Annotated in this window: 206 protein-coding genes, 1 tRNA gene, 1 other RNA gene, 1 pseudogene and 1 other annotated feature; of the genes and pseudogenes, 26 read left to right on the forward strand and 183 right to left on the reverse strand. The window is 32.9% G+C overall.

The window, feature by feature from the left end:
* The first annotated feature begins 134 nt into the window (after positions 1 to 134).
* Genes grdB through grdD form a run of 3 tightly spaced genes read left to right on the forward strand, consistent with a single transcriptional unit; the run spans position 135 to position 4,188 of the window.
* Positions 135 to 1,445, forward strand: coding sequence for a glycine reductase complex selenoprotein B (gene grdB, locus ACU68Y_RS03410; RefSeq protein WP_080551584.1), 1,311 nt, complete (start codon positions 135 to 137; stop codon positions 1,443 to 1,445).
* A gap of 39 nt (positions 1,446 to 1,484) precedes the next feature.
* A complete protein-coding gene (gene grdC, locus ACU68Y_RS03415) occupies positions 1,485 to 3,032 on the forward strand; it encodes a glycine/sarcosine/betaine reductase complex component C subunit beta (protein WP_002837509.1) in 1,548 nt (515 codons plus the stop codon).
* Positions 3,033 to 3,042: 10 nt separating this feature from the next.
* Entirely contained in the window at positions 3,043 to 4,188 is a 1,146-nt protein-coding gene (gene grdD / locus ACU68Y_RS03420) for a glycine/sarcosine/betaine reductase complex component C subunit alpha (RefSeq protein ID WP_002837514.1), read from the forward strand.
* Between the two features lie 132 nt (positions 4,189 to 4,320).
* Here grdD and ACU68Y_RS03425 read toward each other — a convergent pair whose 3' ends face one another.
* A complete protein-coding gene (locus tag ACU68Y_RS03425; protein ID WP_002841345.1) occupies positions 4,321 to 5,193 on the reverse strand; it encodes a YitT family protein in 873 nt (290 codons plus the stop codon).
* 101 nt (positions 5,194 to 5,294) lie between these two features.
* A complete protein-coding gene (locus ACU68Y_RS03430) occupies positions 5,295 to 6,080 on the reverse strand; it encodes a PfkB family carbohydrate kinase (protein ID WP_316449456.1) in 786 nt (261 codons plus the stop codon).
* A 145-nt stretch (positions 6,081 to 6,225) separates the two neighbouring features.
* On the opposite strand from ACU68Y_RS03430, the gene murC reads away from it, so the two are divergent.
* Both murC and ACU68Y_RS03440 read left to right on the forward strand, forming a co-directional pair.
* Positions 6,226 to 7,611: a UDP-N-acetylmuramate--L-alanine ligase gene (murC, locus tag ACU68Y_RS03435; RefSeq protein ID WP_446755324.1), complete on the forward strand. Its 1,386-nt coding sequence runs from the start codon at positions 6,226 to 6,228 to the stop codon at positions 7,609 to 7,611.
* A gap of 1 nt (position 7,612) precedes the next feature.
* Positions 7,613 to 8,551 carry a linear amide C-N hydrolase gene (locus ACU68Y_RS03440; RefSeq protein WP_446755325.1) on the forward strand — a complete coding sequence of 313 codons (939 nt, stop codon included), beginning with the start codon at positions 7,613 to 7,615 and terminating at the stop codon, positions 8,549 to 8,551.
* A gap of 96 nt (positions 8,552 to 8,647) precedes the next feature.
* Here the strand turns inward: ACU68Y_RS03440 and ACU68Y_RS03445 are convergent, their stop codons facing one another.
* From ACU68Y_RS03445 to ACU68Y_RS03545, 21 genes are all read right to left on the reverse strand, one after another.
* Positions 8,648 to 9,928, reverse strand: coding sequence for a dicarboxylate/amino acid:cation symporter (locus tag ACU68Y_RS03445; RefSeq protein ID WP_002837525.1), 1,281 nt, complete (start codon positions 9,926 to 9,928; stop codon positions 8,648 to 8,650).
* Between the two features lie 336 nt (positions 9,929 to 10,264).
* Complete coding sequence (locus ACU68Y_RS03450) at positions 10,265 to 11,632, reverse strand: MATE family efflux transporter (protein ID WP_035111888.1); 1,368 nt, start codon at positions 11,630 to 11,632, stop codon at positions 10,265 to 10,267.
* A gap of 19 nt (positions 11,633 to 11,651) precedes the next feature.
* Positions 11,652 to 12,497 carry a DegV family protein gene (locus ACU68Y_RS03455; protein ID WP_002841231.1) on the reverse strand — a complete coding sequence of 282 codons (846 nt, stop codon included), beginning with the start codon at positions 12,495 to 12,497 and terminating at the stop codon, positions 11,652 to 11,654.
* Positions 12,498 to 12,509: 12 nt separating this feature from the next.
* On the reverse strand, positions 12,510 to 13,271 hold the full coding sequence (gene thyX, locus ACU68Y_RS03460) for an FAD-dependent thymidylate synthase (protein ID WP_060790105.1): 762 nt from the start codon (positions 13,269 to 13,271) through the stop codon (positions 12,510 to 12,512).
* Positions 13,271 to 14,659, reverse strand: coding sequence for a cysteine--tRNA ligase (cysS, locus tag ACU68Y_RS03465; RefSeq protein ID WP_004269551.1), 1,389 nt, complete (start codon positions 14,657 to 14,659; stop codon positions 13,271 to 13,273). The genes thyX and cysS overlap by 1 nt, the downstream gene beginning before the upstream one ends.
* 8 nt (positions 14,660 to 14,667) lie before the next feature.
* Complete coding sequence (gene gltX, locus ACU68Y_RS03470; RefSeq protein ID WP_002838824.1) at positions 14,668 to 16,137, reverse strand: glutamate--tRNA ligase; 1,470 nt, start codon at positions 16,135 to 16,137, stop codon at positions 14,668 to 14,670.
* Positions 16,138 to 16,222: 85 nt separating this feature from the next.
* Entirely contained in the window at positions 16,223 to 17,620 is a 1,398-nt protein-coding gene (locus ACU68Y_RS03475; protein ID WP_446755326.1) for an MATE family efflux transporter, read from the reverse strand.
* A gap of 1 nt (position 17,621) precedes the next feature.
* Entirely contained in the window at positions 17,622 to 18,167 is a 546-nt protein-coding gene (locus ACU68Y_RS03480; RefSeq protein ID WP_002840574.1) for a GNAT family N-acetyltransferase, read from the reverse strand.
* A gap of 132 nt (positions 18,168 to 18,299) precedes the next feature.
* A complete protein-coding gene (gene hcp / locus ACU68Y_RS03485; protein ID WP_012290387.1) occupies positions 18,300 to 19,961 on the reverse strand; it encodes a hydroxylamine reductase in 1,662 nt (553 codons plus the stop codon).
* 88 nt (positions 19,962 to 20,049) lie between these two features.
* Complete coding sequence (locus tag ACU68Y_RS03490) at positions 20,050 to 20,703, reverse strand: Crp/Fnr family transcriptional regulator (RefSeq protein ID WP_316449149.1); 654 nt, start codon at positions 20,701 to 20,703, stop codon at positions 20,050 to 20,052.
* Positions 20,704 to 20,786: 83 nt separating this feature from the next.
* Positions 20,787 to 21,806: a YveK family protein gene (locus ACU68Y_RS03495; protein WP_316449150.1), complete on the reverse strand. Its 1,020-nt coding sequence runs from the start codon at positions 21,804 to 21,806 to the stop codon at positions 20,787 to 20,789.
* Between the two features lie 2 nt (positions 21,807 to 21,808).
* Positions 21,809 to 23,101 (reverse strand): hypothetical protein, encoded by a 1,293-nt coding sequence (locus tag ACU68Y_RS03500; RefSeq protein ID WP_002838777.1) that lies wholly within the window; start codon positions 23,099 to 23,101, stop codon positions 21,809 to 21,811.
* Between the two features lie 59 nt (positions 23,102 to 23,160).
* On the reverse strand, positions 23,161 to 24,102 hold the full coding sequence (locus tag ACU68Y_RS03505; protein WP_002840573.1) for a 2-hydroxyacid dehydrogenase family protein: 942 nt from the start codon (positions 24,100 to 24,102) through the stop codon (positions 23,161 to 23,163).
* On the reverse strand, positions 24,102 to 24,893 hold the full coding sequence (locus ACU68Y_RS03510; protein ID WP_002840508.1) for a PHP domain-containing protein: 792 nt from the start codon (positions 24,891 to 24,893) through the stop codon (positions 24,102 to 24,104). The genes ACU68Y_RS03505 and ACU68Y_RS03510 overlap by 1 nt, the downstream gene beginning before the upstream one ends.
* 48 nt (positions 24,894 to 24,941) lie before the next feature.
* Entirely contained in the window at positions 24,942 to 25,583 is a 642-nt protein-coding gene (gene deoC / locus ACU68Y_RS03515) for a deoxyribose-phosphate aldolase (RefSeq protein ID WP_446755327.1), read from the reverse strand.
* A gap of 1 nt (position 25,584) precedes the next feature.
* Positions 25,585 to 26,289: a purine-nucleoside phosphorylase gene (deoD, locus tag ACU68Y_RS03520; protein WP_002835475.1), complete on the reverse strand. Its 705-nt coding sequence runs from the start codon at positions 26,287 to 26,289 to the stop codon at positions 25,585 to 25,587.
* 9 nt (positions 26,290 to 26,298) lie between these two features.
* Positions 26,299 to 26,562 (reverse strand): hypothetical protein, encoded by a 264-nt coding sequence (locus ACU68Y_RS03525; protein ID WP_446755328.1) that lies wholly within the window; start codon positions 26,560 to 26,562, stop codon positions 26,299 to 26,301.
* Positions 26,563 to 26,631: 69 nt separating this feature from the next.
* Positions 26,632 to 27,171 (reverse strand): ribosome hibernation-promoting factor, HPF/YfiA family, encoded by a 540-nt coding sequence (hpf, locus tag ACU68Y_RS03530; protein WP_012290381.1) that lies wholly within the window; start codon positions 27,169 to 27,171, stop codon positions 26,632 to 26,634.
* Between the two features lie 150 nt (positions 27,172 to 27,321).
* Positions 27,322 to 27,585, reverse strand: coding sequence for a metal-sensing transcriptional repressor (locus ACU68Y_RS03535; protein WP_012290380.1), 264 nt, complete (start codon positions 27,583 to 27,585; stop codon positions 27,322 to 27,324).
* Entirely contained in the window at positions 27,585 to 27,785 is a 201-nt protein-coding gene (locus ACU68Y_RS03540) for a heavy-metal-associated domain-containing protein (RefSeq protein WP_012290379.1), read from the reverse strand. Before ACU68Y_RS03540 ends, ACU68Y_RS03535 begins: the two co-directional genes overlap by 1 nt.
* Positions 27,785 to 30,127 carry a heavy metal translocating P-type ATPase gene (locus tag ACU68Y_RS03545; RefSeq protein WP_446755329.1) on the reverse strand — a complete coding sequence of 781 codons (2,343 nt, stop codon included), beginning with the start codon at positions 30,125 to 30,127 and terminating at the stop codon, positions 27,785 to 27,787. The genes ACU68Y_RS03540 and ACU68Y_RS03545 overlap by 1 nt, the downstream gene beginning before the upstream one ends.
* 115 nt (positions 30,128 to 30,242) lie before the next feature.
* On the opposite strand from ACU68Y_RS03545, the gene ACU68Y_RS03550 reads away from it, so the two are divergent.
* Positions 30,243 to 31,691, forward strand: a complete 1,449-nt coding sequence (locus ACU68Y_RS03550; RefSeq protein WP_002838859.1) for a nicotinate phosphoribosyltransferase — start codon at positions 30,243 to 30,245, stop codon at positions 31,689 to 31,691.
* Between the two features lie 80 nt (positions 31,692 to 31,771).
* On the opposite strand, the gene ACU68Y_RS03555 is transcribed toward ACU68Y_RS03550, so the two are convergent.
* Positions 31,772 to 32,290 carry an adenine phosphoribosyltransferase gene (locus ACU68Y_RS03555; protein WP_154274036.1) on the reverse strand — a complete coding sequence of 173 codons (519 nt, stop codon included), beginning with the start codon at positions 32,288 to 32,290 and terminating at the stop codon, positions 31,772 to 31,774.
* A 184-nt stretch (positions 32,291 to 32,474) separates the two neighbouring features.
* Between ACU68Y_RS03555 and ACU68Y_RS03560 the strand changes: the two genes are divergently transcribed.
* On the forward strand, positions 32,475 to 33,719 hold the full coding sequence (locus ACU68Y_RS03560) for a hemolysin family protein (RefSeq protein ID WP_316517288.1): 1,245 nt from the start codon (positions 32,475 to 32,477) through the stop codon (positions 33,717 to 33,719).
* 111 nt (positions 33,720 to 33,830) lie between these two features.
* Here the strand turns inward: ACU68Y_RS03560 and ACU68Y_RS03565 are convergent, their stop codons facing one another.
* Together ACU68Y_RS03565 and ACU68Y_RS03570 are read right to left on the reverse strand one after the other, a co-directional pair.
* Positions 33,831 to 34,439, reverse strand: coding sequence for a ribonuclease H1 domain-containing protein (locus ACU68Y_RS03565; protein ID WP_094202541.1), 609 nt, complete (start codon positions 34,437 to 34,439; stop codon positions 33,831 to 33,833).
* Positions 34,432 to 35,877, reverse strand: a complete 1,446-nt coding sequence (locus tag ACU68Y_RS03570; protein ID WP_446755330.1) for an alpha-amylase — start codon at positions 35,875 to 35,877, stop codon at positions 34,432 to 34,434. The genes ACU68Y_RS03565 and ACU68Y_RS03570 overlap by 8 nt, the downstream gene beginning before the upstream one ends.
* 89 nt (positions 35,878 to 35,966) lie before the next feature.
* On the opposite strand from ACU68Y_RS03570, the gene rlmB reads away from it, so the two are divergent.
* Together rlmB and ACU68Y_RS03580 are read left to right on the forward strand one after the other, a co-directional pair.
* Positions 35,967 to 36,701 carry a 23S rRNA (guanosine(2251)-2'-O)-methyltransferase RlmB gene (rlmB, locus tag ACU68Y_RS03575; RefSeq protein WP_094202539.1) on the forward strand — a complete coding sequence of 245 codons (735 nt, stop codon included), beginning with the start codon at positions 35,967 to 35,969 and terminating at the stop codon, positions 36,699 to 36,701.
* Positions 36,691 to 37,224, forward strand: coding sequence for an NYN domain-containing protein (locus tag ACU68Y_RS03580; RefSeq protein ID WP_002838867.1), 534 nt, complete (start codon positions 36,691 to 36,693; stop codon positions 37,222 to 37,224). The genes rlmB and ACU68Y_RS03580 overlap by 11 nt, the downstream gene beginning before the upstream one ends.
* 136 nt (positions 37,225 to 37,360) lie before the next feature.
* On the opposite strand, the gene udp is transcribed toward ACU68Y_RS03580, so the two are convergent.
* From udp to hprK, 8 genes are all read right to left on the reverse strand, one after another.
* Positions 37,361 to 38,134, reverse strand: coding sequence for a uridine phosphorylase (gene udp / locus ACU68Y_RS03585; RefSeq protein WP_094202538.1), 774 nt, complete (start codon positions 38,132 to 38,134; stop codon positions 37,361 to 37,363).
* Between the two features lie 57 nt (positions 38,135 to 38,191).
* Positions 38,192 to 38,707 (reverse strand): tryptophan transporter, encoded by a 516-nt coding sequence (locus tag ACU68Y_RS03590; protein ID WP_094202537.1) that lies wholly within the window; start codon positions 38,705 to 38,707, stop codon positions 38,192 to 38,194.
* A 391-nt stretch (positions 38,708 to 39,098) separates the two neighbouring features.
* Entirely contained in the window at positions 39,099 to 39,551 is a 453-nt protein-coding gene (locus ACU68Y_RS03595; protein ID WP_094202536.1) for an OsmC family protein, read from the reverse strand.
* Positions 39,544 to 40,719: a cobalamin-independent methionine synthase II family protein gene (locus ACU68Y_RS03600; protein ID WP_094202535.1), complete on the reverse strand. Its 1,176-nt coding sequence runs from the start codon at positions 40,717 to 40,719 to the stop codon at positions 39,544 to 39,546. The genes ACU68Y_RS03595 and ACU68Y_RS03600 overlap by 8 nt, the downstream gene beginning before the upstream one ends.
* Positions 40,709 to 41,536 (reverse strand): phosphate/phosphite/phosphonate ABC transporter substrate-binding protein, encoded by an 828-nt coding sequence (locus ACU68Y_RS03605; protein WP_002841387.1) that lies wholly within the window; start codon positions 41,534 to 41,536, stop codon positions 40,709 to 40,711. The genes ACU68Y_RS03600 and ACU68Y_RS03605 overlap by 11 nt, the downstream gene beginning before the upstream one ends.
* A gap of 144 nt (positions 41,537 to 41,680) precedes the next feature.
* A complete protein-coding gene (locus tag ACU68Y_RS03610) occupies positions 41,681 to 42,808 on the reverse strand; it encodes an acyl-CoA dehydrogenase family protein (protein WP_002840605.1) in 1,128 nt (375 codons plus the stop codon).
* Between the two features lie 295 nt (positions 42,809 to 43,103).
* A complete protein-coding gene (gene nifJ / locus ACU68Y_RS03615) occupies positions 43,104 to 46,784 on the reverse strand; it encodes a pyruvate:ferredoxin (flavodoxin) oxidoreductase (RefSeq protein ID WP_094202534.1) in 3,681 nt (1,226 codons plus the stop codon).
* 135 nt (positions 46,785 to 46,919) lie between these two features.
* Positions 46,920 to 47,879, reverse strand: a complete 960-nt coding sequence (gene hprK, locus ACU68Y_RS03620; protein ID WP_002838834.1) for an HPr(Ser) kinase/phosphatase — start codon at positions 47,877 to 47,879, stop codon at positions 46,920 to 46,922.
* Between the two features lie 222 nt (positions 47,880 to 48,101).
* On the opposite strand from hprK, the gene ACU68Y_RS03625 reads away from it, so the two are divergent.
* Together ACU68Y_RS03625 and ACU68Y_RS03630 are read left to right on the forward strand one after the other, a co-directional pair.
* Complete coding sequence (locus ACU68Y_RS03625; protein ID WP_446755331.1) at positions 48,102 to 49,817, forward strand: cell wall-binding repeat-containing protein; 1,716 nt, start codon at positions 48,102 to 48,104, stop codon at positions 49,815 to 49,817.
* A gap of 433 nt (positions 49,818 to 50,250) precedes the next feature.
* A complete protein-coding gene (locus tag ACU68Y_RS03630; RefSeq protein ID WP_012290371.1) occupies positions 50,251 to 51,906 on the forward strand; it encodes a cell wall-binding repeat-containing protein in 1,656 nt (551 codons plus the stop codon).
* A 71-nt stretch (positions 51,907 to 51,977) separates the two neighbouring features.
* Here ACU68Y_RS03630 and ACU68Y_RS03635 read toward each other — a convergent pair whose 3' ends face one another.
* The 42 genes from ACU68Y_RS03635 to rpiB form a co-directional block, all read right to left on the reverse strand.
* Complete coding sequence (locus tag ACU68Y_RS03635) at positions 51,978 to 53,312, reverse strand: PH domain-containing protein (protein WP_446755332.1); 1,335 nt, start codon at positions 53,310 to 53,312, stop codon at positions 51,978 to 51,980.
* On the reverse strand, positions 53,309 to 53,659 hold the full coding sequence (locus ACU68Y_RS03640; protein WP_002838822.1) for a GntR family transcriptional regulator: 351 nt from the start codon (positions 53,657 to 53,659) through the stop codon (positions 53,309 to 53,311). The genes ACU68Y_RS03635 and ACU68Y_RS03640 overlap by 4 nt, the downstream gene beginning before the upstream one ends.
* A 307-nt stretch (positions 53,660 to 53,966) precedes the next feature.
* Complete coding sequence (locus ACU68Y_RS03645) at positions 53,967 to 54,377, reverse strand: DUF5301 domain-containing protein (protein WP_002838829.1); 411 nt, start codon at positions 54,375 to 54,377, stop codon at positions 53,967 to 53,969.
* Between the two features lie 2 nt (positions 54,378 to 54,379).
* Positions 54,380 to 55,024 (reverse strand): thiamine phosphate synthase, encoded by a 645-nt coding sequence (thiE, locus tag ACU68Y_RS03650; protein WP_446755333.1) that lies wholly within the window; start codon positions 55,022 to 55,024, stop codon positions 54,380 to 54,382.
* A complete protein-coding gene (gene thiM, locus ACU68Y_RS03655; RefSeq protein WP_446755334.1) occupies positions 55,002 to 55,808 on the reverse strand; it encodes a hydroxyethylthiazole kinase in 807 nt (268 codons plus the stop codon). The genes thiE and thiM overlap by 23 nt, the downstream gene beginning before the upstream one ends.
* A complete protein-coding gene (gene thiW, locus ACU68Y_RS03660; protein ID WP_002840610.1) occupies positions 55,801 to 56,310 on the reverse strand; it encodes an energy coupling factor transporter S component ThiW in 510 nt (169 codons plus the stop codon). Before thiW ends, thiM begins: the two co-directional genes overlap by 8 nt.
* Before the next feature lie 72 nt (positions 56,311 to 56,382).
* Positions 56,383 to 58,209, reverse strand: a complete 1,827-nt coding sequence (gene uvrC / locus ACU68Y_RS03665) for an excinuclease ABC subunit UvrC (RefSeq protein WP_446755335.1) — start codon at positions 58,207 to 58,209, stop codon at positions 56,383 to 56,385.
* Positions 58,210 to 58,211: 2 nt separating this feature from the next.
* Positions 58,212 to 59,981 (reverse strand): aminopeptidase P family protein, encoded by a 1,770-nt coding sequence (locus ACU68Y_RS03670; protein ID WP_446755336.1) that lies wholly within the window; start codon positions 59,979 to 59,981, stop codon positions 58,212 to 58,214.
* A gap of 367 nt (positions 59,982 to 60,348) precedes the next feature.
* Positions 60,349 to 61,446: a redox-regulated ATPase YchF gene (gene ychF / locus ACU68Y_RS03675; RefSeq protein ID WP_094202526.1), complete on the reverse strand. Its 1,098-nt coding sequence runs from the start codon at positions 61,444 to 61,446 to the stop codon at positions 60,349 to 60,351.
* 95 nt (positions 61,447 to 61,541) lie between these two features.
* Positions 61,542 to 63,887: a cell wall-binding repeat-containing protein gene (locus ACU68Y_RS03680; protein ID WP_446755337.1), complete on the reverse strand. Its 2,346-nt coding sequence runs from the start codon at positions 63,885 to 63,887 to the stop codon at positions 61,542 to 61,544.
* Positions 63,888 to 64,071: 184 nt separating this feature from the next.
* A complete protein-coding gene (locus ACU68Y_RS03685; RefSeq protein ID WP_002838830.1) occupies positions 64,072 to 64,440 on the reverse strand; it encodes a RidA family protein in 369 nt (122 codons plus the stop codon).
* Between the two features lie 9 nt (positions 64,441 to 64,449).
* Positions 64,450 to 64,752, reverse strand: coding sequence for a ribosome silencing factor (rsfS, locus tag ACU68Y_RS03690; RefSeq protein WP_002835520.1), 303 nt, complete (start codon positions 64,750 to 64,752; stop codon positions 64,450 to 64,452).
* Entirely contained in the window at positions 64,753 to 65,328 is a 576-nt protein-coding gene (gene yqeK / locus ACU68Y_RS03695) for a bis(5'-nucleosyl)-tetraphosphatase (symmetrical) YqeK (protein ID WP_094202524.1), read from the reverse strand.
* Entirely contained in the window at positions 65,318 to 65,917 is a 600-nt protein-coding gene (gene nadD / locus ACU68Y_RS03700) for a nicotinate-nucleotide adenylyltransferase (protein ID WP_094202523.1), read from the reverse strand. The genes yqeK and nadD overlap by 11 nt, the downstream gene beginning before the upstream one ends.
* Positions 65,910 to 66,200 (reverse strand): YhbY family RNA-binding protein, encoded by a 291-nt coding sequence (locus ACU68Y_RS03705; protein ID WP_002838847.1) that lies wholly within the window; start codon positions 66,198 to 66,200, stop codon positions 65,910 to 65,912. Before ACU68Y_RS03705 ends, nadD begins: the two co-directional genes overlap by 8 nt.
* An 8-nt stretch (positions 66,201 to 66,208) precedes the next feature.
* Entirely contained in the window at positions 66,209 to 67,474 is a 1,266-nt protein-coding gene (gene obgE, locus ACU68Y_RS03710) for a GTPase ObgE (protein ID WP_094202522.1), read from the reverse strand.
* Between the two features lie 125 nt (positions 67,475 to 67,599).
* Positions 67,600 to 67,887, reverse strand: a complete 288-nt coding sequence (gene rpmA, locus ACU68Y_RS03715; protein ID WP_002835526.1) for a 50S ribosomal protein L27 — start codon at positions 67,885 to 67,887, stop codon at positions 67,600 to 67,602.
* Positions 67,887 to 68,228 carry a ribosomal-processing cysteine protease Prp gene (locus tag ACU68Y_RS03720; protein ID WP_002838784.1) on the reverse strand — a complete coding sequence of 114 codons (342 nt, stop codon included), beginning with the start codon at positions 68,226 to 68,228 and terminating at the stop codon, positions 67,887 to 67,889. Before ACU68Y_RS03720 ends, rpmA begins: the two co-directional genes overlap by 1 nt.
* Positions 68,228 to 68,536, reverse strand: a complete 309-nt coding sequence (rplU, locus tag ACU68Y_RS03725; protein WP_002838776.1) for a 50S ribosomal protein L21 — start codon at positions 68,534 to 68,536, stop codon at positions 68,228 to 68,230. Before rplU ends, ACU68Y_RS03720 begins: the two co-directional genes overlap by 1 nt.
* Before the next feature lie 12 nt (positions 68,537 to 68,548).
* Positions 68,549 to 68,621, reverse strand: a sequence feature (ribosomal protein L21 leader region).
* Positions 68,622 to 68,641: 20 nt separating this feature from the next.
* Positions 68,642 to 69,646 carry a ribonuclease E/G gene (locus tag ACU68Y_RS03730; RefSeq protein WP_094202521.1) on the reverse strand — a complete coding sequence of 335 codons (1,005 nt, stop codon included), beginning with the start codon at positions 69,644 to 69,646 and terminating at the stop codon, positions 68,642 to 68,644.
* Positions 69,643 to 70,239: a cell division inhibitor gene (locus ACU68Y_RS03735; RefSeq protein ID WP_446755338.1), complete on the reverse strand. Its 597-nt coding sequence runs from the start codon at positions 70,237 to 70,239 to the stop codon at positions 69,643 to 69,645. The genes ACU68Y_RS03730 and ACU68Y_RS03735 overlap by 4 nt, the downstream gene beginning before the upstream one ends.
* Positions 70,220 to 73,546: a penicillin-binding transpeptidase domain-containing protein gene (locus ACU68Y_RS03740; protein ID WP_446755339.1), complete on the reverse strand. Its 3,327-nt coding sequence runs from the start codon at positions 73,544 to 73,546 to the stop codon at positions 70,220 to 70,222. The genes ACU68Y_RS03735 and ACU68Y_RS03740 overlap by 20 nt, the downstream gene beginning before the upstream one ends.
* An 8-nt stretch (positions 73,547 to 73,554) precedes the next feature.
* Positions 73,555 to 74,046: a rod shape-determining protein MreD gene (gene mreD / locus ACU68Y_RS03745; protein ID WP_002840546.1), complete on the reverse strand. Its 492-nt coding sequence runs from the start codon at positions 74,044 to 74,046 to the stop codon at positions 73,555 to 73,557.
* Positions 74,047 to 74,901 (reverse strand): rod shape-determining protein MreC, encoded by an 855-nt coding sequence (gene mreC, locus ACU68Y_RS03750; protein WP_002838850.1) that lies wholly within the window; start codon positions 74,899 to 74,901, stop codon positions 74,047 to 74,049.
* Positions 74,902 to 75,897 (reverse strand): rod shape-determining protein, encoded by a 996-nt coding sequence (locus tag ACU68Y_RS03755; protein WP_446755340.1) that lies wholly within the window; start codon positions 75,895 to 75,897, stop codon positions 74,902 to 74,904.
* Complete coding sequence (gene radC, locus ACU68Y_RS03760; RefSeq protein ID WP_316533946.1) at positions 75,898 to 76,569, reverse strand: RadC family protein; 672 nt, start codon at positions 76,567 to 76,569, stop codon at positions 75,898 to 75,900. It abuts the gene before it with no gap.
* 2 nt (positions 76,570 to 76,571) lie between these two features.
* The gene (locus tag ACU68Y_RS03765) at positions 76,572 to 77,084 is read right to left on the reverse strand and encodes a Gx transporter family protein (protein WP_094202519.1); all 513 of its coding nucleotides are present in this window, start codon (positions 77,082 to 77,084) and stop codon (positions 76,572 to 76,574) included.
* Positions 77,084 to 77,461, reverse strand: coding sequence for a NusG domain II-containing protein (locus ACU68Y_RS03770; protein WP_316451133.1), 378 nt, complete (start codon positions 77,459 to 77,461; stop codon positions 77,084 to 77,086). The genes ACU68Y_RS03765 and ACU68Y_RS03770 overlap by 1 nt, the downstream gene beginning before the upstream one ends.
* A 159-nt stretch (positions 77,462 to 77,620) precedes the next feature.
* A complete protein-coding gene (gene pcp, locus ACU68Y_RS03775) occupies positions 77,621 to 78,262 on the reverse strand; it encodes a pyroglutamyl-peptidase I (RefSeq protein WP_002838852.1) in 642 nt (213 codons plus the stop codon).
* Between the two features lie 11 nt (positions 78,263 to 78,273).
* Positions 78,274 to 79,260, reverse strand: coding sequence for a 5-oxoproline transporter, DUF979 family subunit (locus tag ACU68Y_RS03780; protein WP_446755341.1), 987 nt, complete (start codon positions 79,258 to 79,260; stop codon positions 78,274 to 78,276).
* On the reverse strand, positions 79,253 to 79,927 hold the full coding sequence (locus ACU68Y_RS03785) for a DUF969 domain-containing protein (RefSeq protein ID WP_002838831.1): 675 nt from the start codon (positions 79,925 to 79,927) through the stop codon (positions 79,253 to 79,255). The genes ACU68Y_RS03780 and ACU68Y_RS03785 overlap by 8 nt, the downstream gene beginning before the upstream one ends.
* A 185-nt stretch (positions 79,928 to 80,112) precedes the next feature.
* Complete coding sequence (locus tag ACU68Y_RS03790; protein WP_094225463.1) at positions 80,113 to 80,964, reverse strand: RnfABCDGE type electron transport complex subunit B; 852 nt, start codon at positions 80,962 to 80,964, stop codon at positions 80,113 to 80,115.
* Between the two features lie 10 nt (positions 80,965 to 80,974).
* Positions 80,975 to 81,556, reverse strand: coding sequence for an electron transport complex protein RnfA (locus tag ACU68Y_RS03795; protein WP_316534208.1), 582 nt, complete (start codon positions 81,554 to 81,556; stop codon positions 80,975 to 80,977).
* The gene (gene rsxE, locus ACU68Y_RS03800; protein WP_002840581.1) at positions 81,556 to 82,185 is read right to left on the reverse strand and encodes an electron transport complex subunit RsxE; all 630 of its coding nucleotides are present in this window, start codon (positions 82,183 to 82,185) and stop codon (positions 81,556 to 81,558) included. Before rsxE ends, ACU68Y_RS03795 begins: the two co-directional genes overlap by 1 nt.
* A gap of 10 nt (positions 82,186 to 82,195) precedes the next feature.
* Positions 82,196 to 82,768 (reverse strand): FMN-binding protein, encoded by a 573-nt coding sequence (locus ACU68Y_RS03805; RefSeq protein WP_002841443.1) that lies wholly within the window; start codon positions 82,766 to 82,768, stop codon positions 82,196 to 82,198.
* Positions 82,765 to 83,736, reverse strand: a complete 972-nt coding sequence (locus ACU68Y_RS03810; RefSeq protein WP_094202515.1) for an RnfABCDGE type electron transport complex subunit D — start codon at positions 83,734 to 83,736, stop codon at positions 82,765 to 82,767. The genes ACU68Y_RS03805 and ACU68Y_RS03810 overlap by 4 nt, the downstream gene beginning before the upstream one ends.
* A 3-nt stretch (positions 83,737 to 83,739) precedes the next feature.
* Complete coding sequence (rsxC, locus tag ACU68Y_RS03815; RefSeq protein WP_002841223.1) at positions 83,740 to 85,068, reverse strand: electron transport complex subunit RsxC; 1,329 nt, start codon at positions 85,066 to 85,068, stop codon at positions 83,740 to 83,742.
* Positions 85,069 to 85,096: 28 nt separating this feature from the next.
* Positions 85,097 to 85,182, reverse strand: a tRNA-Leu gene (locus tag ACU68Y_RS03820).
* A gap of 29 nt (positions 85,183 to 85,211) precedes the next feature.
* Positions 85,212 to 85,853 carry a lytic transglycosylase domain-containing protein gene (locus tag ACU68Y_RS03825; protein WP_002841308.1) on the reverse strand — a complete coding sequence of 214 codons (642 nt, stop codon included), beginning with the start codon at positions 85,851 to 85,853 and terminating at the stop codon, positions 85,212 to 85,214.
* Positions 85,850 to 86,458, reverse strand: a complete 609-nt coding sequence (gene coaE / locus ACU68Y_RS03830; protein ID WP_446765324.1) for a dephospho-CoA kinase — start codon at positions 86,456 to 86,458, stop codon at positions 85,850 to 85,852. The genes ACU68Y_RS03825 and coaE overlap by 4 nt, the downstream gene beginning before the upstream one ends.
* Entirely contained in the window at positions 86,445 to 89,072 is a 2,628-nt protein-coding gene (polA, locus tag ACU68Y_RS03835; RefSeq protein ID WP_094202514.1) for a DNA polymerase I, read from the reverse strand. Before polA ends, coaE begins: the two co-directional genes overlap by 14 nt.
* A 1-nt stretch (position 89,073) precedes the next feature.
* The gene (rpiB, locus tag ACU68Y_RS03840) at positions 89,074 to 89,526 is read right to left on the reverse strand and encodes a ribose 5-phosphate isomerase B (protein ID WP_446755343.1); all 453 of its coding nucleotides are present in this window, start codon (positions 89,524 to 89,526) and stop codon (positions 89,074 to 89,076) included.
* A gap of 106 nt (positions 89,527 to 89,632) precedes the next feature.
* Between rpiB and ssrA the strand changes: the two genes are divergently transcribed.
* Positions 89,633 to 89,994: a transfer-messenger RNA gene (gene ssrA / locus ACU68Y_RS03845) on the forward strand.
* A gap of 240 nt (positions 89,995 to 90,234) precedes the next feature.
* Here ssrA and ACU68Y_RS03850 read toward each other — a convergent pair.
* A complete protein-coding gene (locus ACU68Y_RS03850) occupies positions 90,235 to 90,567 on the reverse strand; it encodes a hypothetical protein (RefSeq protein WP_002838816.1) in 333 nt (110 codons plus the stop codon).
* 228 nt (positions 90,568 to 90,795) lie between these two features.
* Between ACU68Y_RS03850 and ACU68Y_RS03855 the strand changes: the two genes are divergently transcribed.
* Positions 90,796 to 91,956, forward strand: coding sequence for an iron-containing alcohol dehydrogenase (locus tag ACU68Y_RS03855; protein WP_002840542.1), 1,161 nt, complete (start codon positions 90,796 to 90,798; stop codon positions 91,954 to 91,956).
* Between the two features lie 281 nt (positions 91,957 to 92,237).
* On the opposite strand, the gene ACU68Y_RS03860 is transcribed toward ACU68Y_RS03855, so the two are convergent.
* The 5 genes and pseudogenes from ACU68Y_RS03860 to ACU68Y_RS03880 form a co-directional block, all read right to left on the reverse strand.
* A complete protein-coding gene (locus ACU68Y_RS03860; RefSeq protein ID WP_080551595.1) occupies positions 92,238 to 92,318 on the reverse strand; it encodes an IS3 family transposase in 81 nt (26 codons plus the stop codon).
* Between the two features lie 190 nt (positions 92,319 to 92,508).
* Positions 92,509 to 93,743, reverse strand: a pseudogene (locus ACU68Y_RS03865) (IS256 family transposase).
* A gap of 183 nt (positions 93,744 to 93,926) precedes the next feature.
* Positions 93,927 to 100,772 carry a S8 family serine peptidase gene (locus ACU68Y_RS03870; protein ID WP_446755344.1) on the reverse strand — a complete coding sequence of 2,282 codons (6,846 nt, stop codon included), beginning with the start codon at positions 100,770 to 100,772 and terminating at the stop codon, positions 93,927 to 93,929.
* A 412-nt stretch (positions 100,773 to 101,184) separates the two neighbouring features.
* Positions 101,185 to 102,021, reverse strand: coding sequence for an ADP-ribosylglycohydrolase family protein (locus ACU68Y_RS03875; RefSeq protein ID WP_446755345.1), 837 nt, complete (start codon positions 102,019 to 102,021; stop codon positions 101,185 to 101,187).
* Positions 102,022 to 102,105: 84 nt separating this feature from the next.
* Complete coding sequence (locus ACU68Y_RS03880; RefSeq protein ID WP_002840509.1) at positions 102,106 to 103,899, reverse strand: oleate hydratase; 1,794 nt, start codon at positions 103,897 to 103,899, stop codon at positions 102,106 to 102,108.
* Positions 103,900 to 104,112: 213 nt separating this feature from the next.
* Between ACU68Y_RS03880 and ACU68Y_RS03885 the strand changes: the two genes are divergently transcribed.
* Complete coding sequence (locus ACU68Y_RS03885; protein WP_094202510.1) at positions 104,113 to 105,798, forward strand: M3 family oligoendopeptidase; 1,686 nt, start codon at positions 104,113 to 104,115, stop codon at positions 105,796 to 105,798.
* 103 nt (positions 105,799 to 105,901) lie between these two features.
* Positions 105,902 to 106,207 (forward strand): hypothetical protein, encoded by a 306-nt coding sequence (locus ACU68Y_RS03890; RefSeq protein WP_446755347.1) that lies wholly within the window; start codon positions 105,902 to 105,904, stop codon positions 106,205 to 106,207.
* Between the two features lie 28 nt (positions 106,208 to 106,235).
* On the opposite strand, the gene radA is transcribed toward ACU68Y_RS03890, so the two are convergent.
* From radA to ACU68Y_RS04155, 53 genes are all read right to left on the reverse strand, one after another.
* On the reverse strand, positions 106,236 to 107,597 hold the full coding sequence (gene radA, locus ACU68Y_RS03895) for a DNA repair protein RadA (RefSeq protein WP_446755348.1): 1,362 nt from the start codon (positions 107,595 to 107,597) through the stop codon (positions 106,236 to 106,238).
* A 1-nt stretch (position 107,598) separates the two neighbouring features.
* Positions 107,599 to 110,019, reverse strand: coding sequence for an ATP-dependent Clp protease ATP-binding subunit (locus ACU68Y_RS03900; protein WP_446755349.1), 2,421 nt, complete (start codon positions 110,017 to 110,019; stop codon positions 107,599 to 107,601).
* Positions 110,016 to 111,011 carry an ATP--guanido phosphotransferase gene (locus tag ACU68Y_RS03905; RefSeq protein ID WP_446755350.1) on the reverse strand — a complete coding sequence of 332 codons (996 nt, stop codon included), beginning with the start codon at positions 111,009 to 111,011 and terminating at the stop codon, positions 110,016 to 110,018. Before ACU68Y_RS03905 ends, ACU68Y_RS03900 begins: the two co-directional genes overlap by 4 nt.
* The gene (locus ACU68Y_RS03910; protein ID WP_446755351.1) at positions 111,004 to 111,603 is read right to left on the reverse strand and encodes a hypothetical protein; all 600 of its coding nucleotides are present in this window, start codon (positions 111,601 to 111,603) and stop codon (positions 111,004 to 111,006) included. Before ACU68Y_RS03910 ends, ACU68Y_RS03905 begins: the two co-directional genes overlap by 8 nt.
* A gap of 10 nt (positions 111,604 to 111,613) precedes the next feature.
* Positions 111,614 to 112,075 carry a CtsR family transcriptional regulator gene (locus tag ACU68Y_RS03915; RefSeq protein ID WP_002840604.1) on the reverse strand — a complete coding sequence of 154 codons (462 nt, stop codon included), beginning with the start codon at positions 112,073 to 112,075 and terminating at the stop codon, positions 111,614 to 111,616.
* 185 nt (positions 112,076 to 112,260) lie between these two features.
* Entirely contained in the window at positions 112,261 to 112,404 is a 144-nt protein-coding gene (locus ACU68Y_RS03920; RefSeq protein ID WP_446755352.1) for a hypothetical protein, read from the reverse strand.
* A 14-nt stretch (positions 112,405 to 112,418) separates the two neighbouring features.
* A complete protein-coding gene (locus tag ACU68Y_RS03925; RefSeq protein WP_446755353.1) occupies positions 112,419 to 112,784 on the reverse strand; it encodes a hypothetical protein in 366 nt (121 codons plus the stop codon).
* 35 nt (positions 112,785 to 112,819) lie between these two features.
* Positions 112,820 to 113,716 (reverse strand): type I restriction endonuclease subunit R, EcoR124 family, encoded by an 897-nt coding sequence (locus ACU68Y_RS03930; RefSeq protein ID WP_446755354.1) that lies wholly within the window; start codon positions 113,714 to 113,716, stop codon positions 112,820 to 112,822.
* An 89-nt stretch (positions 113,717 to 113,805) separates the two neighbouring features.
* The gene (locus ACU68Y_RS03935; protein ID WP_035109274.1) at positions 113,806 to 114,264 is read right to left on the reverse strand and encodes a Csac_0668 family 2Fe-2S cluster-binding (seleno)protein; all 459 of its coding nucleotides are present in this window, start codon (positions 114,262 to 114,264) and stop codon (positions 113,806 to 113,808) included.
* Positions 114,265 to 114,307: 43 nt separating this feature from the next.
* Positions 114,308 to 114,835 (reverse strand): thioredoxin family protein, encoded by a 528-nt coding sequence (locus ACU68Y_RS03940; RefSeq protein WP_002841437.1) that lies wholly within the window; start codon positions 114,833 to 114,835, stop codon positions 114,308 to 114,310.
* A gap of 227 nt (positions 114,836 to 115,062) precedes the next feature.
* The gene (locus tag ACU68Y_RS03945) at positions 115,063 to 115,527 is read right to left on the reverse strand and encodes an N-6 DNA methylase (RefSeq protein WP_446755355.1); all 465 of its coding nucleotides are present in this window, start codon (positions 115,525 to 115,527) and stop codon (positions 115,063 to 115,065) included.
* A 270-nt stretch (positions 115,528 to 115,797) separates the two neighbouring features.
* Complete coding sequence (locus tag ACU68Y_RS03950) at positions 115,798 to 116,739, reverse strand: 2-keto-3-deoxygluconate permease (protein ID WP_004166978.1); 942 nt, start codon at positions 116,737 to 116,739, stop codon at positions 115,798 to 115,800.
* Positions 116,740 to 116,754: 15 nt separating this feature from the next.
* Complete coding sequence (locus ACU68Y_RS03955; protein ID WP_060790156.1) at positions 116,755 to 117,939, reverse strand: amidohydrolase; 1,185 nt, start codon at positions 117,937 to 117,939, stop codon at positions 116,755 to 116,757.
* A 146-nt stretch (positions 117,940 to 118,085) separates the two neighbouring features.
* Complete coding sequence (locus ACU68Y_RS03960) at positions 118,086 to 118,610, reverse strand: helix-turn-helix domain-containing protein (RefSeq protein WP_446755356.1); 525 nt, start codon at positions 118,608 to 118,610, stop codon at positions 118,086 to 118,088.
* A gap of 236 nt (positions 118,611 to 118,846) precedes the next feature.
* On the reverse strand, positions 118,847 to 121,378 hold the full coding sequence (gene mgtA / locus ACU68Y_RS03965) for a magnesium-translocating P-type ATPase (protein ID WP_446755357.1): 2,532 nt from the start codon (positions 121,376 to 121,378) through the stop codon (positions 118,847 to 118,849).
* Positions 121,379 to 121,514: 136 nt separating this feature from the next.
* Entirely contained in the window at positions 121,515 to 123,809 is a 2,295-nt protein-coding gene (gene thrB / locus ACU68Y_RS03970; protein WP_446755358.1) for a homoserine kinase, read from the reverse strand.
* Complete coding sequence (locus ACU68Y_RS03975) at positions 123,806 to 124,987, reverse strand: homoserine dehydrogenase (protein ID WP_060790160.1); 1,182 nt, start codon at positions 124,985 to 124,987, stop codon at positions 123,806 to 123,808. Before ACU68Y_RS03975 ends, thrB begins: the two co-directional genes overlap by 4 nt.
* A 1-nt stretch (position 124,988) precedes the next feature.
* Positions 124,989 to 125,963, reverse strand: a complete 975-nt coding sequence (locus tag ACU68Y_RS03980) for an aspartate-semialdehyde dehydrogenase (protein WP_446755359.1) — start codon at positions 125,961 to 125,963, stop codon at positions 124,989 to 124,991.
* The gene (locus ACU68Y_RS03985) at positions 125,964 to 127,274 is read right to left on the reverse strand and encodes an aspartate kinase (protein ID WP_060790162.1); all 1,311 of its coding nucleotides are present in this window, start codon (positions 127,272 to 127,274) and stop codon (positions 125,964 to 125,966) included.
* A 532-nt stretch (positions 127,275 to 127,806) separates the two neighbouring features.
* Positions 127,807 to 129,120: a DUF2254 domain-containing protein gene (locus tag ACU68Y_RS03990; RefSeq protein WP_060790164.1), complete on the reverse strand. Its 1,314-nt coding sequence runs from the start codon at positions 129,118 to 129,120 to the stop codon at positions 127,807 to 127,809.
* Positions 129,121 to 129,580: 460 nt separating this feature from the next.
* A complete protein-coding gene (locus tag ACU68Y_RS03995; protein WP_060790165.1) occupies positions 129,581 to 130,000 on the reverse strand; it encodes a hypothetical protein in 420 nt (139 codons plus the stop codon).
* An 11-nt stretch (positions 130,001 to 130,011) separates the two neighbouring features.
* The gene (locus ACU68Y_RS04000; RefSeq protein WP_002841296.1) at positions 130,012 to 130,215 is read right to left on the reverse strand and encodes a helix-turn-helix transcriptional regulator; all 204 of its coding nucleotides are present in this window, start codon (positions 130,213 to 130,215) and stop codon (positions 130,012 to 130,014) included.
* Between the two features lie 376 nt (positions 130,216 to 130,591).
* Positions 130,592 to 130,909: a hypothetical protein gene (locus ACU68Y_RS04005; protein WP_002841332.1), complete on the reverse strand. Its 318-nt coding sequence runs from the start codon at positions 130,907 to 130,909 to the stop codon at positions 130,592 to 130,594.
* A 725-nt stretch (positions 130,910 to 131,634) separates the two neighbouring features.
* The gene (guaA, locus tag ACU68Y_RS04010) at positions 131,635 to 133,167 is read right to left on the reverse strand and encodes a glutamine-hydrolyzing GMP synthase (RefSeq protein ID WP_060790166.1); all 1,533 of its coding nucleotides are present in this window, start codon (positions 133,165 to 133,167) and stop codon (positions 131,635 to 131,637) included.
* A gap of 8 nt (positions 133,168 to 133,175) precedes the next feature.
* A complete protein-coding gene (locus tag ACU68Y_RS04015) occupies positions 133,176 to 134,771 on the reverse strand; it encodes an ABC-F family ATP-binding cassette domain-containing protein (protein ID WP_094229488.1) in 1,596 nt (531 codons plus the stop codon).
* A 135-nt stretch (positions 134,772 to 134,906) separates the two neighbouring features.
* Positions 134,907 to 136,022 (reverse strand): uroporphyrinogen decarboxylase family protein, encoded by a 1,116-nt coding sequence (locus ACU68Y_RS04020; protein WP_446755360.1) that lies wholly within the window; start codon positions 136,020 to 136,022, stop codon positions 134,907 to 134,909.
* A gap of 15 nt (positions 136,023 to 136,037) precedes the next feature.
* Positions 136,038 to 137,063, reverse strand: a complete 1,026-nt coding sequence (gene purM, locus ACU68Y_RS04025) for a phosphoribosylformylglycinamidine cyclo-ligase (protein WP_060790168.1) — start codon at positions 137,061 to 137,063, stop codon at positions 136,038 to 136,040.
* Positions 137,063 to 137,536, reverse strand: a complete 474-nt coding sequence (gene purE, locus ACU68Y_RS04030) for a 5-(carboxyamino)imidazole ribonucleotide mutase (protein WP_004166988.1) — start codon at positions 137,534 to 137,536, stop codon at positions 137,063 to 137,065. Before purE ends, purM begins: the two co-directional genes overlap by 1 nt.
* A gap of 9 nt (positions 137,537 to 137,545) precedes the next feature.
* Entirely contained in the window at positions 137,546 to 138,997 is a 1,452-nt protein-coding gene (guaB, locus tag ACU68Y_RS04035) for an IMP dehydrogenase (RefSeq protein ID WP_060790169.1), read from the reverse strand.
* A gap of 187 nt (positions 138,998 to 139,184) precedes the next feature.
* Complete coding sequence (locus tag ACU68Y_RS04040) at positions 139,185 to 140,138, reverse strand: 1-phosphofructokinase family hexose kinase (protein WP_002839712.1); 954 nt, start codon at positions 140,136 to 140,138, stop codon at positions 139,185 to 139,187.
* Between the two features lie 68 nt (positions 140,139 to 140,206).
* The gene (locus tag ACU68Y_RS04045) at positions 140,207 to 141,751 is read right to left on the reverse strand and encodes an NAD(P)/FAD-dependent oxidoreductase (protein ID WP_446755361.1); all 1,545 of its coding nucleotides are present in this window, start codon (positions 141,749 to 141,751) and stop codon (positions 140,207 to 140,209) included.
* 173 nt (positions 141,752 to 141,924) lie between these two features.
* The gene (locus ACU68Y_RS04050) at positions 141,925 to 142,365 is read right to left on the reverse strand and encodes a C-GCAxxG-C-C family protein (protein WP_446755362.1); all 441 of its coding nucleotides are present in this window, start codon (positions 142,363 to 142,365) and stop codon (positions 141,925 to 141,927) included.
* The gene (gene arsS / locus ACU68Y_RS04055; protein ID WP_446755363.1) at positions 142,358 to 143,278 is read right to left on the reverse strand and encodes an arsenosugar biosynthesis radical SAM (seleno)protein ArsS; all 921 of its coding nucleotides are present in this window, start codon (positions 143,276 to 143,278) and stop codon (positions 142,358 to 142,360) included. The genes ACU68Y_RS04050 and arsS overlap by 8 nt, the downstream gene beginning before the upstream one ends.
* Positions 143,275 to 144,222 carry a (Fe-S)-binding protein gene (locus ACU68Y_RS04060; protein ID WP_446755364.1) on the reverse strand — a complete coding sequence of 316 codons (948 nt, stop codon included), beginning with the start codon at positions 144,220 to 144,222 and terminating at the stop codon, positions 143,275 to 143,277. The genes arsS and ACU68Y_RS04060 overlap by 4 nt, the downstream gene beginning before the upstream one ends.
* On the reverse strand, positions 144,197 to 144,859 hold the full coding sequence (locus tag ACU68Y_RS04065; RefSeq protein ID WP_446755365.1) for a TIGR04283 family arsenosugar biosynthesis glycosyltransferase: 663 nt from the start codon (positions 144,857 to 144,859) through the stop codon (positions 144,197 to 144,199). Before ACU68Y_RS04065 ends, ACU68Y_RS04060 begins: the two co-directional genes overlap by 26 nt.
* Positions 144,831 to 146,312 carry a TIGR04282 family arsenosugar biosynthesis glycosyltransferase gene (locus ACU68Y_RS04070; protein WP_446755366.1) on the reverse strand — a complete coding sequence of 494 codons (1,482 nt, stop codon included), beginning with the start codon at positions 146,310 to 146,312 and terminating at the stop codon, positions 144,831 to 144,833. Before ACU68Y_RS04070 ends, ACU68Y_RS04065 begins: the two co-directional genes overlap by 29 nt.
* Positions 146,313 to 146,366: 54 nt before the next feature.
* Positions 146,367 to 147,116 carry a rhodanese-like domain-containing protein gene (locus ACU68Y_RS04075; RefSeq protein ID WP_004166939.1) on the reverse strand — a complete coding sequence of 250 codons (750 nt, stop codon included), beginning with the start codon at positions 147,114 to 147,116 and terminating at the stop codon, positions 146,367 to 146,369.
* 130 nt (positions 147,117 to 147,246) lie between these two features.
* Complete coding sequence (locus ACU68Y_RS04080) at positions 147,247 to 148,149, reverse strand: 4Fe-4S binding protein (RefSeq protein ID WP_035111351.1); 903 nt, start codon at positions 148,147 to 148,149, stop codon at positions 147,247 to 147,249.
* Complete coding sequence (locus ACU68Y_RS04085; protein WP_002841292.1) at positions 148,142 to 148,294, reverse strand: CD1871A family CXXC motif-containing protein; 153 nt, start codon at positions 148,292 to 148,294, stop codon at positions 148,142 to 148,144. The genes ACU68Y_RS04080 and ACU68Y_RS04085 overlap by 8 nt, the downstream gene beginning before the upstream one ends.
* 14 nt (positions 148,295 to 148,308) lie before the next feature.
* Complete coding sequence (locus ACU68Y_RS04090) at positions 148,309 to 149,463, reverse strand: TlpA disulfide reductase family protein (RefSeq protein WP_446755367.1); 1,155 nt, start codon at positions 149,461 to 149,463, stop codon at positions 148,309 to 148,311.
* A 159-nt stretch (positions 149,464 to 149,622) separates the two neighbouring features.
* Complete coding sequence (locus tag ACU68Y_RS04095) at positions 149,623 to 150,483, reverse strand: DegV family protein (RefSeq protein WP_012290308.1); 861 nt, start codon at positions 150,481 to 150,483, stop codon at positions 149,623 to 149,625.
* 212 nt (positions 150,484 to 150,695) lie between these two features.
* Entirely contained in the window at positions 150,696 to 151,094 is a 399-nt protein-coding gene (locus tag ACU68Y_RS04100; RefSeq protein ID WP_035111313.1) for a hypothetical protein, read from the reverse strand.
* The gene (locus tag ACU68Y_RS04105) at positions 151,084 to 151,824 is read right to left on the reverse strand and encodes an NAD-dependent protein deacylase (protein ID WP_446755368.1); all 741 of its coding nucleotides are present in this window, start codon (positions 151,822 to 151,824) and stop codon (positions 151,084 to 151,086) included. Before ACU68Y_RS04105 ends, ACU68Y_RS04100 begins: the two co-directional genes overlap by 11 nt.
* Positions 151,817 to 152,725 (reverse strand): DMT family transporter, encoded by a 909-nt coding sequence (locus ACU68Y_RS04110; RefSeq protein ID WP_446755369.1) that lies wholly within the window; start codon positions 152,723 to 152,725, stop codon positions 151,817 to 151,819. The genes ACU68Y_RS04105 and ACU68Y_RS04110 overlap by 8 nt, the downstream gene beginning before the upstream one ends.
* Positions 152,725 to 153,180, reverse strand: coding sequence for an 8-oxo-dGTP diphosphatase (locus tag ACU68Y_RS04115; protein WP_094202484.1), 456 nt, complete (start codon positions 153,178 to 153,180; stop codon positions 152,725 to 152,727). The genes ACU68Y_RS04110 and ACU68Y_RS04115 overlap by 1 nt, the downstream gene beginning before the upstream one ends.
* Before the next feature lie 9 nt (positions 153,181 to 153,189).
* Complete coding sequence (gene mobB, locus ACU68Y_RS04120) at positions 153,190 to 154,197, reverse strand: molybdopterin-guanine dinucleotide biosynthesis protein B (RefSeq protein WP_446755370.1); 1,008 nt, start codon at positions 154,195 to 154,197, stop codon at positions 153,190 to 153,192.
* On the reverse strand, positions 154,194 to 155,375 hold the full coding sequence (locus tag ACU68Y_RS04125; RefSeq protein WP_446755371.1) for a molybdopterin molybdotransferase MoeA: 1,182 nt from the start codon (positions 155,373 to 155,375) through the stop codon (positions 154,194 to 154,196). The genes mobB and ACU68Y_RS04125 overlap by 4 nt, the downstream gene beginning before the upstream one ends.
* Before the next feature lie 10 nt (positions 155,376 to 155,385).
* A complete protein-coding gene (locus ACU68Y_RS04130; protein ID WP_446755372.1) occupies positions 155,386 to 156,021 on the reverse strand; it encodes a formate/nitrite transporter family protein in 636 nt (211 codons plus the stop codon).
* Positions 156,021 to 156,776, reverse strand: coding sequence for a formate dehydrogenase accessory sulfurtransferase FdhD (gene fdhD, locus ACU68Y_RS04135; RefSeq protein WP_446755373.1), 756 nt, complete (start codon positions 156,774 to 156,776; stop codon positions 156,021 to 156,023). Before fdhD ends, ACU68Y_RS04130 begins: the two co-directional genes overlap by 1 nt.
* A 121-nt stretch (positions 156,777 to 156,897) precedes the next feature.
* A complete protein-coding gene (locus ACU68Y_RS04140; RefSeq protein WP_094229567.1) occupies positions 156,898 to 157,518 on the reverse strand; it encodes an epoxyqueuosine reductase QueH in 621 nt (206 codons plus the stop codon).
* Positions 157,490 to 158,185, reverse strand: coding sequence for an HAD family hydrolase (locus ACU68Y_RS04145; RefSeq protein ID WP_004166960.1), 696 nt, complete (start codon positions 158,183 to 158,185; stop codon positions 157,490 to 157,492). The genes ACU68Y_RS04140 and ACU68Y_RS04145 overlap by 29 nt, the downstream gene beginning before the upstream one ends.
* A complete protein-coding gene (locus ACU68Y_RS04150) occupies positions 158,185 to 158,889 on the reverse strand; it encodes a TrmH family RNA methyltransferase (protein ID WP_446755374.1) in 705 nt (234 codons plus the stop codon). The genes ACU68Y_RS04145 and ACU68Y_RS04150 overlap by 1 nt, the downstream gene beginning before the upstream one ends.
* Positions 158,890 to 159,870, reverse strand: a complete 981-nt coding sequence (locus ACU68Y_RS04155) for a C39 family peptidase (protein ID WP_446755375.1) — start codon at positions 159,868 to 159,870, stop codon at positions 158,890 to 158,892.
* A 112-nt stretch (positions 159,871 to 159,982) separates the two neighbouring features.
* On the opposite strand from ACU68Y_RS04155, the gene ACU68Y_RS04160 reads away from it, so the two are divergent.
* Entirely contained in the window at positions 159,983 to 160,684 is a 702-nt protein-coding gene (locus ACU68Y_RS04160; RefSeq protein WP_446755376.1) for a class I SAM-dependent methyltransferase, read from the forward strand.
* Between the two features lie 43 nt (positions 160,685 to 160,727).
* Here the strand turns inward: ACU68Y_RS04160 and ACU68Y_RS04165 are convergent, their stop codons facing one another.
* From ACU68Y_RS04165 to ACU68Y_RS04265, 21 genes are all read right to left on the reverse strand, one after another.
* Positions 160,728 to 162,179, reverse strand: a complete 1,452-nt coding sequence (locus tag ACU68Y_RS04165; protein WP_446755377.1) for a helicase HerA-like domain-containing protein — start codon at positions 162,177 to 162,179, stop codon at positions 160,728 to 160,730.
* Between the two features lie 16 nt (positions 162,180 to 162,195).
* Positions 162,196 to 162,705 (reverse strand): hypothetical protein, encoded by a 510-nt coding sequence (locus tag ACU68Y_RS04170; protein WP_002841210.1) that lies wholly within the window; start codon positions 162,703 to 162,705, stop codon positions 162,196 to 162,198.
* Between the two features lies 1 nt (position 162,706).
* On the reverse strand, positions 162,707 to 163,984 hold the full coding sequence (locus ACU68Y_RS04175) for a glucose-6-phosphate isomerase (protein WP_446755378.1): 1,278 nt from the start codon (positions 163,982 to 163,984) through the stop codon (positions 162,707 to 162,709).
* Positions 163,985 to 163,992: 8 nt separating this feature from the next.
* On the reverse strand, positions 163,993 to 165,099 hold the full coding sequence (locus tag ACU68Y_RS04180) for a PP2C family protein-serine/threonine phosphatase (RefSeq protein ID WP_002839783.1): 1,107 nt from the start codon (positions 165,097 to 165,099) through the stop codon (positions 163,993 to 163,995).
* A 12-nt stretch (positions 165,100 to 165,111) separates the two neighbouring features.
* Positions 165,112 to 166,233: a THUMP domain-containing class I SAM-dependent RNA methyltransferase gene (locus ACU68Y_RS04185; protein ID WP_446755379.1), complete on the reverse strand. Its 1,122-nt coding sequence runs from the start codon at positions 166,231 to 166,233 to the stop codon at positions 165,112 to 165,114.
* A gap of 129 nt (positions 166,234 to 166,362) precedes the next feature.
* The gene (locus ACU68Y_RS04190; RefSeq protein ID WP_012290293.1) at positions 166,363 to 167,397 is read right to left on the reverse strand and encodes a DUF4097 family beta strand repeat-containing protein; all 1,035 of its coding nucleotides are present in this window, start codon (positions 167,395 to 167,397) and stop codon (positions 166,363 to 166,365) included.
* The gene (locus ACU68Y_RS04195; protein ID WP_002839718.1) at positions 167,398 to 167,712 is read right to left on the reverse strand and encodes a PadR family transcriptional regulator; all 315 of its coding nucleotides are present in this window, start codon (positions 167,710 to 167,712) and stop codon (positions 167,398 to 167,400) included.
* A gap of 68 nt (positions 167,713 to 167,780) precedes the next feature.
* Entirely contained in the window at positions 167,781 to 168,824 is a 1,044-nt protein-coding gene (locus tag ACU68Y_RS04200; RefSeq protein ID WP_446755380.1) for a DNA polymerase IV, read from the reverse strand.
* Positions 168,825 to 168,866: 42 nt separating this feature from the next.
* A complete protein-coding gene (locus ACU68Y_RS04205; protein ID WP_446755381.1) occupies positions 168,867 to 169,823 on the reverse strand; it encodes an SH3 domain-containing protein in 957 nt (318 codons plus the stop codon).
* Positions 169,824 to 169,960: 137 nt separating this feature from the next.
* Complete coding sequence (locus ACU68Y_RS04210) at positions 169,961 to 171,814, reverse strand: oligopeptide ABC transporter substrate-binding protein (RefSeq protein ID WP_446755382.1); 1,854 nt, start codon at positions 171,812 to 171,814, stop codon at positions 169,961 to 169,963.
* Positions 171,815 to 171,825: 11 nt separating this feature from the next.
* Positions 171,826 to 172,746 (reverse strand): ABC transporter permease, encoded by a 921-nt coding sequence (locus ACU68Y_RS04215; protein WP_002841409.1) that lies wholly within the window; start codon positions 172,744 to 172,746, stop codon positions 171,826 to 171,828.
* A 9-nt stretch (positions 172,747 to 172,755) separates the two neighbouring features.
* The gene (locus ACU68Y_RS04220) at positions 172,756 to 173,724 is read right to left on the reverse strand and encodes an ABC transporter permease (RefSeq protein ID WP_154273318.1); all 969 of its coding nucleotides are present in this window, start codon (positions 173,722 to 173,724) and stop codon (positions 172,756 to 172,758) included.
* A gap of 1 nt (position 173,725) precedes the next feature.
* Positions 173,726 to 174,664 carry an ATP-binding cassette domain-containing protein gene (locus ACU68Y_RS04225; RefSeq protein ID WP_002839841.1) on the reverse strand — a complete coding sequence of 313 codons (939 nt, stop codon included), beginning with the start codon at positions 174,662 to 174,664 and terminating at the stop codon, positions 173,726 to 173,728.
* Between the two features lie 9 nt (positions 174,665 to 174,673).
* Entirely contained in the window at positions 174,674 to 175,669 is a 996-nt protein-coding gene (locus tag ACU68Y_RS04230) for an ABC transporter ATP-binding protein (protein WP_304151857.1), read from the reverse strand.
* A gap of 547 nt (positions 175,670 to 176,216) precedes the next feature.
* The gene (locus ACU68Y_RS04235) at positions 176,217 to 177,131 is read right to left on the reverse strand and encodes a 1-phosphofructokinase family hexose kinase (RefSeq protein ID WP_446755383.1); all 915 of its coding nucleotides are present in this window, start codon (positions 177,129 to 177,131) and stop codon (positions 176,217 to 176,219) included.
* Positions 177,132 to 177,139: 8 nt separating this feature from the next.
* A complete protein-coding gene (locus ACU68Y_RS04240) occupies positions 177,140 to 178,324 on the reverse strand; it encodes a zinc ribbon domain-containing protein (RefSeq protein ID WP_446755384.1) in 1,185 nt (394 codons plus the stop codon).
* Positions 178,325 to 178,624: 300 nt separating this feature from the next.
* Positions 178,625 to 179,113, reverse strand: a complete 489-nt coding sequence (locus ACU68Y_RS04245) for a dihydrofolate reductase (RefSeq protein WP_035111287.1) — start codon at positions 179,111 to 179,113, stop codon at positions 178,625 to 178,627.
* Positions 179,113 to 179,667 (reverse strand): hypothetical protein, encoded by a 555-nt coding sequence (locus ACU68Y_RS04250; protein WP_060790201.1) that lies wholly within the window; start codon positions 179,665 to 179,667, stop codon positions 179,113 to 179,115. Before ACU68Y_RS04250 ends, ACU68Y_RS04245 begins: the two co-directional genes overlap by 1 nt.
* A gap of 15 nt (positions 179,668 to 179,682) precedes the next feature.
* Positions 179,683 to 180,732, reverse strand: coding sequence for a magnesium/cobalt transporter CorA (corA, locus tag ACU68Y_RS04255; protein ID WP_002839777.1), 1,050 nt, complete (start codon positions 180,730 to 180,732; stop codon positions 179,683 to 179,685).
* A gap of 9 nt (positions 180,733 to 180,741) precedes the next feature.
* Positions 180,742 to 181,077 (reverse strand): thioredoxin family protein, encoded by a 336-nt coding sequence (locus ACU68Y_RS04260; protein WP_004166991.1) that lies wholly within the window; start codon positions 181,075 to 181,077, stop codon positions 180,742 to 180,744.
* Positions 181,064 to 183,442: a glycogen/starch/alpha-glucan phosphorylase gene (locus ACU68Y_RS04265; RefSeq protein WP_446755385.1), complete on the reverse strand. Its 2,379-nt coding sequence runs from the start codon at positions 183,440 to 183,442 to the stop codon at positions 181,064 to 181,066. The genes ACU68Y_RS04260 and ACU68Y_RS04265 overlap by 14 nt, the downstream gene beginning before the upstream one ends.
* 173 nt (positions 183,443 to 183,615) lie before the next feature.
* Between ACU68Y_RS04265 and ACU68Y_RS04270 the strand changes: the two genes are divergently transcribed.
* Together ACU68Y_RS04270 and ACU68Y_RS04275 are read left to right on the forward strand one after the other, a co-directional pair.
* Positions 183,616 to 184,668: a D-alanine--D-alanine ligase family protein gene (locus ACU68Y_RS04270; protein ID WP_094229446.1), complete on the forward strand. Its 1,053-nt coding sequence runs from the start codon at positions 183,616 to 183,618 to the stop codon at positions 184,666 to 184,668.
* 2 nt (positions 184,669 to 184,670) lie between these two features.
* Entirely contained in the window at positions 184,671 to 186,035 is a 1,365-nt protein-coding gene (locus ACU68Y_RS04275; protein WP_446755386.1) for a UDP-N-acetylmuramoyl-tripeptide--D-alanyl-D-alanine ligase, read from the forward strand.
* 97 nt (positions 186,036 to 186,132) lie between these two features.
* Here ACU68Y_RS04275 and ACU68Y_RS04280 read toward each other — a convergent pair whose 3' ends face one another.
* The 4 genes from ACU68Y_RS04280 to ACU68Y_RS04295 form a co-directional block, all read right to left on the reverse strand.
* Positions 186,133 to 186,816, reverse strand: coding sequence for a TVP38/TMEM64 family protein (locus ACU68Y_RS04280; protein WP_094225411.1), 684 nt, complete (start codon positions 186,814 to 186,816; stop codon positions 186,133 to 186,135).
* A gap of 86 nt (positions 186,817 to 186,902) precedes the next feature.
* Positions 186,903 to 188,168 (reverse strand): dicarboxylate/amino acid:cation symporter, encoded by a 1,266-nt coding sequence (locus ACU68Y_RS04285; RefSeq protein ID WP_004166912.1) that lies wholly within the window; start codon positions 188,166 to 188,168, stop codon positions 186,903 to 186,905.
* Positions 188,169 to 188,203: 35 nt separating this feature from the next.
* The gene (locus ACU68Y_RS04290) at positions 188,204 to 189,049 is read right to left on the reverse strand and encodes an SDR family oxidoreductase (RefSeq protein ID WP_446755387.1); all 846 of its coding nucleotides are present in this window, start codon (positions 189,047 to 189,049) and stop codon (positions 188,204 to 188,206) included.
* Positions 189,050 to 189,058: 9 nt separating this feature from the next.
* Positions 189,059 to 189,820 (reverse strand): exodeoxyribonuclease III, encoded by a 762-nt coding sequence (locus ACU68Y_RS04295; RefSeq protein ID WP_002841429.1) that lies wholly within the window; start codon positions 189,818 to 189,820, stop codon positions 189,059 to 189,061.
* A gap of 171 nt (positions 189,821 to 189,991) precedes the next feature.
* Between ACU68Y_RS04295 and ACU68Y_RS04300 the strand changes: the two genes are divergently transcribed.
* Positions 189,992 to 192,892, forward strand: a complete 2,901-nt coding sequence (locus ACU68Y_RS04300; protein WP_446755388.1) for an insulinase family protein — start codon at positions 189,992 to 189,994, stop codon at positions 192,890 to 192,892.
* A gap of 104 nt (positions 192,893 to 192,996) precedes the next feature.
* Here the strand turns inward: ACU68Y_RS04300 and ACU68Y_RS04305 are convergent, their stop codons facing one another.
* Genes ACU68Y_RS04305 through ACU68Y_RS04320 form a run of 4 tightly spaced genes read right to left on the reverse strand, consistent with a single transcriptional unit; the run spans position 192,997 to position 197,587 of the window.
* The gene (locus tag ACU68Y_RS04305; RefSeq protein ID WP_446755389.1) at positions 192,997 to 194,673 is read right to left on the reverse strand and encodes a DUF4091 domain-containing protein; all 1,677 of its coding nucleotides are present in this window, start codon (positions 194,671 to 194,673) and stop codon (positions 192,997 to 192,999) included.
* Positions 194,673 to 195,497: a carbohydrate ABC transporter permease gene (locus tag ACU68Y_RS04310; protein ID WP_446755390.1), complete on the reverse strand. Its 825-nt coding sequence runs from the start codon at positions 195,495 to 195,497 to the stop codon at positions 194,673 to 194,675. Before ACU68Y_RS04310 ends, ACU68Y_RS04305 begins: the two co-directional genes overlap by 1 nt.
* Positions 195,487 to 196,353 (reverse strand): carbohydrate ABC transporter permease, encoded by an 867-nt coding sequence (locus ACU68Y_RS04315; RefSeq protein ID WP_304140357.1) that lies wholly within the window; start codon positions 196,351 to 196,353, stop codon positions 195,487 to 195,489. The genes ACU68Y_RS04310 and ACU68Y_RS04315 overlap by 11 nt, the downstream gene beginning before the upstream one ends.
* A gap of 1 nt (position 196,354) precedes the next feature.
* Positions 196,355 to 197,587: an extracellular solute-binding protein gene (locus ACU68Y_RS04320; RefSeq protein ID WP_446755391.1), complete on the reverse strand. Its 1,233-nt coding sequence runs from the start codon at positions 197,585 to 197,587 to the stop codon at positions 196,355 to 196,357.
* A 155-nt stretch (positions 197,588 to 197,742) separates the two neighbouring features.
* Here ACU68Y_RS04320 and ACU68Y_RS04325 point away from each other — a divergent pair, with 155 nt between their 5' ends.
* Positions 197,743 to 198,801 (forward strand): ABC transporter ATP-binding protein, encoded by a 1,059-nt coding sequence (locus ACU68Y_RS04325; RefSeq protein WP_446755392.1) that lies wholly within the window; start codon positions 197,743 to 197,745, stop codon positions 198,799 to 198,801.
* Positions 198,802 to 198,918: 117 nt separating this feature from the next.
* Here the strand turns inward: ACU68Y_RS04325 and ACU68Y_RS04330 are convergent, their stop codons facing one another.
* The gene (locus tag ACU68Y_RS04330) at positions 198,919 to 200,010 is read right to left on the reverse strand and encodes a type II secretion system F family protein (protein ID WP_446755393.1); all 1,092 of its coding nucleotides are present in this window, start codon (positions 200,008 to 200,010) and stop codon (positions 198,919 to 198,921) included.
* Positions 200,000 to 201,160 (reverse strand): GspE/PulE family protein, encoded by a 1,161-nt coding sequence (locus ACU68Y_RS04335; RefSeq protein WP_446755394.1) that lies wholly within the window; start codon positions 201,158 to 201,160, stop codon positions 200,000 to 200,002. Before ACU68Y_RS04335 ends, ACU68Y_RS04330 begins: the two co-directional genes overlap by 11 nt.
* Before the next feature lie 145 nt (positions 201,161 to 201,305).
* On the opposite strand from ACU68Y_RS04335, the gene ACU68Y_RS04340 reads away from it, so the two are divergent.
* The gene (locus tag ACU68Y_RS04340; RefSeq protein ID WP_446755395.1) at positions 201,306 to 201,704 is read left to right on the forward strand and encodes a DUF3139 domain-containing protein; all 399 of its coding nucleotides are present in this window, start codon (positions 201,306 to 201,308) and stop codon (positions 201,702 to 201,704) included.
* A 38-nt stretch (positions 201,705 to 201,742) separates the two neighbouring features.
* On the opposite strand, the gene ACU68Y_RS04345 is transcribed toward ACU68Y_RS04340, so the two are convergent.
* Together ACU68Y_RS04345 and ACU68Y_RS04350 are read right to left on the reverse strand one after the other, a co-directional pair.
* Complete coding sequence (locus tag ACU68Y_RS04345; protein WP_446755396.1) at positions 201,743 to 203,491, reverse strand: ABC transporter ATP-binding protein; 1,749 nt, start codon at positions 203,489 to 203,491, stop codon at positions 201,743 to 201,745.
* Between the two features lie 105 nt (positions 203,492 to 203,596).
* The gene (locus tag ACU68Y_RS04350; RefSeq protein WP_311433130.1) at positions 203,597 to 204,196 is read right to left on the reverse strand and encodes a hypothetical protein; all 600 of its coding nucleotides are present in this window, start codon (positions 204,194 to 204,196) and stop codon (positions 203,597 to 203,599) included.
* A gap of 384 nt (positions 204,197 to 204,580) precedes the next feature.
* Between ACU68Y_RS04350 and ACU68Y_RS04355 the strand changes: the two genes are divergently transcribed.
* Both ACU68Y_RS04355 and ACU68Y_RS04360 read left to right on the forward strand, forming a co-directional pair.
* Complete coding sequence (locus tag ACU68Y_RS04355; RefSeq protein WP_316450632.1) at positions 204,581 to 206,476, forward strand: alpha/beta hydrolase family protein; 1,896 nt, start codon at positions 204,581 to 204,583, stop codon at positions 206,474 to 206,476.
* Positions 206,477 to 206,479: 3 nt separating this feature from the next.
* The gene (locus ACU68Y_RS04360; RefSeq protein WP_094225430.1) at positions 206,480 to 207,334 is read left to right on the forward strand and encodes a YihY/virulence factor BrkB family protein; all 855 of its coding nucleotides are present in this window, start codon (positions 206,480 to 206,482) and stop codon (positions 207,332 to 207,334) included.
* Between the two features lie 290 nt (positions 207,335 to 207,624).
* Here ACU68Y_RS04360 and ACU68Y_RS04365 read toward each other — a convergent pair whose 3' ends face one another.
* Entirely contained in the window at positions 207,625 to 208,707 is a 1,083-nt protein-coding gene (locus ACU68Y_RS04365; protein ID WP_002839811.1) for a CdaR family transcriptional regulator, read from the reverse strand.
* Between the two features lie 103 nt (positions 208,708 to 208,810).
* On the opposite strand from ACU68Y_RS04365, the gene ACU68Y_RS04370 reads away from it, so the two are divergent.
* A complete protein-coding gene (locus ACU68Y_RS04370; RefSeq protein ID WP_446755397.1) occupies positions 208,811 to 209,941 on the forward strand; it encodes a glycerate kinase family protein in 1,131 nt (376 codons plus the stop codon).
* A gap of 1 nt (position 209,942) precedes the next feature.
* Positions 209,943 to 211,208, forward strand: a complete 1,266-nt coding sequence (locus ACU68Y_RS04375; RefSeq protein WP_002839822.1) for a GntP family permease — start codon at positions 209,943 to 209,945, stop codon at positions 211,206 to 211,208.
* Positions 211,209 to 211,256: 48 nt separating this feature from the next.
* Here ACU68Y_RS04375 and ACU68Y_RS04380 read toward each other — a convergent pair whose 3' ends face one another.
* The 13 genes from ACU68Y_RS04380 to ACU68Y_RS04440 form a co-directional block, all read right to left on the reverse strand.
* Positions 211,257 to 212,369, reverse strand: coding sequence for an ABC transporter permease (locus tag ACU68Y_RS04380; RefSeq protein WP_446755398.1), 1,113 nt, complete (start codon positions 212,367 to 212,369; stop codon positions 211,257 to 211,259).
* A complete protein-coding gene (locus ACU68Y_RS04385) occupies positions 212,356 to 213,453 on the reverse strand; it encodes an ABC transporter permease (protein WP_446755399.1) in 1,098 nt (365 codons plus the stop codon). The genes ACU68Y_RS04380 and ACU68Y_RS04385 overlap by 14 nt, the downstream gene beginning before the upstream one ends.
* A gap of 1 nt (position 213,454) precedes the next feature.
* Positions 213,455 to 214,393 carry an ABC transporter ATP-binding protein gene (locus tag ACU68Y_RS04390; protein WP_446755400.1) on the reverse strand — a complete coding sequence of 313 codons (939 nt, stop codon included), beginning with the start codon at positions 214,391 to 214,393 and terminating at the stop codon, positions 213,455 to 213,457.
* A 137-nt stretch (positions 214,394 to 214,530) separates the two neighbouring features.
* A complete protein-coding gene (brnQ, locus tag ACU68Y_RS04395) occupies positions 214,531 to 215,826 on the reverse strand; it encodes a branched-chain amino acid transport system II carrier protein (RefSeq protein ID WP_446755401.1) in 1,296 nt (431 codons plus the stop codon).
* Positions 215,827 to 216,010: 184 nt separating this feature from the next.
* Positions 216,011 to 217,195: a TVP38/TMEM64 family protein gene (locus tag ACU68Y_RS04400; protein ID WP_230582857.1), complete on the reverse strand. Its 1,185-nt coding sequence runs from the start codon at positions 217,193 to 217,195 to the stop codon at positions 216,011 to 216,013.
* Positions 217,196 to 217,207: 12 nt separating this feature from the next.
* Complete coding sequence (locus tag ACU68Y_RS04405; RefSeq protein WP_012290257.1) at positions 217,208 to 217,939, reverse strand: YdjY domain-containing protein; 732 nt, start codon at positions 217,937 to 217,939, stop codon at positions 217,208 to 217,210.
* A gap of 72 nt (positions 217,940 to 218,011) precedes the next feature.
* The gene (locus ACU68Y_RS04410) at positions 218,012 to 218,521 is read right to left on the reverse strand and encodes a hypothetical protein (protein ID WP_012290256.1); all 510 of its coding nucleotides are present in this window, start codon (positions 218,519 to 218,521) and stop codon (positions 218,012 to 218,014) included.
* Positions 218,521 to 218,967 carry a DUF4430 domain-containing protein gene (locus ACU68Y_RS04415; RefSeq protein ID WP_230958014.1) on the reverse strand — a complete coding sequence of 149 codons (447 nt, stop codon included), beginning with the start codon at positions 218,965 to 218,967 and terminating at the stop codon, positions 218,521 to 218,523. The genes ACU68Y_RS04410 and ACU68Y_RS04415 overlap by 1 nt, the downstream gene beginning before the upstream one ends.
* A 2-nt stretch (positions 218,968 to 218,969) precedes the next feature.
* A complete protein-coding gene (locus ACU68Y_RS04420) occupies positions 218,970 to 220,547 on the reverse strand; it encodes an ASKHA domain-containing protein (RefSeq protein WP_446755402.1) in 1,578 nt (525 codons plus the stop codon).
* The gene (locus tag ACU68Y_RS04425) at positions 220,531 to 220,665 is read right to left on the reverse strand and encodes a hypothetical protein (RefSeq protein WP_316534943.1); all 135 of its coding nucleotides are present in this window, start codon (positions 220,663 to 220,665) and stop codon (positions 220,531 to 220,533) included. Before ACU68Y_RS04425 ends, ACU68Y_RS04420 begins: the two co-directional genes overlap by 17 nt.
* A gap of 19 nt (positions 220,666 to 220,684) precedes the next feature.
* Positions 220,685 to 221,338, reverse strand: a complete 654-nt coding sequence (locus tag ACU68Y_RS04430) for a corrinoid protein (protein ID WP_060790228.1) — start codon at positions 221,336 to 221,338, stop codon at positions 220,685 to 220,687.
* A 1-nt stretch (position 221,339) separates the two neighbouring features.
* On the reverse strand, positions 221,340 to 222,122 hold the full coding sequence (locus ACU68Y_RS04435) for a uroporphyrinogen decarboxylase family protein (RefSeq protein ID WP_446765325.1): 783 nt from the start codon (positions 222,120 to 222,122) through the stop codon (positions 221,340 to 221,342).
* A complete protein-coding gene (locus ACU68Y_RS04440; protein WP_446755404.1) occupies positions 222,115 to 222,975 on the reverse strand; it encodes a GTP-binding protein in 861 nt (286 codons plus the stop codon). The genes ACU68Y_RS04435 and ACU68Y_RS04440 overlap by 8 nt, the downstream gene beginning before the upstream one ends.
* Before the next feature lie 345 nt (positions 222,976 to 223,320).
* Between ACU68Y_RS04440 and ACU68Y_RS04445 the strand changes: the two genes are divergently transcribed.
* The gene (locus ACU68Y_RS04445; protein ID WP_446755405.1) at positions 223,321 to 224,394 is read left to right on the forward strand and encodes a uroporphyrinogen decarboxylase family protein; all 1,074 of its coding nucleotides are present in this window, start codon (positions 223,321 to 223,323) and stop codon (positions 224,392 to 224,394) included.
* A 35-nt stretch (positions 224,395 to 224,429) separates the two neighbouring features.
* Here ACU68Y_RS04445 and ACU68Y_RS04450 read toward each other — a convergent pair.
* Positions 224,430 to 226,966, reverse strand: a 2,537-nt coding sequence (locus ACU68Y_RS04450; protein WP_446755406.1) for a Rib/alpha-like domain-containing protein, incomplete at its 5' end; no start/stop codon positions are given.

Consider the following 226,966-nt stretch of genomic DNA (forward strand, 5'->3'; position numbering starts at 1 on the left):
TAAATCTCAAGGAAGTGACGAGTACACTCTATCTAATAACAATATTATACAGCAAACCTGAATAATACTTAGTCGAAAAAGGGTTATAGGTTACCTTTAACAACCTAAATACATTATATAAGGAAGTAAGCTTAATGGATAAAATTAAAGTTGTTCATTATATAAACCAATTCTTCGCTGGTATTGGTGGAGAAGAAAAAGCTGATACAAAACCATTTATAGCAGAACAATTACCTCCTATCTCTGCTCAATTACAAAAAGCATTGGGAGATGATTTCGAAGTAGTTAGAACTGTAGTATGTGGTGACTCATATTTCGGTGAAAATATGGAAGCTGCTCAAAAAGAAGTATTGGAAATGATTAAAGAAGCTAATCCAGACTTCGTAGTAACTGGTCCTGCATTTAACGCTGGTAGATACGGTGTTGCTGCTGGTACTATGGCTAAAGCAGTTAAAGATGAATTAAATATTCCTGTATTAACAGGTATGTACCCTGAAAACCCAGGTGCAGATATGTACAAAAAGGACGTTTATATCGTAGAAACTAAAAATAGTGCCGCTGGTATGAGAGACGCTATGAAGAAAATCGGTAAATTAGGTCCTAAGGTTGCTAAGGGAGAAGAAATCGGATCTCCAAAAGAAGAAGGATATATCGAAAGAGGAGTTCGTGTTAACTTCTTCTCAGAAAAAATCGGTTCTCAAAGAGCTGTTGAAATGCTTATTAAGAAAATTAATGGTGAAGAATTCGAAACAGAATATCCAATGCCTGCATTCGACAGAGTTGAACCTGGTAAAGCTATCAAAGATTTATCAAAAGCAAGAATCGCTCTTGTAACTTCTGGTGGTACAGTTCCAAAAGGAAACCCAGATCACATCGAATCATCTTCAGCAACTAAATACGGTTCTTATGATTTCTCAGGAATCAATGATTTAACAGCTGAAAACTCTGAAACAGCTCACGGTGGATACGATCCAGTATACGCTAACGAAGATGGAGACAGAGTATTACCAATCGATGTTATGAGAGAATTAGAAAAAGAAGGCGTTATTGGTTCATTACACGAAACTTGGTATTCAACTGTAGGTAATGGTACAGCCGTTGCTAATGCTGATAAATTCGGTACTGAAATTGGTGAAAAATTATTAGCTGACAACGTAGACGCAGTTGTTCTTACTAGTACCTGAGGTACTTGTACACGTTGCGGTGCAACGATGGTAAAAGCAATTGAACGTACAGGACTTCCTGTTGTTCATATTTGTACAGTTACTCCTATCTCATTAACAGTAGGTGCTAACAGAATTGTTCCAGCTATTGCTATTCCTCACCCATTAGGAAACCCAGCATTAACTAAAGAAGAAGAATATAGTCTTCGTAAAAAGATTGTTATGAAAGCATTAAAAGCTTTAACTACTGAGGTAGAAGATCAAACAGTTTTCGAAGACTAATTCAAATATAAATAAATAATAAAGGAGAATAGTTAACAGATGAATTTTCCAGTACTAAAAGGAGCTGGCTATGTATTAGTCAACACTCCTGATATGATTATCCAAAACGGATCAACATGTCAAACTGAAAGAGTTGTAAACCCAGATTCTGAATTCTTAAAAGAAGTTGGAAAACACATTAGAAGTTTTGATGAGGTTGTAAAATATCTTCCTAACCAAGTTTATATAGGAAATGTTTCTCCTCAAGAATTAGAAAATTACGAAATGCCATTTACTAATCACACTTATGAAGAAGGTAAAGCTGATGGTAAAATGGGTAAAATCGTAAAACAAGACGTATTCATTGCCCTATTACAAATGAGTGATGCATTCGACTTAGTAAAACTTTCTGAAGAATTCGTAAATGAAATCAAACCAGTTATTGAAGAAGAATATCCAATCTTGGAACCATACTTCTCTCACTTAAAAGGTTCTGATATTTCAAATGCTCAAGAATTATTCGACACTCACATGGCAGAAGCTTTATACCATGACGGAAAAGTTTGTGGTTATATCAAAGCAGCTCATGATATCGACGTAAACTTAAGCGCTCACACAATGTTTGAAAACTTAGTAGTAAAAGCTTCAGGTGTTCTAGCAGCTGTTGAATTAGTTACTAAGAATGACATTAACAGAGATGATATAGATTATGTAATCGAATGTTCAGAAGAAGCCTGCGGAGACGTTAACCAAAGAGGTGGCGGTAACTTCGCTAAATCAATCGCTGAAGTTGTAGGATTACAAAATGCAACAGGTTCTGATACTAGAGGATTCTGTGCAGCTCCTATTCACTCATTAATCGAAGCAAGTGCTTTAGTTAAATCTGGTGTTTATAAAAACGTAATGGTTGTAGCAGGTGGTTCAACTGCTAAATTAGGTATGAACGCTAAAGACCACGTTAAAAAGGGCTTCCCAGTTCTTGAAGACGTTGTTGGTGGATTTGCAATTTTAATCTCAGAAAATGATGGTGTTCATCCAGTATTAAGAACTGACATCGTAGGACGTCACACAGTTAAGACTGGTTCTTCACCACAAGCAGTTATCTCAAGCTTAGTATCTCATTCATTAGAAGAAAATGGATTAAAGATTACTGATGTAGATAAATATTCTGTAGAAATGCAAAACCCAGATATCACTAAACCTGCCGGAGCTGGAAATGTTCCTGAAGCTAACTATAAGATGATTGCTGCCCTTGCTGTTAAACAAGGAGAACTAGACAGAAAAGAATTAGCTAATTTCATTACTGAAAAAGGCTTAGTAGGTTGGGCTCCAACACAAGGACACATTCCATCAGGTATTCCTTATGCAGGACATGCTATTAAAGACTTAACTGAAGGAGATTACAACAGAGTAATGTTCGTTGGTAAAGGTAGTTTGTTCCTAGGTAGAATGACTAACTTATTTGATGGTGTATCTATCGTTATGGAAAGAAATGATGGTAAAATGGAAGATGAATCATCAGTTTCATCTGAATCAGAAAAGGATCAAATTAAGAAAGTAATCGCAGAATCCATGAGAAAACTAGCTGAAAATCTTTTAGCAGAATAGAGGTGTAGACATGGATAATAAAAAAATTTCCGAAGTATTTCTTGAAATATCTGAAGCTATCGAAAGCGGAAAATTTGGTAAGAAAGTAAAAATCGGTCTTACTACTTTAGGTAGTGAACACGGCGTTGAAAACATGAAAAAAGCTATTGAATTAGCTAAATCTGATCTTTTTGAAGTAGTTGTTATCGGTGAAAGAGTTGATGACGAACATGAAACTTATGAAGTTGATAACGATGAAGATATGTACAAGAAGATGGAAGAATTACTAGACAGTGGCGAAATTCAAGCTTGTGTAACTCTTCACTACAACTTCCCTATCGGTGTTTCAACAGTTGGTAGAGTATACACTCCTGGTCACGGCAAAGAAATGTTCTTAGCTACAACTACAGGAACTAGTGATACTGAAAGAACTAAAGCTATGGTAAGAAATGCAGTAGCAGGTATTATCGCAGCTAAATCTTGCGGTATTGCAAAACCAACAGTTGGTATTTTAAACATCGACGGTGCTAGACAAGTAGAAAAAGCTTTGAAACACTTCAAAGACAACGGATTCGATATCGAATTTGCTGAAAGCCAAAGAGCTGACGGTGGTATCGTAATGAGAGGTAATGACCTTCTTATGGGAAGCTGTGATGTAATGGTAACTGATTCATTAACAGGTAACTTATTAATGAAGATGTTCGGATCATTCACATCAGGTGGAAACTACGAAACTACTGGTTTCGGATATGGTCCTGGTATCGGTGAAGGCTACGAAAGAAACATATTTATTGTATCTCGTGCTTCAGGTGCTCCTGTAGTTGCAAATGCATTAAAATATGCTTACCAAACAGTAGCTGGTGGAATTGATAACAATAAAAAATCTATCTATAAGCAAGCTCACAAGGCTGACTTCAATGGCATCTTAGAATCATTAAGTAAGAAAGAAGCTCCAAAAGCATCTTCTGAAGAAGTTAAAATGCCAGACAAAGAAGTAGTATCTGCTACAATCTCAGGAATTGATATTCTTGAAATTGAAGATGCTGTTCAAGCTTTATGGAAAGAAAATATATACGCTGAAAGCGGTATGGGCTGTACTGGTCCAATCGTTCAAGTGTCTGATGCAAACTTAGATAAAGCATCACAAATACTAAAACAAAATGGTTATATAGAATAATTCTATAGGCTTTTAAAAAGATGTGTGATTAGTCACACATCTTTTTTTGTTTCAAATTAAATTTTGCATACAAAAAACCTTAGATTAATAGCTTCATCAAACTAATAATCTAAGGTCATTTTTTTATTTAATCTATTCTATTATATTTCTCCATCTCCAACCGTATGTTTCGCTAGCGTTACATACTATTACAAAAGCTAATGGATCAATTTCTTGAATGTATTTTTTAAGCATTATAAAATCTCTATTGCTTACAACTGTTTGTACGATTTCTTTTTCTAATCCTGAATAAGCACCTTTTGCTGTGTAAATATTAGCAGATCTTGTAAGCTTATCGACCAAGAACTTACAAACCTCATCCGGCTTTGATGTAGTAATCGTACAGAGTTTTGATGTATTCATACCATTGATTGTAAAATCTATTATTAAACCATTAAGTACAGTCCCTACAAGAGAGTATATTGCAATCTCTGTTCCGTAAGCATACCATGCTGATAATGTAATAAGAAAATCTACTATCAAGCATCCTTTGCCCAATTCTATTCCTAAGTACTTGTTTAAAATCTTAGCGAATATATCAGACCCACCAGTTGATGCGTAGTTATTAAGTACAATACCTACTCCCGACCCGTAAATCATTACAGCTGCAATTAATTGAATCATTTTTCCGTCAAACAATGGTTTTTCCATAGGAAATACAATATCCAAAATCCATACCAATAAACTAAGTCCCAATGAGCAAATTATAGTTTTAAGTCCAAATGCTTTTCCTAGCATTATAAATCCTACAATAAATAAAATCGTATTAATAATAATCAAAATTGGACCTGTTGATATTGGAACGAAATTTCCAATTACTATTGCCATTCCCGCTGCTCCACCTAATGATAATTTATTAGGTGCAAGGAAGAAGTGAATTCCCAATGCAATAAGAATGACACCAACTGCCATCATAATCACGCTTTTTCTTTTATTTCGTCTTTCTAAAGCGTCTAAATCAATCATATTATCCCCCTAATATTTTTATGCAATATCATTATAACAATTGAATATACAATTTACAATGTAATATTCATTATTTTCTAATATTTATTTAAAATTATAGCTTACAAAATATCTATAAACCTTTCTATCGGTAAACCACGAGCTTTGTCTTTAATATCTAATGAAAGTTTCAACAGTTCTGTTGTTTTCAAGCTTGCATACTTTGCGGAATCAAAAATTGATTTATTTTCTGAATATTGGCTTATAAATAATGCTGAAAACAAATCCCCTGTTCCTGCATAAGATGTGTTGATGTATTCGTAATAAATCTTATCTGAAGTAAGGTTTTTATCCATACAAAAAACGAAATGCTCGTCATTTTCTTCTGCGCTTGTAATAACAACGTAATTTGCTCCCATTTGTATTAGCTTTTTGGCTACATCATCTATAGGTTCATCCATCATACTAGCTATCATTCTAGCTTCAGTTTCGTTTGGAATAATCACTGTAGCTACGTCAATTAGTCTTCTAAAATTTTCAATATTGTCCTCATTCAATCCGTTGTAGAGTTTCCCATTGTCTGCCATTATGGGATCGACAACGACCTCTGGCGAGTTTTTTTGTTTAGCTATAAAATCTTTGATAATATCCACTTGTTCTAAGCTATTCAAAAATCCAGTAGCAATCAAATCAAAACTAAAATCCAATTCCTCCCAAACTTTTGTCGCTTGTTTCATATATTCTGTTGTATCTAAAATCGCAAATTTTCCATAATCCAATGTGTTACTCACAACAGCTGTTGGCAAATTAAAAACGCTTTTTCCTTTATTGCTCAGCACAGGAATCATACAACTAAGAGCGACTCTCCCATATCCTGGCATATCGTTGATTAATAAAATATCTTTCATGTTTTCTCCTCCATCTAATTATAACACTAAAAGCATATTTGTATATCAAATAAATCTTAATCATTTTGTAGATTTTTGGCTCTTAAATCCTCATAATTTCTCAGTTTTTTATGATATAATATCAATTGGAAATAAGGAGGGGCTTATGTTCAATTTTAATATAGAAGAGCACAAATTTAAATACATACATTTTATAGGAATTGGTGGAATATCCATGAGTGGTATCGCTGAATTGTTAAATCATTATGGATATAAAGTTTCTGGTAGTGACCGAGAAGAATCTGACGAAACTAACAGGCTCAAAAGTCTAGGCGTTGAAATATTTATAGGACAAAAAAGAGAAAATATCAAAAATCCGGATTTAATCGTGTACACTGATGCGATATTAGATGATAACGAAGAATTAATCGCTGCAAGAGAACTTGGAGTAGACGTTGTCAGCAGAGGAGTTTTTCTTGGCGCATTGATGAGAAATTACAAATATTCAATTGGAGTTAGTGGATCTCATGGTAAATCAACTACAACTTCAATGATTGCAAAGATTTTAATAGATGCAAAAGTAGATCCATCTATTCTTTTGGGTGGTAAATTAGACGAAATTCAAGGCAATGTACACTGTGGTAATAGCGAATACATGCTTACAGAAGCTTGTGAATACAAGGCTAATATTCTCAACTATTATCCATCAATGGCTATAATACTTAACATAGACGAAGACCATTTGGACTTCTATAAAGATTTGAATCACATCGTAGCGACATTCATTGGCTACATGAAGAATTTGGACGAAAATTCCAAGGCCATCATAAATATTGACGACAAAAATTGTGAACCTCTGTTATCTCACATCAAAGGAGAAATCATAACATTTGGTATTGAAAATGAAAAGGCTGACTACAACGTTCACGATATAACTTTTAATGAAAATGGCAATCCTAGTTTTGTAGTTTCATCTGAAAAGTTTGACAAAGATGAGGAATTCTCGCTTTCTATTATTGGACGTCACAATATTTACGATGCTGTGGCTGCGATTATTGCATGCTACGAATTCCACATTGATATTGACACTATTAGAAAAAATATGAAAGAATATCATAATCTTCACAGAAGAATGGAAACTATAGGATTTTATAAAGGTTGTGAAGTAAAGACTGATTATGGTCATCACCCTACTGAAATCAAAAACACTTTGAAAGCTTTGGATGAACATAAAAAAGGCAAATTCTACTGTGTATTCCAGCCTCACACTTATTCAAGGACTAAAATGCTATTGGATGATTTTGCAAATGCATTCTATGATTGTGATGAGGTTGTAGTAACTGAAATATACGCTGCAAGAGAAAAATTTGACAGCAGCATTCATTCTACAGATTTGGTAGAAAAACTCGTAAAAAATGGCGTCAACGCAAAATACTACAAGACTTTTGAAGAAGCTCGTGATTATATCCGTTCTAAAGTTTGTGAAAATGATATGGTTTTGACTACTGGTTGTGGAAATCCTGATGTTCTTGCCAAAATGATTGTGGAATAAAATGTGTACGACAATTATTGTAGATTATCCTAAAGGCTCTGTGATGGCTCGTACGCTTGATTTTGAAGTTCCTTTGGAATACAACATGATTTATATTCCAAGAGGATTTCATTATGCAGATGATTTGTATCACAAACCAATGCGTTCAAAATATAAAATGATGGGAATGTGTTTTAGAAATCTGTACCCTATCAAAGATGGTGTGAATGAACATGGCCTTTGTGGTTGTACTAATATGTTTATCGCAAATAATCTGTTCAGTAATCATCCTGTCGAAGGAAAAATAAACACAAATTCACTGGATTTTATGAATTTTGCTCTTGGAAATTACAAAACAGTTGAAGAATTGCTAAATGATTTGGACAATATTCATCTAGCTAACAAAGATGTTGATGGAAATTCTGTGATATGCCCTGATTTCCACTTTATGTTTGTCGATAGAACTGGTGATTCTACTGTTTTAGAATACAAAGATCACAAATTAGTTCCATGTGGAGATAATCCAAAAGTAATGACTAATTCTCCAAAATATTCTTCACATGTTAAAAGATACGAGAAATTAATCGGTGATTTATCCAAATTCAATCAAATAAAAGATTTGACAGGTGCATATGATCCTGTAAGTAGATTCATTAGGGCAAAATACATCCTGTCAACTCACAAGAAATCTTCTAATGTAAATGAAGCATACTCATCAGCATTTAGTATATTAGAGCCTCTAAAAATCACTGAGGGCTTCTTTAAGAACGATTCACATGATTACTATACATTTACTAGGTATATTAGTGCTTTCGACACACAGACCGCTTCTATGGCTGTTAGAACGCATTCCAATACTCAAACTTATCTGATAGATTTTGATGATATACCAGATGAAAATAAAATATTCTCTTATTATTTTGAAAACAAATTAGAATTTAAAAGAATTAATAAAGGATAGGCTAATGCCTATCCTTTATTTTAAATGAAATTTAATAATTTTCACAAAAAATAGAAGCTATTTTGTTATTAACAAAATGCTTCTATTTAAAATCAATTATGCATTGAATTTTTCAAGATCTAAATCGTGTTGCATTGCTGCTACCATAACACCAGTAGATCCACCTGCGTGAACGTTAGTTGAAGTACGTGCCATATCAGCAACACCTTGAATTGGGCTTAAAACCAAAATCATTTCAACTGGTAATCCCATTGTAGCAAAGATTGCTGTAGCTTGAATAGTTCCTGTTCCTGGTACTCCTACTGTTCCTAATGAAGCGAACAAGCATGAACCAACCATAATTAAATATTGAGTAGCCGAGAATGGAATATTAAGAGCATTAATTGTAAACATCGCTAATAAAATTGGCCATACAGCTGCACATCCTGGCATACCAAATGTTGTACCAATTGATGCTGCAAATGATGCAGTTTCTGTAGGTACACCCATGTCTTCTTGTTCTCTAATATTTGCTGGCAAAGATCCAATAGAACTTTGTGTAGTAAATGCTATCAACCATGCAGGGAAGAATTTACGTTGGAACTTAAATGGATTGATATGTGCAATCAAACTCATCATAGCTGATGTAGTGATGAATGTGTGGAACAAACATGCTACATAAACCATTAATAATAAGAATAATAACGATGCAACAAATGATAAATCCAAAGTAGCTACTTGGTTAGCTAGTAATGAAAGCACTGCGTATGGAGTGAATTCAATAATTTCTCCAATTACTTTGTTCATTACTTTATTACCAGCTTCTACGAAATCTAAGAATGGTTTGATTTCTTCCTTATTAGCGTATCTAAGAACAACAATACCAATGATAATTGCGAAAATTACAATAGGTACAATTTTGTTGTGACTCATACTATCGATGATATTTTTAGGGAAGAAACTTACAAATACATCTGAGAAAGGTGGAACTTCCTTAACCTTATCTGCAACATCCATTTTGATATTTGCATTCATTCCTATGTTTACTAATTTACCTAAAATTATAGACAATATAGCAGCTAAAACATTGTGTAAAGCTAAAATAATAATTGTCTTGCCACCCATTGATCTTAATTTTTCTGAGCTTTCCAAGGATGCAACTGTAGTTATAATTGAGAATAATAATAATGGAATTACAAATGCTTGTAATAAACTTGCAAACACACGACCAAATATTGCTACGTAGTCTGTGGCTCCTTTAAAAATAAGTCCTACTATGGCACCCATCGCTGTTGCCAATAAAATTCTGATCATGAATGAAGTACCTTTTTTCTTCAAACGATCAATGACAACGCATAATGCGAAAGCTACAACTAAAGCGATTAAGCTTTTAATCATATCAACATCTCCTTTTTATATTTTTTTCAAACTAATCTTATCATATTGTCTTATAATAGACAATGATTTATATTTAGATGTATCGTTTTCACAAAATTTATTTATTGTATTATTCTATATATCACTTTTCCCTTGAAATTTAAAGGTTATTTCAAATTCACAAAAAATTTTATATGGAATAATTTTTATTATTTTTTCAAGAGTTTTTTGTAGTTTAACGTTAATATTTCACTATTTTTTTGAGCTTTTATTTATTTTATAAATTTTCATAAATTATTTCAATTTTGAAATATATAGAATATTTCAATAAAAAAAGACCGATGTTTAACATCAGTCTTATCTTTCCCATTGTCCTTGTTTGTATATTATAAATCCTATCAGAACTGTAAGTCCATTGGATACTAACATCGAAATCCAAATTCCTGTAGAACCGAGATTTGTCAAACTCTTAAGTATCATAATAAGTGGAAGTCGTAGAGCCCACAATCTCGCAAGTGACAAATACATTGTAAGTTTTGTTTTTCCAACACCTTGGAAGAAACCATTAATCGCTGAGAAATATCCCATGAAAAATGTAATTATAGCTGAGAAGTACATGTACTCACTAGCTTGTCTCCAAAGTTCAATATCACTACGGTCTTTGATAAACACAGATAATAATTGGTCTTTGAAAAGTAAAATAATTATAGCAGATGCAAGTGAGAAGAATGTTATGATTATATTTGCGCGTTTAAAAATGCTTTTGCTTCTTTCCTTTTTACCTGCCCCTATATTTTGACCTGTGATTGATGTTAGAGCCATTCCAATTCCAATAGCTCCTTGATTGAATATATCGGACAATCTGTTGCCCATAGAAAATGCAGCGAGTGTAGTTGTCCCGTATGATTGAATGAATCCATTAAGAACAGTAAACCCGATAGCTTCCCCACTTGATCCAAGCGATGCTGGAATTGCGATGGAAAATATGTGTTTGATAATTCCCATATCCAATTTGAAGTTTTTGAAGTTGACTTCGATTTCGGATTCTTTTTTTACTACTCTTACAGCAAATACAACCAGTAAAACTTTCGACAAAACAGTAGCCCATGCAGCACCTGCAAGTCCCATGTTGAGCCCTGGAATTCCCAAAACATTATCAAAAATGAAGAATGGATCTATAACGACGTTTGTCACAGATGAAATTGTAGATATAATCGTCATTGATTTGGTTCTTCCTTGAGAATTTAGTATCGATTGATATCCGAAAAAAATCATATCAAACAATAGTCCTACTGAATTTATCGCAAGGAATATGTATGATTTATATTCAAAGCTTCCTTTAGCCCCCATCCATCTGACAATAAATGGTGCTGTGATTACACCGAGTATACTGAATATTACTCCAAGTACTGTGGTAAGTATTAATGTATGCACAGCGTATATTGAACAGTCTTTTAATTTTCTAGCTCCAAGTCTTTGACTCATTAAAGAAGTAGCCGCAACACTTACTCCCAGTCCAACTGCTATAAACAAATACAGCACAGGCCAAGTGAAAGATGTCGCAGCATAGTCTTCCGAGCTAATTCGAGCTACATATATTCCGTCAGTTATACCATAAAGGGTTTTGATTAGATTACTAATCATCAATGGGATACTTAATTTAAAAATCACATCAGTAATATTTCCATTAGTAATAAATTCAATATTGCTTTTTTTGTTTCCCATTTACTCGCCCCCTATTAATTTATAATTTAAAATAACCTATTCCAAATAATCCTGGTCCAGTGTGAATACTCAATGTAGGTGCAATTTGTCCTTCATAATAGAACTTTGCTCCTTCAATTAAATCATTCATACTTTCCTTGGCCTTTTCCATTGCGCTTTGATTATCACCGTTTAATAAAACCAAATAATAGTCTTTGATACCTGATAACTCTTTTTTGACTATATCAATTGCACGATTGATGTTTTTCATTGTTCCACGGTTTTTTTCTACTGTATAATATTCTCCATCTTCATTACAAGATATTATAAGTTTCAAATTTAATAAATTACCAACGATTCCAGTAATTTTACCTATTCTACCACCTAAAGACAAATATTTTAAAGTATCCAAAGTTATAACTGGTACTGAATCTTTGATTTTTGATTTCATTGTTTCTATTATAGATTCTAATGAAAATCCTTCATCAATTAATTTTCTCGCAAATATTGCAAAAAATCCCGTACCAATCGAAATATTTTTTGAATCAAAAACTTCTACTTGTACATCTTCAACTTGTTCTTTCGCAAGCATAAATGCATTGTACATTCCACTTAGTTTTGAAGAAATGGAAATACAAATAATTTTATCGAATCCTTTATTCTTTATTTCGTTTAATTTGTTAACAATATCCCCAAGAGATGGGATGGATGTTTTTGGAACTTCTCTGTCTATATTTTCGTATATATATTTCGGATCAACAGTATAATCATCATAGGATACATCTGAGTAGTTTATTTGAAGTGGCATCAATTCAATGCCGTATTCTTCTGCTATTTTTTGTGTAATTTCACTACCTGAATCTGTTAAAATTGCAATCTTTCCCATAATATCTCCTAACTAGTCAAGGCTATTAAAATATTCTCTAACTTGTTTTATTTTACCACAAGTCATCTTTCCTTCTGGACAACTTCCTTTAACACAACCTGGTCCCGCTTTTTTGAAAATTTGTGGGCACACTTTTTTCGCTTCAATAAGCATTAATGTTGCCATTTCTCTTATTTCCCATTGGGCTCTTTGGCAGCATCTTGCTTCGAAGAAATGCAACAATTCACGGGCATTCATTGTCATGACAATTTTAGTCTCAGTTGCATTTGAAAATACATATCTCGCATCTTCAATGGAGCTTTTTTCTGACATTGATTTTGCTTTCTTCTCATCGATGCCATTTGCGATTAGTTTGTCGTATTCTTCTTGTATCAAAATTTCTGTCAACTCATTGTAAGCATCAATTGTGTGTTTCATATGTCTTTCGTAGATTTCTAAAGCCTTGGGATTATTTTTTATTTTTGGAGGGATTATATACTCGTAATTATTCGCTCTCACATATCGTTGAGATTTTTGCGAGTAGCTTGCTAATCTGTGTCTGACCAATTGGTGGGTCAAAGTTCTAGATACACCCTCTATTGCAAAAGTAAAACTAATGTGTTCAACCGGAGACATGTGTCCCAAACCCATTAATTTATCTATGAAATTTTCTACATTTTCATCAGTTAGTCCTTCCTCAATCTCCATAACAGAACTATCTGAATAACAAAGTTTTGCACTTGATGCGACAAGTTTTTGTGCATCTGGAGTGTATCTAATTAGATTAACCTTCATTAATTACTTCTCTCCCATATTACGCCATCTCTGGTGTCTTTTAACACAATTCCCATAGATAAAAGTTTATCTCTTATTTCGTCAGCTTTTTTGAAGTCTTTTTCTTTTCTAGCCGCATTTCTTTGTTCTATCAAATCTTCTATTTCAGAATCCAAATCATCGTCATCTTCTTTGAATAAAATTCCCAAAACATAAGAAATATCATCCATCAATTTCTTAGCGTCAAGCAAGATATTTTTCGATGTATTTTCATCGTAATTTTTGTTGATATATTTAATGAAATCGAATAATACGCTAATCGCATCAGCTGTGTTGATGTCATCATCCATAGCTTGTTCAAATTTTTCTCTGAATGTTTTTATATTATCATCTTTTTCTTCTTTTTCAGAAGAGTTTTCCAAAATTCTATTTAAGAATTTCTTAGCAGTGTACAATCTATCAAGAGAATTTTTCGTAGCTACTAACGTGTCGTGACTGAAATCAATCGGATTTCTGTAGTGAACAGATAACAACCACAATCTGATAACTTCCAAATCAAATTCTTTTTCAATATCTTTTAACAAGAAGAAATTATTCTTTGATTTGCTCATTTTTTCCTTATCTACAGTTATCATTGAGTTGTGTAGCCAATAATTTGCAAAGTGAGCTCCAGTGCATGTTTCTGATTGAGCGATTTCATTTTCGTGATGTGGGAATTGCAAATCTTCACCACCAGCGTGAATGTCAATAGTATCACCCAAAATTGATTTGCTCATTACAGAACATTCCAAATGCCAACCAGGTCTTCCCATTCCCCATGGACTTTCCCAAGCAGGTTCACTTTCTTCTTTTCTCTTCTTCCACAAAGCAAAATCCATCGGATTTTTCTTTTCGCTGTTGACATCAATTCTAGCACCAGCACGCAAATCATCTATATTTTTCTTGGATAATTTTCCGTAGTCTTTTGCTTTTGTGATATCAAAATACACATTGCCATCGACATTATATGCTGCACCTTTGTCTTCCAAAGTTTTTACAAATTTAATCATTTCGTCGATATATTCAGTAGCTTTTGGATGAATAGTGTCATCTTCGTCGAAATTAAGTCCCGATACATTATTCAAGTAAGCTTGAATGTATTTCTTAGTTATTTCTCTAAAATCTATATTTTCGTCTTTTGCTTTATTGATAATTTTGTCGTCGATATCAGTGAAGTTGCTTACAAATTTAACATTATATCCTTTGTAAATAAAATATCTTCTCAAAGTATCAAATACCACAATCGGTCTTGCATTTCCAACGTGAATATAATTATAAACAGTAGGGCCACATACGTATATACCGACATTTTTTTCTTTAATTGGTTTGAATTCTTCCTTTTTTCGTGTCAGTGTATTGTATAACTTCATATCTTCTCCTATCTATTTAAAGCTTTGTTAATCCTATCTAAAACTTCTTGTTTTCCTAAAACTACCATAATAGAATCTAAGTCTGGTCCGTGAACATTTCCAGTAACTACAGCTCTTGTAGTCATCCACAAATCCTTGCCCTTGATTCCAGTTTTCTTTTGAACTTTTTTCATAACTCCTGATGCAAATTCTTTTTCGATTTCATCAACTGATTCGATTTCTTCTTTTAATGCATTCATTAATTCGTCTAATTTTTCGTAGTTTAAGAATTCCTTAGCATCGTCATCCATTTCGTAATCTTTGAACAAGAATTCAACTTTTTCAGTTATTTCTGCCAAGTAATCCAATTCTTCTTTGAATAATGAGGCGATTTCTATTAATTTGTATTCTGGATAATCTTCAGAAATCACACCATCTTCAACCAAGTATGGTTTTAACATTGATGCTAATTTTTCATTTTCTATTTCTTTAATGTAATGTCTGTTAATCCAGTTTAATTTTTCTGTATCGAAAACTCCGCCCGACTTTGAAACTCTGTTGAAATCAAATTTGTGTTTTAATTCTTCCATCGACATAATTTCTTGGTTATCTTCACTTGACCAACCTACTAAAGCTAGGTAATTGTCGATAGCTTCTGGCAAATATCCTTTTTTTCTGAAATCTTTAACTGCAACGTCATCATTTCTCTTGGATAATTTCTTACCTGATTTGTTCAAAACAACTGGTAAGTGAACGAATTCTGGAACATCCCATCCGAAACATTGATACAAATACACGTGTTTTGCTGTTGAAGAAATCCATTCGTCACCACGAACGATGTGAGTAATTCCCATCAAATGATCGTCAACTACAACTGCAAAGTGATAAGTTGGGAATCCGTCAGATTTTATCAAAACTTGATCGTCCATATCATTTGTGTTGAAAGTAATCTTGCCTTTTATCGCATCGTTGAATGTGATCTCTTTGTTTTCAGGAAGTTTCAATCTAATAACATATTCTTCACCGTTTGCAATTCTCTTTTTAGCATCTTCAATGCTAATTCCTCTGCAAAGTCCATCGTATTTTGGCATCAACCCATCTGCTTTTTGTTGTGCTTTTACTTGATCCAATCTTTCTTTTGAACAGAAACAATAATAAGCGTAGCCTTTTTCGATTAATTCATCGATATATTTTTGGTATAATCCTTGTTTTACTCTGTCAGATTGAATGTAAGGACCACATTCTCCAACTTCAGTTACGTTTCCTTCATCATCAAGGACAACTCCTTCATCTGGATCAAGTCCTGCCCATTTCAATTGTTCCAATAAATTTTCGATAGCACCTTCAACATATCTTGTTCTATCAGTGTCTTCAATTCTCAAAAGAAATTTACCGTTATTTCTTTTTGCATACAAATAATTATATAAAGCTGTTCTAAGTCCACCAATGTGTAAAAATCCTGTTGGACTTGGAGCAAATCTTACTCTTACTTCACTCATAATATCCCCCATAAAAAATAAATTTAACTTATTTTATTATATCACAAATCGCCAAATCTCACATTTATTAATATAAATCTGGCAATTATTTCGCCAAATTTTTTACCCAAATTTTCTTTCCAACTAAAATCAATCCCAAAATAACCTTGTATAAATCAATCACAGAAATTATCAAATACATCAACACGACATTTAAATCTGTAAATTTTGCCAATAAAAATGAAAGCGGATACGAAATCAAAACAATTCCCACCGAATCAAAAAGCAAAGTCAAAATAGTTTTACCACCACTTCTGAGTGTAAAATATGACGCATTGTACAAAGCAGAAATCCACAAAAACGCTCCACCAACTCTAAGCATATTCGTCGCCATTAATTTTACATCATTAGTTGTATTGTAAAATTCTGGGAAAAGTGGTGCCAAAATAATCAACACAATTCCAACTACAACTGCTAACATAAATGAGAACACAATTAATTTTCTGTCAGTGTCGACAGCTTCATCAATATTTCCACTTCCCAAAAGTCTTCCGACCATAATAGAAATACAATCTCCCATCGCCAAATTAAACACGATGAAAAGTCCTATAATTGTCTGGGAAATATTATATGCTGCCAAGGCTTCAATTCCTCTTGTAGAATAAGATTGTGTAATCGCAGCAATCCCCAAAGAATACAAAATCTCATTTATAATCAAAGGAATTCCTGCAACAGTTATGTTTTTAAAAAGATGAATATCTATATGAAAATTCTTGAAGAAATTAGAATAAAATGTGAATCTAAACTTATTTTTGTTTGCAAAATAAATAAACAACGATAGTTCCACAAATCTCGAAATAACAGTCGCAATCGCAGCACCTTTGGGTCCTAATGTAGGAAAACCTAAAAGTCCGAAAATCAAAACCAAATTGAACACGAAGTTCACTAACACCGTAATCACACTTGTAATCATAGGAAGTCTTGTCTCTCCATTTACCCTCATTGAAGATGAAATCGACTGTGAAAAAGCAAATGGAATAAATCCTATTGTCATTATTTTTGTATAATCTAGCGCAAATTCCATAGTCGTGGCAATATTTTTTGCAGTATCTGTGTCTGGATTCATAAATAAATATAATAATTTCTCTCCAAAAACCCAGAAAATAAGCACACTAATCACAGAAACAATAAAAGATAACACCACATCAAAATACAAACAGTTTTGCACATTCTTGTAATCTTTTTTCCCTGCAAATTGTGCTGCAAAAATACTCGCCGCTGATACCAGGCCGAAAATCGCCAAGTTAAATACAGTAATCAATTGATTTGCAACAGAAACCCCACTCATTGCAAAAGTTCCAGTCTGTCCAACCATAATATTGTCCAGCATATTTACAAAAGATGTAATAAGTTGCTGAATAATGATAGGAATTGCTAGTACCAACACACCTTTGTAGAAATTTTTGTCCCCGAAAAATTTACTCTTCTTTAATGCTAAATTCAATCTATCCCTCCTTCAAATTTTCTATATAATAATAATTGCAAAGTTTGTTTGTTCCATCAAAATTTTGATACAAATGTTTACTATAAAATTTGAACCCACATTTCTCAATAACTCTTGCACTTATATTATTTTCAACAAAACAACTACAAGAAATATAATCATACTCCAAATCATTTAGCAAATGATTGGTAAAACACGTAACAACCTTCGTCATAATTCCACGATTCCAATAATTTTTGTTCAAACTATATCCGATTTCAACGCCTGTTTTTTCTTCAAATTCTGGTTGTTCAAATAAATAATCGTCCTCGTATATTCCAACGATTCCTATTAGTGTATCTTCCAGAAAAATTCCGTATTCTAATTTTGAATTGATGAATTCTTTTAAAATTTTCTTAGATTGTCTTATAGATTCATGTGGCTTCCATCCAGCAGATGGACCAACTTCTTTTTGAATAGCGTATTCATGAAAATCATCTAAATATTTCATTTCCAACGCTTTTATTTCTATATCTTCACATTTTAAAACAAAATCTTCGTATTTCATTTTTATCTCCAAAATTTTTCAATCTATTTAATAATATATCTTAAAAAAATTTAAGTCAATCGATTTTAAAACAAGATTTCTTCAAACAAAAAAGAGCCCTTTCGGACTCTTAATTAAATGAATTTTCACGAATTATTTTGTTTTAATTCCAAATTTTTCCATATCCTCATCAACTTCTCCAATTGGAGCAATTCCAAAATTTTCTACCAAAACATTGGCTACATTTGGAGATAGGAATGCAGGAAGAGTTGGTCCAAGGTGAATATTTTTAACACCCAAGCTCAAAAGTGCAAGAAGTACAATTACAGCTTTTTGTTCGTACCATGCAATGTTGTAGCTAATTGGCAAATCGTTGATATCATCAAGACCAAAAGCTTTTTGTAAAGCTTGCGCGATGACAACTAATGAATATGAATCATTGCATTGACCTGCATCCAAAACCCTTGGAATACCATTGATATCTCCTAAGTTTAATTTGTTGTATCTGTATTTTGCACAACCTGCAGTTAAAATAATAGTGTCTTCAGGTAATGCTTTTGCGAAATCTTCGTAATAATTTCTTCCTCTTTGTCTTCCATCGCAACCTGCCATTACTACAAATTGTTGAATATCTCCATTTTTAACAGCTTCGACAACTTTGTCTGCCAAAGCCAACACTTGATTGTGCGCAAATCCACCCACGATTTTTCCGTGCTCAATTTCTTTTGGAGATTCGCATTTTTTAGCAAGCTCGATTATTTCTGAGAAATCTTTGTAACCATTTTCATCTGCTGCGATGTGTTTCATTCCTGGATATGCTGCAACACCAGTTGTGAATACTCTGTCTTTGTAAGAATCTTTTGGTGGAATAATGCAGTTAGTAGTCATCAAGATTGGACCGTTAAATGATTCAAATTCTTTGTCTTGTAACCACCAAGCGTTTCCGTAATTTCCTACGAAATTATCGTATTTTTTGAAAGCTGGATAATAATTTGCGGGTAACATTTCGCTGTGAGTGTAAACGTCAACTCCTGTGTTTTGTGTTTGTTCCAAAAGCATTTCCATATCTTTCAAATCGTGACCAGAAATCAAAATTGCAGGATTATTTCTAACTCCGATGTTTACTTCTGAAATTTCTGGATTTCCGTATGCAGATGTATTAGCACTATCCAAAAGTGCCATTGCTGCCGCACCATTTGATCCAGTTTCCAATGTAAGAGCTATCAAATCTTCTACGGATAAACTATCGTCCATTAATTTTGCTAACGTACTTTCCATAAATTCGTCGACATTGTCATCGAATTTTCCCAAAACATTAGCATGTCTATTGTAGGCTGCCATTCCCTTCAATCCGTAAGTAATAAGTTCTCTTAGACTTCTCTTATCGTCATCCAAAGTATTCAACACGCCGATAATTTGTGATTTTAATTTTAATTCGTCATCGTCTTTTTCGTTGTATAAAGCTGCCTTTGACAAATTTTCTTTGTCATCTAAGCCCTCAATTAATTTTTGGTTCAAATCAATAGTTTCTTTTACTTTTTCTAACAAATCTTCGTAGTGGAAGTTTGCATTAGTAATTGTAGTAAACAAATTATTGTTGACAAAAGAATGCAAGTTTTTGATATCTTTGTTTTCTTTTCTCATTCTAGTTAGGATTTCCCCTAATCCTTTTGTAACCCAAACCAACAAATCTTCAATATTTGCTACATCTGATGTTTTACCGCACACGCCTTTTTTAGTACATGCGATGTTTTTTGCAGTTTCTTGACATTGATAGCAAAACATTTCTTGATTTTTTTCGATAGTTTTTTCCATTTTCTTTCCCCCTGATTTTTTATACTTTATGGTTTAATTATAATTAATCAGAAGTCTAGGTTTCTGTAACATAAGTTACATTTGTTTATTACAATAAATTCTCCAATTCTTCTCTGTTTTTAATCTTAATTTCAGATCCATTCAATTCGATAAGACCACTATCTTCCATGCTTAGTAATTCTCTGGATAAAGAAGGCCTTGTCGTAGCCAGAAAATCTGCCATTTGTTGCCTTGTCATGCCAGTGTTTGATATGTTTTCTTTTTCTGTTTGTATTAAAAAAGTTGCGATTTTTTGTCTCAACGAAAAGCTAGACAACATTCTCACCTTGCTATTTAAGAAAAAAGCTTTTTCTGCAAGAATTGTTATAAGATTGGTCATAATTTTATTTTTAATTGGAGTTGAACTTTTAGAAATATCGAAAAATCTCACAGGAATTTCGAGAATTTCACAATCAGTGTTACACATTAACGTAAAATCACTGATTTTATTCAAATACGAATATACCTCTGCCATCACTTCGCCATGATTTTTGAAAATATTGACTACAGTGTTCTTCCCATTAATATCCGTCTTTTCAAGACTGAGCTTTCCGCTTTTCAAAACGTAGATTTTATCGCAAACATCTCCCGGAGAAAAAACGAACGAATTTTTATTGTATTTGTTTATTATCGAATTTGATTCAATAAGAAATTGTTCAAATTCTTCTTCTGTAAAATTTTTAAAAAGTTTTGAATTTATCATTTAATCACCATTATTTTTATACCCAATAATTTTTTTTGTACACTAAAAAACGCACCAGAATTTTCATTCTAATGCGTTTGGTTTTAAGCATATGGTAAATATTTTTTGTCGTCTGAATTGTACTTGGATATTTCAACTGCTGCAATTGGATTAATACCCAATGATTTTATGGCTTCCAATGTATTCTTGATTTCTCCCAATCTTGAATCGCCGTTTTTGTAAAGTACAATTGCATTTTTGATATCTGTTGTCAAATCTGTAAGATCAACCTTTTCTGAAATCGGGCTTACAGCTGTAATTTTCTTGTCAAAATTTGAATTGTAAGCTTTTGCTAAGTTGGCAGTATTTTGATTAAAGCTGAATACTCCAATATTATCAAATTTATCAATTCTTCTATTCAACAAGCTCAAAGCGCTACTTGAATTTTCGTCATAATCATTTGAAAGTACACTAACTGTTTCAATTCCCAATTTGTTTTGCAATTGTTCCTTGCTGAAAATGTTAGGGTCTTTGTAATATGAAGCAAATGCATAAGCTAAACCAATCAACATTCCCAAGAATAATCCAATGGCAGTATCAATTTTATTTACAAGTTGTTTCATTTTTTTCTTAGCATTTGGTGCATCAACCACTTGAATGTTATCTTTTTTCATTGTCTTTTTAGTCAATTCTGTAATAGCTTTCAATGATTCATCCAATACTTTGTTAGTTACATCTTCTCTATCACTTGAATATTCCATTTCAATGATTGATGTAGATGGAACGCTTTTTACTTTCAAATCTTTTTTCAAATCAGAAGAGCTAACTCCGTTTCCAACTTTTTCTGCTACAGTATCTAATACTGCATTTGATTTAAGTAATTGTTCTACATTAGAAACCAATTGTTGATTGATCATTGCATCTACTTTGGAAACAACAGCTCCTTCTTTTTCAAAATCTTCTGGACTTCCCACCATTATTGAAACTTTTGATGAATAAGAGTCCTCTCCCAAAACATTATTAAAAACATTCGCTAATAATGCACATACAAGCATTATTATTATAATGTGTGGCAATTTTCTGATTACTGCTTGCCACGCTTCTTTTAAATTTAATTCTTCCAAGTTTATATCTCCTTAACTTTTTTATCTCTTTTACTCAATAACCACATTAAAAATATGCTCATAATCAATCCGTGATATAGAAGTCCTGTAAGTAAATCTACACTAATAAGATTGAACACAGGCACAATAGTTATCGCTATAGCTACCCATAAAGGCATTTTTTTGTATGAGATTTCGTCCATAATTCCAATTAACCAACCAGTAATTGCAGAATAAATTAACATTCCATAAAAACCAAAGTTAGCGTATCCATTTGCGATAAATCCTGTATTAACCCATGTGTTTGGATGACCGTAATAAATCATCGAAATCAACGCCTGGATTGGATAATTATATGGATACAATTTTCCGCCAAATACCCAAGATTTGTCTGTCAAATACACGAAATCAATATTTTTGAATGCATCATAATATCTGAAATGATTATCTGCAGTTACCATGAAAACACGCCTTACGATTACACTTATAGGTTGCCAATTATCTGTTATTAAATAAAATGCCAAACACAAAAATGTAAGACCAGCTAGTCCCATAGTCATTAAATTTCCAGTGTATTTATTTCCTTTTACGATAGCTATGAAAATTACCAAAACCGGATAAAACAGCATCGATTTGTGTGAAGTAAATCCGAAGAAAAACACTTGGCAAATCAATGTAATTACGGTTCCTAATTTTTTTCTATCCCAAAGGCAGAACACCAACAAAGTTGGGTTGATAATTTTACCATACCAGTTCATAAAATATGCAAACGGACCAGGAAAGATTACTTCCGCGATTTCTCTTCTAGTGTCGTAAACTTTTCTAAAATCGAAATTCAAATATTTAAGTCCGCCTCTCAATATTATCCAAGCAAACATTAATATTCCCACCAGAGCAAAAGCATAAACTATGAAACTTTCGTTGATTTTTTTATCCGAAAAAGATAATCTTAATTTCGGTGAATTGGCGAAAATTTGAATAGTATAAAATGATGCTATTAGCATATACATATATAATCTGGAGAAATCCTTGTAAGGATATATATTTAAACACGGTATGATTATCAAAACATAAAATAGCATCAGATAAAAATCGCTGACTCTCTCTACTTTATGCCTTATCGTATAACACATTATCACAACCAAAGCATATGATTCTATCAGTTTGTAAATATTTAAATTGTTCACAAGTCCCATGTATGAAAACAACGGGCTTATTGCATATGAATAGCTCAAATCCAAAAACAATTTAAACATCAATGATAAAAACACAAAAAATCCTTTTGATTGGAACAATGCTTTTATATCATCAGTCATAAATTCCCCTTTTCATTTTTTTACTCAATTAGTATACCATAATTAAACGCGATATTAAACTAATTTACTTTATTTTTAGGGATTTCTCCGTTTTTAAATTGCATAATATTGTCAAAAGTAAACTCTCCCATTTGAACGCGTGCAAGTTTAGTCGCATTTCCCAAATGAGGTGCCAACAAAATATTCTTGCAATTTCTCAATTCTTCTGAAATTTTTGGTTCAAATTCGTACACATCCAACGCACAACCAGAAATTTCCCCGTCGTTTAATGCATCTATCAAATCTTGTTCGCTAATAACTTTGCCACGAGATGCGTTGATTAAAAAAGCGGTTTTTTTCATTTTTGATAATGCTTTTGCATCTATTAAATGATGTAATTCGTCGCTATAAGCAGTGTGTAAAGTTATAATGTCACTATTTTCTAAAAGAAAATCTAAATCTACTTGCTTTGCCCCTTCAACTTCTTTTTTGCTGCGATTGTAGAAAATAACATCCATGTCAAATGCTTTTGCTTTTCTCATAACTTCAGTTCCAATTCTTCCGAGTCCAATTATTCCCAAAGTCTTTCCTTCCAAAGTTTCTCCCAAACCATACACAGGTTTCCACCCTTCAAAAGAGTCATCATAACAATCAGAATTCATCTTCGTGATATTTCTAAGCAAATCTATAATTAAACCAAAAGTTAATTCTGCAGTTGATTTTGTAGATGCAGATGCGGGCGCATTTGTTACAATTATTCCTTTTTCTTTTGCGTAATTAATATCCACATTATCAAATCCAGCTCCGTAATTTGCGATTATTTTCAAATTATTCGCCGCATCGATAATTTCTGAATCGATTTTTTCGCTCAAAGGACACACCAATGCTTCTGCATCTTTTATTCTAGTTTTCAATTCTTCTTTTGACAAAAATTCCAAGCTATCATTGTAATCTACTTCAAAATTTTCTTTGTATTTTTTTATAATTTCGTCTGGAATTCTATTTGTAATCAAAACTTTCATTACATGTCCTCCAATTTTATTGTCGTCATTTTTCTATTTTCAAACATCGCCAAATATTTTGCATCTACGCTTTTTAATAATTTGAATGCATCATCAAAGTGATATCTGTAATAACTTTCAAAATGAGCATCACTACCAACTGAGAATAATTTGCCTTTCATTTTAATGTATTTTTTAATCGCAAATGTGTAATAGTCCAGGTTATTGTATTGGTATACACTTCTCGTATTAAGCTCCAACGCTTTTTCATCATTAATAAGTTCAGCAAAAACTTTCGTCAAATATTCATCTACAATGTCCATATTTTTTGGATCCAATCTGTTAAGCCTTAAAGCGTAATCAATGTGAGTTAGAACATCAAAATCTTTGAAATTCTTCATTGCTTCTACCATTTTTTCATAATATTTTACAAGAAATTCCCTTTGAGAATAATCTTCTGGTTTCGGATTCATAAAATCTTTGCCATCGTATTGATGAACCGATAGAAGTTGAATATCGTAATATCTACTGCTCACTTTTTTTATAATTTTATCCAAATTTGGGGCAGTGTATCCTATTTCTATTCCTTTTAAAATTTTTTGTGAACTTTTTTCGTTGTGCTCTGCAATTACTTTTACGTATTTATCGTAATCTATATCCACATCCTCAACTCTACCATCGTTATAGGTAAATCCATAATCCAAGTGTTCCGTTGTGACGATGTCACCTTTTACAAGTTTCAAATAATTTTCGAATTTTTCTTTACTATCAAATGAAAATTCTGTGTGACAATGTTGATCTCTATAATACATATTACTCCTTAAATTAATGAAAAGATGCTAAATTTAGCATCTTTACAATTATCCTTCTACTATTTTAATACCGCTTGATGCTCCGATTCTATCTGCACCATTTTCTATCATTGCTAATGCTTCTTCTCTAGAATGAATGCCGCCACTTGCTTTTACCATTGCTTTGTCTGCGACAGTATCTTTCATAAGTTTTACATCTTCTACTTTTGCTCCACCTGTTGAAAAACCTGTAGAAGTCTTCACGAAATCAGCGCCGCATTTTACGGAAATTTCGCAAGCTTTTTTCTTTTCTTCATCAGTTAATAAACAAGTTTCGATGATTACTTTCAAAACTTTTCCTTTTGTAGCATCTCTTACTGCTTGGATATCTTTTTCAACATAATCATAATCTTGTTCTTTTAATTTGCCAATATTAATAACCATGTCGATTTCATCTGCTCCATCTTCGATTGCCGTCTTCGCTTCAAAAGCTTTTGATTTGATGCTCATTGCTCCAAGTGGAAATCCCACAACAGTGCACACCAAAACGCTTGAATTTTCCAAAGATTTTTTAACCAAAGGTGTGTAACAAGAATTTACGCACACGCTTTTAAAATCGTATTTTATTGCTTCATCACAGATTTTTTTGATATCAGCTGATGTTGCATCAGCTTTTAATAAAGTGTGATCGATATATTTATTTAATTCCATATTATTCACCTAATTCCAATGCGATTTCCATCATTTTTGTGAATGATGTTTGTCTTTCTTCAGGAGTAGTTTGCTTGTCTGAATGGAATGAGTCGGAAATTGTCAAAATAGTCAAAGCTCTTGCATTGTTTGCCTTTGCTGTCAAATACAATCCGTAGCTTTCCATTTCAACTGCTAATACGCCCATTTTTTCCCATTTTTTCCATTCTTCAGATTTTTGGTTGTAGAAAATATCTGCTGAGAATACATTTCCAACGTGAACGTCGATGTTTTTTTCTTCTGCAACATTTACTGCCTTTCTCAACAAATCGTAATCGCAAATCGCTGAAAAAGTTCCTTCCAAATCGAATTGGTGAGCAAAATTTGAATCTGAACAACTTCCCATTGCTATTACAACATCATATAAATCCAAATCTTTGCTGTAAGCTCCTGCTGAACCGATTCTGATAAGATTTTCAACTCCGTATTCGTTGATAAGTTCATAAGAATAAATTCCTATAGATGGTATTCCCATTCCAGTTCCCATAACAGAAATTTCTTTACCTTTATATTTTCCAGTATATCCGAACATATTTCTAACTGCGTTGAATTGTTTAACATCTTCCAAGAAATTATCTGCGATAAATTTCGCTCTCAATGGATCTCCTGGCAATAAAACTGTTTTTGCGATATCTCCTTTTTTCGCTTCGATATGTGGTGTTGACATAATAACCTCCTAATAATTTACTATAATCATATTCAAAAATTTTACCAAATCTAATTGACAATCATCCAAGTATTTTTCAATGTAAGCTTCATAATACACGCTAATCCCATCAATATTCACCTCTTTCAATTGTGGTGATTTTGAAATAAATTTTGCGTAGTATTTAGCTTCTGCAATTGTACAACATGGACTTTGTCCCATATACAACAAAATTTTGTGCTTGGATTTTTGATTGCAATACGCTTTTAATTTTTCACTTAATTCTATTTTCATATTCTCTCAAATCAAATAAGAGAGAAATCTTATTTCTCTCTTATTATATCATCAATTTGAACATTTTTGCTATTTTTCAAATCCAGGAACTAACAATCCGTAGTTGCCATCATTTCTCTTATAAACAACATTTACATTGTTTGTTTTTGAATCCAAGAATACGAAGAAATCATGATCGATTAATTCCATTTGCATGATAGCTTCTTCCTTGTCCATTGGTTTGATTCCGAATTCTTTTGTCTTTACTATTGAACCTGTTGGAATTTCTTTTGCGCTATTTTCTTCTACAGCTTCAAATCTTATAGAATTACTTTCTGTAAATCTCTTTTGCAATTTTGTTTTGTGTTTTCTTACTTGTCTTGCTAGTGCATCTTCAACTTTATCGATAGCTGTTTTAATATCTTCGTTGGATTCCTCTGCTCTTAAAACAACTCCTTTATCTAAAATCATAGTGACTTCAACTCTCGCTTTGTCTTTTTCTTTTTTGAATACTACACGAGCTTGTTGTTCGTCATGGAAATATTTATCTAATTTGTGTAATTTAGATTCTGCCATTTGTTTCAAATCATCAGTCAATTTGATATCTTTTGTTACATAATTAAGTTTCATAAAATTCCTCCTGTTTATGAATTAAGAAATAATTTCTTATTTTCTTATTCTATATATACCCAATTTACATTTTTGCAAACGATACTAATCATTAATAAATAATAAAAAACTTCCCCTGCAAATTTTCATTTGCTGTGAGGAAGTTTTCTTCTATTTGATATATTTGTCGATAATGTTGATTACCTCTTCGATTTTTTCGTCTGCATTATCATTTTCGATTGCATGTTTGACGCATGTTCTCAAGTGTCCATTCAAAATATCAATGTTAGCTTTTTTCAATTGACCAATGCAACTTAAAATCTGAGTGGAAATATCTACGCAATACCTGTCCTCTTCAATCATATTTACGATTGCATCGAGTTGTCCACGAACCGTTTTGATTTTCTTGAGAGCTTTTTGTTTGTGTTCTGTCATTATTTCAAAGTAGCCTCAAAACCAATTTCATCGATTGCTTTGATGATATCTGCTTCGTTGAAATCTCCTTCTACTACAGCTTTCTTTTCTTCCAAAATTACATTTACATCTGTAACTCCATCGACAGATTTACAAGCTTTCGTCACTGATTCTACGCAATGATTGCACACCATATCCAATACTTCAAATTCTTTTTTCATTATTTTTCCTCCTTAAAATTTTTAATTCTCAACGAATTTGTAACTACAGTTACCGAACTGAACGCCATTGCAGCACCTGCTATCATTGGATTCAAAAATCCAAATGCAGCAATCGGAATTCCAATAACATTGTAGAAAAACGCCCAGAATAAATTTTGTTTTATCGTTTTTATTACTCTGTGACTTAATCTAATCGCAGTATGAACTTTATTCAAATCTCCATTTATAATTGTGATGTCACTCGCCTCAATCGCAACATCAGTACCAGTTCCTATCGAAAATCCGACATCACTTGCCGCTAACGCTGGTGCATCGTTTATCCCATCTCCAACCATTCCAACTTTTTTGCCTTGATTTTTCAAATCCAACAATTTATCTGATTTGTCTTTTGGCAAACATTCTGCAATAACATGGTCGATGTTTGCTTTTTCTGCGATATGTTTTGCAGTATTTTCGCTGTCACCAGTTATCATATATACATCGATATTATCGTCTTTTAATTTTGCAACGGCTTTTGGTGAAGATTCTTTTATTTTATCTGCAATCAAAATATATCCGTAAAATTTATCATTTTTTCCAACAAGTACAACTGTATTTCCTTGAGATTGATATTTTTGAATATCTACATTGACATCAATATTATTTTCCTTCATCAATTTTTCATTGCCTATGAAATATTCATCATCGTTTATTCTTGCTGAAAGTCCTTTTCCAGTTATTGAATGGAAATCTTCTACCTTATAAAAATCTGAACTATTTTTTTCGTATTCCTTAACTACTGCATCTGCTAGTGGATGTTCCGAGCTTTTTTCAATTGATGAAACAACTTTTAAGAAATCCGCATCTTCTGATTTGTAATCTACAACTTCTGGCTTACCATTTGTTATTGTTCCTGTTTTATCCAAGATAACTGCATCGATTTTGTTTGCAGTTTCCAAAACTTCTGCACTTTTTATTAAAATTCCAAGCTCTGCGCCTTTGCCACTTCCTACCATAATAGCTGTAGGAGTCGCAAGTCCCAATGAACAAGGGCACGCTATTACAAGAACTGAAACTGAATTTAGTAACGCTCTGTCAAATTGTTTTGTCACAAAATAAGTGATGACAAATGTTAAAGCAGCGATTGCAATAACAATGGGTACAAAAACAGATGAAATCTTGTCTGCTAATCTCTGAATTGGCGCTTTGTTGGATTGTGCATCTTCGACTAATTTTACGATTTGACTAAGAACTGTATCTTCGCCAATTTTTTTCGCTTCAAATACAAATGATCCATTTTTATTAATCGTAGAGCCAATACATTCATCTCCAACTTGTTTTTTTACAGGCATCGATTCTCCAGTAATCATTGATTCATCAACTGAAGAACTCCCCTCTACTATTATTCCATCGACGGCAATTTTTTCTCCTGGTTTTACGAGAATTTTATCTCCAACCATTACATCTTCAATATCAGTTTCAATAGTTTGCCCATTTTTTATTACGTTAGCTTTTTTCGCTTGGAGTCCCATTAATTTACTTATAGCATCAGTAGTTCTAGTCTTCGCTCTTTTTTCGAAAAGTTTGCCAAGTAAAATCAATGTAATAACAACAGCTGATGATTCAAAATACAATTGGTCAGATCCTATTAATACGTGATAAATCGAATAGAAATAAGCCGCACTTGTTCCCAAAGCAATGAGAACATCCATGTTAGCTCCTCCACCTCTTAATGATTTGTACGCATTCACATAATATCTTCTTCCAATGTAGAATTGAACAACAGTTGCCAACGCCCATTGAAAATATCCGTTACTTAAAATTGTGTGAACTCCTGCCATATGAAAAAACATCGCTGAAAACAATGGAATTGAAAAAATCGCTGAAATTATAAAATCTCGTTTCAATTTTTCGTATTCAGTTATATTTTTTTCGTTAGCTATTTTATTGTCTGTTTTTATTTCTGCAGAAAATCCTGCTTTTTCAACTAATCTTTTTACATCAGAATTGGTCTTGTATCCTTCATAAAAACTTACTGTAAGTGAGTTTTGCAACAAATTCACGTTAACATCTTTGAAATTATTTTTGTTCAAAACTTTTTCAATTCTAGATGCACATGACTGACAACTCATTCCCTCGATATCAAACTTCGATGTCTTCACAGGAACATCATATCCAGCTTTTTTTATTTTGTCTACGATAGTTTCTATATCGTATCCTTCTTTTAATTTCAAATATGCATATTCTTGAAGCAAGTTCACATTAACTGTGTCGATATATTCGTATTTACTTAAAACTTTTTCTATTCTAGCCGCACATGATTCACAGCTCATGCCTTGTATTTTTAATTTTATTTCTTCCATTTTTTCTCCTTTCTACCCCCCTACCGGTGATATGGTTATTATATAATATTTAAAACTTTTTGTCAAAGATTAAAATTTGGATTATAATTATCGTAATGAAATATGGAGGCAGATTATGGATTGGAAAAATTATGAAAATTTAAGCATGTTATCTGATTTTTACGAATTTACAATGATGAATGGATATTTGGAAAATAATATGGAAAATGAATATGCTTATTTTGATTTGTATTTTAGAAGGATTCCAGACAACGGAGGTTTTGTTATCGTTGCAGGATTAGAAGAAGTAGTAAAATATATTCAAAATTTAAAATTTGACGAAAAAGATATCGAATATTTCAAGAGCAAAAATATGTTCAGCGAAAAATTCTTAGATTATCTTAGAAATTTCAAATTTGAATGCGATGTGTGGGCAATGCCTGAAGGTTCAGTTGCATTTCCTAACGAACCATTAATGATAGTTCGTGGTCCTGCTCCACAAGCGCAATTAATAGAAACTTTTGCACTTTTATCAATCAATCATCAATCATTGATTGCAACTAAAACGAATAGAATAGTTCATGCAGCTGAAGGAAGAGTTGTGATGGAATTTGGTGCAAGACGTGCACAAGGTGTGGATGCTACAGTTCTAGGTGCAAGAGCAGCTTTCATAGGTGGTGCTACTGCTACAAGCAATACTTTGACAGACATCACTTACGATGTACCTGCTTTTGGAACAATGGCTCACTCATGGATTATGATGTTTGATTCAGAATACGAAGCATTCAAAAAATACGCCGAAACATTCCCTAATTCTTGTTCACTTTTAGTGGATACTTACAATGTTTTAAAATCAGGTGTGCCAAATGCAATCAAGGTTTTCGATGAAGTTTTGAAACCTCGTGGAATTAAAAATATGTCAATTAGAATTGACAGTGGAGACCTTGCTTATTTATCAAAACAAGCCCGTAAAATGTTGGATGCTGCAGGATATGAAAATTGCAAAATCATGGCAAGTAATTCATTAGATGAATACACAATTTCTGATTTAATTGAACAAGGAGCAAAACTAGATGGATTTGGAGTTGGCGAAAGATTAATCACTGCAAAATCAGATCCAGTTTTAGGTGGCGTGTACAAATTATGCGCAGTTGAAAAACCTAATGGAGAAATCATTCCAAAAATTAAAATTAGTGAAAATATCGAAAAAATTACAACTCCTGCCTTTAAGACAGTTTACAGAATTTACGACAAAAATAGCGGAAAAGCAGAGGCTGATTTGATAACTCTTCACGATGAAAAAATTGACGAATCAAAAGAATTGGAAATCTTCCACCCTGTTCACACTTGGAAGAGAAAAACATTGACCAACTTCACAACTAAAGAATTGTTGGTTAGAATATTCGACAAGGGAGAATTGGTTTATGATCTTCCAAAATTGGATAAAATAATCGAAAGAAAAAATGAACAAATAAACGAACAGTGGGAAGAAGTAAAAAGATTTGAGCATCCTCATTTATTCCATGTGGATTTGTCACAAAAATTATGGGATATTAAATACAATTTATTAATGCAAAGCAAATAATCAATCTAGCACAACCTTTTAATCAAAGGTTGTGTTTTTTTTTAATAAAAAATCCACATGCTTATCATGTGGATATAATTTTATGATTCGTATTGTACTAAAGTGTTGATGTAATAATTTTTGTTGATATCTCTTCCGCCAAGTTCAGTAAGTTCAATCAAAAATTCCATAGCAGTGATTTCGCCGCCGTTTTTTTCAATTAACTTAGCTACTGCATTCACAGTACCACCTGTTGCCAATAAATCGTCAACGATAGCAACCTTGTCATCTTTTTTAATTGCATCTCTGTGAACTTCTAACTTGTCAGTACCATATTCCAAATCATAAGAATATTCTGAAACTTCACCAGGAAGCTTTCCAGGTTTTCTTACTGGAATAAATCTAACTCCAAGAGCATATGCAACAGCTGATCCAAATAAAAATCCCCTAGCTTCTGGAGCTGCTATTGCGGTAATACCTTTATCTTTTAAATCATCTACCATAAGATCTACTGCGTATTTGTATGCATCTTTGTCGTTTAATAATGTAGTAATATCTTTGAATGAAATTCCTTCTTTTGGAAATCCATCTATAACTCTTATTTTTTCTTTTAAATCCATTTTTATCACCGTTTCTTTTTTACTGTATTATCTACATATATAGTATACCATATTGTGAGATTTGTTTGTTGTTAAATCTTCTTTAGTTTTGCAAATCATTTTAATTTTTATTGAAAAATTTTAGCAAAGTATTATATTTACAACTATATTTTTATATGTTACGATATCATTGGAGAGTGATGTAATGGACAGTTCGAGTACCTCGCAAATAATTGCGTTAGTGTTCTTGGTTGCAATGTCAGCTGTTTTTTCATCTAGTGAAACAGCGATAACATCTGTAAGCAAAATAAAAGTTCGACAATTAGACCAAAAGGATAACAAAAATGCACATTTACTGAAGAAATTGCACGATAATATGCAAGCTACCATATCTACTATTTTAATTGGTAACAACATTGTAAATATCGCTGCGAGTTCTATAGCTACAATTTTATTCACAAATATTTTTCATCAAAACGGAGCTTTGGTATCAACAGTTGTAATGACTGTTTTCGTGTTGATTTTCGGTGAAGTTTTACCAAAAACTATCGCCCAATACAAAAACAAATCTGTAGCGTTGAAATTTTCCAGATTTATATATTTATTAACGATAATTTTCAAACCAATTGTAAAAGTGTTAAATTTACTAACTCGTTTGGTAATAAAAATTTTCATTGGAGATAATGGAGACAGCTCTACATTAACCGAAGAAGAATTAAAAACTTTGGTGGAAGTAAGTGAAGAAGAAGGTGTTCTCAAAGATCAAGAAACTGAAATCATGATTAATGCGTTGGAATTAAAGGAAACTTTAGCCGTTGACATTATGACACCTAGAACCAGCATGGCTTCAGTAGATATTGAAGATGCAGAAAATGATTTGAGAGAAATAATCAAAAATATTACTTATTCAAGAATTCCTGTTTATGAAGATAACATCGACGATATTATAGGCGTTCTTCATATTAAAGAATTGGCTCACAAAATCATCGAGGATAACCACGATTTTAAAATCAGAGACATTCTAAAACCGGCATTTTATGCTTACGAATACATTCCAGTGGTGGATTTGTTCAAACAAATGAGAGCTAAAAATATTTCCATCAGTATCATCATTGATGAATATGGTGGAACAAGTGGACTGGTAACAATGGAAGATATCTTGGAAGAACTTGTCGGAGAAATCGATGATGAATACGACAACGAAAAAGAAGTCACTAAAATTAACGACAACGAATATTTAGTCGATCCTGAAATGAGAATTGATGAAGTAAACGAAAGATTTGACCTCAATCTTCAAAGTGAGAAATTCGATTCAATTGGTGGATTTGTAATTGAACTATTGGACAGAATGCCAAAATCAAAAGACGAAGTTGAATTTGAAAACTTGAAATTCATCGTAGTTAATGTTGATAAGAGAAAAATCACACAACTTATGATAATATTCAAATAATTTGCTCTCACGAGAATTCGTGAGAGTTTTTTTATGGGAAAATTTCTAATTAAAAAAGTAGATTACATTTTTGCTAAAAATATAATCTACTTTATTTTTTTAAATACTTTATTATTTCCCTATTCCCAACGCTTGTTTTGCCAATTCATCAGCCATATCGTTATAAGTGTCGTTGGAGTGACCTTTGACTTTTACGAAATTTATGTCAATGTGAGATTTTATTTCGTCGATAAATTTCTTGTAATTTCTAGTTAAATTATTGTTTGTTTTCCAATCTCCATTAGCCCAGCTTTCAATTCCTTGATAATCATAAAAAATCGTGATTTTGTTCATTTTAAGTTCGACTGCTTTTTTAATTGCAAATACCGACCCACTTACTTCTCCAGATACATTTCTGTGAGTTGAATATTCTGATTGAGGATATTTTTTATTGAATTTGTCGATTTTCCCATTATGAAACAACACGCAACCAAAACTATATTCTCCTGTATCTTTTTTGAACGATCCATCTACATAAGCCACACACTCATTTCCGCTTAAGTTATCAATTGACGCTACTTTTTTATTATCTTCTCCTTCGATAAAATTATCTGCCTCTTCTTTTGTTTTAAAAGATTTGTAAATCGCTCCCTTAAAACCATTTACTTGCTCTTGGCATTCAGCCCAACTATTGTATATACCAGGATTTCTCCCTATTTTAACTGCATAAAATTTACTCATTACATACCCACACGCTCAAAGTTCCAGCTCCCACTTCAAAATCTCCAAATCCATCATCATCGATTACAATTTCATTAGAATTTGTTCCAGTGATTTCCGTATACTTTTTACCTGCATTTTCCTTTCCTACATCCATTCTCAAAGTATTGATGTCACCCGTACTGATTACAACAGCCATTGGATTGTGAAAATCATCTCCGTGTCTAATCCAGCCTATCAAATTTTCACTTTCCATATAATCTGTTTGATCTCCAAAAGCATAGTGTTTTCTGATGTACATCAAGTTATCGATAATATCCTTTTGTCCTTCGATATTATATTCTCCACCTATTTTACAATAATCACCATAAAATACACAAGGATATCCGTCCTTTCTTAAAAGAATCAAGCCGTATGCAATCTTTTTGAACCATGGTTCAACAAATGATTCCAATGATTGGCCAGGTTCGCTATCATGATTATCCACAAATGTAACTGCAATAGTAGGATGTTCTTGAACCAAAGTATTGTCAAAAAATTTTCTCATATCAAACTGATTGCCATTTTTCGATGCAGAATACATATTAAAATGAAGTGCCACATCGAATAAATCCAAATTGTATTTCGTATCATACAAATAATGATTAGTATTGTCCTTATCTTGTAGCCAATATTCACCGAAAAAATAAAAATCGCGATTCACAACATTTTGTATATGTTTTGTAAAATCAATTATGAATTGATCGTCAATGTGTTTGAGCGCATCGTATCTGAAACCGTCAACATTAACATAATTTACAAACCATTCTCCCCATCTAAAAAGTTCATCTCGTACATCAGGATTTTTGTGGTCTATATCTGCGAACATTAGATAATCGAAATTTCCTTTTTCATTGGAAACGCTATCGCTAAATCCTTTATTCTCTCCAGCGATTTCAAAAATAGCTTTCTTATTTTGTTTATTATCAAAATCAACTCCATTGAAATGTTGAAAATGCCACACAAAATCAGAGTATTTTCCATTTCTACCTTTGAAATCAAACCCAGTCCATCCCTCAATATCATAGGCATCACTAATTCTTTTCGTCCTGTCGTTAGGATCTACTTCGTATGCCTTGAAAGTTTCCGAGAAATCAGCTCCAGCTTTGTGATTAAGAATTACATCTGCATAAACTTTTATATCATTTTCGTGCAAAACTTCAATTAATTTTTTTAATTCTTCTACAGTCCCGTATTTTGTACGCACAGATCCTTTCTGATCAAATTCTCCCAAATCGTACAAATCATACACTCCGTAGCCAACATCATTAGTTCCCGTTGCTTTAAACATCGGTGCAAGCCACAATGCATCAATACCTTTTTCCTTTAAATTCTTTGCTTCTTTTGCCAAATTTTTATAATAATTTCCGTCATCAGGCAAGTACCATTCAAAAGCTTGCATCATTATTTCGTTTCCCATTTGTTCCTCCTATTAATTGTAACAAATTGCTTTATATTGTATAATCTAATAAGATTATAACATTAAAATGTTAAGAATAAGGAGAATAAATGCAATATTTAGTCGGTAGAAATCCTGTTATGGAAGCTTTGGAAATGGATATGGGAGTAACCAATCTATACATACAAAAAGGCGAATTAAAAGGATTTATTAAAAAAATAGAAAAAAAAGCTTACGATATGGGAATAAAAGTCGAATACGTCGATAAAAAATACATCGAAAAATTCGCAGAGAATACTGCTCATCAAGGTGTTATGGCAAAAATGCCAAGTTTCGGTTATTCAAATGTAGATGAAATGATTATTTACGCCAAAAAAAGAAATGAAGATCCGTTTTTGATAATTTTGGACGAAATAACAGATCCTCACAATTTGGGATCTATCATCAGAACTGCAGAAGTTGCTGGATGCCACGGAGTGATAATTCCAAAACATCGTGCATGTGAAGTCAATGCTACTGCAATCAAAACAAGCGCAGGAGCTGTTTTCAATATCAAAATCGCTAGAGTTACAAATATAACCACGACAATTAATTATTTAAAAGAACATAACATATGGATTTACGGAGCTTGTGGAGAAGCTTCAAAAACTCATACACAAGCTAACTTGAAAGGACCTATCGGTCTTGTAATCGGAAATGAAGGCAAAGGAATTTCAAGATTAGTCAGAGAAAACTGCGATCAGTTAATTAAAATCCCTATGTACGGAAAAACAGAATCACTCAACGCATCAAATGCTGCGAGCATTCTAATTTACGAAATCATACGCCAAAGGTATGAAAAATAAACAGATTTATCTTTATGTCGATGGTTATAATATAATTAACGCTTGGCCGAATCTGTACAAATTATCAAATGATGTGGACTTGGATAGTGCTCGTGAAGAATTGATTGATATAATGAAAGAATATCAAAATTTAAGCGGCGAACAAGTTTATGTAGTGTTTGATGCTTATCTTGTAAAAGGTGGAATGAGTATTGAAGAAAAACGCGATAATTTGACAGTTGTTTACACAAAAGAACACGAATCTGCTGACAGATACATTGAAAGAAAAGTCAACGATATGAAAAAACACGACAAAATGTATGTCGCAAGCAACGATGGAATGATTCAAAGAATTATTTTATCCCGTGGAGGAATCAGAATTAGTGCCAATGAACTTTGGAAAAATTATCTTACATTGAAAGAAAACCTCAGAAGATCTAAGCTTAAAAGAAGAAAACAATCTAGCGAAAACATTGTTACAATAGATAATGAAGTATATGAACAATTAGAAAAACTTCAAGATGAATTAAAAAAACAAAACTAGGTCACATGGCCTAGTTTTATTTTTTAACATAAGGAGATACCCATTTAAAATGGATAAAATGAAAACGTTATTAACTGTTTTTATTATATCACCTTGAATTTTATTTGTCAAAATTTTAAAATCATAATTTCGACATTTATTTTTGTTTATCTTCTTCTATTAAATTTTTGATTGCTTCTATTGCAACTTTAATGGCTACATCAGTGTCGTGGCACACAGGATTATCCAAGTGTTTCTTCTCACGTTCTTGATTTGCTACAACCAAAAAACAAGATCCACATCTAACATGAAGATAACTTGCAACTACAAAAAGTGCTGCAGATTCCATCTCGCTTGCCAATGTTCCAAGCCTTTTCCAAGCTTCCCATTTGTTTAACAAATCGTAAGACACAGGCATTTTTTCTGGTTCATGTTGACCGTAGAAGCTGTCTTTACATTGAACAACTCCAACGTGATAATTATGTCCCAAATTTTTCGAAGCTTTTACCAAAGAATTTGTCACATCTAAATTTGCGACTGCTGGAAATTCTATCGGAGCGTATTCCTTCGTAGTCCCTTCAGCTCTTATCGCAGAATTTGCTATAACTACATCAGAACTTTTGACATCTTCTTGAATTCCACCACAAGTTCCAACTCTTATAAAAGTATCTGCACCTGCTTTGACAAGTTCTTCCATCGCAATTGCTGCAGAAGGACCTCCGATTCCAGTGCTTGTTACGGATACTTTTTCTCCATTTAAAGTTCCAGTGTAAGTTACATATTCTCTGTGATCTGCTACTAATTTTGCGTCATCAAAATATTTTGCAATTTTTTCGCATCTTTTTGGATCTCCAGGTAGTATAACATACTTACCCACATCTCCACTTTTAATATTCAAATGATATTGAACGCCTTCCTCTGCGTATTTCATAAAATCACCTCATTTTTATCTATATTATTAGTATATACTAATTTTAGATAAATATCATTATTCAGCGTTGATTTTGACGTAATTTGTGCGATAAATTAATTTTTTGAAGAAAATTCCTACAATTGTATTTAAAATTGAAGTTGGCAAACATACTGCAACAAACATTGAAGTTAGTAGATTTGAAAAGTTTTCTGTACCCATTCCCATAGGAATTGCAAGTGATAAGAAAACAAATCCACTTATCAAAGTTCCAATCGCAAATATCAAATTAGATTTTCTGTTGTTTTTTCCCATTAATTTGAACAAATAAAATGCGATAATTCCAGAAACTAATTTGTCTATTATATTTGGAAGTTGTCCCATAGGAAAACTTGTTGTAAATGCTGCAAGCCCTCCAGCAAACAAACTCAACACAAAAGCTTCCTTAACATCATCCATGAATAATATTCCAAGAAACATCATTACTAGTAAAAAATCTGGTTTAACTCCCATAAACAACGCAGGCGTAACGTAATGAAGCAATAATCCTACACTTAAAAATATAGAACTTACTGTTATTTTTTTTGAATCCATAATATCTTCCTTTCTTTTTCTTAATATATTTTTCTTGCAAATTCATTTCAGAAGTTCATTTCATTACACTCACCTGCCTTTATAATAAAAAAACACCTGTTCCTCAAAAGGAACAAGTGTCAAAACTCGCGTTACCATCCTAATTTATGTACAAAAATGTACACATCTCTTTCAGATACTTCCATATCCTATCCCTGTAAAGTGAGAATCACTTTTTGAACTACTAGCTTTCATTCAAAAATCAGATAACCCCATTCATATAAACTTCCCTTAGAAATTCACACCAACCATTTCCTCTCTTGAAGTTTCATTTATACTACTATCTTATCTATTGAATTTAATATTTTTAAATATTTTCTAATATTATATCACAATTAAAATAATTTGCAAGTTATAAAACAGTTTTAAAATTGACATTTACTAAATTTTTTATGGAATTATAAATTAAAGTTCTATTCAAAACTTCATCCAAAAACTCTTGTAGTTCTTCTCCTTCATAAAATGAGAAGAAATAAATGTCGATGTCAATTTTATTGATAATACTCTTATCTTCAAAACCAATAACATTCAACAAATACATTGGATTATCGATATCTAAATTCACCTTAGCTTCGATATCTTGTAATATAGTATTTCTTTTCTTCGCAACCCTCATCATTGTTAAAATCAATTCTGAAACGATGGAGCTTACGAAGAAATCAATTGATGTGAATTCTTCTTTTTCTGAATCAAATGAAATAGATGAGTCCACTGGAATACATGATTTTTCGTTGTAAACTTTAACCAAATCATCGGATACAATAGCTCTGAAACTCTTTTGGAATGAATTTATATCATCATTCATATTCTTTCCTCAATTTATTTCTAGCATCAATCATTGATTGTAATTTTTCTCTTATGTGGTCGTATTCATTTACTGGTCTGTTGGAGAATGTTGCAAACCCACAGTCTGGATTTAGCCACAATTTATCTTTGTCTATAAATGTGAGAGCTTCCTTGGCTCTTTTGTAGATTCCATCTGTGTCTTCTTTGTCATCCAATCTAGGATTTAACACTCCAAGTCCCAAAATCATTTTGTTGTTGATTCTTTCATCAGCTAGTAATGCTTTTAATTCTCCAGCTCTTGGAGTTGAAAATTCTAATGCCAACAAATCTGCATTGATATCTGCAAATAAATCCAAAAGCGGAGTATAAGGTCCTGTCAATAAGATGCTTTCATTCTTACTCCAGTTACCACGACACACGTGAAGTGAACAGATAGATTTGTCCCTATCGACACTATCCATTACGCTTTTTATCAAATGAGTGGCAAATTTCAATTCTTCAGTTGGATCTTTTCTAGTAGACAATGATGCACACATGAACGTTCTAGGTCTTCCCTCAGTGAACACAATTTCTGTAAGAACTGGTTCGTCGAATTGGATTACATCTACTCCGATTTCTTGAAGATTTTTGATTTCTTTCTTGTAAATGTCTATTACATCTTCACCCAAAGCTTCCTTACTATCGTAGTATTTTGAGCTTACATTTGCAAGCCACATACTTCTTGTAACCAAGTAAGGGCCTGGCATTGTAATCTTAACAGGCTTATCAGTCAAAGATTTCAAAAGCTTTAATTCTTTTGATACAATGTCTCCTTTGTATTCCAATTTTCCAGTGCAAATAGCATTTTTAATTGATGTAGCTGGAACATCCAATGTCGTCAAAATATTTTCGAATTCTCTTTTATCATCGACATAATCTAGCATTTCTGCCATGCTCATTTGAGTTACGCCGCCAAGCTTTTCAGAGATAAAAGAAACATAATTGTCTCTTTCAATTTCTCCACTTGTAATTACATCAATGTCCAAATCTTCTTGTAATTGTACAACTTCTTTGGTCTTATCGTATACCATTTGTTCGTAGTCAGAAAGGCTAATCATATTAGCCTTTAACATCCTACGAGCTTTCAATATTTCATTTCCTCTTGGCATAGATCCTATCAAAGAGGTCTTGAATAATTTATTGTTCACTATTGTATTCCTTTATGAAATTTCCTAAATATTCATTAGCTTCTGTAATTTGTTTGAAACCATCTCTTCTTCCAGGAACCCATTGTTTCAAACCTTCAAGATCCATGATTTCTTTATCTCTTTCGTTATTGTAATCCATCTTGAACATAATATCATCAAATGCTTTAATGTCTTCATCAGAAGTTTCTGGAGTAAATGTGAATACACAGTGATCAAAATAATCAGTCTTAGCTAATACTTCAACTTCGTTTTTGTCAATTGTACCATCGCTAATCCATGCATCATAGTTTAAATCTAAGCAGAATGTTGCATCAACTTCACCATTTACCATAGCCATCATGCTGTCTTTTTCTCCACCAACGTGGTCTCCATGTAAACCAACACCGATATCAAATCTCTTGTCAGTGTAGTCTTTTCCAAATTCCAAACCATTGTTGTGTAAGAAGTTAATAGGAATAAGTCTTGCTTGTGGAGAATCAATAGCTCCAAATCCTATTGTCTTGCCTTTTAAATCAGAAATATTTTCGAATTTTCCTTTTTTAACTACAAGATAAGTTTTTCTATCTCTATCTGTATCTCTCATACATCCGATTTTTTCTTTTCCTTCAGATCTCAAGTGAGCATCTAATTGTGCTAATGGAGAGTTCCAAGCTGCATCGATTTCGCCATTCATTAAAGCATCTACTTGTAATTTGTAGTCTTTGAAGAATACTGCTTCGATTTCAGCGCCATTTTCTTCGTAGAATTTTGTAATTAAATCCCATATAACTGTTACTCTTGGAGCGTAAATAACCGCACCTACTTTTAATTTTTTCATTTAATTCCTCCTAAAAATATCTACTAATATATTTTATAAAATTTTTCTAGAAAATCCAAATAAAAATCGGAACTTACAAACAGTTAGAATATTTGTTTGTAAGCAAAAACTTTACTGTTCATAAATTCCGATAAATTTACAATATTATAAAAGTGGTTGACCTGTGATAGCTTTTCCTAACCAAACATTAAGAACGTCTAGTGATGGAGCCATAATTTGTCCAGCGTAAGCATCTCTCATTAATCTTTGGATTTCAGATGCACAGTTGTAAGTCTTTCCGCCGCCAACTCTCATTGCAAGTGTTGAAGATTCAATTGCATTTTCGATAGCACAAACTCTTGCTGCGATAATCTTGCATACTGCATCAGCTTCACCATCAACTAATGATCTTGCTGCTAATTCTGTAAGAGCTTTTGCACTCATTCCGTTAGCGTAAATCTTAGCTAAGTGAACTTGTACTGTTTCAATATTAGCTAAACATTGTCCTGATGGATATTTTCTCTTTAATGCATAGTCATTTGTAATTTTTGATAATCTTAAGTTTAATCCAGTGTATACACTTGCTAAACCTAGGATGAAATATGGAGCTACTACGTTGAATACTTGGTCCACACCTGAACCTTCTTCACCGATTCTGTTAACTTCGTCTAATTTAACATCTGTCATAGTCATTGGACATGAAACATTACCTTTCATTCCAATACCTTTCCAATGACTCATCTTGAATTCTAATCCTTCAGCTTCTAATGGAATTAACCAGTTGTTGATGTCTCCTTCTTTTTCTGTTGATGGAGTCAAAATTAAATAATAGCTTGCATGAGTTGCACTTGTAACCATTGATTTTGTTCCGTTGAATACGAATTTTCCACCATCTTTAGTAACTTTGATTTCTGGAATATAGAAGTGAGTACCAGTTCCAAATTCAGAATATGCTAAAGCCATGAATTTGTTGTTTTCAACTATGTCTTTTACAACTTTTTTCTTTAATTCTTCGTTGCCATTAGTAAGTACTGTCATTAATGCTACGTTGTGCATCATGTAACAAAGGCCAGCAGTTGGGTTGCTTTCAGCAAATGCCAAAACAGCTTGTTGATGTTCAACAGCAGTTTTTCCTAAACCACCCATTTCTTCTGGAATAAGTAATTTGAAATAGCCAGCTTTTCCCATTTCTTCAAATGATTCTACAGGAAATCTACCTTCTTCATCTGATCTCTTTGCATATGGTTCAACATGTTCCAATGCAAATTTTCTTGATTCTTCGTAAAAATTCATAAAACCCTCCTAAAGTTTATATAGTTCATATTTATATTATCACTTATTCTGTAAGAAAACTACACAAATTGTTAAATTTTGCCCATTTATTTAAACTTTCTATAAATCCTACGATTTTCGTTCGATTTTTAAAAATTTAGAAAAATTATTAATTTTTTTAGTCCTTTTTTCATCGAAAATTCAACGTTTTTAATTTTTAAATTATTTATAGGAAATTTCTATAAATGATTATTTGAATTATTAAATTTTTGCAATAAAAAACACTGCAAGATTTTCTCACAGTGTTTTTGTTCTATTATCTATTTGTAGAATTTGGATTTACGACGTCTTTTTTCTTTGCGCCTTCTTCTTCCTTAGCTTTTTCTACAGATTCAACTTTTTTACCTTCTTTTTCAAGGTTTTCTTCTTTTTCTGCAGATTCTGTATTTTCTACTGAGTTAGAATAATCCATTTCTGCCATTCTCTTGTAAGTGTTGTATCTTTCCTTAGCATCTCTTTCAGCTTCTTGGAATAATTCTTCAGCTTGTTCAGGGAATGATTTTTGTAATGACAAGTATCTTACTTCTCCTCTGATGAAGTCTTGGAATGATCCAGTTGGTTCTTTAGAGTCTAATTGGAATGGATTCTTTCCTTCTTCTGCAAGAGTTGGATCGAATCTGTATAAGTGCCAGTAACCAGCTTCTACAGCTAATTTTTCTTGACGTTGGCTCTTACCCATACCAGCTTTAATACCGTGGTTGATACATGGTGAGTAAGCGATGATTAATGATGGTCCATTATATTCTTCAGCTTCTCTTATAGCTTTTAATGTTTGATTTTGGTTTGCACCCATAGCGATTTGTGCTACGTATACGTATCCGTAAGTTGATGCCATTAAACCTAAATCTTTCTTTCTAACTTTTTTACCACTTGCAGCAAATTGTGCTACAGCAGCTGTTGGAGTTGACTTAGAAGCTTGTCCACCAGTGTTTGAGTAAACTTCTGTATCGAATACCATAACGTTGATGTTTTCACCTGATGCTAATACGTGATCCAATCCGCCGTATCCGATATCGTAAGCCCAACCGTCTCCACCGAAGATCCATACAGATTTCTTAATTAAGAAGTCTCTGTCTGTTCTTATATATTTCAATAATTCTTCAGCTTCTTCGTTGTTTGTATTGTCATCTAAGTGTTGTAAGATTTCTGCTGCACATGCTTTTGATGTAGCTACATCGTCCATGTTTTCAATAAATTTCTTGAATGGTGCATTCAATGGACTTTCAATGTTCAAGTCTAAGAATGCTTGCATTTTTTCTTTTAATTGTAATCTAATCTTCTTGATAGCTAAGTGCATACCATATCCGTATTCAGCGTTGTCTTCGAATAATGAGTTAGCCCAAGCTGGTCCTTTACCTTCAGCGTTTGTGCAGTAAGGAGTTGAAGGAGCACTTGCACCCCAGATTGATGAACAACCTGTAGCGTTAGCTATAAGCATTCTATCTCCATATAATTGAGTGATTAATTTAGCGTATGGAGTTTCTCCACAACCAGCACAAGCTCCAGAGAATTCAAATAATGGTTGTTGGAATTGTGAGCCTTTAACTGTTTTTTCTGCTGGCATTAAGTCTTCTTTGTATCCAACTTTTTCTACAGCATAAGTCCAGTTGTCTTTTTGTGCAATATGTTGTTCTTCGAAAGGTTTCATTATTAATGCTTTTTCTTTTGCTGGACATACATCAGCACAGTTACCGCAACCTGTACAGTCTGCTGGTGAAACTTGGATTCTGAATGTTAAATCTTCAAATCCTTTACCAACTGCTTTTTTGCTTTCGAATGTTTCAGGAGCATTCTTTCTATCTTCTTCGTTTAATAAGAATGGTCTGATAACTGCGTGTGGACATACATAAGCACATTGGTTACATTGAATACATTTATCCATTTGCCATTCTGGAACGTTAAGAGCGATACATCTCTTTTCGTAAGCTGAAGTTCCCATTGGGAATTCACCATTTGCTCTGTCTTTGAATGCAGATACTGGTAAATCATTACCTTGTTGTGCGTTCATTACACTTGCAACTTCTTTTACGAATTCTGGAAGGTTAGCGTCTTTTTCAACGTCTTCTTCAGCATTTTTCCATTCAGCTGGAACTTTGATTTCTACAAGTTGATCGATACCTTGATCTACTGCAGCGTAGTTCATGTTTACAATATCTTCACCTTTTCTTCCGTAGTTATGAACTATAGATTCTTTTAATTTCTTAATAGCTTCATCTATAGGTAATACTTTAGATAATTTGAAGAATGCAGCTTGCATAATCATGTTAGTTCTTCCGCCCAATCCTACTTCTGCTGCAATTTTAGAAGCGTTGATTGTGTAGAATTTAATGTCGTTTTCAGCGATATATTTCTTTAATTTACCTGGAAGGTGAGTGTCTAATTCTTTTTCATCCCAGATACAGTTTAATAAGAATGTACCACCTTTTCTTAAACCTCTTAATAAATCATATTGATATACATAAGCTTGTTTTGAACAAGAAATGAAGTCTGATTCATCTAATAGGTAAGTTGAGTGGATTGGATTGTTACCAAATCTTAAGTGAGACATTGTAACCCCACCAGATTTTTTAGAGTCATAATCGAAGTAACCTTGAGCGTACATGTCAGTACCATCACCAATAATCTTGATTGCTGATTTGTTAGCACCTACTGTACCATCAGAACCGAATCCCCAGAATTTACATCTGATAGTTCCTTCAGGTGAAGTGTTGATAACATCTTTTACTTCTAATGATCTATGAGTAACATCATCTACTATACCGATAGTAAATTGTGTTCTTGGTTGATCTTGTTTTAAGTTTTCGTAAACTGTGTTGATGTGAGTTGGAGTTGTGTCTTTTGAACCTAAACCGTAGATACCACCAACGATAACTGGTTTATTTTCATGATCGTAGAAACAATCTCTAACATCAAGATATAGAGGTTCTCCTAATGAACCTTTTTCTTTAGTTCTATCTAAAACTGCGATCTTCTTAACTGTTTTTGGAATAGCATTTAAGAAATGTTCTTTAGAGAATGGTCTGTATAAGTGAACTTTTAATACTCCGACTTTTTCTCCCTTAGAAACTAAATAATCAACAGTTTCTTCGATTGTTTCAGTTACTGAACCCATAGCTACTATAATATTTTCAGCATCTTCTGCACCATAGTAGTTGAATAATCCGTAGTTTCTGCCTGTAATCTTGTTAATTTCATTGATATATTCTTCAGTAATACCAACGATATCTTCATAGTATGTATTAGATGCTTCCATACCTTGGAAATAAACGTCAGGATTTTCAGCTGTACCCATTGTCTTAGGGTTTTCTGGATTTAATGCATTTCTTCTGAATTCATCAATAGCTTTCCAATCAACGATTTTTGCCAAATCTTCATAGTCCATAACTTCGATTTTTTGGATTTCGTGACTAGTTCTGAAACCGTCGAAGAAGTGTAAGAATGGTACTTTTCCTTTAATAGCAGAAAGATGTGCTACTGCTGCTAAGTCCATAACTTCTTGAACAGAACCTGAACACAACAATGCAAAACCTGTTTGTCTTGCTGCCATAACGTCTTGGTGGTCACCGAAAATGCTAAGTGCATGTGATGCTAAAGCTCTTGCTGATACGTGGAATACACCAGGTAAGTTTTCTCCGGCAATCTTGTACATATTTGGTACCATCAACAATAAACCTTGTGATGCTGTAAATGTAGATGCCAAAGCCCCTGCAACTAAAGCCCCGTGTACTGAACCAGCTGCTCCACCTTCTGATTGTAATTCAGTTACTTGTACTGTTTCACCGAATAAATTCTTACGTCCATCTGCTGCCCAAACATCAATTGCTTCCGGCATTGGTGATGATGGAGTAATTGGATAAATAGTTGCCACATCTGAAAATGCATACGCTACGTGAGCTGCGGCTGTATTTCCATCCATGGTTTTCATGTGTTTTGCCATTTATTTAACCCCCTATATATAAATAAATAAATTGTATAAATTAAAACGGATAAAACCGCTCCAACAGTTATTATAACTCAATAATTTTTTCAATGCAAGAATAACAAACTTCATGAAAAAAAATTTAATACAAAATTATTTTTTGTTATTTTTTAACTGTTTTCTATGTTCTTCAGTATCTTTTTTCATATTGGCAATTAACTTATTATTTAACTCTTGTGCAGCGTTATAGCCCAAAAGTTTTTGTCTTTGATTTCTGACTGCAACCTCTACAATCATAGCGATATTTCTTCCTGGTTTAACTGGAACTTCAAGATACGGAAGTTCAACCCCCAAAAGTTCAGTAGTGTGATCGTCTAGTCCAATCCTGTCGTATTCTTTGTCGTCTTGCCATTTTTCAAGTCTGATAACCAAATCTATAAATGTAGTCAATCTTACAGAACCTGTGCCGTATAATCTTTGAATATCTAAAATTCCAAGACCTCTTACTTCCAAATAGTGTCTAATGTTAAGAGGAGCTTGTGCCAACAAACCTTTTTCGATTTTTCTGATTTCAACAACATCATCAGCTATAAGTCTGTGGCCTCTTGTAACCAAATCTAAAGCTGTTTCGCTTTTGCCTACAGAACTATCTCCCATCAACAAAACGCCCATACCAAATACATCCAATAAAGAAGCATGAATAGTGTCTTCTTCACTTAAGAAATATTCCAGTACTTCATCCAAAGCTGATATTAACCTTGTTGTAGTTCTGTCTGAAATCAACAATGTTTTGTCGTATTCATCAGCTAGTTTTCTAACTTCTTCAGGAATTTGAGCATAATGAGAAAACACAATACAAGGAATATCATATTCCATCATTGCTCTTACTCTTTCAATTCTTAGCTCCATATCCATCGCTTTATAATAAGCAAGTTCTGCCTTACCGAACAGTTGAATTCTTCTGTAAGGAAATTCTTCCAAAAAACCAGATAATTGCAAACCTGGTCTGTTAATCTCAGAGTTATTAATTTCAATTGTTTCGTAATCAGAGCTTGTTCTTACAACATGCAGGTCCAATTTTTTTACGACCGCACTTAATTTTACAGTTTTCATAAGTTTCCCTCCTTATTATATTTTATATTCTAATCTATTTATACGCAAATTATTGAAGAGATAATTTTATTAAAATGTGATTCGAATATTACATTTTTGTAATATTTAACGTTTTTCTAGCCTAATTTGTTACAAAAAAGTTACAACAGGTTACAAATGTGTTACAATATATTATATTAAATTTGCAGATTAAATATTTTAATCGTAAACTCAGGAGGAAAAATGAACAATCTTAAAAAACCATTGTTAGTGATGGGATTAATGTTTACCTTTTCTGCTTTAAATGCAACTTCTTCATTTGCTGATGTTGACAATACAAAGCTTGTGGAAGAAGTAAAACATGACGCTTTAAATCACACTACAAATTTGCAAACTATAATTAAAGATCAAGAAAATGTGAATGCAGAGGATTCCATCAAATCCAATGGTGCACAAAATACTGAAGAAAATAATGAAAAAGGAAATAAAAACGAAACTACAAAAGAAGATTTAACTGAGGGCTTTGAAGATTCAAAAGAACTTTTGAAAAAACCTGCTGAAGTAAAAGCAGCGAAAAAAGCTGATGTTAAGAAAATAACTTCATCAAGCAAGTTTGAAACAGCTACTAATATAAGAGATGAATATTTTTCAGAATCAAATACAGTTATTTTGACAAATAGCTCTACATTTGTAGATTCATTATCTGCTGTTTCATTGTCAAGAGGTAACACTCCAATACTATTTACAAAATCAAACTCATTAGATAGTACGACATTAAAAAACTTAAAATCTAACAAGCCTAGAAAAGTTTACATCTTAGGTGGAGAAAAGTCTATAAATAGTTCGGTAGTTAATCAACTAAAGAATTTGGGAATAATAGTTGAAAGAATTTCTGGACACGATAGATATGAAGTTAATGCAAAAGTTGCTGAAAAAACACATAATCCAAATACAAAACAAAAAACAAATATACTTATAACATCGGGTGAAAAACATAGCGATGCAATCAATTCTGCAACATTAGCACAAAACAAGAAAGCACCTATACTTTTCGTAACTAAGAATGAAGTTACATCCCCTATCAAAAATTATTTGTATTCATTGAAGAAAAACAATGCAATCGGAAGTATTACAATTGTAGGTGGAGAAAACTCAGTTTCAAAAAAAGTAGAAGCATTTTTAAGATCATTAAGCAATAATGTTGATAGAATTGCTGGATCTGACAGATATTCTACGAATGTAAAAGTTGCAAAACAAGTTAACCCTAATGCAAAACGTGCAATCGTAGTTGAAGGTAATGGTTACAACGATGCATTATTAATGTCACCAGTTGCAGCGAAATTAAACGCATCATTAATATTAACAAAACCAAATGATGTTACAAGAACGAGTGACTATGCTTCAGTTGATAAACATTCATCTATGGAATCATTCTTCAAAAACAACAAATCCCTAGACCAAGTTATTGTTTGCGAAGGAAATCACTCAATTTCTGATTTCGTATCATCATCAATAGCTGATTTGTTACAAGGAAGAAGTCTAAAAACTGCACCTAAAGCAGATGCATTGTACAAACAAGAAAAAGCTGAACTTAGAAAAAGCAATACTCAAAATACTAAAGCTACTAAAAAAGTTGAAAAACCAGTAGATTCTTTACAAGCTCAACTTGCAAAAGCAAAAAGAGTGTTCACAGTAAGATCAACTGCCTACACTTCTGATCCTAGAGAAAATGGTGGATGGAATGTAACAGCAATCGGAACTAAAATTAGACGCGGTGTTATCGCGGTAGATCCAAGAGTTATTCCTTTGAGAACAAGAGTTTATGTAGAAGGCTATGGATTTGCTACAGCAGAAGACACTGGTGGAGCTATTAAAGGAAATAAAATTGATGTAGTTATGGATACAAACGCTCAATCTCGAAACTGGGGAGTTAGAAACGTCAAAATCTACATCTTATAATAGAAATTCTTAAGCACTGATATTGATCAGTGCTTTTTATTTGCTCTTTTTTGATAATAAATCTAATAATCCCAACAATAATCTACGAAATATCTTTAAAACTATAATTTGTTACATTTTTTTAATAATTTGAGTTTTTTGCGGTAGTTTTTGGTAAATTTTATAAAAGTTACAAATTGGTTACAAATTATTCCCTATTTTATGCGATGTTTATTTTTCAATTGATTCACAAATTTTCAGATTTGTAAATAGTTTTGGGCAAATTTTACATAGTTTCTCAAATATTGAGCAAATTAAGCTAATAAATGTCAAATTTGTTTGAAAGTTATGAAAAATTCTTGTAAACTATTAGAGTAATTTAAATAAGTTACAAATCGGTTACAAATTTAATGAGCAATTAAAATTTGTTCATTGAATTATATTAGGAGGATACATGAATAATTTTAAGAAGCCACTTCTTGTTATGACTTTGGCTGTATCATTATCTTTGGGAGCAAATGTTTCATTTGCAGATAATGAAAATAACAAGTCAGAAACAAACGTTAAAGCTATATTAGATAATTCAAGTAAAACTGAAACAACTAAAATACAAGTAAAGCTAGATGAAAATAATAAAGTAATATCTAATAAAAATCAAAATAATAAAGAAGAGAAAAAAGAAGCTGAAGTCAAATCACAAAAAAGCGCCAAGACAGAAAGAATTGACGCACAAAACAGATTTGAAACAGCTAAGAAAATCAAAGAAAAAGAATTCAAAAATGCAGATACTGCAGTAATTGTAAATTCAAATGAATTTTCTGATTCAATCAGTGCAACGAATATTTCAAATGGTAAATCACCTATTCTTTACACTGATTCAAACAAACTAGACAACTTAACAAAAGAAGCCTTGAACGGCATCAAAAAAGTCTACATAACTGGTGGCGAAAAAACTATTAGTTCGAAAGTAGTTAAAGAATTAAATGGTTTGGGAATTGAAGTCATCAGAGTAAAAGGCAAAGACAGATACGATGTAAATGCAAAATCAGCTACTACATCTCACCCAGTTTCTAACAAGAAACAAAACGTGGTTATCGCTTCTGGCGAAAACTTTGCAGATTCGATTTCTTCTACTTCTTTGGCTAAGAAAAAGAACGCACCAGTTCTATTAGTTAAAAAGAATGAAGTTCCAAAATCAATCAAAGAATACTTAAACTCTTTCAGAAAGAAAGGTCTTTTAGGAGACATTACTATAGTAGGTGGAGAAAATTCCGTTTCAAAAATTGTTGAAAACGAACTTTCCAAGCTTGCAAAAGTTACTAGAATTGCAGGAGACGACAGATATCAAACATCTGTAAAAGTTGCAAAACATGTAGGTGTAAATTCTGAAAGAACAATTGTTGCTAGTGGAGAGAAATTTGTAGATGTACTTGCTGCATCTCCTGTAGCTCAAAAATACAACGCACCAATAGTTCTAGTTAAGAAGATGGATGTTCCAAGAAATGAAGATTACAAAACTCAAGAACAAAAATCAAATTCTGTGGAATCTTTCTTCAAACAAAACAAATCAAACATCATGTACACAATGGTATTTGGTGGCAAAAACACAATTGACAATTTCGTAGTTAATGGAATTAAAGATTTGTTGGCTGGTAAATCACTACAAGCAAAACCAAAAGTAGACGCACTTGTAAATTTACCTAAAAAACAAGAACAACAAGTTCAAGAAGAAACTAATAAATTAGACAAAATCGTAGAACTTGCATACAAACAATTAGGCAAGCCTTATGTTTGGGGAACTCACGGTCCTAGATCATTCGACTGTTCAGGACTTACATCTTTCCTTTACAAGCAAGCTTATGGTATTGGAATCAGCACAAGTTCAAGAGCGCAAGCTTCTTACGGATACAAAGTTTCCAAATCAAACTTGAAAAAAGGTGATTTGATGTTCTTCGCAACAGGTGGCGGCGGAATAAGTCACGTTGGAATTTATGTTGGTAACAACAAATTAATCCACGCTTCTACCCCATCAACAGGAGTTATCTTATCAGATATCAACTCAAGCTATTATCAAAGAACATTTGTTACAGCAAGAAGATTATTAGGTTAAATTCAAAAGCAATGATTCACGGCGAATCATTGCTTTTTTTATTGCCTATTTTATTTCACAAGATACATATCTTAGCGTAAGTTTTTATAAAAGTTTTCAGTTTCTTTTACGGTTGGGAAATTAAACACAAGATTTTTGTTATCCTGAGTCTTAATCCAAATAGCTCTTGGATTGTCGTTATGAATGTACACATCACAATTTCCAATTCCTTTTATTGAAAACTTTCCATAAGAGTTGTGTTTTAGTGATGTTCCATTTAATCTAACGCCATCTGTTTTGTTGATATCTTCGATTAGCTCAACTTTTTCGATTGATTTTTTGTCGATTACAGTAGTATAAACAGATTCAGTGATTGTAAGAGTGCTTGGCGTGTTATCTACAGTGTATGTTTTCGGCAAACTCATACTTATCATCAAAAATTCAACTGAAATCAATAATACAGCAGTCAATGCATATAGTATTTTGCCTGATAATTTTGCCCTATTAAATGTCATATTACCTTTTCTTACGCTTACATCTTCAACCATGAGCCTGTCATCTTTCGGATTATAATATCCCCACGGATCAAAGAAGTCCCCATTGTACAAGTCGCTATTAATCGCAGTTAAGTTTTTTGCTATGGTTTGATATTTAAAAAGAGCCAATATTATCGCTAACGTGTACAAAACAATGTATGAAAGAATCGGAAATATCTTGTAAATGTCTTTTGATGAGTAATAAGCTACAACAAATCCTAAAACGATAAACATAATATATATCGCATACATTGTTTGTTGTACTTTTATGATGCTTTCTTCATTCAACTTTAAGTTTTCATCAGAATTAGTCGAATAAACTTTGGTGTTTTTCCTTCCCAAAAACCATCCCGTTAATATTGTACTCACACTCATTGTGACTAGCAACAAAATGTAGCCGAAAAACATCTCTTTGTTTTTGAAAAAAGCTACCAACAATACGATTTGAAACATTAGTGGAATTATCCAGGCTTTTAGTTTGATTTTCTTTTTTTCAATATCTCTTGAAGTCTTCAAATCATACGTCAAAATACTACTCTCAGTAGATATATCATTGTCCTTTTTGTATTGTCGTATTACTTTCATTGCGTTATATTCAATAATATTTGCACTCACAAGATAAACGACTATTAAATTGTAATACACAAGCATTATCCAATCATAATCAAGTAACACAAGAAAAGATAAAACAATGCTCACCGCAAATAAAATATTCAATTTTTTCTTAGTTTTACCCAGCAAATCGACGATGAATTCATCATCTTCATAACCTTTTGGAAAATTTGTATACAACATAAAAGTATCGTTTATTTTCAATGTATATATGTTCACTCTTCTTATGATGAACAAAATAAACACCAAACTAAAAAATAAAATAAATTGCCAAATCATTTTATAATTTCCTCCACTATATTTTTAATATCCTTTTGTGATTTGCCGCGAATTTTCGCTTCCATTAACAGTAGTTTCAATTCATCTTCAAATGAATTTCGTGAATAATCTTCGTCCACGCAAATCTTCGCCCCAACTCTTCTATCTATTACAATAATTTTTTCGTCTTTCAAAATATTGTAAGCCTTGCTAATTGTCATAGGATTTATTCCCAAATCATTTGCAAATTGTCTAACAGAAGGAAGTTCGTCGCCATTTTGCAAATTTCCACTGGCAATTTCTCTAATAATCTCGTTTCGAATTTGAGTGTAAATCGGAACATCACTCGTAGTATTTATGTTAATCATTCTGTCCTCCTTGTATTAGTTATTATAATACAGATTAGACACAAATGCAATATTTTTTCAAAGAAAAAAGAGTGCATCGTAATGCACTCTAAATTATTACTCGCATTTAATAGTAAACCAATCATACTAAGAATATCATACGGAAAAAATTGATTTGATTTCAAATCGAGAAATCCGTTAAAAATTGCACTGTTTGAGTGAAACGAGTTTGCAATTTTAGGATTTTGAGATTTAGAAATCAACAATTTTTGAAGTCTAGATATTCGTGTATGATGGTTTATCTACACAATAAATTTCTACGATAAAACTACATCGCACCGATTAATTTGTTAAACGTATCATTGTCGATTTCCCACACTCCTTCGTATGGTTTTTCGATGTAGAATTTTTTGTTTTGGTACAAATATAACGTCATTTTTTCGTCTTTTCCGTAGAAAATTTCCATTTTTCTAAAATCTTTTGTATTCGCTGGTGTGTCGTTGTTTGATTGTTTTCTAGTTGGTTTTGCTTTTTCTTGTATCAATTTGATCGTGTCCACGATATCTTTTTTCGAAGTGATAGAAGCCGTTGGTCCTTCCTTGTTTTCTTCGATTTTTGTAACTGTGATTACTTGTGAATCATTGGCATTTGGAAGTGTTATTGGATCTGCTTTTTTGCAAGATACCATGACTAACATCAACACAAAAACTAACAATACTAATTTAAATTTCTTTTTCATAATTACCTCAATTCTAAAATTTGTTTTGATTTCTCTAATAATCTGTGTGCTTTTTCTTGTGGATTATCGTCATTCATCAATGCTCTTACGACAGCTATTCCACTTGCACCACTGTTCTTTAATACATCCATGTTATCCTCATTTAAACCGCCAATAGCGACCGTTTTTATGTTTATGCTATTGTTGATATCTCTTAGGGTATCAACCGATGTTATTTTCGTTTTAACGTGGGTTTTCGTTGGATAAATTGCGCCAACTCCAAGATAATCTGCGCCTTCTTTTTCACATTGGACAGCTCTCTCAACACTTTTTGCAGTTGCACCAATAATGTAATTATCCCCCAAAATCTTACGCGCATCTTTTATTTCCATGTCTTCATCTCCAAGATGAACTCCTGCACACTCGCTTGCCAAGCAAACGTCAATTCTGTCGTCAATTAAAAGCGGCACATCGAATTTATCACAAATTATCTTCACTTTTTTCGCCAAGTCTATGTATTCTCTTGTGGAGATATTTTTCTCTCTAAGTTGTACCAGTGTTACTCCACCTTTAAGTGATTCTTCAATTTTTGTCAGAAATTTTTCTTCGTCCTCTACATTAGTTCTATCAGTAACCAAGTACAAGCTAAGATCCAATTTTTCTCGCATTTATATTCTCCTTTATTTGCTCCCATTTTATTCTAGATAAATTATCGTACAAACCTAATTTAAACGAACTAAGTCCAACACTTTTATCCACAATTTCACAGCTAATATTCATCATAGTAACTCCTAGAACACATGCTTCTATCGATTGAGATACGCTAAGTGTACAAGCAATTAAACTTCCCACAACACAACCTGTAGCAGTGATTTTCGAAAGTCTATCATCTCCATTGTTTAGTAGATAAATTTCATTTGCACACACAATATCGGTCTGTCCTGTTGCTACAATTATCGAATCGTATTTTTCGCGTAAATTTTTACAATAATTAATAACATCGTCTACTTCCAGTTTTTGGGAATCCACACCTTTTGTACTTAAATCTTTAATAACCAGTGATTTTATCTCGCTGTAATTTCCTTTAATACAAGTTATTGTATGATTTTTCAAAATGTCTAAAGTCAAATCCAACCTTAATTTTGATGCACTCACTCCAACCAAATCCAAAGTAATTGGAATGTTGTTTTCATTTGCAATTCGCACAGATTTTTTGATTGATTCTATCCTATAATCCGTTATGTTTCCTAAATTTACCAACAGAGAATCAGAATTTTTCGTAATATCTTCGACTTCTCGTGGATTATCTGCCATAAACGGACTTTGGTCTATACTTAGCACAGCGTTTGCCATATCATTGATAGATATTACATTTGTAAGACAATGGATCAGATTATTACTGTTGTGCAAATCAGAGTAAATCTCTGACATTTTTTGTATTAAATTATCCATTGATACTTTCCTTTAATTTATCTAGCATTTTATTTTTTTGCATAGCCTTTAAAAATAAGAATGCTACAGTCGCTCCCATTAAAGTCGCCAGCACAAATGATGGTGTGTAGAAAAACAACGTCAAATTGCTTTTCCCGAAGAAAAACTTCATGACAGGGACGCTTACGATTGATCCTATTATTCCTGTGCCAATAACTTCTCCAATACAAGCCATAATCAGTTTGTTCGTTCTCTTATATAGCACACCCGATAAGAACGCCCCGAACACTGCTCCTGTTAGCGCTAACGGTGGTATTGACATCAGTGACATTCTGATTATTCCAATCAAAGTTGCGCACAACAATGCATACCATGGTCCCAAAAACACCGCACACACTATATTTACAAAATGTTGTGTCGGGCAAAACCCTACAACTCTTAAAATCGGAGATATTACAACACCTATTGCAACAAATATTGATAACATTATCATTTTTACTAAAGTAGAATTATTTCTGTTCATAAAACCTCCATTGTTCACTACCTTATATCTTACCATCAATCAATATTTCTTTACAATAAAAAATATAGCAAATTATTGCTTAAAATAATTCACTATATTTTCTGCTGCTTTTTCATTCATTCCATCAACTTCGCAAAGCTCTTCTACACTCGCTTTTTTTATTCTATCAAGCGTTTTGAAATGTTTCATCAATGCTTTTTTTCTTTTTTCTCCGATTAATTTTATGTTGTCCAGTTCAGATTTTTTGAAGTTTTTTTCGTGAAGTTTTCTGTGATAATTGATTGCAAACCTATGTGTCTCTTCTTGAATTGCGAACAACAATCTGTATAAAGGAGTATTTACTTTCAGTCTGATTTCATCGTTTTCGTAAATTATTCCACGCGTTCTGTGCTTATCATCTTTTACAAGTCCCAAAATCGGGATATCCAAGTTGAATTCGTTCAACACTTCTTTTGCGATGTTGACTTGACCTTTTCCACCATCCATCAAAATAATAGATGGCATTTCATCAAAGCTGTTGTCTTTCTTATCTGAATCCAAAAGTCTTCTGAATCTTCTCGTCAACACTTCCCTGTGTGATGCGTAATCATCGGCACCTTCTACAGTTTTGATTTTAAATTTACGATAATCTTTGGAAGATTTAGACCCGTTTTTGAACACAATCATACTTCCCACAGAATCAACACCACTTGTGTTGGAAATATCGTAGCATTCAATTCTATCAATTGGTTTAACCCCTGTGATGTCTTGCAAATCAAGAATTGCATTTTCACGATTACGTTCTCTCTTCAAATGTCTGGAGATGTATTTGTCCAGCCCTTCTTTTGCATTAACTCTGACCATTTCCAAGAGGTCAGTCTTGTTACCTCTTTTAGGAATTTTGATTTCGACCTTGGAACCTTTTTTCTCAGTTAGCATTACTTCGATAAGCTCACGGTCTTCGATTTCAATATCAGTTAGGATTTGTTTCGGAACGTAAGTCAAATCAATGTAGAATTGTTTGAAAAATTCTCCTACAATGTGTTCGTTTGATTCTTCGTACTTATTGTCGATAATGAAATGTTGTCTTTCGATGATTTTGCCATTTCTCATGAAAAATACTTGAACACACACCGTTTCTGCTTCTCTCGCCATGGATATCATATCCAAATCCAACCCCTTGGTGTTGGTGATGTTTTGTTTTTCCAAGATCACTTGAATATTTGCGATAGAATCTCTGAGTTTCGCTGCCAATTCGAAGTTCAAATTCTTAGATGCAGCCATCATTTTGTCGGTCAATTTCTTAGTCAATTCATCTTCACGACCATTCAAGAAATTTTCCACTTCTAATAATTCTTTGTTGTAATCTTCTTCGTTCACATCGTAAACGCACATTCCATCACAACGATTGATGTAATAATTCAAACAAGGTCTCTTAAGCTTTTGACCCTTATCAAAATTCAAATTACACGTCCTAATTTTGTAGGTTTCGTGAATTAAATCTATAATATCATTAACTGCATAAGCATTAGGAAAAGGCCCAAAATACTTTGCCTTATCCTTCAGTACACGTCTAGTTTTCAAAACTCTCGGAAACTTTTCGTTCGTGATTTTAATGTATGGATATTGCTTATCGTCTCTTAAAACGATGTTGTATTTTGGGCTATTTTTCTTGATTAAGTTTGATTCCAGAACCAAAGCTTCACATTCATTATTTACGATAATATACTCGAAATACTCGACGTGGCTTACCATTGCAGCGACCTTTGCGAGTTTTTTTGATGAATCGAAATATTGACCCACACGTCTTCTCAAATCAATCGCCTTACCAACGTAGATTATCTCGTCGTTTTTATCGTGCATAATGTACACGCCTGGTTTGTGAGGTACTTTTTGCAGTTCTTTTTTAATATCAAACATTTCTATATTGCTTTTGTTTGTTGTTCAAGATATTCTAAGTCAGATCCTTCCAAATAAGGTGATAATTTGTCGTAGCATTCTTTGTTGTAATTGTTCAACCATTCTAATTCGAAAGGAAGTAATTTTTCTTTGATAACTGGTCTTGTGTCAATTGGACAGATAGATAATGATTCAAATCCCAAGAACTCGCCGAATTCAGATTCTACAACTTTGATACAATGCATAATATTTTCGATTCTAATTCCATGTGAACCTTCGATGTAAATTCCTGGTTCGTCGCTTGTAACCATTCCTTCATCCATATCGATATCATTGTTTACAGATGCAATTCTTTGTGGACCTTCGTGAACTCCAAGGTAGAACCCAACACCGTGACCTGTTCCATGTCTGAAGTCCAACAATTCTTGCCAAATTGGTCTTCTAGCAATTGGATCCAAGCTTGATGATTTTGTTCCTTTAGGGAAAATTGTAGTCATCAAATTGATGTGTGATTTTAACGTTAAAGTATAGTGAAGTTTTTCATCATCTGTCAACTCACCAAGAGCGACTGTACGAGTAATATCAGTTGTTCCATCCAAATATTGCGCACCACTGTCAACCAAGTACAATCCTTTTGGTTGTAATGTCACTGGATGATCTACTGATGGTGAGTAGTGAGGAAGTGCTGCGTTTTCTCCGTAAGCAGATATAGTTCCAAAACTCAAATCCATGAATAAATCGCCTTGTTCCCTGAAATATCTCAACTTATCCGCTGCACTCATTTCAGTAACATTTCCAGTTGGAGTACCTGTTTCTACCCAATTGAAAAACTTAACCAATGCAACACCGTCTTTGATGTAAGCATTCTTTTGATTTTTAATTTCTGTTTCGTTCTTGTGAGCCTTCATCAAAGTTGTAGGTTGAATTCCTTTTGAAATTCTGATATTAGAATTAATTGAATTGTAAATTCTAACATTTGTCTTAGAAGGATCCAAGAACAAAACGCTCTTGCCAGGAAGTTCGCTCAAATCTTCGAACACTTTTTCGTAAGATTTTACAGTAACACCTTGTTCTTTCAATAATTCAATCAAATCATCATCTATTTTTTCATCTTCAATGTACAAATTAGCAAAATCTTTTCCAACTAATGCATAACTTATGATAACCGGATTATACAAAACATCGTTACCTCTAATATTGTAAAGGTAGCAAATATCATCCAAAGAACCGATAAAGTTATAATCACATTCATTGCAATCCATGAAATATCTCAACTCTTTTAATTTGGTCTTAGTATCTTTGCCACAGTACTTCACATCAAATGCATAAGCTTTTGAATTTGGCTTTTCAGGACGATCTTCCCAGATATCCCCAATAAAATCAACATCAGTGATTATCATTCTGTCGCCAAGATTTTCTAACCATCTATAATAATCATTGTAGTCCAAAGTAAGTCCATCAACGCCGATTTTTCCGCATTCACCAACATTTTCTTTCAAATATTCAATCAAAGTTGGAACACCAGGTTCTCCCATCTTCATCAAATCTACAGTAGAACCTTCAAGCTCCTTTGCAGCTTGAATAAAATATCTTCCGTCAGTAAACAAAGCTGCTTTTTTCTTCAAAATTACAGCAGTACCTGCACTACCACTAAATCCAGTAATATATTTTCTAGTTTTATAGTAATCTGCTAAATATTCCGATGTATGAGGATCGCTTGACAATACAACATATGCATCGATATTTCTTTCGCTCATTTTTTTTCTTAGCTTTTCTAATCTTTCTTTAATCATAATTACCTCCTCGTAGTTACAATAATTATATCACAAATTTTAACGATGTTTATTTTCACGCTAACAAAAAAACTAGGTAAATTAATACCTAGCTTGTAAAATATGCTTCATTTAATTTTTTATTTTTCATCAAAAACTCTGTTAACTAAGAATATCATACGGAAAAAATAAGAACAAATTCTAGCGAAGGAAAGCGTTAAAAAATCTCATTGTTTGAGTGCACAGCACGAGTTTGAGATTTTAGCTTTACAAGCTTTGAATTTGTTTATTTTTGTAGTCAGATATTCGTGTTAACTGGTTTTTGATATCTATTACCAAAATTATCTGCAGTTAAACTTATTTGCGTTTTTACTACATTAAATCTTTTCTAAACGTTAAATCTAAAATGAACTACATCTCCGTCTTGCATCAAATATTCTTTGCCTTCCAATCTCATAAGGCCTTTTTCTCTGACTGCCGCCATGGATTTTAATTCAATCAAATCGTCGTAGTTCACAATTTCTGCTCTGATGAATCCTCTTTGAATATCTGTGTGGATTTTACCAGCTGCTTGTACTGCAGGAGTGTTTTTCTTGATTGTCCATGCACGAGTTTCATCTTCTCCTGTTGTCAAGAAACTCATAAGTCCCAATAAATCGTAGCTTTGTGTAATCAAATCGTCGATTCCTGATTTTTCAAGACCAATTGCTTCCAAGAATTCTTTCTTGTCTTCTTCGCTATCCAACGCAGAAATTTCTGATTCGATTTGTGCAGAGATTACAACTACTTTTGCATCTTCTGATTTTACGAACTCTTTTACTTTTTGAACCATTTCGTTGTTTTCGTAAGCATCCGCTACTTCATCTTCACTTACATTGCAAACGTAAATTATTGGCTTTACGCTCAAAAGATTGAAACTTCTCATAAGTTTCATTTCATCTTCGTCCAAATCCAAAATTCTGATTGATTTTCCTTCAGATAAAACTTCGTAAATTTTTTCAAGAAGATCCACTTCTTCCTTCAAATCCTTATTACCTTTCAAAGCTTTTCTGGATTTTTCTAATCTTCTTTCAACCATTTCCAAGTCAGATAAAATAAGCTCGTAGTTGATAGTTTCAATATCTCTAATAGGATCCACCGAACCATCAACGTGAACTATGTTTTCGTCTTCAAAACATCTTAGAACTTCAACAATAGCATCGGATTCTCTAATGTTTTCCAAAAACTTATTTCCCAAACCTTCACCCTTGCTTGCGCCTTTTACAAGGCCTGCAATGTCGTAAAATTCAATAGTAGCTGGAATAATTTTTTTTGAATTAAAAAGTTCTGCTAATTTATACACTCTTTCATCAGGAACATTTACAAGTCCGATGTTAGGATCTATTGTACAGAATGGATAATTTGCCATTTCTGCACCTGCTTTTGTTATCGCATTAAAAAGTGTAGACTTTCCTACATTTGGAAGCCCCACAATACCTAATTTCATATCATTCACTCCTTTTAACTAACTCAAATTTTACCATATACCATATTTTTTGTAAATTATACACATTCAAAAAGAGCTCTTTTCAGAGCTCTAATTTAAAAATTATTTAGTTTGGCATCTTTGATAATCTTTGGATAGTTTTTATAGGAATAGTTCATGTCTACTCCGCCTTCTCCAGTATCTGGAACGCCTTTTATTTTTGATTTATTTGTGAATTGCCACATTCCATAATCAGGTGTGTAGCAGTTAGGATTTGTAACGTGCCAATGTGCAATCCAAATATCGTAATCTTTCAATCTTTCTCTTTCAAATTGATTGTTAATCCAAGATCCTGAACTGTACAATCCAGTGTAGAATCCATTCTTTTCGAGAATACTCATGAAGGCAATCGCCATATCTGTTTTTGTTTTTTTAGGAATTTTACGTTGAGATGGATCTTCAAAATCCAAATATACTGGGTATTCAAATTGTTTCTTGCCCAATATCTTCATATATCTCACAGCTTCTTCCTTAGCTTCTTCAACATTTACTGCGTATGAATACCAATATGCTCCAACATTCAATCCAGCAGCTTTTGCATTATTGTAATTTCGTTGGAATTTTGGATCTTCTCCACTGTAACCAGATCCTGCTTTTAATATTACGAAATCCATTCCGTTTTTCTTAGCTAATCTCATATCTACATAGCGGTTGAATTTTGAAAGGTCTGCTCCTTGTTGGAATACTAATCTGTATTTGTTAGGGTTGAACATTCCAAAATCAGATACTTTTGCATATCCTTTGAACCCATTTATATCCAATTGCATCCATCCATTATCTAAAATATTTATAACTTGCATAACAGTTGAAGTGTTGATATTTCTTACAGATTTTGCAGAACTATCTGCAGCATCGTAAAGAGTTGTAGAACGCTTTGCAACTACGAAATCGTGTAATCCTATGGCCTTATCTTCTTCAATTATATCTGATACTTCATCTTTGACAACTGGTGGTTTTGGTTGTGGTTTTGCTTGTGGCTTTACTTGTGGTTTTGGTTGTGGTTTTGGTTTTGCAATTTGTTTTTTCAAAACATTTTGAACAGTACCATACACGTTGTTATCAATTGTTCTATAACCACCAACAATAAATACATCCTTGATTGAATTCTTGAAATTATTCAAAAATGCAATTACACTTGTGTCTAATTTACCTTTTGCACTCAATAAAATCGGTGCATTTAGCTTTTGGGCTAACGGACTTATAGCCAATGCATCTGCAAAATCATCGCCACTTGCTATGAACACCTTGCTCTTGTTCATAGAATTAGCAACTTTTACAGATCCTTCGTATCTGTTTCTTCCACTAATTCTTCCTACATTTTTTCCAGTTACTGATTGAATATATCTAACTGTAGAAGATGAGATTGATTTGCCACCACCAACAACTGTCACATTTCCAATTTTGGATTTATTTCTTAGCAAATAATCTCTAGTTTCTCTTGACAAAGTTTTTCCAGAGCTCAACAAAATCTTAGCATTATTGGAGTAAGCGTATGATGATGCGTAAAGTGGGTCGCTGAAGTTTTCACCACTTGCAATAACGATGTTCTTTTTATTGCTCATAGCTGCAACCTTTGCGCTTGTTTCATATCTGTCTTTACCAGCAATTCTTGTAACTTTATTTGCGTATTTCTTTAATATATTTTCAATTCCATCACTAATGGATTGTTTTCCACCAAGAAGATATACTTCTATTGGGTTAAGTCTTTGAATTTCATTTCTTGTAGCTGTTGGAAGTGTGTCTTTTTCTGTATACAAAATAGAATATCTTCCATCAGACAAAGTTGTAGCACTCAATGCATCTGCGTATTTTTGTGAGTTCACAACGATAACTTTCTTTGCATTAGTGAATTGTTCTCTTGAAATTTGTGCAGCAGATTCATATCTGTTTTTACCTGCAATTCTAGTAGGAACGATTTGTCCTGAAGAATTTAAAGCCTTGACTTCTTCATCTTGCGCTTCTTTTCCATCAGCTTCTTCTTGCGAAATTTGTTGTTCTGAATTTTCCTTTGATACAGATTCATCAGCTTTGATTGGCGAAACTTCTAAGCCTTCTTCTGCATCTTTTTCAGCTTTTACTGCATTATCTTTTTCAGAAACTGAATTTTCCTTTTCTTCCTTATTTTCTATTTCATAATTTGAATCTTTTGTATCTGTGAGATTCAAATTACTATCATTTTCTTGTTTTTGATTTTGTAAGTCGTTAATGTTAGCGTATCCCAATTTAGCTTTCTTAGTCAACTTACTTTGATTATGTGTGCTAATAGATGTATATCTAGAACTAAGTTCGTTTTCTACATCTTTTTTATCGTTTTCTGTTTGAGCCATTGATCCTGTAGAGATCATTAATGACACAGACAATGCTACAAACGATACTTTAGCAATATCTTTTAAGTTCTTCATAGATACAACCTCCTAATATACATACATAATAACATAAAAAGTTACAAAATGGTATCAATTTTGAATATTGTTGACATTCAGAACAAATAAAGAAAATTTTTCAAATAATTTTAAAAGATTTTTTTCAAAATTAAAATTTTACATAAAAAAATCCCCTGAGTAATTTTACTCAGAGGAAAATTTCTTAATCTAATTCAGCAATTGCTTCTATTTCGATTATAGCTCCTTTTGGAAGAGCTGCAACTTGAACAGCGCTTCTTGCTGGCTTGTGATCTCCGAAAAATTCTGCATAAACTTCGTTCATATCAGAAAATTGTGATAAATCTTGCATGAATACGCCAACTCTTGCGATGTTTTCTACTTTGCCGCCTTCAGATTCGATAATATGTAAAATATTATCTAATGATGCTTTTGTAGCTTTTCTTATATCAGTTTGTAATTCTCCATCAACTATTGGAAGTTGTCCTGATACATAAATTGTTTTGTTAGCAGATGTTGCTTGTGAATATGGTCCAATTGCAGCAGGTGCTTTGTCTGAATGTAAAAATTTCATACTGTCCTCCTAATTCCACAATCTTTCTATATCGTAGAAAGAACGTGCTTCTTCTGTAAATACATGTACTATAATATCATTAAGATCTAGCAAAATCCAGTTACCTTCACTGTAGCCTTCTTTTCCTAAAATCTCAAAACCATTCTCATCGCACACTTTTTCCACTTCATCAATAATAGATTGAGCGTGGTTTGGTGCATTGGCAGTTGCAATAACAAAATAATCTGCAACAGCTGAATCTAATTTCAAAGTTACAATGTCTTTTCCGATTTTATCGTCTATCGCTTTTTGAACTAACTCTAATTCAGTCATCTATACTCCCTTCAATAAATAATTTCTGACATTCACACTAGTGACAGATATTTCTCTTTCACCTTCTATAAGATATTTTATCGTATCATCTAGTGATTTGACAATTGCTTTATTCAAATTTATTTTGGATAATCTTCTGATTTCATCAACGCCATCATAATCTCTCTTATCTTCAGTCTTATCGGCCAAGTAAATTATTTTTTCGAAATCAGTCATATTAATTCTTCCAGTTGTGTGAAATTCTATCGCATCCAAAATCTCTTCGTCATTCACGCCATATTCTTTGTTAGCGACAATCCTACCCAAATAGCAATGCAACAACTTTGGATTTTCCATATCAGGATCGTTTTGTCGTAAATTTCTAAGCTCTTTAAATTCCTTCTTGTACTTATCCAAATACATGTTTTCGTTGTTTTTTGCACAGTCATGTAGAAGTGCTGCTAGTTCTATTTTTGTAACATCTTGATTGTGAAGTTTTGCTAATTCAATGGCTTTGTCTCTTACTCTCAAAACGTGTTCATATCTAGTTTTTTTGAGCATTTTGCTCAAATTGTTTTCTATTTCTTTAACTTTCATATAATTTGTTTCTCACAATATATTCAAAAACTTGATTTGGTACGAAATACCTAAAATCTTGATTTAATTGCACTTTCTCTCTGATTTTTGTAGAAGAAATATCTATAAAACTTGTGGGAATTTTCTCCACAAAATATCCCTTTGATTTTAAATCATCGATTTTTACATCTAGTTTGGACATCTCTTCTTGTCTTCTAATACAAGCCAAAATCTTAGTATTTTTCAAAAAATCTTCTGCATTTTCCCAAGTTTCCACACTCATCAGCGAATCTTCGCCCATTATAAAATAAAAATCATGATCGTAATTTTCTCTTAAATATTTCATAGTTTCCCATGAATATGTTACATCATTTTTGTTAATTTCATAATCACATACTTTAAACTTGTCGTTGTCCTGTGTGGCAATTTTCACCATTTCAAATCTTTTTTTCTTGTCTGTGACATTTTTATCTTGTTTAAAATTCGGATTACCGGTAGGAATAAACCAAACTTCATCCAAATTTTTGTAGTTAATAGCTTCCATGGCTAATATTAAATGTCCTATATGAATGGGATCAAAAGTCCCACCCATTATTCCGACTTTAATCATCTAAATCTATTACCTTATTTTCAGATTCCCTGTAAATTGTTAGAATATTTCCCATATATCTGACAAATTCACAGTCAAGTTTTGTCAATATTTCATCTATTAACATATCCCTATCATCCAAATTATTGTTAAGGATTTTTATCTTCATAATTTCTCTTTTGTTCAAAGTATCATCGATTTGTTTCAAAGTATTTTCTGAAATTCCGCCTTTACCGATGTTTACAAGTGGTTTGTAACCATGAGAAATCTTTTTTAATTTTGCTCTTTGTTTTGGTGTTATCATTTTATCTCCTATTCGTAAAAATCAAATTCTACATCACCGATAACTACATTGTCTCCATCTTGAATTCCAAGATCTTTTAATTGTTGGATAACTCCCTTATCTTCAAGAACTTTTTGCAAGTGGTTTACAGATTCGTACACTTCAAAGTTTGTTCTGTAAATTAAGTTTTCAATCAACGGACCTTCTACGATGTAGTTTTCGTTTTCTCTTCTAACTTTGAAATCAGGTTCTTTTTCTTCTTCAAAGTAAACGTATTGTTCGTCCAATGTAGAATAATCATCTTCTATACTGTCCAAAGTATCCGCAATCAAATACATAAGCTTATCTACATTCTCAGTTGTAGCAGCACTTATTTCTACAATTTCATCAACTTTGTCAGAATATTTTTCTCTAAATTCTTTTATATTTTCTTCTGCTCCTAGGTCTGTTTTATTCAAAACCACAAGCATTTTTTTATCATTCAATTTGATATTGTATGAAGACAATTCACTATTGATAAGTTCAAAATCTTCGATTGGATTTCTACCTTCACTTCCAGAAATATCCAACACGTGAACTAAAATTTTAGTTCTTTCAATGTGTTTCAAGAAATCATGACCAAGTCCCAGCCCTTCACTTGCTCCTTCAATTAACCCAGGAATATCTGCAAGTACGAAACTTTTTTCTCCAACTTTGCACACTCCAAGATTTGGCTCAAGTGTTGTGAAATGATAATTTGCAATTTTAGGTCTTGCGTTTGACATTATAGACAACAGTGTAGATTTCCCAACGTTAGGAAGACCAATTAATCCAACATCAGCTAGAAGTTTCAATTCTAACTTAATTATTTTTTCTTCGCCTTTTTCTCCAGGCTCTGCAAATCTTGGTGCTTGTCTTATAGATGATTTGAAATGAACATTTCCCTTTCCGCCTTTGCCACCTTTGCAAATTACAAACTCTTCCTTATCGTGTTTTACATCGTAGATAACCGTATCTGTATCGTAATCTTTAACCAAAGTCCCAACTGGAACTTTAAGAATTAAATCTTCACCTTTTTTACCAAATTGTTTTTTATTTCTGCCGTCGCCTCCATTTTCAGCTTTGTAAATGGATCGATAACTGTAATCCATCAAAGTTTTAATGTCTTTATCTCCGACAATTATAATACTACCGCCATCTCCGCCGTCGCCACCTGCAGGGCCACCTGATGGTTCGTATTTTTCTCTTCTAAATGCAACAGAACCGTCTCCACCTTTTCCAGCTTTAAGTTCTATCTTCGCTACATCTATAAACATTTTTCACCTCTTTATTAATGCCCACTATACTTGTAAGTTTACATTATTTTCCACTAAAAAAGCAACACCTTACGATTATAAAAAGGAAATCCGATTTATAATCATAATAAAGGTGTTGCTAAAAATTAAGCTTCTTTTGGATATACAGAAACTTGCTTTCTGTTTTTACCAATTCTTTCGAACTTAACTACTCCGTCAATTTTAGTGAAAAGTGTATCGTCTCCACCCTTTCCAACATTGTTGCCTGGATGTATTTTTGTTCCTCTTTGTCTAACTAATATGTTACCAGCTAGAACGTATTGGCCGTCACCTTTTTTAGTTCCTAATCTTTTGGATTCGGAATCACGACCGTTCTTAGTAGAACTTACTCCCTTTTTACTAGAGAATAATTGTAAATCTAATTTTATCATCATTACACCTCCCGATAGTTAATTTTCAAGTGTTTTATATTTTCGTTTCGTATTGATTCAAGCGCGAATATTAATGATTTCATCAAAATATCCACCTGAATCATTTCAGTCTCATTTAGTAAGTCATAATTTATTTCAAATGAAGCATCTCCGCTTTCAAAATGAAATTTCAACTTATCACAGCCAAGCTTAAGTATTTCAGTAAATGTGTTTACAGTATTAATCAGATAAACACTGATAGCACTGCACACAACATCATTTCCATAGGATCCATGATCAGCGTGACCTGTTGATTTGACCTTTACAATTTTTCCGTCTTTTCTAAAAATATCGACAGTTACCATTAAGCATCAATTTTTTCGATTTTAACTAATGTATATGGTTGTCTGTGACCTTTTTTCTTTCTGTAGTTTTTCTTAGCTTTGAATTTGAAAATAACAATTTTCTTGTCTTTCTTTTGATCCAAAACTTCAGCTGAAACCTTAGCTCCTTCTACTACAGGGCTTCCAACTTTTACATCATCTCCAGCTACCATTAATACTTGATCAAATTCGATTTTATCGCCTGCTTCAGCTTCGATTTTTTCAACTTTAATGATATCTCCTTCAGAAACTTTGTATTGTTTTCCCCCAGTTTTAATAATTGCGAACATTTAGTGCACCTCCTCATTTTTAAGACTCGCCAAATCAAGGTACTTTTGAAGTTTGAAAACCCGATTCGAGCGGTTACACACCAAATAATTGTACAGTAATTTGATTTATTTGTCAAGTTTTACTGTGAATTCTAATAGATTTAAATTGCTAAATCCATGAAAATTTATATTCGGTTCACAAAATTCATCTTTAATAAAATCTGATAACTTTTTGTTGTCACCTTCTCTGACACAATCCACAATAACCATGCCCACCATTTTCTTCAAATAAATCATTTGATGGATTTTCTTCAAAGCTTTTGTGTTCAGTTCGTGGAAATAATCCTCACTCATTATCATTTGGGAAGAATTCACATCCACAACCCACATTGCCTCGGTTTTCTGGATGACAATTTCTGCGTTATTGTCCAGTTTTATTATTTCTGAATTTTTATCTATTATATCACGACTTATTAAATTATCATAGTTATAATTGTAATTTTCATCAAATTTTACATTTAAAATTTCTTTGTACTGTCTGTAAACTATTTTGTCATTAGTTATCAAATAATCTACATTTTTTTCTTGAATGATTTTGTCCACAGGATTTTTCTTGTACAAAAGTTTAGGAATTGGTAGAAATTTCTTCTCTGTTTCGATGTATCGTAATTTATTTAAAATAAAATTCATTTCTTTTTCTTGTTGTGCTTTTTCTTGTTTGAAGAAATTTTCTCCCACAATTCCTGTGAATGTATATTTTTGTTTGAAATCATCGATATCTTTGTATTTTTGTTTGCCTTCAAATGTTAATTTGTCGCCGTTTGTGTATTTCAAATTTTCAGTTTCAATCGTAATTTTCGTTGTGAATTTGGGGTATTTATCGCCAATAGATTCTTTTGTCATTTGAACCAGTATTTCATCTGAAGGTTTCAAATCTTGTGTGAATGATGTATTATTGAGAAATCCAGTTTTCTTTTTATCGTATTCTATAAAAAATGCGTCGAGTTTCTTGTCGTATTTTGTGATTTTAGCGACATAAATGTTACCCAGCTCACTTTCGTAATCTCCCAATAATTTCAGCTCATCATCGTAGTAACCCCAAGTGTTTTTGTCTATAAATAGGTATTTCATCTTTTGAATATCCTGTCGAAAAATCTGATTTTGGCTTCTTTGTCTTGTTTGTAATTTTGGATAATTTCAGTTAGTTTTTCATCTACATCTTCTGAATAAGAATTGATTTTCTTTTCGTATTCATTTGTAAATTCTAATTTCCCAATGTATTTGTAATCCGATTTTCTTTTGGATGAGGAATCTGAAATTTGAAATAATTTTTTTGCGTGAGATTTTTCTTGATTTCCCCACATTATTTCTTCATCAAATTCTATTCCAATGTTTTCTGTGAATATTACAATGTCAATCTCATTTAATTTATCCAATAAATTTTGGTAATCATCAATTGTAGCAGAATATTTGTCTGGTTTTATGGTTGAAGGTATGATATATTTATCTTCTTTGATTTTTATCATGGATTTCTTATAATCAACAACCTGACTCAACACATCCAATGTGTCATAAACACAGTAATCCTCCACTCCCAATGCATATTCGATTTGCCTTGAATTTTCTGAATTTACTATTAAAATTTTTCCGTCTAATAAATTACAAAGGCTTTGTATCAACAAAGCCTTTTTTTGTAATTGTGAATTAACGAGTACTGTTTTCATACATATCATTCTCACTCTCAGTATTTTCTTGTTTTTCGTCTTTTTCTTTTTTTAATTTCAACGCTTCTGCCATTATATCTCTTGTCATTGGTCCATTATTCGTGCTCGTTCCACCTTGCATAATGACTGTTACCACTGCAACTTTTGGATTTTCAACCGGAGCGAAGCCAATCATCCATGCGTGGTTGTCATAAGTTTCTCCAGTAACTGGATTAACGCCTACTTGTGCAGTTCCTGTCTTCACTCCTGCAGAAACTGGAAAGTTTCTGAATGTGTTTTTCTCATATCCTTCAGTCGTAGCCAAGTGAAGTCCTTTTCTAATATATTCCAAATTTTCGTAATTTTTCAATTTGATTCTTTCGCTTTTCTTTGCGTTTTTAAATAGCGATGTAGAATTATCATTTGATTTTATTTCATTCACAAGTGATAATTTATTCAAATATCCATTATTTGCAAATGCAGAAATATATCTTGCCATTTGAAGTGGCGTGTATGCGTTTTGGCCTTGACCAATTACAACGTTTAACATATCGCCGATATTCCATTTTGATTGGTTCAAATAATCGAATTTTATTTTATCGGAGAACGAATTTCTCTCCCCATCCAGTTTCTTGTCTGGATCAAATCCCAAACTATCCAATGTTTTTATAATATTTGTTCTTGTTTGAAGATTCTTGTCGTCTGCAAGTAAAACTATTTTATCGATTTTTGATTTCATTTCCTTTGGAGTAAATACTTCTCCTTCTTTGACGTATTTTTCTGCATTTTTTTCCAAAAATCTTCTGAATATAGCTTTGAAGTTATTTTCTTTTATTTGTGGATCTGGAACAGTTCCCGAATTTTCAGCTGGAATATTTATATCAATTCCTGTTTTGCTTCCAAGCCCAAGTTTTCTCGCAGTTGATACCAATTCATCAATACTTAATTGATAACCTAAATCTTTGGAACGTCTTTGATCTTTCCCAAGTGCTAAAGAATAGAAATAATAGTTACAACTATCTCTTAGTGCTTTCATTACATTATCACTGCCGTGAGTTCCTTTGTGCTCATTCCATATCCAACAACCGAATATAGAACCGCCAACATCTACATATCCTCCACATTTTATTTCGTGATAAGGATCAAATCCTCCTTCTAATGCAGCAAGTGAGGTGTTAAGTTTAAAAATAGATCCTGGTTGCATCGCTGCTTGCATTGGAATATTGTACAATGGTCTCGGAGATATTGGATCTTTTGGGTCTTCTGCTTGTAAACTTTCCCAATCCGTTTGTGAAATTCCCGTTGAAAATAAATTTGGATTGTACGATGGGAATGATGCCATTGCAAGTATTTCTCCAGTCTCAACATCTACTGCAACTGCCGCACCACTTTTTGCATTTTTGTATCCAGCTAAAGTTTTGTCGCCCCATTCAGATTGATAAGTTCCACCAGTGCTTACAGCTTTTATCGATTTTTTCAAAGATTCTTCAGCAACCCTTTGGACATTTGTATCAATACTCAAATACACATTGTCACCTGGAATTGCTTTTTTCTCAGACAAAGTTTCGGTTCTATTTCCTTTACTGTCGACCATAACTCTTAATGATCCGTCTTGTCCTTTCAATGCATCTTCTTTGCTTTCTTCAATTCCTGTTTTTCCAATCAAAGAATCCTTGCTGTATCCTTTTTGTTTGACATACTCCTCGATTTCTTTTTCAGTAGAAATTTTTCCGATATATCCCAATACGTGACTTAATTCTTCGCCATTAGGATAATATCTAACAGGTCTAGTCGCCACTTCTATTCCTTGGTTTTTTCCGAATTTTTCTTCGATGCTACTAACAGATTCCTCTGTTAAATTGTAACTTAGAGCAATTGGCTCGTATCCTTTTTGCCCTTTGTTTTTCAATTGATTGTATATGCTTACAATATTGTATGCGTCATACTTAGAAAATTTCTCGCATTTATTTTTCTTCAAAATTTCTTCATACAAAAGCTTAACATCAGAATTCATTTCCTTGTCATAACTCTTGTAGAAATCTTCCATATTTTTTTCGTAAATGTATTTCCAATCATTAACACTAATCGAAGGATTGATGTTGTTTTCAGTGTTTACCGACTGAGCAATAAGTTTTATATCATCGTCTGTGATAAACTTATAGGCCAAATTATTTGAATTCAATAAATCTGCAACGTGTTTGTAAGGATCTGTAGACTTTTTACTTTCTGTTACAAACTTAGCCTTAACTTGTGGATTTTTTTTGTCTTTTTCATCCAAACTAAACTCAACGTTTGTTTGTATTCCGTTTTTCTTGAGTAAGTTCAGCGCTTTTTCCAACACGATAGTTTTCTTATCATCTTCTACATCAACTTTTTTCAAAAGCTCAACCATCGTATTGTCTTTTACAATATTTACAAAATCGTCAGCAGCTTCTGTTTTAAAATCAATTTTGTTGGACAACTTCATCATTTCAACTTTTTTCTCCAAAAGTTTTTGGTTGTCTTTCAGTTCCATATCTTTCAGAACGATATTATCTTGAAGATTTTCCTTTTCCAATTCATTGTAAACCATCGATCTAATAACGCTGTCATTCAAAAGTTTTCTGATAATGGATTTGTCTTTTTGTATTATCGTAGAAATCGCAGATTTTACATCTGAAGTTTCCTTTAAGCCGTGTTTTTTTAGTAACTTCACAGTCTCTTTGTCATTTGTATCAAACTTTGTATTATCTTTACGATTTAATTTCAACGTCAAACCTTTTGAGCGTAGTGCATTCAAGCAATAATCTAGGACAGTTTTCTTATAAATTCCTTGATTAGTTTCTTGAGTGTAGCTCTTGTCGATTAGATTTGCCATTATGTTTTTATCCATGACAATTGATGCCACTTTATCCAATGGTGATTTATCTTCTTTCAAATAATCGTCCGTATTTCTGTAAGTAAAAGCGTTCAGAGCAATTGGAAAATCTTCGGTGTTCATCGAACCATCTTTTTCCAAAATCCTCGACAAATTCAACAACGCATCATTACTATCGTCAATTTTCATTTGTTTTATTTGATCTTTGTACAAATTAGCAACATACACGTTTTTAGTCGTCGCTAACAATTCTCCATTTCTGTCGTAAATATTTCCCCTAGGAGCAGGAATTTTGATTTCACGAAGTCTGTTATTTTTGGCAATATCCCTGTAGTAATTTCCTTTAATTAATGTCAAATGCATTAATTTCAAACAAAGTACAGCCATCATTATTGCCAATATCACAATAATTATAGTAAATCTATCGTATTTTTCGAGTTTTTTCAAAAATTTATTGTCAAATTTCTTCATTGTGTACCTCAAATAAACTTAAACTTTGGAAATTTAAATATCTTTTTGAACAATCTGAACAAAACATAATACAATAGAACATTTAAAATCATTTCGATTAAAATTGGTCCTTTTAAATAAGCTTTATTGAATCCATTTCCTGTAATGTAGAGTACGAAATAATGAACAAGAGTGTAATACAAAGTCACAAAAAACGTTAGTATCATACCACTTCTTGGATCTTCTTTGTTAATTCCTGCTTCGCTATTTCCAATCAAAAATCCTGATGTAAAATAAATCAACGCTCTTACCCCAATAACTGGACTGAATATCGCATCTTCAATTAGTCCGATTATCATACCGTTTAATGATCCTGTGTACGCACCAAATCCAATGGACAACAACACAACTATCGGAATCGAAATATTCGTGTACACGTTGAACACTGAAATTCTGGAAAGAAGTGTCGCTTGGATTATGATGTCCAACAAAACTATCAAAAATATTTTTAATTTGTTCATCTAATTCACTCCTTGTCCATCCACTATAAGAACGCGGTACATATTGTTGAAGTTGATTTGGGATTTACATTTGACAATTTTGGTGAAATTATCCTTTGTCTTGATAACTTCTGTCACCTCTCCGATTTTGATGTCTCTTGGATACACTCCTCCAAGTCCTGATGTTGTCAAAACATCTCCAACTTTTACATCGGCATTAGAATCGTACATGTATCCTTTGAGAATATCTTTTTCTTTTTCGTTCAAAATCCCAACATCTTCGCTTTTTGCAAGCCTAAATCCAACGTTGTTTCCGCTGTTCATAATAGTATCCACTTTGCTATGGTTAAGTCCAACTTCCGTTACAACTCCAACCAAACCTTTCTCGATTCCATCATTTGAAGAAACAGCCTCAATCACAATGTCACCTTTTTTGATTTTATCCATCGAACCTTTATCAATACTAAATCTTGTAAAAATATTTCCTGGATCTTTTCCTGTTATGAAAGCTTTTGTTTTTATAGTTCTATCCTTACTCAAAAGTTCGTATTCTTCTTGCAAATATCTCTTATCGCTTATAACTTTGTTCAAATTATCTACGTTTTTTCGTAGTTTTGCGTTTTCCACAGTTAATCTCTTATTATCTTCACGCATTTTTTTAGTTCCAAAAACATAATGAACCGACTCTTTGAATTTGGAGCCTATCACATAAAACACTTTGTTAACAGGAGTAATCACTGTTCCTATCGCATTTTCTCCGATAGACATGTAGCTTTTGTTGTGGTTTGATATCGTAATCGTCAATATGAGAAACAAAGTCACTACGAAGAAAAAAACTTGTTTTCTAAGCTTTTTATTATATCCAAACTTAGCCAATTATTTGTCTCCCTTCTTTAAGAATTTGCCAATACCAATTCCCGTGCAATCCATCGGACTATCCACTTTCAACACCTTGATTCCCAAAACATTTGTGATATATTCGTGAATGTAGTCGATAAGGCTCACTCCACCTACAATGTAGATTCCTTCTGCAATAATGTCGTTTGCAATATCTGGCGGAGTTTTCTCCAACACTTTTCTCAATGCTTCAATGCACATATCTGCTATCGGCACAATCGCAGGTGTAATATCCTTCGCCCTAATTTCAACAGATTTTGGCATCGTGGATATCACATCAGTTCCCCCGACAATCATCGTGTTGTTTTCCCTGTCAGAATTCAACGTCGCAATCTTAAATTTAATCGCTTCTGCTGTTGAAATACCAATGTTAACTCCAAATTTTTTCTTCAAAATTTGTTTGATTTCTTGGTCAATATCTTCTCCACCGCTTTTTATGCAATAGCTTGTCACAATTCCACCCAAACTAATCACAGAAGCTTCGATTGTACCTGCACCAATATTTAAAATAATGTGTCCCGTTGGTTCATCCACATCGACACCCAATCCTTTAAGAGAAGCTATGTTTTCTTCAACTAATTTCACACTTCTCGCTCCAGCATTTAACGCCAAATCTTCCACACTTCTTCTTTCAACATCCGTCAAAGATGCAGACACCGATACACACACTTCTGGTTGGAAAACCGAAAAATTTGGTCTCGCTTTTTTAATAAAATACGAAAGCATGCTAACAGTGGATTCAAAATCAGCTATAACTCCGTTTTCAATCGGACTGATTGCTACGATATTGTCTGGAGTTTTGCCAATCATACTTTTCGCTTCAGTTCCCACAGCGACAATATCATAATTATTTATATCTATAGCAACAACGCTAGGTTCGTTGATTATTATTTTCCCATTTTCATCGGAAATAACGGAATTAGAAGTTCCCAAATCAATTCCCAAACCCTCTTGTTGAAATTTAAATAATTTCATTTAAAAATACATTCCTTTCCTCATACTCAGACTATCGTTCGAGCTAACAATAATATGATCTAACACTTGTATTCCTACCAAATCTCCCACTTTATCCAATCTTTTTGTAACTTCAATATCCGCATTTGATGGAATAAGTGAGCCTGACGGATGATTGTGTACTAAAATAATCGAATTCGCTCCCTTTTTAATAGCAGATTTAAAAACTTCTCTAGGATGAACGATAGATTGATTTATAGTACCCTTGCTAATAAGTTCTTTGGAAATAATTCTATTTTTTGTATCGAGAAGTAGTGCATAGAAGTTTTCCACATCGCAACTTCCAATCTCATTACAAAAAATCTCTGCAACACTATCTGGATCATTCAGACTGAAACTATCCATCGCTTTTCTCAAAGCAAGTCTTCTTCCTATCTCGATTCCAGCCAGGATTGATGTAGCCTTTGCCATCCCAATTCCCTTTATTTTCATCAATTCCTCAACGCACAAATCCTTGTAATCATTTTCGTTAATGTAATCGATGACTCTTTTTGAGAGAATTTCTACTCCCTCTTCTTTTATTCCAGTCTTCAATATAATTTGCATCAACTCTTCATCGCTCATTGAAGAAATACCATTGACTTTCATTTTTTCTCTGGGTCTTAGGGACTCATTCATTTCCTTAACTCTCATTGTTATCTCCTATTATTAAACAAATAATTTTTTTGCTTAGAAAGTGCATTTGTTAGGTAATTTGAAGTAAGTCCAACAAATACACCTGTAAATATACTCAAAAACACCAAAATTGGCAAATAAACCAAAATTCTAAGATTGTTCAGCATAACTGCACACACCAAAACTTGCGATAAGTTATGAGTAAAAGCTCCAAACAAGCTAACACCAATCAACGAAAAATATTTTCTCAAATATTTGTTGACCAAATACATCACAACAAGTGAACTTACAGCTCCTGCCAATGAATAGAAAAAGCTTATAACCGCCCCTGTAATTAGCATTAATAAAAATGATTTTAGGATTCCTATTACAAGAGAATCTCTAAATCCAAAAACAATTAAACATGTCAATATTACAATGTTGCTGAGCCCAAGTTTTGCTCCAGGCATTACGATTGGAAGTGGAATCATCGACTCAATCAAGCTTACAACCAATGCAACTGCCGTTAAAATAGGAATATGTAATCTTTTCATCAATAATTCACCACATCAATATCATCTTTGTTTTGCTTGTTAGCCTTAATTTCTACAACTAATTTGTTCGGCAAACAAACAATAACATCCCCTGGTTTATCTATCTTTCCTTTTAGCATACACAACTTGTCCGGACAATCGGATTCAGTAATTGAAACGCTATATCCATGAATATGAACAACGTTGTGACCGTATTTATTATCGATTTTATAATCATAATGATCGATTGGAAGTGTAATTTGTTTGATTTCTTTTCCATTCACTTGAATTGAAACGTATTTATCTTGTGCATTTACGTTATTATAATTTAAAATCACAAACAAGATGGCCGAAAAACACAACAAAAATCCAATCAAAATTTTATCGTATTTAGTCATAAATTTCTCCTTTAAACTACCTTATAGTTTATCATTTTATCGTGTATCTTTTCAAGATTAAACAAAAACGAAAATTCATTTGCAAATAAAAAGAACCTCGAAACTTTAAATATTTCGAAGTTCTTCAATTAAACTATTAATGATTTTTCAAAAAATTTTTTAATGAGTTTTTCCACCTGTAACTTTGATGTCTTCATCATTGTCTATTACAGCTTCAATTGCTTTTTCCAATGCCTTTGCAATTGTATCCAAGTTCATTGAAGCAGTGTGTGGTTTATTCAAAACTTGTTCTGGTAAGAATGGAATGTGAATAAATCCTGTTCTCATATTAGGATATTCAGTAGCTCTTAGATGAGCCATTCCGTATGCAACATGATTACAGATGAATGTTCCTGCAGTGTTTGACACAGATGCTGGAATGTTTGCTGATTTTATGTTTTCAACCATTGCTTTGATTGGTAAAGTCAACAAATATGCATCAGGACCATCTTCGGCGATTTTTTCGTCGATTGGTTGGTTTCCCTCGTTATCCTTAATTCTACAATCATCAACGTTGATTGCGACTCTTTCTACAGTGATGTCTTCACGTCCACCAGCTTGTCCAACTGATATTACAACATCTGGTTTAACTTCTTTTATTTTTTCTTTTAATTTGTCTACACTTTTTCCAATAACTGTAGGAATTTCTATTTTGATTATTTCATTTCCTTTAATTGAATCAGGTAATAGCTTAACTGATTCAATAGCAGGATTGATTTTTTCTCCACCAAATGGATCAAAACCTGAAACTAATATTTTCATAAATTTACCTCCTAAAATGCTAATATCATTAATAATACAACATGAACAACAACTAGAGCTAAAGCAACTGGAAGTTGTGCTTTAATAACTCCGTTTTTATCTTTCATCTCTAAGATTGCAGCTGGCACTATGTTAAAGTTTGCTGCCATTGGTGTCATCAAAGTACCGCAGTAACCAGCAGTCATACCAAGTGATGCTACAACAGCAGGATTTGCACCTTTTGCCATCAATAAAGGAACACCAATTCCTAGAGTAATAACAGTAAATGCAGCAAATGCATTACCCATTATCATCGTAAATATAACCATTCCAACAATATATGCAACAGCGGCTGCAAATACTCCCGCATCGCCTACAATTCCAGCAGCCAAGCTACCTATTAGTTTACCTACCCCTGCAGATGCAAATATAACTCCCAAACCACCTAATAATTGTGGTAGTAATGATGAAGATCCAACTTGCATCAACATTTTAGTAGTGTCCTCAGCAGTTTCTTTTGCTTTTGGTTTTGCAATAATAATCGCAATAATCAAAGCCAATAATGATGAAATAGTAAGAACTTGAGCAGCTGACAATGAGAATACTGCGTCAGAATTTTTCAATGGAATCTTAAATGATTTCAATTGCGATAGAAGCATTGCACTAATTCCCATTACTAAAGCCGGAATAAAAATCTTGCCTCCAACTTTTTCAGCATTTTTCTCTCTTTCTTCTTCTGTTAGTTCTTTAAATTCTCCTGGTTTGATTTGGTTAGCAATTGATAAAACTCCCAATAATAAAAGTATAACACCTACAATTATTCCACCAGATTCTACATGTCTAACCAAGAATCCTCCACCGGCAAATAATATTCCCAATAATATCCAGAAAATCATTGTACCAATCTTTGCTTCTTTGTTGAGTCTTGCACGGATACCAGTCATTATGCAGATAATTCCACATAAGATGTATGCTATCTCATCAAGAGCTACTTTATTATCTACAAAAAAATCAAGCATTTTTCATATCCTTTCTAAGTTTCATTTCAAAAACAGCACATTGTATAAGTGCAATAATCAACATACTAACACCTGCAAATATAGACCATTTAGCTATTTCTGCCGTGTCCAATGGGAATCCTGCATCTTTTAAAGTAGTTTGCATTAAAAGTACACCAGATGCCAATGGAAATATATTTTGTCCGTAGAAGTTACCATAGTTTTCTACAGCAGCAGCAAGACCTTTTAATTCATCAAGTCTAACTTCTGTCAAATCTACTTTCTTTCTTGCAGCACCTTCTGCCATTGGTAAAATCAATGGACGTATAAATTGAACGTGTCCACCAAGTCTTAAAGAAAAAGCAGCTGCTATCCATCTAATGAATAAATAAATCCATAAAACAGACGCTGCACTAGCCATTTTAAATTTCGATATAAAATCTCTAGCCTTTTCCTTTAGTCCGTATCGTTCCATAATCGCGATAACAGGGAATGAAATCAAGAACAAACTCATCAGTCTATTGTTGACAAATCCCTCTCCCATAATTTTCAAAGTGCCTGTTAATCCGAGACCTCCTGCAAGACCTGTAACAAGACCTGCCAAGAGAACTATTCCCAAAACATCTAGTTTTAGTGCGAATCCAACGACAATAATTAATATTCCTATGAAAACTAAATATTCTCCCATACTTTGCTCCTTAATTTTATTAGCCAAATAGATTTTAGCTTCTTAAGATTATACCCGATACTTTTTTATTTTAAACTTTTAATTAAATTTTATTTTCAATTTCATTGTTGCGTTATTTTTATTCGTTAAATTTATAATAATTAATCTCAAAAAAACAGACCGTAAAATTTACGGTCTGTAAAATATTAAGCTTCTTTAACAGCAGCTTCTTGAGCTTTTGCTTTAGCTTGTTCTTCTTTTATTTTTAGTCCTGGATAAATAGCTTTTGTAGGACATTTGTCTACTGCTTTTTGAACTTGTTCTGGATCTAATCCTTCAGCATTGTTGAAGTGAGCTAAGTTATCTTCAACGCTGAATCCGTCTGGACACATCTTAGCGCAAATTCCACAAGCAATACATCCAACTTTACAGTATTGTCTTACATCTTTACCTTTATCGTGACTGTTACATCTTACATAAACGTCTTGATCATAGTCAACAAGTTTAATAATATTTCTTGGACAAATTTCAATACATTTTTTACAAGATGTACATTTTTCTTTGTCTACTAATGCAATGCCATTTACAATGTGAATCGCATCGAAGTCACACACATCTACACAAGTTCCGCAACCCAAACATCCGTCTGGACAAGTTTTGCTTCCACCTTGAAGATTGTGGTTAACTCTACAATCCATAATACCTTTGTATTTGAATTTTTCAGTAGCGTATTCTGGAGTTCCTTGGCACATTACACATGCAACTTGCTTTGCAGAATCCACTGCGTCAGCTCCCATGAATGCTGCTAATTTGTCGGCAGTTTCTTTTCCACCAACTGGACAAGAATTACAAGGTGCTCCTTTGTTTACGATGGCATCTGCAAGTCCGTCGCAACCTGGAAATCCACAGGCACCACAGTTTGCGCCCGGTAACATTTCTCTTACTTTAAGTACTCTTCTATCAACTTGAACTTCGAATTTTTTAGATGCAAAACCCAAAAGCAATGCAAATAAAATTCCTAGTGCTCCCAAGATTATAAATGGAGTTAAAATTGTCATTTATTACCTCCTATACCAATCCGCCGAATCCGAAGAATGTCATCGCCATTAATCCAATAGTAATAAATGCGATTGGTACACCTTTAAAACTTTCAGGAATATTTTTGTTCATTGCGATTCTTTCTCTGATTGCAGCTAATAAAGTTATCGCTAAAATGAAACCTAGTGAAGCACCGATAGCACTTGCTAATGTTTCAATTAAGTTGTATTTTTCTTTTACGTTTGCTAATGCAACACCCAATACTATACAGTTTGTAGTTATAAGAGGCAAGAACACACCAAGTGCGGAGTACAAGTTTGGACTCATTTTCTTTAATGCCATTTCTACGAATTGTACCAATGTCGCAATAACCAATATGAACACTATCGTTTGTAAGTATTCAATGTGAAATCTTTCTAGTATTTGAATTTGTAGAACGTAAGTTACGACAGATGCTATTGTGATAACGAAGAATACTGCCATACCCATACCAATAGCTGTTTCAGTTTTTGAAGATACACCTATCAATGGGCAAAGTCCTAAGAATTGACCAAATACGTAGTTGTTTACTAATAAGTAAAGAACTATTATTTTAAATATATTTGCTAACATTAGTCTTCACCTCTCATATTGTTCTTCTTTCTTTCTTGTCTTGATAAGAAATAATTGTAAGTAGCTAACAATATTCCAAGTACCATGAATGCTCCTGGAGCTGCTGACATGATACCAATTGGTGGAATGTTTCCTATTACAAGTTTTCCTAAGATTTTTCCTGAGCCTAATAATTCTCTAATGAATGCAACCAAAATGATTACAACTCCATATCCCAAACCATTAGAGATACCATCTAATAATGACAAGAATACACCATTTTTAGATGCGAAAGATTCTGCTCTTGCTAAGATTATACAGTTTACAACGATTAGAGGAACGAATGCTCCCAATGAACTGTATAATGCTGGAACAAATGCTTCAAGTATCATTGAAACTAATGTTACGAATGTTGCGATTACAACGATATATGCCGGAATTCTTACTTTATCCGGAATAAAATTTCTAAGTAATGATATTACTATGTTTGAACAAATCAAAACGAATGTGAACGCCGCAGTCATACCAATTGCGTTTTCTACTGATGTAGATACACCAAGTACAGAACACAAACCTACCAATTGGATTAAAACTGGGTTGTTCTTAAGAATGCTGCTTTTGAAAACTTTAGCCGCTTTACCTTTTTCCATAATTTCCCTCCTATTTTAATCCCGCATTAGCTTTTTGAGCTACGTTCAATGCGTTTTTGGCTGCTGTAGTGGAATAAGTTGCACCACTTAAAGCTTGAATTTCGTTGTCAGCTTGTGGTTTTTTCACAGCTGCTATTTCTTTTTCCATAGATTTTCCAATAACTGAATCTACGAATTCTGGATCCCCAATTCTACTTCCAATTCCTGGAGTTTCTTGTGATTCAAGAATTGAATATCCTACGATTTTATTTTCATTGTTTACACCAAATACGAAAACAACATTTCCTGAATATCCGCCAACGCCTATTGCTTTATATACATGACCTACTGGTTTGCCACCTTTGATAGCTTCTTGTACGTCATCTAAGTTTTCGTCTTTTGCTTTCAAATCTTTGATTTTTGCTTCATCAAGCGGTTTAAAAGATTCTGCATCAGGAAAAGCTACCTTCAAAGATTTTTGATAATTTTCTAATCTTTTAGCTTCGATAATCGGTTCTGTAACTTGGTTTGCAAATGCAAGTACAACCGCACTAATTGCTGTGATTATAAACAATCTAATAGCTAAATTTATTGAACTTCTCATATTCCTTGTTTACCTCCTCTACCAATTGGTGTTGGAACTGTATATTGATCGATAAATGGTACTGCACAGTTCATGAAGATTATCGCATAAGATACACCTTCTGGAAGGTTACCAAATTGTCTTATGATAGCTGTAAAGAAACCACAACCAATAGCAAATATAATTTGTCCTTTTGGAGTAACTGGACTAGTTGAATAATCTGTAGCCATGTAGAATGCTCCCAAGATTAAACCACCAATAAATATGTTCATAAAAGCGTCTTGAATTCCTACGCCACAAATAAGTAATGTAACAAATGTTGTTGCGATGTAAACTAATGGAATTCTAAGATTGATTACTCTTCTGTATAATAGATAAGCTACACCGATAAGTAATGCTATTGCACTTACTTCCCCGATTGTACCACCCATGTGTCCTATGATGGCATTCATAAAACCAACTGGTTGACCACCTGATAAAACTGTCGCATAACTTTCAGCGTCCACTGCTTTTTGTGTTAGTGGAGCAGTGTAGTTACTCATTGCTTGTGCCCAACTTGCCATCAAGAAAGCACGTCCTGCTAATGCAGGGTTCATGAAGTTTGAACCAATTCCTCCAAATAATTGTTTTACAATTATGATTGAAAATACCGATCCTATGATGATCATTGGAATTGGCAAAGTAACTGGAACGTTGTAAGCCAAAAGCATACCTGTTACAACAGCTGATAAATCGCTAATTGTAGAAGGTTGTTTCATTATTTTTTGATAACAATATTCTGATAATACACAAGCTATAACTGCTGATAATACCAAAACTAAACTTCTCATTCCGAATTCGTAAACACTCACTATCAAAGCAGGAACTAAAGCGATGATAACATCAAGCATAATTCTTTGAATAGATTCTGCACTTCTTTGATGAGGAGCAGCTTCTACGATTAAATGAGATAAGTCGTATTCTTTTTGTACAATTTCTTTATTTTCCATAGACTATCCCCTTTTCCTTTGTTGTGCTTTTAATTGAGTCTTTGCGTGTACAATTGCTTCAACTAATGGTCTGTTTGATGGACAAATATAGCTGCAAGTACCACATTCGATACAATCATTCAAATGCATTTTTTCTGCTCCTTCAAAATCACCGTTCAATGATTTTAATTGTAAGAACAATGGTAATAAGCCGATAGGACATACATCCACACACTTAGCACATTTAATACAAGGTTCTGGAGAAGCAAGAGTTGCATCTTTTTCGTTCATGCAAATAATTCCACCTGTTGTTTTAACAGTTGGAGCTTCCAAATTGTATTGGCAAGCACCCATCATAGGTCCACCAACTACAATCTTATATGGTGTTTCTTTGAATCCGTCGCAATAATCTACTAAATCTTTGAATTTAGTACCTACAGGAACGTATATATTTTTAGGTTCTTTGATAGCTGAACCTGTCATTGTTACAATTCTATGAGTCAAAGGAATACTATGAACTACAGCATCGTAAATTGCCATAGCACTTGAAATATTCAAACCTTGAACTCCTCTTTCGTTTGATCTTTGAGCTTTCGAAATCTTCTTACCAGTAATTGCATTGATAAGTCTTCTTTCGTCCCCTTGTGGGTATTTTGTTTTAACAGAGCAAATCGAAATATTTTTCTCATCCTTAGCGGCATTTTTCAAAATTCCGATAGCTTTTTGTTTGTTATCCTCAACCCCTATGTATCCTTTGTCGCAATCCATCAATTTCATGATAATTTTCAATCCACCGATAGCTTTTTGAGGATATAATTCCATGTTAAGTTGGTCACTAGTTAAATAAGGTTCACATTCTGCCCCGTTTAAGATAACTTGCTCGATTTTTACATCGGGTTTTTTATTCATCTTAAGATGTGTAGGGAATCCTGCTCCACCCAAACCTACTATACCAGCTTCTTTTATTCTCTCTAGGATAACTTCTTTTGATAATTGTGTGAAATCATCATTTGTTTCAGTGTATCCTAACTCGTTTAAACCGTCTGATTCGATTACTACGACTTCACCTTTTTGACCATTTGACAATACCATTTGCTCAATTTTCATAACCTTTCCACTAACTGAACTGTGAACAGGCGCTGAAATAGTCGCTTTAGATTCACCAATTTTTTGGCCCACTTTAACCTCGTCGCCTACTTTTACTATAGGTGTACAAGGCGCACCAATGTGTTGATGCAATGGGATGTAAACCATTTTAGGTTCAAAATTTGTATCTAAAGGACAATTTTGAGTGTAGGATTTATGATCATCCATGTGAAATCCGCCCTTAAAAGTCAGATTTTCTAAACTCATTTTTTCACCCCTTTAATAAAATAAAAAATGGTGCAGAGAAAGAGACTTGAACTCTTACGGGATTACTCCCACTGCCCCCTCAAGACAGCGTGTCTACCATTCCACCACCCCTGCGTGATAAAGACCTTTATTAAAAAGGTCTTTTAATATTTATTAATAATATTTTTGATTAATTTAATGTAGTTTTTCGCCCAAACCTTGAAACTTTTGTGCATATTTTCTTCTAGCTTAGTATCTTCGTAGAAGATCTTGTAAATATTGTATTGGTTTTCAACCTTTACAACGTAGTATTTCGTCTCAGAAGATGGAATATCGTCTAAAGTTTGACCATCTTTTGAAAAAGATTCGTTCGACAACCATTCTTTTACATTTCCAATTCCACCGTTGTAAGCAGCAATCGCCAAATCGTGGTTTTTGAAATGATGCAACAAATACGATAAATATGCAGTACCCATCTCAATGTTTTTGTCAGGTTTTTTCAAATCATCCATTGTAAAGTGAGTATTTCTCATATTGTTAATACTTTCAGCAGTGTCTGGCATCAATTGCATAAGCCCCAAAGCTCCAGCCTTTGATTTTACACTTGGATCAAAGTTAGATTCAACTTTAATGACACTCATAACCAAAAGTGGATCAACGTTGTATTCTTTTGAGTATGTATTAACTAAATCGACATATTTAACTGGCCTTGTCACTGTAGAATAAGCGCTCACGCCAAATCCAACTAAAAACACAATCACAATAATTGAAATAATCGTGATTAAAAATCTTTTAATAAATTTCATAATTTTTTCCTATCTATTAGTTCGTCAACTTTGAGTATTAAATCTGATTCAGTCGTGTTGTTTACAATAACTTCGTCAAATTCACTAATTTTTTTCTCATAATCTAGTTGGGAATTAATTCTTGTAACAGCAGTATCGTAATCAAAGTTGTTTCTATCGATTATTCTTTGAATTCTAATGTCCCTGTCAGCTACAACTACCCAATCTTCATCGACGTTGATATATTTGTCAAGCAAATCTTTGCTTTCCAAATACATAGAAATTTCTAGAAAAATCAAATCAGACTTTTCCTTCTTAATTCTTTTTACTACTCTTAATATTATATCAGTATGTGTCAATTCTTCAAGCTTTTTTAATAATGTTTTTGAATTAAATACAAGTTTGGAAAGTTTTTTTCTATCTATGTCAGAATTTTCATCTAAAATTTCTTTTCCAAACTCATCAATAAGCTTGTAATAAAGATCTGTACCTTGCTCATAGATTTGGTGAGTAATCTCATCCAAATCTATTACAACAAAGCCTTTTTCTCTTATTCTTCTGCACACCGTGCTTTTCCCGCTGGCGATATTGCCACAAACTACGATGATTTTTTTATTTTGCATCATACCAATTATCTGCACTGTTTACGTCTATCTTCATATCGACTTTCAAATCAACAGCATGTGTCATGACATCTTTCATTATTTCAAGAACTTTTTCTCGTTCGTCTTTTGGACAATCAACAATAAGCTCATCGTGAACTTGCAAAATCAATTTTGCTTTAAGTTTTTCTTCGTTCAATCTATTGTAGAATTTGACCATTGCAACTTTGATGATATCCGCTGCTGATCCTTGGATTGGCGTGTTAAGTGCCACACGTTCCCCAAAACTTCTAACATTGTAGTTTTTGGATTTCAATTCTGGAATGTATCTTCTTCTGTTCATAATAGTTTCAACGTAGCCTTTTTCCTTGCCAATTGCAACTATATCTTCCATGTATTGTTTGATACCTTTGTAAGTGTCCAAATAATTTTCGATGTATTCTTTGGCTTCTTTTCTACTTATGTGCAAATCTTTACTCAAAGAATAATCTCCAATTCCGTAAACAATACCGAAGTTTACAGCCTTTGCGTTGGATCTTTGAAGTGATGTTACCTTATCAAAATCAACCTTGAACACTTCGCTGGCAGTTTTTCTGTGAATATCCGCACCGTGCTTGAATGCATCAAGCATAACCTCATCATTTGCCAAATCAGCCAACACTCTAAGCTCAATTTGTGAATAATCCGCATCCAACAACATATTTCCTTCGCTTGGAACAAATGCTTTTCTAATTAATCTTCCTTCTTCAGTTCTAATAGGAATATTTTGCAAGTTAGGATTAGTAGAGCTAATTCTTCCAGTTTGTGCGATAGTTTGTTGGAAAGTCGTGTGAATTTTGCCGTCTTTTTTGATTAAATCCACCATTCCATCGATATATGTTGTTTTAAGTTTCGTAATTGTTCTGTATCTTAAAATGTAGTCGATAATTTCGTGTCTTCCACTTAAAGCTTCCAAAACTTCTTGGTCTGTCGATGGGCCTGTTTTGTTCTTCTTTATCACAGGAAGCTCTAAATCTTCAAACAACACTTCTGCCAATTGCTTTGATGAGTTGATGTTGATTTTCTTTCCGATAAGTTCTTCAACACTTTTTTCGATTGATTTTATCTCATCTTCGAAAAGTTCTCCCATCTCGACCAAAGTTTCTTTCTTGACACAAACTCCCGTAAATTCCATGTCACACAAAACTTTTATCAAAGGAATTTCAACATCTCTGTACAGATGCATCATATCTTCTTCTTCTATTTCTGAAATCTTTTCGTACAATTTATTTGTAAACATCATGTATTTCACAATGTAATTGTCGATTTCTTTCTCGTCAGATTCCAAAATAGTCTTCTTGGATTTGCCTTTTCCTGTAATATCTTCAAGCGGCTTGAAATCATATCCGATAACTTTAGGGTCAGATCTTTCCATACTATAACTTGTCTTGGATGGATCGAGCAAATATTCTATGATTACAACATCATCGTAATTGTACGAAATGCCGATACCATATCGCATCAAATGATAAATACATGGTTTGATATCAAATGAAAGCTTGCTGATATCTTTCGATTCGAATTCTTCCTTGAATAATTCTACAAGATCTACGTTTCTTGTAATGTACACCTTGTCAGTGTAAATAGCAAAAATCACAGGCTCATTGTCCACATAATAATCATCATTGAACAATGCAAAAGTAAACTTTTTGTTCTCTTTAATATAAGCTTTAATTTCATCTACTTTTTCATCTAAGTTTTCATATTCAAACTTTTCATTGGATTCTTCGTTTGGAAGTTTTTTGATAAAACTGTTGAATTCAAGTTTAGTAAGGACTTCAATCAGATGATCATTGTCAGCTTCTTTTATAGTACAATCCTCGATTCCAAATCCCATTAAATCTTCAGGAACATCTGTATTAATCGTTCCAAGCTCTCTACTCAAATATGCAATGTCTTCTCCATCAATGACTTTTTGCTTAGTTTTCTTGCCGGAAATTTCATCGACATGCTCGTACAATCCTTCAATGCTTCCGTATTTTTGAATGTATTTAAGAGCAGTCTTTTCTCCAACGCCATCAATTCCGGGAATATTGTCCGATTTATCTCCCATCAAACCTTTCAAATCAATCATTTGTTTAGGCGTAATTCCGTATTCTTCTTTCAAAACATCTACATCATAGATTTTTGTTTCAGTGATTCCTCTTTTTGTAAGGACAACTTTTGTGTTATTGTCAATAAGCTGCAGATAATCCTTGTCACCAGTCAATAAATACACATCGTAATCTTTTGATGAAGCTTGTTTTGCCAATGTTCCTGCAATGTCGTCTGCTTCATATCCTTTCAAATCAATGTATGAAACTCCCATCGCTTTCAACAATTCTTTTAACATATCGAATTGGCCGATTAATTCTTCCGGAGTTTCTTGACGATTGCCCTTGTATTCAGAATATTTTTCGTGTCTGAAAGTTGGCTCTTTTCTATCAAAACACACAACTACAAGATCTGGATTGATTTTTCCCATAACAGAATAATACATATTCATAAATCCAAACACACCATTAGTGTGAATTCCATCTTTTGTTGTCAAATCTCTGATAGCATAAAAACCTCTGAATAAAAGAGATGAGCCGTCAATAATTAAAGCTTTTTTTGACATTTTATAATCCCTTGTTTTCTTTTTCGAAAGCCATTATCTTGTCCACTCTTCTTTGGTGACGACCAGCTTCGAATTCATTTTCCAAGAAAGTTTTGATGATTAGTTTGGCAACTTCATCTCCAATTACACGCGCTCCGAAGCAAAGCACATTTGCATTATTGTGGTTTCTGCTCATTTTCGCACTGTACACATCAGACACACAAGCCGCTCTTATTCCTTCGAATTTGTTCGCAGCCAAGCTCATGCCAATACCTGTTCCACAAATCAAAATTCCCAAATCAGAATTTCCTTTTTGGATTTCTTCGCAAACTTTCTTTGCATAATCTGGATAATCTACTGAATCAGCTGAATTTGTTCCCAAATCCACAACTTGATTTCCCAAACTTTTTATATATTCAACCATTGAATCTTTTAATTCAAATCCACCGTGATCGGCTGCTATTGCTATTTTCATAAAAACCTCCAAATATATTATTACCTACATTTTATAATATGTTCATATATTTATCAATTATTTGAAGAATTACACATTTTATGGTAAAATATAGTTGTAAAAATATGGGGATGTCTTGGTTTCGACAGGGATATTGAAGTTTGAATAGCGAGTCGTTTTCGTCTACAAACGTAAAAAAAGGACAACTAAATATAAACGCTGAAGATAATAACTTCGCATTAGCTGCCTAATAACGGCGGCCGATTCAAAAACTAGAAAATCGTCCTGCGTTTTCTTTTTGAATCTCAACTAATGAGCAGGAACATCTCGTATATTTTCCTCTGGTATATGAGATTATTTAAGAGGATATATCGATCATAGTTTTGTCAGTTAAATTTTGATCGACGAATAAAAATTAATTGACTGCACTCGGAGAAGTTCTTAGGGATATATTTTTGGACAGGAGTTCGATTCTCCTCATCTCCACCATATATTTTGAAATTAGCTCATTTTAACTCAAAACGTTGATAAATGGGCTTTTTTGTTTTTAAACATAAGTATTTTTGCCTAAATATCTCAAGTTTTTTAAAAATTTTTCGGTAAAACTTTCGGTAAGAATTTTTCTTCACTGATTTTATACAGTTTCTTGTATATTAAAGTCTGATTTTGAATATAAAAAAAGAGAGTCGCTAAAACTCTCTATTTCTAAAATTTAATACCAAAATTTTATTATTTCAATTCATTAATAATTACCGTGGAATTATCCCCCGCAAACACGTTGTGTTTTAAATTAGTTTGAGTATCAATGTATTCGATACATTTGTCATCGTAAGTAAAATCAAATTTTCCTTCTTTTTTGAAAATTTCTTTTCCTTCTGCATTATAAATTATGATTTCTCTTTTGATTCCACCGCTGTATTCGCTTTTTACATTTTTCTTAAATCTTTGAAATCCTGCTGATTTGAACACCAATGCGCTGCATGATGCCAAGAAAATAAGTACAACTATCAATATTATCCATATTTTCTTTTTTACATTTTTCGTTTTGTTTTCTTCTGACATTTTACTCTCCTTTTTATTTGTCCAATTTTTTTGTGAAACGCTTTCCAAAATCTAAAACTACGTTTTAAAATATCGTTGTTATTCATCATGATAAAACACTTTAACACGATGCTATTTATCTGTTAAAAATTTCGTTTTTTATTTGACTAAACGATTCAAATATTGTTATAATATTATTATAGCAGAAACATATTGTTTTTGTACAACTTACAAAAGGAGTGATTTATTATGGCAAACGGAGTACTTCATATTCCAGGTTTCATTTATTTCGGAGAAGGAACTTTTTCAAAATTAAGTGAATTGAAAGGTAAGAAAGCAATTATTGTTACAGGTGGAAATTCTATGAAGAAAAACGGTTTCGTAGATAGAGCTTGTGAAGAATTGAAGAACGCAAATATGGAAGTATGCGTTTTTGATGGCGTTGAAGAAAATCCATCAGTTAAAACTGTTGAAGAAGGCGCTAAGAAAATGCAAGAATTCCAACCAGATTGGATAATCGCATTAGGTGGCGGTTCTGCAATGGACGCTGCAAAATGTATGTGGGCTTTTTATGAACATCCTGAATTAAAATTCGAAGATATCATTGAACCAGGATCTCTTCCAGAACTTCGTAAAAAAGCAAAATTCGTTGGTATACCATCAACTTCAGGTACTGCAAGTGAAATTACTGCATTCTCAGTTATCACTGATACTGAAAAACACATCAAATATCCATTAGTATCTGATCACATTGTTCCAGACATCGCTATAGTAGATCCTGTTCTACCATCTAAGATGCCAAAATCAGTTACAGCAAATACTGGTATGGACGTTGTAGCACACGCTACAGAAGCATTAGTATCTAATATCGCTAACGATTATACTGACGCACTTGCAATTCACGCATTGAAATTGGTATTTGAATATTTACCAAAAGCTTGCGAAAATCCAGACGACATGGAAGCTCGTGAAAAAATGCATAATGCATCAACAATGGCAGGTATCGCATTTACATCAGCTTCACTTGGTTTAGTTCACTCATTAGCACACAAAATTGGTGGCGAATTTGGAATTACTCACGGACTTGCTAACGCAATTCTACTTCCATACATCACACAATTTAACAGAAAAGCTACTAATAAAGTTGATTGGATTGAAAAAGAATTAAACGTAAAAGATTATCCAATTGCTGTTAGAGAATTAGCTAAGAAAGTTGGCATTCCACCAACATTGAAAGAAGTTGAAGAAAAATTCGGATTTAACAAAGAAAAATTTGACGCTGTATTGGATGAAATGAGCAAGAATGCTTACGAAGATCCATGTACTTTGACAAATCCACGTGAATCAAATCCAGAAATAGTAAAAATGATATATACTCACGCTTACAACGGCGAAGATATAACAGAATAAATTTAATAGCAAAATAATTTATGTATAAAATCTGAACTGACCTCAAAAGTTGGACCTAAAAACTAACTTAAGGAGGTCAGTTTTTAATGGCAAAATATAGAACATAATTTAAAGTAAAAGTAGCAAAATAATATTTAAAATCTATCATATCATATAAATATTTATCAGAAAAATTTAGAAGATAATTCATTAACACAGGCACAATTAAAAGAAAAAATAAAGAAATTAGAAGAAAAAAACTATGACCTGAACCCGTAAACACGGAATAATTTAATAATATTTTAAGCGGAATGTAATCTGTACATAACAGGGGACATTCCGTTTAATTTTGTTTTAATCCTATCTTCATTGTACCATTTAATATATTTTGGGTATGTGAAAAGTTTTGTATATCAGATCCTCCTGATAGGTTGTGAGCTGATATTTTTTTAAAATATACTTTTATTACTAAAATCTGAAAGTTCAGATATTTGTAACCTAATTTTGGCACAATTAAACTAAAAGGTCAAGATTTTTCAAAATCTACCTTTTTTATTATCTTTATGGCAAAATTTAGATTCTGCCTTCAAAAAATATTGATAGTTGTGACAGTATTTGATCCCATCCTCTTATTCTACTTGTCCATTTACTTGAAGCATCTACCATCGCTAGATACAGGCTTTTTTGTAGGGCGTAGTCGCTTGGAAATATTGTTTTGTTTTTTGTTACTTTTCTAAGTTGTCTATTAAAATTTTCTATGCTATTTGTTGTATATATTAGTTTTCTTATTCCTTCTGGATATTTGAAATATGTTGATAATTCTGCCCAGTTATTTCTCCATGAATTTACACACATTGGGTATTTTTTGCCCCATTTTTCTTCAAATATATCTAGATTACTTAGTATTAGTTTTTCTGTTGATGCTTTGTATACTGTTTTTAAGTCTTTCATTAGCTCTTTTATATCTCTATATGATACGAATTTTGTTGAATTTCTTATTTGATGAATTACGCATTTTTGAATTTCTGTTTTTGGATATACACTTTCTATTGCTTGGCTAAATCCTGATAAATTATCTGTTGAGACTATTAATATATCTTCTAATCCTCGTTCTTTTAATTGATTTAATACCAATAGCCAGTATTTACTTGATTCATTTTCTCCTACCCACATTCCAAGTATTTCTTTGTATCCTTCTGTATTGTATCCTAGTGCTATATATACTGCTTTTTTTACTACTATGTTATTTTCTCTTACATGATAGTGTATTGCATCTAAAAATACAAATGGATATACTTTTTCTAGTGGCCTATTTTGCCATTCTTCAATAGTTGGTAGTATTTTATTTGTTATTTTGCTTACCATGGATTCTGATATTCCAAATCCATAGATTTCTTTTATGTGTGTTGATATGTCTCTTGTTGTCAGGGCCTGCCCCAGCCAATAATATCCAACGAATGAAATGAGTTTATGATATTATTAGGCGAGGGTATTCCTTTTGCATACATAGATATTATTTGGTTTTCTATGTTTGATATGTCTTTTTGATATTTTTTCAATGCTTGTGGCTCAAAAGATCCTTCTCTGTCTCGTGGAATGTTTAGGTCTATGTTTCCGTATGATGATTTAACTGTTTTTTTACTTGATCCATTTCTTGTGTTTAATGACAGTGGCTTTTCACCATATTCATAATCTAGATGTTCATCTAACTCTGCTTTTAACATTTGCTCCATTGTGTCGCCTAGAATAGCTTTCAAAGCTTCTTGAAAATCTTGTACTGTTTCTGGTTGATACTCTTCGATTAACATCTTGGATATTTTGTTGAGTCTTGTTTCTGGTCTTTTTCTTGGCATTTTAAAATCCTCCTGATTTCTATTATATCAGGAGGATTTTACACACAAACTATTTCACAGTCTCTGGTAAGAGTTGATACGCAAATTATCTCACACTCTTTTAATCTTAAAAACTAAAACTTTTGTATTGCTATACTATTATTTCTCTTCGTTTTTGTCTTTTTTCTTAAATCCAAAGAAGGCACCTGCTACTGACATAAATCCTGCTGCCGACATCATTATGATTTCGCTAATATTCCCAGCTTTTGGTAATATATGCTGATTTTTTCTAATCACATTACCTTTAATATTTCTGCTTTTATCAATTTTATTAGGTGAATTTGTTTTGTCAGTAGTCTTGTTGATTTCAACTGTTGTAACGGAGTCTTTTTCACCTAATTTATAAGCTTTGTCGTTCTTTTTGTTTGAAGATTTACTAGTCTTTATTTCTTCTTTTTCATTTGTTTCAGACTTATCAACATTAACAATTTTTTTGCTTTCAGAGCTATTTTTTTTATCATCAGAAATTTTAACTTCAGTATCATTAGCTAAATCCGATTGTTTTAAATTATCGTCACTTGATACGTCTGTTGAATCTTCTGTTTCTTTTGGTTGGCAAGTATTTTCTTGAGATGTTTCCTTTTTCTTATTAATATCGAATGAAGATTTACTAGTCTTTATTTCTTCTTTTTCATTTGTTTCAGACTTATCAACATTAACATTATTTTTGCTTTCAGAGCTATTTTTTTTATCATCAGAAATTTTAACTTCAGTATCATTAGCTAAATCCGATTGATTTGAATTATCGTCACTTGATACGTCTGTTGAATTTTCTGTTTCTTTTGGTTGGCAAGTATTTTCTTGAGACGTTTCCTTTTTCTTATTAATATCGAATGTAGGTTTGTTTTCTTCTTGTTCTTTTACCTTAATTTTCTTAAAAGTTGAATTTATTTTTGTTTCTTCTGTTACGAACAAAACATAACCTGATTCTTTTTTGTCCTTTACTCCTGAAATTTCCCAGCCATCAAATTGATATCCTTCTGCTACTTCTCCATTATAAGCTGGAAGAACGAAATCTTCACCTTTTACTAGTTCATTTTCCTTATTATCTATAGTAAGCTTGACTTTTTCTGGTTCTATAGGAGTTAATGATCCAGCTTTTTTGTCAAAGCTAAATTCCTTTACCCTAGTATTGTTTGCAAAGTCTTTTACTACAAACTTGATTGTTAGCTTATCATCTTTTATATCTTTGATATCTTCTAAGGACTTGTATGCTTTACCATTTACAAAGATTTGTTTGTCTTGGATTTCTCCAGCTTTATCGCCATCTCTCTTATCTGTAACATTGAATTTGATAAATTTATCTTTTTCATATTCAATAGCTGTGTTACCATCATCTTTTTGTTCAATTTCTGGTTTTACAGTATCATAGAGGAATTGATAGTGAACTCCAACAGCCTTGGCATTAAGATTACTATAACCAGTTTGTAGATAGACATTGCCATCCATATCTTTAACTTCATCTGGGAATCCATTTGCCTTATAATCTTTCATTCCCCAATCCATGATATCCCCATCTTTTACATCAAGTTTTATATTAAAGTCTCTTGTATTGTCAATGTGTAAATCACCATATATTAAATAATTATCTACAACTGACTCATTAACTCTCATTTCCCAGTTAAATCCACCTTTATCAGAAATTTTTCCTTTTAGATAAAATTCTGGATTTCTTACGTAAATCTTATTAGATTTAGAAGGATTAAAGTAATTTTTATCCATTGATAGATTCACAGGCTTTGTATCGATAAATAGCATTGCACCGTCTTCTTTAATGGCTTCAACGTTTGATTTATCATCTCCGATATATTCCTTGCCATCTTTGCCAAGAAGAACTAGTTTAGAAGGATCATCTACAAGCTTTCCATCCTTATCTATAGCCTCTCCCTTATCATTAGTTTTGAATTTGAATACTTGGTATCTAACTATATTAAAACCATCCAATGCTGACATAAGAACCGATTGAGCGCTTCTTCCATCTTGAACATTTCTACTATCACAGTAGATTGTTTTTTGTGATAGGGCCTTGATGTTAGGGGAAGTCTTTTGGATTTTTTCTATATCTGCCTTGCTATAAACTCCATTGCCATCGAGCATGTCAGTTTTTCCTGGGTTAAATGTAGTAACTCTTAGGGCATATCCCTTTCTTACACTCATGTTATCGTTTAATACATAGTGACCCGATTTCTTATCGAAGAACATCTTGTTTGTATCCATCGCACTTGGATCTTTTGGTTTTTGTTTTGTAAGCTCACCTTCACCTAGTTCGATAATATTTCCGTAGCTTGAAGCATATGGTGAAGCTTCCTTTGCTTCATCCTTCTTTTCTGGCATCCTTATTATAGTTTTAGCTTTTGTTTGGTCCTTATCTTTTACAAGGATATTCATATCTCCAGTAAAGGATAGACCATCGACTACATCATTTGTGTTTGCAAATAAGTCAAAGGTTAGAGTTTTTGTTTGTGGGTCGTATTTACTTGCCTTAATTTCTATTAATTTAAAGTCATTACCATAGTAAGCCTTAGCATCTTTTGATACATTACTTACTCTTCCAAGAATTTCAAAATGACCATCCTTAGATGGGCTTAATACTCCACCAAGCTTTGATTTAACATCATAAAGTTTCTCAGTTTCATATTCTAGAGCACTTCCATCTTCATAGGCTTTTATATTTCCATTTTCATCATATTGATAATCAAGTTCTACTGTTCTTTTTCCACCATTTACATAGTCGTATTCTTGCTTATATTTCTTTTTAACTAGTTTCTTTAGGTCTTTATCTTCAAAGCCTCTAACAGTAGAGATTTCTTTGTTTAACTCTAGATTTGAAGGTCCCTCTATAGGATTTTCCTCAACAGTATCTTTCTTTTCTTCTGCCTTATTTGAAGCTTCTGGACTTTGAGCATTTTTAAGTTTTTCTTCAGAAATTTCACCTAGTTTTTTGTAAGAAGAAGCATCTGTCTCAGGATCTACTAGGTAATACGAAATCATTCCTTTTGCGTCAGCTTTATTATCAAATTTAATCCTATGGATTTTGGTGAAGTTGCTTGCACCATCTAGGGCGATTACTTCTATGATTTTTCCTCTTAAATCTCCAGCTCCTTTAATTTCGTAGATAGTATTTCCTTTTTCATCAAGCTTTCTGTGTCTTCCTTCGCCTTCTCCTGCATATTTAACATCAAGGTTTCTTTCAACATCACCATTCTCATCAACAATAGCTGCACCTGCATACCATACTTCGTTGGCTACTTCTTCAAATTTATCTGGATGGTTCTTTTGATCTCTTACAAACAAGGTTTCGTTTTTATACTTATCTTTTACCTTGTGGTAGGTATCTTTTGCTATTAATTTGATTTTGTCTGGATTAGAGAAATCAACATCAACAATTGTTGGAGCTGTATTGTCAATTTTTACTGGTATATAAGAAACTTGCCATGGATAATCCTTGGTTAATCTATATTTGAACTTGTAGAAGTATTGACCCTCAGCTATTGGTTCAAATTGACCCCTAAGTTTTGTTTCCAAGTCTTGGTTATTATTATCATCATTAGCGCCTTCTTCTCTTCCTCTTGGGTTGTAGATTAATCCATCCCATTTTAAATCTCCCATAACTTTTAACTTAGAAGATTTTATACCCTTAGCGTCATTTCTCTTAGAGTTTAAGATACCTCTAATAAAATGCTCTTTAGTTATTACTTTAAGATCTTTTTGACCTTCTCCTTCTTTATCGGTATTTACGATTGATATTTGTCCTTCTTTTGCACTTCTTAGAACAAGTGGTGAAGGAGTTAGCCCTCTTTCTATTTGTACTTCTTGATTTTGTCCTTTAGAATCGAGTGGGTAAACTCTTGCGACTTTTGATTCGCTTTGTGATGGATCAAATAAGCCTTGGTTGTTATTTAGTGCAAATAAGTCAGGGTCTTGATCAAGTGATTTTGTATTTCCATCTTTTCTGTTTTGGATAACAGCAGCTGGATTGAATTTATCGATGTCGTGTTCTCCACCTATACCCTTGTTCAAGGTTCCAGGTATTTTTGGTTTACCATCGTCATCATAACCTTCCATTGTCTTTGATTTTGAACCTTCTTCCCAAGCCCACTTGTCAAGGATTGGCTCCTTGTTCCAATTTCCAGCAAAGCCCATAAGTGGCATTGATAGAGATGGTTGAAAAACTGTCTTGTTTCCCTTACCGCACATTGCCTCAACTTCTTCTTTAGATTCAAATCTAATGAAGGATTCTACAAATTTATTTTTATCTTTAGCATCTCCGACATCTATTACAGCATTTAAGTCAAAACTTGAATTCGGTTTTATGGTAAATGTATCGTATTCGAATGTTATCTTTGCTCCATTAATTACTTCAGGATGGATTTCTGGAACAATTTGTTTTCCATCTTGAGATTTTTCATCCTTGTAAGTTTCATCAAGTTTTAGTCTATTGGTTAAGGAATCTGTTGTGATTGCAGATGATGAAGCTTTAAATGTTAGAGGTCTATCTGATGTATTAATTAATTTAATTGTGAAATATTTTTTATCGCCCTTAATTTCTTTAAGTGAAATAGATCCATATGAATTTACCAAACCTTCAGAGTCTAAATTCTTAAAGCTAGCTATAACGTCATTTCTTAGTGCATTAGCTACGTTAATAAGACCAGCGCCTTGTTGTCTTGGTGAAGCATAATATAGTGATTTCTCCTTCCAACCTGTTGGATCCATCATAGGTCTTGCTGTGTTTTGTAAGGCAATCTTTGTAAGAGTAGTTAAGTCGATTTTATCGTCACCAGTTAGGTTTTTTAAGACAGGTTTTGCGAGCATCTCTTTTAGTTTTGGTCTAATCAATACTGTTGATGCTGCAACTACTGGTGTTGCCATACTTGTTCCTGACATATAACCATAAGTTGACTTGCCGTCAATTACATTTAGAGTTGATTTGATGTTCTTTCCTGGTGCTGATACATCTGGCTTTAGGAGGAGGTCAACCCTTGGACCCCAAGATGTAGAAGCTGCTGGAACTATTACTTCTTCCTTGTAAAGTTCCTTATCTGTATCAGGAGCAAAGTTAAAGGCTAGCTCTTTCTCATCACCAAGCTTTGGACGGTTTTTGTTGAAGCTTTCCATGTCAATTGGATAGTATTGGTCAAGCTTATCTTTGAAGTCTTCCTTTTTATTTCTTTTAACCTCTGTTTTATTTGTTGGATTAATCATATTCCAAATCTTTAGACCATCATCACCTGATACTGAAAATACTTGACAAGTTGTTCCTTCATCTTCTTCGTAACCCATGGCTGGAAGCTCTGTCCAGTTATCTCTGTTGTAGTAGTTAACTGTATTTACAACCATGATTGCACGAGCACCTTTATCGGCAGCTTTTTTAAAGGCATATTTTAAATCTTTGGTATAGATTCTATCCATAACGGCAATTTTGCCTTTAAGATTAAGACCAACTAGATCTTCATCTTGACCCTTGCCTATATAAACAAATTTTACTTTGTCAGATAGCTTGCTTCCGTCTTCATTTCTAATAATCTTATCCTTATCGAAGAAGGTACCGATATTTCTATACTTAAAGCTTTCTCCACCAATATTGACCTTGTCAAACTCTACTATTTGATTTTTAGCTGATGCGACCGCGATAGCATCTTCATGTGCAGCAGTTCTAGTTACATTGCCTGTATCAATCATCTTTAGTTGGTTATTTGCTGCCAAGTCCCATGATGAGCTTGATGCAGCTGTTGCGTAGTTTCCAGTTGCTACAATCATAGGAATGCCGGCTTTTCTCAAAGCTCTAACAGCCTGCCAATATTTTTCTCCTACTAGTCCTGTTCCTGTAAAACCTGATGATACAGATACTACATCGACCTTATGCTTGATTGCATCTTCAATAGCATGAAACATCGTTTCATCACCGGCAAATCCATCACCTGAATCAGAATACATCTTGTAAGAAAATATTTGAGCGTTTGGAGCAATCCCGTCAATACCATTATAATTAGCTATGTCCTCATCAGTATCATTTCCAGCAAGAATTCCTGCTATATGCATACCGTGTGGATCATGATAATCTGAACCATCATCATATTTTTCGACAGTGATTTTGCCACCATTATAATAGTTAAAAGCGTGAGGTATTTTATCACTCAACCAAAAGTACTTGTCAGTTCCTTGTAAATCATCTTTCTTATATTTCATCGATGATTTCGCATCTTCGTCAATTCTCATGGCTTTGTGTCTGTAATCAGTTCCAGTATCAATATTTGCAATTACCATTCCTCTACCATCAAAGTTTTTGCCAAATTGAGCATTGATTGCTTTTAGGTAATCTATGGATTCATCAACTCCTATTTCCTTTCGAGCATTGTTCATCATCGGTTGAATTTTTTGTGATTTTTCGACTGATGAAATGCCTTCAATAAGTTTAATTTTGTCCAAATTATCTCGATTTGTTTCTATAGCACAACCATTGAAAATCGTATTATAAGTATACAAAACTTTAGTATTTTTAAAATTAGATAGTTCTTTAATTGCTTTCTGACCATCCTCCTTATTCCTAAATTCAGCTATGTATACAACTCTATCCTCTTCTTTTTTAGAAATGTTTTGAATTTCATCTGCTTTATACAATTCATTTCCTTTTGATACTTCGTTGTTTGAATATTTGTTATCGGAAGTATTTTTATTATCAATTGCAGAATCCTCTTTAATATCTTCTTTTGTAATTACTGATAACTTTTCATCGTTTGTATTGTTCGAATTTTCTTTATTGACTTTTAACGTCTCATTCGTAAGCTTATTTCCATCCTGCTTATATTCTATAGATTTTTCATTGTCAATAATATTTTCAGTATCTTCAATTTTTGCAAAAACTGTATCACTGCACATAAATGAAACTGATGAAACTGATAAAGCTGCAACAAGAGTTGCCTTTATAATATCCTTTTTTTTCATAAATCCTCCTAGATTAAAAAATATTAATTTTATTCATGGTATAAATTGTAAATATCGATATTGAGTCCCATTTTCAAAAATCACGTTCTAAATTTTACTACTTTTTTTTTATTTAGTCAACATTTATAAGACCTCTAATATAATTATTTTTTTAACTTTATATACATAAAACTCATAATAAAAATATATTAATAATTTTAAAAACAGAGATTTGATTAATAATTAAAATATAAAAACCTTTATCATTTTCCTGAATATACATTTAAAACAAATAATGTATTTATAGTTATGCTTTAAGTATAACTTTTTATGTATTTTTTGACATATTAAAATCCTCCTGATTATTGTCTTATCAGGAGGATTTCTCATACAAAAACTATTTCACAGTCTCAAATAAATACATTCAACTAATTTATATTTTATTTCGATCATCATTCACATTTCCGTCGCACAAATACTCTACAAATTTTTCGATTTGCTCTTTTACATTTTCGTCTAACTTTTCAATCCATCTTTTAGGAATTGTAGAATATCCATGAATTGAGCCGCTGATACTTCCTGCAATTGCAGCTATCGTGTCAGAATCTCCCCCGTGATTTACAGCATTTATAATACAATCTTCAACGGAATTTTCCTTTGCCCAATGAATCGCATTATTAAAAGTGTTCACGATATATCCTGATGGTTTTAGCAATTGCGTATCTTTTAGCTTGTGGTTTTTTCCATTGATATTATCTCTGATAATTTGTGTGTATTCTCGTATAATTTCAGCACACATATCGTTATTATGAGTAAGTTTTCCTTGTTTTATGTTCAGTTCTTCTGAGTTTTCGTTATCTAATAATGCACATGGAAGTGCCCTCATCAAGCTTCCGTTTCCAAGCGCTGCATCATCTTCTTCGATAAATATTTCGTATTGAATGTAGTGTTCTATGGCACGTCTACATTGATTGCCAATATCTCTAGGATGCGTATTGTACCAATCGACAAATAATTTCATGGTGTTTTTCTCAAAATTATCACGGTCATTTTTCATCAAAGAATTCATAACACAAATACTCATATCAGTATCATCAGTGCATTCTCCTGGATTCAAATCAAGCCATCCACCTCCGACAATATTTGTAATCTTGTCGTATTTTTTATGGATTTCCTCTTCTGTCATAAATTCAGTTGTAGCACCCATGCTATCGCCTATCGCAAATGCATACAGCGCTCCTTTGATTCTATCTTTGTAATCAGAGTTCATTTTTTCATCTCCTTTTGTATATTTTATTACAAATTAAAACAAAAAAATATCCCCAGAAAATAAATTCCAGGGATATTAACAAATCTAAATCAAATTATTTTCTTTTAACATTAATTCGATATCAGTGTCTTCTATTTTCTTTCCAATACTATGAGCTAACAATTTTGGAATTGGTAGGTCAGGTTTTTCGTAATCATTAAGTGCACTAACAGCATTTAATAAATATCTCAAATCGTATCTTGAAGCGTAAACTTCTGGAATTCCCTTTTCAACATGACACAATGCATATACAGCTTCCATTGCTGTTCTTCCAGAATATTCTGTAGTAAATACAGTATCTCTGCCAGGTTTGTCAAGTGTTTCTGCAAATTGTCCAAGGAATGCAAAGTTCACAGCTCCTTTAGGAACAACGTAAGGTCTGTCGCCAAATTCACGAGGTTCAAAATGACTTGTAATATATGGCATCATTACAGGAATTGCTGAACAATCTTGTGATAATTGATCGATTTCTGCTTCAGGAACACCGATATGATACAACCATTCTTTTGTGATTTCTTTTCCTGTACAATCTCTCATAGGTTTTTTGATATAATTTCCGTCTTTGTCAGTAAATAATCCGTAAACCCAAACGCAAATATCTTCTTTTGGTTGGCCAACATATTGTGGTTGTCTGTTAATTGTCCAACTCATCAACCAATTTGAATCCTTAACAGTTACGATACCACCTGTAACTACTTTTCCTGTGTAAGGATTTCTCTTAGTAATATTTTCGATATAGTCGATAACTTTACCACCATGAACAGTTACTGTACAAGATTCCCAGTTAGTTCTTTCAACATTTTTACAGAATTTGTCAGGTTTGCCGAATTCATCTGATTTTAATGCTATATTCTTCCATAAATCCCAGCTTCCGCCAAGATCAGCACTCAAAGTTGCTGCAGTCTCATCGTCACCGTAGCTTGATGATTCAGTCATTGAGCCATTAGTTATAAACACCAAATCATTTTCAGTTAAATCAATTGATTTGTCTTCGCCTTTGTTAGATTCCATCACCAATTTTGTAGCTACTTTCTTATCAGCAGTTATATCAAAATCAATATCCTTTACAGTGATTCCGTATTCAAATTTAACACCTTTTTCTTCTAACCATTTAACTATCGGTTTAACGATAGATTCGTATTGGTCGTATTGAGTAAATTGAAGAGCTGAAAGTGTAGGAAGTCCTCCAACATGGTGGATAAATCTGTTCAAATACAATTTCATTTCCAAAGCACTATTCCAGTTTTGGAAAGCAAACATTGATCTCCACAAAATCCAGAAATCACTATTCAAAGTTTCTTCTGAGAAAACTTCATCAATTTGTTTGTTTTGTAAGTTTTCATCTTTTGTAATTGTAAGCTGTGCAATTTCCTTCAAAGCTTTGTCTGATAAGTTAAATTTTTCTTCATCATATCTTTTACCATTTTCATGAGTTATACGACATTTACTGAAATTTGGATCGTCTAAGTTAGTGTAGAAGAAATGATCTAGTATTGATTCCTCTGGATTTTCAGATGATGGAATCGCACTGTACAAGTCCCACAAAGTTTCAAAATGGTGACCCATTTCTCTACCGCCTCTGGCAACATATCCTCTGTGTTCAGCCTTAAATTCTCCATCCAAACTTCCACCAGGCAATTCTAATTGTTCAATAAAAGTAATATTTTCGCCTTTCATGTGAGCATCTTTTACTAAAAATCCACCCGCAGCCAATGCAGCAATACCAGTACCTATAATGTAGGCTTTCTTATCATCTATGCCTTTTGGCTTTCTTGCGTGAACTAAAGAGTGATAATTTCCATTAACAAATTTGACTCTTTCATCATAACTATTATTCATTAAATAACATCTCCTTTTCTTTTTCTTTGTAAGAAAATTTTAAGCTGGTGGAATCATAAGTTCAAATCTTTTACATTTTTTATATACCCACTTTTTTATATTGCATAACACTATTCCTTATGTTTTTTTATTTTTTTTCTTAGAAATATTTATCAACGATAAAAACATTTACATAGTATAAAAATATGATAAAATAATTTTAGAGGTGAAAAAATGAAATTTACAGAATACAAATACACTAGACCAAATTTTGAAGAAGACAAAAAAAGGGTCGAAGATTTAATTAAAAGATTTAACGATTCCACAACTTCTGATGAACAAATAAAAATCATGGAAGAAATGGACAAATACAAGAAAACATTAAGCACTAATTCTAACCTTGCATACATTCGTCACACAATCGATACAAACGACGAATTCTACAAGGAAGAACAAGATTTCTTGGATGAATACATGCCACATTATTCAGTGCTTGACACTAAAATGTACGAAGCTATTAATAATTCCAAATTCAAAGACGAATTGGTTAAACATTTTGGTCAACATTTGTTTGATTTGATTAGCTGCCAATTGATTTTCAACGAAAAAGCAGTTCCATTCAAACAAAAAGAAAACCAATTAACTACTAAATACAACAAATTAATTGCATCTGCTCAAATCGAATTTGACAATAAAACATTGACATTGTCACAAATGGCTCCTTACACACAATCAAAAGATCGTGATGAAAGAAAAGCTGCTACAAGAAAAATCTCAGAATTTTTCGCAGAACACGAAAAAGAAATCGACGATATTTACGATGAAATGGTCCATGTAAGAACAGATATGGCTAAAGCTTTGGGATTTGATTCATACATTGAATACCAATACAAATCATTGATGAGAACTGATTATGACAAGAACGATGTTGCAAAATACAGAGAATTTGTCAAAAAATACGTAACACCAGTTTATCTTGAATTGAGAAAGAAACAATCTAAGAGAATTGGCATTGAAGATATGAAAGCTTACGATAACAACGTAATGTTCACAGATGGTAACGCAAAACCTCACGGAGGAAAAGACTTTTTGGTAGATAACGCTAAGAAAATGTACTCAGAATTGTCACCAGAAACTAAAAAATTCTTCGATTTTATGTATGAAAGAGAATTGTTCGATTTGGAAAGCAAAAAAGGTAAAGAAGGCGGAGGATATTGTACTACAATTGAAGATTATGAATCTCCATTCATCTTCGCAAACTTCAACGGAACTACTCACGATGTCGAAGTAATGACTCACGAAGCAGGTCACGCATTCCAAGCATACACTTCAATGGACGGAAGAATTTTCGAATACATCTGGCCAACATTTGAAGCATGTGAAATCCACTCAATGAGTATGGAATTTTTGACATGGCCTTGGATGGAATTGTTCTTCGAAGAAGAAACTAACAAATTCAAATTCTCTCATTTAGACGGAGCTATTAGTTTCATTCCTTACGGAGTAACTATCGACCATTTCCAACACTTCGTATACGAAAATCCAGATGCAACAGCTGAAGAAAGAAAAGCAAAATATCACGAAATAGAATTAATGTATCGTCCAAACTTGGATTATGATGATGAATTCTTGGAAAAAGGTACTTGGTGGTACAGACAAGGTCACATCTTCAACAACCCATTCTATTACATTGATTACACATTGGCTCAAGTTTGTGCATTCCAATTCTTATTGAAATCAAGAAAGAACCGCGAAGAAGCATTCAAAGATTACCTTGAAATCTGTAAAGTTGGTGGAAGCCAATCATTCTTCGGAATAATGAAATCTGGTAATATCAAAAACCCAATGAACGATGGAGTTCTTGAAGAAATCCTTCCACAATTATTGGAAATATTAGACGAAATAGAAAAAGAATTATAATTTTGAGAGTGGACATAGTCCACTCTTTTTTTGTATATAAGAGTTGTTTTTTTTTTTAGAAAACGTTTTATAATTAAATTAAATAAACAGTTTGGAGGCTTTTATGAAACGTAACAAATTACTTGTAATTTTTTTATGTACTGTAATGATGTTCTCATTCACGATGTGTAAGAGTAAAACTATTAATAGTTACAATCCGTATTCTGAAAGATACGGCATAAGTTCTGATGAAGATTTGAAAAAAGCTATGCAATCCATGAAAGAAAACGAAGATTATCCAATTTACAAAGATGGTAAGGAAGAATCCAAAATTCACAGACAATATCTGTTGGATTTGTATGAGAAAAATGATTTGTCTGCAATAAAAACCTACATTGATAACAATAAATTACTATTAGGAAAGAATTAGAAAAAGGCGCTCAATTTTTGAGTGCCTTTTAAAATATATCTGATATTACCGATCTTATGCTATCAAATTGTTTGATTTCGAGATCGTATTTTTGTGTTAGTTTCGTGTTTTGTGAGATATAAACTTTTTTGTATCCCAATCTTTCGATTTCTTTTAATCTGGTTTCTATTTGTGGGACTCTTTTGATTTCTCCAGTTAATCCAACTTCTCCGATGAATACGACATCTGATGGAATTGGTTTGTTCATAAGTGATGATGCAATCGCCATTATTATGGACAAATTCACAGACTGTTCTTGAATTTTGATTCCTCCAGTAGTTTTTATGATGACATTTTTGTCGTACATATTCATACCAGCGCGTTCTTCCAAGATAGAAATCAAAGTGTTTAATTGGTCTTTACGAAGACTGTCCCCTATTCTTTGAGGATACGGAGTGAATGATTTGGACACCAATGCCTCAACCTCGACAACCAAAATTCGCGATCCTTCTTTTATTACAGAAAGTGCTGCACCATTTACATCTTTTTTCCTTTTCGTGACGAAATAATCTGATGCATCGGTGATTTCTTTTATTCCATCTTCTTGCATATTAAACAATCCAATCTCACCAGTTCGACCGAATCTATTTTTCGTCGTTGTCAACAATCTCAAAGGATCGTCACTTTCACCTTCCAAATAAAGCACAGTATCCACCAAATGTTCAAGCGTTCTAAGCCCCGCCATTTCGTCTGATTTTGTCATGTGACCAACCATAATCGCTAGAGTTGGCTTTTCGGGATTTTTGCAGATTTCTACGATTTTATTTGCACACTCTACAGTTTGCACAGGAGAGCCTGGGCGTGAAGTGTATTCACGAAGCTGGAATGTTTGAATACTATCCAAGAAAATCACATCCGGTTTTATTTTGTCGATTGAATCCAACGCATTGTCCATGCTAGTTGTTGAAATCAACCAAATATTTTCCGGGATTTTCTCCATAGTTCTCATCGCTCTTTGTTTGATTTGAGATGTGGATTCTTCTCCAGAAATGTAGAGAACTTTTATATTTTTAGAGGCCAAATCATTTGCAAGTTCCAACAACAAAGTCGATTTCCCTGCACCTGGTCTTGCAGTTAAAATTGACACGGAATCTCTGACAAGTCCTCCACCAAAAACTCTGTTCAATTCAGTAATCGACGATTGAATTCTTTCCGACGAATCTATCTTTACATCTACCAATTTAACCGCTTTTGAAGATTTGCTTGAGCTTGTCGTTGTAGTATTTGATTTTTCATCTACGATTTCTTGTTCTTGCATAGAACCCCAGCTGTTACAACTGGGGCATTTTCCTATCCACATGGCTTGCTCGTAGCCACAATTTTTGCACACGTATTTTGTTTTCTTTTTCATATTATTGTTTCACAGTCTTTTTGCGTCTTACATATCTTCTGAAGCTAACCTTGTCGTTCACCACAGTTATTGTCGTTTTTCTGTTTTTGTCGATATCTCCGTTCAAAATCTTGTCTGCAAGTTCGTTTTCAATATCTGTCCTGATAAGTCTTTCAAGAGGTCTTGCTCCAAATTTCTTGTCGTATCCCTTGTCCACAAGATAATCCAAGATTTTTTCGTCATACGAAATTATCAAATCATTCTTCGCCATTCTGTCGACCAATTCATCCATCATAAGTCTTGCAATTTCTTTTACATTTTCCTTGTTCAAATTGCTAAACACGATCACATCGTCTAATCTGTTCATAAATTCTGGCTTGAACATCGACTTCATTGCATTGTTGATAGTTTCTTTGTTTCTGTTGTATTCATCAACCTCAACATCTTCTGCTGTATTAAAACCAATTACATTTTTGCTTTCAAGTTCACTTGCCCCAATGTTTGATGTCATTATGATTACAGTATCCTTGAAATTAACCACACGTCCTTTAGAATCTGTAAGTCTACCGTCATCCAAAACTTGTAGAAGCGTGTTGAAAACATCTGGATGAGCCTTTTCGATTTCGTCAAACAATATTACAGAATATGGTTTCGTACGTACCATACCAGTTAATTGTCCGCCATCATCATGGCCAACATATCCCGGAGGTGATCCTATCAATTTGGAAACTGAATGTTTTTCCATATATTCTGTCATGTCGATTCTAATCATCGCATTTTCATCGTTGAACAATTCCTTGGCAAGTTTCTTCGCCAAGTATGTTTTACCGACACCAGTTGGTCCGACAAATACAAACGATCCAATTGGCTTATTAGGATTTTTGAGTCCGACACGCGCTCTTTTAATTGCATTAGAAATTGAATCGATAGCCTTGTCTTGACCGATGACAACTTTTTTCAAATTATCAGCCAAGAACAAATATTTTTGTGATTCTGATTCTGTTAGCTTAGACACTGGAACCTTCGCCCAGCGTGACACGATATTCGCTATTTCATCGAATCCAATTTCCAATTTGTTTTCGTCTTGGTCTTCTTCTTCCATTTCTGCTTCTACTTCCTTGATGGCATCTCTTTTTTCTGCTGCAAGCAAAAAGTCAGAATTTTGAATAGCTTCTTGCTTTTCTTCTTCTAATTCTTCCAGAATTTTCGTATAATTTTTGCCACCAGTGAAGTTTTTCACTCTAACCATCGATTGAGCTTCATCTATCAAATCTATCGCCTTATCTGGCAAATATCTGTCGTTCAAATATCTGTGGGACAATTCAACACTCGCTTTTATTGCTTCATCACTGATTAGAACGTGGTGATGTGATTCGTATTTGTCCTTCAATCCTTCAATAACTTGTATAGAATCCGAAACAGAAGGCTCATCTACCATGATAGTTTGAAGTCTTCTCTCAAAAGCTTGGTCCTTTTCGATAGTTTTTCTGTATTCATTGATAGTCGTAGCTCCGATTATTTGCAAATCGCCTCTCGCCAATGATGGTTTCAAAATATTTGATGCATCCAGCGCACCCTCTGCACCACCTGCGCCCATCAAAGAATGAAGTTCATCTATAAACAAAATTTTGTTTTCGGAATTTGACAAAGTATCGATAACTTTTTTGATTCTTTCTTCAAAATCTCCTCTGTATTTCGTCCCTGCCAACAACGCCGCCAAATCCAATGACAAAATCTCCTTGTCCTTGAAAATATCATTCACTTCGCCCTTGACAATCTTGACAGCCAAGCCTTCTACAATAGCAGTCTTGCCGACACCAGGATTTCCAATCAACACAGGATTGTTTTTCTTACGTCTAAGAAGTACTTGAATAATTCTTTCGATTTCTTCCTCGCGACCGATACATGGATCAATCTTTCCTTCTTTCGCCATTTCATTCAAATTCTTAGTGTACTTTTCAATCTCATTTGGCTTGGAAGAATTAGCTGAATTATCGTTCACATCTCCTCGTTCTCTCTTCATCTTCATGAAGAAATATTTACGAAGTTCTGCTGTCAATTTCATAATATCTACGCCTGTTCTCTTCATCAAATGATTAGCGTAGTTCGAACTATCCAAGCATAAAGCCGCCATAATATGTTCCGGAGTAATCGCCCTTTCGCCATAAGTGTTGGACAATTGTACAGCTTGAGTGATTATCTCCTCAAGTTTCGGGCTAATTCTTTGGTTAGTCTCATCGCTATCTCCATAACCCAACTCATCTATAATTAAATTTCTAATTTTTTCATAATTTCCACCGTGTTTTTTCAAATATTGAGACGCCTTGAAGTCAAACTTGAACATCGCAAGTAAAACATGCTCCACTCCAAGATCAGCATGCTTCAAACTAATCGCCTCATACACAGCTTCAGTTCTCAAATTATAAATATCTGATTTTCTCAATTTTTCACCTGTCTTTCCAAAGTATCCTTGATAATTTCACTTCTCAAAACTCCAATGTTTTGATTCAAATTATTGTTTTCGCGAAATTTTTCAAGCTTCAACTTATTTGTCTTATCGTACAAGTCAAGAATTTCATCTACATTAAACCCATCGACAATACCAAAATCGATAGCTATCAGTAAATCTCCAATTCTGTTCATACCCTCAATTTCATCCAAAACCCTTGAATATTTGAGCATCGACACGCTCCTCAAAAGGTCATCCTTAAACTCAGGATTATTTTCGAATAAAATGCGTCTGTTTTCCATTTCCTTTCTGGAAATCGAATCAATCAACAACGTCATATCATTAATAATATATTCAGGATCTGTCAAATGACCATTAGTAGTCAACCTATAAATCGAACTTTTCGTATTGGAATTAAAAGCTCTCTCAAACATATATCCTCTGTATCTTGCAACATCTTGAATATCGTCAATCTTTTTGAAATACTCCAAAGCCTTCAAATTCATACACACGCTTACATACATCATACAACCTGAATCGTAGAAATCATCTGACAAATATCCAAAATCAATATCGAAAGCAAAATTCAATTTGTCATTCAATTTTTCTTCGATATTCAAACATTTTTCGTAAATATCTCTCAAATTTTTCCCAAAATCGTAAGCAGTAATACAAATGTGGTCATTGTCTGCCAAAGTAAACACGCATTTTTCATCGCTATTTATAATAACTTCAGGAGAAACATCCTCATAATAAGCACTGGAAATGTATCCTTGTTTTCTCAGATAATCCCTGTTTGTGCTTTTAGTATCCTTAAAAGAATAAACGCTAGACTCCTTCAAATATCCCAAATTATTCAATTCTTTTTTAATATCTGATTTCATATCGTCACAAGAATCCGTATCTATAACCAACATAAAATTATAGTCCGACAAATTCCTTCTCAACGACACATCAGATTTCATTACAACACTTGAATTATTCATAACATTTTTCCCTATACTCTTGTAATTTCAATTCCAAATCGTCAATCTTCATCTGAATATCGTGACACTTTTCAAATTCCTCTTTATCCATTGCAATGAAAAGCTCATCTGATAAATTATCCAACTTCTCCAAAATTTCCTTTGCCTTTTCAAAATTCTTAGGGAATTTGCCCCTATAATATTTTGGATAGCTTTTCGAATTTCTCTTATCCATGATGAAATCTCTGAAATGATCGTAACAATATTTGCAACCAATCGACGAATAATTCTTCAATTCATCAAAAGGCATATTGCACACTGGACACACACTTTTATCCTCGTCTCTTTTATTTGAAGATTGTTGTACCTTTTCAAATGGCAAATGTTCCACCACATCAGAAATTTGTTTTGCGATTTCTTCAAAAAGCTCCTTGTTATCATTCAATTGTTCATCAGAATCAAACTTGAAATCTGAATTCGAAATAATCTCATTCTTCAAATTATTCATATATTCTTCATAGCAATCATGACACAAATTCACATCACGAGCACCAAAAGGTCCCACGATCTTCACTTGAATAAAAGCCGGTTTGCCACAATTATCGCAATTCATATAATCACCTCTATCTCATAAAAGCCAACAACATATTCTTCAACAAATCAGCCCTCAGAATATTCCTGTCATTAAAATCCACCTTCGACAAAGTATTATCCTCCAAAGCGTGAACCATAACCAAAGCTTCCCTTTCGGTTATCAAATCCTCATCCAAAAGCATATTAATAATATTGTTCGACTTATCCTTCGTAATTCTATCTCCAATAACATTTTCGACAATTTCCTTAATCGGATTACTGTCTTTAATTGTTAATTTTATTATTTTAACATATCCACTTCCACCGCGTCTACTTTCAATATAATAACCCTTGTAAGGAGTAAATCTAGTAGTCAGAACGTAATTAATTTGCGATGGAGCGCAATTAAATTGATTGGCAAGATCATTTCTGCCTATTTCAATGAAATCATCGTCAGTGTTACTCAACAATTCCTTCAAAAAAGCTTCAATGCTGTTACTAAGCCCTGCCATACTATCACCTCTTTTGACTTTCTCTGACTAATTGAACAAAAAAATTTATCTTTCTTAAATTATACCATCTTTGACCTTTCACTTCAACAACAAAATCCTACAACATTTCTAATATTTTCAAAAGAAAAAGGAAAGCTATGAAGCTTCCCTCAATAATTTAAAATTATAATTTAATTTTTTTAAAATCAAATATCCAATTCTGATATTTCTATAATAAAATTATCCTTTATCATGAAATATAATTCTTCTGCTACTTTTTCGTATAATTCTTTAATTCTATTAACCTCATCTGGTTTTTTCATTCCAAAATTCAAACATATTTTTTTCATCTGGATTGCCCTTTCTATTTAAGAACAATACTCCCGAAACTTAAAATCATAACATACCATTTTAGAATTTCCACCAGACTGTGTGAATCGATAACCAGTACCGCAATTAAAAATAAATGCGGAATTGCCAAAATAATACAAGTAGTTACAACCACCCAATTCTTTTTTACAAAGAAAATAGCAAAAATAATTAACCAAGCCCACATCGAAAAAGGAACAAACATCGTAATGTGATTAAAAAATTCATTGTTCAACACATTGGCTACACCACCATTCAACGGATTATTTGTCACAGTAATTATAATTCCAACAACAAATAACAACACTGAAAATATTGTAATTCCGTAAAATATTTTCTTCGCATCTATACTCTTTTTCATTTGACCACTCATTTTTGTTAGCTCCTTTACGAGATTTATATTCCTACAAAAACTTCTACAATTTTTTCTATTTTTTCGAGAACAATTTGTTTTTTCTTTTCCCTTGCACCATGCCTACGAGATGTTGGTGGCAAAATTTTATCCAATACAGTACCGGCGTAATCAACAAAACCTTTCGCAATTGATTTGTTGATAAAATGATATGCTCCTTCTTTTAATTTTTCTTCTTCAATTAGAGTTTCTACCTTCTTTTCTTTTTCTTTTCTTGCGAATGAATAGAAAGTTTCCAATATATCATCATTATCTTTCAATTCTGATAATCTTGTCTTGTTGATAAAATCCATCACCAAATCTTCCTTAGCTCTCGTTCCCAAACTGGATCTTATAACTCTACGAACTTCTGCCTTCAAGTTTTCAACATCCTCATGTTCCTTGGATTTTTCCAAAATCAAAGCCAAAATATAATCCAAATTAATCTCATCAGTCTTCAACAAATCAATTTGAAATTCTACATCAGAGAAATCAACCTGTTGTTCTTCAGAATCTCCTGAACGTCTTGAATTCACGATATTTTCTCTAATATCGACATACACGCTCTTCATATCTTGCATTAATCTGTCGGAAATAATTTTGTCGAAATTTTCAAACTCATCAAAGTTTTTCAAAATATTTTCCGATTTCAACAATTCACCAAAAAGCTGCACGAATTCTTTCTTGTCTGCTTCCAAGAAAATCTCTGTTGGATCAGGAAACTTTTCTACTATTTCATTACAAATATCCTTGTATCCTCTGGTTACTTTCCCTGTCTCTTCATCTGTAAAACCTTCCATGTATTCTTCGTAGCTTTTTTCAAGAATAATATTCACGCTATTTTCATCGCCAAATGTTTTAATAGCATCTTCAGTAGCCTTTTCCAAATCTCTGAAACACACAATATTTCCAAAAGTTTTAATTCTATAGTTTTTTATTATTTTTAATTTTATTACTGTTGTGACGTACTTTATAAATTATGTGTCACAAACTATTCTTTGCTATTTAATGCTTTATTGATGGTTTCTTGAATAAGAGGACCACAGCATTTACCCAAAGGATTCTTAATTTCGCACTTTCCATTTTTCATTGCCCCTGTAAGTCTAATAATATCTTTAATATTCTTTGCACCATCATCTAAAACAGCATTTATAATTTGTTGCTCTGTAACTTGGTTGCAATAGCATATATATTTGGGATTTGCATTCTTTTTAAACCATATAGGAACTTTTACTTCTTCCTTATAAAAAACTCTTTCATTGTTTAAGTTATAATACACGACATCACAATCTTCATTCATACATAAATAGTAAGTTTCTTCATCTACAACCTTTCCCCTAAGGTTTTCTGATACCATATGCTTTACAGTTATATTCTTAACCTTTTCTCCTATTTCGTAACATTTGGGGCAATTTTCTTTTTCTTTCACTGTACCAGTGGTTTTTTGTATTGACTCTCAGCAAGATTGATTTATCTTATTTTCTTGACTCACTTTATTTCCTCCTTCCTAAATAAATATTATTTCTATAGTTAATCAGGATATCTAATACCTCTTTCAATGTATCTACAATATATTCTCCCTGTCGGTATCTCCTTTTCTCTACTATAACTCGAACTTGGTCCTTAGATTCAACCACATCTATTATTCTTTTAGGATATTGAACCCATTTCCCTATCTCCTGATATTCTTGATTCATAATAATAAATGTTGGTGTAATAACTTTTTCATTAGGCATAAACTTACTGTAACTATCTGTATCTATTACTTTAAGTTTTATATTTTCATTATTTTTTTCTAACCAATGAACTACAGGAATATTAATTATAGAATCAATACACCAGTTTTCTCCAATCGCAAGTATATTAAATTTGCTTGTTATACTACTAACCTTTTCTAAATATCTCTCTAAATTTAAATAATTTCTTATCGCATTATTAGCATAATTCTTATATCTATCCTGAGCAGTATCGTAAAATTGTTGAAAAGTAACTCCAGAGTTAAATATTTGCTTGTATTTCAAATTGTCACTTCCTCCTAAAAAAATAAGTTACTCCATATAATTTACTTACTATTTATCTAATTAAATTTTACCCTTTGCTCTACTAATATATTCAACATGAACATAATTATACTGATGCGTAACTAACTATTACCTTAAATATGATTGTATTAGATAATTATCAACTATTCAAGAGCTAATGTCCTTACCTCTCATGCACTGCTCACAGCAATTAGACCCTAATTACTCTAAGCAATGTCCGAAATATATTTAGTTAAAGTTCCTGAAACCGTTGATTTATTAGCACAAACTGCACCCATCACTATTATGACACGTTCCCCGCATGTCGGATCGTATACCTTGTTAATGCTTGTTTTGCCGTCTATTACAAGCTTTGCCAATAGTTTGGACACTGTTTGTAGTGTGAAAAATTCTCCACCAGATTTTCCTGCATTACTTGCATAGTTGGATATCAAGTATTCGTATGCATCTCCGAATGCGTCGATGTCGTTGTTTTCAAATTTGCCGAAATTAATTTTGTCAATTCCAGTTAGTATGTCACATAATCTTTTGTTCTTCTCAGCTACCGTTGCTCCAAGTTTGCTGCTTGTGGTCTCAACATCTTCGAATAATCCTTTGATGTCATCTTCTGAAGGATATCTTATTGCGCTTTTTTCGATTGATTTGAATATATTTGCCAAATCTGTATTCAAATTTTCATTAGTGCTTGCTGTTTTTACGACATTTTGAAATAATTGACTTGGTAGTATGAAAAACCCTTTTTCTTCTACTGTATCTGGTCTGAAATCTATTTCTGCTTTTTCATCTCTCCCATTAATGTTAATTTCTCATTATGTTTTATAAAATTTTATGTAATTTTTCATTTTAATTATATCATATAATTAATTGACTATATTGTGTTTTATCTTTACTTTCTTGCAATAAAAAACCAACACATTTTTAAAAATGTATTGGCTTTTGTGTTATTTATTCTCTTCTTTTTGTTTTTCTCCGGTGTACAATTTGTTACACAAGAATGGAGAAACGAATGATGAAATTATTACGCCGAATGTTACAATGGCTGCTGCTCTTGGTGCATAAACTGTTAGTGAAGGATCGTTTGCTGCCATTATCATTGGAATACTTGCGGACAATCCTGCAATTGTTGACAATCCACCAGCGGATACTCCATCTCTCTTCAAAACTTTTCTTTCTACAAATAGCATTGGTAAGAATATCAAGATGTAATAAATTACTGCCATTATTACTCCCGAAAATCCTGCTTTGACAGCTTCAAATAGATTGATGCTGTTACCAACAGACCAACCTAGAGCGAATATCATAAATGGCATTCCTGTTGAGATGAATTTGCCCAAATCTTTGTCAAGATTTCCTATTGCAACTCCCAATACTAATGGAATTATCAACGAAACTATTGACATGTAATCTACATTTGTTGGTTGGGAAATTCCGAAAATAAGCATCGCTATGGCAGGAGTTGCAAATAGCGATATGAATCCGAATGCTGACATGTCAACTTCATCTCCACAATCTTCCATTATTGCCAAGAAAAGCGAAGGATTTAATGATGTGATTGTACAAATAAATCCTATCAAACTGATTCCCAATATTCCTTTCATTCCGAAAAATTTGAAAAACAATATTGTAAATAATGCAGCTACTGCTGTTCTTACGATTATTAATAGCCCGTAGATTTTGACTACGCTTTTAATTGTGCTTAATTTTACTGTACAACCTGATATAAATATTGTAGCTCCCAATATGAATCCCAAACTCGATGGGCCGAAGAACGATTCTGTTACTCCGCCTATTTTGAAAAGATTTGGAAAAAATGTATTTATTAATGCCGATATCATCATCGGCACTAATAATGTTCCACCAGGAATTTTTTTAATTATTTTCATTTTAAAATCCCCCGTTTATTTTTCATTTAAATATTTCAACGCAACAGCTCCCATAGCTTTTGCTGCGATGATCATTGAATCTTCATTGATTGTGAATTTTGGATGGTGATGTGGATATGCTTTGCCATCTGGTTTCGCACCAATGTAGAAGAAACTTGCTGGAATTTTTTGTGAATAGTATGAGAAGTCTTCTGATTGTGCTTGTGGTCCACAATCTTCAACGCCAACAACTTCTGGAATTTTTGCTTCTGTAACAGCATCAACTACAAGTTGTGTCATTTCATCGTCATTCATCAAAACTGGATAATCATTCTTATAATCCAATTCGATTTCACAACTATATGCCTTTGCCAATCCTTCACAAATATTTCTAACTTCTTTTTCTATAAGCACTCTTGCATCATCAGACATGCATCTAACGTCTCCTTCAAGAGTTACAGAATCTTTTATGATATTAAATTGACCTTTACCATCAAATGAACCAATAGTTACAACGCCTGGTGTCATTGGGTTTAATCTTCTGGAAACAATTGTTTGAAGGCTCATAACCAAATTACTTGCAATAACGATAGCATCATTTGCTTCGTGAGGAGCAGCGCCGTGTCCGCCGGTTCCTTTTACTGTCGCAACGAATTTCGCACGAGCTTGTTGTGTAGGACCCTTGTGGTAATAAACTTTTCCAAAATCCAATTGACTCATGACGTGACAGCCAAATATATTGTCAACGCCATCCAAAACGCCATCTTTAATCATAAAACTTGATCCTCCTGGTGGCATTTCTTCCGCTGGTTGGTGAATTATTACAATTTTACCAGAAAAATCGTCCTTCATTTCAACCAAACAATCTGCCAATGTCATCATATATGCAGTATGTGCATCGTGACCACAAGCATGCATTACGCCCTTGTTTTTAGAAGCGTAGTCAAGACCCGTATCTTCTGTGATTGGAAGCGCATCAAAGTCTGCTCTCAAAGCTACAGTCTTTCCAGGCTTTCCAGAATCAATCGTAACCTTTACTCCATATCCTCCAATATTTTTTTCAACCTTAACATTTTTATTGTTTTCGTAGTGTTTGTAAATATACTCACTAGTTTCCTTTTCTTCATAAGAAAGTTCAGGATGTTCGTGAAGCCATCTTCTGTCATTAAACATATCGTCCTTCTTTGAATCAATCAAAGAAAATAATTTTTCATAATTCATTAATAATTCCCCTTTCATAGTAGTATATATACCCTTTTTTGAAGAAAAGTTATCCATTTTTAGAATATAAATTTTAAAAATGAAACAAGTAAAAAAGCCAAGCATTTCTACTTGGTCTCTGTTTGTTCAAAAAATATTTTATTATATCACACTACTATCGCTTTTAATTTCTTATTAAAAATATAAGCACAAATTGTACAAATCACAAAAATTAATGGTGCAATTCTGACAAATCCCCATTCAAAACTTTGCATTATAAATTTCATTACTGCTGTGTTGGAATCTGTCGTGTCCCATTGCAAATAGCTGCTTTTCATAAAAAACAGAACTAAGAACACTACCACAATTAATGCATCAATTACGATAAATATATTTCTGTAAACCTTAATTTTCTTTTGTTTATTTTCGAAAAATTGCATATTAATTTCTTCGAGTTTCTCCGATATTTTATCTAATTCTGTTTGTTCTGTTTCTTCTACATTTTCACCTAATAGTACGCTTACAGATGTGTGTAAGATTTCCGATAACTTTATCAAAGAATCCGAATCTGGAACGGACAATCCTCTCTCCCATTTTGAAACTGTCTGTCTGACAACGTGCATTTCATTTGCTAATTGTTCTTGTGACAATCCATTTTGTTTTCTTAGTGATTTAATATTTTCATTCAACATTTATATCCCTTCTTTCTATGCCACAATGATACAATAATTCCTTCCGTTGCCACAAGAAACTAAAATTAACATCACAAAATCCAATGATTTTCACAATTACAATACCTACCATTTAAATTGTACTATAATTTTGATTTAAATTTTTACAACAAAAGGATAAGCGCGAAGCTTATCCTTTGCCGTTAAAATTTTTTGTTACAATTTATTACCCAAAATTTTTATTCTCACATTAGCTTTTATTTTCTCGAGAAAGAATTGTGTTTGTAGAATTGTTTTTTAAATATTTCTGCTGTCAATGCGTAAATCAAAGATATTGCTAACATTGATAATAGTGCTTGAGCTGGCAATGCTATCAATCCAAGGTAAGTGTTTATTGGACTGTAGATTATCGCAATCAAGGCTATTGCAACTAAAAATATTGCTAGCAATAGTTTGTTGCTAGGTTTGCTTTTAATTACCGGCCTTTTTGTTCTGACTATTAGCATTACTACCATGGCTGAGATTACCGATTCCAGCATCCATCCTGTTTGGAAGAATTGTTCATTGGCTTTGAACAATAATAACAATACGACAAATGTTAAATAGTCAAACACTGACGATGTTATTCCAAATATTATCATGAATCTTTTTATAAATTTCATATCCCATGTTACAGGGCTTTGCAACCAATCTTCATCTACCGAGTCTGATGCGATTTGTAGCGATGGAAAATCTGTAAATAGATTTGTTAGTAGAATTTGTTTTGGTAATAGTGGTAAGAATTTCAAGAACAAGCTCGCTCCAGCCATTGAAAACATATTTCCAAAATTTGCGCTTGTGGCTACAAATATGTATTTCAATGTGTTGATGAATGTTCTTCTACCTTCTTTTATTCCCGATACCAAAACTTTTAAGCTGTTTTCCAATAAAACAATTGATGCCGCATCTTTTGCTGTGTCTGCTGCTGTGTCGACAGATATTCCGACGTCTGCTTGTTTTATCGCAGGCGCATCATTTATCCCGTCTCCCATATATCCGACGATTTCTCCAGCTTGTTTATATGCTAAAATTATTTTTTCTTTTTGGTTTGGACTGATTTCTGCAAAAATATCTATGTCCATGATTTTTTTGTTCAATTGACTCAATGAATACGAGTTCAAATCTTCGCCGAGTAGAATTTTATCGGGATTTAATCCTACTTTGCTTCCAATATTTTTGGCTATCAAATGATTATCTCCCGTTATCATTTTTAATGAAACTCCCAACGAGTTCATTTTTTCAATAACATCTTTTATATCGTCTTTTAATGGATCGATGAATAATAGAAGTCCTCTAAATATCAAATTTTCAGCTTTTTGTTTGCTTACATCTGTTTCCTGATCGATGTTTTTGTAAGCTAATCCCAAAATTCTGTATCCTTGGCTAGAATACTTCTCGAACAAATCCATTATTTCAGATTTGATTTCTTCGATATTTCCCGAATTTCCACTCTCATCTTGATATGTCGAACAAACATTGATTACGCTAGTCAATGCGCCTTTTGTAATCATGATATTTTCATCTGACAAATCATTATTTGTGTTTACAATTACGCTCAATAATTTGTTTTCAAAAGAATATGGAATTTCGAAAAGTTTCTCGTATTTTGTAAAATCATTCTTATTTTCATCTAAAATCGCTTGATCAATCGGATTGGTGTATCCTTCTTGAAAATATGAATTGATGGCTGCTAGTTTGACTAATGTTTCTGATTTTTTCCCAGTATTATCCATCGCAGATTCAAGTTTGACTTGGCCTTTTGTTATGGTTCCTGTTTTATCTGAACACATTACTGTCATCGAGCCGAAGTTTTCTATGGAGTTTAGTTTTTTTACAATAACTCCTTGCGCTGACATTCTTTTTGCACCTTGTGACAAGTTTACGCTGATGATAGCTGGTAACATTTGTGGTGTCAATCCTACAGACAATGCCAATGCAAACATGAATGATTCCAAGAAAGGCTTGTTGAGAATAATGTTGAACAAAAATATCAATCCGATTAAAATTGTTGTAACTTGAAGAATCAAATTACCAAAATCTTTGATACCTCTTTCAAAATCTGTGTCGGTTTCTGTTTCATCCAAAGACTCCGTAATTTTCCCAAATTCCGAATCTTTTGCCAAATTTACAATTACAGCTTTTCCCGATCCACTAATTACATGTGTTCCCATCCACAACGAATTTTTCCTTTGTGAAAGTGTTGTTTTTTCTTCTAATTTCTCCACATTTTTTTCAACCGGAAAAGTCTCTCCTGTTAAGCTGGATTCATCCATGGAGAGCGAATTTTCTTCAATAAGCAAACAATCCGCAGGGATCATGTCTCCTGTCTTGACAGATATTACATCTCCAATCGTTAGCTTAGAATTATCCAATTCTTGAAATTTTCCATCTCTTAGCACCGCCGATGTGACACTTACTGTTGACAAGAGTTTTTTTACTGCATCATTCGCTTTACTTTCGTGATTGTAGCTCAATAGTGCAGATATCATGATAATTATTAGAATGATAATCCCATCAGAGTAATCTTTCAAAAATATCGACAAAATCGCCGCAAAAATTAATATCATTGTTATTGGATTTTTGAATTGATTTATAAAAACCATTAATTTCGAGGCTGATTTTTTCTCTTCGAATAAATTTTGCCCCAATTTTTCTATTCTTTCATTTGCCTGTTCAGTTGACAGACCATTTTTCGAAGTTTCTATAGTTTTAAGTACTTCATCTACATCGTATGACCAAAATTTTTCCATATCTCCCTCCTCACATCACAAGTATATTCTCAATCGTGTTTAATTTCAATATCATATATTGATTATTTTTAAATAAAAATACCAGAGAAATAAATCTCTGGTATTAAAAATATTTCATTGTGTATTCTTAAAATGTTTAAATTATGAATGCGCCTTTTTTATCGATATCAAGCTGCATAACTTCATAAGAATTGGATAAGTTGTTCAATTTATTTCTAATTTCTGATTCTGATGTAGTGTCATCTGATTTTAAAATGACCATAATCGTTGAGCCTGCTCCACTCAAATAATGTCCGATTGCATCAGAGTTTTCGATAATTTCGTCGATTTTTTCTATTTCAGGAATTAGTTGTAATCTGTAAGGCTCGTGAATTTTATCTTCAAGTGCGATTTTCAGATTATCTTTATTTCCAGAAATTAATGACAATACTAGCATCGAAACTCTCGAAATATTGAACACCGCATCGTTTTTTGTGTAATTTTCTGGCAGTGCTTCTCTTGCTTTTTGTGTCGAAAGCTCAAAATCTGGAATTATCGCAAGGAATTTGAATTTGTCGGATATTTCAAATTTTTCCACGAAAACTTCATCGTCTTTTAATATTGACGCAACAGCATCTGCGAAAATCGCTGGCGCTACGTTGTCAGGATGGCCTTCGATTTGTGTTGCTATTTTCAATATTTCTTTTTTGTCGGAATTTTTTCCCATGACTGAAAATGCCGCCATTATTCCCATTACGATACAAGCTGCAGACGAGCCGAGTCCTCGTGACATTGGAATATTAGTATCGAGGTCAAATTCCACAGGAACTATTTTTTCTCCGTAAAAATCAAATGTATACATGTATGATTTATATATCAAATTAGATTCTACATTTTTTTCAAATGTATTTTCATCATCTGTCAACTTAAATTCACATGTGTTTGCCAAATCCAGTGCAACTCCAAGCGCATCAAACCCAGGACCAATGTTTGCAGACGTTGCAGGAACGAAAATTCTCTTGCCTCGCTTTGCAAATTTTAATACTTCATCTTCTATTTTATCTTTTGTAATTTTTGTTTTATGAATTATTTTCTTAGAATGTAATTTTTTGATTTCAGTAGGAATTTTCGCTTCAGTTTTCTCGTATAGAAGATTAATATTTTCAAATTCATCTGACGATATATTTTCTCCCAATGCTTTCAAAACCGTGGAAGAGAATTTGTACGGGCTTGCAGTCGACAATATAACTGTTTTGTCGAGCCCAAGTTTGTCTGTGATATTTTTTGCAACCGCAGTGTGAGTGTCTATCAAATACCCTTCGTCTTCGAAAACTTCCTTTATTGTTTTTCTCGTTTCATTTTCAGTTGCATATCCACATTTAAACTCATGGAAATCTCCTTCAAACGTGAAAATTTTCGACTCATTCAATTCTGTCATTTTTTGTTTTACGATTTCATCTGATGATTTGTGGTAAATCAATCTTTCAAGATTTGAAGAAACCAAAATATCCATCGAAGGAGAGATTGTCTTGACCAAATCTCTGTTTGCATCGTAAGTTCCAGTCGTGAAAAAATCTGTCAACACGTTGTTGTCATTGGATGCGATGACGAGTTTTTCAATTGGAAGCCCCATTTCTTTTGCGTAGTATCCCGCCAAGATATCTCCGAAATTTCCTGTAGGTACACAGAATGAGATTTTTTCTCCGGCAGAAATTTTTTTATTATTTAACAAATCTTGGTATGCGTAGAAGTAGTATACGATTTGCGGCAACAATCTTCCAATATTGATGGAGTTTGCTGATGACAAACAAATATTTTGATTTTTCAATTTTTCTATTATATCTTTGTCGTTGAAAATCTTCTTTGCCGCCGTTTGTGCATCATCAAAATTCCCATCAATCGATATGACTTTTGAATTGAGCGATGATGTCGTATCCATTTGTGCTTTTTGGATACAGCTTACTCCTTCTGTCGGATACAAAACCAAGATGTCGATATTTTCTATGTTGTAAAATCCTTCGAGAGCAGCTTTTCCTGTATCTCCAGATGTCGCCGTCAATATCAACGTCTTTTCATTTATTCCCAAGGATTTTTTCGCATAAATCATAAGATTTGGAAGCAAACAAAGTGCGAAATCTTTGAATGCGGATGTTCTTCCATGGTAAAGCTCCAAATAATAATCTTTATGATAAGCTACTTTGCAGATGTCTTCTTCAAAGCTTGCGTATGATTTCTCGATTATTTCTAGTAACTCGTCGCTATCAAAATCTGTCAGATAAAGAGATAGGATTGCGTGACAAAGTTGTGTATACGAAAGATCCAAGTGGTTTAATATGTCAAATTTCGGAAATGATTCTGGCACGAAAAGTCCGCCATCTTCAGATATTCCTTTGAGAATTGCTTCACGTGATGAAACTTTTAAATTAGAATTTCTTGTCGATAAATATCTCATTTTTCCCCCTCAATTTCCGCTATGAATACTTGGTCAAAATTTTCGATAGCTGATTTCAATTTATCCAAGCTAACTTTTTTCGTAACTATCAAATGATTTTCACCTGATGTTTTTTCCCTATCTATTATATCTTTCAAACCATCTGTAACTTCAGTTGTTCTGATGTAGAATTTGTGTTTGATATTATTTTCAACTTCAAATGAATTTGTCGCATCGTAGAAAGTTTTTATTTCTCTTTTTGCAATAATTCTCAATAGATCTCGCATAATCGCATCGGCTGTTTCAAGTTTTCCCGCTCCAGGACCTTTAAATTCGTATGAATTGAAGTTTTCTCCCCACACTTTGATTGCATTTGTTCCTTCGAATGTCTTCTGGAAGAAATCGTCTTTTACAAAAGTAGGAATCACTGAAATATTTATCTTATTATCTTCTAATGTGGATTTTGCGAGAAGTCTGATAGAGTATCCCAAGTTTTTTGCAAATTCAAAATCAGTTTTTGTCACATTTGAAATTCCAAATGTAAATATATCTTCTTCATTTATCATAGAATTGTAAATAAGCGAGGAGACGATTCTGATTTTTCTCATAGCATCAAATCCACCTACATCCGCAGTTGGATCAGCCTCAGCGTATCCCAAATCTTGTGCTTGTCTCAAAACTTCATCGTAAGATAATCCTTCAGTTTCCATTTTGGACAAAATATAATTGGAAGTTCCATTCAAAATCCCGTATATTTTATTCATGTCGCTGAAAAATATTTCTTCCATGATAGGATGTATTACAGGAATCGCACCAGCAACTGAAGCTTCGTATGAGAAATACACATCATTTTTCACAGCAAGCTCATTTAACTCTTCAAAATATTTGGAAACAACAGCCTTGTTTGCCGTCACTATATTTTTACCAGCATTCATCAACGCCACGATTCTTTCGTGAGTTTCTTCAAGGCTCGATGTAACATCAATGACTGTGTCCACATCAGAATTTAAAATCTCATCAAAATCATCAGTAAATACGAGGTCTTTTTGGAGTGGAAATCTTTGTTTATCTGTATTTTTTATCAAAATTTTGTCTATTTGTATGTCGAAGTTATTTTTTATTAGGGATTTTCTTTTTTTGTATAGAATTTCTTCTACACCGCATCCTACAGTCCCAAACCCCATTATTGCGATTTTCACATTAACCCTCCAAGACTTTTAGTGCGATTTGTACGGCATTTGTTGCAGCACCTTTTCTGATATTATCAGCACAACACCATAAATTAATCCCGTTATCTACAGTGTAGTCACGTCTGATTCTTCCAACAAAAACCTCGTTTTTGCCAGCTGATGTGATAGCCATTGGATAGATTTCGTTTTCGATATCATCTTGAAGAACCATTCCTGGATAATCTGCGATAATTTTCTTCACATCTTCAATTTCAAATGGATTTTCAGTTTCAACATTAATTGAAACGCTGTGCGAAGATTTTACAGGAACTCGAACAGTCGTAGCAGTCACGCGGATATCATCGTGAAGAATTTTCTTGGTTTCATCTATCATTTTCATTTCTTCTTTCGTATATCCGTTGTCCATGAAAACATCGATTTGTGGAATACAATTGTTTCTGATTGGATATTTGTATGCAAGTTGTGTTCCTTCCTCCAAATCAGAAATCCCCTTCACACCAGATCCTGACACTGATTGATAAGTCGAATAAATCACTCTTTTGATCTTGTACTTATCGTGAATTGGTTTTAATGGAAGAACAGATTGAATTGTAGAACAGTTGGGATTTGCAATTATTCCCTTATTCGTTTTAATATCTTCAGGATTTATTTCTGGAACTACCAATGGAACATCGGGATTCATTCTGAAATGTGAGCTGTTGTCAATAACTGTGACGCCTGCTTTTGCCGCTATTGGTGCGTATTTTTCACTTACAGATCCTCCTGCTGAAAATAGCGCAATTTTAATATCTTTTCCTTCAAACGAATTTTCGTTTAATTCTTCGACAGTGTATTTTTTGCCACAGTATTCAACTTCAGATCCAGCTGATTTTTTCGAACTGAATAAGTACAATTTATCGATTGGAAAATTTTTCTCACTCAAAACTTTTAACATCATACTTCCAACAAGTCCAGTTGCACCTACAACTGCTACATTAACCTTCATTTAGTCCTCCTTGTAAAATTCTTTATATATAGAACGAATTGCCTTTTCAAAATCTTTTGTTTCAACGCCAATAATAATATTGATTTCGCTGGAACCTTGGCTGATCATCTTGATATTTACGCCTTCTTTCGCAAGAGCTGTAAAAGTCCTCGACGATACACCTTTTTCATTAATCATACCTCGACCAACCACTGCGATTAGCGAGATATCTCTTTCCCAAGAAATCTTATCCACATCCAAATAAATTTTCAATTCTTCAAGAACCTTATTTAATTTCGGTGTGATGGATGAATCAGAAACCAAAACAGAAACAGAATCAATACTAGATGGCATGTGTTCAATCAATATATCGTTGGATTCAAAAACCGTCGTCAATTTTCTGAAAAAATCCTTCTCCGTATTCATATTTACTTTTTCAAGATTTATAACAGTGAAATCTTTCTTTCCAGAAATTCCAGTCACAATATTTTTGTTTTTCACATCGCACTTCGATAAAATCAACGTTCCTGCTTCATCTGGAGCATTTGTGTTTTTGATGTTTATAGGAATGTTCTTGTCCCTAAGTGGAAATATCGCCTCTTCGTGCAAAACTTTTGCGCCCATATATGAAAGCTCACGAAGTTCATGATACGTAATTGTCCCCATCGGTTTAGGATTTTTAACAATTCTTGGATCTGCAACCAAAAATCCTGACACGTCAGTAAAATTTTCATACATCTCACAGTCCAAGCTCGCCGCAATGACTGATCCTGTAACATCAGAACCCCCTCGAGAAAAAGTGTGTACATTATTATGTTCGTCAACGCCGTAAAATCCCGGCACTACAGCTCTGTCGTGTTTCGTCAAAATATTTTTGATATTTTCATGTGATTTTACAATATCCAACTCGCCATCATCGAATGCAATCAAATCCTTCGCATCCACGAAATCATAATCCAAATACGCCGCAAGCACTTTTGCACTCATAAACTCACCACGACTCACAACAAAATCATAACTTGCGCCATTTGTAATTTCTTCTTTTACATCAGAAAGAATTTTATCAATGTCAATATTCAAAACAAGATCATCGACAATATTTTTATAAATATTCTCAATGATCTCGTAAACCTCATTAAAATTCAAATCATGCGCACTCAATTCGTGACACATTGCCAATAAATCTGTCACCTTGTGCTTATTATTCACGCCTTTTCCAGGCGCAGAAACAACGATGAACTTGCGTGCATCATCATTCATGATAATATCCTTAACTTTTTTCAATTGATTAGCATCAGACAGTGAACTGCCACCAAATTTTACAACTTTCATGACTTCCCCTTCTTGTTAGCTCTATTAAATAATAATTCTATATCTACGTGAGAATTTTTTCTCATAAATTTATCAAAACAAAGTAAATAATCCAAAAATTCTATAAGTAATTTTTAAAATTATATAATTAAATCGCAATATTGTCAAATTTATAAACTAGAGTAAAAAAACAAGACCCTAGTTTTGCTAGAGTCTTGTGATGTTGTTCTTGATTACTCTCACTCTTCTTTTCCAAATGTCCAATGTATCCCAAACCATTCAAAATATTAGATTCTATTTTTTTAAAAAATATTGTCTCATTTTCCTTTAATATTGACACAAGTTCAGAACCATTGTCTTTCAATAGTAATTTTTCGTGTTTTTTATATAAAGATATTAATTTTTTTGCTTATATTAAATGCATTAGGCTCAACGTAAATATTTAATCATGTAAATGCAACCGAAAATTGATCCAGTGTTATTATCGAAAAGTGGTCAACAAATAGTATACTAATTGACCACTTTTTAAAATTATTCTTGAACTCATTTAAAATTAAATGGATTCAGATGTATTTTCCGATAAGCTTGCGTGCTCTTCCATGTTGTTTTTTATTCTTTTAAAACTATCCAAATGAATTTCGTGAGTAAAATTTTCTATTAAAATTTCATAGCTATCATCAAAAAATTTTTTTATGCTTTTTTTAGCACTTATATCTGCCATTGAGTATATGATAAAAATTCCTTGTAAAATCTCTTTGGTAACCAATGGATCACCTGCTGAATAGGAAATTATCTGGCTGAAACCAAGATATAGTTCATCCTCGACAGAATAACTTTGATAAATTATTTTTACATCTTCGTCCTCTTTCATGATTATAAAATGATTGCCTGCAGATAATAGTTTCCCTAGTAATGATGACATTTTATTTATACACATTATCGCAGTATTTGGATCATTTGTACCTGGGCTTAGGGCCATATTCGCGATTTCGGTTAAGTTTACAATTCCACGGTGATAATCTTCTTCTCTATTATTGTAAGCATTTATTAGAAACAATGGACTTAATTTTTCTTTTAATTCTTTTTTATCATTATCATCTAACTCGCATTGGAATATATTTAATTCCCCTACGCTTTCTCCTTTGGTTGTGTATTCACCAATTCTCTTGTTTATAACAAGTTCTGCTTTTATGCCATTAAGATCTTTAAAAATCTCATCTGCTTTTATTTCAAATAAATAACCTGAACTCTCAGCTACAATTGATAACTTTGTAGATTCGTCGCTTTCTTCATAATGCTTAGCTTTTTCTCTTAGTTCTACCTCTTTATCAATAAGTTTCTCGCAATCATTAAAAATATTTTCTATAATATTTGATACTTTTAGATTATCAAGAACCTGTCTTGAGAAAGCGATAAAACTTAGCATCGCAATTATGGAATAAGCAATTCCAAGACTTCCAGCTACAACATGTTGGTCTGGAGCAATATCTTGCAATAATAGGATACTGATTACTGAATAGAAAAAACCACTGACAAATATACCATATAAACCAAGAACTCCGGTCCTATCTATAAAACTCTGAAGCAACCTAGGTGATATGCTACTGCTATATTTATTAAGTACAGTGACAATAATTGTAAAACAAAAAGTACTTATAGTTAAAAATATTCCAGATATATTAGAAAGAAAATCTACCGAAACTTCAACCGATAACAATAGTTGTTTGGGAATATAAGATTTAAATGAAATATATTGATGATCAAAAATCCAGGTAACTAAAAGAAGCGACACTGTTAAAATTAAAAATCTTGACATCCTTAAAAAATTCTTATGATTAAAAAACCACAATTTAATTTTAGACAACATACTCAATCCTCCTATTTAAATGTTGTAATTATGAAACTATATTATCATATACTTGGTATTTATCCAATATAAAATAATATATTAATCTTTTTGTAATTGAAAAATCCTTTGTGGTTTTCTTGCTTATTTCCCCAATCTATCTTCAATCAATCTATAAAAGAAACTACTCAAGTACGCCGTAATGAGGCGCTTTCTAAACAATCCTAGTTCGCCATTTAGAACGCAAATTTATTCCCACTCTTCTTTTACAAACGTACGATACATCCCAATCCATTCAAAATACTAGATAATTTTTTTAGAGTATCACTAAATCTATTTTAATTTATTTTTCCCATTATATATTATCCATGGTTTTTACATTTATTTTTTTGAAAATAAAAAACTACCAATAATCTATTCCTAGATTCTTAGTAGTTTTTATTTATTATAACTTAGATTACTGATTCATCAACTAAATTACTTAAATTTTATTCCAGTCCTTCTCTTCTAATTTTTTTAAATTAGCCTTGTTAGTTCTAAAAATTCTCCCATTAAAAGGAATTTCATATCCTATTCTTTTTCCAATATGAACTAATTCTATAATAGCTTTATTATTTTTAACTTTGATATCAAAAGAGCTGATTTCATTCCATGGCATCAACAAAAAGTCTCCTTTAACAGAATTACTTATTTCCTCTTCGTGAATTCCTTTGTTTGAAAAATATAAGATAAAAGTTCTATTTGAATCAAATGTATAATATAGCCCACCTATAATTAATAACTTAGCCAATCCCTTCTTTATACCATTATGCTTAAATGCTATTAAATGATTGTCTAAATTTCCAAATTCATTTTTAATTTTTTCATTTATCTCATTATTATCATTAAATAAAAGTCCCATATTATCCCTCCTTACTTAAAAATAAATACTTCTTTAATATCTTTATTTAATACCTTGCAAATTTTATAGGCTGTTTCAAGAGTTGGACTTATCGTATTATTTTCATAAGCCATTATTGACCTTCTTTTCATACCAACAGCTTTAGCGAGCCTATGTTGCGATAGTCCAAGCTCCTTTCGAAATTCTGCAATTCTATTTTCAATTACTACTTCCATGTAATCACTTCCATATATGCTATAATGCAAATTAATCACATAACAATGACTTTAATATATACGATACAGTCTTCTTATATTCATATTTACATGCTTTTTTTAATGTTGAAGAAATAAACTAACGATAATATTGCACAAACAAACACACATAATCGCTACATACATGGGTATATGCTTTTTAAAGTCATTATATCCTACGAATATGGTTATTATAGATGCAATTATCAAAATATACTCAAATTTTTTATATTCATATTTTCTTTCCTAATTTATAAAATCTAAACCTCAACTACTAAATATAGGATAAAGGTGTATCTATTTTTTTACCTTTGTAAGTTACAAAACATCGAAATTTTCACCTTAGATAAATAATTCTTTATCTATATGAAATATCAATTCCAAAAAACTCTTTCAAGTAATACCACAATACTTCTGATAGGCCTAATGTAATCGCCCAAATTATCATGCTTCCAATCGTTGCTACAACTATCAATTTCCACTGTTTTGCCATCAAGGAAGCTACTATAGTTAGAATATATAGTGCAAATATCATATTTAAACTTATAATATTAATATTCAAAGACTCTAACACCAAACCTGTAAATGGAATTATTACAAACAATGTTATTAGCAAAATATATGATATTTTAGTTATCAAATTCATCTTTTTGAAATTTCTTATTTTATTTAACACAATCTACACCTCCTAAAAATAAAATCTACTTTTTAAAAACGAATAAATTTTTCTTTTAAATAACTATAGGTTATCAAAAATTATCTACTTCAGTAGAAATGCTACAAGCCTGAAACATTTAGCCTATCTTTAGATATCCTAACTAATCATTCTTCTGATTATTAACATAACACAAAAAACAGAAAATAATTTTGTTTTAATATTCATTAGTTACTAAATATGGGATCAAGGTATCTCCATTTTTATACCTTTGAAAATTAAAGTATGACATAACACTCTTATCCTCTTACAACTATGTATGGTTACATTTGTAGTACCATTGTTACATTTATAGTACCATGATATTATTTTTCTGTCAAATCATTTTACTGAATTTTCTTACAATAGCCATTAAAATATTCACCACAATAGAATTTCAATCCTCTTTATATAATTTACTAGAGGTAAATTTTTTAATGTACCAAAAAAAGACCGCAGCTTCAAACTACGGTCTAATTTTTTGTCCAATGTAAACCACTTGGAACTATTATTCAATTTATTATTTTTAACAAATGCACGCTATTCGCTCGCATCTTTTTATTTCCTTTATCAAGATTCAAAATAATTTTTGAGGAAAAATGGATGAAATAGGCGAAGTGCAGAAAGTACCGTAATGAGGCGTACATTAAGTACGCCGCAGTGAGGTGCTTTCGAAACGAGTCTAGTTCGCCATTTTTACCAAAAATTTATTCCCATTCAATTGTTGCTGGTGGTTTACTTGTTATATCGTAGACTATTCTATTGATGTGGTCTACTTCGTTAATTATTCTTACTGAAGTTTTATCTAATACTTCGTATGGGATTCTTGCCCAATCTGCTGTCATGAAGTCTGTTGTTGTTACGGCTCTTAATGCCAATGTGTAGTCGTAAGTTCTGAAATCTCCCATTACTCCGACTGTTCTGTTATTAGTGATTACTGCGAAGTATTGGTTGATGTCTTTGTCGATTCCTGCTTTTGCAACTTCGTCTCTGAATATGAAATCTGCTTCACGCAACACTTCTAATTTTTCTTCAGTTATTTCTCCCATTACTCTTATTCCAAGTCCTGGTCCTGGGAATGGTTGACGATATACCAAATATTCTGGCATTTCTAGTTCTAATCCCAATCTTCTGACTTCGTCTTTGAATAAATCGCGAAGTGGTTCGATTAAATCTTTGAAATCAACTACATCAGGAAGTCCACCAACGTTGTGGTGAGATTTGATTACTGATGCATCGCCTTGTCCAGATTCTATTACGTCTGGATAGATTGTTCCTTGTGCTAAGAAATCCACAGATCCGATTTTTTTTGCTTCATCTTCAAATACTCTGATGAATTCTTCTCCGATGATTTTTCTCTTTTGTTCTGGATCTGATACGCCTTTTAATTTATTTAAGAATCTGTCTTTTGCATTTACTCTTACGAAGTTTAATTCGTCATTTTTGAATGCAGCTTCAACTTCGTCGCCTTCATTTTTTCTCATCAAACCATGGTCAACGAATACGCATGTCAAGTTTTTGCCGATTGCTCTGGATAAAAGTGCTGCACACACAGAACTGTCTACCCCACCTGATAATGCCAACAAAACTTTTTTGTCGCCGACAGTTTTTCTGATTTTTTGGATTTGTTCTTCCAAGAAGTTTTCCATTGTCCAATCTCCGTCTGCTTTACAGATTTCATAAAGGAAGTTTTTGATTAATGTTTTACCTTCAACTGTGTGGTTAACTTCTGGGTGATATTGTACTGCGAAAATCTTCTTGTCTTCGTTTGCAATTGCTGCTACAGGACAAGAATCAGTTGTTTGGATAATATCAAATCCTTCTGGTTTTTGTGATACGAAATCAGTGTGGCTCATCCACACGATACTTTCGTCGCTCATATCTTTTAAGATAGAGCTTTGGTTTGAGATTTTGGCGTTTGTTTTACCAAATTCACGATTTTTTGCTTTTTCAACAACTCCACCAAAATCTTTGGAAATAAGTTGCATTCCGTAGCACATTCCCAAAATAGGAATATTTAATTCAAAAATTTCTTTTTCGATTTGTGGAGAATTTTCTTCGTAAACGCTGTTTGGTCCGCCTGTAAAGATTATCCCGATTGGTTGTTTTTCCTTAATAGCATTCAATGCTTTTTTGTAAGGAACAACTTCGCAGTACACGTTCAAATCTCTGACACGACGAGCGATTAGTTGATTATATTGTCCTCCAAAATCTACTACAATAACTAATTGATGTTTCATTTCTACTCCTAATTATTAGTTAAATATTTTTCTATATAGTCTTCGTAATTCATTGATACGTCACGATAAGTTCCGTCATCAAATATTTCAATAATTCTATTTGCCACAGAAGATACAAATTGGTGATCAAGTGATGTGAACAAAATGTTTGATTTGAATGCGATTAGCCCGTTGTTTACAGCTTCGATACTTTCCAAATCCAAATGGTTTGTAGGTTGGTCGAACACCAAAACATTCGCAGGTGTTACCATCATTTTTGAAAACATCATTCTAACCTTTTCGCCACCGCTTAGAACGTTGGACTTCTTCAAAGCTTCGTCTCCTGAAAATAGCATCTTGCCCAAGAATCCTCTGATGTGGATTTCTGATTTTTCTTCGCTGAATTGTCTCAACCAATCAATCAAATTCAAATCGCAATTTTCAAAATATTTAGTATTATCCTTTGGAAAATACGTGTTAGTGATAGTTTGTCCCCACTTGTATTCTCCAGAATAATTATCATCGTTTCCGTTGATTATTTCGAAAAATTTCGTGATAGCTATTTCGTTTCCGATAAATCCAATCTTATCTCCTTTGTTGACCCTGAAAGTCAAATTATCGATAAGTTTGCTGCCATTTTGTTCTACAGTCAAGTTGTCTACATTTAGAATTTCGTTGCCAACTTCTCTCGAAAGTTCAAATCCAACAAATGGATAACGTCTACTAGATGGTTTAATGTCATCCAACGTGATTTTATCGAGAAGTTTTTTTCTACTTGTAGCTTGCTTGGATTTTGATTTGTTGGCGGAGAATCTTTGAATAAATTCTTGTAATTCTTTAATTTTGTCTTCTTTTTTCTTGTTTTGTTCTTTTTGCATTCTAAGTGCAAGTTGACTTGATTCGTACCAGAAATCGTAGTTACCAACGAACATATTAATCTTTCCGTAGTCCACATCCACCATGTGAGTGCACACTTCATTCAAGAAATATCTATCGTGAGATACTATTATTACAATTCCTGGAAAATCCATTAGAAAGCCTTCAAGCCACAATATTGCCTTCAAATCCAAACCATTTGTAGGTTCGTCTAGTAGCAATATTCCTGGATTACCGAACAAAGCTTGCGCTAACAAAACTTTTACCTTGTCGGATTCTTTCAAATCTTTCATAAGCATATAATGTTGTTCTGTTGTAATGCCCAAACCTTGTAACAAAGATGAGCTTTCCGCTTCTGCTTCATATCCTCCAAGCTCTTGGAATTCCGCTTCCAATTCAGCTGCTCTCATTCCATCTTCATCGCTGAAATCAGGCTTCATGTATATCTCATCTTTTTCTTTTTGGATATCGTAAAGTTTCTTATTTCCCATCAAAACTGTTTCCATTACGCTGTTTTCTTCAAAAGCGTAGTGGTCTTGGTTAAGCTTTGATAATCTTGTGTTCTTATCTATCGTGACATTGCCTTTTGTAGGCTCTTTTTCTCCGGATAAAATTTTGAGGAACGTTGATTTACCAGCACCATTCGCACCAATAACTCCGTAACAGTTACCTGGATTAAAAATTAGGTTAACATCCTCAAATAATTTTTTATCGGGGAATATGACACTTAAATTGTTAACTGTTAACATCTAAATCCCTCCAATACTCACATATTATACCATAAAAGTATACTCAAGTCTTGATATTACGATATTTGGATACATTTTTTAATTCAAAAACAACCATTTAATTTTGAAAAATAAATGGTTGTTGATTTAATAAATTTATTTGTCTAACAATCCTTTTGGTAATTTTCCAATCGAAGCATCTTTTCCAAAATCGCATACTGCTTTAATGTAGCTTTCGATGTTTTCTATTGGAGTGTGGTCACATACGGTACACCCTGAATTTAACATGAAACCTTTTGGACTGTCTGAAGCTTTTTGCAAAATATTTTTTACTTCGTTTCTAACAGTTTGTGGGTCTGAATTCAAAAGTATATCCATAGGCGCAATATTTCCTTCGATTATCATAGAATTTCCGAGAACGTTTTTGAATTCTCCCATATCTTCTATGTTATCAAGTGAAAATCTTGAGAAATTAGTATCTGTGAAGTTTTCCCAAACTTTGTCAGTTTTACCGCAAATATGAACCATTGGTTTGATTCCAGTAATTTCATAAATTGCATCTGTCAATTTTGTCAAATGAGGCTGTGCAAATTCTTCAAATTGTTTCTTGCTAATTACTGTCATCGATGCAACAGGATCAGCAATTTTGAAGAAACATCCACCTATTTCGTCAGTGAAAGTTCTCACAAAATCAATGGTATAATTTGTACACAAATCTAATAATTCGTGCAAATTTTCCTTGTTTTTTCTCGTATCGCGAAGAAGTTTTTCAACAGGTCTGACTCCAGAAGCTGTAGTAAATGGTCCTGTAACTGCACCAAATATTGTTATTCCATCCATTGATGATTTCGTCTTTTTTGCTTTTTCAATAAAATTGCACACAGTTTCACTGTTACTTACATCTATATTTCCCAAATTAGCCATTGATTCATAATCATCAATAGCATAATGAGATGTCAAAAAGTCGCCATTTTCTGTCATTCTAGTTTCGCTACCGAGAATGCTTCCAATTCCTTTTTGATCCATGCCAATATACATGTAATCTATTCCATATAAAGATTTTTTGAGATGAACCATATCAGTATACAACGAAAAATCATTTATCAAATCTATTTTTGTGTATCCCATATTTGTTGCCAAAGGTGTTTCTACATCGAAAAGATCAAATGGAACAACATCCACGACATTACCATCTAAATATGACTTCAATCTTTCTGTGTAAGTCATCTTGATTAATCCTTCATCTACAAACGAAAAATACTTTTTTTTCATAAAATCCTCACTAAATTATTTTAAATTAATCTTTACAGAAGTTTCTGTTTTTTTGCAAACTCCACATTGTTTTGCTTTTGGATCTATTTTTTGTAATATTTCAAGAGATTTATCCACATCTTTTGCATCAACTACAACTACCATGCCTATTCCCATGTTGAAAGTAGAGAACATTTCTTTTGTTTCTACATTTCCCCATTTTTGAATAGCTTTGAACACAGAATCAATTTCTGATTCTTTTATGTCAAATTCTATTCCGATATTTTCTGGTAACATTCTTGGTACGTTTTCGTATAATCCACCACCAGTAATGTGAGCAATTCCTTTGATTTCAACTTCTTTTAATAAAGCTGAGATTTCTTTTTCGTAAATTCTTGTAGGAACCAAAAGTCTTTCTCCAACTGTAGTGTCTTCAAATTTGTCGGATAATTTTACATTTGCCATATCCAATGCCGCTCTTACAAGTGAAAATCCATTGCTGTGAACTCCACTTGAAGATAGTGATATTGCAACGTCTCCTTCTTTAATTCCACTTCCATCGATTATTTTATCGCGATCTACAATACCAACTGCAAATCCTGCTAAATCATAATCATTTTCCTTGTACAATCCTGGCATTTCAGCAGTTTCTCCGCCGATTAATGCACATTCAGATTGGCTACAACCTTCTGCTACACCACGAACCAAATCCGCCATTTTTGCTGGTTTCAAACTTCCAGTCGCAATGTAATCCAAGAAAAACAATGGCTTTGCTCCTTGGCACAAAACATCATTAACACACATTGCAACCAAATCAATACCAACTGTATCGTGTTTATCTAGTTCCATTGCTAGTTTGATTTTTGTTCCAACGCCATCAGTTCCACTAACCAATACAGGCTCTTTCATATCGGATATTTCTGGTTTAAATAGACCAGCAAATCCACCAATTCCTGTTAGAACTTCTTTGCCATGAGTTTTCTTTACGATTTCTTTTATGATTTGAACTTCTTCGTAGCCTTTTTCTTTATCTACACCAGAATCTTTGTAAGTTAATCCCATTATATTTCTTCTAACTCCTTGTCAGAATCAATTACGGCTTGTTTCATTTCTTCTTTGTATTCTTTTAATTTTTGAGCTAATTTTTCGTCAGATAGAGCAATCATTTGAGCTGCTAAGATAGCTGCATTTTCTCCACCGTCGATTGCAACGGTTGCAACTGGAACTCCTTTTGGCATTTGAACGATTGAATATAATGCATCCATTCCAGCAAGTGCAGATCCTTTTACAGGAATTCCTATAACTGGTTTTGTTGTAATTCCAGCTGTTACTCCACCCAAATGTGCTGCTTTTCCAGCGATTGTGATGTAAACTTTGCAGTCGTCTTTTTCAACAGTTTCTTTCAAAACATCCAATGCTCTGTGTGCTGAAATAACTGATACTTCATAAGAAAGATCGAATTTTTTCAACATTTTAGTAACTTTTTTTGCAACTTCAATATCTGAGCTGCTTCCCATTATTAATCTAATATCCATTTTTTGCTCCTATTTTTTTGTATAGTTTGGAGATTCTCTAGTAATAGTAATATCATGTGGATGATTTTCTACAAGTGATGCTGGAGAAATCTTCACGAATTTTGATTTTTCTTTTAATTCAACCAAGTCTTTGCTTCCTACATAACCCATACCTGAACGAAGTCCACCAACTAATTGGTACACAACTTCTGCTACAGATCCTTTGTAAGCAACTCTACCTTCTACTCCTTCTGGAACGTATTTCTTAGTGTTGTTTTGGAAATATCTGTCGCCACTTCCTGCTTTCATAGCACCAAGTGAGCCCATTCCTCTGTATTCTTTGTATTGTCTACCTTCTAATACAACTAATTCTCCAGGACTTTCTTCAGTACCAGCGAACAAACTACCTGCCATGATAACTGATGCACCAGCTGCTAATGCTTTTGTAATATCTCCAGAATATTTAATACCACCATCGGCAATGATTGGAATATCGTATTTGTCGGCTTCTTTTGCACATTCAATTATAGCTGTCATTTGAGGAACACCGATACCTGTTACAACTCTTGTTGTACAAATAGATCCAGGTCCAATACCAACTTTAACGCAATCTGCACCAGCTTTTATCAAATCTCTTGTAGCATCTGCTGTTGCAACATTACCTGCGATAATTTGAAGATCTGGGAAAGCTTTCTTTAATTTAGTTACAGCATTCAAAACTCCTCTTGAATGACCATGTGCTGTATCGATTGTTACGACGTCAACTTTTGCATCCACTAAAGCTTGGCATCTTTCAATCATATCAGTTGTGATACCTACTGCTGCACCAACTAATAATCTTCCTTGTGAATCTCTTGCTGAATTTGGATATTGTATTGACTTTTCAACATCTTTTGTAGTGATAAGTCCTTTTAATTTGAAGTTTTCATCTACAATTGGAAGTTTTTCAATCTTGGCGTTCATCATTTTTTCCAAGGCTTCATCCATTGATATGTTTTCGTGACCTGTTATTAAATTGTCCTTAGTCATAACATCTCCGATTGGAAGTTGTTCATCTTTTACGAATCTAACATCTCTGTTAGTTAAGATGCCGACCAAAGTCATATCTTCTTTAACTATAGGTACACCGCTAATTCTGTAGTGACTCATCAATTTTAATGCATCAACGATTTTGTCATCTGCAGATAAGTAAAAAGGATCAGTAATTATTCCATTTTCTGAACGTTTAACTCTATCTACTTCTCTTGCTTGTTCTTCAATAGTCATGTTCTTGTGAATAATTCCGATCCCGCCTTGTCTCGCCATTGCGATAGCCATTTTTGACTCAGTTACAGTGTCCATTCCTGCTGACATCATAGGAATGTTCAATTCAATTTTTTTTGTTAATCTTGTTTTCAAGATAGTTTCATTAGGTAAAACTTCTGATGGACCTGGTACTAGAAGTACGTCATCAAATGTTAATCCTTCGCCGATAAATTGCATAATACCCTCCTCATAAAATAAATAAAAACTTTGTTAAAAATTTTTAATGTTAGGAATAAATTTACCATACAAACGATAACAAGTCAAGCAAATTTATCCCAATCATTTTCTTTAAATGTATTATATCAGAAATGCAAATTTTTGAGCAAGAAAAAAACGCATCAAAAAAATTTTGACGCGTAAATTCCTATAATAATTCTACATCTATTTGTTCGGCAACTTCATTTATTTTACTTACATCCAACTTTTCTACTTCATAAACTCTCGCATTTAATACTCCAAGACTTATCGCCTTCAAAACAGTTTCCATGACACTTTCTCCATCATCCAAGAATTTTGCAATCCCTGCGACAGTGGCATCTCCGCTTCCAACAGTTCTTTGAATTTTGTATTGTGGAACTGTAATTTTGTACAAATTATCTTTGTATTTTAAAATCGCTCCGTATTTTCCGTTGGTAACCAAAACAATTTCAATATCATCTAACAATTTATTGCTGAAAATTTCCTTCAAATAATCTGAATCTTTGTTGATGAAATCTTCTGATGAAATATCTTCTGATAAGCCAATAATTTCTTTGAATTCGTGGAAGTTAGGTTTGATAGCGTATGGTTTGTAATTATTTTCCAAAACTTTTTTCGTGACTTGTCCACTTGTATCCAAAATAATCTTGCTGTTATCTTGTAGTATGTCCATAGTTTCTTCTACGAAATTATCGGATAAACCATTCATCAAACTTCCACTGATTACAGATATGTCGTAGTTTTTTCCGATTTCTTGTATTAGTGACATGAATGTTCTTTCAAATCTCGAATCAATTTTATTGGTCTTTTCAAATATTTCAAATTGCTTATCGCCATGAATTACTCTGATGCAGTTTCTAGTGTCGACATTTGTGAAGATAAAATCGTGCTTAATGTTCACATCATCCAATTTGTCGATTACATAATCTCCGTTACTTCCACCGATAAATCCTGTAACCATGAAATCTGCTCTCAACAAATCCAAAACTTTGGACACATTTATACCTTTGCCGCCTGGCGTCTTGTACACATCATCAACTACATTTACTCCATTAGTATCCAGCTCATCCATCTCGTAAATTACATCTATAGCAGGATTAGAAGTTATACTAAGTATCATTTTATTCTCCTCTTTATTAATTAAAATTAAGCTTTTATTTAATATACCCAAAAATTTAGCTTTTTAAATTATTTAGATAATTTTGATGTAAGGATAACCTCAGCAGCCTTCAATCCGTCGATTGCACTTGAAACAATTCCTCCAGAATATCCGCTTCCCTCACCAATTACATACAAATTATCAATATTTTCGCTTCTCAACAAATCATCTCGGTCCATTTTCACAGCACAAGAAGTTCTCGTTTCAACTCCTGTGAGTACCGCTTCATCCATCGAAAAACCGTGAAGTTTCTTGTCCATCATTTTTATCGCGGTTTTGATGTAATCTGTAACGTGTTTTGGATAAATATCGTTCAAATTACTCAAAACATATCCAGGTTTGACAGTAGGGACGACTTCACCGATTTTTTCTGATTTTTTATCGTTCATAAAATCTTTTACCAATTGAACTGGCGCATTGTAATTAGATCCTCCCAATTCAAAAGCCTTGCGTTCGATTTCTTGTTGAAATTTAATTCCGTCCAACAAATTGTGTCCGTAAGTATTCTCATCTATACCACACACAATCGCGCTATTTGCGTTTCTGCCGTCTCTTTTATGAAAACTCATACCATTGACACACAACTCATTTTCTTCGCTAGATGCATTGATTACATATCCTCCCGGACACATGCAAAAAGTGTACACTCCTCTTTTGTTTTCTTCAGAATAAGAAAGTTGATAAGTCGCGCTTGGAAGATTTCTATCACATTTATATTGAGCAAAATCAATCATTTTTTGTGGATGCTCAATCCTAAATCCAACTGCAAATGGCTTGTTCGTCATTTTAATTTTATCTGCTAACATCACAGCAGTATCTCTTGAACTATTGCCAAGAGCCAAAACGTAACAATCTGATTGGAATTTTTTATCATGCGATTTTATTCCAACGCATTTTTCGTTTTCGATTTTCACATCGTCAATCAATGTATCAAATTCGAATTCGCAACCCATTTTTATAAGGTCATTTCTCATATTCACGATTACTTTTTGTAATTCATCAGTTCCGATGTGTGGCTTGGAGTCGTACATGATTTCACTTGGAGCGCCGTAGTCGACAAATGTCTTCAAAACTTCCCTGACTCTCTTGTCTTTGGAGCGTGCTGTTAATTTCCCGTCAGAAAAAGTTCCAGCTCCCCCTTCACCAAATTGCACGTTACTGTTCGTGTTTAGCTCTCCAGTTTTTAAGAAATGTTCGATATCATCAACTCTTTTTGATACCTCACTTCCTCGTTCAATAACCTTGACCTTTGCTCTATTTTTCGCTAATAAATACGCACAAAACAACCCTGCAGGTCCACTTCCCACAACTGTGACGCTTTTCGAATTATCTACATTCTCTAATCTAAAATCTTCCTCAAAATATTTCTCACAATTCTTGATTGATTTTATCTTTTTATCGGACAAGTCGACATCAACTATAACTTGATAATTGAACAGAATCCCCTTTCTCGCATCGATTGATTTTCTGTAAATCTCGTAATCGAAGTTTTTCATTCCAATCATCTTGGAGATTTTTTTCTTCAATTCGTTCTCATCGTCATTTTTCAATTTTATATTTCTAATAATAATCATAATTTTCTCTCTTTCGTTTGCTACTTGTATTATATCATTATTTAAATAGAAATATTGATAAGCCATGCATTAGGTATTTTAAAATCCTAATGCTAAGAATATCATACGGAAAAAATTGTAGATTTCTAAATCCACACCTAAAAAGCTGCCTACCTTAGTAGACAGCTTGCGTTTTATTTTTCTTCAAACATTTCCTCTAATATATCTATTGCATCGTTCACAGCTTGTGGACATTTTCTTTGCATCGTGTTTTCTTGTTCGATTTTTTCAAGATTTTCTGCTATATTATCTCCCAATATTTCTTCGCAAATTATCGTTGATTGTTTTTCCTTGAATTTGGTATCAAATTCGAACATTTTTTTGATGAGTTCGACTTTCTTCTCGCCTTCATTTGGCTTTGAATGACCGTATTTGATTCCCAAAACCATGTAGGCACCAGTTACTGCTCCACAAGTCATTCCCTTGTACATGCCGCCTGTAAATGGCGATGCGATTTTTGTAAGAAGATTTTTGTCAACTCCCAAATCATCTGCAAAATATCTCAATACAACTTGTGCACAATCTATCCCTTCAGTAAATTGTTGCCAAATTTCTTCATTCGTTAATTTATTCATCCAATGCACCTCCACAACTTGAACCACTTCCTGCAGTACATCCGTAGCAATAATCTTTACACACAATTTCTCTAGACAAATCATCTACATTAATCAAATCTTTTATGTTTTTGTAGACCTTCATAGGAACTTTTTCTGCTAAATGGAAGTCACAATCGTGAAGATTTCCCAAACTATCCACAGAAATTTGGAATCTGCACATGATATTTTCAACAGTTTCTTCGTTGTAATTATCTTCCAACAATTTCATATAATCTTCGTATTCGCCTTTTTCTACCAAAAAATCTCTGAAATATCCAATAGGCATATTTGTAATTGTAAACAAATTACTGAACACAACATCTTTCTTTTTTAATTCGCGTTCGTAATCTGATTGAAGATTGGATTGTTCTGGTGGCAAGAATCCTCCGAGTGGATTGTAAACCAAGTCCAACTCTTTTTCAGTGCCGTATCCCATTTCGTTAAGTCTCTTCAAGTTAGCTATGACTTTGTCGAACACTCCATCTCCTCTTTGGCTGTCCACATTGTCTTGCGTATAACAAGGAAGTGACACTACGATTTTGATTTTTTCTTTGTCAAATAAATTCATTAATTCTTTGTTTTTTTCGATATCTGTCGCATTCGTACGAATAATAAGTTCGTCTACTCTTTTCAAACATTCCTTCATAAACCACACGATTTCTGGATGTGTTGTTGGTTCTCCACCTGTAATATCCACAGTTTTCATCTTGTGATTATCCAAAAATTTAAGGCAGTCTTGCATAGTTTCTTTGGACATTTCTAAATTTTCACTGTTTTTCATAATGTGACAGTGTTTACAACGCAAATTACATTTTTCAGTAATATTTAATTGTAGAGTTGTAATGTCACCTGTTTTCTTAAATTTTTCTGATATTCTATCTTCGAATCTCATTTTCTCCCCCTAAATTTCCCCTTTAATGCATTTTTAAAAAAGCTTGGATCGCATTTTTCATCTATGCCAACCATTTTACTTACAAAATGGTGTACTTCATTATTTGCCACAAACTTGGATGAACAAGTTGCGCAATAAGTATACATTTTTTCGTTTTTGATGGAGTTTTGCATTTGTGTTGCGATTTCTTTTTCGCTTTTTCCTGCAATTCCACCAGCACCACAGCAGTTTGTACTTATGTATTTATTGTTAAATCCTTTGATATGTCGTTTGATTTCTTCAAACATTATATGATTATACCTGTCAGAACATGGGAAGAACACATTCACTTTCTCATCAATGTCTTGTATCATATCTCTTTCTTCGAGCCATTTGAAAATCGTGATAACTTCTACTGACAAATTTTTGTAGAATTTGTGGAAACAGTTTGGACATACGCACACAATTCTTTCCACTTCTTTGTCTTCAAGTTCTTTCTCAAGTCTTTCCATATAATTATTTTCAAATCCCGTAAAATCACTTGGAAGATTGCAACAATCAATTGAATAATCAAATCCTTCTTTGTTGAACAATTCCATTAAATATTTTGTTGTGTCTGGATAAAATGCTGGAAAATTACATCCCAAATACAACAAATCTTTTGTTTTTCTATCGGATTTGTTTTTGAAGAAATAATTTTCTTTTTGTTTTTTCACAGATTCAAATTTTGGATTTTGTTTTCTTAAAATAAGAGAAATCTTTTTTCCATCCAAATCAACTGGACACACTGCTTTACATTTTTGACACAAGAAACAAGAAAACGCCAAGTCTTGTCTGTCTGCAAAATCTTTCAAATTAATCTTGTATTTTGTCAAAAAAGGGCAGTTCTTCGTACATTTACCGCAATCAATACACTTATCTTTTACTTCTTGTAAGTAATCATTTGTACTTTTGTTTGATATCATCTACGCTTTCCCCCTTGCGATACATATATTGGCATTTTTGCATCATCCACATAGTCTTAAAAGGACCATTATTTTGAAATCTACGCGATGAAGAATATATCTTCATTTTTGATAGGAAGATTTTGTATCCTTTTTCCTTTACCCTAATCGAAAAATCATAATCTTCCATTAAATCTATGTTTTTGAATCCACTCATCTCATCGTAAAACTCTCTAGTAAAAAACATTCCCTGATCACCAAAAGCTATGTTTCTGTGTCTGACACGATTGCTGGAATTAAATGCCACAATTTGCATTATGAACTTTTTCGGAACAAAGGAAATACTGAAACAACCCATTTTATAATTTTCTAAAATAGATTTGATTTCTTCTTTTGGATTTTCTCTAAAAAAAGTATCCGCATGAAGAATCAGAATTATTTCCCCATTTGAATTTAAAATTCCATTTATAATTTGATTGCCACGACCTTTGATGCTTCTAATTGGATTATATCCGCGTTTTTTTATTTTTTCAAACGTATCGTCATCGCCACTCACGCTGAAAATCACCTCGAACTCATCATCAAAAACATCTAGACGATCGATGAACTTGTCGATGTTGTCAGATTCGTTATATACAGGCACTATTACTGAAATCATTCGCTTTTATAAACTCCCATATATTATCTAAAAATTCATCCGACAAATACGCTTTTATCTTCTCAAAAGTAAATCCATTATCCCTGTTTTCGTCAACATATTGAGTGTATGCCATTGAGCACCAAGTTATTCCTCGTAGACACGTAAACAGCAAATATTTTACGAATTTTTCCCTGTCTACTTTTGTTTTTGATAAGTTGTCGTATTCATCTAAAAAATCATCCATTGTGTCGTTGTCAAAAATTACATCTGTCTTCCAAAAAGTCGTCGTCGGTGCCAAAAAGTGCGCCAAATCTTGTTCACGCTCTCCTATAATCGGCTTTTCCCAATCTATAACGTAAGATTTATCTCCTATGATAAAATTTTTATTGTTGAGTTCAGTGTTGATAAGACATGGATTTTGAAGTGAAGAAGTAAGTCCCAGATTTTTGATGTATTTGAGCATATTTGAAATCTTTTCTTCGGTTGTATTGTTTTTCTTGTCCCATTTTTGATAATGAGAAAACATCTGCGTAAATTCGTCGAACATCATCTCAAAAGGACTGTCCGCTTTTATAAAATCTTGTCCAATAACATCCAGTGAGTGGATTTGTGAGAGCAAATATGCTGCGATTTTTAAATCAGTATGATAATCCAAATCTCTTCCTATCAAATACTCTTCAGTAAGATAAGAAATCCCTGATAATTCATCCTTTTTCAAATCGTAAACCTTGGCAGTTACATTTGATTTTTCTAAAAATTTGAGAGCCTTGTATTCGTATTCTATTTGATTATCCAAATGCATTTGGGATCCTCTTGCAATTCTTATCAAATAATCATCATCTATTAGATAATTTGAATTGTACTCGCCTTTACCAAGTAATTTCACGTTGTCTGATTTGGATATGTATTTTACAAAATCAATATCAGTGTCGATATCGTGAGTTTCTCCCAATTTAAAATAGGACAAACCATTTTCAATCAAACTATTTTCCAAATCGTTTTCTACATTCGGATTAGAATATTTTTTGTTCTCAAACAAAACATCGTGTGATTTCTTCATCCCAATCAAACTGTAGCCGCCATCTTCTGTCGGGCTGAATACTACGTCATAATCCTCTAATTTATCAAAAGCTTCATCAAAAATTTCATCATCAAAATCAATGATATCTGAACCAATTAAAACCACTTTAGAATATCCTCGTGACAAAACTTCTTTTATGGAATTTTTCATCCTTTGACCAATATCATCTCCTGTTTGTCTGATACAGTCATGAGGAGAATTTTTCGTGTAATCCTCAAATAATTCGTCTGGCGTTAGAGATAAGAAAACTTTGTATTTTTTGATAATATTTACGTTTTTATCAATCAAATTGCCGCTGAATTTTATTCTTTCATTTTCTGATAAAAGATTCGACAATCTAGTTTTAGAATTTTTATTTGGAATTTTGGTCATCAAAATTACTGCGTTCATTTTATCTCCTGTAAAAAAAGCGGCCCAAAATATGAGCCGCTTAAATTTTAAAAATTATTTTACTAATTCGTAGTCGTGTTCTTTAGTTCCATCTAAAGAGTTGAATACGTCTTTGTTTCCTCTTTCAACTAATTTTTGAGCTAATTGACCAGATTTATTTCCAGAATAGCAATAAGTGTAAACTGGTTTATCTGTAGGAATTTCTGATAATCTTGCATCAGCTTCATCTAAAGGCATGCTGATAGCATTTTTGATGTGACCTTTGTCATAATCTTTCTTATCTCTTACATCAACTATAACGTTGTTTGTATCTTCAGAAGCTTTTACTAAATCGGCTGGTAAAATGTTAGCAAATTTAACTAATTTGTATTCAAATTTCTTAACGCCTTCTGCGTTAGTAACATCTTTGAATCCATTTTTAACTAAAATTTCAGCAGCTTCTTGGCTCTTCTTACCGCTGTTACAAATTGTAATTACAGCTTTATCTTTGTAAGCATCTAATTTTGAAACTTCTTGTTCGAAAGTGTCGATTGGCATGTTAATAGCCCATTTAACGTGACCTTGGTCATATTCATCTTTGCTTCTAACATCAACAACCAATACAGTTTCTTTTTTCTTCTTGTCTTGTTCAATTGCTTCAAGATCTGCGCCCTTCATTTCTTTGATCGCAGCTTTTTCTTCTGATTTGTTTTCAGTTTTTTGTTCTGTTTTAGCATTATTGTCAGCTGGTTTTTCTGAATTATTTGAACATCCAGTAACAGTTAAAGCTGATACTAATGCTAAAGTTAATAAAAGTTTTTTCACTATAAATTCCTCCTAAAAATCTTTTCGATAATATTGTATCATACACATACTTCGAAACCCAAGGGTTATTTATTGAAATTTTCTATAAATGGATTGTTAAAGATTTTTGAGAAATATTTTTCTAAATTTTTTAATACCTGTTTTTATCCTTTATTCCACAACTTATAGCATCAACTGGACAGGCGTTTTTGCATCTAGCACATCTGATGCATTCTTTGTGATTGCAATTTTTAGTAGGATCAATGTTCATTTGACACACTTTCTTACATCTTCCGCAACTTATACATTTTTCTTTGTCCAATCTATATTTGAAAATAGAAATCGGATTGAAAAACGAATAAATCGCACCCAATGGACAAATATATTTACAGAAAGGTCTATAAATTATTATTGAAAGTAAAATTGTAATTATTAGAATACTTCCTTTCCAATAATACAAAAACCCAATTGCACCTCTCATGCTTTTATTGAGCAGTACCAGAGGAATTCCACCTTCAAGCATTCCTATTGGACAAATAAGTTTACAAAAATACGGCGATCCTTGCCCCAAAATATCAACCAAGAACATCGGCAAAATTATTACGAAAATTAGCAAAATAAAATATTTTAATTTTCTCAAATGTTTATCGTATTTGAAAGTTTTTATTTTTTTGAAAAAAGGAATTTTGTACAGTAAATCCTGAATCAATCCAAATGGACACAACCATCCACACACAAATCTTCCCATCAATGCGCCAATAAAAAACAAAAATCCGACTATGTAATAGCTAAACTTGAAATTTGAATTTCCAATTACAGCCTGTAACGAACCTATTGGACAACTTCCTTTTGCTCCAGGGCACGAATAACAATTCATGCCCGGAACACAGATTTTTTTCAAATTCCCGCCGTAAATTTTTCCGGTTTTAAATCCCTCTACATAAGAATTTGTAATCAGAAACCACAGTGATTGGAAAGCGTGTCTGAAATTATCCATTATTTTGTATTTATTTTTCTTATCTCCAAACTTTAGTAAATTTTTTATTTTATCCAATTCCAATACACTCCATGCAAATTCTTATAGCCTTATCCAACACAACTTTGACTTCACCGTTGTTGTATCCATAATAAATCATGCCAACTGATAAACACAAAATCATGACCGAAAATACTCGACTATGAATAAATTTTTTGTACATTTGAATCACCAATTTTATTTGTTTTTCAAATTAGCCAATTCTTTTTCGATAACTTGTTTCCATTCTTCTTTTGATTTTGCACCAGAATAAGTTTCTCCGACGATGTTTCCTTTTTTATCTACGAAGAAAGTTTCAGGCATCGCTTGAATGCCGTTTAATCTGCCGTTAAAATTTGATTTGTCTGGCATCAAGAACGGATATGAAGCTTTTGTTTTTTCTTGGATTAATTTTGATTTTTGCAAGGCGTCATTATTAGTTCCATTATCATCAACAGTATCTGTAACAACTCCTACAATGTTTACTCCTTTGGATTTCATTTCTTTGTAAACTTCCGATAAATCTGGAATTTCGTTCACACAAGCACTACACCAAGTTGCAAACACATTTACCATTGTAAGATCGTATTTTTCGAAATCTTTGCTTGTAAATTGTTTGCCATTGATATCTTTTGTAGATAAATTACCTAATCCTTTCACAGATTTTTTATCAAAAGCTTCTGTGTTTTCTAAACCAGTTTTTTCAGATAATACAAATCCATTTTCAGGACGTGGTTTTTTATCTATAATATCAATTTGAGTTTGGGCGAATTCTTTTGCAAAACCTTCGTCCATTTTACCTTTTGAACTTATGTAGTAAGCGAACTTACCATCTTTTGATTCGCCAATTTTCTTGTGATTGTCACATTTTGTAATCTTGGAAATCTCAGCTTCAGACATTTTTTTATCAAACATTCCAATAGTGCCTACTCTTTCCAATTCTCTTTGCCATTTTTCGTATCCATCGCCCATTTTATCCACTACTGCATTTTTTTGTTCTTCAGTTAATTTGCTGAAAGTAAGCATAGCGTATTTCAATTCTTTGTCGATTGGACTTTGTTCATCCAACATCGCAATTTTCTTATTCGTCATATCTTTTTTAACTTGTTCTGGAAGTTTGAACTTCAATCCCAAAAACTCATATACAAATTCATCTTTTGGTTTTAATGAATAATCAGAAGGTTTGAATTTTTCGTTTTCACGGTTTTTATCATTTTTCATTCCAGCTTCTTTTGGACTTACCACTTTAGTTTGCTTTCCAGTATTTCCACTAGATTTTTGACATCCAACTGCCCCAACGCTAAAACACAAAGCTAGTAGCAAAGTTGTTCCTTTCAATACATTTTTTCTCATAATTTCCTCCATAAAATATCTAAGGTAATTTTTAGATAACACGGTCTCGTGTGATCTGATATTATATTACGATAGTTTTGTGAAATGCTTGTGAAACAAAAAATAATGCGTCTTTTAAAACGCATTATCATTTATTTAAAATTCCTATATAATTTTGTGTTAAACTTCAGTGCTGATTATTCCGATAGCAACGCTGCCATATCCTGAATGGCAAACTAATACCGGAGATAATACTTCGATATCAAAAGGTATATTATTTTCGGTTTTTAGTTCGTCGTAAATTTCACTGGATTCTTTTTCAGAATCTGCATGTACTACAAAAAACTCATGGGATTTGTCTGATTTGTTTTTTTCTGAATTTAAGAGCCTCATCATATTTTTAATTGCTCTTTTCTTGCCGATAACTTTATCTACTATGTCTAGTTTACCATTTTCCAATTTCAATATAGGTTTTAGACTTAAAGCACTTCCAATTAATCTCTTGGATTTACTAATTCTTCCACCTTTTTCAAGATATTTTAAAGTGTCCACTAACAAGAAAACTTTTGAAGTCAATTTTATTTTGTTTATATAATCTTCTATTTCATCCAGGGATTTATCTTGATGAACCATTTCAATTGCCTTGTTAATCAAAATTGCCTGACCGAGAGAAGCCGATAAGCTATCGATAACTCTTATGTCGACATCATATTCTTCTTGAATAATTTTCTTGGCAATCTCTGCTGATTGGTACGAGCCACTCAACTCGGATGTTATTGTGAAACATATTATGTCACATCCTTGTTTCGCAGCTTTTTCAAATTCAATTTTGTAGTCGTCTGGACTTGGTTGAGAAGTTTTTGCAAAAAAATGTGAATCGTTCTTCATCATTTCCAACAACTCTTCTGATTGTATATCAATTTTATCTTTAAGTGATGTATCTTCGTTTATTATTATGTTAAATGGAACAATTCCTATGTTATTTTGTTCCGTATAGGCTTTTTTCAAATCGCAAGCTGAATCTGATATAATTTTTATCATTTGCCCCTCCTAATTAATTTTTTTAATGATAACATTTATTGTTCAAGCGGTCAATTATATGTAATATAAATATATAAACTTGATTGAATTTAATAATTTATAAATTATCAAATAAAACCATTGCTCGAAAGCTAATTTTTTATCAATTAATTTTCAAACAAAAAAATCTATTATCAAGCGACTAACTTAATAATAGATTCGTGAATTTTTGATTAACTTTTCTTTACAAATTTATGTCCACAATGAGGACAAGTTACTTTGATTTTGCCTTTATTTCTTGGAATTTTCATTTCCTTTTTGCAGTTTGGACATTTAATGTATTTCTTATCCTTGGAATTTGCTGCTCTAATTTTATATTTTTCGAAAAAATCCGTCATAGGTTTTACAGCTTTTGCAAATTTTTGATTTTCAATCATTCGTTGATATTTATTAACAGAAAAAACTCTGAAAATTCCGAAATACACAATCAAAATCATCGTAATGATCTCTATAACTCTATTTTTAAATTTTAAATTAATCAAAGAAAGTATCAGAGCGAATACTATCATTGTTTTTGAGAAAAAATCCACTCCGTAAACTTTTTGCAAATAATTTTTAATTTTATCTTTCATCAATATCCCTCGTCACATATTCTAAAGTTTTTGCAATATCGTCATGAATCACGATATTTGCCATATTATCGTAGCTTGTACGATCTAGATTAATTAGTATCAAATTATCTCCTCGAAAATAATTGATAAGACCACTTGCAGGATACACAACAAGCGAACTTCCAGCTACAATCATCGTGTCTGCATTGTTAATCCAATTAATCGCTTTTGCAAATTCACTTTGCGGTGGAACTTCTCCGTACAATGTAACATCTGGACGCACAACGCCGCCACATTTTTCACATTTACAAGGTCTGTTTTGTTTGTAATAATCCAAATCGTATTTTGCACCGCAATTTACACAGTAATAATCTCTCAAATTCCCGTGAATTTCTGCGATATTTTTCGTACCAGCCATCGTATCCAGGCTGTCGATGTTTTGTGTGATAACGCCGAGTAATTTGTTTGCTTTTTCTAATTTCCTCAAAGAAAGATGTGCATTATTCGGCTTTACTCCATCGATAATCAAATTTTCCAAAACATAATCTTGAAACAAATCTGGATGTGTCACAAAAAATTCATGGCTCAACATATATTCCGGCGAAAAATCGCTGTCGTTTTTCTTGTTGTAAAGTCCAGTTGCAGATCTAAAATCTGGAATTCCAGATGCAGTGGACACTCCTGCCCCACCGAAAAACACGATTTTGTCACTTTGTTCTACAATTTGTTTTAATCTTTCAACATCATTCATTATTTATCGCTTCCCTTGCTTTTCTTTCTTGAAATCTCATTGAAACCGCCAATATCATCACCGATAAAAATATCATGAAACAGCCCAGCAATCTTCTTGGGTCTGTAGTTTCGTTAAATAAAATAATTCCTAATATTACTGATGTAATTGGTTCCAATGTCGAAAAAATCGTGTACGTACTGACACCAGCATTCACAATCGAAAGTTGGATGAAAAGCGTACCAAATACGGACACCAATATCGAAATCACAAATGCAATAATCCACGCATATCTTGATAAAGACAATGTAAAATCTCCAGTAATAAGTCCAAATATAAAAAGCATCGTCGAGTTAATCGTGCAATTATAAAATGTGACCTTGACGCTGTCCATGTTTTTAAGTCCAGATACATCCATGTAAATCAAATAAAAAGAATAAGTACAACCAGATGCCACTGCCAAAAACATTCCAAGCGGAAAATTATTGCTTCCGCCTACATTATTTGCGAGCAAAATTACTCCAATAATCGATGCAATAAGTGATATGAATTTGTATTTCGTCATTTTTTCATTCAAAAACATGACTGAATACACCGTTACAATTGTTGGAAAAATAAAATGGATTGAAGTTGCAAGCCCAACGGAAATGTATTGGTACGATGCGTAGAGCATTGTCATCGTGATACAACCACCAATGCTGCACATTAAAATTAGTTTTTTTAGTTCTTGTTTTGTAACTTTGAGGCTGATATTTCTACTCTTCAATGAAATTGCCAAAAAAGGAATCACGAAAAATCCTCTCAAAAAAGAAGTCATAATTACGTTACTTCCATTGTTCAAAGTTTCTCTGACCATAATCGGAGTAAATCCGAAAATCAACGCCGAGATTATGGCGAACATCATTCCCTTAGCTTTTCTCACTATTTATAACACTCCTTTTTTACGCATTTATTATCTTCATAATAAAGCACGATTTCAGAATATTTTCCGTCGTAAATAGCGAAAATTTCATCCATAGAATCGCTATGACCATCCATGTTTTTTAGTTCCTCGTAATCGATAAACTCCAACGTTCCTTCGACATTTTCTTTTACCAATTCTCCAGAAAAATCGTCAGTCTCGTACAAAAACCCTACAATTCTGTCGTTGTTGTCCATGTCATACCAACTAATCATTCCAATATATCTAATATTTTCTACATCCAGATTAGTCTCTTCCTTCGCTTCTCTGATTACAGAATCTGTTATTGATTCCATATTTTCGACATGGCCTCCTGGAAAAGTCAATCCTTCCCAGCCGTATTTTTTAACTTTATCTAAAACCAAAACATCATTTCCACGATTTATTTTGATCATATTGCACAAAATATTTTCCATAAATACCTTCTAAATTTTAAATTTTCGAATAATGTAGTCTGCAAATTCTGATGGATTATTGATATCGAAATTATCGTATCCCGAAAATTTCCTGTCACTTATAATTGCGTATTTGTTCACATCACTACACACTAAATCATCCGTAAGAGTACATTCGTATTTTATGAAATCGGAATCTTTCATCCCTTCGATAATTATCAAATCAACATCGTCCAATAATTGTATCAATTCATAAATATTTTTACTCCTACCATCTAATTTAAAGTATTTATCGTTAAAAATCAAGGTCTGACAAGCTCCGTACTCCTTGTAGAAAAAAGTGTCCGTATCTTTGAAATCAAGCTCAAAATCGTGACCGTCGTGCTTTATTACAGAACAAGTTTTGTCTCTATTTTTCAATTCTCCAACAAGCTTTTTAATAAAAGTAGTCTTGCCGCTATTTTTCTTGCCACAAATACAAATCAAAGGCGTTGTGTTTTGTTTCAAATCTTCTGGATAATTAATATTAACAAATTCATTCTCAAAAATTGTGTATTTTAAATTTACAAATTTCGCATCGATTTTCTTAACCAAATTCATCACACGATAATCTCCAATTTGTAGCATTCCTTCTATAACAGGAATAATTTTTTTCGAAAAAATCCCACAAGTTGGATAACATCTCTCGTCTGTTTCAAAAATTACAGCTTCATCTGAAAAACTTGCGATAGATGCTGCAAAATCCACCAAATCAGGTTTCACATTAATCATATCGCAAGAAGTTACAAATACATATTCATTTGTAGAATTTTTTAAAATCTCCAAAATTCCACTCAAAGGTCCCGCGTCAACATAAGTATCCTTCACAGTTTTTATTGGAGAATAATCAGCCGTATTAGATGAAACAATAACTTCAAAGTCCTTGAATCTATCAATCAATTCTTCGATAAAAGTGTGACCATAAAAGTTCAAATCGAATTTGTCTTGACCCATTCTCACACTTTTTCCACCGGCCAATATTCCTACAGAAACTCTCATATTTCACCCAAATAAATATAATCTACGCTTGAATTCACATCCAAGCTTTCGTTTTGTTTTTGAAGCAAAAGCGCATTGCAATTAGTCAAATCTTGTAGCATAGAATTCTTGTGTTTATCAAAAATCGTAATCTCAGAATCTTTTACAAAACATCTGACATATCGTTGAAGCTTCGATGGTTTCATCGACCCTTCTACAACTTTTCCTTCTTCAAATTGTTTTACATTTAATCCATAATATTTATTGTACAAATCCCAAAATAAAACTTCGAAATTACAAAAAGCCGCAAACGGACTTCCCGAACAAGACAACACAATTGTGTCACCTACTTTTGATGCCATCACAGGTGTTCCTGGTTTCATGGCAATTCTGTGAAACAAAACTTCTCCAATTTGTTTCATGCATGATTCCATTAAATCTTTGTCCCCAACACTCACTCCACCAGTTGTTATCACAACATCTGATTTTTGTGTCAGATTTTTTACTTCACGTATGATTGATTGTTCATCATCCATGCAGTTTTTTTGTTCGACAACTTCTACTCCTGAATTTTTTAAAATAGATTTTAATGTAAAAGTAGTTGAACTGTAGATTTTACCTGGTTTGTAATCATCCCCAGGATACAACAATTCAGATCCTGTCGATAATAGCGCTACTTTTAATTTTCTGTAAACCTTAACTTTTGCATATCCATTTGATGCCAAAATCGACAAATGAACCGAAGAAATCCTCGTGTTTTTAGGAATTAACAAATCCCCTTCAGACACATCTTCGCCTTCTTTTATATAGTAATCAAAAGGCTCGTAAGTTTTTTTGATTTCAATAAAACCATCCACTACTTCGCAGTCTTCTTGTTTTACAATTGCATCGTAACCTTTTGGTACAAATGCACCTGTCATAATTCTCACGCAAGTATTTTCTTCGTAATCAAAATCATTGCAATCTCCAGCAAAATTCGTCCCGATAATTTTCTTCTTCGATAATTTGTCAGAATCTTTGCTGCTTACAGCGTATCCATCCATTGCACTTTTGGGATAAGGAGGATTGTTGAACTTCGCCAGCACATCCTCCGCCAAAACTCTGTTATAAGCATCGTCAATGTCAATTTCTTCAATGTCAGATGCTTTTTTTATATTTTCTTTAAGTATTTCCTTCGCTTTTTCTACTTGTAATAACATTTACTAAACCTTATTCGCTTTTTAATTTTGTGTTGATATTTCTCATTGTTGGAATCAAAATTCCACCCAAAATATTACCCAAAGTAATAACTATAAGTGCAATAATTGTTTGTGAATTCCACATTCTTGCCATTTGAATATAAAACATATCTGCGATACAGTGTTCAAATCCGCATAGGATAAATACCATAATACTCATTACAATTCCCAAATATTTTCCAACTTCATGAGGATTGTTTAGATATTGATCCACTGCGTGAACAACCATAATGTTGCAGAAAATTCCCAAAACAAACAAGCTAATTAAGCTATCATCTGCTTTTACTTGAACTAATTTTGTGGATTTTTCGATAATACCAGGAGCAACTCTTGTAAGACGAACCAATTCCGCTACAATAATACTACCAACTAAGTTTCCAACCCACACCATCAAACACCATGGCAAATAAGTTTTCACATCATTATTGAACAAATATCCAACTTTTCCTGTAAACAAGTTGTACTTCAAAGTGCACACTGCAAAAAGTCCCAAGCTGAACATAAATGCTCCGACAATTTTATTGTTTAGGCTCAAAAATACGACTCCACCCATAGCAATAAAAGCCCCTGCCATAATGGCATACAAAAAATCCGCTAATTTTTTCATTACAAATCCTTCTTTCTAAAATCTCTATAAATATTTAAACGACTTTGTTTGCAAAAGCCGATTACAGACAAATTGTATTTTTCAGCTAATTCCAATGAAACATCCGTTGGTGCGCTTCTGGAAACTATAACAGAAATTCCTGAATTGATACATTTTTGAACAATTGATGAAGGAATTCTTCCCGATGTAAATGCGATTAAATCAGATAATTTTTCGCCCTTTAATACAGCCGTACCCACAGCCTTGTCAAAAGCGTTGTATCTTCCAATATCGTCACATTGGCAAATTATCTCTTCGCCTTTTGCCAAAACAACAGAATGCACATTGCCAGTTTCTTTGAATAATTTCGATCCAGATAAATTAAAATTAGAAATCTTCAAAAGTGTTTCTTCATTCCAATCAATTGGAATTACTTTTTCATCTCTATTTGTAAAATTATAAGGAACATTTTTGTAATCTCCACTTTCAGTAGTCACATGACTTGGAGTGTTATCGATATCTTTCAACTCGACATTACAAATATTTCCATCAATATGTATATCAATATTTTGTATATCTTCTGGCCTTACAATATTTTCTGTTATAAGATATCCCGTCACAAGTTCTTGTAAATCCTTTTCAATACACAAAAGTTTTACGATAGGTTTGGAATTAATATTGATATCCAACAAAAATTCTCTCAAAATAACATCTTCTACTTCTTCTATAACTCCATCGTTATATTTCTTAACCATTACATGTTTTTCAAAATTCATATTTTCTCCTTTATTTAATTATATCAAACAACTTTAGCCGATACAAATACTTAACACCATTATCTATTTTTTTGTGAGCAAAATTTCTCACAAAAAAATCGGCGAATATTCACCGATTCAATCAATCATTATTATGTCGTTGTTCCGCTTCTTTTTTGCTGTAAACACATCCGCAATAATCTTGCCTATACAAATCAAATTCCTTCGATAATTCAATTGATCTCTTGTAGCCATTTTTCTTTTTGAAATCGGAATGTAAGAATTTGGTTTTGTGAGTTTTTTCCAATTTTTCTCCAATTTCATTAATCCATTGACTGTTTTTGTGAGGGCTAACTGATAAAGTCGTCGTTACAAAATCAAAACCCATCTCATCTGCAATGTCAAATGTTCTGTCGATTCTCAAATCGTAACACTCGTAGCAGCGCCTTGATTTCTCGCCAAGATCCTTGTATGGCTCTACTCTTTTATAAAATTCATCTGGATCGTACTTGTCAACAATTATATCTATCGGATATTTTGCTTTTGTATTTTCGATTACTTTTTTCTGCTCCACAACTCTCTTGTCGAACTCAGATTGCGGAGAAATATTTGGATTGTAAAACAAAATTGTTATCTTAAAATACTGAGACAAATATTCCAAAACATAACTTGAGCAAGGTCCACAACAACTGTGAAGAAGAAGTGTTTCTCCTCCGTTTAGATTTTCAATTGTTTTATCCAATATTTTTTGGTAATTCTCCATAAAAATCAACTATCCTTCTTTGATCGGAAATCACAAAATCCGCTCCCGATTCTACTAGCTCTTCTCTTTCTCTAAAACCCCACTCAACACCAACGCTTGTTACTTTCGCATTTTTGCACGTTTCAATGTCTGTGTTTGTATCTCCAAAATATACAATCTCTTCTTTTTTAATATCCAAATCTTCCACAATTTTTTCGAGCAAATACGGATTTGGCTTTCTTTTAGTTTCATCTTCCAATGCAGACACATAATCAAAATAGCCTTGTGGAAATAAATTATTCAAAATTTTTTCTGCTGCAGGAAGAGTTTTGTTCGTGCACACGCAAACAAGCGCGCCCATTTCTTTTAACTTATCCAAGCTTTCTCTTATATGTGGATACAACTGTGTTTTCTTGTCGTCATATCCATTGTAATATTCAATGTAACTCTCGTAAATTTCGTTAAATTGCGAATGAATTTTTGCTTCATCCAAACTATCTCGTTGTATCAAATAATTCAAAGATTTTTCCACCAAAATTTTAGGTCCATCTCCAAGAAAATAATTGAATTTTTCTTTTTCTACAGGTTTGAGTCCAAATTTTTGCGTAGTATGGTTGAAACAATTATTAATCATTTCTATTGAATCTATCAACGTTCCATCCAAATCAAATACAAAAACTCTCTTCATTAAATCACCTTCGATTCATACATTGCAATGGAGCAAGCTATTGGCAAATTTAAAGAATCCACATCTTTTGATTGATTGATGAAAATTTTGTTTTCATTGTAGTATTCTTTTGGAAGCCCTGCCCCTTCATTTCCAAACGCCAAGCTAAATGGCTCATCAAACTTCACATCACCAAGTTCATTTGAGCTTTCATCTAACAAAAATGAATAAATTTTATTGTCTGGGAAATTTTTCTTGTAATCTTCTAAATTATCAAACTTTTGAATATTTAATTTGAAAAAAGCCCCCATGCTCGCACGGACAACTTTTGGATTGTAAACATCACACGTATTTGAAATCAACGCCAAATCCTTGTAACCAAAAGCAAGCATACTTCTCATAATAGTGCCTAGATTTCCCATATTGTCTATTCCATCCAAAATTATGTGGTTTTTTTCTTGGAAATTGGATTTTTCTTTTCTGAAAACTCCAATCACGTATTCCTTATCCTTTAATGAAATTTTGTTGATTTGTTTACTTGAAATAGTGTACGGAATTTTCTTTTCTTTTAATATATTTATCAATTTTTCGGTGTCATTGAAATCCTCAGAAATTAAGACCTCCTCAACAATATCAGCCTTATTTTCAATAAGTTCATAAGTTGGAAAAGGTCCCATTGTATAAGAATATTCAAGATCTTTTTTGTATTTCGTGTATTTTTTCATTTATACTCCATTACTAAAAACCCACATTGCTTTGATTTGTGGTTTTAATCTATCGTATTTCCAAGTTTTTTGTGAATTGATAAAACTGTTTGGATCATTTAATATAATATTTCCATTTGAATCCATTCCCGAAATCACCATGACATGACCCGTTCGTGTAAAATCTCCAGGTCTTACAGAAATAAGAATCGGATTTCCTTTTTTTACATTTTCTTTTATAACATTATAATTTTCATCCATTTGCACAGCTTTTAATCCGTATTTTCGTGCAATGTAAGGGTAAAATCCCCAGCTTGTTCCCTCTGATGACGAAAATCCGTTACGATCACTTTCTTCTGCTATTTTTGCAGGAGTAATTGAAGGGTCGTTTTTCAAATACGACATCGCCATCGCACAGCTTGTAGGACCGCATCCTGTAAATCCAATAATTCCGTAGCCGTATTTTTCATATCCCCATCTCTTGTCCCATTGCAAATACAATGGCACATTCGATTTGTTTGCTTTTTCAGTATAAGAATACTCGTTTTTGACTGTTGGATCTATAGTTTTTGCTACGAAATTCACAGCAGTATAATTATTTCCTGCAAGTTTCAATAACGATGGATGAATATCATCAGCATTTTTCATAACTAGCTTTGCATTAGGATTGTATTTCGCGTAAATTTCCAAATTATGCAACAATTCATTCCTCTTAAAAGTATTCGAAAAAATATTTTCGTTTTTTCTAATTTCTTCAAAAACTTCTTCGTCGGTTTTTTCTTTTTTCACAGGTTTTTCTTCAGATTCCGATTGTTGTTGAGACGCCTTTTTCTCGTGAGCAATCTCAGCTTGTATTTTTTCTTCTGCATACTCTTGCCTGTCTTTTTTTACTTTTATGATTGAAAATAGAATTATCAGAAGAAAAACGCAAACAATAAGTCTCCTTTTAACCGCTCGTTTTCTTTTTTCTTCAAGAAATCTATCGTGATTATTGTGTATCAAATTTCCACCTCATTTATCTAATTATATCATAGGATTTGAAATTATTACAAAATTATGACAACTTTATAAAATTGTAACAATTAGTTGGGTATATATACATTGAGGTGATGATATGAGCAAATTTTACGATTCAATTTCAGATAATTACGAGGATATTTTCCAACCAAATGATAAACAAATAAATTTTTTAAAAGAATGTGCACATGGGAAAATCCTGGATGTAGCATGTGCTACTGGAAAAGTTGCAAAAAGACTTCAAGATGATGGATTTGATGTGATTGGAATTGATTTGGAAGAAAAATTCGTCGACAGAGCTATTAGAGAGAACAAAATAGATGCTAAATTGATGAATATGCTAGATATCGACAAATTAGAGGATGATTTTGGTTTGATTTATTGCATCGGAAATTCTCTTGTACACTTGGATTCTACAGAAAAAATCGACGAGTTTTTGAAAAAATGCTACGACAAGTTAGACCCAAACGGAAATCTTGTACTCCAAATCATAAACTTTTATCCATTTTTACAAGTTGATGACGATTATTTGGGATCTCTTCCAACTATCAAAAATGAAAAAGTCGAATTTGTACGAAAATATTTCAAAAATGGCGATTTCATACGATTTAACACAGTAATGACAGCAAATGGCCGATCAATTGAAAACGACGTTAATTTATTTCCAATAACATCAGACGAATTAGTAAAACTTGTAGAACAAAATGGTTTTAAGAATGTAAAAATCTACGGTGGATTTAACAAATCAGAATTTGACAAAGAAAATTCCAGACCATTGGTTTTAAGTGCCGAAAAATAATAATATTTTCTAGAAATGAAAAACCTCCCAAATGGGAGGTTCTTTAAAATTTTATGCTCTTTTTAATTGATCCGAATATTCCACGAGCGATGTCTCTTCCGATTTGTCTTGTAAAACTACCAAGCATCGAGTTGATGCTTTTAGTTGCGAAATCTTCTAGCTGAGATTTTTCTTGTTTAGTAGACTTCTTGGTTTGTTTTTCCGGCTCTTCTTTGATTTGATTTTGCAATTTGTTTTGCAATATTTCATAGGCAGATTCCCTGTCAATTGATTGAGAATACTTTTGATTCAAATCAGAGTTTTTCACGATATAATCCACATCAGATTGAGAAAGTGGTGTAAATGATGAGTGTGGCGGAAGAACAAGCCCTTTTTTCGTAATACTTGGTGCTCCTTTTTCGTCCAAGAATGAAATCAACGCTTCACCAGTTCTTAAATTTACAATTTCATCTTTTACATTCATATCGGCGTTTGCTCTGAAAGTTTCAGAAACTTTTTGCACAGCTTTCAATTCTTTTGGAGAAAATGCCCTCAATTGATGTACAATTCTATTTCCAAGTTGTGAAGAAATCGAATCTGGAATGTCGAGTGGATTTTGCGAGATGAAGAATATTCCCACACCTTTTGAACGAATAAGTCTTACAACTTGTTCGATTTTATCCATTATCATCTTGTTTGCATTGTCAAATAACAAATGTGCTTCATCAAAGAAAAATACTAATTTTGGAATTTCTGGATTGCCCACTTCTGGTAGCGATTCGAAAAGTTCTGACAACAGCCACAACAAAAACATAGAATACAAGTTTTTGTCGTTGATAAGTTTTGCCGCAGAAATTATATTCACAAATCCACGTCCATCAGAATCTGTCTTCATCAAATCTTTTATATCCAAACTTGGTTCCCCCAAGAATTTATCAGCACCCATATCCTCAATGTACAATAATTTTCTCATAATTGCACTGATACTTTGGGTAGTTATATTTCCGTATTTTTTCGAATAAACATCCTTGTTATCGGACAAATGATTAAGCATTGAACGCAAATCTTTAATATCTAAAAGCAAAAGTCCTTCTTCATCAGAAACCCTGAATGCAATATTCAAAATTCCAGCTTGTGTATCGTTCAAATCCAAAATTTGTGACAATAAAATCGGACCCATTTCAGAAACTGAAACTCTCAATGGAAGACCAGCTTCTCCGTAAACATCCCACAAATTCACAGGATAGTTTTTGAAATTAAAATCTGTAATATTCATTTCATCAAGTCTGGATTTCAAGTTGTCGTTCATTTCGCCGACAGATGCCAAGTTTGACAAGTCTCCCTTAACATCTGACAAAATAGTTGGCACTCCCAAATCGGAAAAATATTCGCACAAAACTTTTAATGTAACAGTTTTTCCGCTTCCTGTTGCTCCAACAATGAGCCCATGTTGGTTCACTTTATTTGAAAGAAGTTCGATATCCTCGTTTCCTCTTGCAATCAATAATTTTTCCACTATTTCCTCCGTATTTCTATTTCTCTTGTATAATTTGTTTCAAATCAATAAAATTAAACGTTGCTTTCTTGTAAAAAACTTTTGTTTTCTTATACTTGTTGTAGTTGTTGTACACTGTAACTGCACACACTGAAAGTGCGAACACCAACAATGTGTATTTCCCAAATATCAAATATAAAATCATTCCCATAATAACGTAAGATATCGGGCTGTAATCAAACGGCAAATCATAAAAAACACTGTAGAGTATTCTGTCAATACATATTACTACCAATAACAACCACACGTAAATCGCCAAATTGAGTGTATTTGATTCTAATAAATTAAGAAAGATTGCTGGAACAAAATACACTCCTGCTCCAATTATAGGTACAAATGAAAGTACCGTTATAAAAAACGATTTGACAAAAACATGGTCAACCTTCGCACATTTCAAAAATAGTACAGACGTCAATAAAACCAATATTATTTTCGAAACCTCGTAACTTTTCTCGTACAAAACTATTTTTTTTAAATTCTCTTTCATATTAATAACCCGGCTTTTCTAATAATTTAAACATTTGCTTCTTGTATTCTTCAACTCCTGGTTGATTAAAAGGATTCACTCCCAAAACAAGCGCTGAAATCGCAACACTCATCTCGAAAAAATAAATCATATATCCTAGATTTTCTTCATTAATCGTATCGATTTTGACGACAATACTTTCAACATTTGACGACAAATGCGCATTAAGTGTTCCTTGCATAGCCATCTTGTTCACATAATCCACTGATTTTCCGCTCAAATAATTCAAATTATCCAAATTATCATCATCAGATTTTATAAACAAATCTTTTTGTGGATTTTCAACAGAAATCACAGTCTCGAACACATTTTTTTGTCCGTCTTGAATCATTTGACCAACAGAATGAAGATCTGTCGTGAAATTACAAATCATCGGGAATAAACCCTTGTTGTTTTTACCTTCAGATTCTGCAAATAATTGCTTGAACCATTCGGAAAAATATTTCAATCTCATCTCGTAATTGACAATTATCTCGATATCTTTTCCATTGCGATACATATTATTTCTAAATGAAACGTATTGCAAAGCAAAGTTTGATTCATAATCAAGTTTAGTAAACTCTTCCATTGCATCTGCTGCGCCTATCATTAATTTATCAATATCCAAACCTTTTACACAAAGTGGCAACAATCCAACAGAAGTCAACACAGAAAATCTTCCACCGATATCATCTGGCACTACAAAAGTTTCGTAACCATTGATATCAGACAATTCCTTCAATGCACCCTTATGTTTATCCGTTGTAGCAAAAATTCTGTCCTTTAATTCTTCTTTCGTGTATTTTTCTTCCATCAATTCTTTGATAAATCTAAAAGCGATTGCAGGCTCTGTAGTAGTTCCCGATTTGCTTATAACATTTACACAAAAATCCTTGTCTTTCAAATAATCCAAAAGCTCAGACAAATAAGTAGAAGACAATTGGAAACCAGCGTAAATAATTTCGATATCAGATTTTTCGAAATAACTGCTCATCGCATAATCAATCGCCTTAGCTCCAAGATAACTTCCGCCGATTCCTATAACTACTAGACAATCAGACGTTTCTCTTATTTTCTTCGCACATTTTTTAATTCTCTCAAATTCTTCGCGGTCGTAATTTTTTGGCAAATCAATCCATCCTGTGAATTCCTTGCCTTCACAGGTTTTATTTAAAAGCTTTTCCAAAGCATTTACGGATTCTGTTTTTAAAGTGTCTACAGAATTATGACTTGTCGTATTTGAAAAATCTAGCTTAAACATATTTCCTCCTATAGAACCTTCAAGCTCACTAAAACAATATCATCATCTTGCTCCAAAAATCTAAAAGAATTCACCTCGCTTAGCACGTATTCGATTCTTTTATCTGGAACCTTCATTAAATCTCTTTTCAGTCTTTCTTCGCCGTAAAATTCGTTTCCAAATCCTCTAGTTTCAGTTATACCGTCAGTGTACATGATTAATTCATCGCCACTGGATAGCAATATATCTCTTTGAGTAAAGCCAATTCCTTCAAACATTGGAGAAATAGGATGACCCGTAACCTTTAACTCTTCTAATTTCTCATTTGAAATCAAAAATGGAATCCCATTGTGACCAGCATTTGCATACGAGAATATTTTTAGTTTTCTATCGTATAATCCGTAAAAAATCGTAAAATACTTATCTACAGATAAATTAAGTTCGGTAAATGTTGTGTTTAAATCCTTCAACACTCTTTTTGGCCTAGAATCTGTAATTCTACTTACCAAATACCTCATTGTCTGTCTAATAAACATCGTAAGAATTGATGCCGCAATACCATGGCCCACAACATCAGCAATATAAATTCCTACAAATCTTTCATCAATGTCGATGCAATCAATGATATCTCCAGACAAATCCCTAGATGAAATATATCTGTAATCCAAATCCAACCCAACATGCTCGCCCTTACTAGGCAAAGTTTTGTTTTGAATGTGTTTTGCAAAGATTATTTCATCCTTAATGTCCTTGTTCGCATTAATCAAATCAATCTGAGTTTTGACCTCTTTTGAAATATCTCTGAAAACCTCGACAGTGCTTACAACCTCTCCATCTTTATTTCTAACTGGAGAAGAAGTTATGGAATAGTCCACACCATTTATTTTTCTTTTTTCTTTTATAGTGCTGTTCAAACGGTATTTTCTATCTGCCAAACATTTTGGAAAATCTTCACTGTAATCCAAGTAGCAGTTCACGCCTATAGGATTGATAGGCATTGAATTTATCATACTCTTATTAGCAAATATTATAACCCCATCTTTATCTATTACTCTGACTAAATCCTTCATCGAATTTAGAACTTGATAATCAGATCCTTTGAAATCACTAACACCTTCTCTTGATTTCTTCTCCAAGGAAATCTCCTCCTATTTAGGTCTTGGACCAAAATATTGATACAAATAACACTTCATATTTCCGTTGTACATCTTTCTATTTTTAGATGCTTTTTTGCCGTAAAATTTCTCAAAATCTTCGCAATCTGTGATTATATATTGGGAAGCCGTCTTGAATTTTGCCATTTTTATTCCCAAATCCTTGTAAATCTTCTCAGCTTCTTGTCTCTCGCCAAGCCTTTTTCCGTAAGGTGGGTTAGATATTAAAACGAAGTAATTATCATTTAACACAACATTTCTGAAATCTCTCGTTACAAATCTAATATCTTCTCTGACTCCTGCATTTTCCGCATTTGCAATCGCCTTTTCAATCGCAGATCCATCCACATCACTTGCAAAAATATCAATCTTTTTGTCGTAATCAATGCTCTCCAAAGCTTTGGTACGCTCTTGTTTGTAGGCATTGTTAAATTTATCATTAAAATTAATAAAATCGAATTTTCTGTCAATCCCTGGCGCAATATTTCTGAATTTTCTCGCAGCTTCTATCGCAAAAGTTCCACTACCACAGAACAAATCCACAAGAGGTCTGTCACTGTTTGCAAATGACAAATCGATAATTCCTGCCGCCAAGTTTTCTCTTATAGGTGCAAGAACTGACTCTTCCCTGTAGCCTCTTTTGTGAAGTCCGTCTCCCGAAGTATCCAAAGTTATCGAACAAATATCTTTTACTAGACTAACTTCAATTCTGAATCTTCCCTTTGATTTAGAGAACCAATCCACCTTGTATTTCTTCTGAAGAGATTTGATAATCGCCTTTTCTGTAATCGATTGACAATCTTTAATAGAAAATAATTTTGATTTGTAACTTCTACCCTCTACAATAAAATTGGAATCCGCTTCTAAAATTTCTAACCAATTAATTTTTTCCACACCTTTAAAAAGTTGTTCAAATGATACAGCCTTAAAATTACCCAATTCGATTAGAACTCTATCTGCACATCTCAAATTTATATTTAATTTGGCGATATCTTTTTCATCGCCTTCAAGTATTATTCTTCCGTCGTTTACATTCAAATTTTCATAGCCCATATCCAAAAGTTGTCTTTTAACTAAACTCTCCAAACCGAATGCACAAGTCACTATTATTTTCAAAATTATTCTCCTCCATATTACTTTCTATTTTATCATATTTTCAATGTTTTTTTCTGTTTATTATGATATTTAACTGCAATTTTACAATAAAAAAACTGCAATGATTTTTCATTGCAGTCAATTTGTAATTTAATCTACAGTAATATTTCCACTAACTGTTGCAGCACTAATTTCTACATCATCATTCGTGAATGATTGGTCGTGAGATTTACTGATTTTTTTGGAGCTATCCTTGTAGTAACTGTCGATTTTGATTTCTCCACTGACAGTTCTAAGTTCAATTGAACCTTTCTTTTCTTTTATGTTGATATTAATATCGCTCGATACGCCCCTTACATTCAAGTCTTTATTTTCATCCACGTCGATTTTGATATCTCCACTTACTGTGTTCACTGTAATTTTAGGATTTTCAGAAACTATCTTCACATCACCACTTACAGTATTAACGTAGATTTCTTTTTTGCATTTGAAAACTTGAACATCTCCACTTGCTGTGTTGACATTTACATTGTTTGATTGTGTAGTAATATCAACATCGCCGCTTGAAGTGTTGCAAGTAACATCGTTACTAATAACATCTACATGTACATCTCCACTTGCTGTTGCGATATTCAAACCCAAATCACTGTCTTGTGGAATTTTAATAGAAATTGATTTGATGAAACTTTTTTGGAAGAATTTTTCCATTTTAACTTTTCCAAGCTTCAACACGTGATTCATGTAATCAACATCTAACTTTTGTGATTCATCAGTTGTAGTGTAAGTTACGATTATTTTGTCCAATTCATGAGTTGACACATCGATGTCTGCATTTGATTTAACTTCTATTCTGTGGAAATCATTGTCGAATTCCAATGTTTGTTGAGACAAATCGTAGTCTTTGTCTTTTGATTGATCGAAAATTTTAGAATTGAAGAAATCACCAATGCTATCCAAGTTAAACATACCAAAGAAGTTATTTTCTCTGATAATTCCAGCTTCTTTACATTCGTTGAAAATTTCTCTTGGATTACCTAATTCAGTTGAAATCTCTTCTTCAGTCTTTCCGTTTTCAACTCCGATTCTAAAATGTTCTTCGTAGTCATTTTTGATTTCCTTGTAAGTAGTTTCATCTACATTTCTAAAATAGTAATCTAAAAGTTCCATAAATTGTTCTTTATTCATTTAAAAACCCTCCTCTAACAAGGCCTTGACACTTTCAACCAATTTCTTGTAGTCTTCAAGTTGTGAGTGCAAATATTTTTTTCCTTCATCTGTTATTTTATAGTATTTCCTAGATGGACCCGATTCTGATTGCTCAGTGTAATCTTCCAAGTATTTGTCGTTTTTCAATCTTCTAAGCATAGGATAAATTGTTCCCTCGCTCATTGGTATCTTATCTTTTATCTGATCTATAATTTCGTATCCGTAGCTGTCATGTTTAGATATAACCGATAAGACACATAATTCTAAAATCCCTTTTTTTAATTGTGTGTTCATATCTTACCTCCTGATTACATTATAATACATGGTAGTATATATTGCAAGGTATTGTGCAAAGTTTTTTACTACAGAAATTTTAATTGCTCAAAAGTCGTGTCGCTCAGGTTTGCCGCTGTAATTCCTAAAAGCCTCACAGACTTTTCAATCTTCGTATTAACGACAAGATACTTCACAATCCTGAAAATATCACTGGAATCATTAATGTATTCTTCAAGAGTCATAGATTTTGTAATCACCGAAAAATCATTGAGTTTTATTTTGATTCTAATAGTTTTTGCTTTAATATTTTTCTTATGAAGATCATCACTTAATTCTTCGCTGAACTCACTAGCCTTATTTAATAACTCATTGTAATTTTTCAAATCACGTTCAAAAGTATACTCTACTCCGATAGATTTTCTAATTCGCGATAAATCCAACTGCCTTTCATCAATTCCGCGAATTCTATCGTAAATCACCTCTCCAAACTTGCCAAACAATTCTCTCAAATTATTTCTGGATAAGTCATACAAATCGCTTACTTTTTTAATTCCTATTTTATTTAATTTTTCTTCAGATTTTCTGCCAATTCCTTGAATCTTACCAACCTTTAAATCCAACAAAATATTTGGAATATCATCTTGTGTGATGATTTTGATTCCATGAGGCTTGTTCCAATCTGAAGCAAGCTTTGCAAGGCTCATGTTGTAGCTAATTCCAATTGAAATAGACAGCCCTGTTTTTATCCTCACATTTTCTTGGATTAAGTTTGCCAATTCTAATCTATCCATTTTAATATGAGAAATATCCATGCAACCTTCATCTATGCTCATTTTTTGAATCTTATTAGAAAAACTAGACAAAACTTTGAAAACTTTCTCGCTATTTCTTCTGTATTTCTCGAAATCAGGAGTAACTATAACAAGGTTTGGAACAATTTTTTTCGCTTGAAATATCGGCATCGCAGAATGTAGCCCGTATTTTCTTGCTTCGTAATTTGCAGTAGTAATAATCCCTCTCTGACTTCTGCCACCGACAACCATTGGGACGTGCTTTAATTTTGGATTATCGAGAATTTCACAAGACGCAAAGAAAGCATCCAAATCAAAATGTAAAAAATTTAAATCCATAACACACCCCTTTCTACTAAAAAAGCCCTCATTATTGAGAGCTTAATCGTTAATTTCTAAGTTGTTTGATGATATCCATGCATCATAAGATTTTAGTGAATCTGCACTTTTAATAATCGCATGACACCATACTCTTTGTCCTGAATCAGGCTTTGCTTCATAAATGTAAACTTCACTTCCCATAGGAATTGAAGAAATCATTTCTGATTTATTGCTTGGTTCTTCGTAAATTTTGGCATTATCTGTAGTTACCAAATAAGTTTTACCTACAAGACGTATACACAAGTCAATAAGTCTTCTGTTATCATCTGTTTCATAACTGTCATCTTTGTTAGATTGATTCTTTGAGTTTTCTTTTTCTTTCTTTAATTCTTCAGATGATTCGCTGGCTAGTTTTTCAGCTTTTTCTCTAGCTTCTTTTTCTTTTTTCTCGGACAATGCACGTTGTTTTTCTTCTTCTTGCTTCTTTTCATTGTATTGATTCTTTGCTTTTTTTACTTCTTTTATTTTATCAATTACAAGTGTTTCATGTGGCATAACTCGTGCATATGAGTTTAACATGTTCAAGCTTGCATCAAAGTTGTCATCTTCAGCAAATGAATCGCTAGCAATTATCACCGCTTGAGTGCTTTCTTGCAATCTTTGTTGTGCTTTTTGATAGTTGACATTGTCTTTGTTACTTACTTTCAAAAAACTTTTTGCTGCATCGATATACTTCATTTCTTTCAAATAATTTACACCATAATCGTAATTATTCTTGGAGGATAGTAGCTCCACAGCTTCACGTTTCTTATCAATATAAGAACCATCGTTTGTTCTATCGTATAATTCGCTGTAATAGTCAACTGCTTTTTGGTAATTACCATCTACTATACATTGGTGAGCCAATTTATCTAATTTTTCTGCCTTTGATGAATTAAAAATATTTAATCCCACAAAAGCTCCAACAAATATCAATACAGTTAACAAAACTACAGCAATAATATTTTTTCGCTTCATTCATTACACCTCTCTAATATTCTAATGAATAACAGAGAATAAGTCAATAAACGAAAACGTTATATTTTACCTATTTTTACATATTTTTAACAAAAAAAGTGGAGTGTAAATTTACACCCCACTAATTCTAAAATCTATTATTCTTTTAGAGGTTCTTCTGCTGTAAGTTCGATTTGATTCCATTTAAAGTCATCTTTGTTAAGATCTTGTACGTATCTGAAATCAAATTTCTTAACTCTCTTGTTGATTGGAGATAAAGCTTCTCTGTAAAGTGTTGGAATCAATGGTACACTGTCTTCCATTACTTTAGCGAAATCTTTGTAAGCTTGTGCTCTATCTTCATCAGATGTTTTACCATCAGAAATCTTATCCAATGCTTTTTGCATTTCTGGATTAGTGTATCTGTAGTAGTTGAATGATGCTTTCTTACTGAATAATCCTGATGGATCAGGGTTAGTTCCTGTTCCCCATGCACCTTGGAATACGTCGATTTCTGGATCGTCGTTTTTAAGTTTGTCATAGAATGCGTTGAATTCGATTAGTCTTCCGCCTGTTAATTCAACTTTCAATCCTACTTGTTCCCAACATTGGATGTAGTATTTTGCTAATGGTTCAGCGATATCTCCACCTGCCATTGAAGCAAATTTGATTACAAGTGGTTTACCATTTTTGTCTTCTCTGAATCCATCGTTGTTAACGTCTTTGTATCCAGCTTCATCTAACAATTTTTTAGCTTTTTCTGGATCGTAGTTGTATCCTTTAAGCTCAGTATTGAAGTAATCCTTGAAGATTGGAATTATAACCGATGTTGCTTGTGATCTGTATCCTAAATAGAATTTTTCACCAACAGCATTGTTGTCAACTGCATAACCCATAGCTTTACGTAAGTTAACATCTGCCATCTTAGCGTTAGGATCTACAACAACTTCGCCTTTAGCTTTGTCCCATTTACCTAATTTAAATCCTAAGTAAGTGTAAGCCATATCTTGGAATCTTGCTACTTTGTATCCTTTTAATTCTGATATTTCTTTGAATGTATCTGAAGGTGCTCCACCTGCGATATAGTCGTATTTACCAGCTTTTAATGAAGCTAAGATTTGTGAACTTGGAACTCTTTCCATTACAACTTTATCGATTTTTGGTTTTCCACCCCAGAAGTGTTCGTTAGCTGAAAATTCAACTGATTGTCCAGGAACTACATTTGAAATGTAGAAAGGTCCTGCTGATTTAGGGTTCTTTCTAACTGGGTCAGAAGAGATTACATCTTTTACTGGTATATCTTTTAATTGATCGTAGCTATTTGGTTCAGCCCAGATTCCAGCGCCCCATTTGATTGCTGGTTTCCATTCTTTAAATTGGATTTGAACTGTTTTGTTGTCGATTTCTTTAACACCAGAGATGTCTTTTGTTTTTCCTGCGTGATAATCTTCCATACCAACGATATTAATCATATCATCATCATAACGTACACCAGGATAATCCTTGTGACCAATGATTAGGTAGTTGATTATAATGTCTTTTGCAGTAACTGGTTTTCCATCATTCCATTTGAATGAGTCTGAAAGTTTAATAGTAGCAGTTTTTGCTTTTTCATCCCATTCGAATTTTTCAGCTCCAGAATCTCTCAATTCCAAGCTTTCTCCAGCGTTTGCTGCTGTATACATTGTAGGTCCAATGATATTCCAGTCGTAGTTGTCATCGTATAATGCGTTGTTGAATATACCTTTAAATGGTGAGTCTGTAGGAATACCTACTCTAAATGTACCACCTTTAATTGGTGTGCCTTCGTTTTCAACAACAACACCGCCGCCCATTTTTTCTCCGACTATGTTGCCCTTGTTTTCTTCATTGGCTTTCTTTCCAGTACTAGATTCTTGTTTAGAACCTGAGTCTGAAGATTTTCCACTATCTTTCTTTGCATTTCCACATCCAGTAAGTACGAATGCTAATACTAAAAAGATAGCTAATAATGATTTGAATTTCTTTTTCATTATTTTCACCCTTATCCTTTCCTTTGTTTTGCATCGGAAGCTCTTCTTAATGCTTGACCGATGTAATTTATACACAACATCATTACCAATATCAATAATGATGCGGGTAACCATACATATAATTTGTCTTGAATAACTTCTGGTTTTCTGGCTAATGATACCAATGTTCCAAGTGATGGATCTGATGGTGGAAGCCCGAAACCTAGAAAGCTTAGTCCAGTTTCAATACCGATGTTACCGGCGAAACTTAATGTCATATCTACTATTAATATTGAAGAAATATTTGGTAATATTCCTGTAAACATCGTCTTCAAATCGCTAGTTCCCATTGTCTTCGATGCATTTACATAGTCTTTTTTACTTTCAGCAAGAGCTTTTGATCTTACAAGCCTTGCCATTCCTGTCCAGTAGAACACTGTAAATATCATTACAAATGTAAACATCGAATATTTTGGTACTATTGTTACGAAAACTATGATAATCATCATCGTTGGAAGAATTTGGATGAAGTCTATAATTCTCATTATAATATTGTCCAACCATCCGCCGTAATAGCCTATCAACAATCCTACAACTATGCCTATAGCAGATGTAAGTACTGTTACGGCAATTCCTATTACAATTGAGTTTCTAGCTCCGATTATCAATTGTCCGAACAAATCTCTACCACCTTGGTCTGTTCCTAAAATATGTCCAGCTTCTCCTGGTGGTGCGTATGAATTCATAATATCTACCATCATTACTTGTTTTTTATCAAGCAACATTGCTCCAACAAATATTCCTATCCACAAAACCGCTAATACTACTAAAGATATTATGGCTAATTTGTCTTTTTTGAATTCATTGACAATTACTTTAAAACCAGTTGGATTATCATGTGCAAGGTCTTTATATTCTTCAAGCTTTTCTTCTGTTACTTTTACTTCTTTCATAAAAACCTCCTATTCTATCCTTATTCTTGGATCCACTATACTCATGATAATATCACTTAATAATGAACCACAAAGTGTCAAGAATCCATATATCATAACAAGTGCTGTCATAACCGAGTAGTCTCTTTGGTTGATACAGTCAACGAATAGTGAACCCATTCCTTGGTAACCGAAAATTGTTTCAATCATGATAGAACCTGCTAATAATCCTGTGATTTGGAATCCGAAGAATGCAGCTATTGGTAAAAGTGAGTTTCTAAAAATGTGTTTGCTGTAAACTTTTTTGATAGGAACCCCTTTTGCTCTTGCAGTTCTTACGTAGTCTTGGCTTTTTGCATCTACAACTTCATTTCTTAAATATTGGATAGTTCCAATAGTTGTAAGTAATGCATAAGATATTGCTGGAAGTAGCATATGATAGATTCTGCTTAATACTGCTGCCATGCCGCCTTTTGCTGAGGCTTCAAGGCTTATGATTCCACTTGTTGGGAACCATCCAAGCTTATATCCGAAAATCAATAACATTATCAAGTAGAATACGAAGCCCGGGGTTGCTAGTGCCAAGAAGTTATACAAGTTAACTCCTTGATCGAACAGCGATCCGTCATACCTACCTGCATTTATTCCCAATGGAATTGCAATTGCATACATTATTAATAATGAGAACAATGATAAGAAGAATGTGTTCTTGGCTCTTGAACCTATAACGTCTTTTACAGGTAGTTTTTGAGTATATGAATCACCAAAATCTCCTTTTACTGCATTTCCAACCCATCTTTTATATTTTACATACCATGGATCGTAAAATCCTGATTTTATCTTAAGTTCTTCTTCAACCTTTGAGTTACCAGTGCTTGGTGTGATTTTTCCTGTGAAAGGGTCACCTGGCATCTTTTGAGCTACAAAGAATATAAATAAACTTAATACTATCAATTGAGGAATCATTATTAAAAATCGTCTTATTATTGTTTTAGTCATATTATATTTCCCCCTTTCTAGCCGCTACATAATGAGAATCTTTGTACTTCTCTAAATCGTACACTGATCCGTTTTCATCGTAGTAGACATTCTTTTGTTCATCAAATTTCTTTTCAATAGCTTGTCTAGTATCTCTAAGTTCTTTTCTTATACTTGGATCAATTTGTGGAATGGCTGCGATAAGTCGTTTCGTATAAATGTGTTGTGGATCAGAGTACAACTCATCACGATTTCCAGTTTCTACAAATTTCCCATTGTGCATGATGTAGATATAATCACACATGTGTCTTACAACTCCCAAATCGTGAGAAATGAAAATGTAACTTAGATTAAACTCTTGTTGAATTAATTTCATGTAGTTTAATACTTGTGCTTGAACTGATAAGTCAAGTGCACTTACAGGCTCATCTGCAACAATTAATCTTGGGTTACATGCAACAGCTCTTGCAACACCAATTCTTTGTCTTTGACCGCCTGAGAATTCAAATGGATATTTGTAAATTGCACTTTCATTAAGTCCAACTATATCTAACAATTTAAACACCTTTTCTTTTTCTTCTTTTGGTGTTAATCTTTCAAAATTTCTGATAGGTTCAGCAATTATATCCAATATTCTTTTTTTAGGATCAAGTGAACTCATTGAGTCTTGGAAAATCATTTGAACGTCTTGGTTGTAGTTAATCTTTTTTCTGTAAGATCTACTTGTAACATCTTTTCCTTCGTACAAAATCTGTCCATCTGTAATCTTTTCAAGTCCAACAATAGCCTTTCCTATAGTTGACTTTCCTGAACCAGATTCTCCTATCAATCCATAAGTTTTTCCTTCTTCAATATCCATATCCACGCCGTCAACAGCTTTGATATAGTCTTGAACCGTATTAAAAAATCCACCACGAATTGGATAATGAACTTTCAAATTTTTAACTTCTAAAAATCCCATATTTTCCTCCTATTCGTCTTTAAAATGGAAATTCTTCCAGCAAGTACAACGAACCAAATGTCCATTGCCAACATCGTGTAGTACTGGATTTTCTTCGTGTTCATGATCATCTATCCAAGGAATACGAGGTGCAAATCTGCATCCTTTTCTTGGTAAATTTTTTAATGAAGGAACCATACCTTCAATAACATGTAACTGATCAGAATCAGTATCTGCTTGTGGAATGGAATTTAATAAACTTCTCGTATATGGATGAAGTGGGTTATTGAACAACTCATCTACTGGTGCAATCTCAACGATTTGACCAGCATACATTACGCAAACTCTGTCAGCGGTCTGTGCTACAACTCCTAAATCGTGGGTTATCAAGATAATCCCTGAATTCATTTGATTTTGTAATTCTTTTAGTAAATCTAGAATTTGTGCTTGAATTGTAACATCAAGTGCAGTAGTTGGCTCATCGGCTATCAAAACACGAGGTTTACAGCTTAAAGCAATTGCTATTATTACTCTTTGTCTCATACCTCCTGATAATTGATGAGGAAATTGTCTTGCTATAATTTCAGCATTTTCAATCCCTACTTTTTTTAGAAGGTCAATAGCCTTTTCTTGACGTTGTTTCTTATCCAAATCTGTATGATAAAACAAAGCTTCTTCAATTTGTTCGCCAATTCTCATTAATGGGTTAAGCGATGCCAATGGATCTTGGAATATCATACCAATTTCTCCACCTCTCAAATCATTGAATTGAGCTTCTGTATAATTTAAAATATTTTCGCCGTTATATATAACTTCACCGCTAATTTGAGTGTAATTCATATTATGTAGACCCATAATAGTAGTAGCAAGTGTAGATTTACCGCATCCGGATTCACCAACCATCGCCAATACTTCGTTTTCGTATAATTCAAACGAAACATCGTCGACAGCATCGTAATAATCGTCTTTTATTCTAAAAGCTGTATGCATATTATTAACTTCCAATATTTTTTTATTAGCAGACATCTTATTCTCCTTTCAGTTTATTTTGCGTATGATTTATGTATGATTAATAAATAATACTTTACCTAATTATAGTGAGATAAAACGAATTTGTCAATTATTATTTATTTTATGATTTAAAATTTCAGTATAAAATTTGCGTTTATTATGTTTTTATGGATTATATTACAGTTTTTCCTCAGAAATACAAATTTTATGATTTTGTTTTCCTGTCTATTTTCTGCGATTAATTGTTTTTCTTGAAATTTTTTCAAAATTATTTTTATTCATCTACGATTTTTTTAATTTTAAAGAGCTTTTTTCGAATTTTGTATAAAAATCACTTGACTTATATTCTTTATTGTGGTAAAGTAATAATAATCATGAGCCTATTTACAAATTTATTAAATTTGAAAATTTGTAACAAAAAGCTTGCTTTCGATATATCGAAATGGTAAAATATATTTACAGATTGAAAACTTTTTCATTTTCAATTAAATCTCCATTTCTTAATTTATTACAACATAAAAAAACAAGGTATGAATTTAATTCAACACCTTGTTTTTTTATTTTAGTCTATTTTTACTATATTAATGTCTTTAAGACAGTCGTCTATTTGGAATTTTTTCGGCAAATCTTTTGTCTTCAATGAAGCTTGTGCACATGCGTTTGCCATTTTAAAAGACTTTTCATAATCCGAAGTTCTGATAAATGTAGCGATAAATCCTGCGATTATTGAGTCGATAACAAAATCTCGTTTTTGGTTTGCTATTTCGTCTATTTCAAATACGTATGTGGAATCTTTTTGAAACAAATACACTTTATTCTCTACAAATGGAACTACGACAAATTTTGAATTCAAATTAGATATTTCATTTTTCCATTTAAGCAAATCAGATTCTGAATTTATTTTGGTTTTAAATAAATGTTCCAAGCATTTTACGCTGATATTTTCAAGAAGTGATCCTTCATCTGCAAATTTCTCCAGATAATACTCATCTATATCAAGTACAAATTGTGCTTTGTTGGCCTTGCAGATAGCAATCATTCTTTCGATTACAGTTTCTGTAATATTTCTTGGAAAAGCCGTCGACAAGAATACAGTATCTCCTTCTTTGACTCTGGATAAATAATATAATAGTTCCTGTAGTTCTTGATGAGAAATGCTTGGTCCTTTGGATTCAATTACGGTTTTCGTTGTTCCTGTGATTTTTATATTGATTCTGGTATTGTCATCTATTCTTACGAATTCAGATTTGATATCTTCTCTTCTAAGCCAATCTTCGACAAATTCTCCTGTAAATCCTCCTGCAAATCCAGTTGCAACTGTTGGAAGGCCAAGTTGTTTCAGAATTCTTGAAACATTGATTCCTTTTCCTGCTGGTAGCATCAAATCAAAATCAGATATATTGTTCTTGTCAAATTTAAAATCCGTAACCTCACTTACAAATTCAAGTGCAGGATTCATTGTAACTGTATATATCATTTAATCACCTACATTAATCCTGGAGCAAGTCCAAAAAATATTTTTTGAAGAAGTGTCATAACTACCATGAACATCACAAGTCTCGTTATGATAATTCCAGCTGCATTGAGGCCGTAAATTTTCCAGATATTTTTGTAATCAAATCTATCTATAAGAATAATCGTCGCAAATAATATCAATACTACTAATGAAATCAAATATATAAAAGCGTGCGCTCCCAAGAATGTGAACGTAAATACTGACGAACTAAATCCGACAAGACCCCCTGCTGTTAGTACCCCGAATAAACTGAATATTAAAGATTCTACGACAGAAAGTAGTACAGAAATATTCTTTTTCAAATTTTTGTCTATAGGTTGGTAAAGTTTAGTGTCAGCTAGTTTGAGTCCCAAACTATATGATAAAACTTTTTGTAACAAATCTAAAATCAATACTGAAGCCATAACCACGATAGCTTTTAATTTTTGAGTAAGTGTCCAGTGATTTGTAGAATTCATGTAAAAGAATAAAAGTGGCAACGCTGACAATACAACAACAGCTAATCTCATCGAGAATTTATAAGGTTGTACTCCACCCATCATTTTCTTCAAAATTTTCGTGAAAAACAGATTGATTTTGTCAAACACTTGTTTTGTTTTCAAATCAAAATTATCCATAAATTTGTCAACATCATCATCTTCTTCATCCTCGTATTTATGAATAGTAAACTCTTTATCCGATGTGAATCTTATCGACTCGTCCCTTTTGTTTTTTTCTTCGACATCATCGTAACCTTTCGTGATAAAAATCGTGTTTTCGTAATTTTCTTCGGGTTCTTTTGAATCCTCGTGATTGATTTTCTTCTCAACTTCTTCATCAGGATTGAACTTTCCATACTGAGATTTGTTTTTGTTAATCACTTGGAAGATATCTTCAATTCTTTTCGGTTTGCGTTCGGTTTTATTTTTATTGATGATTTCTTCGCACTTTTGTTGCTCATTAGATTTCTCGCTAGTTTTTATATTGAAAATATTCATTACATCATCTGAATATGAATAATCCTTCTCTGTAGACGTATTTTCTTTTTGTTGTGAAACTTCTGATTGACTTTTTTGTTGATTCAAATTTTCGCGATATTCCTTCAAATTAAATCCACAATTGTGACAGAAATTCACCGTATCTAACACTTTTTCATTGCAATTAGGACAACGCATTTACTCACCTCCGTAACCGTATTATATCACAATACATTATACTGAATTATAACTTTGCCAAATCTTAATATTTGGGCAATAAAAAACTGGGTTAATTATTCCCAGAATTTTAAAAGAGTAAGTACACATCATGCACGAATATCTAGACTACGAAAATTGTTGATTTCTGAATCTCAAAATCCTAAAATCGTAAGCACGCTTCGCTTACGCGGTACGATTTTGGACGGATTTTTTCGATTTGAAATCAAAGCAATTTTTTCCGTATGATATTCTTAGCATGAATGTGTAATACTCTTTTTCCTATTTTCTTTTAAAAACCATATATCTATAATCCAAGTCTTCGTATGATTTAATGTCTGATTCTTCTGATACATAGAAATCTTGGTCTTCGAATAAGTTTCTTATTTTCGCATCGTATTCAAATTCACAATCAACATAAGTAATTACGAATTCATCAACTAAATGAATCAATGATTCAATGGTGTTTGCTCCACCTATCAAATACTCTGTCATTTTGTGATCTGGATTGATTTCTTTTAATGTGCGTAGCAATTCTTCTTCATTTTTCACGCACAACATTCCATCCAAATCTTTGCTTGTAATTATAATGTTGGTTCTGTTTGGTAGAGGTTTTGAATCAGGTAGAGATTCCAATGTTTTTCTTCCCATGATTACGATGTTTCCCGTAGTCAATTCTTTAAATCTTTGCATGTCTTCAGGAATCGAAAAAAGCATATCTCCATCTTTTCCTATCGCAAAATTTTTGTCTACTGCTAATATAACTTTCATTAACAAAAATCTCCCTTCCTTATATTACTTACAATTTCGTTCAATTTTTCCATTGCATGATCATCTGTCCAATCAAAATCATCCTCGCAGATTCTTACTACAAGTATACCCATTTCCTCGCAGCAAATATCAAGCATGCTGCTGTAAATGGCATTTTGTAAATCAGATGATGAATTGTGAAGGGTAATTTCGCATTTATTTATCCATTTATCAAGGCAAAAACCATAGTTTTTTTCTGGCGGATAATTTTCAAGCGCAGTTTTTCTTTCTATTGTGAATTTTCTGTTCGCATCGTACATAAAACAAAGCTTATTTTCATCATTATAAGCCATTATATTGATATCATTGACATATCTTATCAAATCATCTCTGGTTATTTTGTCGTCTAATTCATTCAAAACTTTCTTCAGATTTTCGTTATCTATGTTTGGTTTCAAACTCGAAAAATTCTTGCTAAATTCTATATCTCCGCTAAAATACACTCGCAGTATTTTTTTAATAGCATCGATTTGTTCTTTTTCATAATCAGATGCCAAAAAAGTACTGTTTTCCATAAAATCTCCTTTATATTACATCCATTTTTTCTTTTTAAAGAAATAAATCATGACGCTGGTAATCACAATCGCAGTAACCCAGAACAAAATATATCCGTATTTTCCTTGAAGCTCCGGCATATATTTAAAGTTCATCCCATAAACGCCAGTCAAAAATGTCAACGGCAAAAATATCGTCGACCACACAGTCAACACCATCATTACTTCGTTAGTTCTGTTGGAAATATTCGTGTCAAATGCGTCTATCATGGAATTTATCATATCGCGATACACTTCGATGAATTCAAGCATTTGAATAATATGATCGTACAAATCTCTCATGTAAATCGATGTGTTGTGACTGACTAGATTGACTCTGAATTTTGACATTTCATTGATAACTGTACGCAACGGCCACAAAGTTTTTCTCAAAAATATCAGGTTTTTCTTCATGGTGTAAAGTTCTCTTAGAACATCATCGTCGTGATTTGTCATCATAGTGTCTTCCAAATCGTCGATATATTCTCCTAAAATATCAAAAATTTGATAATAATTGTCGATTACCGCATCCATTAACAAAAGAAGTAGACCGTCTGTAGTTTTGGGTCTAAAGACAGGTATTTTTTCTAATTTATCCACAATTCTGTCAAATGATGTGGATTTGTTTTGTTCAACAGTTACCAACAAATTTTCTTTTAATACGAATGACACTTGATTAAATGACAATTCCTTTACGCTATTGAACATATCGTAATCCACAGTATCCGTTACAACGAACAAATAATCGTCATAAGCTTCTAGTTTTGTTCTCTGCTCTACATCCAACATATCTTCTATTATAAGAGGATGGATTTTGAATTTTTCTTTCATTTTTATAAAATTATCCGAATCAGATAATCCTGTGATATATATCCAATTTATCCTATCATCTCTCAATTCGATATCATCGATGTCTGTGGTTTGATGTTTGTCAAAATGATGTTCATTAAAACTGCAAAAAGTAATTTTGGTGTTTTCGAGATCATTCTCAAGCCTAAGAGTTTCTAATATTTCATTGATTCTATCCTCAAATAATAAATTAGCCAATACTATCTCCTATTTTTCGTCCAATAACTTATTTGCGTAATTTCTATATGTTGATTTTGAATTATCTCCAACAAGTCTATCTATGATTTTGCCATCTTTTATAAACAAAGTCGTAGGTAGCGGCAAAGCTTCGTAATGTGTGATTATCTCATCTTTGTTTATTTCCTTGACTTTTTTTGCTGTATATTCGTAAAATTCAATCTCTCCTTGGAAGGATTTTTCAATGTCTTCCAAATCATTTTTCGCCGGAATACAAGGGCAAATCCCGTCCGCTTCGAAAAATAAAATCTTGTTTCCTTTGTTAAATACCTTAGAGTTGATGTCACTCTTTTTAAATTTTTTCATTTGGTACTATCCTCCAAATCTCTTCTGCATATTCTTTTATCGTTCTATCAGATGAAAATTCCCCGAAATTAGCGATGTTCATCAAACTCATCTTCGCCCATTTTTTCTTATCGGAGTAAGTTTGTAAAATCTTTTCGTGAATTTGTTCATAATCGTTGAAATCTTTTAACACATAATATTCATCCAATTTAAATGAAGAATCTCTGTTAACAAGTGAATTGTAAATATCCAAGAACATAAACGATCCACTATCATTGATCAAATCGCTTAGCAAAGTATCCACAACTCGTTTGATGTTTTCATCCTTATAATAATACTCAACTGGATTGTAAGTTTCTCTGATGGAATTTAACACATCAACAGTCGCTCCAAATGGGAAGTTGTTGTCTTCACCTGCGTGATTGAAAATCTCGATGTTTGCACCGTCGTAAGTTCCCACAGTCAATGCTCCGTTTAACATAAACTTCATGTTACCAGTTCCCGATGCTTCTTTTCCCGCAGTTGAAATCTGCTCACTCACATCTGCTGCAGGATACACCAATTCTCCGATGGATACATTGAAGTTTTCCAAGAAAACGACCTTGATGTATTTGCTGACAACATCGTCGTTGTTCACGAGATTTTTAACTTCATTGATGAATTTTATAATAGCTTTTGCTCTGAAATAACCAGGTGCAGCTTTCGCTCCGAAAATATATGTTTGTTTTGGAATATCTGTTATTTCATTATTTTTAATCTTGTAGTATAAATTCAAAATATGAAATGCATTCAACAATTGTCTCTTATATTCGTGAAGTCTTTTCACTTGTATATCGAAAATCGAGTTCTCGTCCACATCGATTTGTTCATGCTCTTTGATGTATTTTTTGAGTCTGATTTTATTGTGAAGTTTGATTTCCATTAATCTATCCAAAACACTGTCATCATCTTGGAAATTTTCAAGTTCTTTTAATTTCGTCAAATCCGTCTTCCAATCTTCTCCCAAAAGTTCTGTAATGTATTGTGTTAATTCTGGATTTGCATAAAACAACCAACGTCTTGGAGTAATTCCATTTGTTTTGTTGACAAATTTATCCGGATACAAATCGTGCCATGGTTTTAATGTATCATTTTTCAAAATTTCTGTGTGAATTTTCGCAACACCGTTAATTTTTACGGCAGTTAATATCGCTAAATGTGCCATGTTAACAGTATTGTCCTTCACTATTCTGAGATTGTCGATTCTATCCACAGAATAATACAATCCCACCAAATCACTTACAAATCTCTTATCGATTTCAGTGATAATATCCATAATTCTAGGACTCACCTCTTCTACAACATCGACATTCCATTTTTCCATTGCTTCTTGTAAAATCGTGTGATTAGTGTAATTGAAGACATTGCTTGTAATATTCCAAGCTTGTTTCCAAGAAAGTTTTTTGTCATCCATCAACACTCTCATCATTTCAGGTATAGCCATAACAGGATGTGTGTCATTTAATTGAATTGTATTGTATTTTGCAAAATCTTCAAAATTTACATCATTCGGAAAATTTTTCTCGTATTTTTCGATTATATCTTGAATAGATGCGCTACTGAAAAAATACTGTTGTTTTAATCTTAAAACTTTACCAGGTCTTTGGATATCATTCGGATACAAAACTCTCGTAATATCTTCTGCTCTATTTTTTTCTTTTACTGAATCGTCGTATTGAAAATTATTGAATTTTTGAAAATCAAATCCGTCATCACATTCCGCCTGCCACAACCTCAAAGTGTTTACAACATGGTTTTTGTAACCTACAACTGGCATATCATAAGGAACTGCTTTTACGACTTGGTTTTTGTATCTAATGATTTTGGATTCAGATTCAACACGTCTTGACCAAGGATCCTTGTCCAATGTCCAATTGTCTCCGACTTCCATTTGAAATCCGTTGTGAAAATATTGTTTGAAAAGTCCTTGGCGATATCTAACGCCGTAACCTGTCAACGGATAATCCAAGCTCGCTGCGCTTTCCATGAAACACGCTGCAAGTCTTCCTAATCCACCGTTACCCAAAGCTGCATCTTCTTCTTGAATTTCCAAATCATTGATGTCGATGTCCAATTCTTTTAAAATTTGTGAATATTTTTCATCCAATCCCATATTCAACAAGTTGTTTCCCAAAGATCTTCCTATCAAAAATTCTGCGCTAAAATAGTAGGCATTTCTAATATGTTTGTGTTTGTCAGAAGTTTTCTTCCAATCATCCGCCAATTCGTTCATTATTATTTTCGAAAAAGCTATGTATTTTTCTTTTTTAGTTGAAGTTTTCAAATCTTTCCCGAACATATTAAATAAAATTTTTTCAAATTGCAACAAAAATTCTTCCTTTTCCATAAAATCCTCCTATTCTCAGCTCAACTATATTTTACCACATTTGTGAAATAGTCCTATTAAATTTGTATTGTTTTTTTATAAAAATCAACAAAAATGATACATTTTTCTAATTTATTGATATAATGTTTTAGTTATAGTAATATATTAATGAGTCACAAGAAAGGACAAAAATTATGCAAAAAAATATATATGTATTATATGGCGGTCCTAGTACTGAACACGAAGTAAGTATTACAAGTGCTAGAACATTAATAAATAATTTATCAAAAGAAAAATACAACGTAAATGCGATTTTCGTTCGCCGCGATAAAAAATTTATAATGAAAGAAAACATAACTGAAGAAATAAAATCCGACGAAGAATTGATTCTTGACACTGATCTTTCAGTAATAGAATCTGTCAGCGATTGTATCAGTAAAATCAACCCTGAAAACACTGTAATATTTCCTGCAATTCACGGAAGTTACGGCGAAGATGGAACTATCCAAGGTTTCATAAAAGTTTTGGATTTGCCATTTGTAGGATGTAATGTGTTGGGTTCTGCGTTATGCATGGACAAGGGATACACTAACGATATTTTCGAATTGAACAAAATTCCTCAAGCAAAATACGTCGTACTTTGCAAAAACGACGATTACAATTTGAAAGAAATTTTCGAAAAAACATCCAAGGCTGTTTATGTGAAACCATGTAATGCCGGTTCATCAGTTGGCGTTATGAGAGCAGAAACAGAAGAAGAATTGGAAAAAGCAATTCAAAACGCATTCCAATACGACAGAAGAATTTTAGTTGAAGAAGAAATCATAGGCCCTGAACTTCAAATCGCGGTTATGGGCAATGATAATCCTGTTGCATCACGTCCGGGTGTATACCAAATACACGATGTAGAGTTTTTCGATTACGATGCAAAATACAACGATTCAAAAACAGAAATGCTTACACCATTTCCAATGGATGAAAAGTTAGAATTAAAAGCAAGACATTTGGCAGAAAAAGTGTACAAATTAATGAGTTTGTCAGGCTTTTCAAGAGTTGATATGTTCGTAAAAGACAACGAACTTTGGGTGAACGAAATCAATACAGTACCAGGACTAACTCCACATTCAATGTTTCCAGTTTTGTGGAAATGCACTAACGATATGAGTGTTTCAGAAGTATTCGACAACTTGATTGGTTTGGCTGTTGAAGAATATGAAAAAAATAAAGCATATAAGTTAGAGAGGTAAATATGTTAACAAGAAATTTAAAAACAATAACAGAACTTACTAACACAATTATAAATGAAAAATACCATGATATAATGGTAAAAGGTATCTCAACAGATACAAGAACTATTCAAAAAGATAATATGTTCATCGCTCTTAGAGGAGATAATTTCGATGGACAAAATTACATAGAGATGGCTTTCGAAAAGGGCGCATCTTGCTGTGTAGTTAACAGAGATTACAGAAATATCAACGATTATCCTGTAATCGAAGTAGACAATACTAAAGAATTCATGATGGATTTAGCTAGAGGTTACATCAGCAGCTTGGACTGCAAGGTAATCGCAATCACTGGATCCAACGGAAAAACAACTACAAAAGATATAATGAGTTCTTTATTAAAAGAAAAATACAAAGTAGTTAAGACACAAAAAAATTACAACAATGAAATTGGATTGTCCAAGACGATATTTGATATAGACGATGATACAGAAGTTGCCGTCCTTGAAATGGGAACTGAAAATTTCGGAGAAATCAGACAATTGACAAACATCGCGCATCCTGACATCGCAATGATTACAAACATTGGCGACAGTCACCTATTGAATTTGAAAACAAAAGAAAACATTGCAAGAGCGAAATTCGAAATCCTTGAAGGATTAAAAGAAGATGGAATATTTATTTTAAATAATGACGATCCAATTCTTAGAGAAGTAAAGCAAGAATACAAATTACCAGAAAAAACCATAACTTTTGGAATAAAACCAGAAAGCGATTATAGAATGGAAATGATCAAAGCTGATGAAACAGGATCGACTTTTTCAATCAACGATCATGTGTTCAACATAGAATTGTTGGGACATCATCAAATGTACAACGCTACAATGTCAATAATAGTAGCTGAACTTATGGGATTGGATTATTCTGATATTGCAAAAGGACTTAAAAATATCGAATTAACTGGAATGAGAAACGAACTTATCCTACTAGACAAATTCCATATTTTAAACGACAGTTACAAATCAAATCCACAATCACTTACAAGCTGCCTAGAAACAGCTTATGGATTGCACGGCTATTCTAGAAAAATCGCCGTATTAGGTGATATGCTAGAGCTTGGAGACAACGAAATAACTCTTCACAAAAATATCGGAAAATCAATCAATCCAGAAAAAATCGACTACGTATTGGCAACTGGACCATTAGCTGAAAACATAATCAAAGGAGCACGAACAAACTTTGCAGAAGATAAAGTGTTCTACTTTGAAACAAAAGAAGAATTGCTTGAAAAATTACAAGAATTAATCGTGGACAACACATTAGTTTTAGTAAAAGCATCTCATGCAATGCAATTCGATAAATTAGTCGAACAAATAAAAGAAATTTAACATCAAAATTTTAAATTATAGAAAAAAATAACAAGCCCTTATGTAAAAATTTGCATAAGGGCTTGTTTATTTCTAGGAAAGTTTGAGGTTTTCTTTTTTATATATTTTTCTTTGCTTGTTTATCGTTATAAATTCTCTTCATCAACATTCCAAGCGCAAACACTCCAAATAAAATTATAAGTCCTTTTACCCATGTAGATGGATTTGTGGATTTGCTTGCTGCATAAGAATAAATCAATGTAGCTGGAAGTTGTCCGATTCCTGTCGCGATGAAAAATTCCCAAAATCCCATCGGAGTCAATCCCGCTGCATAGCTTATAGGATCAAATGGAACGAATGGCAATAATCTTGCAACCAAAATAGCGTTCTTGCCATACTTGTCGAAGAATCCTTCTACTTCCTTCAATGCTCCTTTTGTGGCAAATTTTTCTGCAATATCTCTTCCCAAAAATCTTGCAATTCCAAAACAAAGAGCTGCTCCTGCCATTGCAGATGTCCAAGACAATATACTTCCTCTGACCCATCCCCAAATTGCTGCATTAGAAAATGTAATAAAAAATGCTGGAATTGGTGCTGCAATTGATTGAAGAATCATCATCAAGAATGAAATTATAACCGCAGTCTTTCCGAACGATCTGATGTACGCTTTTACACTTTCAAGGTCTTTAAAAGCTTTGGACATGTTAGTCACGCCTTCTCTGAGTGGTTTGATAAATACAAATGCAAGAACCACAATGAGAATAACGACAATTTTTTTGATATGTTTATTTTCTAATTTCAAAATTACCCCTCCTTATATTCATTATATCAAATAAAAAAATAAACACTTATTGAAATATTCTATAAGTGTTTATCATTTATTATAATTTACGAATTAAATTTTTCTTTGTCGAAATATTCTTCACCAGAACTATTAGCGACGATGACTGTACACACAGCATCTCCTGTGATATTTATCGCTGTTCTAATCATATCCAAAATTCTATCTATTCCCATTATCATTGCAATCGCAGAAATCGGAAGTCCAATTGAATTAAATACCATGGATAAAGTTATCAACCCAACAGATGGAATTCCCGCAGTACCTACCGATGCAAGTGTCGCTGCAGCAATTACCGTCAAGAAATTTTGTGGAGTTAATTGCATTCCGTAAGCGTTCGCTGCAAATACTACCGCAACTCCCTGCATGATTGCAGTTCCGTCCATGTTGATAGTCGCTCCAAGTGGAATTGTGAATGAAGAAATTTTTCTACTAACTCCAAGCTCTTCCAATTTGTTTATGTTCATTGGCACTGTTGCATTTGAAGATGATGTGGAGAATGCGAATCCCAAAACTGGGAAAAATTTCTTCAAGAATTTGAATGGATTTACTTTCGCAAAAATCGTCAATAAAACCATGTACACTAATAAAAGTTGAAGTCCCAATCCTAAAACTACTGTGAGCATGTACTTTAACATAGAGAATATTGCAGATAATCCCAAAGTTGCGAATGTTTTTGTAATAAGTGCAAATACACCAATTGGTGCAAACTTCATTACAATCATAGTCATATCCATCATGATGTCGTTGAACTCTTCGCAAATATTTGCAACGTTGTGTGCTTTTTCTCCCAAATTCGCCAAAATAATTCCAACTAAGAGTGCAAAGAAAATTATTTGCAACATATTTCCTTCAGACATCGCTCGAATTGGATTTGTAGGAATTAAATTCAATACAGTATCTTTTAGTGAAACAGCTTGTGCAGGATTGGCCTCTGCTGCTTGACTTACTTTGGTAAGATCAATTCCAACTCCAGGCTTGATAAATGATGCCAATAATAGCGCCAACGTTATCGCCAAGGCAGTTGTGAACAAATAAAACACAAGTGTTTTAACTCCTATTTTTCCTAGTTTTTTAGTATCTCCCATGCTCATCGCACCAGTTACAAGTGAGAAGAACACCAATGGAACCACGAGCATTTGCATTAATCTAATAAATCCTTGTCCCAGTACATCAAATACACCATTTACCAAAATTGTATCTTTTATATATGATGAAGGAACAAATAGATTAAAAATTATTCCGACAAACAACCCTAAAAATAATCCTATGAAAATTTGAGTTGTAAGTCCCATTTTTTTCTTTTGTTTCATAAATATCTTTCCTTTTTCTTAAAATTCATTTTGCATTACAAATTGTTTTTTTCTATATATTTTTTCAAAGAAGTTTGCCAATCTGTGAATTTGTAAATTTGTGAAGTGTTCAATAAGAAGTTTTCCAAAGCTGTAAAATCTGGTCTGTGGCCTTCTACTCTCAAATTCTCATCTTCTATTACTTCTGCATTAATTCCTTTTATTTTCAAGATTTCTTCTGCAAATTCTTTTCTACTAGCAACACCTTCGCATGATGCATGATAAATTCCATAATCGTAAGTAGACATCAATTTTACTATAAATTCTGCTAATTGATATGCACTTGTTGGAGAAGAATATTGTGCTTTAGGAACATAAACTTTTCCTGTTTGAATTGCTTCTTTTATAATGTCTTCTACTCTGTGATTTACTGGTGAAAATAACCAGCTAGTTCTCAAAATAAAATGTTTCACGCTGAATTCTCTTACGAAATTTTCTCCCATCAATTTGCTTTTACCATACATTGTCGTAGGATGTGGAGTGTCGTATTCTCTGTATGCACTTCTAGATTGTCCACTGAAAACATCATCTGCAGACATGTGAATTATTTTTGCATCTACAGTATTCGCTGCAACCGCCATGTTTCTCGCGCCCAAAGCATTTACTCTGAAAGCCTCGTCAGGATTTTCTTGACACAATACAGGATCTGTTAATGCAGAACAATTGATGATTATATTCGGTCTGTTTCTTCTTGCAAATATAGAAGTTTCATCGGAATTTACAATGTCTACGATGTATTTGTCAGTTGCCAATACCTCATCTTCAAATGGATCCAAATATTTCTGTAAAACTTTTCCGATTTTTCCATCTGCTCCACTTATCCAAATTCTATTTCTACTCATAATCTCTCCTTAAAAATTTATTTCCAATTCAACTGGACAATGGTCTGATCCCATTATGCTTTGGTGAATTTTCGCATCAACAAGATTGTCCTTCAAATCATCGCTAACCAAGAAATAATCTATTCTCCAACCAGCGTTTCTTTCTCTCGCCTTTGCAAAATACGACCAATAAGAATACTCATCAGTTTTATCTGGATAAAAATATCTGAATGTGTCGATGTATCCGTCATTCAATAAAAGTGACATTTTATTTCTTTCTTCGTCGGTAAATCCTGCTGAACGCCTGTTTGATTGTGGATTTTTCAAATCAATTTCATTGTGAGCGACATTCAAATCTCCACACACAATTACAGGTTTTCTGTCCCTTAAAATATTCAAATAATTGTGAAATTCATCTTCCCACACCATTCTATAATCCAAGCGTTCTAGTTTTTGTTTAGAGTTTGGAGTGTAGACATTCACCAAGAAAAAATCTTCGTATTCGCAAGTAATCACACGTCCTTCAGTGTCGTGTTCATCAATTCCAATCCCATAACTTACTCCAATTGGCTCAACTTTTGTGTAAACCAAAGTTCCAGAATAACCAGCCTTGTTTGCAGAATAAGAATATCTGTGATAACCTTCAATGTTCATTTCGTCAGTCATTTGATTTTCTTTCATTTTGATTTCTTGTAAACAAAAAATATCCGCATTCAAACTATTGAAAGCATCCATAAATCCTTTTTTCATAACGGCTCTGTATCCGTTAACATTCCATGATATTAATTTCATATACTCACCTCTTATTTGTTATTTATTATATCATATACAGTTTTGTGACTTATATTTGTAAATTTTTCTAACAATTATTTATACCCAAATAAACGAAAATTTAATAAATTGTGATTTTGTTAAGTTTTCTCAATTTGATATAATATATTAAAAAGAAAAAAGGAGATTTTTATGCAAGATTATAAAAATTTTAAATTAATAGATACAAGAGAATTGTCAGACATCAATTCTACTGCATTTCTTTTCGAACACGAAAAGACAAAAGCAAAAGTTTTGAAGCTTTCTAACGATGATGAAAACAAAGTATTTTCAATTGCTTTTAAAACTATTCCTCAAGATAGTACAGGTGTCGCTCACATAATGGAGCACTCTGTATTAAATGGATCCAAAAAATACACAACTCGTGAACCGTTTATGGATTTGGTAAAATCTTCGCTACAAACATTTTTGAATGCGATAACTTATCCAGATAAAACTTGCTATCCAGTAGCAAGTCGTAACGCCAAGGATTTCAAAAATCTCGTGGACGTTTATTTGGATGCAGTATTTAATCCAATTGTTTACGAAAAGAAAAATATTTTCTACCAAGAAGGATGGCACTACGAAATCAAAAATGTAAATGATGATATCAAATACAATGGTGTAGTGTACAACGAAATGAAGGGTTCTTACAGTTCAATTTATACGATTATTTTCGATGAATTGTTCAAATATTTGTACCCAGACACAACTTATGCACATTCATCGGGCGGAAATCCTTACAACATTCCAGATTTAACTTACGAAAAATTCTTGGAATTCCACGACAAATACTACCACCCATCAAATTCGTTCATTTATTTTTATGGAAATGGAAATATCGAAGAAGAATTGGATCATTTGTCAGAATATTTGGATGAATATGATTACAAAAAAATCGACTCAGAAATTCCTTACCAAAAACCATTTGAAAAGGCTAAGAAAGTCCAAGTCGAATACAATATATCAAAAGATGAAAATCCTGACGGAAAAGATGTATTGGTTTATGCAGCAAATGTCGGACACATCACAAATGTAAAAGATGCATTTGTTTCAACTATTTTAAGTGATGTATTGTTCTCCAACGAATCTGCGATAATCAAAGAAAAATTATTGCAAGAAAACATCTGTGAATCTGTAGAAAACGTATCATCTTACGGCCAAGAAATCACAATGGGTGTTATCGCTGAGAACTCAGATGTAAAAAACACTGAAAAATTTGAAGCATTAGTTAAACGAGAATTAGAAAACATCGTGAAAAACGGAATCGACAAGGACGAACTCACTTCTACTCTTAACAAATTAGAATACGATTTGAAAGAAGCAGGAAGTTTCCACACAAAAGGAGTTATCTATTTCTTAAAATCAGCTCTAAGTTTCATGTACTCAGATAGCTACTACGACCAATTGCAATTCTCAGAAACTCTTGCAGAATGCAGAAAATTAATCGATACAGATTACTACGAAAAATTCATCGAAGAAAAATTATTAAACAACAATTTCAAATTGATACTTTCTTTGAAGGCAACACCAGGTCTTAATTTGAAAAAAGACAACGAAGTTAAGGAAAAATTAAAACAATACAAGGAAAGTTTGTCCGATGAAGAATTGAATGAATTAGTAGATTTGAACAAAAACTTGGAACAATTTCAATCAGAAGAAGACACAAAAGAACAAAAAGACACTATTCCAACATTGGAACTTTCCGATATTGACGCAAAACTTGAAGATGTGGAAAGAATCGAAAAGAAAATCGACAACTACACATTCTTAAATCCAAATCTATTCACATCAAACATTCACTACGCATCATTTATGTTTGATTTGTCGAAGTTCTCGCAAAAAGATTACTTCTATTTGTCACTTCTATCCGATTATATCGGACTAAGCGATACTACAAATTACGATTACAAGAAATTATACACTCAAACATATCTTGCATCAGGTGGAATATTCACTGCTATTCATTTGAGTAATACGAAAAATAGCGAAGATTTGAAAACTAATTTTGTGTTTAGTTTTAAAACAATAGAAAAAACAGAAGACGAATGTATTAAAATCTTGGAAGAATACTTGTTTAATGTGAAATTCGAAGATAAAAACAGATTCAAAAACATACTTCAAAACTTGAAACAAGAATATAAAACGAGAATTCTTGAAGCAGGAAACCAATTCGCATTGACAAGATCGATGGCGTCATTCTCAGAAAAAAGCGTATTGGAAGATGAATGTTCTGGAATTAGTTACTACGAAAAATTGTGCGACGTGTTGAATGATTTCGATGAAAAAGCAGACATCACTTTGAAGAAATTAAAAGATTACTACGAAAAAATCGTAAATTCAAACGATATGATTGTTAGCATTATCAACGAAAAAGATTCTGCAAGCAAATTCTTCGCCAAATTACAAAAATCATTGATTGCAAAAATGAACACAGAAGATATCAACATCAAATCTTCTCCAACAAAATTCTTCAAATTAAAAGAAGCTTACAAGACATCATCAAATGTGAATTACGTAGTAAAATCAGCTGATTTGAAAAAATACGGATTTGAATACAATTCCAAAATAACTGTGTTGACAAATATATTGAACACTTCTTTCTTATACAACGAAGTCAGAGCAAAAGGCGGCGCTTACGGAGTTGGAATGAGCGTTAGCTTGAATGGAATATTGTATGTATATTCCTACAGAGACCCTAACATCAAAAACACAATCGACATTTACGATCAAATTGATAAATTTGTCGAAAACATGAGCTTCGATGAAAAAGAAATGAAACAATTCATCATTGGAACTGTGAACCAATTCAACCCACCTATGACGACATTCACAAAAGGAAGTCGTTCGATAAACATGTATTTGTCAGGAAGAACTATTGAAGATTACGAAAATTATCTTGAAAACATGCTACACACAACAGTAGATGATTTGAAACAATTTGCTCATATAATCAAAAAAGCAATGAAAGAAAATCACTTAGTTGTTGTTGGTAATGATACAAAAATCGATGAAGATGCAGATCTTTTCGACAAAATAATAAACGTAGAATAAATTTGAGTACTAAAAAAATAGCAAACACTCATGCACTTTTAGCGCGAGTGTTTGTTTTTTTATATCTCATTTTACACAAAACAAAAAGGACCGTTCGCACAGCCCTATTTATTTTCTAATTTTAATGCTAATTTTTTCTTGATGGATTCCATCAAATCGTAATCGTCCTTGTATCCTCCAGAAATTTCTCGAGTTGGTTCATTGTATGCCAAATCACTGATTTCTCCTGTAAAATCTTTTACCAAATCTAAGACATAATCTCGTCCCAATTTGGATTCACAATATCTCAAAAACGAATAATCGTAATTACCATACATTAATTGCTTCAAGCGCAAACTAATTTCTGGCACTCCAGCTTTTCCTGGATAAACGAAGAACATATCCCCGCACGCCCACACATCTGGTCTGTAACGAAAATCGTCGCTATCAGGAAATAGACAATAATTCCATCTCAAAAATCCCTTCATATCGAATAAGTAAGTCATGTATCCTACCAATCTCGATTCCATCAAAGGACTTCTTACAAACTGATTCAAATTATATGGCGTCCAGCAAACATACCATGTCATGTCTTGAAAATTAGCTTCAGCGGCCATTTTCAAATCGCCATTTTGAACCCTAATATATTGATCCAAAATAATAGAAAAGTTTTCTGTATCGCCAGTAAAATCTTCGTAAAATTCTCCATCCATTATAGCGTACTTGATTTTGACATCTTCGCGGATTTCTCTTAACAAATCTTCACATTCACACACATCTGTAGTGTTTTTTGGTTGATCTGCCATTACTCGTGTAATACTCCACAAATTTTTTTCAATCAAATGATTAAAAATCTGTTCAATGTAATCCGCATACATTTCTTTATTTCTAATAAATGTAAACTTGCCCGAATCCTTGTCGTACACACGAACTTTTATTGGTTCACAGAAATCTTTTAAAATTACAGAAAAATCCTTCCTGTCCCAATTCCCAATCAAACCGAAAATATCTATCTCGTCGCACATTCCAACTTTTTGACAAATCTCAATGTATCTATCAAAGTTTGTAAAATCCAATTTTAATTTGCCGTTTTCTATGAAGCAACCTAAAATATTGTATTCGTACAAGCTAGATTGATTATCATATATCATTCTGCATGTTTGACCTGCCCATGAATAATCGCTGACAATCACATCGCAAACTTTTTGGCCAGCCTTTGCAAGTGGCTTCATGAAGTTTTCTATAATTTTGAAATGCTCATCAGAATAATATTCAACATCGTAAACCCTCGCAAGAGATGACAAATGTTGCCACAAATCAAGATAAAAAATATTTTCTTGTGGCATTTCTACATTTGAAACTTCAAGCATAAAACTTTTCTCATAAACAAGCTCTTCATCATTAAATGAGCTAGTTTTTAAAATTCTAATATTAACTTCATGACTTCCTGATCTTTCTGATTTTAAATCAAGCCACAAATTGTTGAAGCCTTTTGGAAGATATCCAGATCTTTTATTTAAAATTGCATCTTTTTTGTAACACAAATCATCATCTAGAACATCTTTTTCAAAACTAAGTTTACAATCGCAATCAGAATTGACTTCGATTCGATACATCTCAACTACGCCTTCCCAAGGAAGAGTCATTACTTTATCAAGGTTTATCCATGTTTTTTGTTGAAGCTCTAGTTCAACTTGAACAGCAGTCTCTTCGTTTTTCAAGGCAAATTTTTCATTTATCTCATCGCAATTATTCTTAGAGATTCCGATTTGTCTGACTGTTGAAGGTATAAATCTAATCATTAACCTTTCACCCCTTGTGAAACCATTGATTTAATCAAATATTTTTGAATCATAAAGAACAATATAAATGGTGGAAGTGTAGCTACAACGCTAGCTGCCATTTGAGTTTCCCAAGTTGTTTTGTACAAATCTTGGAAATCTGTAAGTGCCAATGATATTGTTCTAAGTTCTGGAGAAGTTATAAATGATTTCGCATAAATCAAATCTCCCCATGCAGCTATAAATGCAAACAATCCTGCAGTTATGATTCCTGGAAAACATAAAGGAAGTAATACATCTTTTATTCCTCGTAATCTGTTTGCCCCATCCATCCAAGATGCTTCTTCATAATCTATAGGAATTTGTGAAAAATACGAGTGCAACAACCATACAGTCATTGGCAAACAAGATGTTGTCGTTGCTATAATCAAAGACAATTTTGTGTCTAATAAATTGAAATTCCTAAAAATAATATACATAGCATTGACTATGATTACGGAACTAAACATTTGTGTCACAAGAATTATATTCATGAATGCATTTTTGCCTTTAAAATCAAATCTCGTAACAGAATAAGCTGCCAATGATCCTATTAAAATACAAATCAACATCGTAATTACAGAAATTTGTAAACTGTTGAAAAATTCTCTGAGAATTGATTTGTCACCGGACAAAACATTTGTGTAATTTTCGAAATGAAAACTATTGAAGAATTTCGGCGGCCAAGTTATTAGTTCGTTGTATGTTTTCAATGATGAGTTTACCAAAATCACTATTGGAAATAGCAACAAAATTACAATAATAGTTAGTATAATTGTGCTTTTTACATTCTTTTTATTTCTCATTTAACATACTCCTTGAATAAATAAAAGTCATTAGCGACAAAATAACTACTACAATCATTGTCAACGCAGAACTTGCACCTATGTTGAATCTACTGAAAGCTTCTTGGTAAATTTTGATTATCAAAGTTTCTGTAGATCTCATTGGTCCACCTTGTGTCAATACATAAATTACATTGAATGAATTAAACGTCCAAATAGTTACTAAAATCAAAATTGTAACAAATGTTTGTCTGATTCCCGGCAATGTAATGTCGAAGAATTGTCTTGTTTTGTTCGCTCCGTCTATTTCACTTGCTTCATACAAAGATGTCGGAATTTGTTCCAACGCTGCCAAAAACATCATTGATACAAAAGATATTCCTAACCATGCATCTACAAATGCCGCACAGTATAACGCAATATTAGGATCTGATAAAAATAAAATTGGACTTTTAGTAATTCCTAATTTCATAAAGAAGTAGTTAATATAACCGTATCTTCCATCTAATATCCATTTCCACAATGTTGACACTGCAACTTGAGGAATAGCCCAAGGAATTAGAACTAAAAATCTAAATTGTTTTTTAGCAAAAATATTACTAGATAATAAATACGCAAGTAAAAAACCTAGAAATATTTTCAAAAATACTGTTATAACTGTGTATTTCACAGTTACTGATAAACTTTTATAGAATTGTGGATCATTAAAAATAGATTTGTAATTCGCCAATCCTATAAAATCTGAACTACCTGTAAGTAAATTAACTTTATTGAAAGAGTTAATAAACGTCAACACCATAGGATAGCCATATAGAATTATTACTACCAAAAAGCATGGTAGTAATAATAAATATGGTAACATTTTTGATTTTTTCATTTTACTTTGCTAATTCTTTTTGACAATTATCCAAAGCTTCTTGTGGAGATAATTGACCAGTCATAGCTTTTTGTACTGCAATTGTGAAGCTCTTGTTGAAATCATCCCAGTTTGGTACTTGTGGTTCTGGTGTACCAAATTCCATGATGTCTTTCATTGGTTTGTTGAATTCATCATCATATTTTGGATCTTCAGCTTCTTTGTGAAGAATTGGGAACCAACCATAAGCTGCAGTTATGATTTTTTGATTTTCCAATTTGCCCATGAATTTAATAAATTCAAAAGCTTCTTTTTTGTGTTCAGAAATTGAACTCATTGTATAAGAGTCAGTTACAATTGTAACTCCCTTTTGTTTTCCTTCTGGTAACATTGCAACTTTGTAAGGAGTTTTATCCTTGCCTTTGTCCATTGTTTCTTTTTCCCAACCACCAGAAATGTACATTGCTAAGTCGTTGTTAACAAACATTTTTGATTGGTCATTTCTTGTTGTAGATACTGGATCTGGAACGTATGCTGCTAATTTTTTGAAGAATTCTAATGTTTCTACGTTTTCTTTTGAATTGATAACAAAGTTACCATTTTCGTCAACGATTTTACCACCGTTTTGGTAAATGAAGTTAAGAATTTCATCAGTACCACTAGTTAAATCTGTAGGAATTGCAAATCCCTTCATATTTCCCTTAGTGTTTTCTTTTGCTACGTTTAATAATTCTTCCCAGTTCTTTGGAGCTTCTTTAATCAAATCTGATCTGTAGAATAATCCTCTTGAAGATAATGCCATTGGAATACCAAATTGTTTTCCAGAAACTTTACCTGTGTTCAATACGTTTTCAATGTAGTCTGCTTTTTGTTCGTCAGTCATCATTGAAGACATATCTTCCAAGATACCATTTTCAGAGAATTGTCTCAAAGATCTTGAACCTAAAAGCATAATATCAGGAGCTTTTTTTGCTTGGTATAATTGAACTACTTTTGAGTTTAATTCTTCCCAACCAGCACTGATAACTTCAACTTTGATGTTTGGATTTTCTTTTTCAAATCTTCCAATAGCATCTGTGAATTGTTCTTTTAGATATCCTTGATCATATCCTGGAACTAACATGTGAATTGTTACTACTTCTTCTTTTTTGTTTTCGTCTTTTTTTGCATCTTTTGAATTATCAGCTGCTTTATTTCCACAAGCTGACAAGAATAGTACGAATACTAAAAGAATTGCCAAAAATTTTTTCTTCATAATATAAAACCTCCAATTTATATATTATATTTCAATTTGATTTTACCACAACCAAATTTAAATCTCTATGAAAAAATTCATTTATAGGATATTTCTATAAATGAATTAGTATTTTAAAATTTTTTAATGCTATAATGTAAATAAAGGAGTTGGACATGGGAAATAATAAAATTGAATTAAAAAATGTTTACAAATCTTACGACGGTGAAAATTACAGCGTAAAAGATTTTAATCTTACAATGAATGACGGAGAATTTATAGTTTTCGTTGGACCTTCAGGTTGTGGCAAGACTACAACATTGAGAATGATTGCAGGACTTGAAGATATTACCAAAGGAGACCTTATAATTGACGGAAAGCGTATGAACGATGTTTCTCCACAAGACAGAGATTTGGCGATGGTTTTTCAAAATTATGCATTGTATCCTCACATGACAATTTATGAAAATATTGCATATCCTTTGAAACTTAGAAAAATCGATAAACAAGAAATCGATAAATCTGTAAAAGACGCGGCTGAAATTCTTGGCATCACTCACCTATTAGAAAAAAAACCTAGCATGCTTTCTGGTGGTGAAAAACAAAGAGTTGCATTAGGTAGATGTATAGTTCGTCATCCACATGCTTTCTTGATGGATGAACCATTAAGTAACTTGGATTTCAAATTGAGATTGAAGATGAGAACTGAAATCTCGAATTTACAATCAAAATTACATAAAACATTTATTTATGTAACACACGACCAAGCAGAAGCATTGACAATGGGAGACAAAATTGTCGTAATGAAAAAAGGAGAAATCCTTCAAGTAGGAAATGGCGACGAAATCTACAACAATCCAAACTGTAAATTCGTTGCGGATTTCATTGGATCTGCACCAACTAATTTCGTAAAAGTTGATGGTGATTTGACTGTTGGCGATAACACTTACAAATTCGCTCACCCAAAACCATTTTACATGTCATTTAGACCAGAAAAGGCATCACCATATGAAAAAGACGGATTCAAATTTGATTTGACATTAAGTGCCATAGAAAACTTAGGTTCTGAACAATATTTGTATGGTTCTCTTCTTGAAAATAGCATCGTAATAAAAGATTTCGAAAACAAAGATTATAAAGTTGGAGAATCTTACACATTCTACGTAGACAAAAATGATTTGTTGTTCTTTGATTTTGAAACAGAAAAAAGAGTCGAAAACGAAATGACAATTTAGCATAAAAATTTGAGGGCTGTGTAGCCCTCTTTTTTAGTGCGAATATTCAACGCTCATGAACCAGCATCTAGACTATAATATTCGTGCATGAGCGTTAATACTTTATACCACAGTTTTTTAATTAAACGAATTTATCACATCAAACATCGGAATTGTGATGGATATTACGATAAATCCAACGATTATTGCCATGAAGATTATAAGCATTGGCTCTAATATGCTAATGAATGATTTAATTGCATATTCCACTTCCCCGTCGTAAAATTCAGATAATTTCTCGAAAATATCTCCTAATTCTCCAGTATTTTCTGCAACTTTTAACATTGAATTGAACACTTGTGGCGTTATTTTTCTTTTATTGAAGGCTTCTTCAAGTGTAAATTCTCCAGATTCTATTTCTTTGAAAATGTCAGAAAGTTCTTGTTTGTAGTATTTGTTTTTCATGGATTTTTGAATTATGATCAATCCATCAAGAATTGTCATGGAGTTTTTGTGAGTTATGCTTAAACTTCTCGCAATTTCAGATGAGATTACGATTTGTCTTTGTTTTCCAAAAATCGGATTTGTCGTTTTGAATTTGTCCAGGTAATATCCAAATTTTGTTTTTCGATAAGCTATGATAAGTCCCACAATTATTAGAACTAAAAAAATTAAAATCAATAATCCTTTTTCGTTAATTGCATTTGATACTGAAATTAGAATTCTTGTAGACAGAGGTAGCACCATGTCAGAGCTTTCAAACAAATCCACGAATGTTGGAATGACGTTTTTGAGCATAAATATCAACATTACAATTCCCGTAACAGTCAAAATAATAGGATAAATCATTGCATTTTGAATTTTTTTGTTGATATCGTAGGTTCTCTCGTAGTATTTGCTCAAATCGTAGACCACTTTGTCAAGCCTTCCACTTTCTTCTCCGAGTTTCATCATCGATGTAAAAAACATGTCGAAATTTTTGTCGCCACAGAAACTTTCCGACACGCTCATCCCGTTATTCAAATTCTCAGAAACTTTGTCCAAGCTGGGTTTTAATTGTTTGAATTCTTTTTGTTCCTTGAGTAGATTGATTATTTCTATGATTGGAATCTTCGCATTCAAAAGAATTGAAAATTGTCTCAAAAACAAAAACAGTTTTTTCTTGGAAGCCTTGAAGTTTATTTCTTTTTTTAATACACTGTCTTCTTTTAATAAACTGTCAATCTTCATTATACAACCTCATCGCTTCATCAAATGAAGTGTTTCCAAGAGCTACTTGAATTAGTGCTTTTTTGAATAAACTGTCGATGTTATTTTCTTCTCCGTATTTTTTCAATGATTTCAAATTCATATCTTTTTTGATTAAACTTCTCAGATCATCGTCGATTTTTAATATTTGCATGACAGCCATTCTCCCATCGTAACCCAAACTGCATTCATCGCAATTTCCTGGCTCGTAAATTTCAGTTGGATTTAACCCGTTTGATCTAAAAATTTCCATTTGTTCAGAGGTTGGTGTGACTTTTTTCTTACAATGAGGGCACAATTTTCTGACCAATCTTTGTGCGATGACAACTTTAAGTGATGCTCTTATCATGTAATCTTCAATTCCCATATCCATCAGTCTAATTATCGATTGATAGCAGTCGTCAGTGTGAATTGTGGAGTATACTTTGTGGCCTGTGATTGACGCTCTGATTGCAAGCTTGGAAGTTTCCAAATCTCTGATTTCTCCGACCATTATTACGGAAGGGTCTTGTCTAAGTACAAACTTCAACGTATTGTCAAATCTCAAGCCAATTTTTTCGTTAATTTGAATTTGATTGATCCCAAAAATATTGTACTCAACTGGATTTTCAATTGTGATAATATTTTTATCGATTGTATTTTCTTGTTCTAACATTGTGTAAAGTGTTGTGGTCTTACCGCTACCTGTCGGCCCACAAATAAGCACCATACCATTTTCAAATTTCGTAAATCCTTCTATCATTTTTTGTTCATTTTCAGAAATTCCGAGATTCTGCATACCGATTTTAAAAGATTCTGGATTCAAAATTCTAATAACGCATTTTTGCCCGTGAATTGTATTGATAATGCTAATTCTAAGATCTATCTTGGAATTTTCGTAAGTATATGTAATTCTTCCGTCTTGTGGAAGCCTCTTTTCTGCAATATCAAGCTCGCTCATTATTTTAATTCTAGTAATTATCTTTGAATGCATGCTCTTGTCAACAGTTTTGTATTCCACCAAACTTCCGTTGATTCGAAATCTAATCCTGACATTTTCTTCAAATGGTTCAATGTGAATATCGCTAGAATTTTTTTTGATTGCATCATCAATTATAGAATTTACAAATAAAATATTATCGTTGATTTCCATTGTTGTCTCCTTGTATATACAATAAAAAACAAATAAAATTTGGAAACAAATTTAAACTTTCCTTTATTTGTTTCCAATAATCACTTTATAGATATCATCCTTCAAATTTATAGTATAATTATATCAAAATGGTAAGGAGAATCATATGAAAAACAAGAAAAATTTGACATTTGAAAATATATTTAACATAATACTGATTTGCTGTATGATTTTTATAATAGTATTATGGGGGAAGCATTTTCCTTTAATGAAATATAGAGGATATAAAAAATTATATCAATACATGGATATTCAAAAAATACCTAAAAAAGATATTAAAGATATTAAATCTTACAAGGATATAAAATTTGACGGATATTTTTATTATGTTTACTTAAAAGATTATCCTAATTATACTCTATGTTATGAGTATACCAGAGATGGGAATTTTTTTCTTGCAGTAGAAAAAGAGATAAATGGAATTAATAATATGTTAGACGAAAATGAATTGAAAAATTTCAAATACAAACCTCTTCCTGACAATTGGGAGGATATTAAAAAATAGAAAAAGTGGCATGATTATGCCACTTTTTTATATATTGTTTACACCAATAATCTGCCACCTTGAGTGTACAAATTATAATAATATCCTTTTTGTTCCATTAATTGTTGGTGCGTTCCGCGTTCGATTATTCCTTCTTCTGTCAACACCAAAATCAAATCTGCGTTTTGAACAGTTGTAAGTCTGTGGGCAATCGTAAGTGAACTTCTTCCTTTCGCCAAGTTTTCCAACGATTTTTGAACGATAAACTCGCTCTTGTTATCAAGCGCTGAAGTCGCTTCGTCTAATATCAAAATCGGTGGATTTTTCAAGAAAACTCTCGCAATTGAAATTCTTTGTTTTTGACCACCAGATAGCATTACTCCACGTTCTCCAACATAAGTGTCAAATCCATTTTCCAAGTTCATTATAAAATCGTACGCTCCGGCTGCTTTTGCTGCATCGATTATTTCTTGTTCTGTCGCATCTGGTTTTCCGTACAAAATATTTTCTCTGACAGTTCCGCTGAACAAATACACATCTTGTTGAACCATTCCGATGTTTGAACGAAGTGATTGAAGTTTGATTTTGCGAACGTCAATTCCTTCTACTAAAATCTCTCCGTCTTCCACATCGTAAAATCTAGGAATCAAATTACACAACGTCGTTTTTCCTCCACCCGAAGGCCCAACCAACGCGACTTTTTGTCCAGGATTTATTGTGAATGAAATATTGTTCAACACATTTTCATTGTTGTTATTGTACTTGAAGCTTACATTTTTTATTTCGATTTTACCTTTGACATTTTCCAAATCAACAGCATCTTCGTCATCGAAAATCTCGATATCTTGATCCATTATTTCTGTAAATCTTTCGATACCAGTCATTCCACGTTGAAATTGTTCTGTAAATTCTACAATTCTTCTCACAGTTGTAAGTAACGTTTGAACGTATAGGATAAATGCCACGATGTCACCGCTACTCATTTTCCCTTCTACAAGGAAAAGTCCTCCAAATAAAACCACTATAATGTACATTATTCCATCGAATGCTTTTGTTATCGTGTTAAATCCAGCCATTGATGAGTAAGTTTCTGATTTTATATCCAAGAATTTCTTGTTACCTTTTTGGAATTTTTCGATTTCTACATCTTCATTTGCGAATGATTTTACAACTTTAACTCCTAGCAAACTGTCCTCGATATCTGCATTCAACACTCCGATATGACGTTTTTGCTCTTTGAACCCTTTTCTCATTCTTCTGTTGTATTTTGATGCAAATACAATCATAAGTGGAATCGATAAAAATAAAATCACTGTCAACAATGTGTTCAATCTAACTAAAATAGCAAATGAAACTATTATTTTGATAAGTCCAATGAAATATTCTTCTGGACAGTGATGTGAAAATTCCGTAATATCGAACAAATCCGATGTGATTCTCGCCATAATTTGTCCGACTTTTGTTTCGTTAAAATACGAATCGGAAAGTTTTTGCAAATGTTGGAATACATCGTATCTCATGTCTGTTTCAATCTTTGCACCCATTATGTGACCGGTTTTTGTCATGTAGAATCCTGCGAACAAATCAATTATCTTCATAATCAAAAGAAGACCAGCCATTCTAAAAATCATTTCTCGTGTCAAAGTGTATGTTCCAAGTCCTGCATTTGTCAGTCTTCTCAAAATCATCGGCAACACCATATCTGTAAGTGTCGTAAGCGCCGCGCAGAACAAATCAAACATCAGAATAAATTTGTATTTTTTAAAATAAGGCATTACCCTTTTTATCAGATTAAGATTTCTTTTCATGCTTCTTTCCTTTCTTTAAAATTAATCAATACAACAATTATAGCACATTATTTTTTTTAAAAACAAACCGCCACGATGAAATTAAATTTCAAAATGGCGGTCAATTTATTTTGCCGATAATTTCTTCATTAATATTGTAATCGCGAAAAATCCTACCAATATTAAAATGTAAATAAAAATATTTAGAGCGAACAAATTTTGCTTTACAGGTCCCGAAAAAATCGAAAAATACGAAAATAAAACAATTCCAATCGCTGATATCGCAATCAAAATGTATCGGAATGTATTGTCGTGAAATCTCTTTTCTTTTCTGGAAATTATAATAGGTGTCGCAATTACAGCAGCAAACATCGTCAAATAAAGTATAACTGCTGACACTGAAATTTGTTTAAATTCCAATCCCAAGAAATTTCTGATTAGATTTGTAACAAGTCCCACCGAAGTTATCAACAAAAAGTAATACACAAGCTCCACTAATTTATTCACTATATTCACATTCGAAAAATCTTCGATGTAGTTGTTGACCTTTCGAAGTTCTGATTTGTACAATTCTTCTGTAGGAATTGCGTTATTTTTTTGCAACTGCATCAAATCAATATCTAACAGTTTTTCACACTCACTAAACGTCTTAAAATACAGGTTTCTCGTCTTTAAATTTATCAATATTCTTTGTTTTATATCAAAAAAATCTTCATCCAATTTCATCAGTTTTCACCTCTCATATATAATACCATAAAAAAACTATAAATTATTCAATTGATATTCAAAAATTATTCACGAAAAATTATCCCAAATTGTTGGTAAGTTTTTGTGGATAATTGTGGATAATGTGGATAACTTTGTGGATATCTTGAAATAAGCCAATTTTTTTCCACAAAATATCTTAAATTTTTGTGGAAAATAATTGTATAACTTATGCGAAATTTATGTTCGATAAATTTATTTAACACTAAGTTAATAAATATAATCGAACTTTCAAAATACTTACATTAAAATTCAATCTATTTACAATCTATTACTTTTCCTAAAGTATATCGTAGTAGCTGGTTATGCTATAATTATCTTAATATATAAATGAAGGAGAGTTATATGAAATATTTTGATTACGATTCATTCAAAGACTTTACATTTATTTCAAAGTTAAACGCTTTAAAAAATTCAGACAATATTTTCTGTGTTACAACCACAGCTAATATAGAAGACAACAAATACGATTCAAATTTACGCAAAATAGGAAACAATAAAAACTTCACGAGTTCCAACAAAGACTCTTCATTTTTTGAATTGAATGATGGAGATTTATTGATAAATAGAAATTCAGATAATGAAAAAGCCTCTGATATATCATCCTTCTACAGACTTCCTATCAACGGAGGAGAAGCTGTAAAGGAATTCGATATCGATTTGAAAAACGTTGAAATTCTTTTCGAATTAGAAGATTCTTTTATCGTAAAATATGAATTCGATAGACATAATGAAATGAATAAAATCACTGAAGAAGAAAAAAACGAAGATGTCGAAGTGTTAACAGAACTTCCATACTTTGAAAATGCTGTTGGTTTTACTGACAAGAAAAGAACTAGACTTGCAAGATATTTCCCAAGCATCGACAAGATGGATATATTAACAGACGAATTTTCAAACATCTCATCTGTCGACATTTCCGATGACAAATCAAAACTTGTTTTCGTGAGAAATTCATACGAAAATGTAATGAAAATAGAAGATGAATTAGTGGAATACGATTTGAAATCTGGCGATGAATCTGTAATTTTGCAAGGTTTTATGATAATGTCTGTAAAATATTTCAACGGCGATATAATAATTCTAGCAACAGATGGAAAAGAGCACGGACTCAACCAAGACTGTGAAATCTACAAAGTTGTTGATAATAAAACTACTAAACTCAACGAAAATCACTACTGCTTGTACAATTCCATTGGTTGTGATTTGAAATATTCGTCTGGTAGTCAAATCGAAAAAACTGACGACTACATGTATTTTGTGATCTTGGAAGGATATGGCAGTTCGATTTTGAGAATGGATAAGAATTACAAATTCGATAAAATTTTCTCCACGAACAATTCTATCAATATGATATCTGTGAAAAACGATGAGGTTTACTACGTTTTGATATCTGAAAATCACGGACAAGAAGTCTACAAATTAAATGGAGAACAATTAACTCATTTGAATAATGACAACTATCATATCAGTAAGAAGGACAAGTTTACTTTTGAAAATGACGGACATTCATTCACAGGCTGGGTAATTTATCCAAAAGATTACGATGAAAATAAAAAATATCCGGGCGTTTTGTCCGTTCATGGTGGTCCAAAAACTGTTTTCGGTGAAGTTTTATTTCACGAAATGGAATTGTTGTCTGCCAAGGGATATTTCGTTTTCTACACAAATCCTCGAGGTAGTGATGGATACGGAAATGAATTTATGGACATAAGAGGAAAATATGGAGATGTGGATTATTCAGATTTGATGAAATTCACCGATATCGTTATGGACAAATATCCTATCGATAAATTGGGCTACACTGGTGGATCTTACGGTGGTTTCATGGCAAATTGGATGATGACCCACACTGACAGGTTCGATTGTTTTGTAAGTCAACGTTCAATTTCAAATTGGATTTCTTTCAGTTTGATTTCAGATATTGGATATTATTTTGGAACAGATCAAAACCACACATTAACAGTCTTGGATGATTACGATAAATTGTGGGACAAATCTCCACTAAAATACGCAAAGAACGCTCACACTCCAACTCTTTTCATTCACTCCACAAAAGATTACAGATGTCCTTTATCTGAAGGAATGCAAATGTTCCAAGCTTTGAAACTTAACAATACACAAAGTCGATTTGTGATGTTTTACGGAGAAAACCACGAGCTTTCACGTTCGGGAAAACCGAAAAACAGAATCAGAAGATTAAAAGAAATCTGCGATTGGTTTGATATTTATTTGAGGTAGATGATGAAAAAACAGAAAAAAGAAAAAAAGAATTTGTTCTTCAAAAAATTATTACAATCTATAAAAGATGACCAAATCCCATTATTGAGTGCACAGACAACTTACCATTTTATAATGAGCTTGGTGCCATTTCTAATTGTTTTATTGAATATCGTGCTGATGGTTGCCGCTAGCAAAATAGATTTGATTTTCAAATCTATGGAAGTTCTTCCCGATGAAACGAGAAATATTTTGATGACATTAGTCAACACGATTATAAACAACAGATCATCATCTGTGCTTTCAATCTCGTTGTTGGTGGCGTTGTGGTCAAGCTCCAAAGCTTTGAAATCACTTATCACAGCCATGAACAAAGCATTTGATGTAAGAAGCGAAAACGGATTTTTGAAAACACAATTAAAAAGCATTTTGTTCACAGTGGTACTGCTCTTATTGTTGATGGTAACATTGGTGTTTATCGCATTCGGTGGATTGATTTTGAATTTGATTGAACAATACATGAAAATACGAATACCATATTTCGCACAAATTTTCAGATATCTGATTCCAATTGTATCCATGATTTTTGGATTCACGTTGCTATACAAATTCGCACCGGATTTCGATTCAACAAGAAGCATCAAATGGAAATCCGCGATGCTCGGAGGTACAATTGCAACCATCGGATGGCTGTTGATTACACTGTTATACTCGTTCTACGTCTCCAACATCTCCAACATGTCATTGACATACGGACCATTGGTCGGCGTATTCGCACTTTTTGTGTGGATTAACCTATCTTCGCAAATAATATTGATTTCAGCAGAAATCACCGCCAACTACGACCAAGTAAAAAAAGGCGTTATCTATTCAACTTAGGATTAATGAAACAAAGTAGATTATAAGCTTTGATAATAATGCATTGAAACAAACCAAAAACATCGTAAACAAGCGAATCATTCGAAAAAAATTGTTCTAAATTCAAGCGAAATGAAACGTTAAAAAATTGCATTGTCTGAGCGTTAGCGAGTTTGCAATTTTAGTTTCATAAGCGATGAATTTATCAATTTTTGTAGACAGATGAGCGGTTTACGAGTTTTTGTGTTTTATTGTCTTGAAACTACCTCTTGCAATTCCATATTCTGTGAAATTTGCCAATAATAATTTTTTTAGTTCAATATGAACGCCAAATACAACCTGATAAAATCTTCTACATTTCTAGGGTCGAGTCCTGTGATGTCTCTGAGTTTATTCAATCTGTATTGAACAGTGTTTTTGTGCACGAACAAATCCTCTGCGCATTTTGTTATGCTTTGATTATTTGTCGCATAAATTTTTATCAAATCTTTGTAAATATTGTAATCTTCGTCGGAAATATCTTTCAACACGACTTCTTTGAATTTTTTTATTCTGTCCTTTTTGATACTTCCAAGCAAAATCCCCATATCCAACGTAGAATAATCCACAACACAGTCTTTTCTTTGCAAATTGTCCAACCAATCCAATGCAACCAGGCAGTTATCGTAATTTTTCTTAAATTCGTTGATTATTTTGAATGAACCACTAATACCAAAATACACTCTACTGTCTATAACGTCATGAATTTGGTTTCTAATTTTTTCCAATTTTTTCTTGATGATAATCTTGTCTACGTTGTTTGCTAGGATTACAATTTCTCCGTAAAATACGCTATATACGAAATTATTGGACAAATTATTCTCCAAAATTTTGTAAATTTGATCGGAATCTTTCAATAAAAATCTGTTGTCAGAATTTCTTCCGACGATTACGAATTTTTCGTCTTCTGTTTCTAAATATCTGTACAATCCGTAATCGTCCAACTCATTTATCAAGCTCTCAAATAAATACTTGTTCATGTCTTTTTTCTTGAGTCTGTTTTTCTCAACAAGTTGTTCTTTGACGAGTATTTCGGTCATTTTCTTAATGATGTTGCCGTATTTCATAACCTCGTCTTTATTTCCAGTAATCCCTATTACGGCGATAATTTCTCCGTCAATTGTAACAGGAATGTTAATCCCCTTCTTTGCTCCTACGTATTCTCTCTCATTATCCACAAAAATAGTTTTGTTTTGTACAACGCACTCCTTGGCAGCTTCATGATAAGTGCCGATTCTTTTTGAATTTGTGGAATAAATAATATATCCTTCTTGGTCGAAAAAGTTCAAATCGTAATCAATTACATCTTTTAATTTTTCGACTATCATTTTTGCTGTGTGATCAGAAATCCTCATTTGTTCTCCATAATAATTAATTTATTTACTCATTAGATATTGTTATTACATAAAACATACATTTGTGCAATCGTTTGTTATAAAATTTAGTTAGGAGGTTATTATGAATATATTAGTATTGATAGACTCTTTTAAAGGCAGTTTGAGTTCTTTGGAAGCAGGAGAAATCATCAAAAAAGCTTGTGAACAAGATCCTTCAAACAAAGTTACTGTCAGACCTGTTGCTGATGGCGGCGAAGGAACTATTGATTCATTAAAGGATATTAAAAACGCAAAAATAATCGAAGTTGATGTACATAATCCTTTGATGGAACATCACACAGCGAGATATTTAATAGTCGATGATAAGCTTGCAATCATGGAAATGAGTGAATCCAGTGGACTTACGCTTATAAAAGACAATTTGGATCCAATGAATGCTACGACATTTGGAGTTGGCGATATGATAAAGGATGCTTTGGATAAAAATATTCGCGAATTTATCATTGGAATCGGCGGTTCTGCAACAACAGATGGCGGCATGGGAATGCTTCGAAGTTTGGGCGTGAGATTTTTTGACGAGGATGGAATCGAAATTTCAAACGGCCCAATCGGAATTATCGATTTGGAAAAAATTGATATGGAACATTTCGATAAGAGATTAAAAGAATGTACATTCCAAATAGCTTGCGATGTCGACAATCCATTGTGTGGAGAACGTGGATCTGCGAGAGTATTTGCACCACAAAAAGGAGCAACTCCAGAACAAGTCGAAGAGTTAGATAAACTTTTGGGCAAATATCACCAAGTAACTAAAAAAGTTATCCCTGATGCAAATGATACCATCGAGGGAGCAGGTGCTGCTGGTGGTTTGGGTTACGCTTTTAAAAATTATTTAAATGCAGAATTAAAACCAGGAATCGAAATTATAATGGAAATGCTCGGTGCTGATGAGTTAATCAAAAATTCTGATTTGATTATCACTGGCGAAGGCAAGATGGATTTTCAAACTTCTATGGGCAAAACTCCAGTTGGAATTGCAAATGCAGCAAAGAAATACAACAAAAAAGTCATAGCTTTTTGTGGAGTTTGTGACAATGACGCAGTTTCCGTTAACGATAGAGGAATCGATGCGTTCTTCCCTATTTTAAATGGATGCATGAGCACTGACGAAGCTATGGATAAAAAAGTTTCAGAAGAAAATTTGTACAGAAGTGTTGACCAAGTAATGAAATTAATAAATTTATGGAGGTAGTATGAACAACGTAACATTCTCAACGATTGGAGCATTGATTGGCTTAGCGCTTTCAATTTTTCTAATCATCAAAAACTTCCACGCAACTTACGCACTTATCATTGGTGCTTTGATTGGTGGACTTATCGGTGGAGGCGGACTTGTTGGAACAGTGTCTGCCATGGTAAAAGGTTCTGAATCAATGATGAGTTCAGTTCTAAGAATTATGACAAGCGGTATTTTGGCAGGTTGTTTGGTTAAAACGGGTGCCGCAGAAAAAATCGCCGACACGATTATCAAAAAATTAGGCGAACAAAAAGCTTTAATTGCTATCGCGATTTCTACGATGATTATCTGCGCTGTCGGAGTTTTCATAGACATTTCAGTTATCACTTGTGCACCAATCGCCCTTGCTGTTGGTAAGAAATCAAATCTTTCTAAATCAAGCATTTTATTGGCTATGATTGGCGGTGGAAAAGCGGGCAACGTAATCAGCCCTAACCCAAACACTATTGCAACTGCTGAAGGATTCAAATTAAATCTTACATCATTGATGTATGTGAATATCATTCCTGCAATCTGCGCATTAATCGTAACAATTATTATTGCAATGGCTTTGGCAAAAAGAAAAACTGATGTAATTGATTCAAGTGATTTGGAATCTTCTGAAAGAACAAACTTACCAAGTTTCTTCGCATCAATTATAGGACCAATTACTGTAATTGTTTTATTAGCGCTTAGACCAATCGCGAAAATCACAATCGATCCATTGATTGCACTTCCATTGGGAGGATTCGTGTGCTTATTAGCTACAAAAGAAACTAAGAATACAAAAGAATATGTAAACTACGGTTTCTCAAAAATAATCGGCGTTTGCGCGCTATTAATTGGTACAGGAACAATTGCAGGAATTATCAAAAATTCTACATTACAAACAGATATGATCAATTTGATTACTGCATTTAATTTGCCAGCATTCATCCTTGCTCCAGTAGCAGGTATCTTATTAGGTGGTGCAACTGCAAGTACAACAGCAGGAAGTACAATTGCTTCCCAAACATTCGCCAAATCATTGATCGATGCAAATGTAACTGCACTAAATGCAGGTGCTATGGTTCATGCAGGTGCTACAGTTATCGACTCACTTCCTCACGGATCATTCTTCCACGCAACTGGTGGATCAGTTAAAATGTCTATCGCTGACAGATTGAAAATCATTCCTTACGAAGCAGCCGTAGGTTTGACTACTACAATCGCATCAGTATTAGTATATTTAATTACAAAATAATTTTTCTCAAAAAGGAAAGGCTATGAGCACACAACTCATAGCCTTATTTTATTTGTTGATATTATCATTGCCTTTTGGTTTTGCCAAGATAGAAATCACTATAAATACTACGCTAAATCCTAACATTATGAAAATATTCGGCAGAATTTTTGAGATTTCTGGATTTTCAACCAAAATTTCATTGTTTTTAATATAGTAAAATCCTGGGAAAATTCTACCTATTGTAAGAGCAGTTTTCCCTAGTAATTCTTGTGGAACAAATGCCCCACACAAAAACGACGATCCAAGCGAGACGATGTTCATTACTCCTTGAACTGTGTTAGAATTTTTGATTACATTGGATATCATCACAGCCATTGACACCACAGATATCGTGAATACAAACGAATTAAACATCATCAGATTGACGTGTGTTTTCGTAAAATCGTATTTGTACATTACGCAGAATAATATCATGTAAATTAACCAGAACACAAGTCCTGTGACGATATGACCGAGCATCAACTCCATATTAATTCTCGTTCTTGGACATGGCGATACGTTGTTTCTCATGAGAATTGGTTGTTTTTTATAGACCAATGCAATATTTGAAACGACCAATATTACTTGTGCAAGTAGTAGGTAATTTAAAAAGTTGAAGTAATATTTGGATTTGTCTTTTTTAGGATTTACACTTCCCTCTTTGATGCTTACATCGATTTTTTTATCCAAATCCTCATTCGCATTTTTAATCGCTTCATCTTCTGTAAATCCACTTTTTTCGTAGGAACTTACTTGGCTCAGATATATGTTTATTTTTTCTTTTATATCTAACCCATACGCATTATTTGGTGCAACTTTGTACAAAACTTCCCTCGTTTTATCGAAATCTTCGGGAATTATTACTGCTGCGTTGATTATTTCGTAGAAAAGTTTGTCGTCTACGATTTTTTCGTCCATCGTCCTTATCTTGGCGTTCTTGTTCAAATAATCGTACAGAGACTTGGAAAGTTTGGTGTTAGATTTATCTTGCACATAAATATTTACATCGACTGATTTGTAAGCTGTTTGATTTGTATTTTTCGTTGCAAAGCTCATCAATACGAAAAATATTATCGTGTACAAAAGTATAGGAGTTTTGTGTGCCCATGTGATTTTAAAATAATTTTTAAAGACTCTCATACTCTTTACCTCTCATGAAAAATAGTGACGCTACAACAAATACAACCGTAATTACCAAAAGATTTACAATATCTTTGTTGAATCTTGCCATCGAATCGTAATAATACAACGAATATACCGCATCTGTAACGACAGCTACAGGATTTATTTTATTGATAATTGGAAGTTTTTCTGCGATGATTACTTTCATCTCTGGAACCATCATTCCCGCTAAAAAAGACATCAGCATCGTCAACGCAATTCCCATTCCAATTTTGGTATCTAGACTTTTTTGGTTGGACACACCAATTAAGATGCCAAAAGCAACTCCACAAAAAGATGAAATACTTGCAAGTCCTATTATCGCCCCAATTCTATCTCCGAATTCAACTCCAAGTGCGTATTTCAAATATGCGATAAATAAAACTGTTATTGCAAAATTTATAATCCAACTGACAAGAACTGATGCAGAAAGCATAGTGCTTTTTTTGGTTGGAGAAACTGCGTTACGCTTTGCGTTTGTAGACAAGTTCGCTTCGTATTGGAAGCTAACGAAAAGTCCCCACATGTATCCGTAAATCGTCGTCATCCCTAAAAGCGTGTAGAAGAACACATTCACTGGATTCATATTTTTTCTTGAAACGTCTTTGATGTGATCGTCTACATTTAAAATTTTCCCGATATCAGCCGTCGGATTTTTCTGCATTATCTTAGTTATCATGGATACCTTTTGAGAATAGGAATTCATAATAGTTTCTACGATTGTCTCAGAAATTCCGGAGTTTTTCGTGTAAATTTTATCCCACGACTCAATGTAGGCTTTCACATTATCGTTCGTATTCAATATATCTTGGTTCTTTGATTCTACAACCTTGAAATATTTCTCATTCTCCATCTCATTCATGAAGTTTTTGAAATTGTCGTCTTGCATCAAAGTTTCATTAACAGCTACATCAATGGTTTTGAATTTGCTATTTTCATTGATATTTCCAAATGCTAATTTGAAGAAAATCCCCAAAATAATCGGAAACAACAACGCCCAAAAAAGCATCGCTCTTTGTCTCAAAAGCAACTTAAAAGTATTTTTAAATGAATGTAAAAACATATCAATCCCTCAAATCTTTGCCGGTTAATTCTAAGAAAACATCGTTAAGACTTGGTTTTTCGACATTCAAAGAACTGTAGTTAATGTTGTTTTCATCGAGAAGTTTGATCAACTTCATTAAATATCCATCTCCATGAGAAAAATTCAACTTAACATTGCCGTCCTTGTTTTCAAAATTCATCAAATGTGGGAGTGATTTGATTTGAGATATCACATCTTCATTTAATTCTTTCGCTGTGAAGCTTATCTTCTCGTTCATTTCTATCATATCTTTGAGTTGTTCGGATGTACCTTTTGCAATGACTTTACCCTTGTCAATTATCACGATATTATCACACAAGAAATCAACTTCGTCCATATAATGTGATGTATAAATTATCGTTGATCCATCTTCATTTAATTTTTTTATTCCTTCCAAAATATTATTTCTAGATTGTGGGTCGACCGCAACAGTAGGCTCGTCAAGAATAATTATCTCAGGTTTGTGCGCAATTCCACATGCTATGTTGAGTCTTCTTAGTAAACCTCCTGATAATTTTTTCGGTTTAAACTTCACAAAATCATTCAGACTTACCAAATCCAATGCCCTTTTCACAAGCTCTTTTCTTTCAGATTTGCCTTGTATGTACAATCCGCAGAAATAATCGATATTTTCGTAGACAGTCAACTCATCATAGACTGCCACATCTTGAAACACCACGCCAATTCTTTTTTTGATATCGTACGCATCAGCAGACATTTCTTTTCCGAAAATCTTCACAATTCCAGAATCTTTTTTTAAAAGCGATAATATACAATTGATAGTTGTAGATTTGCCGCTACCATTTGGTCCAAGTAGTCCAAGAATTTCTCCCTTTTTAACATCCAAATCCAAATTATCAACTGCAGTGAGTTCCTTGTATTTTTTCACAAGACCTCTGACCTCTATCAGATTTTCCATAAAATCCTCCCATATTATATTTCTATTTATATTATACAATTTTTCAATCATTTAATCGTAAAAAATTTGTAAATAAATCGCAAAATTTTCTTGAAATTTGAGCCAAAAAAATCAGCACAAAATTCGTGCTGATTAATCTAAGCAATTTTTCTTTTATCTTGAATATAAGCGATTAATCCGAAAATCGCTCCCGTTACAATCGCAGGAAGTAACCATTCAAATCCTACAGAACTTAATGGCAAAGTTTTGATTATATCTGTAAATCCTTCTAAAATCTTGAATTTGCTATTCAAAACTTCTACCAAACTCACTACAAAAGTCGCAAGCACCGCACCTTTGAAAGTCATATCGTATTTAATATATTTATCGAAAATTCCTAAAAATATAAGGACCATAATTATAGGATAAACCGTCGATAAAATCGGAACTGCTGCATTGATAAGTCCTTCAACTCCTGCAAGAGAAATCAAACCCGAAACAAAAACTGTCGCCAAAACAATTGGCTTGTATCCCAATTTGTTTTTTGTAATTCCGGATAAGAAATCTCCAGCAACCGCGCTAAGTCCAACGGATGTCGTCAAGCACGCTAGTGACACAGCAATTCCTATTGCAAACTTACCGGTTGATCCTAAAATATGTTGCACTGTTCCAAGTAGAATATCTACTCTCGTATTTTGGACTGTGTAAATCTTGGAAGCTGTAGCTCCAACATATATCAATCCGCCGTAAATTATCGCCAACAACAAAAATGCCACAAGTCCGACCCACTTAACAAGCTTCACTCTTTCTTGTTCATTTAAGTATCCTTTTCTTTTCAAATCAGAAACCACAATTCCTGTCATGAGAGCCGCTCCAAGAGCATCCATGGTTTGGTATCCTTCCGCAAATCCTTTCAAGAATATTTGATTTTCCGTTTTGATATTCATAACACCAATAGGATCTACGATACATTTTACAATAATAACTAATAATATAATTACCAATCCCGGAGTCAAATATTTCCCAATTTTGTCGATAACTCCAGTTTCATTAAACACAAAAATCGCAGTTAGAATGAAAAATATTAGAGATGTTACCCACAAAGGAGTACCCGGAAAAACTTTAGATACAAAAACTTCGTGAGTTGTAGCTGCAGTTCTTGGAACGGCGAAAAGAGGTCCAATCGTTAAAATGGTAACGGTTCCAAGAATCTTAGAAAAATTATTCCCAACTCTTTTTCCGAGATCTTCTGCTGCTCCTCCAAGCTTAGCAGTGATGATAACACCAAGTATCGGAAGTACAGGATCTGTCAACAAAAACCCGAGCATCGCTTTTTTGTATTCAGTCCCCGCAAGCACACCTAAATAAGGTGGGAAAATCAGATTTCCTGCACCGAAGAATATTGCAAATAACGCAAATCCTACAATAATGATGTCCTTAAATTTTTTATTCAAAATATCCTCCTATGTATTTATATGTATTTATAGAAAATGATTTCATAATTAAATTTTAATTCCAAAAAGTTTTATTGTCAAATTTATTCATTTCATTATCAAAATAAAGCGTAAAACTTTTAATAAAAACCATCAAAAATTTTCAAAAAAAATCATAGGTCACATCAATGACCTATGATAAATTTTATTCTACAACTTTTCCGCCTTTTTTCTTTTGTTTATCGTTGTAAACTTTCTTAGCAATACCAATCATGATAGATAATGCGAATAATGTCAAAAGTCCCAAGAAAAGTTTTTGTGCTCCACCTGTCAATGTTCCTCCAACGTATGAATAAACAATTGTTGCAGGTAATTGACCAATTCCAGTCGCGATGAAGAATGGCCAGAATCCCATGTTAGTAAGACCTGCTCCATAACTTACAAAGTCGAATGAAACGAATGGTAAAAGTCTACAAATTAATATTGCATACTTTCCGTATCTTTCAAAAAATACGTCAACACTTTCCATTGCACCTTTGCTTGTAAGTTTTTCTACAGCATCTCTTCCCAAAGCTCTCGCCAAGAAGAAGCAAAGTGCTGCACCTGCCATTGCTGATGACCAAGAAAGCATAGCTCCCTTAACCCATCCAAATATTGCAGCATTTGATAAAGTAATCAAGAATGCTGGAATAGGAGCTGCGATTGATTGTAGTATCATCAAAACAAATGATACAACTGCTGCTTGCTTTCCGTAAGATCTCAAGTATGCAACAACGACATCAGTGTCTAATTTTGAAATCGTAGAGAAAGCTTCGTTAGTTTTAGCTTTAATTGAAGGAACGAAGAAATACAATCCCAATAAAACTCCAAGAATAATTAAAGCGATTATTCTTTGGATTTTTCTCGTGTGTTTAATTTCTGCTATTTCTTCAGCTGTTTTTTCTTCTCTCAAATCGCTAAGTTTAACTTCTTCTTCCTTCATTGCTTTACGTTCTTCTCTTGTGTAGAATTTTTGGTATTTCTTTTGAGTAAGAACTATATAGATATTGATTAAATTAATAACCACAACAACTACAATTGTAGGAATAAAAATATTCTTAACCGGTCCATGATACATCACAAATTCTTTTACGATGTAGATAAGACTTTGAGTTTTGCCACCTATAAGAGCTATTAAAGCTATTGCTATTTCCAACGCAAAAAATACATATCTATTTATGTTAGTATATGCAATTCCTAGTATCAATCCAAAAGCTGTAAAGATAAACATTACTAGCTGCTGACTAACCATCATTTCATAGTTTACATTAAATAATAATAGTAAACAAGTCAAAAACCCGATGGCTACGCCCGTAGTTAAATAATAAAATATCGCCCTTAACTTTTTCACTTGATTCCTCGATTAATCTTCTAAGGTATAAGTTACAGCTACATAAGTTCCATCTTCTGGAAGAACATCTGCGTTACCAGTAAATTTAACTTCGTTTCTCTTTTCTACTGCACCATAAGTGTAAGTTGTATTAGAAATAATTCCTACTGGGCAAGAATCCAAGCAAGTTAAGCAACCAGTTTTTTTAGTTTTTGCTCTTTCTAAGTTTCCGCCGAATCTAAATTCGATTTTCTTTCCATTGCTATCTTTGATTACTTCGTTGATATCATAATCTTTTCCAGCGCCTTCCCAAGTTACAGTAGCGCCGATTTTTGATCCTTCAACGTGAGTTTTTGTTGCGTTATCAGGGTTCATGTTTTCGCCTGGTTTTGCACCGATTTCAATTAATGCATTGTAGAAATCTTCTGGTGTACCATAAGCAGTAAGAACAGATTTTGCACCATTACTTCCGTCAGTGTTTACAGATGCGTGTCTTGTATTTTCTGTAAAATATTTACCATTTACAGAAGATAATACAGTAACCTTCTTAGCTTCCTTGTCAACTTTAATTGGGTTTTTCAAAGAAACTCCGTTGACTTCGTCATCTGCTTTCTTTTCTTCTTTTTTGTTTTCTTCTGTTTTAGATTGTTCAGTTGTTGCAGTGTTGTTAGCTTCCTTTTTGTCATCTGCCTTTTGTGAACATCCTGCTAGTCCTACGATTGCTAGACATAAAAATCCAGCCAATAATTTTCTTCTTAATTTCATAAGAATTATCCCTCCGTTATTTTTATTATTATAAAATACTTTTCATTATACATTAAAATGTAGTATCACCAATTAATTCATGATTTTTTTCTTACCAGTGATATAATCTTCTAATTTGTATATCAGAAAAATATATATAACCGCGTTTCCAATCATATGGTTTATGTCGAATGGTATAGATGTCATGTATCTTGCAATGAAAACATTCATTCCCATAACAGTCATACATTCCATCAAAGTAATTATGAGTCCATATAAAAACCCCGACACAGACACTGCGATTGTTTTAGTTATCAATGTTTTTTTCAATTTAAATACATTGAAAATTGCATAGTTAAATACAGCCAAGATGAAAAAGTCTACCACCTGGAATAAAACCCATATTCCAAATCCAAGCACAAAACTTGTGGTTACCATCGTGACTGCATTTACAAATAGTGACTCTTTTAGGTTTTTCTCAATTGCAAGTATCAGTATGACATCCGACAAGATTTTTACATTCGGAATTATATTCAAATAAAGTCTTGTCAGGATGCATACTGCTGATAATATTGCAATTCTAGTCAAATCACTAGTTTTCATTATTTCATTTCTTGAAATTTGAATTCTATCTTGTCGTTTTCGTTAACTTTGTAATCGCCGATTCCAACTTCTGCCATTTTACCGTTAACATAGTACATCCAGTATTGTTTTTTAGCTGGATCTTGTTTTATACCTTCTAATTCAGTCATCATGCCTTTTTCGAAAACAGCTTTGTGATTTTTTTCAAGGTAAGATTGCAAGTTTTCGTCTTTTTTGATTTCTGCATCTTCTTTTAAGATTTCTTTGTTGTTAACTTCATCCATAAGAACGATTGAAACCTTAGTAGCTTGACTGTCAGAAGCTTTTTCTTCTGATTTGTTTTCGTCTGTTTTTGCTTGTTCTTGTGTTTGTTCTGTTTTTTGTGGCTCTTGGGCCTTATCTTTGTCAGCGTTACAAGCTGTCAATGCAAATACAAGCATCATCAATACCAATAATTTTTTCTTCATACTCATCTCTCCTTTGGAAATTCCATCGCTTTCGCGAATATTTTATCGTAATCCTTTGTCATTGATAATTCTATATAATTCATATCTTCAGCAAGAGCGGACATTTCTTCTTTTATTTTATCATTCATTAAACACATGTACGCTCCTATTAAAGATGAATTACCTACATAACTTATTTTGGATTCAATTTCGTAAGGTAGAATTCCCACGCCTACGATTGATGATGGTTTCAAATGACTTCCAAATTGGCCTGCAACAATGCATTCGTTCAAATCGGAAATATCCAATCCCTCTTCATCCAAAAGTTTTATAAAACCAGAAAGTATTGCTCCTTTTGCTAGCTGTACTTGTCTGATATCAGATTGTGTGATAACAAGTTCATCAGTCAGCATGAACTCTCTTTTATCATCCACAATTCTAACCAAATCTTTTCTAAAATCATCTACAGAATTCGGATCGATAATCCTTCCTCTCTTGTTGACGATTTTATTTCTAACAATTTCGCTGATTACAGCAAGAATACCACTACCACAAATCCCTTTTGCAGGTTTGTCCCCGATAGTTTGCAATATGACATTTGATCCATCAATTACAACATCTTCAATGGCTCCTTGTTCTGCTCTCATTCCACATTTTATATTCATACCTTCAAGTGCAGGACCTGCTGCACAAGAACAGCAATACAATTTGTCATTTGTCTTCAAAACTATTTCGCCGTTTGTACCGATATCTATGAACAGTGTGTTTTCTCTGTTTCTCATATCAGTAACATAAGCTCCTGCTACAATATCTGCTCCAATGTACGCTGAAACATTTGGCAAAGTGTACAATTTTGCATCCAAATTCAGTCCAATATCTTTGCACATCAAACTCTTTGCCTCAGTGAACACTGGTTTGTACGGGAATTTCCCCAAACTTCTTGCATCCACTCCCAAAAGCATGTGAACCATCGTAGTGTTCGCTGCGATATCAACTTCCTTGATATCTTTCCTGTCGATTTTTGATTCGACAATCATCTTGTCAATCAATTTGTTCATTGAATTTACAATGCTATGTTGAAGAATTTTCGCTGCATTTTCGTTTTCATATTCAAACGTAATTCTCGTAAGAACATCCAAGCCGTATTTTGTTTGGGCATTGAGTGCTGAGTTTTTCGCAATGATTTCACCAGTCTTCAAATCCACCAAATTCATGCACACAGTCGTTGTACCGATATCCACACAAATTCCGTATCCATCTCGAAAAATTTTTTCAAACTCTGGCATTTCACCAGAATCGAGCACATCAATGGAGCTATTTTCGCTCAAAGTTTCAACGATGACATCTCCACACATTGTAACTGCACAAGAAAGCCTGATGCCGTTTTCGATTTCTTCTTTTTTTAAAAGTCTTTTTTCGGTATCGGTGATTTCGTTGACATTTCCTTCTACGATTTTAATCTTGCATTTTCCACAAGTTAACTTACCATTGCATGAATTGTCGATGTAGACGTCATGTTCAAGCAAAGCATTCATCAAATTGTAGCTTTTGTCATCTTCTAATTCAATTGTTCTATTTAAATTATTAATTCTTATCTTCATAATCGTAATTCTTTGATGCTATTATTATTGATTTCAAATTTTCAAGCGGCGATCTCATCTTGGACAAATCACAGGAATTCGATCTACGAAAATATGATGTAAAGCTTGTTTTAATCATTCTTTTTCATTAATCTTATCTAATTATCTTTTCCAATTAATTTTTTAGCAGCCGCTACAGCTTCGACGGCATTTTCTGTGTATGAATCTGCGCCGATTTTATCTGCAAAAGCTTGTGAAATTGGTCCTCCACCAATCATTACTTTGAATCTATCTCTAAGTCCTTGTTCCTTCAACATTTCGATAACTTTTCCCATGTTTTCCATAGTAGTTGTCATCAAAGTTGACATACAAATCAAATCAGCATTGTTTTCTACTGCTGCATCGATGAAGTTTTGCAATTTAACATCACGACCCAAATCAATCATTTTGAATCCAGCAGTCTCCATCATTAATTTAACCAAATTTTTGCCGATATCGTGAGTATCACCTTCGACAACACCGATAACTGCAACTCCTAGAATATCTTCGTCGCTTATTTCAACGTATTTTTCTAAAACATTCAAGCCAGCATACATGGCATCACTGCAAAGCAATACATCTGTAATAAAATATTCTTCTTCGTCGTAAAGTTTATTCGCTTCTGTCATGCCTCGAATAAGTCCATCGAAGATACCTTTTTTAGGATCAAATCCCTTATCGATGTATTCTTGACACACATCTGCAATATCTTCATCTTCCATTTCTACTACCATTTCTGCCATTTTATCTAAATATTCTTGTTGTGTATCCATGTTAACTCCTAATTATGATTTCATTTATTTTCTTGAATTTCTTGTTTGACAAATTCATACATCTGTCTCCAAAAATCTTGTGTTCTCCTTCAAACAAAAAATCAACATATCTTTGTTCTTCATCTTTTTCAATTTGCCTGAACTCTGCCTTGTTAAAACTAATCAAAGCCATAGTGGATTTTGGACATAAATGAAAATTGAATGGTTTGTCGATATTTTGAATATCTTCCAAAAATTTCATCAAAAACTCATCCACATACATCTGCATTTGTTTCGGGCCAATAATATCAGCGCCAGCCAAACTATCGGAAAAACTAATCAATTTTATTCCGCTATCGACAAGCTTTTCGATGTATTCCACCAAAACTTTTCTGATTTCATCGTAAAGCTCGACAATTCTGTCGTGTTTTTTTCTAAAAGATCTGAAAACAACCTCAGAGCTTACCAAATTGTCCAATATAATCAACGGACCAGAAACTTCTACGATAACTCTTTTTTTATCTTTCATTTTGCCAATCGCTTCGAACAAAGCTTTGACATGTTTTTGATTGTAATCAAAATCTATCACAATATCATCAACATTGTCGTACTTGTACTTGCTAACTTTTCCAAGTTCTGCAACTGCACCCATAGCTTCTGATTCTAGTGTCGAAGACATTGGAATACTCGCATAATCCTTGTCCTTGAAATGTTCTACCAAACAGTCCGCATCTTCAAATAATTTCGGATCAGTGATGGGCGTTGTTTCCATTATAATACAATTATAAGTCCCAACTTTACTCATTATTCACCTCAATTATCACAAAATCCTCACTATCAGAAATCGAATCCGATATTTCCAACCCACTCAAAGTTTTGCTCACGAAAACTTTCTTATCTGCGATTTCTACATTTCCCTTGGCTCTTACTATTTTTTTTGAATCCAAAAATTTTTCTAACTCTTTTTTCGAAACAAATTTTAAATTTTTTTGAACATTGGTCTTGAATTTGGAATCCTCGTGAGAATGATCATGGTGTTCGTGGTGATGTTTGCCGCAACATTTGTGTCCATGACAACAGCATTTGTGTTCTTTTTTATTCTCAAATTCAGATACAATATCATCTGGATTCATGTTTCTGAAATCTTCTGTGTGAATAATCGCAGTTTTGTTGAATTGTTCGATTGATTTCTTCACTTCTTCGATTTTTTCTTCTTCCAAATTTTCAATGTTCGTTATGTATATTATATCAGCTTTTTTGATTTGATCATTGAAAAATTCTCCGAAATCCTCGTGAAAACAAATGTAGCTGTCACAATCGACAATTGTCACGCATTTTTGAATTTGTAAATTCTCTTCGTCTTTCAAAACCTCCAATATATCGGTTAATTTTGCAATTCCTGTCGGCTCAATTATTATGTACTCAAATTGGTCTTTGTCGATTTTGTGGATAATTTCTTTAAAATCACTTTTAAGCCCACAGCAAATACATCCCGAATTTATTTCAATTATATCATCGTTTTTAATTAGCATCGAATCTATGCTAACATCTCCGAATTCATTTTCCAATACAAGAGTATTTTTGTTAAATCCCAAAATGTGATTGATAAATGTTGTCTTGCCCGAACCTAAAAATCCTGACACTATTATCGTCTTCATATTATCACCCATCTTTATTTTACCATACTTGATATTTAGTATTGTTCAAATAATAACTACTTATTGGATATTTAAATAAATGAATTTTGTATTATTAATTGATAAAAAACTTTATTTTGTTAAATTTTGATTGTTAAATTGAGTTAATATTATAATTTTTCGTGTGAAAAATCATTTTATTTGATTTTGATTGGTTTTTATTTTATTTTCGTAAGTTTTTAATTAATTGAAATGAATAATACCCATCACTTATAAAATATTTCAATAAATGGCGGATTTTCTCTATGATAAAATGAATTTAAGATTTTAATCAATTTATTTTGTTTTTTAAATAGGAGGATTTATATGTTCAAAGATGAGATGACTCCAAAGGAGAGAATGGAGGCTTTCTCAAAAGGTGAAGAAATGGATAGAATTCCAGTCGTTCCAGATATGGGTGTTACTATGAGCGACTTTCTGGGATATAAAACTTGGGATTATTATTCAAATTCTGATGTAATCGCCGATACGGAAGTAGCTTTGTTCAAAAGGTTCTACCACGATTCCATCAGTGTGTCTACTACTTTAAGAGGAATGGCTGAAGCCATGGGAACTGAAATTTGGTATCCTGAAGATGGTATTTCGCAATTAAAAGATCCTGTTGTAAAAAAAATCGATGATATCGAAAAATTGAAAATAATCAATCCATTAAAAGATGGAAAGCTACCAGTGTTAATTGAAGCATTGGAAAAAATTAGAGATCAAGTCGGTAATGTTGCATCAATCGGTGCTGCAATGACTGGACCATTTTCTGTAGCTGCAAGTATTTTGGGTACCGAAACTTTGCTTCGTTGGATGGTTAAAAAAAAGGATGCTGTTCATAAAATTATGGATATTATCACAATTAACAACGGAGAATACATTAAGGAAGTTGGCCGAAGAGGTTTTGGAATGGGATTTGCCGATCCAGTTTCAAGCACAACTTTAATCCGTAAGAAACAATTTGAAGAATTTTCACTTCCTTATTTGAAGAGAAATATTGCAGATGTTAAAAAATATTGTGGTTCTTCTGCTGGGTTGCACATTTGTGGCAATTCAAAGGATTTGTGGCCATTATTGAAGGATTCTGGAATTGGTAATTTCTCGTTGGATAACTGCGAGAGTTTATTGGAAGCGAAGGAAATTCTAGGAAAGGACGTTGTGATTACAGGAAATGTTCCTCCAGTAGATGTTATGTATTTGGGAAATACTGAAGATGTGAAAAAATCTGTAAAAGAATGTATCGACATTGCTTACGATTCTCCATGCGGATATGTTTTATCTACGGGTTGTCAAATTCCAAAAGGAACTAAAATGGAAAATATTGATGCGTTCATGGAATATGGGCGTGAATTTGGAAATTACAAAAGATTAAATAAACTTAAAAATGAAGTCAAATAAAAACACCTCGAGCCGAGGTGTTTTTGATTGCAATATTACTTTTTCTTTTTCGTAAAATAAGCGCCTGTTGCACAGGAAACAATCGCAAGTGTTAGATTTGCAATTTCAACTTCCATTCCTGCTTTTGGCAATTGTGATTTTGAGTTTGATTTAGTAAATTCTGATTTATTTTCCGAGATATTCTTTGATTTGCCGTTTTCTGATTCAACGATATTGATGACAACTTTTGTCTTGATAACGAAGTCTGGAGTAGTTGTTGAAGTTATTTTTTCAGGAAGTTTTACTACTGAATCATCAGCGAATAACGCAAATGTTTGTGTGGTTTTTCCTCTAAATTTCGTGACAACAATAAGTTCAATTCTATCGCCAGCCTTGTATCCAGTCGTATCAAATCTCAACTCACCAGTTTTTGAATTTATTTTTATACCGGAAGGAGAATTATCTTCAAGTGAAAATTCAACATCCATAGGAACATTTATTACTTTACCAGATTTGTCGGTAAATATCGGTTTCAATAAAACCTTGTCTCCAATTTTTACATTGGTTTTTTCAAAATGAATTTGAATTCCTTCTTCATTAGGTTTTCCAATATTTTCAGTAGTTTTTCCAGGTTTTGTTGATGATTTTTCTGAAGTTTTTGATGTTTGGTGATTAACTTCAGGTTTTATTTCGATTTCTTCTTCTGGTTTTTTGATATTTTCATTGTCTTCTGGATTTTCTACCAAATCTTTACCTGGTTTTTCGTCTTTTTCGGGCTTGTTTTCCTTTTCTGGTTTCTCTTCTTTTTCTGGCTTTTCTTCTTTTTCTGGCTTTTCTTCTTTTTCTGGTTTGTTTTCCTTTTCTGGTTTGTTTTCTTCTTCGTTGTTTTCATCATTATCATTTGTTTCAGGATTAACTTCAGCCTTATTTTCTTTTATTTTATAAGAAATTTTGACTTCTTTTTCTGATCCATCTGCAAATTTTATAGTTACAACGGCTTCTCCTTCTTCTTTTGATTTTATTTCCAGTTTCGAATCTTGTGGAAGATTTGAAATCGCAGATTTAAGCTTTTCAGCCGACAATTCTCCCGCTTCTACTTCTATTGTCTTAACATCTGGTACAAATTTTTCTGCAAGTGATTTATTCACAACGACTTTTACATTGACAATTCTCGTTTCTCCATTTTCGAATGTGACTTTAATTTTTCCGATGTAGTTTCCAGATTTGCTTGTATTTATCGCATCTTTTTCTGTGATGTCTGTAACTTTCGCTCCAGTTGGGAAGTTTGTGATGTTGTCTGTCAAATCGTATGTTTTGCCGAATTCTACAATTTCATCAATTGCTTCTACTGTTGGTATTGGTGTTATTACCGCTGCTTGTTTTTGTACGATAATTGTAGATTTAACTTCATCAATTGAGCCGTCGGAATATTTTACGATTATTGTTGTGTCTTTCTTTCCGGCAGTTTTCGTGTCTGGTTTTTCTTTGAATTCAAATGTTGTGTTTTCTGGCAAATCATCTGAGTTTGCAACCAATTTTTTTGCTTCTATCGTTTCTCCTTCAAGGATTTTTATTTCTTTACCAGTTGGCTCGTTTGTTTCTGCAAGTGATTTATTCACAACGACTTTTACTGTCATGACTCTAGTTGCACCATTTTCAAATGTTACTTTGATTTTTCCGATGTAGTTTCCTGATTTGTTTGTGTTTATCGCATCTTTTTCTGTGATGTCTGTAACTTTCGCTCCAGTTGGGAAGTTTGTGATGTTGTCTGTCAAATTGTAAGTTTTCCCATAATTCACAATTTCATCAAATACTTCTACTGTTGGTATTGGTGTTATTACCGCTGCTTGTTTTTGTACGATAATTTTTGATTGTACTTCGTCAATTGAGCCGTCAGAATATTTTACGATTACTGTTGCATCAAACTTCCCAGCAGTTTTAGTGTCTGGTTTTTCTTTGAATTCAAATGTTGTATCAGTAGGCAAATCATCTGAATTTGCAACCAAATCTTTTGCTTCAACACTTTCTCCTTCAAGGATTTTTATTTCTTTACCAGTTGGCTCGTTTGTTTCTGCTAGTGATTTATTCACAACGACTTTTACTGTCACGACTCTAGTTACACCATTTTCAAATGTGACTTTGACTTTTCCGATGTAATTTCCTGATTTGTTTGTGTTTATCGCATCTTTTTCTGTGATGTCTGTAACTTTCGCTCCATTTGGCAAGTTTTTGATGTTGTCTGCTAAGTCATATGTTTTTCCAAATTCCACAATTTCATCTGCTGCTTCTACTGTTGGTATTTGCGTGATTACAGCTGCTTGTTTTTGTACGATAATTTTTGATTGTACTTCGTCAATTGAGCCGTCAGAATATTTTACGATTACTGTTGCATCAAACTTCCCAGCAGTTTTAGTGTCTGGTTTTTCTTTGAATTCAAATGTTGTATCAGTAGGCAAATCATCTGAATTTGCAACCAAATCTTTTGCTTCAACATTTTCTCCTTCTAGGATTTTTATTTCTTTACCAGTTGGCTCGTTTGTTTCTGCAAGTGATTTATTCACAACGACTTTTACATTGACAATTCTCGCCTCGC

Source organism: Finegoldia sp. P1-F-LS (assembly GCF_052932205.1).

Coding starts and splice junctions, on each gene's coding strand:
- grdC (WP_002837509.1), top strand. CDS start 1,485: ATGAATTTTCCAGTACTAAAAGGAGCTGGCTATGTATTAGTCAACACT.
- grdD (WP_002837514.1), top strand. CDS start 3,043: ATGGATAATAAAAAAATTTCCGAAGTATTTCTTGAAATATCTGAAGCT.
- ACU68Y_RS03425 (WP_002841345.1), bottom strand. CDS start 5,193: ATGATTGATTTAGACGCTTTAGAAAGACGAAATAAAAGAAAAAGCGTG.
- ACU68Y_RS03430 (WP_316449456.1), bottom strand. CDS start 6,080: ATGAAAGATATTTTATTAATCAACGATATGCCAGGATATGGGAGAGTC.
- murC (WP_446755324.1), top strand. CDS start 6,226: ATGTTCAATTTTAATATAGAAGAGCACAAATTTAAATACATACATTTT.
- ACU68Y_RS03440 (WP_446755325.1), top strand. CDS start 7,613: ATGTGTACGACAATTATTGTAGATTATCCTAAAGGCTCTGTGATGGCT.
- ACU68Y_RS03445 (WP_002837525.1), bottom strand. CDS start 9,928: ATGATTAAAAGCTTAATCGCTTTAGTTGTAGCTTTCGCATTATGCGTT.
- ACU68Y_RS03450 (WP_035111888.1), bottom strand. CDS start 11,632: ATGGGAAACAAAAAAAGCAATATTGAATTTATTACTAATGGAAATATT.
- ACU68Y_RS03455 (WP_002841231.1), bottom strand. CDS start 12,497: ATGGGAAAGATTGCAATTTTAACAGATTCAGGTAGTGAAATTACACAA.
- thyX (WP_060790105.1), bottom strand. CDS start 13,271: ATGAAGGTTAATCTAATTAGATACACTCCAGATGCACAAAAACTTGTC.
- cysS (WP_004269551.1), bottom strand. CDS start 14,659: ATGAAGTTATACAATACACTGACACGAAAAAAGGAAGAATTCAAACCA.
- gltX (WP_002838824.1), bottom strand. CDS start 16,137: ATGAGTGAAGTAAGAGTAAGATTTGCTCCAAGTCCAACAGGATTTTTA.
- ACU68Y_RS03480 (WP_002840574.1), bottom strand. CDS start 18,167: ATGAAATACGAAGATTTTGTTTTAAAATGTGAAGATATAGAAATAAAA.
- hcp (WP_012290387.1), bottom strand. CDS start 19,961: ATGGAAAAAACTATCGAAAAAAATCAAGAAATGTTTTGCTATCAATGT.
- ACU68Y_RS03490 (WP_316449149.1), bottom strand. CDS start 20,703: ATGATAAATTCAAAACTTTTTAAAAATTTTACAGAAGAAGAATTTGAA.
- ACU68Y_RS03500 (WP_002838777.1), bottom strand. CDS start 23,101: ATGACTGATGATATAAAAGCATTGTTCCAATCAAAAGGATTTTTTGTG.
- ACU68Y_RS03505 (WP_002840573.1), bottom strand. CDS start 24,102: ATGAAAGTTTTGATTACAAATAGAATTCCAGACGAAATTATAAAAAAA.
- ACU68Y_RS03510 (WP_002840508.1), bottom strand. CDS start 24,893: ATGTATTATAGAGATCAACATTGTCACACAGAATTTTCATTTGATAGT.
- deoC (WP_446755327.1), bottom strand. CDS start 25,583: ATGGAATTAAATAAATATATCGATCACACTTTATTAAAAGCTGATGCA.
- deoD (WP_002835475.1), bottom strand. CDS start 26,289: ATGTCAACACCACATATCGAAGCGAAAAAAGGAGATATCGCAAAAACA.
- ACU68Y_RS03525 (WP_446755328.1), bottom strand. CDS start 26,562: ATGAAAATAGAATTAAGTGAAAAATTAAAAGCGTATTGCAATCAAAAA.
- hpf (WP_012290381.1), bottom strand. CDS start 27,171: ATGAAACTTAATTATGTAACAAAAGATATCAAATTGACTGATGATTTG.
- ACU68Y_RS03535 (WP_012290380.1), bottom strand. CDS start 27,585: ATGACAGAACACAAACAAAAAGCTCTCAAGAAAATCAAAACGGTTCGT.
- ACU68Y_RS03540 (WP_012290379.1), bottom strand. CDS start 27,785: ATGAAAAAAGAATTTGAAGTATTGGATATGGTGTGCAATCATTGCGTA.
- ACU68Y_RS03545 (WP_446755329.1), bottom strand. CDS start 30,127: ATGGAAGAAATAAAATTAAAAATACAAGGCATGAGCTGTGAATCATGT.
- ACU68Y_RS03550 (WP_002838859.1), top strand. CDS start 30,243: ATGGATTGGAAAAATTATGAAAATTTAAGCATGTTATCTGATTTTTAC.
- ACU68Y_RS03555 (WP_154274036.1), bottom strand. CDS start 32,290: ATGGATTTAAAAGAAAAAATAAGAGTTATAGATGGATTTCCAAAAGAA.
- ACU68Y_RS03560 (WP_316517288.1), top strand. CDS start 32,475: ATGGACAGTTCGAGTACCTCGCAAATAATTGCGTTAGTGTTCTTGGTT.
- ACU68Y_RS03565 (WP_094202541.1), bottom strand. CDS start 34,439: ATGAGTAAATTTTATGCAGTTAAAATAGGGAGAAATCCTGGTATATAC.
- ACU68Y_RS03570 (WP_446755330.1), bottom strand. CDS start 35,877: ATGGGAAACGAAATAATGATGCAAGCTTTTGAATGGTACTTGCCTGAT.
- rlmB (WP_094202539.1), top strand. CDS start 35,967: ATGCAATATTTAGTCGGTAGAAATCCTGTTATGGAAGCTTTGGAAATG.
- ACU68Y_RS03580 (WP_002838867.1), top strand. CDS start 36,691: ATGAAAAATAAACAGATTTATCTTTATGTCGATGGTTATAATATAATT.
- udp (WP_094202538.1), bottom strand. CDS start 38,134: ATGAAATACGCAGAGGAAGGCGTTCAATATCATTTGAATATTAAAAGT.
- ACU68Y_RS03590 (WP_094202537.1), bottom strand. CDS start 38,707: ATGGATTCAAAAAAAATAACAGTAAGTTCTATATTTTTAAGTGTAGGA.
- ACU68Y_RS03595 (WP_094202536.1), bottom strand. CDS start 39,551: ATGAATGATGATATAAATTCATTCCAAAAGAGTTTCAGAGCTATTGTA.
- ACU68Y_RS03605 (WP_002841387.1), bottom strand. CDS start 41,536: ATGAAAAAATTAAAAGTAGGTGCGGTTATTTACGCTCCAAGAGTAACA.
- ACU68Y_RS03610 (WP_002840605.1), bottom strand. CDS start 42,808: ATGAATTTTTACGAAGAATCAAGAAAATTTGCATTGGAACATGTTGAA.
- nifJ (WP_094202534.1), bottom strand. CDS start 46,784: ATGGCAAAACACATGAAAACCATGGATGGAAATACAGCCGCAGCTCAC.
- hprK (WP_002838834.1), bottom strand. CDS start 47,879: ATGAAAACTGTAAAATTAAGTGCGGTCGTAAAAAAATTGGACCTGCAT.
- ACU68Y_RS03625 (WP_446755331.1), top strand. CDS start 48,102: ATGAACAATCTTAAAAAACCATTGTTAGTGATGGGATTAATGTTTACC.
- ACU68Y_RS03630 (WP_012290371.1), top strand. CDS start 50,251: ATGAATAATTTTAAGAAGCCACTTCTTGTTATGACTTTGGCTGTATCA.
- ACU68Y_RS03635 (WP_446755332.1), bottom strand. CDS start 53,312: ATGATTTGGCAATTTATTTTATTTTTTAGTTTGGTGTTTATTTTGTTC.
- ACU68Y_RS03640 (WP_002838822.1), bottom strand. CDS start 53,659: ATGATTAACATAAATACTACGAGTGATGTTCCGATTTACACTCAAATT.
- ACU68Y_RS03645 (WP_002838829.1), bottom strand. CDS start 54,377: ATGAAAAAGAAATTTAAATTAGTATTGTTAGTTTTTGTGTTGATGTTA.
- thiE (WP_446755333.1), bottom strand. CDS start 55,024: ATGCGAGAAAAATTGGATCTTAGCTTGTACTTGGTTACTGATAGAACT.
- thiM (WP_446755334.1), bottom strand. CDS start 55,808: ATGGATAATTTAATACAAAAAATGTCAGAGATTTACTCTGATTTGCAC.
- thiW (WP_002840610.1), bottom strand. CDS start 56,310: ATGAACAGAAATAATTCTACTTTAGTAAAAATGATAATGTTATCAATA.
- uvrC (WP_446755335.1), bottom strand. CDS start 58,209: ATGTTTGATATTAAAAAAGAACTGCAAAAAGTACCTCACAAACCAGGC.
- ACU68Y_RS03670 (WP_446755336.1), bottom strand. CDS start 59,981: ATGATTAAAGAAAGATTAGAAAAGCTAAGAAAAAAAATGAGCGAAAGA.
- ychF (WP_094202526.1), bottom strand. CDS start 61,446: ATGAAATTAGGTATTGTGGGGCTTCCAAATGTAGGAAAGTCTACACTT.
- ACU68Y_RS03680 (WP_446755337.1), bottom strand. CDS start 63,887: ATGAAGAACTTAAAAGATATTGCTAAAGTATCGTTTGTAGCATTGTCT.
- ACU68Y_RS03685 (WP_002838830.1), bottom strand. CDS start 64,440: ATGAAATTTTTACATTCAGACAAAGCACCTGCTGCAATTGGACCATAT.
- rsfS (WP_002835520.1), bottom strand. CDS start 64,752: ATGACTGAATTAGAGTTAGTTCAAAAAGCGATAGACGATAAAATCGGA.
- yqeK (WP_094202524.1), bottom strand. CDS start 65,328: ATGAAAGTTAAAGAAATAGAAAACAATTTGAGCAAAATGCTCAAAAAA.
- nadD (WP_094202523.1), bottom strand. CDS start 65,917: ATGATTAAAGTCGGAATAATGGGTGGGACTTTTGATCCCATTCATATA.
- ACU68Y_RS03705 (WP_002838847.1), bottom strand. CDS start 66,200: ATGATAACACCAAAACAAAGAGCAAAATTAAAAAAGATTTCTCATGGT.
- obgE (WP_094202522.1), bottom strand. CDS start 67,474: ATGTTTATAGATGTAGCGAAGATAGAACTTAAAGCTGGAAAAGGTGGA.
- rpmA (WP_002835526.1), bottom strand. CDS start 67,887: ATGATGATAAAATTAGATTTACAATTATTCTCTAGTAAAAAGGGAGTA.
- ACU68Y_RS03720 (WP_002838784.1), bottom strand. CDS start 68,228: ATGGTAACTGTCGATATTTTTAGAAAAGACGGAAAAATTGTAAAGGTC.
- rplU (WP_002838776.1), bottom strand. CDS start 68,536: ATGTTCGCAATTATTAAAACTGGGGGAAAACAATACAAAGTTTCTGAA.
- ACU68Y_RS03730 (WP_094202521.1), bottom strand. CDS start 69,646: ATGAAATACCTATTTATAGACAAAAACACTTGGGGTTACTACGATGAT.
- ACU68Y_RS03735 (WP_446755338.1), bottom strand. CDS start 70,239: ATGAAAACAGTACTCGTTAATTCACAATTACAAAAAAAGGCTTTGTTG.
- ACU68Y_RS03740 (WP_446755339.1), bottom strand. CDS start 73,546: ATGAAGAAATTTGACAATAAATTTTTGAAAAAACTCGAAAAATACGAT.
- mreD (WP_002840546.1), bottom strand. CDS start 74,046: ATGAACAAATTAAAAATATTTTTGATAGTTTTGTTGGACATCATAATC.
- ACU68Y_RS03755 (WP_446755340.1), bottom strand. CDS start 75,897: ATGAAATTATTTAAATTTCAACAAGAGGGTTTGGGAATTGATTTGGGA.
- radC (WP_316533946.1), bottom strand. CDS start 76,569: ATGAGAGTTAAGGAAATGAATGAGTCCCTAAGACCCAGAGAAAAAATG.
- ACU68Y_RS03765 (WP_094202519.1), bottom strand. CDS start 77,084: ATGAAAAGATTACATATTCCTATTTTAACGGCAGTTGCATTGGTTGTA.
- ACU68Y_RS03770 (WP_316451133.1), bottom strand. CDS start 77,461: ATGACTAAATACGATAAAATTTTGATTGGATTTTTGTTGTGTTTTTCG.
- pcp (WP_002838852.1), bottom strand. CDS start 78,262: ATGAAAATATTAGTTTCAGGTTTTGATCCATTTGGTGGAGAAAAAATC.
- ACU68Y_RS03780 (WP_446755341.1), bottom strand. CDS start 79,260: ATGCTTGATTTTTTTGTAGATAATAAAGTAGCTCTTGATGAGATAGCA.
- ACU68Y_RS03785 (WP_002838831.1), bottom strand. CDS start 79,927: ATGGGAGAATATTTAGTTTTCATAGGAATATTAATTATTGTCGTTGGA.
- ACU68Y_RS03790 (WP_094225463.1), bottom strand. CDS start 80,964: ATGACAATTTTAACTCCATTTATAATCTTGGGAGCACTAGGAATTTTA.
- ACU68Y_RS03795 (WP_316534208.1), bottom strand. CDS start 81,556: ATGTTAGCAAATATATTTAAAATAATAGTTCTTTACTTATTAGTAAAC.
- rsxE (WP_002840581.1), bottom strand. CDS start 82,185: ATGGAAAAAGGTAAAGCGGCTAAAGTTTTCAAAAGCAGCATTCTTAAG.
- ACU68Y_RS03805 (WP_002841443.1), bottom strand. CDS start 82,768: ATGAGAAGTTCAATAAATTTAGCTATTAGATTGTTTATAATCACAGCA.
- ACU68Y_RS03810 (WP_094202515.1), bottom strand. CDS start 83,736: ATGGAAAATAAAGAAATTGTACAAAAAGAATACGACTTATCTCATTTA.
- rsxC (WP_002841223.1), bottom strand. CDS start 85,068: ATGAGTTTAGAAAATCTGACTTTTAAGGGCGGATTTCACATGGATGAT.
- ACU68Y_RS03825 (WP_002841308.1), bottom strand. CDS start 85,853: ATGAAATTTATTAAAAGATTTTTAATCACGATTATTTCAATTATTGTG.
- coaE (WP_446765324.1), bottom strand. CDS start 86,458: ATGATGCAAAATAAAAAAATCATCGTAGTTTGTGGCAATATCGCCAGC.
- polA (WP_094202514.1), bottom strand. CDS start 89,072: ATGTCAAAAAAAGCTTTAATTATTGACGGCTCATCTCTTTTATTCAGA.
- rpiB (WP_446755343.1), bottom strand. CDS start 89,526: ATGAAAATAGCAATAGCAGCCGATCACGGTGGATTTGAATTAAAAGAT.
- ACU68Y_RS03850 (WP_002838816.1), bottom strand. CDS start 90,567: ATGTCAGAAGAAAACAAAACGAAAAATGTAAAAAAGAAAATATGGATA.
- ACU68Y_RS03855 (WP_002840542.1), top strand. CDS start 90,796: ATGGCAAACGGAGTACTTCATATTCCAGGTTTCATTTATTTCGGAGAA.
- ACU68Y_RS03870 (WP_446755344.1), bottom strand. CDS start 100,772: ATGAAAAAAAAGGATATTATAAAGGCAACTCTTGTTGCAGCTTTATCA.
- ACU68Y_RS03875 (WP_446755345.1), bottom strand. CDS start 102,021: ATGAACTCTGATTACAAAGATAGAATCAAAGGAGCGCTGTATGCATTT.
- ACU68Y_RS03880 (WP_002840509.1), bottom strand. CDS start 103,899: ATGAATAATAGTTATGATGAAAGAGTCAAATTTGTTAATGGAAATTAT.
- ACU68Y_RS03885 (WP_094202510.1), top strand. CDS start 104,113: ATGAAATTTACAGAATACAAATACACTAGACCAAATTTTGAAGAAGAC.
- ACU68Y_RS03890 (WP_446755347.1), top strand. CDS start 105,902: ATGAAACGTAACAAATTACTTGTAATTTTTTTATGTACTGTAATGATG.
- radA (WP_446755348.1), bottom strand. CDS start 107,597: ATGAAAAAGAAAACAAAATACGTGTGCAAAAATTGTGGCTACGAGCAA.
- ACU68Y_RS03905 (WP_446755350.1), bottom strand. CDS start 111,011: ATGAATAATTCAAGTGTTGTAATGAAATCTGATGTGTCGTTGAGAAGG.
- ACU68Y_RS03910 (WP_446755351.1), bottom strand. CDS start 111,603: ATGAATTGCGATAATTGTGGCAAACCGGCTTTTATTCAAGTGAAGATC.
- ACU68Y_RS03915 (WP_002840604.1), bottom strand. CDS start 112,075: ATGGCAGGGCTTAGTAACAGCATTGAAGCTTTTTTGAAGGAATTGTTG.
- ACU68Y_RS03920 (WP_446755352.1), bottom strand. CDS start 112,404: ATGAAAAAAATATGTTTGAATTTTGGAATGAAAAAACCAGATGAGGTT.
- ACU68Y_RS03925 (WP_446755353.1), bottom strand. CDS start 112,784: ATGAAAAAGAGTATAGATGCGAAGAAAATATTTTACGGAATTACAATA.
- ACU68Y_RS03950 (WP_004166978.1), bottom strand. CDS start 116,739: ATGAAAATAATTAAAAAAATTCCTGGTGGAACATTATTAGTGCCGATG.
- ACU68Y_RS03955 (WP_060790156.1), bottom strand. CDS start 117,939: ATGAATTATGAAAAATTATTTTCTTTGATTGATTCAAAGAAGGACGAT.
- ACU68Y_RS03960 (WP_446755356.1), bottom strand. CDS start 118,610: ATGTTGAATGAAAATATTAAATCACTAAGAAAACAAAATGGATTGTCA.
- mgtA (WP_446755357.1), bottom strand. CDS start 121,378: ATGGAAAAATTTTGGTCATACGATGTAGATGAAGTACTTAAAACTATA.
- thrB (WP_446755358.1), bottom strand. CDS start 123,809: ATGAGATATTTATCGACAAGAAATTCTAATTTAAAAGTTTCATCACGT.
- ACU68Y_RS03980 (WP_446755359.1), bottom strand. CDS start 125,963: ATGAAGGTTAATGTAGCAGTTGTAGGTGCAACTGGACTTGTTGGAAGT.
- ACU68Y_RS03985 (WP_060790162.1), bottom strand. CDS start 127,274: ATGAAAGTTGTAAAATTTGGTGGCAGTTCACTGTCTGATGCTAATCAA.
- ACU68Y_RS03990 (WP_060790164.1), bottom strand. CDS start 129,120: ATGTTGTCTAAAATTAAATTGTGGTTTTTTAATCATAAGAATTTTTTA.
- ACU68Y_RS03995 (WP_060790165.1), bottom strand. CDS start 130,000: ATGGGACTTTTATTTAATGATAATAATGAGATAAATGAAAAAATTAAA.
- ACU68Y_RS04000 (WP_002841296.1), bottom strand. CDS start 130,215: ATGGAAGTAGTAATTGAAAATAGAATTGCAGAATTTCGAAAGGAGCTT.
- guaA (WP_060790166.1), bottom strand. CDS start 133,167: ATGAAACATCAATTAGTTATTGTAGTAGATTTTGGAGGACAATATAAT.
- ACU68Y_RS04015 (WP_094229488.1), bottom strand. CDS start 134,771: ATGTTAACAGTTAACAATTTAAGTGTCATATTCCCCGATAAAAAATTA.
- ACU68Y_RS04020 (WP_446755360.1), bottom strand. CDS start 136,022: ATGAAAAAAAAGTATTTTTCGTTTGTAGATGAAGGATTAATCAAGATG.
- purM (WP_060790168.1), bottom strand. CDS start 137,063: ATGGGATTAACTTACAAAGATTCTGGTGTAGATAAAGAAAAAGGCTAC.
- purE (WP_004166988.1), bottom strand. CDS start 137,536: ATGGATATTAGATTAATAATGGGAAGCAGCTCAGATATTGAAGTTGCA.
- guaB (WP_060790169.1), bottom strand. CDS start 138,997: ATGCAATTTATCGGCGAAGGATTAACATTTGATGACGTACTTCTAGTA.
- ACU68Y_RS04040 (WP_002839712.1), bottom strand. CDS start 140,138: ATGATACTTAGTATAACTTCTAATCCTGCTATAGATGTAATTTACGAG.
- ACU68Y_RS04045 (WP_446755361.1), bottom strand. CDS start 141,751: ATGATTATTATTAGAAATATAAAATTGAAAAATGACGATGAGAACGAA.
- ACU68Y_RS04050 (WP_446755362.1), bottom strand. CDS start 142,365: ATGAATAAATTAACGAATGAAGAAATTTGGCAACAATTTACTGAAGGG.
- arsS (WP_446755363.1), bottom strand. CDS start 143,278: ATGAGATTCGAAGATAGAATATCAGAAAAATTTAAGAAAACAGGTGAC.
- ACU68Y_RS04060 (WP_446755364.1), bottom strand. CDS start 144,222: ATGATATCAAACAAAAGTACAAATGATTACTTACAAGAAGTAAAAGAT.
- ACU68Y_RS04065 (WP_446755365.1), bottom strand. CDS start 144,859: ATGATTTCAGTAATAGTGCCTGTATATAACGAATCTGACAACATCGAC.
- ACU68Y_RS04070 (WP_446755366.1), bottom strand. CDS start 146,312: ATGAACGCAGTAATTTTGATGACCAAAATTCCAAATAAAAATTCTAAA.
- ACU68Y_RS04085 (WP_002841292.1), bottom strand. CDS start 148,294: ATGTACAAAAAATTTATTCATAGTCGAGTATTTTCGGTCATGATTTTG.
- ACU68Y_RS04090 (WP_446755367.1), bottom strand. CDS start 149,463: ATGAGAAAAAATGTATTGAAAGGAACAACTTTGCTACTAGCTTTGTGT.
- ACU68Y_RS04095 (WP_012290308.1), bottom strand. CDS start 150,483: ATGATAAAAATTATATCAGATTCAGCTTGCGATTTGAAAAAAGCCTAT.
- ACU68Y_RS04100 (WP_035111313.1), bottom strand. CDS start 151,094: ATGAAAGATAAAATTAAAAATTATTTGCAAAAAGTTTACGGAGTGGAT.
- ACU68Y_RS04105 (WP_446755368.1), bottom strand. CDS start 151,824: ATGAATGATGTTGAAAGATTAAAACAAATTGTAGAACAAAGTGACAAA.
- ACU68Y_RS04115 (WP_094202484.1), bottom strand. CDS start 153,180: ATGGAAAATATTTTGTGCAATATGATCAAAATAAATCGTGGAAATGAT.
- mobB (WP_446755370.1), bottom strand. CDS start 154,197: ATGAGAGTTTCTGTAGGAATATTGGCCGGTGGAAAAAGTGTGAGAATG.
- ACU68Y_RS04125 (WP_446755371.1), bottom strand. CDS start 155,375: ATGTTATTACAAGTAGAAAAAGCGAAGGAAATACTTAAAGAAAATATA.
- ACU68Y_RS04130 (WP_446755372.1), bottom strand. CDS start 156,021: ATGAAAAAATTAGCGGATTTTTTGTATGCCATTATGGCAGGGGCTTTT.
- fdhD (WP_446755373.1), bottom strand. CDS start 156,776: ATGAATTTTGAAAAACATGTAATGGTTAAGAAATATAACGATGGAGTT.
- ACU68Y_RS04140 (WP_094229567.1), bottom strand. CDS start 157,518: ATGGAGAATTACCAAAAAATATTGGATAAAACAATTGAAAATCTAAAC.
- ACU68Y_RS04145 (WP_004166960.1), bottom strand. CDS start 158,185: ATGAAGAGAGTTTTTGTATTTGATTTGGATGGAACGTTGATAGATTCA.
- ACU68Y_RS04150 (WP_446755374.1), bottom strand. CDS start 158,889: ATGAAAAAATACACGAAATACAAAAAAGATCTTGAATATTCTTATACA.
- ACU68Y_RS04160 (WP_446755376.1), top strand. CDS start 159,983: ATGAGCAAATTTTACGATTCAATTTCAGATAATTACGAGGATATTTTC.
- ACU68Y_RS04170 (WP_002841210.1), bottom strand. CDS start 162,705: ATGAAAGAGAATTTAAAAAAAATAGTTTTGTACGAGAAAAGTTACGAG.
- ACU68Y_RS04175 (WP_446755378.1), bottom strand. CDS start 163,984: ATGTTTAAGCTAGATTTTTCAAATACGACAAGTCATAATTCTGTAGAC.
- ACU68Y_RS04190 (WP_012290293.1), bottom strand. CDS start 167,397: ATGAATAAAGAACAATTTATGGAACTTTTAGATTACTATTTTAGAAAT.
- ACU68Y_RS04195 (WP_002839718.1), bottom strand. CDS start 167,712: ATGAACACACAATTAAAAAAAGGGATTTTAGAATTATGTGTCTTATCG.
- ACU68Y_RS04200 (WP_446755380.1), bottom strand. CDS start 168,824: ATGGATTTAAATTTTTTACATTTTGATTTGGATGCTTTCTTTGCGTCT.
- ACU68Y_RS04205 (WP_446755381.1), bottom strand. CDS start 169,823: ATGAAGCGAAAAAATATTATTGCTGTAGTTTTGTTAACTGTATTGATA.
- ACU68Y_RS04210 (WP_446755382.1), bottom strand. CDS start 171,814: ATGAAAAAGAAATTCAAATCATTATTAGCTATCTTTTTAGTATTAGCA.
- ACU68Y_RS04215 (WP_002841409.1), bottom strand. CDS start 172,746: ATGAAAGAAGTAAAAGTAACAGAAGAAAAGCTTGAAGAATATAAAGAC.
- ACU68Y_RS04220 (WP_154273318.1), bottom strand. CDS start 173,724: ATGACTAAAACAATAATAAGACGATTTTTAATAATGATTCCTCAATTG.
- ACU68Y_RS04225 (WP_002839841.1), bottom strand. CDS start 174,664: ATGGGATTTTTAGAAGTTAAAAATTTGAAAGTTCATTATCCAATTCGT.
- ACU68Y_RS04230 (WP_304151857.1), bottom strand. CDS start 175,669: ATGTCTGCTAATAAAAAAATATTGGAAGTTAATAATATGCATACAGCT.
- ACU68Y_RS04235 (WP_446755383.1), bottom strand. CDS start 177,131: ATGATATATACAGTTACAATGAATCCTGCACTTGAATTTGTAAGTGAG.
- ACU68Y_RS04240 (WP_446755384.1), bottom strand. CDS start 178,324: ATGCGTTGTCCTAATTGCAATGAAAAAGTGTTAGATACGGTGAATTTC.
- ACU68Y_RS04245 (WP_035111287.1), bottom strand. CDS start 179,113: ATGAAAGTTATATTAGCAGTAGACAAAAATTTTGCGATAGGAAAAGAT.
- ACU68Y_RS04250 (WP_060790201.1), bottom strand. CDS start 179,667: ATGGAAAACAGTACTTTTTTGGCATCTGATTATGAAAAAGAACAAATC.
- ACU68Y_RS04260 (WP_004166991.1), bottom strand. CDS start 181,077: ATGAAAAAATTTAAAAAGAGTGACATCAACTCTAAGGTATTTAACAAA.
- ACU68Y_RS04265 (WP_446755385.1), bottom strand. CDS start 183,442: ATGGAAAAGGAAGAATTTTTGTTGCAATTTGAAAAAATTTTATTTAAT.
- ACU68Y_RS04270 (WP_094229446.1), top strand. CDS start 183,616: ATGCAAAAAAATATATATGTATTATATGGCGGTCCTAGTACTGAACAC.
- ACU68Y_RS04275 (WP_446755386.1), top strand. CDS start 184,671: ATGTTAACAAGAAATTTAAAAACAATAACAGAACTTACTAACACAATT.
- ACU68Y_RS04285 (WP_004166912.1), bottom strand. CDS start 188,168: ATGAAACAAAAGAAAAAAATGGGACTTACAACTCAAATTTTCATAGGA.
- ACU68Y_RS04290 (WP_446755387.1), bottom strand. CDS start 189,049: ATGAGTAGAAATAGAATTTGGATAAGTGGAGCAGATGGAAAAATCGGA.
- ACU68Y_RS04295 (WP_002841429.1), bottom strand. CDS start 189,820: ATGAAATTAATATCATGGAATGTTAACGGATACAGAGCCGTTATGAAA.
- ACU68Y_RS04300 (WP_446755388.1), top strand. CDS start 189,992: ATGCAAGATTATAAAAATTTTAAATTAATAGATACAAGAGAATTGTCA.
- ACU68Y_RS04305 (WP_446755389.1), bottom strand. CDS start 194,673: ATGATTAGATTTATACCTTCAACAGTCAGACAAATCGGAATCTCTAAG.
- ACU68Y_RS04310 (WP_446755390.1), bottom strand. CDS start 195,497: ATGAGAAATAAAAAGAATGTAAAAAGCACAATTATACTAACTATTATT.
- ACU68Y_RS04315 (WP_304140357.1), bottom strand. CDS start 196,353: ATGAAAAAATCAAAAATGTTACCATATTTATTATTACTACCATGCTTT.
- ACU68Y_RS04320 (WP_446755391.1), bottom strand. CDS start 197,587: ATGAAGAAAAAATTTTTGGCAATTCTTTTAGTATTCGTACTATTCTTG.
- ACU68Y_RS04325 (WP_446755392.1), top strand. CDS start 197,743: ATGGGAAATAATAAAATTGAATTAAAAAATGTTTACAAATCTTACGAC.
- ACU68Y_RS04330 (WP_446755393.1), bottom strand. CDS start 200,010: ATGAAGATTGACAGTTTATTAAAAGAAGACAGTGTATTAAAAAAAGAA.
- ACU68Y_RS04335 (WP_446755394.1), bottom strand. CDS start 201,160: ATGGAAATCAACGATAATATTTTATTTGTAAATTCTATAATTGATGAT.
- ACU68Y_RS04340 (WP_446755395.1), top strand. CDS start 201,306: ATGAAAAACAAGAAAAATTTGACATTTGAAAATATATTTAACATAATA.
- ACU68Y_RS04345 (WP_446755396.1), bottom strand. CDS start 203,491: ATGAAAAGAAATCTTAATCTGATAAAAAGGGTAATGCCTTATTTTAAA.
- ACU68Y_RS04350 (WP_311433130.1), bottom strand. CDS start 204,196: ATGAAATTGGATGAAGATTTTTTTGATATAAAACAAAGAATATTGATA.
- ACU68Y_RS04355 (WP_316450632.1), top strand. CDS start 204,581: ATGAAATATTTTGATTACGATTCATTCAAAGACTTTACATTTATTTCA.
- ACU68Y_RS04360 (WP_094225430.1), top strand. CDS start 206,480: ATGAAAAAACAGAAAAAAGAAAAAAAGAATTTGTTCTTCAAAAAATTA.
- ACU68Y_RS04365 (WP_002839811.1), bottom strand. CDS start 208,707: ATGAGGATTTCTGATCACACAGCAAAAATGATAGTCGAAAAATTAAAA.
- ACU68Y_RS04370 (WP_446755397.1), top strand. CDS start 208,811: ATGAATATATTAGTATTGATAGACTCTTTTAAAGGCAGTTTGAGTTCT.
- ACU68Y_RS04375 (WP_002839822.1), top strand. CDS start 209,943: ATGAACAACGTAACATTCTCAACGATTGGAGCATTGATTGGCTTAGCG.
- ACU68Y_RS04380 (WP_446755398.1), bottom strand. CDS start 212,369: ATGAGAGTCTTTAAAAATTATTTTAAAATCACATGGGCACACAAAACT.
- ACU68Y_RS04385 (WP_446755399.1), bottom strand. CDS start 213,453: ATGTTTTTACATTCATTTAAAAATACTTTTAAGTTGCTTTTGAGACAA.
- ACU68Y_RS04390 (WP_446755400.1), bottom strand. CDS start 214,393: ATGGAAAATCTGATAGAGGTCAGAGGTCTTGTGAAAAAATACAAGGAA.
- ACU68Y_RS04405 (WP_012290257.1), bottom strand. CDS start 217,939: ATGAAATTAAGAAGAAAATTATTGGCTGGATTTTTATGTCTAGCAATC.
- ACU68Y_RS04410 (WP_012290256.1), bottom strand. CDS start 218,521: ATGAAAACTAGTGATTTGACTAGAATTGCAATATTATCAGCAGTATGC.
- ACU68Y_RS04415 (WP_230958014.1), bottom strand. CDS start 218,967: ATGAAGAAAAAATTATTGGTATTGATGATGCTTGTATTTGCATTGACA.
- ACU68Y_RS04420 (WP_446755402.1), bottom strand. CDS start 220,547: ATGAAGATAAGAATTAATAATTTAAATAGAACAATTGAATTAGAAGAT.
- ACU68Y_RS04425 (WP_316534943.1), bottom strand. CDS start 220,665: ATGATTAAAACAAGCTTTACATCATATTTTCGTAGATCGAATTCCTGT.
- ACU68Y_RS04430 (WP_060790228.1), bottom strand. CDS start 221,338: ATGGATACACAACAAGAATATTTAGATAAAATGGCAGAAATGGTAGTA.
- ACU68Y_RS04435 (WP_446765325.1), bottom strand. CDS start 222,122: ATGAGTAAAGTTGGGACTTATAATTGTATTATAATGGAAACAACGCCC.
- ACU68Y_RS04440 (WP_446755404.1), bottom strand. CDS start 222,975: ATGAAGACGATAATAGTGTCAGGATTTTTAGGTTCGGGCAAGACAACA.
- ACU68Y_RS04445 (WP_446755405.1), top strand. CDS start 223,321: ATGTTCAAAGATGAGATGACTCCAAAGGAGAGAATGGAGGCTTTCTCA.